General features: G+C 52.6%; 193 protein-coding genes and 2 tRNA genes (2 of these 195 running past the window's edge). 98 read left to right on the forward strand and 97 right to left on the reverse strand.

Going from position 1 to position 230,686, the window contains the following annotated elements; translation table 11 throughout:
* From galE to H5P27_RS12925, 3 genes are all read left to right on the forward strand, one after another.
* Positions 1 to 558 carry the 3' portion of a UDP-glucose 4-epimerase GalE gene (gene galE, locus H5P27_RS12915; protein WP_185660816.1) on the forward strand. It extends 435 nt beyond the left edge of the window, so the window shows 558 of its 993 coding nt (coding positions 436–993); its start codon lies beyond the left edge, outside the window; the stop codon is at positions 556 to 558.
* A gap of 177 nt (positions 559 to 735) precedes the next feature.
* Entirely contained in the window at positions 736 to 2,697 is a 1,962-nt protein-coding gene (locus H5P27_RS12920) for a hybrid sensor histidine kinase/response regulator (protein ID WP_185660817.1), read from the forward strand.
* A gap of 218 nt (positions 2,698 to 2,915) precedes the next feature.
* Complete coding sequence (locus tag H5P27_RS12925) at positions 2,916 to 5,798, forward strand: chemotaxis protein CheA (protein ID WP_221774704.1); 2,883 nt, start codon at positions 2,916 to 2,918, stop codon at positions 5,796 to 5,798.
* 77 nt (positions 5,799 to 5,875) lie between these two features.
* Here the strand turns inward: H5P27_RS12925 and dusB are convergent, their stop codons facing one another.
* Together dusB and H5P27_RS12935 are read right to left on the reverse strand one after the other, a co-directional pair.
* Entirely contained in the window at positions 5,876 to 6,976 is a 1,101-nt protein-coding gene (dusB, locus tag H5P27_RS12930; RefSeq protein WP_185660818.1) for a tRNA dihydrouridine synthase DusB, read from the reverse strand.
* 88 nt (positions 6,977 to 7,064) lie between these two features.
* Positions 7,065 to 7,994: a TlpA family protein disulfide reductase gene (locus H5P27_RS12935; RefSeq protein WP_185660819.1), complete on the reverse strand. Its 930-nt coding sequence runs from the start codon at positions 7,992 to 7,994 to the stop codon at positions 7,065 to 7,067.
* Positions 7,995 to 8,137: 143 nt separating this feature from the next.
* Between H5P27_RS12935 and recQ the strand changes: the two genes are divergently transcribed.
* Positions 8,138 to 9,988 carry a DNA helicase RecQ gene (recQ, locus tag H5P27_RS12940; protein WP_185660820.1) on the forward strand — a complete coding sequence of 617 codons (1,851 nt, stop codon included), beginning with the start codon at positions 8,138 to 8,140 and terminating at the stop codon, positions 9,986 to 9,988.
* Between the two features lie 115 nt (positions 9,989 to 10,103).
* Here the strand turns inward: recQ and H5P27_RS12945 are convergent, their stop codons facing one another.
* Complete coding sequence (locus H5P27_RS12945) at positions 10,104 to 10,718, reverse strand: class I SAM-dependent methyltransferase (protein ID WP_185660821.1); 615 nt, start codon at positions 10,716 to 10,718, stop codon at positions 10,104 to 10,106.
* Between the two features lie 199 nt (positions 10,719 to 10,917).
* On the opposite strand from H5P27_RS12945, the gene H5P27_RS12950 reads away from it, so the two are divergent.
* Together H5P27_RS12950 and H5P27_RS12955 are read left to right on the forward strand one after the other, a co-directional pair.
* Entirely contained in the window at positions 10,918 to 11,196 is a 279-nt protein-coding gene (locus H5P27_RS12950) for an Rdx family protein (RefSeq protein WP_185660822.1), read from the forward strand.
* 145 nt (positions 11,197 to 11,341) lie between these two features.
* Entirely contained in the window at positions 11,342 to 12,055 is a 714-nt protein-coding gene (locus H5P27_RS12955; RefSeq protein WP_185660823.1) for a carbonic anhydrase family protein, read from the forward strand.
* Positions 12,056 to 12,134: 79 nt separating this feature from the next.
* Here the strand turns inward: H5P27_RS12955 and H5P27_RS12960 are convergent, their stop codons facing one another.
* A complete protein-coding gene (locus tag H5P27_RS12960) occupies positions 12,135 to 12,488 on the reverse strand; it encodes a Spx/MgsR family RNA polymerase-binding regulatory protein (RefSeq protein WP_221774705.1) in 354 nt (117 codons plus the stop codon).
* A gap of 53 nt (positions 12,489 to 12,541) precedes the next feature.
* Here H5P27_RS12960 and H5P27_RS12965 point away from each other — a divergent pair, with 53 nt between their 5' ends.
* A complete protein-coding gene (locus H5P27_RS12965) occupies positions 12,542 to 13,555 on the forward strand; it encodes an inositol monophosphatase family protein (protein ID WP_185660824.1) in 1,014 nt (337 codons plus the stop codon).
* On the opposite strand, the gene H5P27_RS12970 is transcribed toward H5P27_RS12965, so the two are convergent.
* Both H5P27_RS12970 and H5P27_RS12975 read right to left on the reverse strand, forming a co-directional pair.
* On the reverse strand, positions 13,535 to 14,194 hold the full coding sequence (locus tag H5P27_RS12970) for an RluA family pseudouridine synthase (RefSeq protein WP_185660825.1): 660 nt from the start codon (positions 14,192 to 14,194) through the stop codon (positions 13,535 to 13,537). The genes H5P27_RS12965 and H5P27_RS12970 overlap by 21 nt on opposite strands.
* Before the next feature lie 61 nt (positions 14,195 to 14,255).
* Complete coding sequence (locus tag H5P27_RS12975) at positions 14,256 to 17,279, reverse strand: ATP-binding protein (protein ID WP_185660826.1); 3,024 nt, start codon at positions 17,277 to 17,279, stop codon at positions 14,256 to 14,258.
* A gap of 313 nt (positions 17,280 to 17,592) precedes the next feature.
* Here H5P27_RS12975 and H5P27_RS12980 point away from each other — a divergent pair, with 313 nt between their 5' ends.
* Together H5P27_RS12980 and H5P27_RS12985 are read left to right on the forward strand one after the other, a co-directional pair.
* Positions 17,593 to 18,273 carry a 3'-5' exonuclease gene (locus tag H5P27_RS12980; protein WP_185660827.1) on the forward strand — a complete coding sequence of 227 codons (681 nt, stop codon included), beginning with the start codon at positions 17,593 to 17,595 and terminating at the stop codon, positions 18,271 to 18,273.
* Positions 18,274 to 18,352: 79 nt separating this feature from the next.
* Positions 18,353 to 19,078, forward strand: a complete 726-nt coding sequence (locus H5P27_RS12985) for a uracil-DNA glycosylase family protein (protein WP_185660828.1) — start codon at positions 18,353 to 18,355, stop codon at positions 19,076 to 19,078.
* A gap of 67 nt (positions 19,079 to 19,145) precedes the next feature.
* Here the strand turns inward: H5P27_RS12985 and H5P27_RS12990 are convergent, their stop codons facing one another.
* The gene (locus H5P27_RS12990) at positions 19,146 to 19,313 is read right to left on the reverse strand and encodes a hypothetical protein (protein ID WP_185660829.1); all 168 of its coding nucleotides are present in this window, start codon (positions 19,311 to 19,313) and stop codon (positions 19,146 to 19,148) included.
* Between the two features lie 223 nt (positions 19,314 to 19,536).
* Here H5P27_RS12990 and msrB point away from each other — a divergent pair, with 223 nt between their 5' ends.
* The 4 genes from msrB (at position 19,537) to H5P27_RS13010 (ending at position 22,314) form a co-directional block, all read left to right on the forward strand.
* Positions 19,537 to 20,124, forward strand: coding sequence for a peptide-methionine (R)-S-oxide reductase MsrB (gene msrB, locus H5P27_RS12995; protein WP_221774706.1), 588 nt, complete (start codon positions 19,537 to 19,539; stop codon positions 20,122 to 20,124).
* 74 nt (positions 20,125 to 20,198) lie between these two features.
* A complete protein-coding gene (locus H5P27_RS13000) occupies positions 20,199 to 20,738 on the forward strand; it encodes a hypothetical protein (RefSeq protein WP_185660830.1) in 540 nt (179 codons plus the stop codon).
* A 13-nt stretch (positions 20,739 to 20,751) separates the two neighbouring features.
* The gene (gene aat / locus H5P27_RS13005) at positions 20,752 to 21,429 is read left to right on the forward strand and encodes a leucyl/phenylalanyl-tRNA--protein transferase (RefSeq protein ID WP_185660831.1); all 678 of its coding nucleotides are present in this window, start codon (positions 20,752 to 20,754) and stop codon (positions 21,427 to 21,429) included.
* A gap of 15 nt (positions 21,430 to 21,444) precedes the next feature.
* Positions 21,445 to 22,314, forward strand: coding sequence for an EamA family transporter (locus H5P27_RS13010; protein WP_185660832.1), 870 nt, complete (start codon positions 21,445 to 21,447; stop codon positions 22,312 to 22,314).
* A 35-nt stretch (positions 22,315 to 22,349) separates the two neighbouring features.
* Here H5P27_RS13010 and H5P27_RS13015 read toward each other — a convergent pair whose 3' ends face one another.
* The 6 genes from H5P27_RS13015 to H5P27_RS13040 all read right to left on the reverse strand — a co-directional run bounded on the left by H5P27_RS13015 (position 22,350) and on the right by H5P27_RS13040 (position 27,120).
* A complete protein-coding gene (locus H5P27_RS13015) occupies positions 22,350 to 24,206 on the reverse strand; it encodes a TonB-dependent receptor domain-containing protein (protein ID WP_185660833.1) in 1,857 nt (618 codons plus the stop codon).
* 77 nt (positions 24,207 to 24,283) lie between these two features.
* Complete coding sequence (locus H5P27_RS13020) at positions 24,284 to 24,757, reverse strand: peroxiredoxin (RefSeq protein WP_185660834.1); 474 nt, start codon at positions 24,755 to 24,757, stop codon at positions 24,284 to 24,286.
* Positions 24,758 to 25,186: a MauE/DoxX family redox-associated membrane protein gene (locus tag H5P27_RS13025; protein ID WP_185660835.1), complete on the reverse strand. Its 429-nt coding sequence runs from the start codon at positions 25,184 to 25,186 to the stop codon at positions 24,758 to 24,760. It abuts the gene before it with no gap.
* Positions 25,183 to 25,617, reverse strand: a complete 435-nt coding sequence (locus H5P27_RS13030; RefSeq protein ID WP_185660836.1) for a rhodanese-like domain-containing protein — start codon at positions 25,615 to 25,617, stop codon at positions 25,183 to 25,185. The genes H5P27_RS13025 and H5P27_RS13030 overlap by 4 nt, the downstream gene beginning before the upstream one ends.
* Before the next feature lie 138 nt (positions 25,618 to 25,755).
* A complete protein-coding gene (locus H5P27_RS13035) occupies positions 25,756 to 26,133 on the reverse strand; it encodes an Hpt domain-containing protein (protein WP_185660837.1) in 378 nt (125 codons plus the stop codon).
* Between the two features lie 57 nt (positions 26,134 to 26,190).
* Entirely contained in the window at positions 26,191 to 27,120 is a 930-nt protein-coding gene (locus H5P27_RS13040) for an HDOD domain-containing protein (protein WP_185660838.1), read from the reverse strand.
* A gap of 208 nt (positions 27,121 to 27,328) precedes the next feature.
* On the opposite strand from H5P27_RS13040, the gene H5P27_RS13045 reads away from it, so the two are divergent.
* The 4 genes from H5P27_RS13045 (at position 27,329) to H5P27_RS13060 (ending at position 33,119) form a co-directional block, all read left to right on the forward strand.
* Entirely contained in the window at positions 27,329 to 27,523 is a 195-nt protein-coding gene (locus tag H5P27_RS13045) for a hypothetical protein (protein ID WP_185660839.1), read from the forward strand.
* 106 nt (positions 27,524 to 27,629) lie between these two features.
* Complete coding sequence (locus H5P27_RS13050; RefSeq protein ID WP_185660840.1) at positions 27,630 to 28,757, forward strand: hypothetical protein; 1,128 nt, start codon at positions 27,630 to 27,632, stop codon at positions 28,755 to 28,757.
* A gap of 45 nt (positions 28,758 to 28,802) precedes the next feature.
* Entirely contained in the window at positions 28,803 to 29,357 is a 555-nt protein-coding gene (locus tag H5P27_RS13055; protein WP_339382586.1) for a very short patch repair endonuclease, read from the forward strand.
* Positions 29,358 to 29,459: 102 nt separating this feature from the next.
* Complete coding sequence (locus H5P27_RS13060; protein WP_185660841.1) at positions 29,460 to 33,119, forward strand: ATP-binding protein; 3,660 nt, start codon at positions 29,460 to 29,462, stop codon at positions 33,117 to 33,119.
* A 25-nt stretch (positions 33,120 to 33,144) separates the two neighbouring features.
* Here H5P27_RS13060 and H5P27_RS13065 read toward each other — a convergent pair whose 3' ends face one another.
* The 6 genes from H5P27_RS13065 to H5P27_RS13090 form a co-directional block, all read right to left on the reverse strand.
* Positions 33,145 to 34,767 carry a fatty acid CoA ligase family protein gene (locus tag H5P27_RS13065; RefSeq protein ID WP_185660842.1) on the reverse strand — a complete coding sequence of 541 codons (1,623 nt, stop codon included), beginning with the start codon at positions 34,765 to 34,767 and terminating at the stop codon, positions 33,145 to 33,147.
* A gap of 23 nt (positions 34,768 to 34,790) precedes the next feature.
* A complete protein-coding gene (locus tag H5P27_RS13070) occupies positions 34,791 to 35,924 on the reverse strand; it encodes a ribonuclease D (protein ID WP_185660843.1) in 1,134 nt (377 codons plus the stop codon).
* Between the two features lie 213 nt (positions 35,925 to 36,137).
* Positions 36,138 to 36,770: a rhombosortase gene (gene rrtA / locus H5P27_RS13075; RefSeq protein WP_185660844.1), complete on the reverse strand. Its 633-nt coding sequence runs from the start codon at positions 36,768 to 36,770 to the stop codon at positions 36,138 to 36,140.
* Positions 36,771 to 36,855: 85 nt separating this feature from the next.
* Positions 36,856 to 38,853 carry a VIT and vWA domain-containing protein gene (locus H5P27_RS13080; RefSeq protein ID WP_185660845.1) on the reverse strand — a complete coding sequence of 666 codons (1,998 nt, stop codon included), beginning with the start codon at positions 38,851 to 38,853 and terminating at the stop codon, positions 36,856 to 36,858.
* A gap of 243 nt (positions 38,854 to 39,096) precedes the next feature.
* Entirely contained in the window at positions 39,097 to 40,917 is a 1,821-nt protein-coding gene (locus H5P27_RS13085; protein ID WP_185660846.1) for an assimilatory sulfite reductase (NADPH) flavoprotein subunit, read from the reverse strand.
* Positions 40,918 to 41,161: 244 nt separating this feature from the next.
* Complete coding sequence (locus tag H5P27_RS13090; protein ID WP_185660847.1) at positions 41,162 to 43,360, reverse strand: APC family permease; 2,199 nt, start codon at positions 43,358 to 43,360, stop codon at positions 41,162 to 41,164.
* Positions 43,361 to 43,539: 179 nt separating this feature from the next.
* On the opposite strand from H5P27_RS13090, the gene H5P27_RS13095 reads away from it, so the two are divergent.
* Positions 43,540 to 45,231 (forward strand): Na/Pi cotransporter family protein, encoded by a 1,692-nt coding sequence (locus H5P27_RS13095; protein WP_185660848.1) that lies wholly within the window; start codon positions 43,540 to 43,542, stop codon positions 45,229 to 45,231.
* Between the two features lie 97 nt (positions 45,232 to 45,328).
* Here the strand turns inward: H5P27_RS13095 and H5P27_RS13100 are convergent, their stop codons facing one another.
* From H5P27_RS13100 to H5P27_RS13110, 3 genes are all read right to left on the reverse strand, one after another.
* Positions 45,329 to 48,133, reverse strand: coding sequence for a M16 family metallopeptidase (locus H5P27_RS13100; RefSeq protein ID WP_185660849.1), 2,805 nt, complete (start codon positions 48,131 to 48,133; stop codon positions 45,329 to 45,331).
* An 89-nt stretch (positions 48,134 to 48,222) separates the two neighbouring features.
* Entirely contained in the window at positions 48,223 to 48,534 is a 312-nt protein-coding gene (locus H5P27_RS13105) for a hypothetical protein (protein ID WP_185660850.1), read from the reverse strand.
* A gap of 13 nt (positions 48,535 to 48,547) precedes the next feature.
* Entirely contained in the window at positions 48,548 to 49,240 is a 693-nt protein-coding gene (locus H5P27_RS13110; protein ID WP_185660851.1) for a hypothetical protein, read from the reverse strand.
* 144 nt (positions 49,241 to 49,384) lie between these two features.
* On the opposite strand from H5P27_RS13110, the gene H5P27_RS13115 reads away from it, so the two are divergent.
* From H5P27_RS13115 to H5P27_RS13135, 5 genes are all read left to right on the forward strand, one after another.
* Positions 49,385 to 50,410 (forward strand): NAD-dependent epimerase/dehydratase family protein, encoded by a 1,026-nt coding sequence (locus H5P27_RS13115; RefSeq protein ID WP_185660852.1) that lies wholly within the window; start codon positions 49,385 to 49,387, stop codon positions 50,408 to 50,410.
* A gap of 10 nt (positions 50,411 to 50,420) precedes the next feature.
* On the forward strand, positions 50,421 to 50,909 hold the full coding sequence (gene sixA, locus H5P27_RS13120; protein WP_185660853.1) for a phosphohistidine phosphatase SixA: 489 nt from the start codon (positions 50,421 to 50,423) through the stop codon (positions 50,907 to 50,909).
* A 10-nt stretch (positions 50,910 to 50,919) separates the two neighbouring features.
* Positions 50,920 to 51,837 (forward strand): SDR family oxidoreductase, encoded by a 918-nt coding sequence (locus tag H5P27_RS13125; RefSeq protein WP_185660854.1) that lies wholly within the window; start codon positions 50,920 to 50,922, stop codon positions 51,835 to 51,837.
* A gap of 80 nt (positions 51,838 to 51,917) precedes the next feature.
* Positions 51,918 to 52,619: a lipoate--protein ligase family protein gene (locus H5P27_RS13130; RefSeq protein WP_185660855.1), complete on the forward strand. Its 702-nt coding sequence runs from the start codon at positions 51,918 to 51,920 to the stop codon at positions 52,617 to 52,619.
* Between the two features lie 296 nt (positions 52,620 to 52,915).
* Positions 52,916 to 56,128 carry a DEAD/DEAH box helicase gene (locus H5P27_RS13135; RefSeq protein WP_185660856.1) on the forward strand — a complete coding sequence of 1,071 codons (3,213 nt, stop codon included), beginning with the start codon at positions 52,916 to 52,918 and terminating at the stop codon, positions 56,126 to 56,128.
* 17 nt (positions 56,129 to 56,145) lie between these two features.
* Here the strand turns inward: H5P27_RS13135 and H5P27_RS13140 are convergent, their stop codons facing one another.
* Positions 56,146 to 56,430 carry a hypothetical protein gene (locus H5P27_RS13140; protein WP_185660857.1) on the reverse strand — a complete coding sequence of 95 codons (285 nt, stop codon included), beginning with the start codon at positions 56,428 to 56,430 and terminating at the stop codon, positions 56,146 to 56,148.
* Positions 56,431 to 56,555: 125 nt separating this feature from the next.
* Positions 56,556 to 59,384 carry a M16 family metallopeptidase gene (locus H5P27_RS13145; protein WP_185660858.1) on the reverse strand — a complete coding sequence of 943 codons (2,829 nt, stop codon included), beginning with the start codon at positions 59,382 to 59,384 and terminating at the stop codon, positions 56,556 to 56,558.
* Between the two features lie 118 nt (positions 59,385 to 59,502).
* Between H5P27_RS13145 and H5P27_RS13150 the strand changes: the two genes are divergently transcribed.
* From H5P27_RS13150 to H5P27_RS13160, 3 genes are all read left to right on the forward strand, one after another.
* Positions 59,503 to 60,750, forward strand: a complete 1,248-nt coding sequence (locus tag H5P27_RS13150) for a CobW family GTP-binding protein (RefSeq protein WP_185660859.1) — start codon at positions 59,503 to 59,505, stop codon at positions 60,748 to 60,750.
* A 458-nt stretch (positions 60,751 to 61,208) separates the two neighbouring features.
* On the forward strand, positions 61,209 to 61,745 hold the full coding sequence (locus H5P27_RS13155; protein ID WP_185660860.1) for a YfiR family protein: 537 nt from the start codon (positions 61,209 to 61,211) through the stop codon (positions 61,743 to 61,745).
* Positions 61,745 to 63,658 carry a response regulator gene (locus H5P27_RS13160; RefSeq protein WP_185660861.1) on the forward strand — a complete coding sequence of 638 codons (1,914 nt, stop codon included), beginning with the start codon at positions 61,745 to 61,747 and terminating at the stop codon, positions 63,656 to 63,658. The genes H5P27_RS13155 and H5P27_RS13160 overlap by 1 nt, the downstream gene beginning before the upstream one ends.
* Before the next feature lies 1 nt (position 63,659).
* On the opposite strand, the gene H5P27_RS13165 is transcribed toward H5P27_RS13160, so the two are convergent.
* Complete coding sequence (locus H5P27_RS13165) at positions 63,660 to 65,750, reverse strand: TonB-dependent receptor plug domain-containing protein (protein WP_185660862.1); 2,091 nt, start codon at positions 65,748 to 65,750, stop codon at positions 63,660 to 63,662.
* 238 nt (positions 65,751 to 65,988) lie between these two features.
* On the opposite strand from H5P27_RS13165, the gene H5P27_RS13170 reads away from it, so the two are divergent.
* From H5P27_RS13170 to H5P27_RS13185, 4 genes are all read left to right on the forward strand, one after another.
* Positions 65,989 to 67,428: an esterase/lipase family protein gene (locus H5P27_RS13170; protein WP_185660863.1), complete on the forward strand. Its 1,440-nt coding sequence runs from the start codon at positions 65,989 to 65,991 to the stop codon at positions 67,426 to 67,428.
* A gap of 259 nt (positions 67,429 to 67,687) precedes the next feature.
* A complete protein-coding gene (locus H5P27_RS13175) occupies positions 67,688 to 68,281 on the forward strand; it encodes a hypothetical protein (protein ID WP_185660864.1) in 594 nt (197 codons plus the stop codon).
* Between the two features lie 191 nt (positions 68,282 to 68,472).
* The gene (locus tag H5P27_RS13180) at positions 68,473 to 69,333 is read left to right on the forward strand and encodes a hypothetical protein (RefSeq protein WP_185660865.1); all 861 of its coding nucleotides are present in this window, start codon (positions 68,473 to 68,475) and stop codon (positions 69,331 to 69,333) included.
* 72 nt (positions 69,334 to 69,405) lie between these two features.
* Positions 69,406 to 70,269, forward strand: a complete 864-nt coding sequence (locus H5P27_RS13185; protein ID WP_185660866.1) for an MYG1 family protein — start codon at positions 69,406 to 69,408, stop codon at positions 70,267 to 70,269.
* A gap of 239 nt (positions 70,270 to 70,508) precedes the next feature.
* Here the strand turns inward: H5P27_RS13185 and map are convergent, their stop codons facing one another.
* From map to H5P27_RS13200, 3 genes are all read right to left on the reverse strand, one after another.
* On the reverse strand, positions 70,509 to 71,294 hold the full coding sequence (gene map, locus H5P27_RS13190; protein ID WP_185660867.1) for a type I methionyl aminopeptidase: 786 nt from the start codon (positions 71,292 to 71,294) through the stop codon (positions 70,509 to 70,511).
* 134 nt (positions 71,295 to 71,428) lie between these two features.
* Positions 71,429 to 72,796 carry a DNA recombination protein RmuC gene (locus H5P27_RS13195; protein ID WP_185660868.1) on the reverse strand — a complete coding sequence of 456 codons (1,368 nt, stop codon included), beginning with the start codon at positions 72,794 to 72,796 and terminating at the stop codon, positions 71,429 to 71,431.
* Positions 72,793 to 73,467, reverse strand: coding sequence for a metal-dependent transcriptional regulator (locus tag H5P27_RS13200; RefSeq protein ID WP_185660869.1), 675 nt, complete (start codon positions 73,465 to 73,467; stop codon positions 72,793 to 72,795). Before H5P27_RS13200 ends, H5P27_RS13195 begins: the two co-directional genes overlap by 4 nt.
* 195 nt (positions 73,468 to 73,662) lie before the next feature.
* Here H5P27_RS13200 and H5P27_RS13205 point away from each other — a divergent pair, with 195 nt between their 5' ends.
* A complete protein-coding gene (locus H5P27_RS13205; RefSeq protein WP_185660870.1) occupies positions 73,663 to 74,274 on the forward strand; it encodes a response regulator in 612 nt (203 codons plus the stop codon).
* Here H5P27_RS13205 and H5P27_RS13210 read toward each other — a convergent pair.
* On the reverse strand, positions 74,271 to 74,561 hold the full coding sequence (locus H5P27_RS13210; protein ID WP_185660871.1) for a Smr/MutS family protein: 291 nt from the start codon (positions 74,559 to 74,561) through the stop codon (positions 74,271 to 74,273). The two genes, H5P27_RS13205 and H5P27_RS13210, sit on opposite strands and share 4 nt — an antisense overlap.
* Before the next feature lie 107 nt (positions 74,562 to 74,668).
* Between H5P27_RS13210 and H5P27_RS13215 the strand changes: the two genes are divergently transcribed.
* Positions 74,669 to 75,379, forward strand: coding sequence for an energy transducer TonB (locus H5P27_RS13215; RefSeq protein WP_185660872.1), 711 nt, complete (start codon positions 74,669 to 74,671; stop codon positions 75,377 to 75,379).
* A gap of 7 nt (positions 75,380 to 75,386) precedes the next feature.
* Here H5P27_RS13215 and H5P27_RS13220 read toward each other — a convergent pair whose 3' ends face one another.
* On the reverse strand, positions 75,387 to 76,283 hold the full coding sequence (locus tag H5P27_RS13220; protein ID WP_185660873.1) for a DMT family transporter: 897 nt from the start codon (positions 76,281 to 76,283) through the stop codon (positions 75,387 to 75,389).
* A gap of 134 nt (positions 76,284 to 76,417) precedes the next feature.
* Between H5P27_RS13220 and H5P27_RS13225 the strand changes: the two genes are divergently transcribed.
* Genes H5P27_RS13225 through H5P27_RS13240 form a run of 4 tightly spaced genes read left to right on the forward strand, consistent with a single transcriptional unit; the run spans position 76,418 to position 84,015 of the window.
* Positions 76,418 to 76,993, forward strand: coding sequence for a mechanosensitive ion channel family protein (locus tag H5P27_RS13225; protein ID WP_185660874.1), 576 nt, complete (start codon positions 76,418 to 76,420; stop codon positions 76,991 to 76,993).
* Positions 76,971 to 78,143, forward strand: coding sequence for a DNA alkylation repair protein (locus H5P27_RS13230; RefSeq protein ID WP_185660875.1), 1,173 nt, complete (start codon positions 76,971 to 76,973; stop codon positions 78,141 to 78,143). The genes H5P27_RS13225 and H5P27_RS13230 overlap by 23 nt, the downstream gene beginning before the upstream one ends.
* Before the next feature lie 41 nt (positions 78,144 to 78,184).
* The gene (locus H5P27_RS13235; protein ID WP_185660876.1) at positions 78,185 to 81,913 is read left to right on the forward strand and encodes a translocation/assembly module TamB domain-containing protein; all 3,729 of its coding nucleotides are present in this window, start codon (positions 78,185 to 78,187) and stop codon (positions 81,911 to 81,913) included.
* Between the two features lie 29 nt (positions 81,914 to 81,942).
* Complete coding sequence (locus H5P27_RS13240; RefSeq protein WP_185660877.1) at positions 81,943 to 84,015, forward strand: BamA/TamA family outer membrane protein; 2,073 nt, start codon at positions 81,943 to 81,945, stop codon at positions 84,013 to 84,015.
* Positions 84,016 to 84,078: 63 nt separating this feature from the next.
* Here the strand turns inward: H5P27_RS13240 and H5P27_RS13245 are convergent, their stop codons facing one another.
* The 7 genes from H5P27_RS13245 to H5P27_RS13275 form a co-directional block, all read right to left on the reverse strand.
* On the reverse strand, positions 84,079 to 85,440 hold the full coding sequence (locus tag H5P27_RS13245) for a tetratricopeptide repeat protein (protein WP_185660878.1): 1,362 nt from the start codon (positions 85,438 to 85,440) through the stop codon (positions 84,079 to 84,081).
* A gap of 17 nt (positions 85,441 to 85,457) precedes the next feature.
* On the reverse strand, positions 85,458 to 86,126 hold the full coding sequence (locus H5P27_RS13250) for a hypothetical protein (protein ID WP_185660879.1): 669 nt from the start codon (positions 86,124 to 86,126) through the stop codon (positions 85,458 to 85,460).
* An 8-nt stretch (positions 86,127 to 86,134) separates the two neighbouring features.
* Complete coding sequence (locus H5P27_RS13255) at positions 86,135 to 86,536, reverse strand: ExbD/TolR family protein (RefSeq protein ID WP_185660880.1); 402 nt, start codon at positions 86,534 to 86,536, stop codon at positions 86,135 to 86,137.
* Between the two features lie 14 nt (positions 86,537 to 86,550).
* Positions 86,551 to 87,150 (reverse strand): MotA/TolQ/ExbB proton channel family protein, encoded by a 600-nt coding sequence (locus tag H5P27_RS13260; protein ID WP_185660881.1) that lies wholly within the window; start codon positions 87,148 to 87,150, stop codon positions 86,551 to 86,553.
* A gap of 27 nt (positions 87,151 to 87,177) precedes the next feature.
* Entirely contained in the window at positions 87,178 to 88,566 is a 1,389-nt protein-coding gene (locus H5P27_RS13265) for a MotA/TolQ/ExbB proton channel family protein (RefSeq protein ID WP_185660882.1), read from the reverse strand.
* Positions 88,567 to 88,580: 14 nt separating this feature from the next.
* The gene (locus H5P27_RS13270; RefSeq protein WP_185660883.1) at positions 88,581 to 89,348 is read right to left on the reverse strand and encodes a DUF3450 family protein; all 768 of its coding nucleotides are present in this window, start codon (positions 89,346 to 89,348) and stop codon (positions 88,581 to 88,583) included.
* Positions 89,349 to 89,660: 312 nt separating this feature from the next.
* Positions 89,661 to 90,074: an RNA recognition motif domain-containing protein gene (locus H5P27_RS13275; protein WP_185660884.1), complete on the reverse strand. Its 414-nt coding sequence runs from the start codon at positions 90,072 to 90,074 to the stop codon at positions 89,661 to 89,663.
* Between the two features lie 254 nt (positions 90,075 to 90,328).
* Between H5P27_RS13275 and H5P27_RS13280 the strand changes: the two genes are divergently transcribed.
* Entirely contained in the window at positions 90,329 to 91,294 is a 966-nt protein-coding gene (locus H5P27_RS13280) for a calcium/sodium antiporter (protein WP_185660885.1), read from the forward strand.
* Between the two features lie 48 nt (positions 91,295 to 91,342).
* On the opposite strand, the gene panD is transcribed toward H5P27_RS13280, so the two are convergent.
* From panD to panB, 4 genes are read right to left on the reverse strand one after another with little or no spacing between them, the layout of a single operon-like run.
* The gene (gene panD, locus H5P27_RS13285) at positions 91,343 to 91,714 is read right to left on the reverse strand and encodes an aspartate 1-decarboxylase (RefSeq protein ID WP_185660886.1); all 372 of its coding nucleotides are present in this window, start codon (positions 91,712 to 91,714) and stop codon (positions 91,343 to 91,345) included.
* Between the two features lie 13 nt (positions 91,715 to 91,727).
* Positions 91,728 to 92,525, reverse strand: coding sequence for a type III pantothenate kinase (locus tag H5P27_RS13290; protein WP_185660887.1), 798 nt, complete (start codon positions 92,523 to 92,525; stop codon positions 91,728 to 91,730).
* A gap of 3 nt (positions 92,526 to 92,528) precedes the next feature.
* On the reverse strand, positions 92,529 to 93,293 hold the full coding sequence (panC, locus tag H5P27_RS13295; protein WP_185660888.1) for a pantoate--beta-alanine ligase: 765 nt from the start codon (positions 93,291 to 93,293) through the stop codon (positions 92,529 to 92,531).
* A 3-nt stretch (positions 93,294 to 93,296) separates the two neighbouring features.
* On the reverse strand, positions 93,297 to 94,109 hold the full coding sequence (panB, locus tag H5P27_RS13300; RefSeq protein WP_185660889.1) for a 3-methyl-2-oxobutanoate hydroxymethyltransferase: 813 nt from the start codon (positions 94,107 to 94,109) through the stop codon (positions 93,297 to 93,299).
* A gap of 222 nt (positions 94,110 to 94,331) precedes the next feature.
* Here panB and H5P27_RS13305 point away from each other — a divergent pair, with 222 nt between their 5' ends.
* Positions 94,332 to 95,624: a UDP-N-acetylglucosamine 1-carboxyvinyltransferase gene (locus H5P27_RS13305; RefSeq protein ID WP_185660890.1), complete on the forward strand. Its 1,293-nt coding sequence runs from the start codon at positions 94,332 to 94,334 to the stop codon at positions 95,622 to 95,624.
* 13 nt (positions 95,625 to 95,637) lie between these two features.
* Here the strand turns inward: H5P27_RS13305 and H5P27_RS13310 are convergent, their stop codons facing one another.
* The 3 genes from H5P27_RS13310 to H5P27_RS13320 form a co-directional block, all read right to left on the reverse strand.
* A complete protein-coding gene (locus H5P27_RS13310; protein ID WP_185660891.1) occupies positions 95,638 to 96,390 on the reverse strand; it encodes a type 1 glutamine amidotransferase in 753 nt (250 codons plus the stop codon).
* Positions 96,391 to 96,537: 147 nt separating this feature from the next.
* Positions 96,538 to 97,128 carry a hypothetical protein gene (locus H5P27_RS13315; protein ID WP_185660892.1) on the reverse strand — a complete coding sequence of 197 codons (591 nt, stop codon included), beginning with the start codon at positions 97,126 to 97,128 and terminating at the stop codon, positions 96,538 to 96,540.
* A gap of 14 nt (positions 97,129 to 97,142) precedes the next feature.
* Positions 97,143 to 97,676 (reverse strand): RNA polymerase sigma factor, encoded by a 534-nt coding sequence (locus H5P27_RS13320; RefSeq protein WP_221774707.1) that lies wholly within the window; start codon positions 97,674 to 97,676, stop codon positions 97,143 to 97,145.
* A gap of 211 nt (positions 97,677 to 97,887) precedes the next feature.
* Between H5P27_RS13320 and H5P27_RS13325 the strand changes: the two genes are divergently transcribed.
* Both H5P27_RS13325 and H5P27_RS13330 read left to right on the forward strand, forming a co-directional pair.
* A complete protein-coding gene (locus H5P27_RS13325; protein ID WP_185660893.1) occupies positions 97,888 to 98,730 on the forward strand; it encodes an HDOD domain-containing protein in 843 nt (280 codons plus the stop codon).
* Between the two features lies 1 nt (position 98,731).
* Positions 98,732 to 99,862: a hybrid sensor histidine kinase/response regulator gene (locus tag H5P27_RS13330; protein WP_185660894.1), complete on the forward strand. Its 1,131-nt coding sequence runs from the start codon at positions 98,732 to 98,734 to the stop codon at positions 99,860 to 99,862.
* A gap of 29 nt (positions 99,863 to 99,891) precedes the next feature.
* Here H5P27_RS13330 and gmk read toward each other — a convergent pair whose 3' ends face one another.
* From gmk to H5P27_RS13355, 5 genes are all read right to left on the reverse strand, one after another.
* Positions 99,892 to 100,506, reverse strand: a complete 615-nt coding sequence (gmk, locus tag H5P27_RS13335; RefSeq protein ID WP_185660895.1) for a guanylate kinase — start codon at positions 100,504 to 100,506, stop codon at positions 99,892 to 99,894.
* 4 nt (positions 100,507 to 100,510) lie between these two features.
* On the reverse strand, positions 100,511 to 101,056 hold the full coding sequence (locus H5P27_RS13340) for a hypothetical protein (protein ID WP_185660896.1): 546 nt from the start codon (positions 101,054 to 101,056) through the stop codon (positions 100,511 to 100,513).
* A 19-nt stretch (positions 101,057 to 101,075) separates the two neighbouring features.
* On the reverse strand, positions 101,076 to 102,437 hold the full coding sequence (gene miaB, locus H5P27_RS13345) for a tRNA (N6-isopentenyl adenosine(37)-C2)-methylthiotransferase MiaB (protein ID WP_185660897.1): 1,362 nt from the start codon (positions 102,435 to 102,437) through the stop codon (positions 101,076 to 101,078).
* A 104-nt stretch (positions 102,438 to 102,541) separates the two neighbouring features.
* Positions 102,542 to 102,700: a hypothetical protein gene (locus tag H5P27_RS13350; protein WP_185660898.1), complete on the reverse strand. Its 159-nt coding sequence runs from the start codon at positions 102,698 to 102,700 to the stop codon at positions 102,542 to 102,544.
* A gap of 101 nt (positions 102,701 to 102,801) precedes the next feature.
* Positions 102,802 to 103,932, reverse strand: coding sequence for a hypothetical protein (locus H5P27_RS13355; RefSeq protein ID WP_185660899.1), 1,131 nt, complete (start codon positions 103,930 to 103,932; stop codon positions 102,802 to 102,804).
* A 119-nt stretch (positions 103,933 to 104,051) separates the two neighbouring features.
* Between H5P27_RS13355 and cmoA the strand changes: the two genes are divergently transcribed.
* The 3 genes from cmoA to cmoB are packed head-to-tail and all read left to right on the forward strand — an operon-like array spanning position 104,052 to position 106,802.
* Positions 104,052 to 104,786, forward strand: coding sequence for a carboxy-S-adenosyl-L-methionine synthase CmoA (cmoA, locus tag H5P27_RS13360; protein ID WP_185660900.1), 735 nt, complete (start codon positions 104,052 to 104,054; stop codon positions 104,784 to 104,786).
* A gap of 50 nt (positions 104,787 to 104,836) precedes the next feature.
* Positions 104,837 to 105,790: a phosphorylase family protein gene (locus tag H5P27_RS13365; RefSeq protein WP_185660901.1), complete on the forward strand. Its 954-nt coding sequence runs from the start codon at positions 104,837 to 104,839 to the stop codon at positions 105,788 to 105,790.
* Positions 105,791 to 105,812: 22 nt separating this feature from the next.
* Positions 105,813 to 106,802 carry a tRNA 5-methoxyuridine(34)/uridine 5-oxyacetic acid(34) synthase CmoB gene (gene cmoB / locus H5P27_RS13370; RefSeq protein WP_185660902.1) on the forward strand — a complete coding sequence of 330 codons (990 nt, stop codon included), beginning with the start codon at positions 105,813 to 105,815 and terminating at the stop codon, positions 106,800 to 106,802.
* Between the two features lie 8 nt (positions 106,803 to 106,810).
* Here the strand turns inward: cmoB and H5P27_RS13375 are convergent, their stop codons facing one another.
* From H5P27_RS13375 to H5P27_RS13385, 3 genes are all read right to left on the reverse strand, one after another.
* Positions 106,811 to 107,482 (reverse strand): DUF998 domain-containing protein, encoded by a 672-nt coding sequence (locus H5P27_RS13375; protein WP_185660903.1) that lies wholly within the window; start codon positions 107,480 to 107,482, stop codon positions 106,811 to 106,813.
* Positions 107,479 to 108,774, reverse strand: a complete 1,296-nt coding sequence (locus H5P27_RS13380) for an MFS transporter (protein WP_185660904.1) — start codon at positions 108,772 to 108,774, stop codon at positions 107,479 to 107,481. The genes H5P27_RS13375 and H5P27_RS13380 overlap by 4 nt, the downstream gene beginning before the upstream one ends.
* Before the next feature lie 71 nt (positions 108,775 to 108,845).
* Positions 108,846 to 109,862, reverse strand: coding sequence for an NAD(P)H-dependent glycerol-3-phosphate dehydrogenase (locus H5P27_RS13385; protein WP_185660905.1), 1,017 nt, complete (start codon positions 109,860 to 109,862; stop codon positions 108,846 to 108,848).
* 185 nt (positions 109,863 to 110,047) lie between these two features.
* Here H5P27_RS13385 and H5P27_RS13390 point away from each other — a divergent pair, with 185 nt between their 5' ends.
* The gene (locus tag H5P27_RS13390) at positions 110,048 to 110,311 is read left to right on the forward strand and encodes a hypothetical protein (RefSeq protein ID WP_185660906.1); all 264 of its coding nucleotides are present in this window, start codon (positions 110,048 to 110,050) and stop codon (positions 110,309 to 110,311) included.
* 17 nt (positions 110,312 to 110,328) lie between these two features.
* On the opposite strand, the gene H5P27_RS13395 is transcribed toward H5P27_RS13390, so the two are convergent.
* The 4 genes from H5P27_RS13395 to H5P27_RS13410 all read right to left on the reverse strand — a co-directional run bounded on the left by H5P27_RS13395 (position 110,329) and on the right by H5P27_RS13410 (position 114,409).
* A complete protein-coding gene (locus H5P27_RS13395) occupies positions 110,329 to 110,769 on the reverse strand; it encodes a hypothetical protein (protein WP_185660907.1) in 441 nt (146 codons plus the stop codon).
* A 142-nt stretch (positions 110,770 to 110,911) separates the two neighbouring features.
* Positions 110,912 to 111,676, reverse strand: a complete 765-nt coding sequence (locus H5P27_RS13400; RefSeq protein WP_185660908.1) for a succinate dehydrogenase/fumarate reductase iron-sulfur subunit — start codon at positions 111,674 to 111,676, stop codon at positions 110,912 to 110,914.
* A 30-nt stretch (positions 111,677 to 111,706) separates the two neighbouring features.
* A complete protein-coding gene (locus tag H5P27_RS13405) occupies positions 111,707 to 113,623 on the reverse strand; it encodes a fumarate reductase/succinate dehydrogenase flavoprotein subunit (protein WP_185660909.1) in 1,917 nt (638 codons plus the stop codon).
* Between the two features lie 12 nt (positions 113,624 to 113,635).
* Positions 113,636 to 114,409, reverse strand: a complete 774-nt coding sequence (locus tag H5P27_RS13410) for a succinate dehydrogenase cytochrome b subunit (protein ID WP_185660910.1) — start codon at positions 114,407 to 114,409, stop codon at positions 113,636 to 113,638.
* Positions 114,410 to 114,706: 297 nt separating this feature from the next.
* Here H5P27_RS13410 and H5P27_RS13415 point away from each other — a divergent pair, with 297 nt between their 5' ends.
* The 3 genes from H5P27_RS13415 to H5P27_RS13425 are packed head-to-tail and all read left to right on the forward strand — an operon-like array spanning position 114,707 to position 117,991.
* Positions 114,707 to 116,386 carry a PAS domain-containing sensor histidine kinase gene (locus tag H5P27_RS13415; RefSeq protein ID WP_185660911.1) on the forward strand — a complete coding sequence of 560 codons (1,680 nt, stop codon included), beginning with the start codon at positions 114,707 to 114,709 and terminating at the stop codon, positions 116,384 to 116,386.
* Positions 116,383 to 116,793, forward strand: a complete 411-nt coding sequence (locus tag H5P27_RS13420; RefSeq protein ID WP_221774708.1) for a response regulator — start codon at positions 116,383 to 116,385, stop codon at positions 116,791 to 116,793. The genes H5P27_RS13415 and H5P27_RS13420 overlap by 4 nt, the downstream gene beginning before the upstream one ends.
* On the forward strand, positions 116,786 to 117,991 hold the full coding sequence (locus tag H5P27_RS13425; RefSeq protein WP_185660912.1) for a hybrid sensor histidine kinase/response regulator: 1,206 nt from the start codon (positions 116,786 to 116,788) through the stop codon (positions 117,989 to 117,991). Before H5P27_RS13420 ends, H5P27_RS13425 begins: the two co-directional genes overlap by 8 nt.
* On the opposite strand, the gene H5P27_RS13430 is transcribed toward H5P27_RS13425, so the two are convergent.
* Together H5P27_RS13430 and H5P27_RS13435 are read right to left on the reverse strand one after the other, a co-directional pair.
* Complete coding sequence (locus H5P27_RS13430) at positions 117,972 to 118,577, reverse strand: NUDIX hydrolase (RefSeq protein WP_185660913.1); 606 nt, start codon at positions 118,575 to 118,577, stop codon at positions 117,972 to 117,974. The genes H5P27_RS13425 and H5P27_RS13430 overlap by 20 nt on opposite strands.
* A gap of 52 nt (positions 118,578 to 118,629) precedes the next feature.
* Positions 118,630 to 119,244, reverse strand: a complete 615-nt coding sequence (locus tag H5P27_RS13435) for a LysM peptidoglycan-binding domain-containing protein (RefSeq protein WP_185660914.1) — start codon at positions 119,242 to 119,244, stop codon at positions 118,630 to 118,632.
* A 176-nt stretch (positions 119,245 to 119,420) separates the two neighbouring features.
* Here H5P27_RS13435 and H5P27_RS13440 point away from each other — a divergent pair.
* The 3 genes from H5P27_RS13440 (at position 119,421) to H5P27_RS13450 (ending at position 121,379) form a co-directional block, all read left to right on the forward strand.
* Positions 119,421 to 119,497 (forward strand) — tRNA-Pro (locus H5P27_RS13440).
* 248 nt (positions 119,498 to 119,745) lie between these two features.
* Entirely contained in the window at positions 119,746 to 120,843 is a 1,098-nt protein-coding gene (locus tag H5P27_RS13445) for a DUF3500 domain-containing protein (RefSeq protein ID WP_185660915.1), read from the forward strand.
* Entirely contained in the window at positions 120,828 to 121,379 is a 552-nt protein-coding gene (locus tag H5P27_RS13450) for a hypothetical protein (RefSeq protein WP_185660916.1), read from the forward strand. The genes H5P27_RS13445 and H5P27_RS13450 overlap by 16 nt, the downstream gene beginning before the upstream one ends.
* A 217-nt stretch (positions 121,380 to 121,596) precedes the next feature.
* On the opposite strand, the gene H5P27_RS13455 is transcribed toward H5P27_RS13450, so the two are convergent.
* On the reverse strand, positions 121,597 to 123,159 hold the full coding sequence (locus tag H5P27_RS13455; RefSeq protein WP_185660917.1) for a DUF5060 domain-containing protein: 1,563 nt from the start codon (positions 123,157 to 123,159) through the stop codon (positions 121,597 to 121,599).
* A gap of 186 nt (positions 123,160 to 123,345) precedes the next feature.
* Here H5P27_RS13455 and H5P27_RS13460 point away from each other — a divergent pair, with 186 nt between their 5' ends.
* Positions 123,346 to 124,371: an NAD-dependent epimerase/dehydratase family protein gene (locus H5P27_RS13460; RefSeq protein ID WP_185660918.1), complete on the forward strand. Its 1,026-nt coding sequence runs from the start codon at positions 123,346 to 123,348 to the stop codon at positions 124,369 to 124,371.
* 86 nt (positions 124,372 to 124,457) lie between these two features.
* The gene (locus H5P27_RS13465; protein WP_185660919.1) at positions 124,458 to 125,297 is read left to right on the forward strand and encodes an aldo/keto reductase; all 840 of its coding nucleotides are present in this window, start codon (positions 124,458 to 124,460) and stop codon (positions 125,295 to 125,297) included.
* A 38-nt stretch (positions 125,298 to 125,335) separates the two neighbouring features.
* On the opposite strand, the gene H5P27_RS13470 is transcribed toward H5P27_RS13465, so the two are convergent.
* Positions 125,336 to 127,279 carry an alpha-L-rhamnosidase-related protein gene (locus H5P27_RS13470; protein ID WP_185660920.1) on the reverse strand — a complete coding sequence of 648 codons (1,944 nt, stop codon included), beginning with the start codon at positions 127,277 to 127,279 and terminating at the stop codon, positions 125,336 to 125,338.
* 973 nt (positions 127,280 to 128,252) lie between these two features.
* On the opposite strand from H5P27_RS13470, the gene H5P27_RS13475 reads away from it, so the two are divergent.
* Positions 128,253 to 129,602 (forward strand): carboxylesterase family protein, encoded by a 1,350-nt coding sequence (locus tag H5P27_RS13475; RefSeq protein ID WP_185660921.1) that lies wholly within the window; start codon positions 128,253 to 128,255, stop codon positions 129,600 to 129,602.
* A gap of 115 nt (positions 129,603 to 129,717) precedes the next feature.
* Here H5P27_RS13475 and H5P27_RS13480 read toward each other — a convergent pair whose 3' ends face one another.
* From H5P27_RS13480 to H5P27_RS13500, 5 genes are read right to left on the reverse strand one after another with little or no spacing between them, the layout of a single operon-like run.
* Entirely contained in the window at positions 129,718 to 131,637 is a 1,920-nt protein-coding gene (locus tag H5P27_RS13480) for a D-apionate lactonase family protein (RefSeq protein WP_185660922.1), read from the reverse strand.
* Between the two features lie 28 nt (positions 131,638 to 131,665).
* Positions 131,666 to 132,496: a phosphogluconate dehydrogenase C-terminal domain-containing protein gene (locus H5P27_RS13485; RefSeq protein ID WP_185660923.1), complete on the reverse strand. Its 831-nt coding sequence runs from the start codon at positions 132,494 to 132,496 to the stop codon at positions 131,666 to 131,668.
* A gap of 37 nt (positions 132,497 to 132,533) precedes the next feature.
* On the reverse strand, positions 132,534 to 133,931 hold the full coding sequence (locus H5P27_RS13490; protein ID WP_185660924.1) for a four-carbon acid sugar kinase family protein: 1,398 nt from the start codon (positions 133,929 to 133,931) through the stop codon (positions 132,534 to 132,536).
* A complete protein-coding gene (locus H5P27_RS13495) occupies positions 133,928 to 135,187 on the reverse strand; it encodes a ribulose-bisphosphate carboxylase large subunit family protein (RefSeq protein ID WP_185660925.1) in 1,260 nt (419 codons plus the stop codon). The genes H5P27_RS13490 and H5P27_RS13495 overlap by 4 nt, the downstream gene beginning before the upstream one ends.
* 2 nt (positions 135,188 to 135,189) lie before the next feature.
* Entirely contained in the window at positions 135,190 to 136,200 is a 1,011-nt protein-coding gene (locus H5P27_RS13500) for a Gfo/Idh/MocA family protein (RefSeq protein WP_221774709.1), read from the reverse strand.
* 94 nt (positions 136,201 to 136,294) lie between these two features.
* Between H5P27_RS13500 and H5P27_RS13505 the strand changes: the two genes are divergently transcribed.
* The 5 genes from H5P27_RS13505 to H5P27_RS13525 all read left to right on the forward strand — a co-directional run bounded on the left by H5P27_RS13505 (position 136,295) and on the right by H5P27_RS13525 (position 143,953).
* Complete coding sequence (locus tag H5P27_RS13505) at positions 136,295 to 137,377, forward strand: aldo/keto reductase (protein ID WP_185660927.1); 1,083 nt, start codon at positions 136,295 to 136,297, stop codon at positions 137,375 to 137,377.
* A 283-nt stretch (positions 137,378 to 137,660) separates the two neighbouring features.
* A complete protein-coding gene (locus tag H5P27_RS13510) occupies positions 137,661 to 140,156 on the forward strand; it encodes an MFS transporter (protein ID WP_185660928.1) in 2,496 nt (831 codons plus the stop codon).
* Positions 140,153 to 140,725 carry a hypothetical protein gene (locus H5P27_RS13515; RefSeq protein WP_185660929.1) on the forward strand — a complete coding sequence of 191 codons (573 nt, stop codon included), beginning with the start codon at positions 140,153 to 140,155 and terminating at the stop codon, positions 140,723 to 140,725. The genes H5P27_RS13510 and H5P27_RS13515 overlap by 4 nt, the downstream gene beginning before the upstream one ends.
* Positions 140,726 to 140,760: 35 nt before the next feature.
* Positions 140,761 to 142,788 (forward strand): Sip1-related alpha-galactosidase, encoded by a 2,028-nt coding sequence (locus H5P27_RS13520; RefSeq protein WP_185660930.1) that lies wholly within the window; start codon positions 140,761 to 140,763, stop codon positions 142,786 to 142,788.
* Between the two features lie 97 nt (positions 142,789 to 142,885).
* Positions 142,886 to 143,953: a LacI family DNA-binding transcriptional regulator gene (locus tag H5P27_RS13525; RefSeq protein ID WP_185660931.1), complete on the forward strand. Its 1,068-nt coding sequence runs from the start codon at positions 142,886 to 142,888 to the stop codon at positions 143,951 to 143,953.
* Here the strand turns inward: H5P27_RS13525 and H5P27_RS13530 are convergent.
* Positions 143,950 to 147,234 (reverse strand): dockerin type I domain-containing protein, encoded by a 3,285-nt coding sequence (locus tag H5P27_RS13530; protein WP_185660932.1) that lies wholly within the window; start codon positions 147,232 to 147,234, stop codon positions 143,950 to 143,952. The genes H5P27_RS13525 and H5P27_RS13530 overlap by 4 nt on opposite strands.
* A gap of 281 nt (positions 147,235 to 147,515) precedes the next feature.
* Here H5P27_RS13530 and H5P27_RS13535 point away from each other — a divergent pair, with 281 nt between their 5' ends.
* Together H5P27_RS13535 and H5P27_RS13540 are read left to right on the forward strand one after the other, a co-directional pair.
* Positions 147,516 to 148,211: a polysaccharide deacetylase family protein gene (locus H5P27_RS13535; protein WP_185660933.1), complete on the forward strand. Its 696-nt coding sequence runs from the start codon at positions 147,516 to 147,518 to the stop codon at positions 148,209 to 148,211.
* 4 nt (positions 148,212 to 148,215) lie between these two features.
* Complete coding sequence (locus tag H5P27_RS13540; protein ID WP_185660934.1) at positions 148,216 to 149,601, forward strand: sulfatase-like hydrolase/transferase; 1,386 nt, start codon at positions 148,216 to 148,218, stop codon at positions 149,599 to 149,601.
* Here the strand turns inward: H5P27_RS13540 and H5P27_RS13545 are convergent.
* On the reverse strand, positions 149,594 to 151,864 hold the full coding sequence (locus H5P27_RS13545; protein ID WP_185660935.1) for an alpha-amylase family protein: 2,271 nt from the start codon (positions 151,862 to 151,864) through the stop codon (positions 149,594 to 149,596). The genes H5P27_RS13540 and H5P27_RS13545 overlap by 8 nt on opposite strands.
* A gap of 527 nt (positions 151,865 to 152,391) precedes the next feature.
* On the opposite strand from H5P27_RS13545, the gene H5P27_RS13550 reads away from it, so the two are divergent.
* The 8 genes from H5P27_RS13550 to H5P27_RS13585 all read left to right on the forward strand — a co-directional run bounded on the left by H5P27_RS13550 (position 152,392) and on the right by H5P27_RS13585 (position 165,550).
* Positions 152,392 to 156,030 (forward strand): TonB-dependent receptor plug domain-containing protein, encoded by a 3,639-nt coding sequence (locus H5P27_RS13550; protein ID WP_185660936.1) that lies wholly within the window; start codon positions 152,392 to 152,394, stop codon positions 156,028 to 156,030.
* 95 nt (positions 156,031 to 156,125) lie between these two features.
* A complete protein-coding gene (locus H5P27_RS13555) occupies positions 156,126 to 157,634 on the forward strand; it encodes a sulfatase-like hydrolase/transferase (protein WP_185660937.1) in 1,509 nt (502 codons plus the stop codon).
* A gap of 107 nt (positions 157,635 to 157,741) precedes the next feature.
* A complete protein-coding gene (locus tag H5P27_RS13560; protein WP_246462639.1) occupies positions 157,742 to 158,962 on the forward strand; it encodes an anaerobic sulfatase maturase in 1,221 nt (406 codons plus the stop codon).
* Positions 158,963 to 159,110: 148 nt separating this feature from the next.
* Positions 159,111 to 160,433: a sulfatase family protein gene (locus tag H5P27_RS13565; RefSeq protein WP_185660939.1), complete on the forward strand. Its 1,323-nt coding sequence runs from the start codon at positions 159,111 to 159,113 to the stop codon at positions 160,431 to 160,433.
* 14 nt (positions 160,434 to 160,447) lie between these two features.
* Positions 160,448 to 162,295, forward strand: a complete 1,848-nt coding sequence (uidA, locus tag H5P27_RS13570) for a beta-glucuronidase (RefSeq protein ID WP_185660940.1) — start codon at positions 160,448 to 160,450, stop codon at positions 162,293 to 162,295.
* Positions 162,292 to 163,212 (forward strand): alpha/beta hydrolase, encoded by a 921-nt coding sequence (locus H5P27_RS13575; protein ID WP_185660941.1) that lies wholly within the window; start codon positions 162,292 to 162,294, stop codon positions 163,210 to 163,212. The genes uidA and H5P27_RS13575 overlap by 4 nt, the downstream gene beginning before the upstream one ends.
* Positions 163,213 to 163,462: 250 nt before the next feature.
* Positions 163,463 to 164,662, forward strand: coding sequence for a multidrug effflux MFS transporter (locus H5P27_RS13580; RefSeq protein WP_185660942.1), 1,200 nt, complete (start codon positions 163,463 to 163,465; stop codon positions 164,660 to 164,662).
* Positions 164,663 to 164,731: 69 nt separating this feature from the next.
* Entirely contained in the window at positions 164,732 to 165,550 is an 819-nt protein-coding gene (locus H5P27_RS13585; RefSeq protein WP_185660943.1) for an alpha/beta hydrolase, read from the forward strand.
* A gap of 18 nt (positions 165,551 to 165,568) precedes the next feature.
* Here H5P27_RS13585 and H5P27_RS13590 read toward each other — a convergent pair whose 3' ends face one another.
* The 3 genes from H5P27_RS13590 to H5P27_RS13600 form a co-directional block, all read right to left on the reverse strand.
* Positions 165,569 to 167,224 (reverse strand): glycoside hydrolase family 30 protein, encoded by a 1,656-nt coding sequence (locus H5P27_RS13590; RefSeq protein ID WP_185660944.1) that lies wholly within the window; start codon positions 167,222 to 167,224, stop codon positions 165,569 to 165,571.
* Between the two features lie 65 nt (positions 167,225 to 167,289).
* On the reverse strand, positions 167,290 to 170,229 hold the full coding sequence (locus H5P27_RS13595) for a TonB-dependent siderophore receptor (protein ID WP_185660945.1): 2,940 nt from the start codon (positions 170,227 to 170,229) through the stop codon (positions 167,290 to 167,292).
* Positions 170,230 to 170,493: 264 nt separating this feature from the next.
* Positions 170,494 to 171,945 carry a glycoside hydrolase family 30 protein gene (locus H5P27_RS13600; RefSeq protein WP_185660946.1) on the reverse strand — a complete coding sequence of 484 codons (1,452 nt, stop codon included), beginning with the start codon at positions 171,943 to 171,945 and terminating at the stop codon, positions 170,494 to 170,496.
* A gap of 173 nt (positions 171,946 to 172,118) precedes the next feature.
* Here H5P27_RS13600 and H5P27_RS20105 point away from each other — a divergent pair, with 173 nt between their 5' ends.
* Together H5P27_RS20105 and H5P27_RS13610 are read left to right on the forward strand one after the other, a co-directional pair.
* Positions 172,119 to 174,329, forward strand: coding sequence for a histidine kinase (locus H5P27_RS20105; RefSeq protein WP_185660947.1), 2,211 nt, complete (start codon positions 172,119 to 172,121; stop codon positions 174,327 to 174,329).
* Positions 174,330 to 174,337: 8 nt separating this feature from the next.
* Positions 174,338 to 174,967, forward strand: coding sequence for a response regulator (locus H5P27_RS13610; protein WP_185660948.1), 630 nt, complete (start codon positions 174,338 to 174,340; stop codon positions 174,965 to 174,967).
* A gap of 85 nt (positions 174,968 to 175,052) precedes the next feature.
* Here H5P27_RS13610 and H5P27_RS13615 read toward each other — a convergent pair whose 3' ends face one another.
* From H5P27_RS13615 to H5P27_RS13625, 3 genes are all read right to left on the reverse strand, one after another.
* Entirely contained in the window at positions 175,053 to 175,328 is a 276-nt protein-coding gene (locus H5P27_RS13615) for a hypothetical protein (protein ID WP_185660949.1), read from the reverse strand.
* A 131-nt stretch (positions 175,329 to 175,459) separates the two neighbouring features.
* Positions 175,460 to 177,280, reverse strand: a complete 1,821-nt coding sequence (locus tag H5P27_RS13620; RefSeq protein ID WP_185660950.1) for an alpha-amylase family glycosyl hydrolase — start codon at positions 177,278 to 177,280, stop codon at positions 175,460 to 175,462.
* 389 nt (positions 177,281 to 177,669) lie between these two features.
* Positions 177,670 to 178,005 carry a hypothetical protein gene (locus H5P27_RS13625; RefSeq protein WP_185660951.1) on the reverse strand — a complete coding sequence of 112 codons (336 nt, stop codon included), beginning with the start codon at positions 178,003 to 178,005 and terminating at the stop codon, positions 177,670 to 177,672.
* 118 nt (positions 178,006 to 178,123) lie between these two features.
* Between H5P27_RS13625 and H5P27_RS13630 the strand changes: the two genes are divergently transcribed.
* From H5P27_RS13630 to H5P27_RS13690, 13 genes are all read left to right on the forward strand, one after another.
* Entirely contained in the window at positions 178,124 to 178,930 is an 807-nt protein-coding gene (locus H5P27_RS13630; protein ID WP_185660952.1) for a transporter substrate-binding domain-containing protein, read from the forward strand.
* A gap of 118 nt (positions 178,931 to 179,048) precedes the next feature.
* Positions 179,049 to 179,615 carry a nicotinamide riboside transporter PnuC gene (gene pnuC / locus H5P27_RS13635; protein ID WP_185660953.1) on the forward strand — a complete coding sequence of 189 codons (567 nt, stop codon included), beginning with the start codon at positions 179,049 to 179,051 and terminating at the stop codon, positions 179,613 to 179,615.
* A 20-nt stretch (positions 179,616 to 179,635) separates the two neighbouring features.
* Entirely contained in the window at positions 179,636 to 180,613 is a 978-nt protein-coding gene (locus tag H5P27_RS13640; protein ID WP_185660954.1) for an AAA family ATPase, read from the forward strand.
* A 79-nt stretch (positions 180,614 to 180,692) separates the two neighbouring features.
* Positions 180,693 to 182,672 carry a fructose-bisphosphatase class III gene (locus tag H5P27_RS13645; RefSeq protein ID WP_185660955.1) on the forward strand — a complete coding sequence of 660 codons (1,980 nt, stop codon included), beginning with the start codon at positions 180,693 to 180,695 and terminating at the stop codon, positions 182,670 to 182,672.
* A gap of 158 nt (positions 182,673 to 182,830) precedes the next feature.
* Positions 182,831 to 185,236 (forward strand): glycoside hydrolase family 88 protein, encoded by a 2,406-nt coding sequence (locus H5P27_RS13650; RefSeq protein ID WP_185660956.1) that lies wholly within the window; start codon positions 182,831 to 182,833, stop codon positions 185,234 to 185,236.
* A gap of 123 nt (positions 185,237 to 185,359) precedes the next feature.
* A complete protein-coding gene (locus tag H5P27_RS13655; RefSeq protein ID WP_185660957.1) occupies positions 185,360 to 186,226 on the forward strand; it encodes an HDOD domain-containing protein in 867 nt (288 codons plus the stop codon).
* A 106-nt stretch (positions 186,227 to 186,332) separates the two neighbouring features.
* Entirely contained in the window at positions 186,333 to 188,954 is a 2,622-nt protein-coding gene (locus H5P27_RS20110) for a tetratricopeptide repeat protein (protein ID WP_185660958.1), read from the forward strand.
* Positions 188,951 to 189,742, forward strand: coding sequence for a hypothetical protein (locus tag H5P27_RS13665; RefSeq protein WP_185660959.1), 792 nt, complete (start codon positions 188,951 to 188,953; stop codon positions 189,740 to 189,742). The genes H5P27_RS20110 and H5P27_RS13665 overlap by 4 nt, the downstream gene beginning before the upstream one ends.
* Entirely contained in the window at positions 189,739 to 190,440 is a 702-nt protein-coding gene (locus tag H5P27_RS13670; RefSeq protein WP_185660960.1) for a MotA/TolQ/ExbB proton channel family protein, read from the forward strand. The genes H5P27_RS13665 and H5P27_RS13670 overlap by 4 nt, the downstream gene beginning before the upstream one ends.
* Positions 190,441 to 190,476: 36 nt before the next feature.
* Complete coding sequence (locus tag H5P27_RS13675; RefSeq protein ID WP_185660961.1) at positions 190,477 to 191,040, forward strand: RsmD family RNA methyltransferase; 564 nt, start codon at positions 190,477 to 190,479, stop codon at positions 191,038 to 191,040.
* A 406-nt stretch (positions 191,041 to 191,446) separates the two neighbouring features.
* Entirely contained in the window at positions 191,447 to 192,022 is a 576-nt protein-coding gene (locus H5P27_RS13680) for a DUF4956 domain-containing protein (RefSeq protein WP_185660962.1), read from the forward strand.
* A 51-nt stretch (positions 192,023 to 192,073) separates the two neighbouring features.
* Positions 192,074 to 193,252 (forward strand): carbohydrate-binding domain-containing protein, encoded by a 1,179-nt coding sequence (locus tag H5P27_RS13685; RefSeq protein ID WP_185660963.1) that lies wholly within the window; start codon positions 192,074 to 192,076, stop codon positions 193,250 to 193,252.
* Positions 193,253 to 193,446: 194 nt separating this feature from the next.
* A complete protein-coding gene (locus tag H5P27_RS13690) occupies positions 193,447 to 195,516 on the forward strand; it encodes an elongation factor G (protein WP_221774710.1) in 2,070 nt (689 codons plus the stop codon).
* A 39-nt stretch (positions 195,517 to 195,555) separates the two neighbouring features.
* Here H5P27_RS13690 and H5P27_RS13695 read toward each other — a convergent pair whose 3' ends face one another.
* Complete coding sequence (locus tag H5P27_RS13695; protein WP_185660964.1) at positions 195,556 to 196,266, reverse strand: RsmE family RNA methyltransferase; 711 nt, start codon at positions 196,264 to 196,266, stop codon at positions 195,556 to 195,558.
* 83 nt (positions 196,267 to 196,349) lie between these two features.
* On the opposite strand from H5P27_RS13695, the gene H5P27_RS13700 reads away from it, so the two are divergent.
* The 5 genes from H5P27_RS13700 to H5P27_RS20115 all read left to right on the forward strand — a co-directional run bounded on the left by H5P27_RS13700 (position 196,350) and on the right by H5P27_RS20115 (position 201,408).
* Positions 196,350 to 197,741 carry an extracellular solute-binding protein gene (locus tag H5P27_RS13700; protein ID WP_185660965.1) on the forward strand — a complete coding sequence of 464 codons (1,392 nt, stop codon included), beginning with the start codon at positions 196,350 to 196,352 and terminating at the stop codon, positions 197,739 to 197,741.
* Positions 197,738 to 198,667, forward strand: coding sequence for a carbohydrate ABC transporter permease (locus H5P27_RS13705; protein ID WP_185660966.1), 930 nt, complete (start codon positions 197,738 to 197,740; stop codon positions 198,665 to 198,667). Before H5P27_RS13700 ends, H5P27_RS13705 begins: the two co-directional genes overlap by 4 nt.
* 135 nt (positions 198,668 to 198,802) lie before the next feature.
* Complete coding sequence (locus H5P27_RS13710; RefSeq protein ID WP_185660967.1) at positions 198,803 to 199,174, forward strand: GxxExxY protein; 372 nt, start codon at positions 198,803 to 198,805, stop codon at positions 199,172 to 199,174.
* Positions 199,175 to 199,411: 237 nt separating this feature from the next.
* Positions 199,412 to 200,254, forward strand: a complete 843-nt coding sequence (locus tag H5P27_RS13715; protein WP_185660968.1) for an ABC transporter permease subunit — start codon at positions 199,412 to 199,414, stop codon at positions 200,252 to 200,254.
* Between the two features lie 353 nt (positions 200,255 to 200,607).
* Complete coding sequence (locus H5P27_RS20115; protein WP_185660969.1) at positions 200,608 to 201,408, forward strand: CPBP family glutamic-type intramembrane protease; 801 nt, start codon at positions 200,608 to 200,610, stop codon at positions 201,406 to 201,408.
* A 9-nt stretch (positions 201,409 to 201,417) separates the two neighbouring features.
* Here H5P27_RS20115 and H5P27_RS13725 read toward each other — a convergent pair whose 3' ends face one another.
* The 3 genes from H5P27_RS13725 to H5P27_RS13735 form a co-directional block, all read right to left on the reverse strand.
* On the reverse strand, positions 201,418 to 203,370 hold the full coding sequence (locus H5P27_RS13725) for a TRAP transporter large permease (protein ID WP_185660970.1): 1,953 nt from the start codon (positions 203,368 to 203,370) through the stop codon (positions 201,418 to 201,420).
* Between the two features lie 181 nt (positions 203,371 to 203,551).
* Entirely contained in the window at positions 203,552 to 204,307 is a 756-nt protein-coding gene (locus H5P27_RS13730; RefSeq protein ID WP_221774711.1) for an ABC transporter permease, read from the reverse strand.
* 32 nt (positions 204,308 to 204,339) lie between these two features.
* Positions 204,340 to 204,963, reverse strand: a complete 624-nt coding sequence (locus tag H5P27_RS13735) for an ABC transporter ATP-binding protein (protein ID WP_221774712.1) — start codon at positions 204,961 to 204,963, stop codon at positions 204,340 to 204,342.
* An 80-nt stretch (positions 204,964 to 205,043) separates the two neighbouring features.
* Between H5P27_RS13735 and H5P27_RS13740 the strand changes: the two genes are divergently transcribed.
* Both H5P27_RS13740 and H5P27_RS13745 read left to right on the forward strand, forming a co-directional pair.
* Positions 205,044 to 206,087, forward strand: a complete 1,044-nt coding sequence (locus H5P27_RS13740) for a Gfo/Idh/MocA family protein (protein WP_185660971.1) — start codon at positions 205,044 to 205,046, stop codon at positions 206,085 to 206,087.
* A gap of 63 nt (positions 206,088 to 206,150) precedes the next feature.
* The gene (locus H5P27_RS13745) at positions 206,151 to 206,882 is read left to right on the forward strand and encodes a TonB family protein (protein ID WP_185660972.1); all 732 of its coding nucleotides are present in this window, start codon (positions 206,151 to 206,153) and stop codon (positions 206,880 to 206,882) included.
* Here the strand turns inward: H5P27_RS13745 and H5P27_RS13750 are convergent.
* From H5P27_RS13750 to H5P27_RS13760, 3 genes are all read right to left on the reverse strand, one after another.
* On the reverse strand, positions 206,879 to 207,505 hold the full coding sequence (locus H5P27_RS13750) for an RNA polymerase sigma factor (RefSeq protein WP_185660973.1): 627 nt from the start codon (positions 207,503 to 207,505) through the stop codon (positions 206,879 to 206,881). The genes H5P27_RS13745 and H5P27_RS13750 overlap by 4 nt on opposite strands.
* A 108-nt stretch (positions 207,506 to 207,613) precedes the next feature.
* Positions 207,614 to 208,009 carry a hypothetical protein gene (locus H5P27_RS13755; protein ID WP_185660974.1) on the reverse strand — a complete coding sequence of 132 codons (396 nt, stop codon included), beginning with the start codon at positions 208,007 to 208,009 and terminating at the stop codon, positions 207,614 to 207,616.
* Between the two features lie 41 nt (positions 208,010 to 208,050).
* Positions 208,051 to 208,380 (reverse strand): hypothetical protein, encoded by a 330-nt coding sequence (locus H5P27_RS13760; RefSeq protein WP_185660975.1) that lies wholly within the window; start codon positions 208,378 to 208,380, stop codon positions 208,051 to 208,053.
* Positions 208,381 to 208,641: 261 nt separating this feature from the next.
* Between H5P27_RS13760 and H5P27_RS13765 the strand changes: the two genes are divergently transcribed.
* Positions 208,642 to 209,115 carry a gamma-glutamylcyclotransferase family protein gene (locus H5P27_RS13765; protein WP_185660976.1) on the forward strand — a complete coding sequence of 158 codons (474 nt, stop codon included), beginning with the start codon at positions 208,642 to 208,644 and terminating at the stop codon, positions 209,113 to 209,115.
* A 6-nt stretch (positions 209,116 to 209,121) separates the two neighbouring features.
* On the opposite strand, the gene H5P27_RS13770 is transcribed toward H5P27_RS13765, so the two are convergent.
* The 12 genes from H5P27_RS13770 to H5P27_RS13825 all read right to left on the reverse strand — a co-directional run bounded on the left by H5P27_RS13770 (position 209,122) and on the right by H5P27_RS13825 (position 219,420).
* Positions 209,122 to 209,934, reverse strand: a complete 813-nt coding sequence (locus H5P27_RS13770; RefSeq protein ID WP_185660977.1) for an MBL fold metallo-hydrolase — start codon at positions 209,932 to 209,934, stop codon at positions 209,122 to 209,124.
* Positions 209,935 to 209,942: 8 nt separating this feature from the next.
* Entirely contained in the window at positions 209,943 to 211,307 is a 1,365-nt protein-coding gene (locus tag H5P27_RS13775) for a HAMP domain-containing sensor histidine kinase (protein WP_185660978.1), read from the reverse strand.
* Positions 211,304 to 211,969, reverse strand: a complete 666-nt coding sequence (locus H5P27_RS13780) for a response regulator transcription factor (RefSeq protein WP_185660979.1) — start codon at positions 211,967 to 211,969, stop codon at positions 211,304 to 211,306. The genes H5P27_RS13775 and H5P27_RS13780 overlap by 4 nt, the downstream gene beginning before the upstream one ends.
* Positions 211,966 to 212,739: a cbb3-type cytochrome c oxidase subunit II gene (locus H5P27_RS13785; protein ID WP_185660980.1), complete on the reverse strand. Its 774-nt coding sequence runs from the start codon at positions 212,737 to 212,739 to the stop codon at positions 211,966 to 211,968. Before H5P27_RS13785 ends, H5P27_RS13780 begins: the two co-directional genes overlap by 4 nt.
* The gene (locus H5P27_RS13790; RefSeq protein WP_185660981.1) at positions 212,736 to 213,593 is read right to left on the reverse strand and encodes a hypothetical protein; all 858 of its coding nucleotides are present in this window, start codon (positions 213,591 to 213,593) and stop codon (positions 212,736 to 212,738) included. Before H5P27_RS13790 ends, H5P27_RS13785 begins: the two co-directional genes overlap by 4 nt.
* Positions 213,594 to 213,876: 283 nt before the next feature.
* Positions 213,877 to 214,293 (reverse strand): hypothetical protein, encoded by a 417-nt coding sequence (locus tag H5P27_RS13795; protein WP_185660982.1) that lies wholly within the window; start codon positions 214,291 to 214,293, stop codon positions 213,877 to 213,879.
* Positions 214,272 to 215,561 (reverse strand): heme-copper oxidase family protein, encoded by a 1,290-nt coding sequence (locus tag H5P27_RS13800; protein ID WP_185660983.1) that lies wholly within the window; start codon positions 215,559 to 215,561, stop codon positions 214,272 to 214,274. The genes H5P27_RS13795 and H5P27_RS13800 overlap by 22 nt, the downstream gene beginning before the upstream one ends.
* Positions 215,558 to 216,241: an ABC transporter ATP-binding protein gene (locus H5P27_RS13805; RefSeq protein ID WP_221774713.1), complete on the reverse strand. Its 684-nt coding sequence runs from the start codon at positions 216,239 to 216,241 to the stop codon at positions 215,558 to 215,560. The genes H5P27_RS13800 and H5P27_RS13805 overlap by 4 nt, the downstream gene beginning before the upstream one ends.
* A complete protein-coding gene (locus H5P27_RS13810) occupies positions 216,234 to 217,346 on the reverse strand; it encodes an ABC transporter permease (protein WP_185660984.1) in 1,113 nt (370 codons plus the stop codon). The genes H5P27_RS13805 and H5P27_RS13810 overlap by 8 nt, the downstream gene beginning before the upstream one ends.
* Positions 217,343 to 218,239 carry a polyprenyl synthetase family protein gene (locus H5P27_RS13815; RefSeq protein ID WP_185660985.1) on the reverse strand — a complete coding sequence of 299 codons (897 nt, stop codon included), beginning with the start codon at positions 218,237 to 218,239 and terminating at the stop codon, positions 217,343 to 217,345. Before H5P27_RS13815 ends, H5P27_RS13810 begins: the two co-directional genes overlap by 4 nt.
* Positions 218,229 to 218,870 (reverse strand): isopentenyl-diphosphate Delta-isomerase, encoded by a 642-nt coding sequence (idi, locus tag H5P27_RS13820; RefSeq protein WP_185660986.1) that lies wholly within the window; start codon positions 218,868 to 218,870, stop codon positions 218,229 to 218,231. Before idi ends, H5P27_RS13815 begins: the two co-directional genes overlap by 11 nt.
* 4 nt (positions 218,871 to 218,874) lie before the next feature.
* Complete coding sequence (locus H5P27_RS13825) at positions 218,875 to 219,420, reverse strand: YceI family protein (RefSeq protein ID WP_246462747.1); 546 nt, start codon at positions 219,418 to 219,420, stop codon at positions 218,875 to 218,877.
* 106 nt (positions 219,421 to 219,526) lie between these two features.
* Between H5P27_RS13825 and H5P27_RS13830 the strand changes: the two genes are divergently transcribed.
* Positions 219,527 to 220,009 (forward strand): hypothetical protein, encoded by a 483-nt coding sequence (locus H5P27_RS13830; protein WP_185660988.1) that lies wholly within the window; start codon positions 219,527 to 219,529, stop codon positions 220,007 to 220,009.
* 76 nt (positions 220,010 to 220,085) lie between these two features.
* Here H5P27_RS13830 and H5P27_RS13835 read toward each other — a convergent pair whose 3' ends face one another.
* The 4 genes from H5P27_RS13835 to H5P27_RS13850 form a co-directional block, all read right to left on the reverse strand.
* On the reverse strand, positions 220,086 to 220,682 hold the full coding sequence (locus H5P27_RS13835; protein WP_185660989.1) for a GNAT family N-acetyltransferase: 597 nt from the start codon (positions 220,680 to 220,682) through the stop codon (positions 220,086 to 220,088).
* Between the two features lie 104 nt (positions 220,683 to 220,786).
* Entirely contained in the window at positions 220,787 to 221,152 is a 366-nt protein-coding gene (locus tag H5P27_RS13840; protein WP_339382589.1) for a DUF3127 domain-containing protein, read from the reverse strand.
* 114 nt (positions 221,153 to 221,266) lie between these two features.
* A complete protein-coding gene (locus H5P27_RS13845; protein WP_221774714.1) occupies positions 221,267 to 221,986 on the reverse strand; it encodes a hypothetical protein in 720 nt (239 codons plus the stop codon).
* Positions 221,987 to 222,041: 55 nt separating this feature from the next.
* The gene (locus H5P27_RS13850) at positions 222,042 to 223,340 is read right to left on the reverse strand and encodes a hypothetical protein (protein WP_185660990.1); all 1,299 of its coding nucleotides are present in this window, start codon (positions 223,338 to 223,340) and stop codon (positions 222,042 to 222,044) included.
* Positions 223,341 to 224,034: 694 nt separating this feature from the next.
* On the opposite strand from H5P27_RS13850, the gene H5P27_RS13855 reads away from it, so the two are divergent.
* Positions 224,035 to 224,108: transfer RNA gene (locus tag H5P27_RS13855), tRNA-Gly, on the forward strand.
* A 174-nt stretch (positions 224,109 to 224,282) separates the two neighbouring features.
* Complete coding sequence (locus H5P27_RS13860; RefSeq protein ID WP_185660991.1) at positions 224,283 to 225,845, forward strand: phage tail sheath family protein; 1,563 nt, start codon at positions 224,283 to 224,285, stop codon at positions 225,843 to 225,845.
* On the opposite strand, the gene ggt is transcribed toward H5P27_RS13860, so the two are convergent.
* The gene (gene ggt, locus H5P27_RS13865) at positions 225,839 to 227,560 is read right to left on the reverse strand and encodes a gamma-glutamyltransferase (protein ID WP_185660992.1); all 1,722 of its coding nucleotides are present in this window, start codon (positions 227,558 to 227,560) and stop codon (positions 225,839 to 225,841) included. The genes H5P27_RS13860 and ggt overlap by 7 nt on opposite strands.
* A gap of 367 nt (positions 227,561 to 227,927) precedes the next feature.
* On the opposite strand from ggt, the gene H5P27_RS13870 reads away from it, so the two are divergent.
* The 4 genes from H5P27_RS13870 to H5P27_RS13885 form a co-directional block, all read left to right on the forward strand.
* Positions 227,928 to 229,025 (forward strand): AI-2E family transporter, encoded by a 1,098-nt coding sequence (locus H5P27_RS13870; protein WP_185660993.1) that lies wholly within the window; start codon positions 227,928 to 227,930, stop codon positions 229,023 to 229,025.
* A gap of 224 nt (positions 229,026 to 229,249) precedes the next feature.
* Positions 229,250 to 229,657: a hypothetical protein gene (locus H5P27_RS13875; protein WP_185660994.1), complete on the forward strand. Its 408-nt coding sequence runs from the start codon at positions 229,250 to 229,252 to the stop codon at positions 229,655 to 229,657.
* Between the two features lie 437 nt (positions 229,658 to 230,094).
* Entirely contained in the window at positions 230,095 to 230,538 is a 444-nt protein-coding gene (locus H5P27_RS13880) for a hypothetical protein (protein WP_185660995.1), read from the forward strand.
* Between the two features lie 22 nt (positions 230,539 to 230,560).
* On the forward strand, positions 230,561 to 230,686 hold the 5' portion of the coding sequence (locus H5P27_RS13885) for a phage holin family protein (protein ID WP_185660996.1). The gene runs 324 nt beyond the window's last position; the window shows 126 of its 450 coding nt (coding positions 1–126); the start codon lies at positions 230,561 to 230,563; the stop codon falls past the right edge of the window.

Consider the following 230,686-nt stretch of genomic DNA (forward strand, 5'->3'; position numbering starts at 1 on the left):
GCGGACGTGGAAGTCATCCTCGACTACTGCTGCAAGGCCTACGGCATGAGCGCCGCCATCTTCCGATACTTTAATGCGTCCGGCGCAGCCGTGGGTGGGATGATTGGCGAAGACCACTCGCCGGAAACGCATCTAATCCCGATCGCTATCCAAGTAGCCCTCGGACAACGGGAGAAAATGAAAGTGTTCGGAAACGACTACCCCACGCCAGACGGCACCTGCCTACGCGACTACGTCCATGTCGACGATTTGTCACGCGCCCACATAGCCGCCTTCCCTAAGCTTGAAGAGGAAGGAACCTACCTTCGCTACAACCTCGGTACCGGCACACCAGCTAGCGTTTTGGAAATCATAAAAACGGTGGAGGAAGTTTCAGGCTGTCCGGTCCCATATGATCTCGCGCCAAAAAGAGACGGCGATGTTCCCTCCGCCTACGCCGACAGCATCAAAGCAAAAACCGAACTGGGCTGGGATCCGCAATACCCAACCATAAAGTCCATCATCGAGACCGCTTGGAAATGGCATCAGTCTCATCCAAATGGATACGACGATAAGTAGTTAAAATTTGGTAAATATTCTGTAACCAAGATCTTGTTACAGGGTAAACTTCACCTCATTAGCATTTCCCACCCCTCGCTTAGGTATTATCTCCAAGGCGAGGGGTGTTGCTTTTCCTAGATTGGGTTTCAAGGATAACGGAAGCTTTTGTCTTCCACCGATCCTAACCCACAAAATATGGAGAGACTCGATTCCACAGATTCCGACGTCGCGGGAGAGCGAACCCTCGCTCACTCCCTGATGGAATACTCGAGCGAAGGGATCATAGTGATCGATAGGACTGGGCGAATAAGACAGCTCAACAAGCAGGCTAAGAACACACTGGGGACAATCGGCAGTCCCTACGTTGGTCAGGACATAAACGATATCTTTGTCGTCACAGATCCCGTTTCGGGAAATCGTCTTAACATAGCCGAAGAAAGGTATCGCAACCCCCAACTCGCGCACGCCCAAGCTAACCTCCAGGTCGGGCCTAGCAAATCGACCCCGATTAGCTTCCACCTAAAACCTAATCAAAACTTGGAGCATCCTGAAGATTCGGGAGCCATACTTTTCTTCAAGGACCTGAGCCACGCGGTCACTACCGAAAACCAAATACGGCTAATCGCAACCGCCCTGAAAAGCATTGGGGAAGCGGTACTAATAACCGATGCCCATTGGGATCGCGGGGAAGCTCGCATACTGTATTCCAACGATGGGTTTTCCCAAATAACCGGATACACCGAACTGGAAGTTGTGGGACGTCCGATCTCACTACTGAACGGTCCAGCCACAGACTTAAGTGTAATCGAGGGAATGGTTACTACGATTCAGGCAGGCAAACCCGCCTCTGGCGAAACCGTGGGGTACCGAAAGAACGGAGCGGAATTTATAATATCCTGGAAACTCTTCCCCGTGAGAGGGCCAGATGGCCAAACAACAAACTACGTGGTCATTCAGCGCGACGTCTCTCACCTTCGTCGACTCGAACAAGACCTTTTCCAATCTCAAAAAATGGAAGCGGTCGGCAGATTGGCTGGGGGAATCGCCCATGACTTCAATAATATACTAGCGGTCATTCTCTCATTCTCGGACCTAATCATAGAAAAGACCGAAACCGAGGACCCGAACCGAAAGTTCGTCGAGGAGATTCGCAAAGCATCGGAGCGAGCAGCAGACCTGACCCAACAACTCCTATCCTTCTCCCGCAGAAACAAAAATCTCAAACCAGAGGTTTTGGACGCGATAAAGGTCACTCGGGATATGCAGAAGATCCTCGGAAGACTCGTGCCGGAAAATATCCAATACGATCTGCGCCTCCCTGAAAACCCGGTCTTTGTAAATATCAATCGCACTGCGATCGAGCAGATCCTCATAAACTTCACGACCAACGCTCGCGATGCGATGAGCGAAGGCGGACGGATGGAGCTTTCGATGATCAGCTACGATGCCGAGCAAGCAGCCGTAATGCTCCCCGACTATATGGAAGAAGGGCCTTACATGGCCCTAACCTTTCAAGACACCGGTACCGGCATAGACATCGAAACCCAAAAACGGATCTTCGATCCTTTCTTCACCACTAAGGAACATGGGAAAGGAACAGGACTTGGGCTGGCCACGGTCTACAGCATCGTCAAACAGGCGAACGGACACATAGAGGTCGCCTCTGAGAAGGGCAAAGGAACCCGCTTCCGCATCTTGCTTCCCATCGTCGAAAGAGCCCCATCAGAGCAGGAAACAGTTGATGAGGATTTGCCCGAAAACCTCACTTCGACCGAACGCGAATCTATCCTAGTCGTAGAAGACGACGAAACGATGTGCGATTGCATCTCCGGTTTATTGGGGATGTACAACTACCAAGTCTACTCGACCAACCAAGCTGAGGACGCCTTGGACTTTTTCGAAGAGTCGCACGAGGAGATAAAGCTGCTTATCACAGATCTGATCCTTCCCAAAATGAGAGGATCAGAACTGGCCGAACGTCTCCTGAAGAAAAATCCAGGAATGAAGCTCATTGTCATGACCGGATATTCCGAGGAGCTGCTTTCCCAATTCGAAATCCCGGATGGAGCTCTGGTACTGAAAAAGCCATTCGCCCTAAAAGCAGCCCTCAAGGCAGTTCAGACCATTCTCGCTAAAGACCACGCTCCTGCCCGCTAGGTCGAATTGGCAGCCGCCTAGAGCGGAAAAGGTCTAGGATACGAACGTTCGCGAAAGAAACGTAAATCCGCCCAACCAAGTTCAGGCTCTGAGTAATATTAACCAGATCTTAGAGCGAAAAGTCGTCCTTTCCGCTCAAGGAGATGCCCAAGAGCGACGATGCATCCCGATACGGTTACCGTTTACTTATACCTATCCCACAATCGAATTTTGATATCATGGCGTGGTCATCTGACGAAATAAACACCTTCGAGGAAATAGCCTCCAAACTCACTTCCGAGGCTCATCTCGCCCAGCCAGACACTGACAACGGGCTGATTCCTATCTTCAGCTTGGTCAACGAGATAACCTGGTCTCTGCCGCAGCACCCAGACATTCTGCAAGGTGTCGCTGCTATTCAGGAGGTAATCCAGAGCATGCTCGACGAGGCAAAGTTCTTCGACGAAGAGTCTATCGCCGCCATGAAAAAATTCGCCAAGTGGTGCGGCGATGCCGTCGAAAGCCTACGCAACGAGACGGATATTCAGCCTTACGGAGACGCTCCAGTCGAAAAAGCAATCACTGAGGAGTCACCTAAAGAAGAGCCAGAGGTAACCAAAATGCCCGGTTTCGGCGATATCGACTTCTCAAGCGTTGAATTGCCAGACGAGTCCCCTACCTCCGACGAATCAGTTGCGGACATTGAGACTCAGAAAACAAAGCTTCCGAGCTTCGACGATATTGATTTCTCCTCCGCGGAACTGCCTTCAAATGAAAAAGAGGAAGCGGAAATCGAAGAAACCATAACCTTCGAATCACCGAGCCAACCTCTTGAGATGCCCGCCAACGGAGGCTTGGAAGTCATCGAAGAATCGGAGCCAGACTTCGAGATGGGCTGGAAAATCGAGCAAATCGAAAGGTTCTCCAAGCTCGCCCAACAATTTTCTGCGGAACTCCTTCTCGCTTCCGTCGGAAACGACGAAGGAATCCTCCCAGTCTACTCGCTGCTTAAGGATTTCGAAAACGACTTCTCTCAAACCAACGTGGTTGCAGAGGCGGTCACTCCAGTTGTCGAGAAGATGGATTCGCTGCTCGATTCGGCAGCTCCCTACGACGCTTTCGCCATCTCGATTTTGACCGAGTTCAACGTATGGCTGGAGACAACCCTCTCCGACATTCGCAGCGGGAACGATCCACGCCCATTTTCTCCTTCCAAAGAAGCTCCCGTGACCGAGCCTGATTCCGTCGAGGAATCGAGCGAAATCGAGGACGACGGTCTGCTGGCGGAATTCGCCCAGTTCGACGTGATCATGGATCTCAACATGGAGGAAAACGAAGAACTCCTCCAAGAATTCCATACCGAAGCGGTCGACCATCTCGGACAAATAGAATCAGCCGTTTTGGAACTCGAGCAAGACGTCCACAATCGGGACGCTATCAACTCCATGTTCCGCTCCTTCCACACGATCAAGGGAGTAGCAGGCTTCTTAAATCTGGTTCCCATCAACCGGCTTGCCCACGAAGTGGAATCTCTCATGGATCTGGTTCGTAACGACAAGATCGAGGTCTTCACTGGCGTTATCGACCTCGTGCTCGCGTCGAAGGACCGGATTACCCAGCTGATCGAACAAATTACCGAAGCCCTCTCTAACGGCACAACTCCTACCGAAACCATCGCAGTAAGCGAATTGATGGCCCAAGCCCGTTGGGCAATGGAAGGCGAAGAAATTTACGCCAGCAAAACTGGGCAATCCTCGCCTAAACCAAAAGCAGACCCTGCCAAGCCCGCAGAGGAAGCGGCTGACGCCTCCGCAGTTGAATTCGAGGCAGCTGAATCTAATCCGACTGATTTGGTAGCGGAGCCCTCTCCCATCGCGACTCCTCCTTCACAAACGCAGGAAGCAGTCGTAGACCCGAAAGCTGCCGCTGCCGCCAAGCGACGGGCCGCGGAAAACGCGACTATCCGAGTCAATACCATCAAGCTCGACAACCTCATGGATATGGTCGGCGAACTGGTTATCGTACAGAGCCAGATCCTCGAGAGTTCCCGTCAGGAAGGTGAAAACAGCGTGTCAGGAGACTCCGCTTTGCAGCGAAACATGTCTCAGCTCACTCGCATCACAAAGGAGTTGCAGCATACCTCTATGGCTCTGCGCATGATTCCTATCAAGCCGAGCTTCCAGAAGATGGGCCGCGTAGTTCGAGACATCGGCGCCAAGTGCGGCAAAAAGGTTCGTTTCGAAACCTACGGGGAAGACACCGAACTTGACCGCAACGTAGTCGAAGAAATCGGCGACCCTCTCGTGCACATGGTCCGAAACGCACTCGATCATGGCTTGGAAGCAAATGCCGAGGAACGTCGCGCTGCTGGTAAGGACGAAACGGGAACCATAAGCCTTAAGGCTTACCATCAAGGTTCTAGCATCGTAATTGAACTTTCCGACGACGGCCGTGGCATCGACCCGGACCGCGTCCTCAAAAAGGCGATCGCAAACGGGATCGTATCCGAATCCGACCAGCTTACCAACGAAGAGATCTACAAGCTCATCTTCGCGCCAGGCTTCTCCACTGCCGCTGAAATCACCGACATCTCCGGACGAGGAGTCGGCATGGACGTGGTTAAGAAAAACATCGAGAAGCTTCGCGGAAAGGTGGAGATCCAATCGGAATTGGGCAAAGGCTCTACCTTCCGCATCCTACTTCCACTCACCATGGCCATCGTCGATGGTTTAGTAGTCAAGGTAGGAAACGACCGTTTCATCCTGCCAACCACTTCAGTCAAAGTAGCCCTTCGCCCAGACGAACAAGTTTTGGCCAAAATCCAAGGCAACCAAGAGATCATCAATATCCGCGGTCAGGTAATCCCTCTCTTCCGCCTGCATCAACATTTCGCCATCCCAGACGCTATCGCCAACCCGAAAGACGCTACCATCGTAGTGGTCGAGACGGGAGGAAAGCCCTGCGGACTCCTCGTCGACGATATGGTCAGCAAACAGGAAGTCGTCATCAAGTCGCTCGGTGGCATGATGCAAGGCATCCCTGGCGTATCCGGCGGAGCTATTCTGGGAGACGGCACGATCGCCCTTATCCTCGATCCTGCAAGCCTCGTCTCAGTCGCATAAAGACCCATCGACGGAACTCATTTCTACTACTAACTTCAGTCCCGAATCCGCTAGCCGGAGTCGGGACTTTTTTTGCTCTACCAGTTCGAGACCGGCCCCTTCGGCACCTTAATCGCATCCTGGTTCTCCGGCACGCCGTGCGTAATAGACGAGTAGGGATCGACCGGACGGTACTTTTCCTGCAGCTCTCCGCTTTCGTCGCAAAACCGAAGCCGCCACTGCCGATAATCGGCCATGATTTCCTCAAAATGCTCCATGCTCGCAAGACGCACGGCCCGATCCTTGAAGAACTTGGAAGGTCCAAAACGTTTGGCATACCAGACTGCGACCTTTCGAAATTGGATGCAGCCTTTCAGTTCTCCATAGAATTCGATCATACGGGCCAAGTGCTCTCGCATCAATTCAACCCGCTGCTCGAAAGTGGGATCCGGCATTAGCTCGCCCGTATCGAGGTGGTGGCGAGTCTGCATGAAAATCCAAGGGTTGTAGAACGCGCCGCGGCCAATGCTCACTCCGTCGCATCCAGTCCGCTCCAGCATGATTCTGGCAGCCTCCGGGGTAGTCACATCCCCATTTCCTATCACAGGAATCGTTTTCACCGCTTCCTTCACCTTTCGGATACCTTCGAGATCCACTCCGCCTGAGAATCCTTGAGCCCGTGTACGGCCATGGATAAAAATCGCCGAAACACCCACGTCCTCCAGCGTACGGGCCAAGTCGGGAGCGGTGATGTTTTCCGAATCCCAACCGAGTCGCATCTTAGCCGTTACGGGAATTTTGACCGCCTCGATCATCCCTTTCACCAAATCGCGAGTCTTGTCCTGATCCTTCATCATGGAAGAACCGCTCCCGGTTTTGACCACCTTTTTGACCGGACAACCCATGTTGATGTCCACCGATTGGGCACCCTTCTCTTCAGCGATCACCGCAGCATCGCGCATCTCCTCTGGCACTCCGCCAAAAAGCTGTACCGCCATGGGCTGCTCGCGCACATCCGTAGCGATCATCTTGTAGGCGACCGCCCTTCCCTCCAGCAGCGAACGGGCATTGACCAAGTCAGTCGTCACCAGACCGAGCCCCCCGAGCGCCTTAACGGTAAGGCGAAACGGCAGATTCGTGTAGCCAGCCAAGGGCGACAGAAAGAGATTCGATTCGAGTTCTAGGCTTCCGATCTTCATTGCAATAGGAATCCCGTCACCAAACCGTCTCAGACATCGAGCACAAACCTATTCCGCGGTTTTGAGCTCTTAGGCAAAGGCAGGGGAACTAGTGCAGCTCTACGCCAAGCTGGGCCAAAGCGTCGCCCAAGGAAGGATCAGACGGGTGCCCGTTGTAGAGCACCGAACCGTCGCGGTCGATAAGTACCATGCGAGGGATGGAGTCTACCATGAGCAATCCGCTCAAATCGCCCCCATTGCGATCCAGTAGCCAGGGAACCGATTCCATTTCCTCGCGCTCGCGAACCTTTACCGCGCTCTCCAATTGCTCGTTGCGGTCCGTATTAACTCCCGCCACGAAAATCCCCTGCTCGGAGAGCGAGCTTTGCTTTTCCTTCAGCTTCGGCATCAAGCGGATACAGGGACCGCACCAGCTGGCCCAAAAATCGACGAGCATCGCCTTGTCGTCCCCCATCCACTCCGCTATGGTTTTGCTATCACCTTCCACATTGGCCAAAACCATGTCCATCGGCACTTTGAAGTCCGCCATCGCAGCCTGCTGAGCCGCCTCCATTTTCTGGCGGGCTAGAAGATCGCCAATCCCAAAAATGGAATTGAATCCGGGCGCCTTGGCGTAGGACTTGATCGCATACTCTTCGAACGCTTCCTTGTCGCCCGCTCTGTAGGCGGTCACACAACGCAAGGTATCAGCAAAGCCTGCTAGCTGCTCGGTAGAGTAGAAAGAACGGTCAACGCCGAACCGGAACTCATCGCCAACCGAGTCGATGCGTTCGATCAAATCTGGCATCATGGCGAGATCGCCAGTCGAGAGCATGCGTACAATCTCTGCTTCGAGTATCCAATCGCTAGGCATGCCGGCATCGATCGACTCCTGCAACGCAGCCTCGAAGTCTGCATCTTTATCGCTCGCTGCAGCGACCAATTCATCATGCTCCGCTTCTCCGGCGAAGGCTGCGCTAAACAATAGGGTGACAGCCGCGAACAGGGTCGAGGCTCGCAATGAGTTGAACAAATTCATACACGGACAACGCCCTACCCACCTTTCCGCATGCAAGCCAATTCTGCCGCAGGGCCGTTTCAACTTGCCCCAGCGCCATTGCGGCTTAGCCCTTTCGAACTCGTCTGTTCAAAAACTCAACGCCTCCCAAATTACTCAAACAGGTGCCTGCCCTTTCAAAAGATCGCGTCCATTCCACCCTAAAAAAATACTTTGGGCACGACTCCTTCCGCCCCTTGCAAGCGGATATTGTAGATGACGCCTTGCAGGGTCGCGACGTGTTTGCGCTCCTCCCCACAGGCGGCGGCAAGTCGCTTTGCTATCAATTGCCAGCGGTCCTATCGGAAGGACTAACCGTGGTCATCTCACCCTTGATCGCCTTGATGAAAGACCAGGTGGACGGCTTGACCGAAAACGGTATCTCCGCCACTTACCTGAATTCCTCGCTAGGCAAAAAAGAAGCCGCCCAACGCTACGCAAAACTATTTGCGGGAGACTACCAAGTTCTCTACGTCGCCCCCGAACGGCTGATGCTGGGAGGCTTTCTTGAAGACCTCAAGAAGTGGAAGGTCTGTCGCTTCGCAGTCGACGAGGCACACTGCATATCCGAGTGGGGCCACGACTTCCGCCCGGAGTATCGGCAACTCGCGGAGCTACGACGTCGTTTTCCGGATACGCCATTCATGGCCCTCACCGCTACCGCCACAGACCGGGTGCGAGAGGATATCGTCAAGCAACTTAAGCTCCGCCAACCGACCAACTATGTCGCTTCATTTAACCGGCCAAACCTGAGCTACCGGATCGAGCAGAAACAAGCGGTCTTTCGCCAAATCCTCAAATTCGTGCAAGCCCGCCCCTTTGACTCGGGCATCATCTACTGCTACTCGCGCAAAGCGACTGAACAAACCGCAGACCGCTTGCGCCAAGAGGGAATCGAAGCCCTCCCCTATCATGCAGGTATGACGCCCTTGCAGAGAGCGAAAAACCAGGAGGCGTTTATCCGCGACGAAGTCAAAGTCGTTTGCGCCACCATCGCCTTCGGGATGGGAATCGACAAACCGAATGTCCGCTACGTCATCCATCAAGACATTCCCAAGAACATCGAAGGTTACTATCAAGAAACCGGACGAGCTGGACGCGATGGGCTACCTTCCGAATGCGTCCTCTTCTTTTCTCCCGGAGACGTAGCCAAACAACTTAACTTCATCGCCGAAAAAGAAGCGCAAGAGCGGGAAGTAGCCAAAGAGCAACTACGCCAGATGGTCAACTACGCGGAATCTTCCCGATGCCGCAGAGTCGAGCTGCTGGCCTACTTTTCTGAAGTCTGGACCGAGGAAAATTGCGGCAATTGCGACAACTGCAACCAGCCTAAAGAAACTTTCGACGGCACCATACCCGCCCAAAAATTCATGTCCTGCATTTTCCGGGCAAGCCAAGTTTCGAGCTTTGGCGTCGGTATCAACCACATCGTGGATATATTGCTAGGTTCCCGAAACGAAAAGGTCCTCAAATGGGGGCACGACCGACTATCAACCTACAACATCGGGCAAGAACATAAGCGTGCCGAATGGCAAGCCTTCGGCCGAGAGCTCATTCGCAAGGAATACGTCTTTCAAGATCCAGATGCATTTGGAGCGTTGAGCCTAACCAGCAAAGGAAAGTCCGCCCTGCGTGACCGCTCTCCCATTACGCTGACGAAATTACCCGTATCCGCGAACGCGCTACAGCGAGACCGCAATCGTTCAAAAGGTGGTATCGAGTGCAACGAAGACCTTTTCTCCATCCTCCGCAGCTTGCGCAAAGAGATCGCCGACGAACAAGGAGTCCCTCCCTACATCGTCTTCTCTGATGTTACGCTACGAGAAATGGCACGCTATTTTCCCGCCAATGAAGACAAGCTCTCCGAGATATCGGGAGTCGGCTATAAGAAGTTGGACGCTTACGGGGAAGCTTTCCTCGAAGCGATCACCGAATTCATCATCGCCAACCCAGACGCCCCCGAAGAGTTTCGGTAAAATCGAACGATGTTCCGTGTCACGGATACACGAAGAGCAACGCTGAAAAGCTCTCTCAAACTCACCAAGAAATCTAAAGCGATCTACTTAACACCAATTTCCAGAAGCTGGGCATCTACTTCTTCAAAACCACCATTTTTCGTCGCTCGTAGTTTTTTCGACTTTCACCCCAAGCCCCGAAAAAGCCCATGAGCTTCTCCCAGTAAAGGCGGCAAATGGCATCTAAACCTTTCACTGGTCCAATCTTTTCTGGTTCCCAAGAGTGCGAATACAATTCGTGCGATTCGAAACCAACCTCAAGTCCCACATCAATAATCTGCTTGGGCGGCATATCTCTCTCTGTAACATCGTAAAGCTCCCTCGCTTTTACAGATTCTTCCGCCTTCGCGTGCCCTGATGCGGGCTCGTGACAAACTAACACGCCACCCTGCTTCAAGGCTCGATAGGCACAGTCCAACGCAGCCCGATCATCAACCGCATGATGTAGAGAATCATAGAAAACGGCTCCATCAAACTCCTCATAAAAACCAAGAGTTTCGTAATCTGACACGACAAACTCGAGCCTCTCGGCACCATATCGCTCCTTGTTGGCCCAAGCAATTTCGATCATATCCTCCGCAATATCAACGCCCACCACATCATAACCCGCTAGGCTCAAAAACGTGCTCGTCCAACCAGTTCCCACTCCCAGATCTAGAATCCTCGCAGGAGCCGGTGGCAACAATGACATGATATTGTCCAAATGTATGAAATACATGCGACAATTCGAATCCGAAAAAGGCTTCCCCATCGCATGTATTCGCCCCTCTTCACCGAGTTTGTTCAGATAACTTCTCTCGCCTTCCTTTGACACAATCCGAAACCACCGTTTTAACTTTCAACAAGCAATCTACAATTCGCTATATTGTACTAAAATAAGGCTATCTCGAATGCATCGATCCCCTCGTGTATCCATACTCTACTGCAGTCAGTGCAACTGGATGCTACGTGCCTCTTGGCTGGCCCAAGAGCTCTTGCACACTTTCGGACAGGACTTGGGCGAAGTCGCTCTGCAACCGGGTACGGGTGGAATCATGGAGATCCGTTTGGACGAAGAACTTATATTCTCCCGAAAGGAAGTCGGGCGCTTTCCCGAATCTAAAGAACTAAAGCAGCTGATTCGCGACAGGATCGACCCAGAACGGTCACTCGGACACAGTGACCGGTAGTCTATTGACTAACGACCGATCCGTCCGAGCCCCCCGCTCAAATCGGAGCAAAATCAATATTGCAAAGTCCCATAAATCGTTGATTCCGTAAACTACTGGGGTGTTAACCCCAAAAAACACATATTACACCAAAGACAATAGCCCTATGAGACAAACATCTATCCTAGCAATCGCAGCATCTCTCGTGTGCGCCACTTTGACCTTCGCAGACGATCATGCTACAGAAAACAAAAACCTGCCCGTCACCAAGGCTGAGCAGGACGCCCTCAATCCCGATAAGGTTCTCGAGGACCTTAAGGAGGGGAACGAAAGGTACAAGAACGGCAATCATACGGATCTGAACACCAAAGCACGTGTGAAGGCCGCCCAAAAAGGCCAGTTTCCTAAAGCCTACGTACTATCGTGTGTCGATTCGCGAGTACCCGTCGAAAGTATTTTCGATCAAGGGATTGGGGACATCTTCGTGGGGCGAGTTGCAGGAAACGTAGAAAACGAAGACCAGCTCGGCTCCATGGAATACGCCGCTGCCGCCGCCGGAGTAAAACTCATCGTGGTGATGGGTCACGAGTCTTGCGGCGCAGTGAAAGGGGCCTGCGACGATGTCAGGCTAGGTAACTTGACTCTGCTGATAGAAAAAATAGCCCCGGCCGTGAATTCTGTAGAAGGCTATGAGGAACAAGAGATGAGCTCAAAAAACAAGTCATTTGTATCGGAAGTTGTGCACACAAACGTAGAGCGGACGGTCCAAGACATCCGCGACCGTAGCCCCCTTCTGGCCAACATGGAACTTGAAGGGAAAATCAAGATAATCGGAGCGTACTATTCCCTCAAGGACGGCTCGGTAACCTTTATGGAATAACCTGCCAAGCAGTTCCTACGCAGCAAGGCACCCAGCATCAAAACTGTGGGTGCCTTTTTTGTTGCCAAAGCATGAATGGCTATGAAACCAAAGAGCTCCAGATCGCCTCGTCGAATCCGCTCACGCACCCTTTGTCAGTAGCCAAGAAAGGGCGTTTCACCAAGTTTCCGTTAGACTGCAGCAGCTCATACGCTTCCTCCACCTCAAGACTAGGCAGCTTGTCCTTAAGACCCAGGCTGCGATAATCCCCTCCGGACACATTGAATAGCTTTTTGAGATTAAACTCATGAGCGGCCAATGCTTCTTGAAGTTCAGTCTTGCTCGGAGAAATTTCCCTAATTGCGACTTCCTCGAAATCGACTCCCTTCCCTTCAAGCCACTTCTTCGCCTTGCGACAGCCGCTGCATCCCTTGTACATGTAAAGCTTAACCATTGCTCGAAAACAAAGGAGTGAAAACCGTCGCGAGCAATCCTCAAACTTTCCAGATGAGCACTCAGATCGAAATCTTCCGCCAATTGCTTTGCAAATTGGGCCAAGAAATCCGCGATACCCTCTATCAACACCAACAACGGAATACGGAAGAGTTGTCGGCCATAGCAGCAAAGACCCAGGCCGACACCATCTACGAAATCGACAAGGTTAGCGAAGAGCTAATCCTGGCTTGGCTAAAAGAGAATTGGCCCGCACACAGTCCGGTACGGCTCATCATGGAAGGAATCGAGGACGACCAGTTCGTGACCTTCCCAGCTAACGCTGAAAAGAACGAACTCCTCCACCAACTCATAATCGACCCCATCGACGGTACGCGAGGCCTCATGTACGACAAACGACCTGCCTGGGCGCTGATTGGCCTCGCTCCCCACATCCTCGAAAGACAAGTCACCCTAGAGGATATCGAGGTAGCCGTCATGACAGAGCTTCCCACCTCCAAACAATTCATATCCGAACAGCTGAGTGCCACACGCTTCAGTGACGGGGAGACCGCCTTTTACCGCGTATCCAAAAACCTAATTTCCAACGAGGAACACGAGGTCCCTCACCGGCTTTCCAAAGCCACCGACTTGAAGCATGGGTTCGCCTCCATAGCTAAATTCTTCCCGCAATGCAAAGCGGCTCTCGCGCAGTTCGAAGAGGAGCTCTACGCGGAGTTGACCCCCGAAAACGAAACCCAGGAAGCCCTCATTTTCGATGACCAGTACATTTCAACCGGAGGGCAACTCTACGAGCTAATCGCCGGCCACGACAGGCTCGTTATCGACGTCCGACCGCTCGCCTTCGAAAAGGCAAATTTGCCGCTGGCCCTAAGCTGCCACCCCTACGACTTGTGTACCGCTCTAGTGGCAAAAGCAGCCGGGGTAGTGATCGAGCTGCCGGGTCAAGAAACGCTAGACATCCCACTGGATACGACCACTCCCGTGAGCTGGATCGCCTACGCCAACCCAATGCTAGCCGAAAAGATACGCCCCGTAGTCAGCCGGCTAATACAAAAGCACTTCTGAGCCTCTGAGCGCCTCCGCCCAGATCGAAGGTGGAGGAGCTTGGAAAGATAGAGGCTCGCCAGTTTCGGGATGCTTCATCTTGAGGGAGCGTCCATGTAAACCGAATAGCTTGTCTTCCCGTGGACTTCCGTAAAAAGGATCACCCAAAATCGGGCAGCCTGCATGTTGAGCATGGAGCCTTAATTGATGAGTGCGTCCCGTTTTGAGCAACCCTCTCAAATACGAAATTCGATTGGAACCATCGATTCCCAAAACCTGAAAGGTACTGATCGCAGGTTTTCCACCTACATCTACATTGGCATGTCTCCCTTTGCCGACTGGAGCGATCCGAGTCTCCACTCGTTGAATACTCTTATCCCAGACACCATCCGCTAGCAGCCAGTACTCCTTACGAATCTGCCTGCCTTCAAATTGGACCGCCAGTTCCTTTGCTAGCCTTTTCCCTTTGCGCAAGACGACAACTCCACTGGTCAGACGATCAAGGCGATGACAGCACCATACTTGACGTCCCACTCGACTGGATACCTCCTGCTCTAAATCGATCTCCCGATTGGCACCACCCTCGCACAGCATTCCAGAAGGCTTGTTCGCGACAACAAAACCTGCTGACTCATAGAGAATAAGAGATTGCTCGTCCATGCAGTGTGAAGTGCATGCAAGGCATCCGAACCAGAATCCTCAATCGAATTCGATGAAGTGCCTAATTTCTCGAAGCGATCTCCAGAGAAATCTCTGTTAGAGCATTCTTGATATCTACCAGCTTGATAGGCTTGGCAAGGAAGCCGTCCATTCCTGCGTCTTTCGACATTTCGAGCGAATCGCCTCGGACGTTTGCGGTTAGGGCGTAGACAAAACAACGGCGGGGAGTGGAACGATCAGCTTCGATATCACGGATGATACGGGTAGCCTCAAAACCATCCATTTCCGGCATCTGGCAATCCATGAAGATCAAGTCATAATCATGGCGCTTAACCGCTTCCACGGCCTCGACCCCGTTTGCCACTAGGTCCGCGTGATAGCCAAATTTCTTCAGCATCATGCGAGCGACCTTTTGATTAACCGAATTATCGTCCGCCACTAGTATCCGCAGAGGCAACGAAGCCGCAAACCCTGAGTCAGAAACGATATCTTTGGATACGCTGAGACGCGATTCTGACAATCGCTTCCGGTCAAAAGACTGCAAAGCCTCTAACAAAGACCCGACTCGACACGGTTTAAAGATGCTCTGCGCTCCACGGTTCTTGCTAGGCGAGGAGCCGTGATCCAAAAGATTCACCACCATTTTGGCCTTACTAGTCAACGTATCCAGCAACTCGACACAGTGTGTCTCCGCCACCGTTGGGTCGGCTCCATCAAGCACCAAGAAATCGAATTCCTTACCCCGATTCTCGCCACTTGTAAGTCTGTCAATCGAAGGCACAATGTGAGGCCGCAAGCCCCAAGCGCTCAGCAAGTTGCTGAGGTAATCCCTCAACACTGCATTGGGCTCTACGAGGAGAGCCGTCATTCCGTCGAGCTCAGCTTGCTTGGAAAAGACCGAGTCTGCAGGTGCAGAAGCCAAGTCGTCGAAGGCTATGTCAAAGTGGAAGACAGACCCCTTGCCCAAAGAGCTTTCTACCCACATTTCTCCGCCCATCAAGTTAGCGAGCTGCTTGCTAATCGAGAGCCCGAGTCCCGAACCACCGTATTTGCGGGTAGTCGATGAGTCGACCTGAGAAAAGACTTCGAAAAGGCGATTAATACGATCGGCAGGTATTCCAATACCGGTGTCTCTTACCGAAAAGTGAATCTTCCCGTTGAGTGGAGCGTGCACGCAAACTTCAACCTCGCCGACTTCAGTGAACTTGACCGCATTGCCGATTAGATTGACGAGAATCTGACGGAGTCGGGTGATGTCTCCCACCACTTCACTCGGTGTATTCAGATCTACACGACAAAGCAAATCAATCCCCTTCTCAGCAGCCTTAGAAGCAAGCAAGTCCGCCGCTTCCTCTACGCAGTCCCGTACACTAAAAGTCGCTTTCTCGATATCCAGCTTTCCGCTCTCGATCTTGGAGTAATCCAGAATGTCGTTGATGAGCGTGAGAAGCGTGTCGCCGCTTATGCGGATTGTATTCAGATAATCACGTTGATGTTCATCCAGCTCCGTCTCAAGCAGCAGACTAGCCATCCCGATCACGCCGTTCATTGGCGTGCGAATCTCATGGCTCATCATGGCGAGGAAAGCGCTTTTCGCCCGAGTCGCTTTATCGGCCTCCAAGGCAGCCTTTTTCGATTCCTTCACCGCATTCGCCAATTGCACGGCCAGCGTCTCCGCCTCATCCTTTTGCTCGATAAGACTGTGCTTCGCAATGTGCTCTTCCGTCACATCAGAAGCGATACCCAAGTACCGTTGCACTTCCCCATGGTCGTTAAGAAAAGCTCTCGCCACACTGCGAATATATGCCCGCGAACCATCCGGTTTACGAATACAGGCCACAACCTCTAAGTTCTTACCCTTGGCAAGGGACTGGTCGATCAAACGCAAAACACGGTTGGAATCCTCGGGATCCATACAGGCCATCCACGAGCGGTAACTTGGGTCGAAGTTACGACAAGACACCCCATAAAGCTCATAAGTGTGCTCGTCCCAAACGAGCTCGTCTCGCTTCACATCCCAATCCCAAATCCCGACATTGGCGCTCTCCATCGCAAGGGCGAACCGACGGGAAACCTCTTCCAGTTCCATCGTTGCTTTTCTCTGCTCCGTGATATCGGTCTGGATTCCGTAGAAGAGTTTCTCTTTCTCTCCCGATTCGGGAAGCGGTCTGAGCTCGAGTGTGGCCCAATAGCCAACTCCATCTTTTCGTTCGCCATAAAATTCAAGGGAAACGCTGGAACTCGCAGATAGCGCCTGAGCAATCCGAGCAATGTAAAGCGGGTCGTTCAGGTCAGGTCGAATATGGAAAAAAGGCTCGCTCTCTTGAATATGCTCCAAGCTAAACCCGATCATTTTCTCAAAACCGGCATTAGCCCACTGAATTTGGCCATCGGAATTACAGAGAAAAATCCCCTCTTTCGCATTGAAGGCGATCGCGGTAAAGCGACCCATTTCCTGCATCAACTGGTCTTCTTGAGCCCTAGTCTGAACCAAGGTCGAGGCCAAGGTTCTAAGATTGCTGAGAACCCCCTGCTTCTTTTCCGCACGCTCTATGCCTAGACGTTCACGAATCGTCTCTATCTCGCCGGCCAAAGCCTCTGCCAGACGTCGTTGGAAAATATAAAACAGGACACCCAAAATCCCCCATGCGATAATCAAAACCAATGCGGTAGCGACAGCCGCTCGAGCAAGCCTCTTGCTCGCGTCAAACCGACCCAGAAGCCAACCGCTGGCAGACTCTGTTCCCAACTTGTTCGGGCGAGACCAGTAGACCCAACCGTGGGCGTAGGCTCCTCCCTCCTTTTGACTTTCGAAAACCAAATCCAAAGTCTCCTGCGCGCTCAGAGAACCCACACTTGCTTCCTTATCGGACGCCAAAGTTCCATCTGTCAGCACGCGATAAAGCTCCAAGCCTTGGTTCACGTTCGCGGTGGGGTCTGCCATACGCAGCTCCAAACGCTCCACCTCAGACTCGATGATGATATGCTTAACAACGAATTGGTAACCTCCAAATCCGATCAAAAGTACGACGGCGAGAGAGTGGATCAGCCACCGGATTTGGTTTTTTAGAAACTTATCGGTCATGACAATAAAGTGTAGGCCCTAGAGAGGCCTACGCATTTACCTTAGGCCGGGTCGCTCTACTATCGGCAGTTCGTCGTTATAATTGAAAAAACCCGGAAAATAACCTCGGGCGCGTGCTATTTTACTCGCCATTCGTTTCTTCGGTGGAATTCTCCGCCATTCCACGCGAAGCGCACCCAGGCGACTCTGAAAGAAACTGTCAAATTCGCGTGAACCTGGAACCACAGCTCGCAAGAATCACACAAAGCACCGATATATATACCTACAGTAGATAAACCTCTTTCATCCCGTGAAACCGCTCAACGAAACCAAAATGCCATCATTCCATCCCTTACTCGGAGTACGGGAGCTGGTTGCGTTTGACCTCGAGACGACGGGACTCCGCTACAAGCAGGAGGAGATCACCCAGATAGCTGGCGTGAGATTGGGAGGAGCCAATATGACTGTGGCGGACAGCTTTAGCACTTACGTCAATCCGGGGAAATCAATACCCCTCGAGATCCAACAGCTGACCCGCGTGAGGGACGAGCACGTCAAAAACGCCCCCAAGCCCCTGAAGGCTCTCCAGAACTTTTCGCAGTGGGTTGGAGACGCCACTTTGTTTGGACACGACGTGTACCGCTTCGATTTCAATTTCATCCGCAAATACTCGCGCCGCGAGGATGTGGAGACCCGAACCATCCGCTTCATCGACACCATGGACATCTTTGAAGTCATGTGGCCCGACTTTTCTCGCCTGAGAAACACTCTCGACGACATCGCGGAGCGCCTATCGGCCGGACTTTCTTCCATGCGCCGCCACGACGCCAAGAGCGACGCTATCCTTCTAGCTCACGTCTACCAGCGCATCCAGGACCATCCAGATCTGGAAAAGCTCTGCAGCCGTGTGCCTGTTCACGAGGAAGAGATCCCGGCAGTCGCAGTGCTCGCTCCCAAGAAGTCATTCCGAGTGCAAGAGCCGAAGCGTTTCGATTACTCGGCCTACTCCTTCTAGGATTGTTCAAACCACTTCGGACGAATCAACGATCCGAACAGAATTGACCCGCATTTCCTAGGTGGCTCCAATGCGAGCCATGTCCCTCGCTACCGATCTACTCGAAGCTGCCAAAGAGCTGCATACCGCGGTCGACTCACTTAAATTCAGTTCGCCCGTAGCCTACGTTTACAATCCGCTGGGCTACGCTTGGAAACCGCAGGAGACTTACCTCCGAAAGTTCGGCTCAACGCGGAAGCGGGTGATCTTTATGGGCATGAATCCCGGACCTTGGGGCATGGCCCAAACCGGAATACCCTTCGGGGAAGTTGCCGCAGTGAAAGACTGGATGAAAATAGAAGAGCCAGTAGACATTCCCTTCCCCGAGCACCCCAAACGGCCCGTCCTTGGTTTTGCCTGCGAAAAGTCTGAGGTATCGGGCCGAAGGCTTTGGGGACTTTTCTCCGAAAGATATCCCAAGGCCAAAGACTTCTTCGCCGACCATTTTGCCCTGAATTACTGTCCCTTGGTTTTCATGGAAGAGAGCTCGCGAAACCGGACTCCAGACAAGCTGCCCGTCGCGGAAAGCGCACCGCTGTTTGAAGCCTGCAATCGGCACCTACGGCGCTGCATCGAGATCCTTCAGCCCGAGTGGATCGTGGGAGTCGGAGGCTTTGCCCAAAAGCAAGCCAAGGAAGCCCTGCAAGGCATCGATATCAAACATGGAAAAGTGCTGCACCCTTCCCCTGCCAGTCCCGCAGCGAATCGTGGCTGGGCAGAAGCCGCTTCCAAACAGCTGAAAGAACAAGGAATCTGGCCCGCTTAGGTCACTAAATACAGGCACAAAAAAGCCACTGCTAGCGGAAGCAGTGGCTGAAAACGGTCTGGCCTGCTTATTTGCTCCAGTCGATTCCGTCGAAGTTCGAGCGATATGTGTCGCTGAAACAATTGCGAGGAGCGTCGCCCTTGCCATTTCTGCCATCAGACTTGGCGGCTGTCGACGCCTTCGCAGGCTTGGTGTTATTCGATGATGTCGATTTGCTCTTTTTTTCCTCTGCCATTGAAATGCTAGGTTACGATCCGCGGAAAAAAATATTAGCGACTCCCTCTGTCAAATCCATTCAACGCCCCGCCAACGTCAAAGCGAAGATTTCAAATTCCTTGAAGAACCTGCCGCACTCACCCTTCTCGAATCCACAAAAGCAATCGGAATAAAAGGGGATACGTTTCACTCTGGTAGGTGTCGCAATCAACATCTTCAAAAAACCGCCACCCCCAAGCTCCATGAACTGGAAAAGAACTTTTTACGCCGCTATCCTAACCGCCAGCATCACCCTTTTCGCCATGGCTAAAGAGAAAAACGAAACTCCCATCGAGAATTCCGAAGACCCCGCGGCATGCGCCGTACCGTCCAACGCAGCCACTACCGCACAAGACGCTTTCAAGAAAAGCGACTCCGAGTGGCGAGAGCTACTGGACGAAAACCAGTTTCGCGTCATGCGACTGCAGGGAACCGAGCCAAGCTTCCGGAACGCTTTCTGGGACAATAAGGATAAGGGCCTCTACCTTTGCGCCGCCTGCGAGGCCCCTCTTTTCGCAAGCAAAGAGAAATTCGATTCCGGAACCGGATGGCCTAGCTTCTGGAAAAGCATCGCCCCTGAAAACGTGGGCGAAACAGTGGACACCAGCTACGGAATGCGACGCGTGGAGGTGCACTGCAACCGCTGCGGCGGACACCTCGGACACGTTTTCGGCGACGGTCCTCGTCCCACAGGCATGCGCTACTGTATCAACTCCGCCTCTTTGGAGTTCGTGGCCAAAGCGGATGTCGAGGAGCGCGGACTCGAAGACTACGCCAAACACGCCAAGTAGGCATTGAGCGACACGACAGCCACTACGGCAGCTCGAGACTGGACATCTAGAGTCTAACGGAGAAGCTGTCCGACATGTCAGCCTCCCTGCAGCAGCTACTCACTGAACAACCTCCCAACGCTTCGGGAGTCCACGAAGCAGTGGCCCGACACAGCGAAGCGATCTTCGGGGAATTCAAGGGAATTCTTCCTCTATTGCTCGGCAAACGAGAAAAGGGGCCTTTCATAAACCTGACCCTCCCCAACACGGTCACCGAGAGCAGTGAAGCGCTTCTGCAGACGATCGCCGATCTAATCTGGGTCTACGATCTGCGGCTCATCTCTTTTGTATCCGCAATCCGGATGCAAGATGACGTAACCGGCGAAACGTCGATGCAGGCTCTTCTTATCACGGCCGATAAGACTCATGCCTTTTTCCAACTCCCTTGGAAGCTAGAGTTCGACGAGAATAGCGACATTTCAAAATTCGAACGTTCGACTGCATCTTCAGATATTATCCCTCGCGAGATTTGGAGCCAGCTATTCGCCTCCAAGGTAACTCCGGATACCAGAACGATCTCTTACGATCGCCTGATCGAACGCTTCGGAGACGCCGAACTTCTGCCACAACCCTAATCCCTCAGACAGGGTGCCCATTTTCCAACTACGCGACGAACCCATCTTCCCCGACCCCGAATTGGCGGAAAAGGAAGGTATCATCGCCATCGGCGGCGATTTGAGTCCGGAGCGGCTTATCGCTGCATATTCGAATGGGATCTTTCCGTGGTTTTCAGAAGGCGACCCCATTCTTTGGTTCTCCCCTACGCCTCGTATGGTCCTCTACCCCGAGAAATTTCGACTGAGCAAAACTTTGTCGAGGCTGGTTCGCTCGGGAAGGTACGAGCTAAAGATAGATCACGACTTCAACTCCGTGATCGCCGCCTGCGCAAAAGCCGTTCGCCCGGGACAAGACGGGACTTGGATAACAGAGGACATGCAATCCGCCTACATCCGACTCCATGACCTCGGATTAGCCCACTCCTTCGAAACCTACCTCGACGGCAATCTAGTGGGTGGCCTGTATGGCGTTTCCCTGGGAAGCGCCTTCTTCGGCGAATCGATGTTCCACACCGAAAGGGACGCCTCCAAATTCGCGGTAGCGGCCTTGGTGGACTTTGCAACAGCGAACCACTTCGACTTTATCGATGCCCAGCAGCCAACAAAACATTTGGCGAGTCTTGGGGCAGAGGAAATTCCGCGCAGCCGCTTTCTGAAGGAATTGGCTAACAGCATGCAATCGGATACGATCCAAGGCCACTGGTCCTGATTCTAGAATCACCCTATGCTCTATCTAATCGCCGTATCCGTTCTTTGGGCATTTTCCTTTGGAATTATTGGCTCAAGCCTCTCGGGTGTAGATTCAAACTTCAGCGCCGCGACACGTCTCGGAATTGCTTGCCTGTGCTTTTTGCCATTTTTCCGGCCGCTGAAAATCAAGCCCATCGAGATCATAAGCCTCGTGGCAATAGGCTCTTTGCAGCTAGGCGTCATGTATGTCGCCTACATGCGAGCGTTCAGTTACCTGCCATCGCATCTGGTAGCCTTATTTTCGGTACTAACTCCACTCTACATCGCAATCTCACATGACCTTATCAACCGTCAGTGGCATTGGAGCTTGATGGGTTGCGCCCTCCTCTCTATCGGCGGCGCAGTAATCATTAAGTTCAGTGAACCTAGCGGCGATTTCTGGTTTGGCTTTGCTCTGATGCAGATCGCCAATATCGCCTTTGGCCTTGGACAACTGCTGTATCGAAACTGGAAATACAAGCGACCAAACCTTTCTGATCACGAAATTATCGCCGCTCTCTACGTGGGAGGAACCGTGACTGCCATCGTTGGCTTTTTCCTCTGGGGCGACGCCGAGCGAATCGTTCCTACCAGCAAGCAATGGTATATTTTGCTCTATCTCGGAGCCGTAGCTTCAGGCTTCGGATTCTTCTGGTGGAATAAAGGGTCGACCAAAACATCCGCCAGCGTTTTGGCCGCCAGCAACAATGCTGTGGTTCCCATCGCCATGGCCCTTTCACTCTTCGTTTTCGGAGAGGCGAGCGATATAGATAATCAGTCCGTGGCAAAGCTCCTCACCGGGGCCGCTCTCATCTTCGGAGCTATCGCTTGGGGACGGAAAAGCAGCGCTCGCTCGAAAGCATAGCGCCGCTTCAGAAACGGGTGCCCGCAAAGAGTCAGCTACCAAACGTAGCTAGCGCCAAAACTCATTTGGCGTCCACGACCTGGTACTCCGGGGACTTCCTGAAAATCTTCTTTCCACAGATTCTCGATCGAGGCATTCAGCTCGAGGCCCTCGATTTCAGGCACCGCATAATAAATTCCTAAGTGGGTGAAGAAGGCACTATCCCCACTCTCCCTCAGGACATTCTCGCGTTGCTTACGATACTCGTTATCCACTCGCACTTGTATTTGCTCGGTCGCATTCCAAATCGCCGCAGCGGTAACTCGCGCCTTGGCGTAGTTGAGCGCGTAGAAGCTAGCATCGACTGTTTCATCCTCATACGCCTCGTCTTTATCGAGCAAAGTGACTCCGCCTAGAAAATCCACCTGTCCAATACGAGTGGAAGCGATTAACTCAACTCCCCGCGTATCGATATCTACGTTACGCGCTGACCGAGCGCTTGGAGATTCGTAGGAGAAAGTCCAATCGACTAAATCATCATCGCGACGCAAAAACGCCGCTGCGGAAAAGGTCCAACCCAAGCGGGTAAAAGCTGCTCCAGCTTCCAGATTTTGAGTTACCTCTCGCTCCAGATTTGGATTGCTTGCAAAAAGTCCAGAGGTCGCGCCTCCAACAGCCGTGTATCCAGCGACCTGAGACGTTTGCGCAAAGGAGACATAGTAGCGGTCGTTTCCTCGCTCCCAGCTAAGGTCAGCCAACGGAGATACTTGAGAAGAGTTACGATTGGAGTCGTCCAAGCTCAGACCAGCCCGCAAGCTTACACTTTCATCGTCACCTGATAGGAGCAAATACTCTGGAGCGACCGTTACCTTCAGATAGTTGCGAGAGGTGAAGCTATTTTCTAGCTTCGTTGACTCGATTTCGTCCGCCGCAACCTGGGCCATGTAGTTAAGTTTCAAGCCATCTCCCAATACTCTCACGCCTTTGATGGCCGCAGCAGAGACTTCCGTTTCGTGAACAAAGCTCCGGTTATCCAAAGCGAAACGGTTGAACAGGTAATGGTCATGGTGACGGCGATAGTAGGCGGTCGCTTCCCAATTTCCCTCTGAGCCGTTGTCCTGAGAATGATTTAGCATAATCAGGCTAGTTCGAACTTCGTCAGATTCAGGAGAACCGTAAGGGGCCGCGTAAAGCTCCGGCCACGCTAGGTACTTGGATTGATAGCCAATAAACAAATCAGTCTGCGAGTCTTCGCCAAGTCGCTGCAATCTGCCGCTGTAACGCACAAAGTTGTGGTCCCCGTTTTCTATCGACCCGGCACTCTCAGATCGAGAAACCTCCGCTTCGATCCCCCATGAAGACGATTCGTCCCGGGACAAAATCGCAGCCTGACGCAGTCTCTGGAAATTAAGGCTGTTGTCCCCAAATCCCAAGGCAGCGTTTCCGCCCTCTTCGATTTCCGACCAGGAAAAATCGATTGTCCCAACTGAGCTGTTGAAGCCGCCCAAGGCGTTATCCCCCGCAACCAACAAACGTGGACCATCCAACATTTCTGGAGCAATTGGGATCTCCGCGAAGTAGTGTCCAGTCTGCGGATCCATTACGGTCGCGGCACCCACTCGAAATCCTGTATTTTCGAAAATTCCTCCTCTGATACTCACGTCGCCCTGCGCTTCCGCAATGTTGCGGACCTGCAAATCAATCTGCGGATTCAACTCCAACCGAGAAACAGGAGCCCCATAAGTTGAGGCCGGCTCTACAGTCGCCGTATGCGAACTGCTAACCGAGAGCTCAGGTAACTCGACAATTGCCAAATCATCGTCCTGAGCAACGCATAGAGTCGCCCCAAAAAGAAGAGCTGTAGCAGCTCCGAGCGGCTTACCGTGCAATTTAGATATTAGTTTGGAGTTCATTTCGAACCACACCAATATCAAAAATTCTTATTAGTAAACTTAAAAACCTAACTTCTTAACAATAAAACAAGAGATCGTTAAATTTCCTTAACAAGACTGAGCAATTCGTCTCCATGTGCAGCTGACGTGACCTTTTCGACTGCAGCTGCTAAGCTGAGATCGTCTCTAAGCAGATAAGCCGAGCGAGTGGGCCCCAAAAAGGTCTTTCCGTACATCTTCTTTTCTACCAACGAATCAGTCGCTTGGGCGAATAGATGGTCAGGATCCGAGACCAGCGGAAAGGAGAGTCCATGCTTGGCCGCATATTTAAGGTGGGAGCCAACTGTGTCTTTGCTCAATCCAATCAAGCCGATTCCCTTCTTATCCAGCTCTTCTGCAACCGTTTGCATCTGCACTGTCTGCTTATCACAGCTGGAGGTATTGTTTCTCATATAAACTGAAACGACCGTTGGACGCTTTATCAGCTCGGCAAATGGTCCCTCCCATTTTTCGCCATCTACCACGGCTTTAACAGGGAACGACAAATCAAGTTTCTCTTCTAACGCTTTCATCTAGTTTATCTTTTTGTGACTCTCAAGTGAATGGGCGGCGCCAAGCACAGCAATTAGTAAGACATTCTGCCCTAGCTTTAACAAGTAGTCGCTCGCGGCGAGTAACTGGTTGGAACCGAAACAACCACAGTCCAATTCTAGTCCTCGAAAATAGCCTTGAGCCACAAGGGCGATAAACAGCAGCAGCATCGACAGGCTAAGCAGTTTAGCGCCAGCTCGAAGCCGCCGGGCGAACAAGCAAAGGGCGACTAACAATTCGAGGATTGGTCCGAAGTAAACCAAGAAGCCAGCCAGCCACAGAGGGAAAACGCGATAAGTCAGCAAAGAGGATAAAAACGCTTCGGGATCTCGAAGCTTAACAATCGCTGCGACGGCAAAAGTTAGACCCAAAACCCAATAGAGTAACTCCTTGAAAAATGCTCGCTTCATAGCTGGCCTCCTTCCTCCGTCAGACCTGCTTCGACCAAGGCCTCCCAGCCACCGCGCAAGGCAAATGCGTCTTCGATACCCAACTCCACACGAAGCCGTTCCGCGACACTGTGCGACCTCAGGCAAGACTGGCTGGAACAGTAGACCACAATACTTCGATCTGGTGTCCACAACTCCAACAATCGGGAGAATCCATCTTCCCAATTTTCCTCATTCACCGAAACAGCACCGGGAAGATGGGAAACGTCGTAGTCATTCTGCAAACGCGCATCGACCCAGACCGGATCCTCCAATGAATCTAGGTCCTGCAGGCTGAGTTCGAGATTCGAGTCCACAAAACTCAGTCGATCCGAAAACGAAACATAACAGGCCAAACTGAGTACGGCCGCAAAAAGCAGTAACAAAAAAGACTGGCCTAAAGCTCGCTTCATCAAGGCTGCAATGAAGTTCTTTCCACTCCCCGGAGTCGAGCGAGAAGGCTGCTTTTGAATCGGTACACAAAAAATCGGCTTACCTCTAAGGAAAGCCGACGTGCGAACCCCGAACGGGGCTTATTGGGAATAGCTAAATTAGTTCTGTCCTACTCCGAGGGCTGGATAACGCTCCATAACCTTCTGGATGCTGGCATCGAAAAGACTGCGAGCTTCCGAGATGCTGGCGCTGAAATCTTCGAAAGTAAGGGTCGCGATATCGTCTTCGATATGGGCAAGAACCTCAGCGACGCGGGTAAATCCGAAGTTGCTGGAAGACCCTTTGAGCTTGTGGGATTCCTTGGCGACCTTCGCCTTATCTGCTTCGAATTCAGTCCCGTTGATCAACGAGAACTGGCCGTTTCCATCTTCCACGAACTCGTGAAACAAATCCGCCATATCTTCGTCAAATTCTTCATCTTCTTCTCCGAAGATCATCTCTAACTGTTCCCAGTCAATAAGTTCTGAGTCACTCATGTTTTTTTGTAAGCTTAAGCTAATGTGGATTTGGTTTAAATTGAATACGGGAGATGTTTAAAGTCGAATGCGTCTGGCTCCATAACCCAGCTTGCTTTCAACGACGCGCTTGGTTCGGGTAGATCCTGGAGTCACATCCCCAACTAGGCCCTGGGCCTTGGCGAAACTCTCTCGAAGGGCGACTACGACCTTTTCGTACTCGTCCTTGCTGAGGTGCAACAACGCAATCAGCAATGGATCCGGCCCCGGCAAGCTACCGCCCAGCTCATCGTTGATGATGGTTGGGATCATGCGTTTGGCAAAGGACATGAGACACGCCATCCGTTCGTAGTTTCCAGCCTCTGAGGGTTCAAACTGATAACGAACCGGAGCTACGATCTCATCGGAAAAGCCCCAACGTCTCATTACCGAGGCGCCTACTAGGGCATGGTTCACTCCGAAAATCTTCATTTCTTCCGCTGCGATGGCTACATCTTCGGGCAATTGGTTTTGAAAGGCAACATGACCGCCACGATTCCGGACTTCCTTTTCGACAAATACCATGCCGATTCCGTGTAGCAGGCCGATTGTGTAAGCGACTCCTGGCTCTTCTCCGTATTTGCGGGCTAGACGTTCCATGGCGAGGGCACACGCTACCGAACGTCTCCAGAACTGCCCCGACGCGAGCGCGTAGGTCTCGAGCGGCTTGGCCATGATCTCCGAAAAAGCGAGCATGGTCATGATCTGGTAAACGTCATTGAAACCGAGCTGCATGATCGCGTCGTCAACCGAATCGATATGATAGCCGGGGTTAAAGTAAGCGCTGTTGGCCGTCTTCAAAATCATCGCGCTCAGTGCAGCATCCATGCGGATAGCGTCGCGAATCTCGTCAGGGTTGGTGTTGCAGTCGGATACCATCCCTTGGATGCGAGGTAAAATCTGCGGTGCCACAGACATCTCTTCAATGTCGCACACGAGCTCGTCTAAGTTGAGTGGGTAGTTGATCATGATAGGCCGAATGGGTTCGCAGCCAGTTCATCGGCCGAGCTCTTGTAAAGTTGAGCGGTTTGCCCCTTCTTTTGACGATCCGAGACTACACCCAATCAATCTTCCACAAGGATCCTTACGCTCCACACCGATCCGGACTAGGAGATATTACTCAATTTTTAACGAGGGCATACTAAACAATCCTACTCAAAAGCCGATTACTTGGGCTATGAATACAAGAATTGAGATCCGGTTGAGCGAAGATGAATGGTCCCTTTTGAACGCTGCAGCGGACAGCATTCATTCATCCCCTGAAGAGTTAGCCCGCATTTCCCTCATGCAACGCTGCATGGTCATGTCGGTGGATGAAGAAGTATGCGATTCCACACGCGGCATGCTCGGACGCGCCTTCCAACTCAACTAAGGCAAATACAATTTCCCTCCTCCCTCAAACGGAGAACTAACGTCCCTTTGGTCTCGCCAAGCCCAGAGGAGCGCCAAAGTTTCGCTGCCGAATCTTAAAATTCGGAGTGCGACGCTACTATCCCTACATTCTATCCGCCTTGTTTTTCCTAGCATTGCTGCTAGGCAAATTTCATCCGGGCCAAGGGTTTAGCGAACTGGCAGGATTCGGCGAAGACTATGACCTTCCGAAGTCCGAGCCGCTCCAAAAACTCGACTTCTACCAGAAGCCCAACTCGACCGGATACGACGGACAATTCTACGTCCAAATCGCGCTCGATCCAAGCCTCCGCGAACCTTCGCTGGAAGAGGCTATCGACCATCCATCCTATCGATCCCGCCGTATTCTTCAGCCTGCATTGAGCTGGTTATTGGGACTTGGTTACGCACCCGCGATCTTGCAGATCCACTCCTTGCTGAATGTTGCCTGCCTCATCGCTTTAGGACTGCTTCTCTTTCGCTGGATTCCACCTCAAGGTTGGGAGAATTTCGCTCGCTGGTTCTTTTGCGTTTTCTCAATGGGGGCTCTCGAAAGCGTGCGGTATTCATTGGCGGATCTGCCCGCAGCGACCTTGGCCCTCGCCACCATTACCCTGCTCGAAAAAGCGAAACCCAAATCCGCATACCTCACCAACGCTTTAGCTGTCTTATCGAAAGAAACCTCTTTGATGAACGCAGCCCTTTTTCTCTGCCCAGCACCCCACACAAGCTGGGCCCAAAGAATGGGCCGGGCAATGATCGCAGGCTTGTGCGCGGCCGTCCTTTTTGGAGCTTGGATCTACTATACCACCACAGTTTTTCCGCCCACTGTAAATTCGTCCGACAATATCGGCATTCCCTTCACCGGCATGTTCCGAGGGCTCTCAGGTTCGGTGCAGGAACTGGTAGAAAACGGTTTTTCGGACCGCTACTTTTTTCGATTGGTCACTTTGCCGGGCTTGCTCTTCCAATTCGCCTATCTCCTCGCCAAACCAAAACTCGGCAATCGGATCTGGGTATTCGGAATCCTCTATGGGATACTTTTCACAACCTTGGGCGACGCGGTTTGGCGTGGCTATTGGGCGGGCTGTCGCATCACGCTGCCTATGACAATCGCGTTTAACATCCTCTTAGATTCAAAAAACAAACCCTTGTTTTGGACCTCAATCATCCTCTCCAACCTCGCTTTTATCCACGCCATCATACGGTGGATCTAAAGCCATCAAGTATTTGGGAGCGGGCTTATTCGGCCAAAGTTTTTCGTGCCTGACCAATTCGAGCGTGATAGAGATATCGCGCAAATGACGGATCGAATATCCAAAGAGCGACGCTCCTGGGTGATGTCTCGCGTGAGGGGCAAGCACACCAAGCCGGAGCGACTCGTGCGCAGCCTACTCCATCGGCTCGGCTATCGCTTCACCGTCAACGGGCCAAAAAACAAGAACCTGCCCGGCAAGCCGGATATCGTGCTACCGGCCCGAAAATGCGTAATCTTCGTACACGGCTGCTTTTGGCATCGTCATCAAAATTGCCGCATCGCGACCACGCCGAAGTCAAACGTCGCCTACTGGCAGGAGAAATTCGAGCGAAACGTCGAACGAGATCGAACCGCTCAATCGGTTTTGGCCGAGTCCGGTTGGCGAGTGATCGTGATTTGGGAATGCGAACTCAAGCAGCTCGACAAAGTGGCCGCCCACCTCGTTTCCGAGATCCCTCGCCATTCCGAGCTCGAGCTACCCGAGAGCATCGAAGACGAGCTGCTAGTCGCCGAGACCTCCCGCTCATACGGCAAACCTAAATCAGAAACCGAGTCTTAGATTATCGTTTCTTCAATTCAAACCGCTGCATCTCCTCTAAAATAGCAGCCAATTCTCGCTCTCCTCGTTGAGAAACCGAAGAGATCTCCCTAAATTTGTCGGGTGACAGTTTCCGATAACGCCGACACCAAAGCCCTCAAGCTCGCCTACCTGGCCACTGGCACCCTGCTTGTCGCCTTCTCAATACTGGGATCGCGCCTCTCTTGGGCACAGAATTCCTTGCTCCACACGATCGTCGCGTCAGCCACGGCGACCATCGCCTTGGCCTTAGGTGTCGTGTTCTTTGCACGGCACTCTATCAACCAGGATTCAACCAAATTGATCGTCGGGGCCAGCCTTATCGGGACTGGGCTTTTAGATGCCTTGCAGTTGGTTCTTTCGAGTTTCCCTGCACCTACTTTTTTCTACGGCACAGGCGGACAACTTGAGTCTTGGAGTTGGCTGACACCAAGACTATTTCTGGCCTCCTCCCTGCTCGCAAGCTGCTTGTATGAACAGCGACGGAAACGACTTGGTGTCGCAGGTAACATCAAAGGATCATACCTCCTGGGTGGCTCTTTGAGCCTTAGCCTACTGTGCGGCCTTTTCTTCTCCTTAGTCCCACTTCCCAGCCCCTACTCAAGTTCGAGTCTTTTCTCGAATGCTTCGGAGCTCATCCCGGGCTTGATTTTTGTCATCGCCCTTATCTGCTACCTTAAAAAGGGAGACTGGAAACATGAAGCCCTCGATCACTGGCTCATTCTTGGACTCATCGCCAACGTCGTTTGCCAAGTGCTGTCGATGCCATTTTCGGAGCATCAGCACGATGGTTTCGCTCAAAGCGGTCACGCCCTCAAGTTGGTTGCATACCTCTTGATCGCTGTCGGTATCATCCTCAATCTGCTGAAGCCAAAGCGAGAAAACCGCGACCTGAGCTTCCCGCCTCTAAGCGAAAAAACCGAACAAGAGTTCGAGAAGACCAAAAAGTCCCGCTTCGGACTCACCTCGAAGCTTATATTGGGATCCAGCATCATCGTAATCTTCACTGCAGGAACCATCGCCTACACAGGTTACGCAAACTATGCACGAGCCATCGAAGAGGTAGAAACCAAGGTTCTGAACAGCAAGGAATCCCAGAGCTCAACCTACCTGAAAACCGTCTTTGAAGAACTGAAAGGCAAAACGCTATTTCTATCTAAAACGCCCCCGATCCAAGGCATTGTACGCGCTACCAAATCAGATGGTTGGGATCAAGAAGACGCCTCCAATCTGGATCAGTGGAAGAACCGTCTCGCAGAAATCTTCACCCGGTTTCTAGAAAGCAATCCTCAGATACAACAAGTTCGCTACATAGGCTTGTCAGACGGAGGGAAAGAGCTCGTTCGAGTAGATCAAACCTCCCTGGGAATTTTTCGTGTACCCGAAAATGGACTACAGAGAAAAGGAAGCCGCGGCTATTTCCAAAGCGGGAAACAACTTAAAGATGGGCAAGTCTACTTGACGGATATCGAGCTCAACCGCGAACATGGAGAAATATCGCTCCCTCATACCCCCACCATCCGCGGGGTAACTCCCGTTTACTCCCAGGGACAGCTTTTTGGCATCGTCGTACTCAACCTAGACCTGAGCCTGACTTACCGCACTATGTTGAGCCAACAGGAGGGAAGCTTCTCTACATTCATAGCGAACAGCAAGGGCGAGTATCTCTTGCACGGGGATCCGAAGCGAACCTTCGCCTTCGAGTTTGGCAAATCAGATCGGATCTTCGACGACTATCCGGTTCTCGAGGAACTAAGCCCAAGCTTCGAAGAGAGCACCACGGTGGCTCAAATGGACGAATCTGGGAGCAAGGGAACCTTGGCAGTCAGGCTCATCAACCTAGATCCAAATCCGAGCGATCGGTTTATCTATCTGGTCAAACACGCAAACATGACTGCAAACATACAGGAGTCTGCCATTAGTCCGAGCGTTGCTATAACAGCCGGAGTACTCGTAGCAGGCTTTTCTATGATCTTGGCGTGGATCTTCGCCGTAACCGTGAGCCAGCCGCTCCGTTATATTTCCTGGGCCGCTAAAATATATGGAGACTCAGGTACACAAATTCCCTTACCCGTCAAAGGCCAAGGCGAAGTGGGAGTTTTGGCTCGCTCCCTTTTCTTCCTTCAAGAGCAAATAAATCTACGAACCCAGGATCTGACTGACTCCAACCGGCGACTAGAAGAAGCCCTGGATGAAGCAAATACAGCTAATCAAGCGACCCGAGCCAAAAGCGAATTCCTGGCCACTATGAGCCACGAAATCCGCACTCCCATGAGCGGCTTGATCGGAATTCTAGACTTGCTGAGCTCAGAAATTCCTGACGAATCACAATCACAGCTCAAGGTGGCGCAAGAATCCGCCTCCGACCTACTTGTATTGATAAACTACATACTCGACTTCTCGAAAATAGAAGCTGGGAAGCTGGAGTTGGAGGACAAAGAGTTCGATTTGATAAAACTGTTGGACAGTGTCTCCAATTTGTTCTCCCCAATGGCCGAACAGAAGGGCCTAAACTTTTTAGTTACCCCAACAGTGGAGGCTGCATTGAAACTGCGGGGCGATCGGCACCGTCTCCGTCAAGTCATCACAAACCTCATCAACAATGCTCTCAAGTTTACTGACGAAGGAGAGATTGAGCTCTCCGCTGAGGTGATTGAATCGCAAGATCGCAGCAAAGTACTGCAGATCGCTATTCGCGACACCGGATTGGGAATTCCAGAGGAATCTCTCGACCAACTCTTCGATGCCTTCGAACAGGTCAAATCGACCAGCGAACGAAACTTCGGAGGAACTGGTCTTGGCCTGACGATCAGCAGCCAGATCGTACAGGCGATGGGCGGAAAAATCACCGTCAGTAGCCGCGAAGGAACGGGCTCCACCTTCATCGTCCAAATCCCCTTATCTGATCAATATGAAAAATCAGATTGTACTGCCAAAATCTATACAGCGAGCCAGAAACGAATTCTCATATTCGACGGAAACACGCGACGCTCCGAGCATTATGCAGCCTGGCTCAGGCACTGGGGTTTCCAATGTGATGTAGCGACCAGACTTAGCGAGCTAACGACGCTGTTCAATACTTCGGCCTCCAAGGGTGGTTACGCCTTTTCGATCATCGATTCCAGTCGCTACACCGCTCACCTCGATTACTGGGAAGGTTCAGCCAAAGAGACCGATGCCTTTAAAGGCACGATCCATTTTCTGGTCGGCAAAGTCTCCGAGGCAGACGTCAAACGCGGCGGACTCCAGTCCGTAGCCGAGCTACCCAAACCTGTCTCATTACTGGAACTCCACCGGCGCCTTTCTGCCAAACCTGCCCAACCCGAGACGATAGCTAAACCCGCCACGGACTATCTAGACCTATCGAAACGAAAGGTTCTCATCGTAGACGACAACCCGACCAACCGCTTAATCATCGGACAGTTTATGATCAGAAATCATAAGATCGACCCCGACAAAGCGGTCGATGGCCTAGAAGCGTTTGAACTGATCAAAGAGAAACCCTACGACTTGATTCTCATGGATATCATGATGCCCAAGATGGACGGGTTTGAGGTTTGCCGACAAGTGCGTGCCGGCGCCGCAGGCGAGACGAATCAAAACACTCCAATCATCGCCATCACAGCTAACGCGAGCGAAAAAGATAGAAATGCCTGTATCGAGGCAGGCATGACAGACTATCTCAGAAAACCGGTAAAACAGGAAGAGGTCGCTCGCGTCGCCAAGACTTGGGTTCAAAACTAAGCGAACCTCGAAAAAAACGCAGCCGCTACGCCCCGTTTAGCTCTTTCGCCAAAGTCATGCGGTGAATCTTAGCATTGTGCCTAACGTCGACCGGAAAGCCTTTGTGCAAATGGAATTCCTTAATGGCCTCAGTCACTTGGCACCTTGCTGCAAGCTCTTTCATCTCGGCTAAAAGCGCTTTCTCGTCGTCCTTGCTGGCTGGATACTGGTCTTTAAATAGCTCGACGAACATAGCAGGTTCCACCGTTCCATTCTTCCGGCGGGCTACCAAAGCGGATCGAAAGACCTTGGGGTGGGCGTTGATCACACCTTCGCAACAGTCCGTGTAAAACATGGCATCACCCGCTAGGACACGTTCTACCTTTCTTCCGCAAAACCATAGATAGCCATCAGCATCAAAGTAGCCTAGGTCGCCGATACGGTGCCAGGTACGACCGCCTTTCTCAATCTTAGCCAAGGACGTCGCTTCCGGGAGCCCATCGTAGGCCTTCGTCACGCTCGGACCAGTCACCACGATTTCGCCGATCTCTCCCACACCAAGCGGATTGTTCAGAAACGACGCGTCCATCACCCCGTCAACCACTGGCAAAATGCGGGCTTCTACACCTTCTAAAATTTTTCCGACACAGGTTCCCGCGCCTTTCGCGGTACGGTCCGCTGCCCCTTGCAAAATCTCTAGGTCACTCACTGACGATACAGGTAGGACCTCCGTCGCGCCGTAGGGAGAGTGAACCTGTCCGTTCGGGAGAATACGGCGATACTGCTTCATCATGCCAGGAGGCACGGGAGCTCCCGCCATCAGGATTCGATTCAAGCTGGGCAGCTCAATGTCATGAAGATCGCAATACGAACCAATCTTCGCCCAAAGGGCTGGCGAGCCAAAAGAATTCGTTACCTGGCACTGTTGAATCGCTCGAACGATCTTCTCCGGATCCACTGTGGCGGGCTTGCTGGGGTTAATCTCCGGCACCACCGTGGTCATCCCTAACGCTGGATTAAAAAGCGCAAAAATGGGAAGCATCGGCAAATCCACCTCGCCGGGCTTGATCGAATATTGCGTGCGAATCGCCTCTACCTGGGCTTCAAACATTCCATGCTCGTAGCTTACGCCCTTGGGGGCTCCTGTGGAACCTGAGGTAAAAAGAACCGCGGCCAAATCATCCGTAGCGGTAGACTCCGCTGCCTCTTCCGAAAAGCTATCCGAGACTCGTTCAAGCGGTCCGCCCACCTTGATTTTCCCTCGCAGCGAACGAAATGCTTTTCTGAATACGCGAGAAAGCCAGATAGCAAGAGAGATACCGACCAGAAACTCAGGCTGCGACTTTCGGACGCAGTTAAGAAAGCTCTTCAGTCCCATGCCGGGGTCTATGACGACCGGCACCGCCCCCACTTTGAAAAGGGCGAAACAAATCGCGATCAGGGGCAGGCCGGGCTTCACCATTAACAAAACGCGGGACCCTTTACCTATGCCTTTGGCTCTAAGACGGCGGGCCCATTCGTTTTGCTCTGCGGCCAGCTCAAGAAAGCTCAATTTCAAATAATCGATAGAGCCATCCGGCTGCCTTCCTCGAGGAACAAGAAGGGCCGGAACATCCGGCTGGGAAACGGCCTTCTCGTCTAAAAAACGGGATACGTTTGCCCCTGTCATTGTTCTCTTGTTACAAGCAGAGTTCAGCCCTCAGATCGCAAGCCCTGCAGGCACGGCTCTAGCAACTCTTTCTGCCAATTGAGAAAACCATCTAGGTCCGATGGATCTCTCGCAACCTGCGCCACTTGGCTCCGCGTTGCGATCAAGGTCGGGTCGATTGAGAGGGTCGTAGACAACTTATCGCGAAACGATTTGATGGCGTCCTGCCGATCGAGCTCCTGCTGCGAGAGGGGCGCTCTACGCTCTGGACGGGGTGGACGTTGTGGCAATGTGGATACATCGCGGGAGGCACCTAGCTTCAAAGCGTCTTTCAGGCCCTGACGAGCGCGTCTTTGAATTCCTTGCGGCAAACCTTCAAAGACAAATTCCCAATTCCCTTCCGAAACGCCTTCCGCGAGAGCGATAATGTAATCGTTTCCTAACACCTTAAAGGGCGGGCGATCCAAGCGCTTGGCTAGATTTTGCCGCCAGTGCCAAAGCTCGTAAACCGCAGCCTGCCCCCGTTCGTCCAATCGGTCCGATCGAGAGATACGCCAAGAGTTCTCGTCATTGCGCGGAAAGCCTGACTTCGCGATTCGGATCTGGTTCGCGCAACGCTGATTTAGCCACTCCTCACGACTAAGCTCCCGGATGCGAGCCATCAGCTTGTCGCGTAGCTCGTGCAGATAGAGCACGTCCGTGGCCGCATACTTAAGCATTTTAGGAGTTAAAGGCCGTTGGGACCAGTCGCTCTTTTGGCTGTCCTTCGGGATTCTAACTCCAAAATTCTCCTCTAGCAAAGCTGCCAAACCGATCCGCTTGATGCCGAGCAACTGCGAGGCAAGCATGGAGTCGAATAGGCTCTTGGCCTCGAAACCGCAAAATTCCTCAAACAAGCGCAGGTCGAAATCGCTCCCGTGCATGATCAGATGCAAACCGGAGAGGATTTTCCAAAACCGCTCCAAATCCAAATCGGCGGTAACATCCAGAAGATAGATTGTCTCGTCGAAGCGGAGTTGCAGCAGGCAAAGCTTCGTTTCGAAGTGGTGCAAATTGTCCGCTTCACTGTCCAAAGCGACTTCGGTTTCGCCTTCCAAATGATCACAGAGCCTTTCGAGGTCTGTCTGCTTATCAACGTAGATAAATCCGTCTTCTTCCATACTCGGATGCTTACTCATGGCCTAGAATCGCGTTTCGCTTTCTTCGCGTTTCAAGCGGACCAGAGTCGCCGAAATCGCCGCCTGAATCGGGCAGCTAATCGCGGAGCGAGTGTCTCTGAAATCGTTTATACGCAAACTCATCTAGGAATTAGGGAGCAGTACATAGGCGGCGAAACCTCCAGAGACAAGGAAGAGTTCCCCTAGGAATGGAAAACAGGAGTCAAAACGGGCTCACATCGCCTCGGGAAGCGGCCTCACTTCGAGGAGACTCCATTTTAAGCGCCCTAGTATCACCACCAACAAAGCAGCCGCCAAGCCGGCCAAATGAGCCTCGACTGCCACGGAGTAAGCCGAACCTAGGTCTACAAAAACGGATTCCGCAAACCAGCTTTCATAAGCTATTTTCGCTCCGGCCAACCCTATCGCTAAAAGCCCAAATACAGACTTAACTCGATCCGATCCTAGCTTCCCTTCCCTGAAGAGACAAATCCCCAAAACAACCAAGAGGCCAAGATCTATCCCCGATAGTCCACAATAAGTGGTGAATCGCCCTGAGAACCTCAAGAAAAGCTCCGTCCAAAGAAGTGTTCCCACGACAGTACCGAGCAACAAGCGCCTCCCCCTTCGTTCCACGCAAAGTGCGAGGGTCAAAAACGCCAAAACATCCCACACAAAGTGCGAGCGGTCCAGATGAGTGAAGGCCCCTGTGAAAGCACGCCAAAACTCGCCAGTTCTGGCCCAATCTTCCCGCCAAACCAAATGGTCGAAGGCAGTTTCTCCAAGCGAGAAGATGGCAAGCGAAACTCCTGTCAGAAGAAAGCTAAGCCAAGGTCCGCGTTCCACGGGGAGGTTTCGTTTCGTCATTTCAATTCCTTTTCCGAATAACGTACTGGCCTGGACGTTCGCGTCGCGGCGAAACGTCCAGGCGACTCACAAAGCTTTCGGTGTTTTACATTCGCTGGAAACGATTACGTGCCACCAAAAGTACGAGTCCGCCGGCAAGCATTAGCACAAACCATGGCTCGATCGCTCCGGCGCCCCCACCCACAGAATGAGATTTGCCGGTGAACATGGGCTGTTGCGTATCCACTCTTTGGGCTCCTGCGGAGCTTGGATAGCTTTGGCGGGCGGCCTGCTCAAGCTGGATTCGAGCTTGGTTCCTCCGCTCCACCCCGTGTCTCGCAAAAGCCGCGTCATCGAGAGCGATCATAGAAGTCTCATCCGTTACAATCTGATAGCCGACTCCAATATCCCGTATGGCTGATTTCGATTCACCTTCATCGACGAATCCAGCCATGCGAGCGACCTCGATCTTACGCACTTGATCCAAGGCCCAAATTCGCTCGAGCTCCGGATGAGCGAGGTCTTCTTTCGGAAAATGGACGAGAGCCGAATAACGTTCCTCCTGACCATTAACCCGAACGGAGAGCGAAACGTTTGCATCTCCGCCTTCCGCATAACGCCCCATCAGCACGAGCTGATCTCCGTAGTGAATCTTGCCGATTTTGAAGTCGCCCACATCAAACGTATCGACGCCCTCGATACTAAGCTCCGCATTGCGCATACTCTCGAACGCGACCTTGTTTTTGGCCAACAAAACCTCTCCGACGATGTCATCGCTATTGGATACGCTGCGATAGCTTCCTCCGCTTGCTTCGCACATTAGCTGCATCAAGGGCCAGTTGCTGCTATTTCCCAGAAGGAATCCATAGAAGCGAAGGTCTTGCTTTTCCAGAAGTCGATAAAAGGCTTTGGGCTCTACAATGCCGCGGTTGGTAACTCCATCCGTAACCAGAATCAAAGTGGCTACGCGATCCGCATCCAAGTGCTTGAGAGCGAGCTGCAATCCATCGTAAACATTGGTTCCGCCGCCGGAGGTCAACTGGTCGAGTTCCACTAAGAGCTGATCAAAATCCGCTCCCGTGGCAGGGACCCAAGCGTTTGAAAGATCATATGCTCGATCGTTGAAGGCCACGACTCGAAATCGATCCTCGGGCTTGAGTTGAGAAACTGCCTTCTTCACTCCGGCCACGAGCGTATGCAACTTCCCCTGCATGCTTCCGGACACATCCAGGGCAAAGACGTAGTCAGCGCCATTAGACAGCGGCTTCAGGTCGACTCCCGGCGTCAAGACCATCATGAAGCTACCCGGCTTGTCTCCACTTTCCTTATACGTAAGCAGTTCCATACGCCCCGGCAGATCCTCTTCCAACATGTAGTAGAAGACAAAGTCCTGAGCTAAAGAGCCTCCCTGGCTTTCGTAGCGATAGAGCAAACTCCCATCTTCCTGAGGCGTCGCCGTACCCCCAAACCCAGGAGCTCGAGTCCGTGCCACCGGAAAGGCAGACTTTAAAACGACCTCGACGCTGAAATCCGCGAGCACCACGTCGTTTTGTGTCCAAAACGCTTGGGCCGCCTCATCGGTTCCACCCTCTTCTAGCGGGTAGGTGTAGCGACCGACTCCCGTATCTATCTCGAGTGGCTCGTAGTACGCATAGGTCATGCGCACACTGCCATTGGCCGGCACCGGAGAAACCTTGAATTCAAAATTCTGATACGAATTCTTGTCAGCCTTTCCGACTTCGTTGCCCTGCTCTTTTTCTTCCTGGTAGATTCGCTCTGCCTCCTGGCGGGCAACAACCTCCCCTTGCAGCACTTTTTCACCCGCGTAGATGGTTAATTCAGATAAAGCGCCTGCTTCTGGGACCGGTGCTGTATAGATCGCTTCCAAGTCGCGCGAACCGGGGTTCGAAAACACTTGCTCCACCTCGGTGCGAGCGAAGCCGTTGTTTATGACCACACGAACGTGGTGGCTTTGTAGATCAAGCCTGCCGTCGGAAGATCCAACCGGAGTCAGAAGTCCCGCCGCGTGAGCCGAAGCTGCTACGACAAAAGCTCCTAAACCAAGAGCAATTCGGGAAATTGTATTTTGCGATTTGATTTTCATTAGAGACGAGAAGTTCATGCCCATCTCTTTGCACAGCCGGCGCCACCAAACTCTTTAGTCTTATCAGTCAAAGACTTACAAATTCAACAAAGAATTCAGAGCAACTCCTGATACATTTAACGTATTCCCGCTCTAGTCATATTATGTATGGCCAGTGAAATATATCCAAAGATCTAACCATAAAAAAGCTCGGCCCCGAAAAGGGACCGAGCTGAAAAGATCAGAGGAAAAGAGCTAAAGGTCTTAGTAGACGTCGCGTCCGTAACGGCGCTCCTTCGTCATCTGCTTCACATAGGCAATGGCGTCTTCTTCGCTCTTGCCGCCATGTTCGGCTACGATGTCGATCAAGGCTTGGTTAACGTCCTTGGCCATGCGAGAGGCGTCGCCGCAAACGTAGAAATAAGCTCCCTTGTCGAGCCACTCCCAAAGTTCCTTGCCGTTCTCACGCATGCGATCCTGCACGTAGATTTTCTCTGGCTGGTCGCGGCTGAAGGCGAGGTCGAGCTTGGTGAGAACTCCCTTCTTGAGGTAATCCTGCCACTCTGTCTGGTAGAGGAAGTCGTAGGTGTAACGCTGGTCTCCAAAGAAGAGCCAGTTTTCCCCCTTAGCGCCTGTCGCAGCCCGCTCCTCGATGAAGGAACGGAAGGGAGCGATACCTGTGCCCGGGCCAACCATGATGATCGGAGTACCGGAATCGGCAGGCAGCTTGAAGTTCTTGTTAGAGTGGAAGTAGATTCCCGCAGTGCTGCCCTCTTCCCACATGTCAGCGATAAAGGTGGAGCAAACGCCCTTCTTGGCCCGGCCGAAAGATTCGTAGCGAACCGCGCCCACAGTGAGGTGTACCTCATTGGGGTGTGCAGCCACAGAAGAGGCAATCGAGTAGAGACGCGGCGAAAGCGGACGAAGCAGGTGAACCCAATCTCCCGCACGAAGCGATGACGGATATTCCTTGATCAAGTCGACTACATCCCGACCCCAGATCCACTCTGAAGCCTTTTCGCGATCTTCCGACAGCTTGAGCAGTTTCTTATAGTCACAAGCCTTGGCGTACTTCTTGAGGATAACCGTGTTCAAGGTACGAAGATCAAGGTGCTTGCGCAGCACTTCGCGGAAAGGAATGGAAAGCTCTTCCTTGAAGGAAACATTCTCGCGGCCGTCGATCTTGGCGGCCTCGAGGAACTCCTCGATCAAGTCCGAGGCGTTTTCTGGCACCACGCCAAGAGCGTCACCCGGCTGGTACGTAAGCCCGGAGCCTTCCAAGGAAATTTCGACGTGAACCGTCTCTTTGGCTGATCCTGTGCCATTGAGGTTAATGCACTTGAGCATCTCGGCCGGGAACGGATTCGCTTTGCCGTAAATGGGCGCTGCGGCCACTGCGGGGCCTGCGACTGCCGCGGATGTAGAACCGGCAACCGCAACGGGCTTGGCGATTTCCTTCAGCTTAGCGATAGCGCCGTTGGCCCATCCTGTGTAGGCACCCTCGAAATCGACGTCACACTCGACCTTGTTGTAGATTCGCGTGCCACCTAGAGCTTCCAGTCGCTTGTCGAACTCTTTGCCCATCTGGTTGAACTGGGCGTAGGAACTGTCCCCCAGGCCAAGAACCGAGAAGTTAACTCCGTCGAGCTTCACCGCATCCTCCGCCATGATGGCATCGTAAAAATCGGAGGCGCGTGAAGGAGGCTCGCCTTCGCCCCAAGTGCTCACCAGCACCAGCAGATTTTCCGCCTGAGCCAAATCGGAGAGCTTCGCATCCGCCATGTCGAGGACCTTACACTTGAAGCCTTCCGCGGAAGCGGAGTCCTTGACCCGATCCGCCAAGCCTTCGGCATTGCCAGACTCCGAACCGAAAAGGATCGTCAAGGGAGCGGATCCACCGGCGGCGACCGAGGCACCTCCACCTTGACCAAAACCTTGATCTCCAGCCACGAGCCCGGCGAAGAAGCCCTTCAGCCAAGCGGCTTGCTCGGCGTTGACTGCCCCCAGGACTGAGTTCAATGCAGCCGCTTGCTCCGGAGCAAAAGGAGCATCGGCAGGAATTATTTGATTAGGCAAGTTGCTCATAAGCGAATGAAATGGTCCGACAAAATCAGTGGCCCGAAAACGGCCACGGGCAATAAGGCACCTATCGAAATCATACCTCGACCACAGAGTCGAAGGCTGGGCTCATCCGACAGGGAGGCCAGTAGAAAGAGCGCGCGCAAGCAATTGGCAAGCATCGAATAAAAAGGCCGCTTCGAGCGATCTCGACCCTCGGATTCTCAACAACCTGCCAAGGCTGACGCTCGTACAAAAGCTTAGCCTGTGCCTAGAGTTCCAAGTCGTGCCAATTCTTGGTCAAAAACAAGTGCCCTTGTACGGAATCGACCAGAGGAGCATAGCTGGCGAGCGGCCCTGCCTCTTCTTCGAGCGTTCGCACCGAGACCCCAACAAAAGCCACAGCCGAACGAGCGCTCTCGCAGGCGATGGATTCCAGAGGCGGCCCCTTGGAAACAACGATGACTGGATCCACCTCGATTCGAGAATCTTTCAGGAGTTCGGCCATGCCCGCTTCGGCCGCTTCCCGTCCGCCTTCGTCCTTGATGATGCGGAGAATTCGAATCCGATAATCCCCCCAAAGCCGATTGCTCTGCAGCAGGTGGGCCAAAGTGATCATCATTGAGCCATTGGCTCGAGCGGACCACCACACATCGATCACAGGATACAAATGAGACTCCGGCTCCTTGGCTTTGGAATAAACGATAAGGTTGGCCTCCATCTCCAGGGCTTGATGCACCGTTCGCGGAAAATCGCTATCGCGCAGCCAGCCACTGCCCCATTCGATCAAAAGCGTGTTTGGCTGCAGATTCCCCAGACCCGCCCCTTGTAGCAAAGTGGTCACGCCTTGCTCGAAATCGCGAGCGATGACCACTTTCGAAAAGGCGGACATTTTCTCCTCGCGGATACGGTCATCAAGCTGTCGAGTCAGGGCACGTTGTCGATCGTTCGAACTTTCCCAGTCACCAATAATGATGTGAGAAAGGAAGAGCACTCCCTTGTTGGCCTCCAGATAACGTCCAAATCGAAGCAACTGGCTGTTTTGCTTCAGTTTGCTGGAAAGCACCAAGATTGCCGGTCTCCAGTTTCTCTGGTGCTGGCGCGAAGAGTAAAGCTTGAGCAATCCCATGCGTGCCACCGCAAACCAAAATCCGCTGCGCATATCCCCCCAAGCCGTTCGATATGCCCGCCGAGCTAGAACCGTGTAGGCCACCACGATGAGAGCGATCGCCAAAACCGTGGCTACCGGATTGAGCAGGAGCATGATTCCAAAACAGGCCACCGCCCCAATGAGCGAAACCAGCCAATGCACTCGGAAGGTGGGCCGGTAAGTCGGATTGCTGGTCCAGCTCTCCAAAGCAGCTACCAGGTTAACCGCTCCATAGGTCGCCAAAAAGAACATGGAAATAAGTGGGGCGATCAGGTTCAGGTCTCCGATGAGCACGCAAAGCACCCCAATCAAAGCGCTGATAACCAGAGCGATCCGCGGCTCGCTGGATGGACCTTTCCCTTTGGCCAGAAAACGCGGCATGACACGATCTTTCGCCAAAGCCTGCAAAGTACGCGGAGCAGCGACTAGACTTGCTAGGGCAGAGGACAAAGTCGCCGCCCATAGCCCAGCAATGATGAGCGGTGGAGCGATTGAGAGAGACTGCATGACCAAGGCGTTGCCCAAAAGCTCCGAACGTTCCGCCCCAAGGCTCAGCCAAACCAGCTGCATGACATAAACAACAAAGGTGAAAGCCACCGCCCAGAGCGTACCTCGCGGAATCGACTTGGTCGGGTCTTTCAAATCCCCCGACATGCTGACGCCGGACATGATACCCGTGACCGCAGGGAAGAAGATGGCAAAGACGCTCCAAAACGATTGCTCCCCCTCGTAGGCCGGCTGCGTAAGATCCTCCCAGCCCTCATTCACCCGGAAACCGACAAAAAACGAGATCAGCGATACCATCAAAGTGGCGAGGATAAAGTACTGGGCTTTGACCGCTAAGCTCGCCCCGATCCAGGCCACGCACCCGATGAGTGCCAAGGTTACCAAGGAGAAGAGTCGCACATCCAAATTCGGAAACAGGTACTGCACCGATTCGGTGAAACCGACCACGTAAAACGCGACTGAGATAGCCTGGGCAAGATAGAGAGGGAGCCCGATCGCACCTCCAAATTCAAGGCCTAAGCTTCTGGAAATGAGGAAGTAAGCCCCTCCTCCCTGTGCCTTGGTATTCGTCGCGATCGCCGAGAGCGAGAGAGCCGAAATAAATGTCACCGCATTGGCGATACAAAGCATCATCAGCGCTTCCGTCAGCCCCGCGTTTCCCACGACCCAACCAGCTCTCAGAAAGAGGATGACTCCTAAAATAGTGAGCACATTTGGAACGAAAACGCCCCCGAACGTGCCGAATTTTTGAGCTGGTTTATCCATAAAATCCGAGCGATCTCCATCGCGCATAGCCATCGTCAGTTCAAGCATCGATCAGGCCGCTCTGATACGATTTTCATCAAATCGCCTCGATTTGCTCTGATCCGTCAAAGCCTCGGCGCGATTTTGTCACATTTCTCATTGCCCCACGCGACGTGCTCACTTCTTTTCGATAGCTCCGAAAAACTCCCCCGTTCATTCGGACTCCCTCGTAACATAAAGATATCACAATGCACGACACACTGATGCTCCTTCTCCAGGTCCTCGGGGCCTTGGGTATATTCATCTTCGGTATGAAGCTGATGAGCGAATCGATCCTCAAGTTCGCCGGCGAACGCCTGCGAGCGATCATGAGCTCCATGACCACCAATCGATTCGCCGGAATCCTGACCGGTCTCTTCATTACCAGCCTCGTTCAGTCGTCTTCGGCGACCACCGTCATGGTGGTGAGTTTCGTCCACGCCCAACTTCTAACACTGACTCAATCGATCGGTGTGATCATGGGAGCCAACCTTGGTACGACCATCACCGCCTGGATCGTGAGCGCTGGTTTCAAATTCAGCTTAGCTTCCGTCGCGATCCCTATCATCGGTATCGGGGTCGTACTCAGCTTCCTAAAGGGTAATAAGCTACGCCATTTCGGAAACTTCCTAACCGGATTCGGACTCTTGTTCCTAGGTCTGGGAGAGCTGAAGGCTTCAGTCCCCGACGTGAAGAACAACGTCGAAATGCTGGAGTGGGTTACCCAACTTTCAAGTTACGGCTTCTTCTCTCTGATCATCTTTATCCTTATGGGTACGGCCTTGACCGTGATTGTCCAATCCTCCTCCGCCGCCATGGCCATCACGCTAACTATGGCCTCGCTGGGATGGCTAAATTTCGAACAAAGCGCCGCCATCATCCTCGGCGAAAACATCGGTACCACCATTACCGCCTTCTTGGCCTCCCTCCCTGCTAACGTGGCCGCCAAGCGAGCCGCTCGAGCCCACTTCATGTTCAACATCATCGGTGTTACCTGGATGCTCTTCCTGATCGTGCCCTTCAGCAAATTGGTGCTCTGGGTCTACGATATCGTATCCTCAGCAGCCCCAGGCTTCATCCTCAAGGACAACGCGCTTACCACCCAGCTCGCCTTGTTCCACACGATGTTCAATCTGTTCAACATCGCCCTGCTGGTGGCCTTCATTCCGCATATCGCCAAACTGGTAACCCGCATGGTAGCAGACAAAGAAGGTGACTCTCAGAGCGCCACTTTCCGCTATCTCCGCAGCTTCTCGGTCGGCACCGGCGAGCTCAATTTCAAGGAAGCAACCCAAGCTCTTCAGCAGCTTGGCAATCTCACCGGCAAGATGTTCAAAAGCTTCATCGAAATCTACGATCACCCGGAGAAGGACATGTCTCCACAGGTCAAGGAGATCGACAGCCTGGAGAAGAAGGCCAACGCTTTGACCGACGAGCTGACCGAATACTTGATCCGCTGTACTTCGGACGAAGTATCGGAGGACACCCGCAAACGGGCCTACTCCTACCTCCGCGTCGCTTCTGAGCTCGAAGAAATCGGGGACTGCTGCCACCGCATGACCAATCGAGCCGTACGCCGCTACAAAAAGGGTCGCCTCGTTACGCAAACAGCCGAACGCGAAGTGGTCCAATTCGGCAACCTCGTAGCGCGATTCATCGACCTCTACAGCTCCAAGCTCTCAACCGACGTTTCCGCTTCCGATATGGAACTCACCATCGACTTCGAAAAGGCGATCAACGAAAAGCGCAAGGAGCTGAGAAAGCGCTCCGTTAACCGCATGATCGAGTCGCCGGAAAACGTGAAGCCCGAGCTGCTATACGTCGACATCGTCAACACCTTCGAACGTATCGCCAACCACGCCCGCAACGTCATGCAGGGACTGCCCAAGCAATTGGACTGATTCGTACACAAACGTTTTAAAATGAAAAAGGCGGCTTCCAAGGAGCCGCCTTTTTTGCAATTTGGTAAACAGCCTAACGGCTGAAACAAGCCAAGTGCTAGGGCGTCAGAATCACTCCTCGGAGGTTCTCTACCGAGAACTGTTCGGCGGCCACTTCCTGGTAAACCTCAACCGGTTCGGAAATTCCGTTTTCCAAAAGATCCAAAGCGCAGCGAAGCGTGTTGGGCCTTCCCTGGGACTGGCTAAACAGATCGATCAATCGGCCCTCGCTACGGGCGATTCGCTTCAAGCTGATCCAAGCGCTTCGCTCAGCAGCTTCCAATAGTGCTGGCTCGATGGAAGCAGCAAATGACTCGATCGCCGACAACAGCACTTCCTTGGCCTCTTCCGAATCCCCTCTTGGCACGCGAACTTGCACCTTCACCGCTCGCGACATGGGCACCATTCTCCTGCCAATTACGGTTACCGCCAAGCTGTCTTCGAGCGTTGGATACTCTCTCAAGGCTTCACGCAGATGGAGCTCCAACAGCGAATGAAAGATATCCATACGCTTGTCTGCGATGCAGCTTTTCTCTTCCACTTGCGGAAAGAGCAAGGTCAGGGATCCTGTCTCGATCGCGCCCTCAGACTTGGCAGTATCGATTCCCGGCTCCCCCCAAACCACAGGTTTAGCGTGGCGAGGTTGCAGCACTTTTCCGGTTCGAGTCGGCGCAGCCCCGAAACTCTTGCGAACATCGCGCAATACGGTGCGAGGGACCACATCCCCCACCACCGTAACTTCGATGTAGGACTCTTCTCGCACTTTCTGCAGCCAGGTTTTCATGCCGGTGTAATCGAGCCCTTCAAGATCCTCTGTCTCAAAATATTCCGCAAGGCGAAGCTCGCTACCCAGCAGCATCTTGTCGAGCTGGGACGCTTCACTCTTCCTGCTGCGCTCCAAGGCCTTGGTCATCTTTTCGAGCTCATCATTGAAGTCTTCCTCCGTGAGCTCATTGGTAGCCATCCAAAAGACGAGACCAGAAAAGAAGTCTGCGATCGAATCCTGTTTGCCCGCATAGGCCTTCCAAGACAGCTGGTCGATATCTACGGAAACCTCTAGCTGATCAACTCCCTTGGTTTTGAGGACATCCTTGAGGTAAGGAGCGTGAGCGCCTCGTCCGACCTTAGTCTTTTCCAAGATTGAATTAGCCAAAACCGCGAACGCTCGCCCTTGGTTTTGCAGGTCTGAAATCCCATTTCCAAAACTTACGTTCGCGATGATACGCCCGCCAAATTCGTCCGTCTGGATAACATTGACTCGCAGATTATTGGCAAACTCGTATTGCAACACTGGATACTCGTCGAACCTCAGAATCTCCGTGGATTCCACCATTGCCTGGTTTTGGAAAGCAGCCCCGAAGACCGCGTTCAGATCAACATCTCCAGACTGCTCCCACGCGTAGTTGTAGCTCTTGCGAGTGGCCTTGAGCTTCTTGGCTATCGATTTCGCCGGCAGGCCAAAAGCCTTCGGAACTTCCACATAGTAGGCTAGTTGCTTTTCGGAAAAAATGCGTTTGCACAGCTGGTCTACTTCACTCTGGGGAAGTGAGGATACGACCCGCTCGAGATAGGCTCCGAAGTCCTTGCCGTAACGAAACGGAATTCCGTCGATCGTGTTCTTGACCAGACGATCTGCCAACATCCGCGGCCAACCTTTAACGCTGAGAAGCGGATCGTAGCCATTTCGGAAACTCAAGTAATCCGACTTCAAGGTCTCTAAATCCGATTTCTGGATACCGAATTTCTCGATCTGGTGCATCGCCTTGTCAGCCGCGATCAGATTCTCCTGCAGCTGCATTACCGAGCCACGTTGTTTGACGGACATGATCACCGCGTCTCCCATCACCTCGACCGCCGGAGCTCCCAATCCGGAAGAATCGATCGCCAACGATTGAGCGTAACGACCAATCATGTCATAGACATAGAGCTCCTTTTCCTGCTCCGGTTTAAACAGATCCAATCCCTCTTCAACGTAGCTGATCATCAAGCCGGCGTAGGGTCCGCGAGGTTCACCTGTTACGATGTCTCCCTTTCCGCGAAAACGGGCGTCAAGCTCGCGAATCGAGCTCTGCTCGGCACTCGAGCGAGCTGCCGCAAAGGATTCTTTAATGGCCGATTCGACCAAAGCTGGGTCTGCCACACCGACTACCGCCAGTACCATGCGGTCAGCTGTATACCAGTTCGACCAAAAGGCTTTCGCGTCGTCGGAAGAGGCAGCTAGGAGATCTTCAACGACCTCGGCATCCTCAATTTCCATGTAAGGACTGGACTTCAAAAGAGCCCCCTCCAAGCGAGCCTGTTCGGCCTGAAAATAGGAAAAACCGAATCGGCCTTTGAAAACGAGGTCCGCCCTCACCTCATCAAAATGGCCTGATTCGAATGGCACGGAGGAGGCGATCTCACCAAAAATAGAAACCCCTTCCTTAACCGCGTCCGCTTCAGGCTCCTCCAAATCGAGGCGGTAGATTGTGTAGTCAATCCCCACCGTGGCCAAACCTCCACCGTCTGGGTCCACCCCATTGGCAAGACGATAACGAGCGAGCTCGTGACTGTCGAAACTCTTAGTCCCCTCGAGAGCCATCTTGGAAACGAGCGTCGAAAAACCGAGGGTACCCTCGCTCTCCTGCGCTTGTCCAGCCGCCACCAGCAAGCGAATACTCACTGCCCCCGAAGGAGCATCGGTCGGGATGATCGCGTAGCGAAGGCCATTGGGCAATTCGCCCCAAACCTCGTTTTCGCTGGACGGAGCTCCGTCCGGAGTGATCGGCCAGCGTTCGCCAAAAACGCTTTTGGCCTGACTGGGCGCGACAAAGATTGAAAGGAGAGAGGCGACTGCGACAAAAACGGATGATTTCTTAAACATCGGGGAGCGAATGGGATTAATTGGACCTCGTACACTTGGTCATCCCCGCCAGAAGACAACCCTCAATCCCGCTACTATCCGACGCCTAGCTACCGTTTGTCACGCCAACTCCCCGCTCGCTTGGCATTTCGTCGCTGCTTCATGAATACGGGAAGCAATCGCTCTTCCATGTAGGCGAAAGCGGCTTGCAGGCCCTCCGTTTCGTAGACGATCCCGATATCCGCCTCCACCTGAGTTGGTTGTCCAAAGGAGGAGAGAAACTGGTTGCAAGTCATGGCCTTAAACACGGCCGACCGCTCCGTTTGGGGAATATCTGTTTGTCGCAATATCCACTCCCGCGCGTAGAGGGCCAGAACTGCGTCCCCGACCCAAGCCTTTGTTCTCTTTTCCGATTCTTCCATTTAAAAACCTTACTTACTCTAGGAGCCCGTCCATGCCGGCCGCTTCAAAAACATGCTGGCCGATCTGCTCGAAAGCAGCCAACAAAGCCGAGGCGCAAGCGAGTTTTCCATAACGAACCTCTAGCACCACTCCATCTACAAAAACCTCGCCCGCTACTCCGTCTAATCGGACCACACAGCTGGAGCAATCGGACGGATAATCGACCTTGGCCTCACCGCTTTCGTCGTCCTCAACCGCGTCGATCACTGCCTCCACCGATACCTGACCCGACAAGCCGCAACGGAGCCGATCGAAGCGGGATCCCACTGCAGCGTTGAAGGGAGCCGATTCCAAAAGGTCACGACTCGCTACATTTTGCACCGAAGTTTCCACGATGTAGTCAGACGGGTCCTCTTCATCCAACTCGTAGCGCAATTCGAGTACGAAGTCTTTGGTTTCGAGACGGGCAAAACCATTGCCCACGTCCAGCGAGATTTCCCGTCGCTTGTAAGCAAATTGCTCGCGGGCACGCTGGAAAAGTTCCTCTGCCTCCTCCGCCAGCTCCGCTTCGCACAGTTTCTCGAGAAAGGCCTGGGTCGCTCCGCAGACCCGATCTGGCACCGTATGACGTTTCTTGTCGAACGCTTCCAGCCGGCGGACCTCCCCTCGGATCCGTCCCACTATCGCCAGCGAACTGACACTACCTTTCGAGCCACCTTGCTTCATCAAAACCGTGAGGGCTTGCTATGAAACCTCCCAGCCTACGCAACCCATTTCCTTAACCCAGCTCTGCCTCCAAAGCCCCGAGCTGAAAATCTGTGGCAGTTTCCCCTTTCCCCCTGCCCATCCGCTCTCCAATCTCCTGCCTCAATGCCAATCCCACCTGAACCTCCCAACTTACCTCCCCGCCCGGTGCTCGTGACCGGGGTAAGCGGATTCGTCGGTCAAAAATTAGCTCAGCGACTCTTAGCCCAGGGTTGCAAAATAACCGGTATCTGTCGGCGGTCACGCCCGGATCTGGAACGCCTCGGCATCGAGATGATCTATGCCGACTTGTCGGACGCCTCGACGATTCGAGCCGCCTGCGAAGGCAAGGACACCGTCTTTCATGTTGCCGCCAAAGTGGGCATTTGGGGAAAATACGAAGATTTTCAGAAAGCAAATGTCGAAGGCACCCAAGCCATCATAAATGGCTGCCGGGATTTCGGAGTTAAAAAGCTAGTCTACACCTCGACCCCGTCCGTGGTTTTCAACGGAAAAGATATCTCCGGCGAAGACGAGAGCCTCCCCTACGGCGAGTCCATTCCTTGCCCCTACCCAACCACCAAGGTGATCTCGGAAAAAGCAGTGCTGGCCGCTCACGATCTGCCACCCGGTCATCTCAAGACAGTCGCTCTTCGCCCACACCTTATCTGGGGAAATGGCGATCCCAATCTCGTCCCACGAGTCCTCGACCGAGCGAAAGCGGGCAGATTAAGAATCGTGGGCGACGGAAAAAACCGGGTCGACCTCACCCACGTAGACAATGTAGTGGACGCTCACCTCCTGGCTGAAATCGCCCTAGATCGAGAGGAGAACAATCCGGGTGGCAAAGCCTACTTCATCTCCAACGACGAGCCAGTCGAACTCTGGCCTTGGATAAACCAACTACTGAAAGACCACGGCGTTAATCCACTTGAAAAGCGAATCAGCCTTTCCGCAGCCTACCGCTTGGGAAGAGTAATGGAGGCGATCTGGAAACTCTTTGGGATAAAGGGAGAGCCGCCCATGACTCGTTTCGTGGCCAGCGAACTGGCCAAGGATCATTGGTTCGATATCTCGGCAGCCAAGCGCGACCTTGGCTACCAGCCTCGCGTTTCCATGGAAGCAGGCATGAAAGCTTACCTGGCCAACTAGCTCGCGACCGATGCAACAAACGATCTACATTGCTCGCCATGCACACGCGTTGGACGAAGCCCCGAGCGACGCCCTACGCCCTTTGAGCGAAAAGGGACACAAACAGTGCGCTCGACTGGTCCAAGGCCTGAGGAAAACTAGCCTCCTATCGGTATCTGAAGTCTGGCACAGTGGATACCTGCGAGCCGAGCAAACGGCCAGCGCCCTAGCCAACGGACTGGGACTTCCCCTGCCACACCTGCAAAAGGACGGCCTCACCCCCTACGACCACCCTCGAAGCATCGCGGAGAAGATCAACCAGACACACGAAAACTTCCTCCTCGCCGGACACGAGCCAAACCTCTCGCACCTTGCCTCTCTGCTTCTATCCGGCCGCGACGACTTTCAGGCCGTCATCTTCCCCAAAGCATCCATTCTCTGCTTAAGCCGAATGAAGGTGGGCTCTCAAGCAACCCCTTGGCAAATCGAGTGGCATCTTAACCACAAACACTACAAGTAGCGTTCGACTTATGAAGATCCTTCTCACCGGCGCATCTGGCCTATTAGGAGCATCCTTTGCCGCGGCTGCCCAGCGCCGAGGTCACCACGTCGTGGGCATCGTCGGAGCATACTCAGGCAAAATTCCCGGAGTCGCTCTAACCAAGACGCTGGACTTAACCCAGCTCGATCAGTTGGAAGCCTTCGCCCTGGAGCTGTTTCCCGACGCCATCGTCAACTGTGCCGCGATTTCAGAGCCCAAGGATTGTGAAGCGGACCCGCAAGGCTCTCGCCTGCTAAATGTGGCCTTGCCAGAAAAACTCGCCCTGCTCTCACGGCACCTTTTTGCCACCTTAATCCACATTTCCTCCGAGCAGGTATTCGACGGGACACAAGAGCTATACTTCCGCGACTCTCCTACGTCCCCAACCAACGAATACGCACGCCAAAAAAGGGAATCGGAAGAAGCGGTGCATTCCATTTGCGCCGAATTCGCCACCACGCTGCGACTTCCCCTCCTTATGGGCAACAGCCTTGGCAGGGATCGCAGCATGCATGAGAGACTTTTCGCCGCCTGGTCCCAAGGCCAACAGACGCCACTCTTCACGGATGAAATCCGCCAGCCGTGCCACGTCGAAAACATCGCCTCGGTCATGGTGGAGCTTTGCGAACGCTCGGACCTCAAGGGCGTTTATCACTGGGCTGGAGAAAAGAGCCTTTCCCGTTTCGAAATGGGTCAGCGAATCGTGAGGCATTTCGGATTGCCGGAAGACTTGATCATCGCCGCACAACGCGGGGACGACCCAAGATTCGCCCACCGGCAAGCCCGACTGGTCTTCGACCTCACTCCCCTTGCCAGTAAACTGAAAACCCAACCACCCTGTTTCTCCGACCAACTCGATACCTTGATCGTCCCCAGGAACGCTCAGGCTTGGTACCATTCCATCTGAGAAAAGCCTTCCAATTGTCGCGGCTGTGCCGACCCAAGCATTGACCTGACAGAAGTTTGCACAACTGTAGCTGCAAACAAATGGCGCACTCCTTTCACATCCTTCCCGACAACACTGGTTCAGCCGCCCAGCACATGGCATTCGATTCCTTGCTTCTGCAACGCTACCAGCCCGCAGACGCCATTCGTTTTCGCCACTACGAGTGGGTGCGCAACGCCTACACCTTCGGACTGAGCCAGCGCTATTCCTACATCACCTCCGAAGTCTCAGATCATAGCGCCGAGATCGTAAGACGCCCCACTGGAGGCGGTCTTGTAGACCATACCGCCGATTGGACCTACACCCTCGTCATCCCCTCCAGCCACCCCTTTTCAAAAGGCCAACCGGTCGATAGCTATCGAGACGTACATCAGTGCATGATCGATGCTCTGGCCCTGCAAGGCGTCGAAGCTGAATTTAATCTCACTCCTCCAAGCCAGTCTACACCAAGCGTTTGCTTCAACAAGGCTGAGCTCTACGACGTCGTTTTGACGAACCTTCCCAGCAAAGTCGCTGGCGCCGCGCAAAAGCGATCCAAGGCGGGCTATATGCTGCAGGGCTCTATCTGGAAACCGCTAGCCAGCAGAGTAGACTGGGAGCAGTTCGCTACAGACTTCACGGCCTCTCTGGCCAAACTTCTGAATGCTGAGATTGAATACGTGAGCTCTCCCTCCTGGAACCCCGAGGAGGAAGACGCTCTTGCCGACCAATTTGATTCCGAAAATTGGAATCAACGCCGGTAAAGGTTACCATACCGTAGTAGCCGCTCGGATACAGAGACTCTTAATTGAGCTAAACAACTCCTTTAGCCAATCCGAAGCCCACTCGCACAGAGCGAGAAAATCTCCCGCTCCCAGACACTCGGGCCGAGTAAAACTCCCGTAAAACGCCCTCGAGCGTCAGGAAAGGTTTCCGCCTAAGGTGGAGGGATTCTGACAGGAAACGCTATCTACAATCTGGCGCTGTACACATAGGGCTGGACTCCGAAGCATAAAAATGGACCCTTGGCATCCTCTCCGTGATTCGGAATCCTCCCTCTATGGCTCCAGACGAAAGCAGTTCTTGGAAATCAAAGCTCGAAGAAAGCCTTGGCCGCTCCTTCACTTCTGGCGAAAGGCAACAGCTGAACGCCATCAGCGAGCTCGCTGAAGAATTCGAGTGGAGAGAGGCTCTCTACGCGAAAGATTTAGAAGCCTTCGATCCTGAAATAAAACTTAAGGTTCAGGATCCCACCAAACCTATTAGTGACGGCATCTGGGTCGAGAAGCCGGAAACTGAGCTGGAGATCCTTCAGTACGTAGCCTTCTTGCTGCAGCGTTACGAGTCACCGGTTCCAACATTTCTGTCGTCTCTGGTGGATACCACCGAAATCGAACAAGCCCTCATACAACGGGCTCGCCTGAAGGAAACCAGACTTTGGAAAAATCGCTTGGGAAACTTATCCCAGCGAAAATATGTCACCCCAGCCTCCACTTTGGAGATACGCCTCAAGCTCTACGGAAAGGCTCTCAAATGGGAGGGCCGCCACGCGGATGACGCCCCCTACCAAACCATTACCGCCAAGGATTTCGGACAATGGCTTTCGAGGGATTACGGTTTCCTAGAGCGCTTTGCTCCCCATAGCCTTACCCTTTGCGCTCTCTTCCAAGAGTATTACAAATCTACGCAGCGAGCTCGCATCGATCTAGACCGACCCGAGGATTGCTCCTTTCTCAATACGCTCCTCCACCACCCGATCACTCGGGAGCAAATCGTAGGCTCAAACAACAAGCCTTTCGAAGTATCCGAACTATCATTACGATGGACCGGCGTGCAAAACGGAATCGGAGACGATGGTTGCTACGTCCTGCAACTTGAACTCGACGACGGTGCCCCGGCCCCGTTTCCCTTGATCTACTTGGCTGGAGAAAAGCCGCTCTATCTTTGCGGGGACACGCTCTACTATGGGCCTCCCTTACTTCGCCCCAATGAGCGACCCAACAAGCTATTTACCATCCCTGCCCCGGCCCTCGAAGCGCCAGAGGGGCTTCTCTTTCTGAGAAACCACGGCTTGCCGCTGCCAGCCAGCGTGGGAGAAGGCATCGTCTGCATCCCGATGCAAGCTCGCCTCTATTGCCAAGTCAGAAAGAACGAAGGCGAATGGAGCAAAAAGACATTTCTCGATTGCCGACTCTACTCCGTTTCCCCCGATCAGGAATTCTGGTTTTGCCTCACGAGTGATGGCTGGAAGCCCGCAGGCAATCCGGAAACAAAAAGCGATCCGACTTCTCCTCCCGAAAAAACACTCTTTGAACATCCTCCCAGCGACTACGTTCCCGAAGTCTTGGAAGCCTTCGAATTAGAAGAAGACGAGGATGAGGAGGGCCTCTGGGCCCGCACCATCGAACCGGGATTCGCTAGAGAATTCATAAGTTGGATACACGAAATCCCAGACGATATACAACTCGTTCCCGACGATGAGCTCGACACCCTAGTCGACGGACGTCCCGCAGGAAGATACGCTCTTGGCGTCTCCCAAGACGACAACACGGATTGGTTTAACCTGAAGCTCAACCCGCAATTTTCCGACACTACGCTCACCGAGGAGGAGCAAAAGATAGTCATGCGGGCCCGCGGAGAATACACCTACATTCCCGGAAAAGGATGGAAGCGATTCGAGAGCGAAGTCGTCGATAGCGACAAACAGCTTCTCGACTCCATGGGGATTAATTTCGACGAAGCCGGCAGCGGGCAGCATTCATTGCATACCCTGCAATTGGCGGATGAAAAGCTGGAGGAAACCGCATTTGATGAAATGCGCGATTCCATTCGCAAACGCTCCAAAGAGCTCACCGCCAAAACCGCTACCGCGGTACCCAAAGGCATCAATTCCGAACTCCGCCCCTACCAAGTCGAGGGTTTCAAGTTTTTGGCCTATCTGGCCCATAATAACTTCGGCGGCGTACTAGCCGACGACATGGGTCTGGGTAAAACCCTGCAAACCTTGACCTTTCTCACTTGGCTTAAGCTAAACCGTCCCGCAGACGAACCCTTTGCCTGCCTCGTGGTTTGTCCGAAATCGGTCATGCATGTGTGGCAGAAGGAAGTGGAAATCCATTCTAGCCTGCTGAAAATCTCGATCTTCGACTCCGAGGTTCATACGGCCGCAGGATGGCAATTGGATGGCTCCGATATCCTGGTAGCGAACTACTCGCAGATGCGGATACGCAAGGATATCTTCCACAACATAAATTGGACCGTCACCATTCTGGACGAAGCCCAATACATAAAAAATCCGAGCTCGCAGACCGCAAAGGTCGCTCGGGAACTGAAGTCCGAACACCGTATCGCTCTCACGGGTACACCCGTCGAAAACAAAGCAACTGACCTTTGGTCCATTTTTTCCTACGCCCTGCCCGGCTTGCTGGGTAGCAAGTCGTCCTTCTCGAAGCACTACAAAGAGAATGACCCACAGACCCCTGCCCGCCTTGCCTCCCGCGTGAGCCACTTCATGATTCGTAGGAGCAAAAAACAAGTGGCCACGGATCTCCCGGACCGTATCGAAGAATCCCTGGTTTGCCAAATGGAAGGCGAGCAAAAGGATCTCTACCTCGCGGAATTGAAGCTCACCCAAGAGAAAGTCCTCGGGATAGACAGCAAATCAGCCTTCGCCAAGGAGCGTTTCAACATCCTCGCTTCCCTATTACGACTACGCCAAATCTGCTGCCACCCAGCATTGATTAGTAGCGAATACAAATCAGTGAAAAGCGCCAAGCTCGAGGGCCTCCTTGATCTCGTTTCCGAGCTGCAAGAGGAGGGACACAAGGTACTCATCTTCTCCCAATTCGTGGAGATGCTGAAAATCATCGCCGAAGCCCTGGACGGAATTGGCTGCAAACACCTAACGCTTACCGGACAAACTCGAGATCGGGAGCAGTTGGTTGACCAGTTCCAAAACGACGACTCGATCACCGCATTTCTGCTTTCCCTCAGAGCGGCGGGTTCCGGTCTCAATCTTACCTCTGCGAGCTATGTCGTCCTGTACGATCCTTGGTGGAACCCTGCTGTCGAGGCTCAGGCAATCGACCGAACCCACCGTATCGGCCAAAAGAATACCGTAAACGCTTACCGCCTCATCGCGAAGGATTCAGTGGAGCAGAAGATCCAAAGTCTTCAGCTGAGAAAAGAAACCTTAGCGAACGAAATTGTCCGAGAAGAAGCCCTTTCCGATATCCTAGACTTGGATAATCTGAAACACGTCCTCAGCCAGTAGGACCTCAGCGTTGAGCCTCAATCCTCGTCGCGATAATCAGCCATCAACTCGCTGATGTAGGACTTGCTGCGCTCTCTTTCCCGGTAAGTGTCCAAGCTACTTTCGGAGCCACGCGTGATCAAATAGTCAGGCGGTGTCTGACCATAAAAGCTCCACAGTGCCAAAGCGATTAAGCGAGGTAGGTAACAGCTTATGCCTACCAAGTCTTCCCCCACTCTTAGTTTTTCGGTGTGGGAGAGGTTTCGTAGCCCCACCCATTCAATCTTTTTGGCGAGGTCTCTGGCAGTAGTCGTATCGGTCATCAAACGGTGGGAATGTGGGGAAGGAAATCGAGCGAAAATGCTTCCCATACCATAGCGCAAAAGAGCCGAACGTCACACCCTATCGAAATATAAGGAGACGCCTTAGACGTCTTGCCAAGAAACCCCTACTCCGCGTACTCGGGACGCAAATACGCGACCAAGAGGTTGTTCATATCGAAATACTTCCGAGCTGCATCTCGAGCCGCCAGCGGATCAAAGGAACGTACCATTTCCTCGAAACTGAGGATTTCAGAAAAGTCCCTGCCTTCTGCAGACATACCTAACAAATTGCGAAGCCAGAATCCGTTATCTTTCACGCCACGCTCGTGCTCACGGATGTGAAGTTCCTTCACCTTTTGCACGTTTTCCGCGCGGGGGCCATTCTCCTGAAGCGACAAGATCTCCATCAGACCCAACCTGACGAGAGTCTCTGCGTTTCCTGGATCGCAGGTAAATCCAAATCCAGTCGAATAAGAACCAGCGGGTAAGCGGCCCAGCGCTCCAAACACGCTCACTCCATAGACTCCTCCGTTATCTTCGCGCAGCACCTCGCGCATGCGAATGTTCAGGAGCCCGCGGGCAAAGGCCAAGGCATAGCGTTCTTCTGGAGACCATTCCGCCTCTCCATTGAAATACACTCTGGCAGAAGTCTTTTCTTCTAAGCCCTTCTTGATGTCGACCGACAAGCGACCGGATTTTGGCCGGTCCCCCAGATCGCGAGCTTTCTCAGGCTCTTTATCCCGTGTCGGCAAGCTGGCTAGGTAGGTCTTCACCTGCTCGCGAAAGGAATCGAGCTCGATGGAACCCACAAATACAAAAACGAAATCTCCCGCGTTCTGGAATCTATCCTTGAATATCTCCAAGGATAGACGGGCATCCATTTCGTCCAGCCTATCTAAATCCAAAGGCTGATGGCGGGGATGATCCCCGTAGAACGCCTCTTCGATTGCATCCTGAAAGACCGCTCCGGGCGACTTGCTTCGATTCGCCACCACCTCAGACAAGCGATTCTTGATGGATTCGTAGGCTTTAGGCAAATCCGCTTCGTTCGGCTGTGTGATCTGCAGATAGACTAACTTGAAAAACTCTTCCAAATCCTGAGGGGAGCTCGACCCACCAAGAGTCTCCGTGTTGGAGCCAATTCCAGGCGAAAGCCGCACAGCCTTACCCGCTAGCTTTTTTTCGAGCTGTATGGTGCTGAAGGGTCCGATTCCAGCCTCGCCCAACAGCATCGTGGCAGTCATGGCGGGCACGTATTCATCGTCCGCCACCATGCTATACCCTCCCTCGCTGTAGGCCGACATGAGAACTTGGTCGTTCTTGAACGAGGTTGGCTTCACAATTACGCGAGCCCCATTGGATAGCGTCCAATCGTAAACATCCACATCCTCGTGGTAGATTTCCGCGACAATGTCTCCCGGTTCCGGAATCTCCTTAAGCAAGGGCTCATCCGAAACATCGTCCACATACTCTCCCAAATCCTTGGTCCAGCCTTCTTCAAAAATCGCGAGCAACTCTTCCTCGGACGGCAGATCGTAGCCTTCCGCCTCGGGAGCAGTAAACAAGATCACTCGATTGTGGTGGTTTCGAAACGCTTCACCTACCTCGTTCACTTCATCAACATCCAACCCAGTCAAAAACGCCCGCGTCATGTCGCGTTCCAAGGCGATCCCGGGAATCGGCTCATCCACCGTAAACGCTCGGGTATACTCAGCCGCAAAAACCGAGGAAGGCGTATTTTCGCGCTCTTCATAGGCGCGATCCATCCGACGAATCATATCCGCCGTCACGCGAGACAGCTCGCCTTCGCTGAAGCCCGTTTCGCTCGCTCTTGCCACTTCCGCAGCAAGGTACTGCAACCCTTCTTCCACTTTGCCCTGCATGAGGTTGGCCGACATCACGTAAGCTCGTTTCTCCCTTCCGAGTCCCGTACTGCCGACGCTCGCGCTGATGTAAGGCGGAGTCGCCTCGAGGGTACGCTCTCCCAGTCTTCGATTAAGCAAGGAAAAGTAGATTCGCTCAATCAAGTGACGACGGTAGTCGGTTGCCGTTTCGTCGCCATCCTTGTCTAGTTTCAAATAAACGACCGCGGACATGCTAGTGATCTCCGGATCAGAAATGATGGAAGATAGCGTCTGATCGTGGTCTGGGACTTCGTAATTCAGTCTCTCGGGGGCATCCTCAGGATTTTCCAATCGGGAAAAACGAGAGATAATCTGACGCTCCATTTCGTCCCCATCAAAATCTCCCACCGCGATCACCGCCATGAGGTCTGGACGGTACCATTTCTCGTAAAAGTCGACGAACCTCTCCGCCGGAGCATTCTGCACGACAAACATTGAACCGATCGGAAGCCGCTTCGCGTAGCGGGAGTTGAAGTAGACGAGCGGATATTGCTGGTCCCTGATCCGCTGCGACGCTCCTTGCCCAGACCGCCACTCCTCAACGATGACTCCTCTTTCCGCTTCGATCTCGAAAGGGTCTAGCGAGATGGCATCCGCCCAATCTTCGAGGATCAGGAAGGCCTTGTCCTTCACTTCCTCGTCATCCCAAGGCACTTCGAGTTTATAGATTGTTTGGTCGAAGGAAGTGCTGGCATTGAGGTGCTGGCCAAATCGCATCCCAATCGATTCCAGAAAGTTAACGAGCTCCTGCTTCTCAAAATGCTTGGTACCATTGAAGGCCATGTGCTCCAGGAAGTGAGCGATACCTCTTTGGTCGTCTTCTTCCTGCAGGGAACCGGCATTCACCACGAGTCGCAAGGAGACTCGATTTTCCGGTTCCGAATTCTCTCGGATGTAATACCGGAGGCCGTTTGCCAATTCTCCAACCCGGACATCCGGATCCACTGGCAAGGGTGAATTTAAGTCGAAGTCCTCGGGCAGCTGCGCCTTGGCTGCCGTGAGCAGAGCGATGAAAAGGGAGAAGAATACGAGTGGTTTGAAAAACGACATCAGCAATTTAAAGGGGATAATCAAACAACCCTTGTGCTAGAAAACAGATTTAGCAATTCGTTCCTCCCAAGGAACAAAACCTTCCCTTTCCTGCCGCCGGTCCTAAAAACAGATCCTCATGCCTGAAACTTCGCCCAGTCTGTCCGTCACCATTCTTTCCGGCTTCCTCGGAGCAGGAAAGACCACCCTGCTGAATCACCTGCTCCTAAACGCCGACGGCGAACGTATCGCAGTCATCGTCAACGATATCGGCGAAGTGAATATAGACGCATCCCTGATCCAAAGCGAAGTTCGCAGCCTGGAGAGCGGCTCACAAAGCGAGGTGGTCGAGCTGACCGGTGGTTGCATTTGCTGCACCATTCAAGGCGATCTCGCCCTAGCAGTCATGGATCTCGCCCAAAAAGGAAATATCGACCACATCGTGATCGAGTCCACTGGCGTCGCCGAGCCCACCCAAATCGTACACACCTTCCTAACACCGGGCCCCAACGGCAAATCACTGGAGGAAGTGGTTCAAATCGACAGCCTGGTCACGGTCATCGACTCCGCCTTTTTCCTAAAAGAATGGAAGGCGAATCAAGCGAAAGGGGCCAATCGCGAACTTCTTCGCCAACAGGATGAGCGGCCTGTTTTTGAATTGGTCGTAGAGCAAATCGAATGCGCCGACCTCCTCGTCATCAACAAGATGGATATGGTCAGCGACCAAGAACGCTCGGAAATCCGCATCATCTTGGACGAACTCAATCGACGCGCCACTAAACACGAATGTGAAAATGGCCAATTGGCCAACCAAGCAATCCTTCACAACCATTCCTTCGATTTGGATAAAACCTTGTCGGGCGCAAGTTGGCTCCAAAGCCTCAACAAACAAGACCAGGACTCCGGCCCCGCAGATCCCGTGGAAGACGCCCGCCCCGTCACCTTCCGCAAACTCTCCGCACCGGTGAGTTCCCTTATTCAACCGAGCATCTCGAAGGCCCTAGATCCCATCAATAAAGCCAAGCAGGGTCTCGTCACCCTCGTTTACCGAGCTCGACGCCCCTTCAGCGCCGACAAGTTCGCACACATTATCAACAACTCGATTCCCGGTCTCCTCCGAGCCAAGGGTTACGCTTGGATCGATGGAAACGACGCCCAAGTCGGCTTCCTCTCTATCGCCGGATCCACGACACGTTGCGACTTCATCGGAAGCTGGTGGGTTACTGCGCTCGAAAAAGGAAACATCGATCGCTCCCAAATACCTGCCGAGGTGGAACAAAAATGGGAATCTCCACACGGAGACCGACGGCAGGAGCTCGTATTCATCGGTTTCAAGTTAGACCGCGATAGACTACAAGCTGAACTTGACGCCTGCCTCGTCGACTAGCTCCAGTATCCTTCGTATCTGCATAGGCGATACTCAGTTATCCGCTAAGTGTAAAAAAATCTTGATACGGCAGCCAGTCCCCTCGCCGCGGAAACCCGCGAAGCAGCTAATACGTAGATTCAGGTATAAAGCACAAATTGAGAATAGGACGAACTGTGAAAGAATTCCCCATCATCTTCATAAGTCGTGATTCCTTAAACCCATAATCTAGAACACGAAGCGAAAACCTAAACTGTTCTCACATCCCAATCCAAATCTTCGAATTCAGCCCAAAAAAAACGCTCGCGATTCCCTCAGTTTAGCCACTGATTCGAATGAACGAACGAGGCTGCTGCCTGTTTACCTAGCCTCGCTCGAAGACAATAGAATGTCTCCCAATCCAACAACATTTAATAACTCTCGCTCTTTGTCTGAGGTAACACTCTCGCGGTCGCATTGTATTCACTCGACCTAACTAGATGAAGCGCTTCTGCCAAGGTATCCAAGTCGCCATGCTCGTAGCAGCCCTGTGGGCTTGCTTCGCAGCTTCGGCGTCCCCAGTGCCCAAGGCAAAAGTGGAAGCTGCCATTACTTTGCAGCTCTTAAGCTTCACCGAGTGGTCTGATCAAAAAAGCGGTCCGCGAGTAATCGGTGTCTTCGAATCGTCCGAAGCGATGACGGAATTCCAAATCGCTGTCGAAAGCGAACAGTACATAGATAAGTTCGAGGTCGTGGCTCTCAGTTCAACCACACCCAGCGATCTGATTCAGAGCTGCGACGCTATCTTCTTCGATAAGCCACAAGACACCGCCCTTCCCAGACTCATTAGGAAAATTGAAGGTCAATCTATCGTCCTAATTGGTACTTTCGACCAATTCCTCGAGCAAGGCGGGCTAGTTAACCTGGTTCAAAACCAGCGAAAGCTCAGCTTCGAAATCAACATGGCGAACTCAAAGCAACGCAACATAGCCTACCGGGCGAAGTTGCTAAAACTGGCTACAAGGATCGTAAACTGATGGTAAGAGAAATTCCTGAAAGATCGACTCTAGCCCGTATTTATCGGCAGCTCTCCATTCGCAAGAAACTGGTCTTGCTGATAACAAGCGTCGCAGGTTTCGTAACTATATTCTCGATACTTTTCTCGTTCATCGTGGAGTACAACCTCTTCAAAGAACGCTTGCTGGAAGAGTACCAAGTAACAACTCGCATGACTGCCTCGAATTTGGCTGTAGCGGTTGCTTTCAACGATCCCCTCGATGCGGATGATGTCCTTTCGGTACTGTCCGTGCAGAGCCATATCGAATCCGCCGCCATCTACAAACCCGACGGTAGCCTATTTACTTCCTACCAAAACTCGACTCCTAAACGCCAACCTAGCCTAGCAGACTTTGAGTCGACGGTGGGCTTCTATGATCACGCCCTCGTGGTGAAAGAGCCCATCGAATTCAACGAAAGCACCGCCGCATTCCTCGTCCTAAAGGCAGACCTTGGCGAACTGAGAGCCTTCCAACTCGGTAGAAGCTGGGTGTTTGTGATCATCATCGCTCTATCTCTATCTGCTGCTGTTTTCCTAGCGACAACTGTCGGCAATCATGTAGCCAAACCAATCATACAGCTTGCGGCGACCACCCGAAGAATAACCGAAGATCACGACGTATCGACTCGGCAGGTAAAGACGAGCTACGACGAAACGGGGCAACTAGTCGATGCCTTCAACGAAATGATGGAGGAAATCGAAAAGCGGTCGGACGCACTCGTGCACGCGAAAGAAAAAGCCGAAGCATCCAGCCGAGCAAAAGACGACTTCCTTTCAGTTATTAGCCATGAACTCCGCACTCCATTGAATCCTATTATTGGATACGTGGAGATACTTCTTCGCAACGCTCATGAAGGAGAAAACCGGAGACAGTTAGGACTCATAAAACAATACTCCGAACACCTCCAGGGATTGATAGACCGTGTCATCGATTTCAGCCTCTTCGAAAGAGGTGAAGTTAGCCTGACTCCAGAACCCGTTAACTACCAAAGACTCTGTGCGAACGCGGTATCGCTGCTCGAGACTCAAGCGAGCGAAAAACAAATCCAACTTCTCTACCAACACGAAACAGACCGACCCGACTCGGTTCTATTGGACACACTATCCCTTGATCGAGTTAAGCTTCAGCAGGTTGTACTAAATCTGCTAGCCAACGCTCTCAAATTCACAGAGGAGGGATCAATAACTCTGAAAACTGCTCTTTTCTGCGATCAGGCGGATCAAACGATCCTACGTATCGAAGTGGTCGATACCGGCATAGGCATTGCCACTCAGGATAGAGATACCGTATTCAAGCCATTCTCGCAAATCGACGTCAGCCTAACCCGGCAATACAGCGGCATGGGGCTTGGATTGGCCATAACTCAGAGGATCGTGGAGGCCATGGGAGGAAAGATCGACTTCGATAGCGAGAAAGATGAAGGATCAACGTTCTGGCTGGAGATCCCAGTGACTCCAACAAGCGAGCAGGATACCGACCCCAGTCTAGCCCCATCGATCATCGAAAACGAAAGCGAGGACAAGGGAAGAGTCCTTCTAGTCGACGACCAGCTAGTCAATCTAGAGCTAGGTGAATCGATGCTTGAAAGTACCGGCCACCAAGTGGTCCGAGCCCAAAGTGGTTTCGAAGCCATCGAGCTTGCTAAGGCTGAGCGTTTCAACCTGATCATACTAGACATCAAGATGCCTCGAATGAATGGGTACGAAACCGCTAGAGCTCTACGAAAGATAGACAACGTGGGAGCTACCACTCCTATCATCGCCATGACAGCTCATGTAACGTCACGCGGTAACGAGGAATGCCTAGAGGCAGGCATGAATGATGCGCTTACGAAGCCATTCAACACGGAGCGCCTAAACTTCATCCTGAGCAAGTGGCTCAGGTCCGGCTAAGCTAAAACTTGACTCCCGCCGTAACAAAAACGCCGCGAGCATGCCCGATGTTTCCTCGGTTTAGCAGCAACCCATTGATCGGGTTATTGGGGTAACGTATTTCTTCATCGAATACGTTCGTAAGCTGAAAATCCAGATAAACGTTTTCCCAAACGTTGTCCCAGCGTAAATTCAAATCACTCACAAAGTAAGCGTCTACTGGTTCGCCAAAGTAGCCGCCATCAAGCAGGGGCGAGGTGTTTTCTTCAAGATTGTAGAAGGAAAGCATACCTCCAACATACCGACTCAATATCGATGCAGAAAAATCTCCGTCGCGATAGGAGAATTTCGCATGCCCCACAAAATCCGGCGAATAGCTCAATTGATTATCCGGAGTCTGAGCGTCTTTCGAATCTTGCAGAGTAACGCCGATCTCGCCTCTCAGCCGTTCCGAGAAACTCGCCCGAACCAACAGTTCCACGCCATTTGTATCCACATTTCCGCCACCTAGCAGATCATAGTCGATCATGCCATTATCGCGAAGATGCAAGGTCTGAATTAGCAAGTCGCTAAGGCTATTCCTAAATACGCTGGCACTAACCATTAAGGTTTCTCTAGCCCAAGTGTAATTGGCTTCGATCGTTCTAGAATGCTCAGACTTGAATTCAGCGCCATTGAAGCTGGGTATCTTGATCGCGTCCCCCATCATCAATTTGAAGACTTGAGTTTCATCCGGCTGATAAATGAGTGAAACACGTGGCGTCCCATTCCTAAAGACCCCCTTTCGCCCTCCAGGAAGAGGTGTTCCGTCTATCGGTTCATTCACAAAAACATAGCGATCGTATTCTCCCATCTCCTCTAGACGATATCCGGCCACCAAACTCCACGCCTCCGAAAAATCGTAATTCGCTTGAGCAAAAAGTGACCCTAGGTGTCGTTGGTCTATCACTACCGACTCATTTAAGATCCCCACCGCTGGAATATGGGTGAACTCCAGAAAATCCGATAGCTCCTGTAGATTTAGCCCTGCTAAAAAACGCAATTGGTCCGCCGCATCGTAGGTCAGAAGCGATTCAATTTCCCAATTTTCAAATTCGCGGGTATTGTAGCCTTCGAATCCCACGAAGAGAGCATCGAAATCCTCTGTCGTTTCGTGGGTAAGATAGGTCAACTTGGTATCAAGGCTGTAATCGCCAAAATTAAGATTCGCCCCTATCGCGATACGAGCGTTAAGGCTATCTCGCATATTGCCTTCGTCGACCGCAGGATATCCGGTGAACGACTCGACCGTCGCGTCATTGACCGTGTAGTCTAGGTAAAGATTTTTCCACGCCCCCGATACTTGAAAGTATTTACTGCTTTGCTCCAAACGCCCCTCTAAGCTCGAATTACCCTCCTCGACGCCAAACGCGGGTAGCAAGGCGACACGGTCGGATCCTACCATGTCCAGTAGATCGTAGTCATACCCGTCGTTCTCAGAGTAGCCTGCATTTACGATGATGTGAAAGTCCTCTCCAAATTCTGAGATGCGAGCCGCAAGGCGGCGAGCTCCGTTCGAGCCGGTAGAAAAACTGAGCTGGTCGTCGTTGAAAGAGTCGTTCGTGATGATGTTGATGGCCCCGAAGAAAGCGCCATTCCCATAGATGACGCTGTTGGGACCCCGCGAAACTTCGATCCGGTCGATCGCTTCAACCGGAACGCCAAGCCCTTCCATCGGTGTCGCCAGCAAATCGGGCCGCATCTGGGGGACTCCGTTGACCAGAATCGCCATACTACTGTTTTGCGAACGGCCATTCCAGTAGCCACGCACTCCGAAATTTCCGCTAACCCCCGTGTAATTATCGATGTTGTAGAACCCAGGTACGTTTTCGAAAATTTCCGTAAGGCTCGAGTAGCCGAATGTCTCTATATCGTCTCGACTGACCAAGTAGATGCTGGCGGGCGTATCGCGAATCGCTTCCGGTACCTTGCCGGGAGTGGTGACCTCGATCTCCATCAACTCATCGAGGGAAAGCGAAACCACATCGATTTCGGCCGCGCCTAAGCTGGAAGCGAGAAATCCAGAAAGAAGAAAGGCTTTGGAAGACAACACAGTGGGGAGATTGACATTCATCCGTAGAAATCGGGTCAGCGATTGTGCAAAAGAGTACCGAACTTAAAGGCATTTCAAGAGCAGGTTTCCATTTGCAGCCTATCATTAGGTACCAACCGCGCAGGAAACACCATTTATTCCTAGAAAAACTACTAAGCTCAGGTATTCTCCAACTCGAACAACCTTTGGACGAACCTGTTTCCACTTGTACGTTAAGAAGCCGGTACGCCACCTACTCACACCAATCCCCGCTCCCCATATGGAACCTATCCTTCTCATCCACGGATACTCGTCCGAGGGCTCCGACAACACCGCCGAAGACATATACGGAACCCTGCCCCAAGAACTCAGAAAGCACTTCGGAACCGAAACGCTCGATATCAACCTGAGCCGTTGGATTTCCCTCAGCGACGGCATTACGCTGGACGATGTAAGTTTCGCCATGGAACGGGCCCTGCAAGCCCATGCAAGCAAACTGACCGAAGGCTTTCATGTGGTAATACACAGTACCGGAGCCTTGGTACTTCGCAATTGGATCAAGCTCTTTAGCCCTAAGCCATGCCCGATTAAAAACGTCGTACACCTAGCGGGCGCGAACTTTGGAAGCGGCTTGGCGCACATCGGACGAGGCCAGATGGCCAGATGGGCTCGCTTCTTTCAAGGCACCGGCCGCGGCGTGCAGATCTTGGACGAGCTCGAATTTGGCTCCAGCAAGACACTCGACCTGCATTCCCATTTCATCGACGAAGGAAACGACATGTATCGGGACTACCAAGTGCAGGAGTTTTGCATCATCGGCTCCCAGACCCTTCCCGCGATGAGACACCTCCCCATCCGTTACATAAAAGAGGATTCATCGGACAATACCGTCAGAACCTCTGCGGGTAATCTTAATTACAACTTCCTTCGTGTAGCTCCCACGGACGAGGCTTTCGAACTGGATGCGGACGAAGTCGCAGAACTGGTGGGACAAAGACAAGCCGATGAGATTTTGGATACCTCCCCGATCTACCAATTCGACTTGAGCGATATCGCTTCGGAGAGGCAGGCTGTCCCCTTCTCGGTAGCCTTCGAAACCGCTCACTTCGGCGACGATATCGGGATCGTGACCGGTAGCGACAATCGGGACCAAATCGTTCCCCTCGTGAAGCGTGCCATTGCTACGCCCTACAACGAAGACGCCTACGCCGAGACCGCTGTAGCCTTCGAAAAAGCGAAGAAATCTACCTTCGAAAAAGCGGGCAAGCTCAGGGGCAGCACCTTCGACTGGAACAAGCAGGAACAATACGAAGGCCACGCCCAGCTGATATTTCGCTTGAGGGACCAATTCGGCACGCCTGTCAAAGATTTCGATATCACAATCAAATCCACCCCGCCGGGTACCAACAAAAACAAGTTGGAAAGGATGATTGAAGACAAGCACCTCAACAAGTGCACTCGCGGCATCATTACCTTCTACCTGCGAACTCAAAAGTTCGAAAAAGACTCCAAGACTTGGACTGATTTATTGGATAAGGTACCGACAACCCATTTGGAGATAACAGCTCACGAGGACAATTCGGACGATATCACCTTCGCGCCGCTGAGCATAAAACTAACGCCAACCAAAATCAGGGCCCTAATCCAAACCTTTCGAACTACCATCATAGACGTCACTCTCTTGAGACTGCCGAGCTCGAAGGTATTCAGCGTATCCTAGGCGAATTCAGGGCTAGTAAGCTAATTCGCTACGAATAGGAACTTAATCGTAGCCGGCGTTTCATACGCTCCTTTTCCTTACTGTCGGGTAGTGGTAGCTTGCTTTCGTATCCAGCCGTAAGGGCTTAAATTGTCGCTCGCCAAGCCATTCATTCGGCGCGATTCCTGTTTAATCCAACTCGCTCGTTCCTGACACCAAGGAACGATAGCACAATCGCCTAATAAAAAACGCTCCCGCGGGAGCAGCCAACTTAGCGAAAGTGAAAACGTTTAAATCCACCTTCAACTGTTACTTGATCCTCTGCCTTTGCACCATCGCGGCAGCCTTTTTCCTGCTCGGCTACGAAGGGCTGCAAACTCAAAGGGAGCAAATAAGCAAGGCCCTCGGCATGCCGCCCGAGTACTTCTGGATCCTAGGTAGCGTGATCACACTGGTCATACTTAGCCTGTTGCTATCCGCGTTGCACGCTAGGTTGACCAAGCCAATCAAAGACCTTTGCAACCAGTGCAAACTCGGCCTAGTTACCGAAACATTTGCGAGCAAGCAATTTAGCGAAGTAAAAACCATTCGGGAGTACATTCGCCTCACCCAAGACCGAGCGGAAACGCGGGCGGGACAGATCGAAAAGATGGAGACCGAACTCTTCTCCACCCGGAAGGAACGCGACCGAAGCTTCCGAAAAGTTGAGGAGTTTGAAGACCTTGTGGCCAGCTACGTGCGGATCAGAGCCGAGCTAAACATCGACAATTCCAGCTTACGTCGAGAGAACCAGCGCCTAAACGAGCAAATCGATGCGTTGCGGCGAAAGGAGTTCGGAACATCGAGCGCTAAACGTTTACATAGCCTCGACTAAAAGACATCTCAGCTTCCAAGGCATAGTAGTCGGCGGAGAAGCTAAGGCAAAAAAAGTTCGTTGCTAGAGGAAATCCCTAGTACAACATCCATGGACTGAGGGGCTACCGATGGCCCCGATTTTGCTTTACCTCGAATTCCCTTCAACTACCAAGGACGCCACGTGGAACCACCTAGGAGATCTTCTTATCCGTGAAAGATTCTAAGACTATACTCAACCGGCAAGTCGCTCTCAGCCTGCTATTTCAGATACTAATCGTCGCTCTCCTGGCTCTTCCCCAGCTCGACGAGTATCGTCAGCAATTGGCGGAAATCACCAAGCTCCCGACCTCCGCTTTCTGGATTCCACTACTGGGAATACTTTTACTCGGCAACTTTCTGATTCTCAGCCGGATCGGCACTAGCTTAGTCGAGCCGCTCGAAGAATTAGTGGATCAAACCCGTATGGGCGCCGCGACAATCGCCTTCCACAAAAAGAGCAAAAATGCGGAAGAAGACCACCTGAAGCATTTCATCGAATCCCAATCCCTGCGTACCGCAGATATGGAGCAGGAGATCGTTCGAATGGAGAACGAAGTGGACCGAATTTCGGAACTGGCGAAAACCTCGCCTGAAGAGATCGACGCTCTCCGCATGGAAATTGCGAACCTTCAATCCGCGAAAGAAGATAGCGACTCGCAGATCTTGAAAGAGCAAACCAATGCGGCAGGGCTCGAAAAAGAGCTAATCGCAATTCGTCGAGAGCTGAAAATGCGCAATCGGGAACTCGAGACCGTGCGCAATGAAAGCGCCGCTTTGGCGAAAGAGACCGCGGAGGACGGAAGGCCTATGTCAGTCGTTCTCGCGGAAAAGCTAAAGACTCCACTCAATGTTATTCGCAACTTAGCAGGCAGACTCTCCCAGTCATGGGAAGATACGCCACCGTCTCAAATACGAGACGGCTTGGAAGAGATCAGCAAGCAGTCCGAAGAGCAATTCGCGGTGCTCAAGAAATACGTGGGTAGCGTAGATCTCGAAACAGAAGAAACCGAGGAGCCTAAGCAAACCGCTTGAGCGACTATATTCGCGGCAGAGCCTTTCCGGTTTGCCTAAGCGAATCTGGCCCCTAGCTTCCGTCGCTCGAACATGAGCGACCAAAACTACCGCAAAATCCTCACCCACCCAGGGTCAGCCCATAAGGACGATCTGCTCGCCTGCTGCCTCCTTTTGGCTCAAAGCCCGGCACCCATAGAGCGCCGCGAGCCGACTCCCGAAGATTTGGCAGACCCAAGCATCGCTGTCGTCGATGTGGGCGACCAACATGCCCCAGAACTGGGCAACTTTGATCACCACCAATTTTCCAAGGACACTGCTCCCACCTGCGCTTTATCCCTAGTCCTGCAAAGCCTCGGCCTTTACGAGGACGCCCGCACTTTTTGCGAATGGCTAGAACCTGCCGAATGGTTCGATTGTCGTGGCCCCAACCAAACCGCCAAATGGCTGGGCGTGGAGCGAGACGTCATCGGAAAACTCAATTCTCCGATCGACATGACTCTACTGAGGCGATTCGCAGCGAAGTCGGAGCTTCTGCCGGGCGACACGATCTGGGAAATGATGAAACTCGTCGGAGAGGACTTAGTCGGCTACCTGACAGGTACGCGCCAACGCATCGACTTCGTCGCCCAGCATAGCAAGCTCTGGGAATTGGGCGGCCTGAAATTCCTTTTCCTGCCGCGAGTCGAAACGGAGATCGACGATGCTTCATCTGGAATCGGACACTTCCTCCGAGAGCGCGGTCTCGATCGAGAAGTGGCCGGCACCATTTATCCAGACAAGCGAAACGTGGGCTACGGGATTTCGCGCTACAATGATCATCCTGCCCTCGACTACACCCGTATCGAAGCGGAGCCAGATGTTCACTTCGCTCACAAAAGCGGTTTCGTCGCCAAAACAACCGCCACTGAAACGGAGCGCCTCCAGCAACTCGCCCAGAAAGGTATCAAAGCCTAGAACGATCCTTAGGAACCTCTCAAATTTGGCCCAAATGCTACTTTTTTGTATTTATCGCAAAAAATATTGAACACTTTGGGCTTTCGCCCGTCTTTCTCGGTGTATCTCGCTTAGCGAGATCTTTTGGGGTAATTAAGAAAACTATGGCGGATCACTTAGGGGTAGGTGATCCGCCTTTTCTTTGCCCTCAAGATCCGGACAAAAAAAAGCCCGCCTAAATGACGGGCCGTGAATGTCGCTTAAGCAAGTGCGGGAGCGGTTTTACCTTCGGGAACGGTCAAAATCTCAGGACCATTTTCCCCTACCAAAACCGTGTGCTCGAAGTGAGCGGAAGGGCTGCCGTCTGCGCTGAGCGCTGTCCATCCATCGTCTCCCATGGCGATCTTGTGTTTGCCCATGTTGACCATCGGCTCGATACACAGGACCATGCCTCGCTTGAGACGTTGGTAATCTCCCGGGCGGCCAAAATTTGGGATTTGCGGCTCTTCGTGCAGGCTCTTGCCCACTCCGTGTCCCACAAAATCTCGGATTACGCTAAATCCCGCCCGCTCGACCTTTTTCTGCACCGCGCTGGAAATCTTGCCGACCTTGTTACCGGCGACCGCGTTTTTAATGCCGTCGTACATCGACTCTTCCGTCACATCCAACAAGCGCTGCAATTGGGAATCCACCCTGCCAACCGGAACGGTACGGCAATTGTCTCCAATGTAACCACGATAGCGGGTGCAAACGTCTACACTGATGATGTCGCCTTCCTTGAGGACTCGTTCGAGCGTTCCAATTCCGTGTACCACCTCGTCGTTAACAGAGAGGCATGTCCAAGACGGGAACACGCGCGAACCGACTTGGTACTTGTAGCAGGCGCTTTCGGCTTCCAGCTCCTCGATAAAACGACGGCCCGCCTGATCCAAATCGTATGTGTTCATACCTGGCACAACCAACGCGCACATGCGATCCAGCACGGTCGCTGCCACTTGGGAGGCTTCTTTGATTGCGGTGTATTGCTCTTCGTTACGTACGATCATCGTCTTAGTTTTAAAGTTTGTTCTCCAATAGAGAATCGGTTTCAAGCGCAAAACCTTTGGGAACGGAGTCGGAAAAGACTCTCGATTCGACAACGGATGAGCAATGAGCTCTCCCGCAAATCCGCTCGGGGCCCTCAGTCCGAGGCTTCCAATTGGGAATCTTCGAAGGCCAATTCAACCGTTTCCTCCGGCAAACCCTTCTTCGCTTTTGCTCCCAATTCCTTCAAGCGCTCGATTTGCTGCACCAAGTTTCCGCGCCCTTCCGACAATTTGCTCATCGCCGAATCGTAGGCAAGTTGGCTACGCCCAATCTGTTCGCCGACCTTTTTCATATCCTCGAAAAAGCCCACAAACTTATCGTAGAGAGCTCCGCCCCTTTCCGCGATCTCGATAGCATTTCTCGTTTGCTTCTCCTGTCTCCATATATTGGCGACAGTTCTTAAGGTCGCGAGAAGAGTCGTTGGCGTTACGATCACTACGTTCTGCCCAAATGCGAAATCAAACAAGCTCGGATCTTCCTGTACAGCGAGGGCAAAGGCAGGCTCGATCGGAACAAACATCAAAGCGAAATCAGGAGACTGGATCTGGTAAAGCGTATCATATCGTTTCTTTCCAAGCTCAGTGACATGCTGTTTCAAACTTTGGATATGCTCCTTCAGAGCCGTAACCCGCTGTTGCGGGTCCTCCTCATTCACCCAGCGCTCATATGCGACAAGGCTTACTTTGGCATCAACTACGAGGTGCTTCCCATCGGGCAAATGAATCAGTACATCCGGCTGTTTCCGCCTTCCGTCTTCCCCTACAAAACTCGCTTGGGTCTGGAACTCCCTGCCTTGCGCCAAACCTGACTTTTCCAACACGGACTCCAAGATAAACTCGCCCCAATTTCCTTGCGTCTTGCTTTGCCCTTTAAGTGCGGTGGTGAGGTTACGAGCTTCTTCGCTCATTTGCTGATTCGCTTCACCAAGCAACTTCAGTTGAGCCACAAGCTCGGCCCGGTCCTTCACACTTTGATCATGCGTAGTCTCCACACGACTACGAAAATCCGTTAACTTTTCGGCCAAAGGCAGAAGCAATTTATCCAAGCTCTCTTTGTTGCTAGCTACGAATTTCTGGGAGTTGGCATCGAGTACCCGAGTAGCTAAAGCTTCGAACTCTGCGGTCAGCTTCTTTTGCAACTCCGCGAGCTCCCGCTTTTGCTCTTCGACCCTCAACTCCATGTCTCGAGCCGCTTGACGAGAGGCGGCAAGCTGGCGGTCCAGCTCCGCGTTTTGTTTCCGAGCTTCTGAAAGCTCGCCCCGTGTTCCGTCGCTAAGCGTCTCCGCATTTCGGCAACGCTCCTGCCAAACCGCATTGTCCTTTTCCAAGTCAGCGAGCTTATTTTCAAGTTCAGCGGAGCGGACTAACGCGGATTTCTTGAGCGACCGGATTCGGAAATAGCTGATCGCCCAGACAAAAACGACGCCACCTGCCAAGGCTGCCAGCCAATCCCATTCTCTCACTCGACCCCCTCCAGCTCCACGCTGATCTTGCGAGCCGCTTCCATCCCCAATTGTCTGATTTCTCCCGATTGAAACAGCAGGGTCATGACGCCTGCCTGCTTGTCATACTGCGATATGGAAAGTTGCGTGCCCGGGGTCAGCTCGATCTGCTCGAGGTACTTGAGAAAGGCGTCTTCTTGATTTTCGATGCGGCCCACTCGAGCGCGTTGCCCTTGCTTGCACATTGAGAGCGGCACCAAGTCTCGCTCAGCGATAATTCCACGAGCGTCAGGAATAGGGTCGCCGTGCGGATCAAGCTCGGGTCGACCCAGTAGCACATCGATCCGCTCTAAAACTCGATCGGATATGACGTGCTCCAACGCCTCCGCCTCGTCGTGAATCTCATGCCAATCCATGCCCAAGACCTGTACCAGAAAAAGCTCAACCATGCGGTGGCGGCGCAAAACCAAAAGAGCGAGCTCCTTGCCTTGCCCAGTTAACTCCACCCCGACACGAGGCGTGTAGCCAACCAGTCCAGTTTTGGCCAAGGACTTCACCATGGTGGTCGCGGTACCGGGAGTAACCTCCAATGCAGTCGCAAGTTCTCCCATGCTCACGTTGCCTCCCGCTCCTTGCTCGAACTGCAGGGTATAAATCTTCTTGATGTAGTTCTCTACTGTGCTGGTCGCCATTTAAGCTCTCCTGCCGGGCTAAAATCAGTAACAAGGGGTGACGGATCGACTTTGAGAATGGAAGCCTTTTGTCGACCGAAAGCCGGACCTATTCCGTCGTAAATCGAGTGTTAATTGGATCTGAGTGAAAAACTTAAGGCCATAAGGTCTTACACTTATAGCTGGGCTTGCCGATGTAAGGAATCTGACGCAGTTATGAGTTCCAAGTACAAAGTCCACATAGTCGAAGACGATCGTACCACACGACGCCTTCTCGAAAACGTTACCAGTATGCTCGGCTATGACGTCCGCTCCTACGAGGATGGACAAGAGGCATGGAACTCATTCGAGCTCGAGCGCCCGCAGATCGTGATTAGCGACTGGAAAATTCCTGAAATAGACGGACTAGAGCTTTGCCGTAGACTTCGCGAGAGCATGAAGGAGAGCTACACCTACTTCGTGTTGGTCAGTGCTCAAAAACGCTCCAAACCGAATCTCGAAGCCGCCATCAACGCTGGCGTAGACGACTTTCTCAAAAAGCCGATCGGCTCGGACGACATCTGGAACCGCCTACGCGTGGCCGAACGCATTCTCAATTTTAACCATCAGGTTCGCCGCCTCGAAAGCCTGATCCCCATTTGCTGCTACTGTAAAAAGGTTCGCAACGACGGAGATCTATGGGAGCAAATCGAGCAATACGTGAACGAGCGAACTGGAGCTGACTTCACCCACTCTATCTGCCCAACTTGCATGGACACTCATGTCCGGCCACAGATGGAGTCCTACAAAAAGTCGCTCAAGGACAAGCAACGCGCTTCCACCGACTAAGGCTCAGTCACCTCGCTCTGCTTGAGCCAGACCAAGGTCGCCCCCCAGCCGCCACTTGTCTGATCGCCCAATTCGAATCGGATCACCGAGTCGTTCTTTTTTAGTTGGGCATGCACCAGCTCTCTGAGAGCGCCCGTACCCTTTCCGTGGATCACCCGGACCTTGAAAATTCCCTTTTCGCGACAGAGTTCGAAATAGTCGGGCAGCAGCTCTTTGACCTCTCCAGGCCGAAAGGTGTGTAAGTCCAATTCGTCCGAAATGGGAAATTCAACCGGCTCATCTTCCATTAAAAGGTAAAACAAACGAATCCCGGCAGGGAATCGACTAAAACCGCTGGTGATTCATCCGAATTATCCTTAGGGAGCTTATCCATATATCGCTGCCGACTTGATCTATGTTTCGCCATTTTCGCCAGTTTAGCTCCAGCCTATGCCTGCTTCTTGTTTGGGTCTCATCACCTTTGGGCGCAGAGGAAAAGACCGACGGGGAGATCGTACCGCCCGTCGCGATCTACAAAGTGGACCCCACACACCCTCCCGAGCTCTATTCACGCGGCGTCGAAGGCGAGGCCATAATAATCGCGTCGGTCGACATGTTCGGCACAGTCGTCGACCCAATGGTCGACAGAGCCACCCACGAAGAGTTTGGTCTGGCCGCTATGATCGCTTGCTCGGAATGGATTTTCGAGCCGGCTACCAAAAACGGCGTGCCCATCGCGATCCGAGTGAAAATCCCTTTCGATTTCAAAATAGCTTTCGAACACAAACTAAACGTCGAGATGGGTCGCGAAGTCTTCAAGGAAATCGACGTTCCGATCATTCCCTCCTTCGAGCTGGATCAGTCCCCTACCTTGAGCTTTATGCCTGCCTTCGCGGAGTTCTATCCGGATGAGCTGATAAACACCGGCAAGACCTCAGCCGTTAGCGTCGAATTCGTCATCAATCCAGAGGGTAACGTCATGAACCCAAGAATCGTCTCCACCTCGACTCCGGGATTCGAAGAAGCGGCCATGCGGGCGGTTAGCCATATCAAATACAAGCCCATCCGAGTAGACGGACAAGCCGTCTACGTTTCCTTGATGATTCCCATCCAGTTCTCGCAATAGGAACGGGCTAGCGGGCGAGGACGATCAAGACCACCCCAAGCAGGATACCGAGAACACAAGGCGTCTTGGCTCGATAGTTTCTTTCTTTGAAAAGGAAATACCCCGCTGTGAAACTGACTAAAACGCCGCCCCTCCGCAGACAGGAAACCACTGAGATCATCGCATCCTCATCCCGCAGAGCCTGAAAATAGAGGTAGTCCGCCACCAAGAGCGAGACGCCAATCAGCGGCATAGACCAGCGCCATTCAAACGCTCCTCGCGGCCACCACCGACGCCACCAGCCCAACATCATGGGAAACATCACGACGACTAGGTAAATTGAAAACCAAGCCTGTACAGTGGAAGCCTGATAGCCCAGCGTCCCCATCAGATACTTGTCGTACAAGCCACTAACAGTGCCAGCCAAAGTCCCGCCAATCATACAAAAGACCCACCTGTTCCGGTGGAAAACGAAGCCTTCGCGCTTACCGGCAAAGGATAGGGCAACAAACGAAAGCAAGGTCACCGCGATCCCCCACCATTGGAGCCCATTGGGCCTTTCGGTGAAGATGACGACCGCAGCAAGGAGAGTCCAAAACGGCCCCGTAGCGCGAATTCCACCCGCCAGCGATACCGGCAAGTGCTTCAGAGCGAAGTAGGACAAAACCCATGAAACCGAGACGATCGTTGATTTGAGCAGAAGCCGGAGATGGTCGACCAATTGCAGCGACTCCACCTGAAGGAATGGAAAGGGCGTTTCCCCTTGGCTGGACCAAATCACCCACGGAATCCAAAGCGACGCTCCAGTGCACACACTGATGTACAGGGCCGGAATGACGGCGTTATCCATGACTGAACGCTTCTTAAAAACGTCGTACACCCCTAAAAACAAGGCGCTCGCTACTGCTTCGTATACCCAATTCATCAAAACTGCTCCACTAGCCACAGCTGCTAAAGCGCCACAACTAAAAATACCTTACTTGAGAAGCTGTCCGAGCATTGGAAATCTTGCTTCGGGCCTCGCATTCGCATCCCTCCACAATAAATTCCCCATCCTCTATGAAAGATTGGTTTCTCAATTTGATCGAAGGCAACAGCAACGAAGTCATCAAAGCAGGCGTAACTGTGCTGGTGATCATCTTGACCTATGTCACCGTACGTCTCTTTCGCCGCTATATCTCCCTCACCGGTGAAAAACATCACTTCGCGGAGCAGCGTACCGCGGGGATATCCAAGGGTGGCCAAACCTTGATCTATATAGTTTCAGTCGGGGTCATTTCCAACGTACTGGGATTCGGAATACAGGGTATCTTCCTCGCCACCAGCTCGTTCTTTGCCTTGGTCGGGGTCGCGTTTTTCGCCAACTGGTCGATTCTGAGCAACGTAACCGCCAGCGTCCTACTATACTTTACCTTCCCCTACCGCATCGGGGACCGCTTGTCCGTGGAGAATGAGCCTAAGTACAATGGCATCTTAAAGGACGTCACCATAATGTACCTGAAAATCAAGACAGACGGCGGGTCCTATGTCACCCTGCCCTCCAACGTAGCCATCCAGAAGATTATCACCATCCAAAGCGAAGCGGATTACCAAAGGGAGAAAGAGGAGGCGGATGCCAAAAAAATCGAACGCTGAAGCCGCCCCAAAGAGCGACGCCCACAACGAGACTAGCGGACCCCAACCGTTCAAAAACCTGATCAGCCCCGCGGTCGTTCGCAAACTGGCTGAGTTGGTCCGCGAGGCGTACCCGGATTTCAAACACCGCAGATTTTCCAAGCGATGCCTGGAGAAACTCGATTCCCTTGAGCTCAAAGCTCGAGCCCAGCACATCGGAGAAATGCTTTGGGAAGAGCTGCCGTCCGAGCCGGAAACAGCTTTAGATATCGTCCGCCGAGCGATCGAATCGCTTCCCACCCTCGAAGAGGACACCAGCTTCGATACTTGGCTGTTTTTCCCGCTCAACTCATTGCTGAGCGCTCACGGGACAAAATCTTGGAAGGCATCCATGAAACTCATCCCAGAGGTCACGAAGCGCTTCACAGCCGAATTTGGAATCCGAGTTTTTCTGAACACCGATCACGATCGCATTTTGCCACATCTGGAAAAATGGGCTGCGGATCCTGACCCCAACTTGCGACGGCTGGTTTCCGAGGGCACCCGCTCACGCTTGCCCTGGGGCGAGCAAATTCCGGCCTTCAAAAAAGATCCAAGCTACGTGCTTCCTCTCCTAGAAACCCTTCGCGACGATCCATCCGAATACGTCCGCCGATCCGTAGCCAACAACCTCAACGACATTTCCAAAGACAACCCGCAAGTCACATTGAAAATTGCCAGACGATGGTTGCAAGACGCCACGCCGCAGCGACGTCGCCTCGTCAAACACGCCTGCCGGACATTAATAAAAAAAGGCGACGCGGAATGCCTAAAGTTGCTCGGATATGGTTCACCCAAAATCGCTATCCGCCACTTTTCAGTTTCTCCCGAGTCAATCCAGCTTGGCGAGAAACTGAAACTGTCCGTCGAACTTGAATCTACGCAATCCGCTGAACAACAATTGATTATCGACTATCGTTTCCATTTGGTCAAAGCGAGCGGAAGCACCGCCCCCAAGGTATTCAAAGGCGCCATTGCGACACTTCCCGGAAAGTCGAAAAAGACCGTGATAAAATACTTTCACCTGAAACCAATTTCCACTCGTAGATACTACACAGGTAGCAACTCGGTCGATTTGCTCATTAATGGCAAAAACCTAGCTACCGTAACATTTCATCTCACCGTTCCTTGACGATTTCTTGGAGCGGGCAGAAGCAGTAACTTTCACGTTGAATGACGAACTCGCCTCCCAAGAAACAAAAAAAGCCCAGATTTAAGAAAACAAAACGAGTCGCGATCGCTTTGCTAGCGGTCTTTGTTCTCACGGTCCTCTCCTTCCCCCTCTGGTCTCCCTGGATCGCCAAGCCGCTGGCCGCCATGGCCGGCGTAAACATGGATTCGGTGGACGCCCTCTCGTGGGATCGCTGGCAAATCAGCCGGCTAGAGTACGCACAAGAGAACCTCACTGCCACGGCCGAATCAATCGAGCTCCCGTCTCCGACCAAGCTGGTCTTCTCCCACTTTTCTTCGAAGCCCGCTACCCAAAATCTCGCAGTCCAGAACTGGAAACTGGACATTACCACCGCTCCGGCTCCCGAAGAAAAGCAGGCAACTGAACCGCTGACTCCTCACGCGATCTTCAAGCTCGTGAACGATAGCCTCGCCCAATTGGGCAACTACCTCGCGTCCGTCGAAGTTTCCGAAGGAATCGTAGTGGTGGACGGGGTCGAAACCGCTTCAATCGAAGACGTACAACTAAGCCCCCTAGCTCTCGCGGTGAAGGCAGGCTACATGCCGCAAAGTCTGGAAGCCGAACTGAAGTTGACGTTTGAGAGCGAGCAGAGCTGGGACCTCGAGGTCATGGTCCCGACTTACGAACTGAGCTTGGAGTCCACACTCACCTCCACCACGGAAACCACTGAAATCGGCGGCACCCTGCTGAGTTCGGGAAACAGAGTCGAACTCGAAGCCGCATGGGCCGATGACTTTATCCCGAAAACAGCCAGCGTTAGGTCCTCAGGCTTCGGACTCGACCAACGCTACCCATTTATGGCGAACCTCGAGAAGGTACCAGCCGTCCAGCTAAACGTGCTAGCCAACTGGGCAAGCGAGGCCTTCGACTATCAGCTTGAGGCTTTCGACGCATCCGAACAAAGCGAAGAAGCCAATATATTCCTCGCCGGAAAAGGTTCTCAGAAGCTAGTCCAGATCGAAACCGCGAAGGTCAACCTACCGTGGCTTCTCGTCGAAAACGACAAACCTATCGAGTTGGACTTCTCCCTAGAGAATCCCCTCGAAGCGGCCATGCTCGAAGCCAAACTCGACCTCGCCAAGGTTCCCTACATCGAAGCCGGCGGCAAAGTTGAAGCCACTCTAACGACTAAGACTTCAAGCTCCGGTACCCCCATTATCAGCGCCAAGCTCGCCGGAGCGAACGTGAGCCTGTGGGATACCGCACTCGCCACCTTGGAAGCCAATCTCGACCTTGACGGAAAACAGGCATCGATCCACTCGTTCGCCATCGTCTCCGAGAAGGGGTCTGAGTTGTCTTTAAGAGGCGGATACAATATCGAGACCCAAGAGCTAGCCCCGAGTACGCTCCACCTAAAGGTCCTAAACGAATCGCAACGTTTGCGAGACCTATTGCCCGAGTTCGACTGGCAGGCTATCGATGGCGACCTCGAAGTGAGCGGACCCGCGACTGATCCGCAATTCGCTGGCAGCCTGCAGCTCGACTCCGTGAAGTTTCCGCAAACTCAGATGCTCTCCCTCGATGCTCAGGTAAACGGTCGACTCTCCAGCCTTACCGCCGAACTTGCCGCTCGTACCGAGTTAGAAAAACTGAATCTGGCGCTCGCGGTGGAACGAGGGTCCGAAGCGATGAAGTTGACTCTCAATCAACTGGCCCTCGCCCTGATCGATGGGGCACCAATCCTGACTCTAGATCAGCCAGCGACAGTTGAAATGGACAACGAAACGGGCGATGCCACCTTGGCGAATATTGCTTTAGACGGCTCAAACGGCGAGCAGCTCCAGCTGTCGAGCTTCCTGCTTTCCTCTGCCAGCTTCGATATTCAAGCGACCGCCTCGAATTTCCGGACCGACATTTTCAACAACTGGTTAGCTACCCCTGTTCCGAATTTTAGCATCCAGGAACTCGATACAGATATCCATCTTACCGAAGACGCGTCCGAAATAAAGACATCCGGATCAGCCGCATGGGCTATCACCGACACCAGTACTATCGGCCTGAACTGGACAGCTAACTCCAATCCAGAAAGTCGAAACAACATCAATATCGATCACCTCGAAATCGGCGCTGACTCGAAGCATATCCTCGTGGCCGAAGGTCAATTTCCCATATCCATTTATTGGGCACAAAAAGCGATCAAGACGGAGATACTTCACGACGCGCCTGTCGCTTTCTCGTTGGAATCATCTCCTCACCCAGATTTTTGGAATTCACTGGCCAAAGTGGTACCAGTCGCGCTCAAGAAACCAGTCATCCGAGCAAATCTCGAAGGTACGCTCGACAACCCGACCGGCCACATAAACTTGCAGTTAGCCTCCCTGGACTGGACCCATCCGACCGAACCTAGCAGAAGCCTCAGCCTCCGTGACTTCAAGACCACTCTCGATGCCGATTCGGATGGAATTGAGATCTCGCAGCTCGAGGCGCACTTCGGAAACAACATCATTACTGCCAATGCCACCCTGCCACTCGGCGATACAACACTCCTGCAGGCTGCCCAGAACGCGACGGCACTCGATCTCGCCCCCCTCACCGGACACGCAAGAATTGAGCTCGTCGAGTTCGCAGCCCTTAAAGCCTGGCTTCCACCAATCATTCGCCAGGAGGGAAAAGCTATCGTCGATGCCAACTTCGAAAACGGGAAAATTTCCGCCGTGGCTGAAATCGAAAACTTAGCCACACGACCGGCTCCACCTCTAAGCGCCATGTCCAAAATTTCTGGGCGAGTCCGCTACGAAGAGGGAATCGTGACCGTTGAAAAACTGACGGGTACCGCCGAAAAAAGCCCCTTCAGTCTCGCTGGTACCGCGGACATAAACGATATCGAGCGACCGCGCCTCGATCTGAAGTTCACGAGCAAGGAGTTTCCGATGCTACGCGACGACGGTCTCGTGATGAGCGGTGACATCGACGTGGCAGTAGTATCGCCCGACAAAGCCCCGCCGCAGATCAAAGGTTCAGTCATGCTGACTAAAGGACTATTTCTGGTTGAGCCCAACCTGATCGCGAGCTCGGCTAAAACCGTCAGCACACGCCCACCCTACTTCGCAGTTGAACAGGAACCGTTCAAAGATTGGGGGCTCAACCTGACGATTCGCGGTGATGAATTTCTACGCGTCTCCAACTCCTTCTTTGAAGGCACACTTTCCGCCGATTTCGTTCTGGAAGGCAGCCTCGGCACTCCACTCCTGATCGGTAAAGCGGAGACGAACTCAGGACGGGTCATCTTCCCCGCCAGCTCCTTGAACCTAAAGAACGGTCAAGCTCTGATCACCCGCGATCGTCCGTCCGAACTCCAGCTAGAAGCGATCGCTGAAGGTCGCCTCTTCGCATACGATGTCAGCCTCGACGTCAGTGGCACCGTCGACGATATCGAACTCGTGATCACTTCAAACCCGGCTCTTACGCAGGTGGACGCACTCCTTCTCCTAACCACCGGCACCGTACCGGACAGCTCCGGCAGCCTTGCCCAAAATTCCGCAAGCTCACTCGGGATGTTTATCGGCAAAGGCCTATTTAGAAAACTAACCGGGGGAAACAGCGACTCAGCAAGTAAGCTGAATGTGGAAGTGGGACAGGAGATCTCGCACCAAGGCAAGAAAACGATAAACGCCACTTACCAGCTCAGCGAGACCCTCGAAGTCGAGGGTGAGTACGACAAACGAGACGAATTTAACGGCAACCTTAAATGGACCTTCTTCAGACGATAAACCGCTCCCAACTTCCTACTAGACGACCCGTGTCTCCCTTCCGCCGCTCTACATTTATAATCGCTGCCTTATTCGTATCCGCTTTCGCGGCGACGGAATCTTTGGCCAAGCCCGTGAAGGTTAAAGGCTTTGGTCTATTCGGAAATGCCGAGCTCCGAAGTGCCCTTACTCTGCTAGACATAGGCGATGGCGATCTGAGCGCTCAAAAAATGGATGATGGAGCCTTTCTGCTCCTCACACGATTAACACAAAATGGCTACCTCGACGCCACAGTCTCCGCTGAATATGAGATGGAGGACGGCTCAATCAACGATGTCGAGTGGAGAGCTCCTTTCGAAGCAAAAATACCAGAAGACGTAGTCGCTCAGAAAATACGCTACACCGTAAATCCAAACACCTTGTATTACTACGACACGGTTGAAATCGAGGGATTGAGCTCCATCGACACCGATGAAGCGAAGGCCTACATCATCCCAGACACAGCTCTGTATTCTAGGAAGAAAGACAAATCCTACTCTCCCAACATCGTCTCCAACCATCAGAAACAACTCGCAGCTGTCCTCGCGACGCTTGGTAGAATTGACGCAAAGGTAACGATTAAATCGACCGATATCGATCGGGAAACTGGTGCCGTTGATGTCGTTTTTTCCGTCAACGAAGGTCCCCTCTACGAAATAGAACAAGTCGAGATCCACTATCTCGAAAAGGAAAAGGAGCCTGAGATCGAGCAACTCGAAGTGGATCGGGTGTACACGAGAACCTGGGTAGAGGATCAGATACGAAACCTTCGAAATAAGTCCTACAATCTTGGATACCCAGACACTAGCGTAAGCAGCCGTATCGCAAAATCAGAGCCAGAAGGCGACACCATCCAAGTGTATCTCCAATTCGATGTCCGTCGAGGCGCCAAATACACTCTTTCCGGCGTCGAACATGTCGGAGCGACCGATACGCATACACCTCTATTAAATAGAAAAGCAGATCTCGAAATCGGAGAAGAACTCGACATTACCGAAACCGAGGCCGCTCGCAGAAACCTCTCAAGACTGGGGATTTTCGACCGGATCGATTTGCGCTACGAAGACGATGGAGAAGGCCAGCGAAAAGCCGTCTACGAATATACCAACGGTGATCGCGTCCAAGCCCAGTTGCTGTTTGGATACGGCAGCTACGAACAATTCAGAGGAGGTTTTCTGGCAGAAAGGGATAATCTTTTTGGAAGGGCTCACACACTTTCCTTCTCGGCTATCCAATCGCTTAAGTCCACGAGCGGGGGAATCGACTACACCGTACCTGACATATTCGGAGAGAATATAACAGGTACCTTCGAGCTCAACTATCTCGACCGGCAAGAGATCAATTTCGACCGCACTGAACAAGGGGTGACCTTGGGCCTCTTCACTCGTCTCACGAAACTTAAAGTCGACGTCGGACTGGACTATGCATTTGAGCTGAAGGAATCCAGCAATCCGGAATTGGGCGAAGAGCTCGGACTCGGCGAGGCGAACGTGGGAAGTATTTCGCTTCGGGCTTCGCGAAGCACATTGGATAATCTCTTGTACCCAACTGACGGTTACGAGCTAACGGGAACAATCCAGTACGCTGGGACTTCTCTCGGAGGGGAAACTGATTTCATCAAACCAGAGTTGAGTGCCGCGATACACCAACGCGTCGGAAGCCGCTGGATTTTTCACCTCGGAGCACGTGGAGGCATCATAGGAGACAATGCAGAAAATCTATCTTACTCCGACCGTTTCATTGTAGGCGGGGAAAACTCGATACGTGGATACCGCCGCGGTGGCGCTGCGCCGATCGTCGACGGAAACCTTAAGAATCCACTCGCTTACGCTCAACTCAACATGGAGGTTGAATACCCGATCCTCGATCAGTTGAACGTAGTCCTCTTCTCCGATTCACTTCGAACTTGGGTAGATGAAGTATCCATGGATAACTACATCTACGAGGACTTGTTCAGTGTCGGACTCGGACTCCGTTACAACACCATCATCGGGCCCGTGCGCTTGGAATATGGCCACAACCTAAACCCGCGCCCCGAGGACCCAGAGGGCACCTTTCACCTCTCCATAGGCTTCCCGTTCTGATCGGAAACCAAGAAGCCTAGGAACCAAAAAAGTCCCTAGGCTTTAAAAGGAAAGGCAACTGGTTTAGCTACGTTGAGCTGCTTCTTCCACGGCTCGTAGATAATCGGCAACATTGGCCTGATAATCCATATCGAGAGACTGACGCAACTTCTTCGCAGCCTCTGCGTAGTCCTTTTGCTCCACGAGCATTTGTCCATATTGCAAGAAGGCTTGAGCGGCCACTTCATCGATATTTTCAGCCCGCTGAAAGAGGAAGGCGGCCTCCTCGTAGTCTGACTTTTTCCAAGAATGCTTGGCTAGAAGTAGAATAGCGCGACCGTTCATCGGATCCGCTTCGATTATTTCCTCCAAGGTGGCGGCTGCGTCATCACTGTTTCCAGAACCCAACTCTACCTCCGCCTTCAAATTTAGAAGTACAAGCTTTTGCTCATCGTCGATCGCCGCCGCCAACTCAGTCAAGGCAAGCTCATTCAATTCGAGAGCACTGTCCCAAGCTTGGTTATCGATAAAAGAAGATATCGCTCTGCGTAGGCTGGAAAAACGACTGGCCTTGTTGCTCGTACGGCCAAGAGCTTCTTCGTAAGCATCCAAAGCTAAGCCGTACATGCCTCGGTTCGCATAAATGTCAGCCAAGAGGAACAGACTTCCTTCACTTCCTTTATTCAGGCGGCGAGCTATTTCTAGGTTGGCAATTGCTTCCGTCAGATTCTCTTGGGCCAAAGCTATATTCGCTTGGTGCAGGTAGAGCTCGTGGCTCGCGTCCTCTTGCCCTATTAGTTCTGTAACCAAGCCTGATGCCGTGGCGTAATCTTCCAGTTCGATCAAACAACGGATCTTCCCGAGTTTCCAATCCTTGGAGTCAGGCTGAAAAGCAATCGCTAGATTATAGGCGTTCAAGGCAGAGGAGAATTTGCCGAGATTGAGATAACTGTAACCAAGTAATCCATACGACATTCCATCTGCGCCACCAAGCTCCATCCCTTTGACGAGAGCGTCTATACCCTCTTGCAGGCGGTCACTCTGTATGTACGCGATACCAAGGTTTTTGTAAGCCCGCATGAAATTTGGGAATTTCCGAACCGCGTCTTCGTAAGCTGAAATAGCACGGTCCATTTCTCCCAGCTGCATGCGGATGGTTCCCAACATGAAATCCATCGGAGCGCTAGAATCCGGCCCGATACGCTCCTCGAGAAGCGTGGCGCCTTGCGATAAGTCCGACTCCAAAATGCTCATCAAAGTCTTGAAAAACTGTCCTTCGTCTTCGCTAAGCTTGGGCTCTAATTCGCTATGGACTCCATAGCTGCCCATAACTCTATTCTGAAAACCTTCGTCGGTCCAAAAGTTCTCGCTCAAGGGATAGGTTTGAGCCGACGCGATAGTCCCGCCCAAGGCAAGAACGCTTAACATTGTCTTAACGTATTTCATCTAGCGTATCCAAAAATTTACTGTGGTTCAAAAGTGAGCGGAAATGTGAATCGCGACCGCACCGCGCGTCCGTCCTTTTTCGGAATCGTGAAACGAAAGGACTCAAAATACTCGATCATCTCCTTTTCGGCGATAGGGTTAGTCAACCGGCGGAAATTCTGAAAAAGAACCCGTCCATTCTCATCGATGATTATTAACGCGTGAGCGACCACAGGCTCTTTAACCCGACCGACGGCATGCCGTGGCCAAGACCAAGTGGGTTCGCGTAGCGGACGAGGCTTTTCATCAAGCTCGGCAACACTGAAGGTCTGAATTTCCTCCAAAGCATTGGTATCCACATCGAAGCCGCCCATGCCAAACGCGGCTCCAAGGGCGTTGCCCGTTCCTGGGTTCATGGCTAGTTGCAGTTGGCTTAGGCTCAAGGGTTTTGGCTGACTCTGTAGTTCGGGCGAAGGTTGCTCCACTTTCTCTTCCGGCGGAGGTGGCGGCTCCGGAGGTGGAGGTGGCGGAGGTGGCAAAGCCACGTCGACCGTGCGTACAGTACGCCGCTCTTTTACTGACAATAGATGCTGGGTAAAAGGCAGCACGAAGACGAGGATGGCCACCAGCAATACGGCATAGACGAAAATGCGAGCAAACCTAGCCGGACCGCGTTTGATTCCTACAGACTGATAGGGCTCACTCATGGCTACCCTTAATCCTCAGTAGATAGGCTTACCGAGATAGCCCCAGCAAGCTTCGCTTCGTCAATCACTCGCACAAGCGTATCCGTAATCGACTGACGATCCGCCTGGATAATGACAGGCATTTTTTCTTTTTGGTAAAGCCGTCGAATGATGGGGCGTACGCCACTTATCCCGACTTCCTTACCACCGTAGACCACATTTCCATTTTCGGTGATAGCGATCAATATGCTGTTCTTTTCCAAGTCGGAAGCGGAAGCAGCTTGTGGCTTGTTGACCTCCACCCCTGTCTCTTCGACAAAAACCGTAGTAACGATGAAGAAAATCAGCAAAATAAAGACCATGTCTATCAGAGGGGACATGTTTATCTCCTCCGTGCTCTTCTTCTCTGCGAACATCTTTCTGTTCTTCATTTCAAAAACCTTTCTTATTTAAATTTCTTGGCCCCACGTGCCACACAGGCCTCGATTCTCGTCAGCAACGTATCCAGATCGTTCTGACGTTTTTCGATAAGCATCATCAAAATGTAGCCGGGGATCGCTATAACCAGTCCCAGCTGAGTCGTGATCAAGGCTTCGGAGATGCCATCTGCGACCATGTTAACCGTTTGCCCTCCGGAACTAATGGCGAGTCCCTTGAATGTGCTCAACATACCGATAACGGTGCCTAACAATCCAGTGAGAGGTGCCGCGCTTACAAATACGGCTAGCATCACTCGGCGACGATCGATTCGGGACAAATGCTCATTTCTGATTTCGCTGAAGCGATTCAAGACATCTCTTTGATCAGGCAGAGCCGCCTTGCCGTATTCGATCATGCTACGAATTTCTCCGCTGGCATGGTCCGGCGTTTCGACCCAATCCTCGATAGTCTTATCGCTGGCTGACTTCCCTCTCAATTCATTGAGGTACACGATGATCTCCATGCCAGTGAAGAAAATGAGCAACGCTAGGCCAACGAGCGGATACATAAGCGTACCGCCCGCGTTCCAAATCGGCATAAAACTGTTCTGGAAAAAGTCCGACATATTTCGATCCCTCCCTCGATTAACGAACTATTTCCGACCAGGTAGTCCGTTAACAAATACAACGGAAAGCTTCTCCATATTGGCCATGATGGACTGAGCCTTTCGGTTTAGCATAGCGTGAGCTACCAGTGATGGGATCGCTACCACGAGGCCGAGCTCCGTCGTAATAAGCGCTTCGGAAATGCCACCGGAAAGGGAGCTGGCATCGCCAGTTCCAAAAAGGGTGATCATCTTGAAAGTGTTAATCATACCCGTAACCGTTCCGAGTAGGCCGAGAAGCGGAGCTACCGCCGCAGTCACAGCGATTACGGAAAGGAAGCGTTCTACCTTCGGCTGGGCTTCCAGCATCTTCTCGTACATGACCTCCTCGACGAGTTCCTTGTCTTGGTCGCTACATTTAACCGCCTCTTCAATCATAGGCCCGAATTCCCACGGAAGTGAGCGAGCCTCTTCCAGAGCGTCATCTTGCTGACCCGCACGAACCTTGCGTACGATCGACCCCAGATTCGCAGCGCTCGGCTGCTTGATGCTGTAGATCGCGAACATCTTGTATACCGCGAGCAGAGCGGCCATGAGGGCGAAGATAATGATAGGCCAAACCCATAGGCCCCCTTTGAGCACGTGTTCAGCAACACTCTCCTTCGATCCCTCGATAGCTAAAGCCGCACCCAAAGTCACATCCAGGTCCATCGTGCCTTCCAAAGAATTTGCCAGCTCGTGGACTTCTCCTGCAAATTCGGGAGTAAGGGCGGTCGCGTTGGGAATCGCCGTCTGATGAGTTTCTATAATACCAGCCTGATCTCCTGAATCACTGCTGAAAACGCTAACTGGCCCGAGCTCTACGAACTTTCCGGTTCTCAAGTCACCCTTGTCATCAATCGCTTGTCCTTCGTAAACGACACCGCCTATGCGGTCTCGAATGCGATCGATCCCTAACTGCAAGGAGTCGAGTTGAGCTGTGAACTGATCTTTCTTGGATACATCCGCAGTTTCCAAAGCGCTCCGAACCAAGTCGATACGGCTCTCGTACTTTTGTTGCTCAGCAGAGGTCATTTGAGTCTGCACCTCCTGGAAGAACTGCCCCATCAAACCGCTGAGGTAATCATTCTCATCTTGAATCGCCTTCACTCGTCCTTCGAGCGCTTCCAATCCAATTGTCCTGCTATCTTGGGCACGCTGAGCACGCTGCAAAGTTGCCCCAAGGGCACGCGTCTGCTGCTTGAGTTCATTTATCCGACGGGAGAGCGGAACGCTCTCTTCTCTAATTTCCGTCCGGACCTCGCTCAATTTTGCGAGCGAAGCATTAAGGTCTTTCTGAGCCTCGCTATTGACTGAGGAAAGATCCGCTTGCGCAGAAACTAAGGCACAAGAAAAAGCCGCAGCCGAGAGGGCCAACCATCTATTTAAAGGCTTCATGTTCTATGATGTAGTTATTTAATTACGACAGGAAGCTTAACAAACTCAGCTTGCTTGCCCTTCTGGTACATCGATACCATTCCTAAAATCGCTTCTCCATACTCTGGAGCTTCCACCCACTTCCATCCTGACTCGGTGGGGTAGCCATAGCCTGCTCGCTCACCTGTGGAGTCTGTGTAGTAAGCGATCGCGAAACCGTAATAGAGCGTATTCACTTGCTTACTTTGACCACCTTGGAAATCCCTCGTCTCAGTCTCCAAGCTGATGACATTATCAAACTTGTTAGCTTGGCTCAAAATCCCCACGACATTGCGGAGGCGGATCGACAAGGACAGCTGAGTCGGCTCTCCCTTTTTCGGAAGCTGGCGAACTAACGGCTTGATGCTATCGACGTATGTTTCTGGCAAATACGGAAGGAGTTGGCGTATTTCCTCCTCAAGCGTTTCCAAATTCTCACGAATCACACTTGATGCCTCCTCTAGAGACTCCTTGCGACCGACTATTTCTTCACGACGCTTATCAGCTTCCGTAGCGGACTCCTTGCTAGCGTCTATTTTTTCAGTAAGACTCGCTTTCTCAGTCTCGAGCATTTGGGCGAGATCCTCCAGCACTGCTTTGTCGCGCTTCCAATCATTGGATTCCTTAGAGATAAGATTCTCAGTTTCCGCCCACTGTGTCACAGTAGCCTTGGTCTCTCTATAGAGACCGCCATCCGTCTCGCACATTCCATCTAGCGTGCCTAGAGACGCAGCCAAAATGCTCAAAATTAGTAGTCGTTTCATTTTTTGAATACAGTTGCTTTAAGATCACCTCCCGATTCGAACAAACGCCGAACCTCGCTTCGAGGCGCTGTGATCCTGCACGTAATGACCCAAGGTCAATTTCCGATCGCCATCGTAACGGGAACGTGACGCAGCTGCTGCAATCGTCAAAATGCAGTCACGAAACTGTAACATCCAATTTCCGACAACAGGCTAAAACAGCCACATTCCCCTAACTGGAACTGCAAAAACAAAAAACTCGCCTCTTAAGCGCACAAAAAAAGACCTGCCCCCCAAGGGACAGGTCTCCAAATTCTGAGTACGGATTTAGGCTTAGTAGCCGTCTTGGTAGCCACCGCCGCCACGACGATCTCCGCCGCCACGACGATCTCCACGATAGCCTCCACCTCCGCCGCGTGGACGGTCACCACCGCGGTAGCCGCCTCCGCCACGTGGACGATCTCCACCGCGGTAGCCGCCGCCTCCACCACGTGGTCCGCGAGGGGCGCGTGGGGTTGCTTCACGAACTGAAAGTTCGCGGCCATCTAGCTCTTGTCCGTTCAAGCCGGCAATTGCGGCTGCGCCTTCTTCGGCGTTATCCATTGTAATGAACCCGAATCCTCTCGAACGGCCAGTTTCGCGGTCCGTGATGATTTTGAGTTGAGAGACCGCTCCGAATTGTTCGAATGCGTCTTGCAGGTCTCCTTCTGATAGCCCGAAGGAGATGTTTCCTACGTATATTTCCATTTATCTGATTTTTTGAGCGTCGTATTGTGATAAGGCAGATTCAAACAGCGACGCTAGAACCGGAACATACCTCTAACCATCAAGAGATGGATTAACTAAACAAAATAGCACTCATCAGATTATCCGCAATTAAGCGAGCGGAAAAGAAGGGTCAGCAAAGCTGGGTTTAGCTTAATCAAAAACTGCCTAGAACCGCCTGGGGTATATAAAGAATCCTTGAACCAAGCCTCAGCTTTGCACACTCAACTGGGAAGATGCTAATTCCTATCATTGCCCTTATCCTTGGCCTAGTCGTCCTGATTTGGAGCGCCGACCGTTTCATAGATGGAGCTTCAGGCGTAGCCAGCCATCTCGGAATGCCACCTCTTTTGATCGGCATCGTGATAGTGGGCTTCGGAACCTCCGCTCCCGAACTCGTGGTTTCTGCACTGGCAGCGCTGCAACACAATCCCGGACTCGCCTTGGGAAATGCCTTCGGGTCCAACATCGCCAATATCGCCCTTATCCTAGCAACTACGACTGTCATCATTCCGATCACCGTGCAGTCGAGTATCTTACGCAAAGAGCTTCCTCTTCTTACCGGAGCAACGCTTCTCTCTGCGATACTGATTTGGGACTTAGAAATTTCCTTCGTCGATGGCCTGATAATGCTCGTCGCGCTCGTCGGCGTCATGACTTGGACAACTCTGGAGAGCATGAAAAACGAGGGAGATGCCCTTGCCGAAGAATTTACTGAGGAGTTAAACGAGAAGAAAACCTCCCTGGGCCTATCCATATTTTGGCTGGTCTTTGGACTCGCCGCCCTAGTGGGAAGTTCGAAATCCATGGTCTGGGGCGCCACAGAAATCGCCCTCAGCTTGGGAGTTAGCGAATTCGTGATCGGCTTAACAATAGTAGCTGTCGGCACTTCATTGCCGGAACTTGCCTCCTCGATTACGGCAGCAAAAAAAGGCGAGCACGATATCGTGGTCGGCAACATAATTGGCTCCAACCTTTTCAATACCCTTGCCGTTGTGGGCTTGGCAGCGGTTATCCGTCCCTTTAATCCCGAGGCCAACATCCTGAGCAGAGACTTGCCGGTCACAGCCGGCCTCACTCTGGCCCTTTTCTTTGTCTGTTACCGACGTGGGGGAGCAGGAAAAATTACCCGCCTCGAAGGTAGTTTACTGCTATTATCCTACCTCGGCTACTACGCCTGGATCTTCCTTTCGGAGCGTTAGGCCCAAAGAAATAGAGTCGATGCCCTTCAGCCAAACGACGTATGTCGACTAGGGCCGGCGTACGGGCGGCTCGTTGACGTGCTTGATGGAATTGTCGGCGTTGACCATGACGAGCTTCGGCTTGAACGCATCAATATCCGCATCGTCCACTTCCTGGAAACTGGCAATGATCACCTTGTCACCTCGATGCACCAAGCGGGCCGCAGCGCCATTGAGGCAAATCTCGCCTGGCTTGCCCCAAATCACGTAAGTCGTGAGGCGGCTGCCATTATCGATATCATAAACATCGACCTTTTCGAACTCGACCAAATCTGCCGCTTTGCAGAGCGCTGGATCGATGCTTATCGAGCCTTCATAGTTCAGATCCGCATCCGTAACCGTAGCACGGTGGATCTTCGACTTTAACATATGTCGCTTCATAACAATTAATTCTTTAATTCTCCACTTGAGCAGGAGCCTTCTCGATCGGATTCCACGCCAACATGGCGTTGACGCCACGTAGCACTAGATCCGGTACAATTTCGTCAAATAAACCAGCGTCACGGTAGAGCTGGGAAAAACCACCCGTCGCAATCACTAGGGTTGCTTCATCGCCAAAGGCTTCCTGACGGATGCGATCCACAAGATTGCGAATCATGCCCAGATAACCGAAATACAAGCCGCTCTGGATCGCCTCGATGGTAGAGCGGCCCAGAGCGCGCTTCGGAGCGTTGATTTCCACAAAAGGCAATTTGGCCGTATTGGAGCCAAGCGCTTCCATAGCAAGGCCGAGTCCGGCGCAAATAGATCCACCAAGGTACTCTCGTTGGGAAGATACCGCATCAAGCGTTATCGCTGTTCCAAAATCGACCACCACCGCGTTTTGGCCGGAAAACATTTCCGAAACAGCGACCGCATTGGCAATGCGGTCCGCACCGACTTCCAGAGGATTGCGGGTTTTGATCTTGAGCTTGGTTTTAACGCCTGCCTCAAGAAATAGCGGCTCGAGATCGAAATAGATGCGGCACGCGTTGCGCAGAGAATAAAGCTCGTCTGGCACCACACAGCTAATTCCGATACGCTCTACGAGAGAGGGATCCAGACCATGCTCTCTCAAGACCGAGACGAGGAACAAACCGATCTCGTCACGGGAGGATCGGGAGCTTTCCTTGCGGAATTGAGTAACAAAGCGGTCGCCATCATAGACAGCCCCGTGCATCTGCGAATTACCAACGTCTATACAGAGGTTCATAGCTTACGAGCGTTCAACATTGTCGATGAGACGGACTCCTTCGAGAACGACTGCACCGAGACGACGGCCTGGCCGATCCGCTACATACTCAGGATCGAACCCAGCGACACGAAGCGCTTCCATTGCCGCATCCTCGCTCTGGGCCGTATTCAGAATTTGGTTAAACAAAGCTGCCTTCTCGAAACCATCTGCGGACAGCCTTCGGTTTCTTGAGCTCATGGCCAAGCCGCTTTTCTCACGGATCGTAGGACAAGGAACGATTTCCACAGGGAGAAAGAACGCTTCAACTAAGCCCTTCACTAATTGTAGCTGCTGCCAATCCTTCTCTCCGAAGTAGGCGCGCCGAGCATTTCCCACCATCAGAAGTTTCATGACCACCGTCAGCACTCCGTCGAAATGCCCCGGCCGATGCTCCCCTTCCAGCTCAGTGGAAAGGACCGATTCGCTTATCTTGTAGCGATAATCGTCTGGATACATCTCTTCGTAGCTTGGGGCAAAGACGGCATGCGCCCCTAATTCGCTAAGGGCCTGTAAGTCTTCTTCGAATACAGCCGGGTACTTATCGAAATCCTCCTGTTTATTAAACTGGGTTCGATTCAAGAAAACGCTTGTCGCAACATATTCATTTTCCTCGAGAGCGCGTTTGACCAAATCGAGATGGCCAGCATGCAAGCCACCCATAGTGGGTATGAAGCCGAGACTGGCGCTTCCAACCGTCTCCTCCCGCCACTCGCGGTAAGCAGCGACCGTTTGCAATACCTTGGTCATCTCCTAGCCCTCCAACTTCGCCAAGCGGGAAGTGTATTCGCCCGTGGCTGGGAAAGCGGCGCTTTGCACATCCGCACAATAACGATCAACCGCCGAAGCGATTCGTTCGCTCAAATTGTCGTACTTCCGAGCAAAACGGGGCTGAAATTGGGCATCCATACCCAGCAAATCATTTACCACCAAAACCTGCCCAGAGACCTCTGGACCACACCCGATGCCGATGGTAGGGATCGAAACAGAACGAGTCACCTCCTCCGCAACATCGCCAGGGATGCACTCTAAAACGACAGAAAAGCAACCAGCTTGCTCCAGCATGCGAGCGTCTTCTACCAAGGCTTTCGCGGCCGAGCTGCTCTTCCCCTGCATCTTGAATCCTCCAAATTCGTTCACAGACTGAGGAGTCAAACCGAGGTGTCCCATCACTGGCACTCCGCTATCCACGATATGCTCGACGAGCTGAACGTTTCCCTTGCGGCGTTCGAGCTTAACGGCATTGGCACCCGCTTTCATCAGCTGATCTACTGCATCCATGGCATGGTCGATGCCTTTGCGATTGGAGAGAAATGGCAAGTCGGCGACAATTACTTTGTCGGGAGCGCCTCTGCGTACGGCGGCCGTATGGGCGGCTATCATCTCAACCGTCGCGTGAACGGTGCTGTCGAAACCGTGCACCACCATAGCGCAGGAATCGCCTATCAAAATCGAATCAACACTGGTGGCGTTGAGGATTTTCGCAGTCGCGGCGTCATAACAAGTCACCATTGTAATGGGCTTGCCGGCCGCCTTCCATTTTTGGAAGTCAGGTATGTTTTTCATGTTTCGGGTGCCTGTCGCGATGGATCAGGATCCTATGTTGAAGATTGTGTGGTGGTCTTGGTGCTCGGGTCGCTGGAACGGACGTTCTCAACGCTCGAGACCGCACTACAAAATGAAACTGACGAAGTTTTCAATTCAAATTCCGTCGTTTGACTTTCCTCTAGCACCTTTCCGGTTGAAAATCTAAAGAGGCCCCGCGAAGCTGCCCACGACTCATCCCACATGGCAAACCTCATAGTACACGGCGGCAAACCCTTATCTGGAACGATCACCCCATCGGGTAATAAAAACGCGGTCCTACCCATTCTGTGCGCGACTCTGCTAACCGATGAACCGGTCACCCTGCGGAACGTGCCAGCGATCACCGATATCGAGAAATTGGTCGGATTCTTCCGGGAATTGGGCTCGCTCATCGACTGGGATCGCGAAGCGAAGACCATGCGGCTCGACCATTCGGACTTGGGTTCAGACTTCGATCCTCAAACCTTGCCCCAAGGCATGCGGTCAGCCGTTCTGCTCTTTGCTCCTCTGCTGCAGCGGTTTAAGGAGATCCATCTCGACTCCAACCCCAAGGGCTGCGCCCTCGGTATTCGCGAACTGGATCCTCACCTCGAAATCCTCACCTGCCTGGGAGCCAAAGTTGACCACAATGGCGAACTGAAGCTGAGCATCGAAGATACCTTCAAGTCAGCCTCACATTGGGCAGACTACATGTCGGTAACCACTACCGAAACTTTCGTCATGGCCGCGGCAACTGGGAGCGGAGTTTCCACGCTAACCAACGCCGCCAGCGAGCCCCACGTGCAGGATCTCTGTCGTTTTCTGCAGAGTATGGGGGCGAAAATCGATGGGATCGGGACCAGCGTCATCACAGTCACCGGAGTAGAAAAACTTCAAGGAACCGACGCGACCATCTCCTCCGACCACCACGAGGTGGCCACTTTCCTCGCTCTCGGAGCAATCACGGGAGGGCATGTCAAAATCAGCGACTCCGTTCCGCAGCATTTCGACCTGATCAACCGCAGTTTCGCGAAACTTGGAGTAAACATAAGCTACGAAGGGGACATAGCGGTGTGCGAGGCCAACCAAAGCCTCAAAGTTCAACAACCTTTCACCTCTAATCTACTGCCAAAAATCGAAGCCGCACCATGGCCGTATTTCCCGGTGGATCTCCTCCCCCCCATGGTTGCCCTCGCCACTAAAGCTGATGGGGTAATGCACTTCTGGAACAAGGTCTACGAAGGGGGTTTCGCTTGGCTTCCCGAATTGGTGAAATTTGGAGCTCACGCCGTGGTGAGTGACCCACATCGAATCATCGTTTTTGGCCAAAGACCGATGAGACCGGCCATCGTAGAGGCTCCTTACATCATCCGAGCCGCCGTAGCGCTATACATGACCGCCGCAAGTATCGAGGGGCGAAGCATTGTGAAGAACGCTGACCCAATCCGACGAGCACACCCGCAATTCGCGGAAAATCTCCGCAAACTCGGAGCGGAAATCGAATGGGACGGCTAAGAATAGAGCCACACTAAGCCACTACCCGTGAGCTCAAGCTGGATCTAACCCTTTCGGCGAAGGTTCGCAAGATTGAGTCTTTTCGCTCACACTGACAGCTCTCGATCAATGTCCAATACTCTTCGGGCACGTGGTCGATCAATCCCTTCTGTTGGAACGCTTTCCAGAGGAATCTCAGGTCTCCACCGTTCATCTCTGGGTGAAATTGCACGCCCGTAAGAAGCCCTTGATAAGAGAAAGCCTGCACCGGCGTGTGGGTGGTCGAAGCGAGAATTTCACTGCCAGGCGGCACTGTGAAAACAGCGTCGCTGTGAGTTTCTATGGAACGAAAAGAGTCACCGCCTAAGCCCTCTAGCAACGGATTGCTCCGGCCGGCTTTTGTGAGGCGGATACTGGGTGCTCCGAGCTCGATTCCACTCGGATGCTTCCCCACTCTGGCGCCAAGCGCTCTTCCCAGCAATTGAGCGCCATAACAGATGCCCAAGAATGGGATCTTGTTGTTTTTGCAAATCGCAATCAGGTCGAGCAGCTGGTCATTGAAAACAGTGTCTTCCCAAGCGGAAGCCTCCGAACCACCCAAAATGACTCCGTTCGCCTTCGATGCGCGACGGCAAAGCTCTGGATCTCGGGCAGTCGTGTACTCGCAAACCAAGTTTTCGGTCTCTCGGAGACAGGCCTCGAAACACGACTTGGAACTCCAAAGCGTATCGCCATCTTCACTTTTGAGAGTAAGATCAAGCGGGTCGACTATCAGGAGCTTTGGCATTTTGGTGGAGAAGATTAGGCGAGAAAGAGCCCGCCAGTTCGAGTTGGAAAGCCTCCACTAGGCACAACAAAAATGGAATTGCGAATTGAGCGGCCAGTAATCGTCCGCTTTCACAGACTTTTGAAGTCCCAACCACTCTCGGCCAGATCACTCGACAAGAGCGAAAAGCCGGTCGCTATCTTCCCACAAAGTCACGTCGTTGGCCGCTAGGTGAACTTCGCGGTCCGAAGACTTGAGCTCCTTGAGCGGCCCATTGAGGGATGCCACGTACAACGAGCAGAGTGCACCTGTGGCACGGTTGCGGACACGCATGTGAACACCTTGCTGCCCCTCTAGGAAACAGTAACGAGCTCCCACAACCTCGTAAGCAGAGAGTAGACCATGCTTCACATGCGGCGTAACCGAGAAGGCCAAATCCTTCAGCCCGTTTTGCACACCGTCAAAGCTACTCGTTTCCACATCGAATGGGTTTGCCCCATTATGCCGCATCACGATCTCGCCCGCGACTTTTTGAGCAAACTGAGAGACATCGTAACGTCTGCCTATTTCGAAAGACGCAAGCATCACAAATACTGCTGCCGCTGCCACCGGCATCCATGGGCGCCACCAAGGCCGATCGTGGACTTCCTTCTCTTTCTTACCTTGGGCGAGAATAGAATCGACTGACGCAGCCGAGAGACATTCCGAGAGGAAACAATCGCGAATACACTGATCCAACTGTTCGTCGTTAGTACTCATCGCTTAACAAAGACCTACTTTTTAGCGTCACGAAACTCTCCACCAAACGCTTTGGCCAACTTCTGGCGGGCACGGTGGATGTGACTGAGAATGGTGCCCCTTGGCGCACCCGTCTGTTCTGATATTTCCGTCGCGGTAAACCCTTCCACTACATTTAGATAAATAGCCTCTCTCTCCTCAGGGCGAAGATTCTTCAAAACGATTTCCATATCCATGGAGACCCCATTACTCTCGCCTTTACCTGGCTCCGGAGATTTTTCGAGCGGCTCAAATTGTACAATCTTGTCGCGGCGCTTAATGTCGTAGAACAAATTTCGAATCGTTCTGAAAAGAACTGGAGTACCCTCGACTCTCCCATAGGCCCTCTGGAGCTTGAGCCACGCCTGCTGGACAAGGTCCTCAGCATCTTGGTGGTGGCGTGCGATAGACAGAGCATAGCGGTATCCCGCCTGCACTAGCTCGTTCTCTGTCAGTGAATTACGAGCGGTGTTGGAATTACTCATCGTGACGTTGGATGTGTCGGAAAAACTGGCAAGTTGGGCACTCATGATGGAACAATGTTCTTTCGGTTGTCGAGCGACTAGTTTAGTGAATGACGCCTACAAAGCCCGCCGCCCCGCCAATGAAACGCCTATTTCATGCGGCTGATTGCCAAAAAACGTGCAGCCAACTGCAGCTTAATCCTGAAAATCCAGTTTTTCTCCTCATTGGATCTAGAAGCTTTGAACGGCGCCGATAGAATACCTTTCCCACATTCACATGGCAACCACACCAGACGAAGCCAGTTTTGAAGAAACCATCAAAAGCGTCGGAGATCTCCACGGCAACATGGCCGTGCTCTCTAAACTAGACGCTATCTTGAAGGATCTGAATACTGACATCTCGGAACCTGAAAAATTGATTCAGTCGGACGGGGCGATTTCGGGTACCATCGTACAACTAGCCAATAGTCCGCTCTACGGCTTTAACGATAAAAGCGAAAACATTGCCACAGCTCTCCAGAAGGTTGGCTACAACCAAGCTCTTAAACTCGTAGGTCTTGCGCTTTCCAAACAGGTTTTCATGAAGGACCTAGAGTCCTACGGTATCTCAGCGGACGCGTACTGGCGCTACAGCTACTTTACCGCGATCTTCATGGAGCGGCAGGCCAAAAACCTGGGGATGGATAGCGATGCGGCTTACCTCCTAGGATTGCTACACAGCATTGGCCGTGTCGTAGTCGACCAGATTCTGCATACCAGGCAGGTCGAAGTATTCTGGGATCGGTTTATTCCCGAGGTAGAATGGGAGCTTATGATGATCGGTTTCACCAACCAGAAGGCGGGGGCGATTCTGCTTAAACTTTGGGACTTTCCGCCCGAGCTGGTGGATCGGGTAGAAAAACAAGATAGCGGCTCGAAAGACTTTCAGATCATGCTACTCGACTATGGTCGAAAACTCGCGGTCCACTTGGTCGACCCACCAAGACTGAGAGCTCTCTGTCGGGATGGAGCCCACTCCGTACGTGACAAACTGCGGATGAGCACAACCGAAATGATCAAAGAAGTAAGCGAAATCGAGGCTTACGTCGAAGAGGTGTATTCAAGCCTGAAGGACTGCTAAGATGAGCGAGAAAGTACAAAACAAAGGCGTATTTAAGATCTTCATACTGGATGATAGCGCATCCACTCGGAACATTGCGAAGTATAGCCTCGAAGAGCATCTACCCTGTTCCGTATTTCTATTCTCCCAAGTGGGAGAGCTCGAGTCCAAGGTCGCTGAGCTCGTACCTGACCTGATCTTGCTTGAGGACAACGACAATAGCGACGCCGGCGTTTCAACCTGCGAAAAGCTGAAGAGTGCCAAGATCACTAAGCATGTACCTGTCTTCTTCTTGTCGGGGAAAAAAGATCCCACCCAGCGCGTAGCCGCGTTAAAAGCGGGAGGTGTCGACTTTCTCATCAAGCCATTCTACCCAGAGGAACTTGTAACCAGAATTAGGATGCACATCCTGATGCATCGCTTGCGCTTAGAAAATGCCGCTCAAATCGCAGAGCAGAAGGCCCTTCTTCGCGTGCTCTGCCACGATTTGGTCAACCCAATCTTCGCAGCTCACAGCCTCCTCGACCTCAAGCTCAGCTTGAATAAACCGGTTACGAGGGAGGTTCTGGAAAGCGTGGTAAGCTGCTGCCAAAGCGCGTTGGATATCGTGACTCACGTTCGCGAAGAGCACACGCTCGTCAAAACCAACAAACAATTCAAATCAGAAACGGTCCAGCTCCAAGACGCTTTCGACGAATCCCGACGTATTCTCGGGGAACGAATCAAAGACAAAAACCTCGAACTTATCACCGAATGCGATCCAGAGCTATCGGTGAATATCAAGCGCGTCGTATTGGTTCACAACATACTCAACAATCTGCTGACCAATGCCATCAAGTTCTCCAACGCAGGAAACAAGATCGAAATGACGGCCCAACGGCTACCCGGATCTGAAGACAGCTTCTGCGTCGTGAAAGTGCGCGACTACGGGATCGGCATGCCTCCGGAGATTCTCAAAAACGTCTTCCGCGACTCGAGCAAAACCTCACGGCAGGGAACTTCCAACGAGGCAGGCACCGGGTTCGGCATGCCCTTGGTCAAACGCTACGTGGAGAAGAGCGGCGGAGCCATCAAGATATCCTCCACCGAATCTGGCGAGGGTGTAAGTCCGGACGAACAGGGAACGACGGTTGAGCTGACTTTCCCTCTTTGAAGGCGGATGACACAGCGGCTGGTTAACCCCTAGCCCAGGCGCAACGAGCGGTGCTTTTCCGCCTTCCAGATTTCCAAAAGCGAAGTGTAGTCCTCATCTCGCGACTTGGTAACGATCACGTAATCGAACTCCGGCCATAGATCCACTTCGCGAGTCGCAGTCTGTACTCGACGCTCGATCTCCTCTTCGTCGTCCTGCCCTCGGGCACGGAGTCTTTCGCGAACTACTTCCAAGTCTGGCGGCAAAATAAAGATGGTCACCAATCGTTTGCAAAGATGCTTATCCTCTTCCGCTGCAGCGCGAATATTTTCCACGCCTTGTACATCCACATTCATGACAAGGTCGATATGCTGATCGAGCTTATCCTGTATCACGCTTTTCAATACTCCGTATCGATTGGCGTGCACTTTGGCCCACTCTAAAAATGCCCCCGTATTGATGGCGCGATCAAACTGATCATCGGTCAGAAAATGGTAGTCTACCCCGTCCTTCTCACCTTCACGGGGCTGCCGGGTTGTACAAGTAACTACGCGCTCGACGTGCCCCAACTCCTCCACCATCCGTTCGCATAGCGTGGTCTTTCCGCTGCCGGCAGGACCGGCAATTACCAAAAGAAGAGAGACGTCATCTTTGGGAAGGTTCATGGAGCTAAAACGTAAATGCGATCAGGCAAAGAATCAGACCATAAACAGCAATCCCGCCTGATACGTTTTTGGCCTTAGATTCCTTCGAAAATAGCCAAGTGAAGAAATCTCGAACCCGGTACGGGGCATAGGCAAAATACAGGGAAAGCGCGATACCGATATAGACCGGCGTTACGAGGAGCAATCGAAGCGGTTCGTCATACCTCATCCAAGCGCTTTCCAGCAATGCGTCGGCAAAAAACAAATACAAGATAGACGATGCCCTGACTGAGAGGAAATCTGCAGCATATTTAAAGCTGAGCACGCCAAGTAAGCCAAATCCTACCAAGATGAACTGCTTGTAGTCGCCGTAATCGGTGGGGCCCAAATTCCAGACTTTCCAAGCCGTCCAAACCATCGCGACAATCATCAACACCTTGCCAGCCTGTTCCGAACGGGGAAATCCGCGAGCGAGCGCCGACGCGGAGCTGTATTTCATTAGGACACTGCCGCCAAAGGCGAGCAGCATGAGCCCGAATAGAAGGGTCGAAAGAGTGAGGCTTAGTTCCACGGTGCGTTCGAAGAAAGGATTAGGCGTCTACTCCCGCAAGCACCAAGTCGCCATAGACGGTGCTGGCCGTAGCTCGGTTGATCTTCAAGTCGACCAGTTGACCCTTCAGGCGCTCGCTGCCATCGAAAATCGCATTCCGATAACCTCGTGTCTTGCCAACCAGTTTATCGCCCTTTTTGGCAGGACCTTCGACCAATACCTGCTCCGTCGTCCCCACTAGGCTCTCATTGCGGGCTAGTGAACTCTTGTGTAGCATATCGAGCAGGACTTGATTTCGACGCTCCTTCTCCTCTTGAGGAATCTGGTCGGGCATCGTTTCCGCAGGTGTTCCGGTTCGGATACTGTACTTGAAGATGTAAGCCATGTCGTAGGCAATTTCATCGAAGAAGGCCGCCGATTCGGCGAAGTCCGCTTCCGTCTCGCCTGGGAAACCAACAATGATGTCGGTTGAAAAATACATGCTCGGCACCACCGCCCGCAGGGAATCCACGATCTCACGGTAACGCTCTTTCGTGTAAGGCCTATTCATAGCCCGCAGCGTCTTGTTACAGCCCGCTTGCAAGGGCAGGTGGACGTACTCGCACAACTTGGAAAGATCCCGATAGGCTTCCACCAAATCTTGCTTGAATCCACGCGGATGAGGTGAAGTGAAACGGATGCGCTCGATCCCCTTCACGTCTTGGATGCGCTCCAACAGCTGGACGAAGGGGGACTTGCCACCCACCACCGGAAAATCACGACGGCCGTAGCTGGTCACGATCTGACCGAGCAAAGTGATCTCCTTTACACCACTTTCCGCCAAACCAGTCACTTCATCGACAATCTCTTCGATGGGACGGGCCCGTTCGCGGCCACGGGTCTTGGGCACGATGCAGAAGGCACAATTCATGTTGCAGCCCTGCATGATGGAGACAAAGGCGCTCACCTGACCCGCTTTGCCGATGTGGTCGCGAATCGTGTTTTGCGAACCCGCTTCCTCTGCAAGGTCCACAATCGAGCTTGGACGTGGGCCTTGTCCATTCATGCTCTGGATCAAGTTGTCCAAATGGTCCGGCACGCGGTGAAATTTCTGCGTCCCCACCACCAAATCGAGATCCGGCAAACGATCGACCAATGAGGATCCGTGGTTTTGAGCCATGCAACCCATCACCCCGAGGACGAAATTGGGATTTTCGACCTTACGCTTCTTCAAGTAGCCAGCCTTGCCTATCGCCTTTTGCTCCGCTTGGTCGCGCACGCTGCAAGTGTTGAGCAACACGACGTCCGCATCGTGTTCAGTATCAACGATGCTGTACCCGCGATCGCGCAAGGACGAGGCGACTTGCTCGCTGTCCCGTTCGTTCATCTGGCAGCCGTAGGTCTTGATGTATACGCGATTCATGGTGAAAAAGAACCAAGACGCCATAGAGGCCCGACGCCTTAGGTCAATCCTAGAGAGACCGGCCAACAGACTCTAGGTTCACGACTACGACCGGAACTATTCGGCTATTCTTGCGAGACGGGCGGTTTGTACGGCTCCGAACGGGGCGGCTTTCCCTGGTTTGCATTGATCACCTGCTGCACCGCGAAAGCGATGCCACTCGCCAGCAAGACGCTGCCCAAAACCATAGCGACCACCAACTTACCGTTCTTCTTGTTAGCCATAAAGCAGGGATTCAGGGGACGGACGCACCTAAGACAATCGAAATCCGCCCCGGCGCTAGACAAGCGTGCGCTGAATCGGGGCAGGAAGACATCGACTCGCTTTAGCTTTCTCCTTCTACTTCGGACAATCGACGTGTCGCAGCGGACGCTGCATCGATATTCCCTGCCTCGGTTACGACTCGCCACAGAGCGAGTGCTTCCTCGCGTTTGCCTTGAGCGAGAAAAGCTTCCCCTCGCGCCACATCGGCCCATATCGCCCAATCTTCGAGTCGCTCGTACTCCTCGGCCAGCTCATCTACACGAAGGGCCGTATCCAAAGTGATCTCAAACTCTTGAGTGCCCAGGGAACTCCAAAGCAAGCTTTCGAGGGACTGTTTTTTTACAGCTGGAAATCCATCGATACGCTCATCTTCTAAAACGCTGAAGGCCAAATCCCGCGCCGCTTCATGGCGACTTAAGCCCCGCTCCAATTCCGCCAGCTTGGTCCGGAAACGGAGATTTCCGGGAAAGCGCTGCACCAGCCGAGCCGCTTCATCGCGAGCTGCCAAGCGGTCATCCGCCAATTCCATCCAAATATCCGACAAGTAATAACCTGCATCGACCGTGCAAAAGAGCCCATAATCCCGAGCTTCCTGCATGTAGCGGATCCCGAGATCCCAATCCCCCTTGAACCGCATCAAAAACGCCAGCGGCTTGAGGTAACCTGGCGTGCGCGACATATAGCAGTTGTGCATACCGAGCGGTAGTTTGGCATCCTGGTAATCTGGATATTCGGCCACCAGCCGCCTCATCGTTTTGAGACTAGAACGAGACTTCCAAAAAGCCGACCACCAGCGGTGGTGGTCCACGTAATAGATGACCTGCATCAGCTCGACCATCGCCACCGCAAAACGGGCGTCCGGATCGTCTTCGTTTTCATCCAAATACGATTCCGCCTTTTCGAGGGCCTTCTCTGCGCGGGCCTCAAACGCCTCCATCAAGTCCTCATCCCATTCCTGATAGTTCTGCATCCAATAGAGAAAACCGGCTTCCACAATTCCGGAAACAGGCGACTCAGGATACTTCGCAGCCATTCCCTTTACGAGGGCTTCCGTTTGCGGATCCAAATTATAGCCAAGAGCCACCAACTCATCGATTTCCTCCCGGGGAACGCCGAGGAAATCCTCCCCATTCGCCAATGAAAAGCTAGCGAGAGATAAGCTGAACCAAAATAGGCAAAGGCGAGTGAGCATGTTGGGGGGAAGATTAGGATTCACCACACTTTGTCCAGCTCGCCGATAAACAGTTCCGCAGTTGCCAGTGCGGAGTGAGCTTGTCTCCGCAACCGCCTGCTTCCAAGTTTGCTGCAAACATGGCCAAGCCAAAAAAAGATCAAGTGTACGCCGACCCTCAGGCCCAAATCGACTCCTTCGTCTTCGACGAGCGAGTGGCCGACGTGTTCGACGACATGATTCGCCGCTCCGTACCTGGTTACGCAATGACACTTTCGAATCTCGGCATCATCGCCCAACACTACGCCAAGCCGGGATCTATCATCTACGACTTGGGTTGCTCTCTCGGGGCCGGCATGCACGCCATGGGGTCAAGCCTCGCAACTTCGGGCGTCACCTTTCGCGGTATCGACAATTCAGACGCGATGTTGCGACGCTGCCGGGAAAACATGGCCGATATCAGCCAGAAGCACACGGTGGAGCTTATCTGCCAGGATATTCAAGACACCGTCATCGAAAACGCTTCCATCGTGGCCCTTAACTTCACGCTACAATTCATCCCCAAGGAAGAGCGACTCGACCTTCTCACTCGCATCCGCGAGGGCCTTCTCCCGGGCGGCATCCTCGTGCTATCCGAGAAGATCCTTTTCGACGACCCGCAAATTCAAGCCGACCTCACTACCCTGCACCACGACTTCAAGCGGGCAAACGGATACAGCGATCTCGAAATCGCCCAAAAACGAGCCGCCATCGAAAACGTCCTGATCCCAGAAACGATTGGCGACCACGAAAAACGCCTCGCCGCAGCTGGTTTCTCCCGCGACGAAATTTGGCTGCAATGCTTCAATTTTGCCTCCTTCCTCGCATTCAAATAATCGAATATGCATAAACTCCTCCGTGGCACGAGCAGTGCTGGCCGGCGGCCATGTTCAAATCACTCGTCCTCATTCTCATGACTACACTCGCCTCTAGCTCACTATTCGGACAGGCCCCCGAGCCACCCAATGGGGAAAAGGTATATATCGCCGTCGTCGGCGGCACTACCTTCGGCACTCCGCTTGAATTCGCAGAAGGCCTCGCTGAAGACGAAGGTTCCTTCTCCTTCGAGACCAAAGCTGGCCCGAGCCCGGTTATCTACCGAAAGCGCTACAAAGGCACTCCCTTCTACTACATCCCCATCTACGGCCTGATGGATAAGACCGCCGGAGAGTCGGACGACATGTACCATGTCCGCACCTGGACTTCGCTCTACGAACTGGGTGTCACACACGCCATCGGCGGAGCCACTTCCGGAGGCATCGACCCGGAGCTCGACTTCGACGACATCGTTTTCATCGACGACTTCATCGAATGGCGGGCCGAACGTCCCAACGACGTACTCGCCGCATCGGGCCACAGCCGCCCGGGGATTTTTCCGAACTTCGAAATTCCCCTCAGCCCTTCCGTTCGCTCCATCCTCATCGACGAAGCGAAAAAGCAAAAGGCTGCCAATGGCTACGAGGGCAAGCTTCGCGAAACCGGCACCTTCGTTCAATTCGCTCCGGGCCGCTTCGAAAGCCCAGCAGAAATCAAGGCGATGCGTAAACTGGGCGGCGAACTGACCAGCATGAACCAAGCGACCTGCATCATCTACGCTCGCCAATTCGGTATCCGCTACGGCTCCATTTGCTCCATTTCCAACCCTGCCGTGGGCGTTCGCCCTTTCACCTTCGAGCAAATGCAGACCAGCGTGCAAAATATCGCCGCCTTCGCTATTCCCGTCGTTTTGGAAACCATTTCTCGTATTCCAGAGGAAGCCATGGACCCAGAGCCAAGCAGTACTGGCGATCCTTTCGAAGGAAATTATCTCGACCCGGACGGCGAAACCACCGACGTCTAGGCGTCTTCCAAAACCCTTTCGCGTGTCGCCACTCTCCACCTACGAAAAGCTTTACGAACTCCTCGCCGATACCGACCTCGAGCCTTGGATCGAAAAACTGCAGGCCAGCGTTTCGCCTGCAATCCTGGAATCGAACAACGGCCACCTGGACAAGTGGCTCGGCGCTATCGAAGAACTTCCGCAGGTGGGGCCGCTCCCGCCACACGATTTAGAGAAATCCTCCGCTATCCAGATCGGCCAGGCCCAAGATCTGGATACAGACCAACACGCTGCCCTCCCCGGGACTCTGCATAACTTCCGCCCGTGGCGCAAAGGTCCTTTCGACTTCTTCGGTACTCATATCGATACGGAGTGGCGATCCAATTTGAAATGGGATCGGCTCTTGGATGGGATATCGGACCTGAAAGACAGACTCGTCCTCGATATCGGATGCGGCAGCGGATACCACTGCTGGAGAATGGCAGGAGCGGGCGCGAAATTGGCCTTAGGCACGGACCCCTTTCTACTCTACGTTATGCAGTACCTCGCGGTGCGAAAGTACCTGCAAGAGCCTCCGGTCTGGGTTCTGCCCTTCGGTATCGAGGGACTTCCCCCCGCCCTTCCCGCCTTTGATACAGTATTCAGTATGGGGATACTCTACCACCGGAGATCTCCCTTCGATCACTTGTATGAGTTAAGGAACTACCTCCGCCCCGGAGGGGAGCTCGTCCTCGAAACCATCATCGTCGACGGTCCCGCGGGCTACTCTCTCGTGCCGGACCAGTACTACGCCAAGATGAAAAACGTCTGGTTCATCCCAACAGTGGAAACCTTGGTGCAATGGGTTACGCGCTGTCGCTACCGCGACATAAAGATTATCGACGTATCCACCACCACCTTCGAGGAACAACGCAGTACCGAGTGGATGATCTTCGAATCCCTGAAAGATTTCCTCGATCCGAACGACCCAACAAAAACCATCGAAGGCTACCCCGCCCCCAAACGAGCCGTCCTTACTGCTAAAGCTCCGTGACCAGCAAGTCAGGCTCGCTGCGGTTTCTGCCTTAACAATAAACCGAGGCTAATCCACAGCGAAACAGCAGCCAGCCATTGCCAAAAGGCAAAGCTGTACCAAACGGGAATACCCATGGTACGCCACTCTGTGTCGACCCAGCCCAAATCCCGCTGATCGAAGTAAAGAGCTAGCTGGCTCAATCCAATTGCCATGAGCGGCAGCACAACCCAAAGAGCCGACCAACGGGATAAATTCGATCGACCAGTCCGCGAGAGCGTCAGCCCCAGAATGCCGATGAAGAGAGAAAGAAAGCAAAACAAGGCCAAGATCTCGTGGGCCTTATGAACCACATCCGATATATGGTAAACAAACAGACGCTCTAGACCCACCAGCACACCAAAAAAGATTCCGCCTAAAATCACCCGCGAAAACCAAACCTCTCGCCGTTTGCCTTCCTTTGATTCCCGCAAAAAGAGAAACCCAACCGGAAATAGGCACGCCATCCCCAGCGCGAGCCCTCCGGCAAACCAATGCCCACCCTCGGGATTGTGCTTTTGCGAAGCGAGGGCCGACATCACTTCATAAGCCCAATCGAACCCTCCTGGATACGCTCTGGCGCCCAGGTAGCCACCCGCCACGACAAACAAAACGGAGAGCCAATACCAAGCCCAAGTCTTTTGCGTTCTTTCCCTACTCACTCCTTATCCAACGAAGCAACCGACTCCTCGCCTGAAACTTCACGCGTTTTCAGCAAGAAGATTATCATCCCCACGACCATAAGGGCAGGGATAACCGCCATGCCCGCCCGCTGCGAATCGTAGATCGCCACCATTTGGCCATAGAGCAGTGGACCAAGAAAAGCGGTCGCCTTGCCGGAAAAGGCAAAGAAGCCGAAAAACTCGTTGGCCTTCTCTTCCGGAGTCAAGCGGCTCAGGTAAGCGCGGCTCGCCGATTGGTTAGGACCGAGGAACAATCCGATCACCACGCAGCAAACCCAAAAGGCAGCCTTGCTGGTTATGAACAAGGCTACCGAAGTCGAGCCAACCAAGGCCACGAGGGAAATGACAATTGTAATACGGCTGCCAATACGATCTTCAATAAAACTGAAAAGTAGCGATCCGACCCCGGAGCATACATTCAAAGCGATTCCAAAAATCATCAGATCTTGAAATGTGAACCCAAAAACGACCGTGGCGTAGATCCCGCCAAACGAGAAAATGGCGACCAACCCATCGTTATAGAACAGGCGGGCGATCAGCATCCAGAAGAGCTGGCGATACTCTCTCAAGTGGTGGAATGTATCCGCCATGCGCCCGAAGGATTGACGAGCCACCACTAAAAAGCCCTCCGGATGCCGCTTAGGCCTCCGCTCCTTCACCCAGAAGAGAAGTGGAATACTGAATACGAGGAACCAAACTGCTACCAGCACGTTAGTAGCCCGTACATTTTGCCCACCCTCTCGAGAGAGTCCAAACCACGGATCACCACCCTCCGGCAGGAAACCGACCAATGCTATGAGCAGGCAAATAAGCCCGCCTGCGTAACCGAGCGCGAACGCTTGGCCCGAAACTTTCCCATGTTCCTCCTTCTTGGCGATCTCGGGAAGAAAGGCGTTATTGAATACGATCGAAAGTTCCGTCGCAACGAGTGAAAGGCTAAACAAGGTCAACGCTAGGTACACATCTCCTTTTCCAGGCAAATAGAGGGCAGCGGTGCTTAAAACGGCGAGAACGACCGAAATTGCTAGAAAACGCTTTTTCCATCCGAACGCATCCGCCGCCGCTCCAAGCATGGGAGACAAGATGGCAATGAGTATCGAAGCGATGGCTACAGTGTTCCCCCATAGCGTCGTGCCTTCCGACTCACTTGGAGCGATGGACAGGGTAAAGTAAGTATTGAATACAAATGTCAGGACCAGAGTTCCAAATGCCGAATTGGCAAAATCGAAACAAGCCCAAGACCAAACACGCTTGCGGTACGAAACAGACACTCCCAATTCGCTAGCGACTCACCAGAAAATTGCGAGACCGCAAGGAGTGCCAAACGCGCAACGACCGACCGCTACTCTTTTTTCAGATCGCGGGTCATTAAGTCGTTGAGAGCCTGCATAGGCGGCTTCGACTCGTAGCAAATCTGGTAGACCTGTTCGAGAATAGGCGCCTCTATCGAGCGACTAGAACAGGCAAGATGGAAAGCCTTTGCAGTGCGATACCCCTCAACCGCGGTCTTCTGGTTGCTGATGATTTCAGCGGCAGAACTGCCCTTGGCGATCTCCTCCCCAAACGTTCGGTTACGGCTCCACTCGCCATGGCAAGTCGCCACCAAGTCGCCAAACCCGCTTAGGCCATAGAACGTTTCCAGGCTTGCCCCTAGGTCCAGACCGACGCGTACCATCTCCGCCACCGCTCGGGTAAGCAAAGAAGCGAGGGCATTATCGCCGAGCCCTAGTCCCTGACAACAGCCAGCCGCGATGGCGTAAACATTCTTCATGCAACCACCCAGCTCCACACCCTGCAGATCGGAACTTGCGTACACTCGAAGGTTCGGGCCGCTGATCGCGTTCTGGAGCGCTTGAACCTGGATTCCGCAATCATCGCCAAACGCTAAGGTCATAGCCGTCGGCTTCCCTTGAGCCACTTCGCCAGCAAAAGTGGGACCAGACAGGCAACCCACGATCGAAGCCGGAAGCTCTTCTTTAATAATCCCACAAGGCGTCTTGCCAGAGCTGACTTCGAGACCTTTAGCAAGACTAACGAGCAATGCATCCGATTTTAGGATACCAGACTCGAGCTGGGCGATACGGGCGCACCAGTCCCGCAATGCGTAGGAAGGGGCTCCAAGAAAAATAACATCCGCGTCCCCCAGGGCTTCATCTAAGTCCGAAGAAACCTTAAGCCCGGAGCCAAAGGCATGCCCGGGCAGATAATCAGTGTTTTCACGTTCACGGCTCATCTGAGTCGCCTGTTCAGGGCGACGCGCAACCAAGGTGGTCGACATGCCTTGCCGCTCGCAGTGCAGAGCCATGGCTGTACCCCATGCTCCCGCTCCGCAGACTGTGATATTGAGGGGTTTGCTCATTTCGTATCCGTTTTTAGGAGAGATATCTTCGATAGCAATAGCGAGTTAAGGGGGACCTCTTTTCCATAAATCCGTAAAACTTCAAAAAAACCCGATTCTTTTATTCAAAATTTAGATTTACGCTGAACACTTTTGACAATTAGACGTCTGTCATAACTAAGGCGTAAAACGCGAAGAAGGTACTCATGCTGAACTACTTGAAAACACTGCTACGAAGCTCCCCCGTTAAGGAGGATGCAATGCTACGTCGGAGAGCCGACGGAGACGGAGTGAAAAACGTTCAGTTCGCCAGCTTCCTTCGCCAAAGCGGTTTCCGCAAACGTAGTCTGGACCGTCATGACAAAACCAAAAAGCTGAAGCGCTCGATCGCTTTCGTAGCAATTTGGGGATTCCTCATCGCCTGTACTTGGATCGCTTTCGAGAGCGTCGAAGCCCTCGAGCTTTTCTAGCCGGCTAGTCCGCTCCCCTAGTCGAGTCGCTCTAGTACATCTCGCTGAACCTTCCAAGCGACGAGTACACCATCGACAATCAAAAACAGGGTCTCCTCTACCGTCCTAGTGGTCGCAGGTGTATAGACAGCATCCGTGATTGTCATCGGAACGCCGCCAATATCCATACCAGGCGTTTCCACCGTGCCCGAGACCACCATTTGCACGTTTTCATCGACCTTGCGATAGACCCAGATTTCAGTACCTTCCACTTCAGGAGACGCAGGTCGAATCTCGAAAGGCTCCCCTAGAACAGACAAGAGATCGGAAGCCTCCATACCCTTGGTGATCACGACCGGCTCCTCTACGCTCTTTCCCGCCGCCCCGGAAGCTCCCGTGGTGTCGCAAGCTGCCATTACAAAGCTCAGACCGATAAGAAATACCGCCGCGGCCAGGCGAGAGATGCGTTCAATTTTCATGGATACAAGGCGAGTCGAACCAAACCCGTTGGGTACAACACCATGAAACTGGATCTCCCTTCGAAATTGCTGAGCGAGAAAAACAAAAAGGCGACTCCACCGTGGAGTCGCCTTCGAAAAGCTTAGCTTAGGGTTCGAACGATCAGAGCGGTTTCGCCTTGAATGCGTTGCGAACTGTAGCGCCCATGAAGTCGCGGTTGAGCTTGGCGATGAACTCCTCGGAGATCAGCTTAGGACAAGCGGCCGAACATTCGTACTGGTTAGTACAGTTGCCGAATCCAGCCTCATCCATCGCAGCAACCATGTTGAGGACGCGCTTGTCCTTCTCTGGTTGGCCTTGAGGAAGTAGGTTGAGCTGACCTGCCTTCGCAGAGACGAACAGCATGGCAGAGGCATTCTTACAAGCCGCCACACACGCACCACAGCCAACACAAGCCGCTGCATCCATCGCGAGGTCCGCGATCTCCTTGGCGATCGGAATCGCATTCGCATCCTGACATGCCCCAGTACGAACACTGACGAAACCGCCAGCCTGCTGGATCTTGTCGAACGCAGAACGGTCCGTGATCAAGTCCTTCTGGACCGGAAATGCCTTAGCTCGGAATGGCTCAACTGTGATAGTGTCCCCATCCTTAAAACTGCGCATGTAGGTTTGGCAGGTTGTAACACCTGTCTCCGGACCATGTGGCTTACCGTCGATCATGCAGTTACAAGTACCGCAAATACCTTCGCGACAATCGTGAGCGTAAGCGATCGGGTTGCCGCCATCCTCGATGATGCCCTCATTGACGACATCCATCATCTCGAGGAAGGACATATTCGGATTTACGTTGTCAGCCTCGTATTCTTCGAAGCCGCCTTGCGCGTCAGCGTTCTCTTGGCGCCAGACTTTTAGTTTAACTTTCATTACAATAGCTTCCTATTAATGGGCTGAAGATTACTTGTAGCTGCGGGTAGCCATCTTGACTGACTCGTATTCGAGCGCCTCACGGTGCCTGGTCGGCTCCGCATCGACACCCTTAAATTCCCAAGCCGCTACGTGATTGAAGTTTTCGTCATCGCGAAGAGCTTCACCATCATCGGTCTGGTGCTCCTCACGGAAGTGACCGCCACAAGACTCTTCGCGAGCCAAGGCGTCGCGACACATCAGTTCGCCAAGTTCGAGGAAGTCCGCTACGCGGCCCGCCACTTCAAGCGACTGATTGAGGCTGTTGGCAGTACCGGGAACGCGTACATCGGCGTGGAACTCTTCGCGGAGTTCTGGGATGAGCTTGAGGGCTTTTTCCAGACCTTCCTTGTTGCGAGCCATACCGCAGTATTCCCACATGATCTTGCCCAAACGCTTGTGGAAGCTGCGAACGGTTTGCTTTCCGTTGTTGTCGAGCAGCTTCTGCGTGCGGCTGATGACGTCTTGTTCGGCTTCGACGAATTCAGGAGCATCGATCGAAGGAGCTTCCGTTCTTGGAACGTCCGCCAAGTAGTGAGGAATCGTATACGGAAGAACGAAGTAACCATCGGCCAATCCTTGCATGAGAGCGGAAGCTCCGAGGCGGTTCGCGCCGTGGTCGGAGAAGTTCGCTTCACCCATGACGAAGAGGCCTGGGACGTTGCTCATCAAATTGTAGTCAACCCAGAGGCCGCCCATCGTATAGTGGACCGCAGGGAAGATACGCATCGGAACTTCGTACGCGCTTTCGTCAGTGATTTCCTTGTAGATATCGAAGAGGTTTCCATAACGGGCACGGATCGTGTCTTCGCCCAAACGCTTGATGGCATCCGAGAAGTCGAGGTAAACACCAAGACCAGTTTCGCCGACGCCGCGTCCATCGTCACAAGCTTCCTTCGCGGCGCGGGAGGAAATGTCACGTGGAGCGAGGTTACCAAAACTTGGATACTTGCGCTCTAGATAATAGTCGCGCTCGTCTTCAGGGATCTGAGAGGCAGGACGCTTATCGCCTTGCTTCTTAGGAGCCCAGATACGACCGTCGTTACGAAGCGATTCCGACATCAGAGTCAACTTCGACTGATTGTCTCCAGAAACTGGGATACAAGTCGGGTGGATCTGAGTGTAACAAGGATTCGCGAAGGTTGCTCCCTTCTTGTACGCTCTCCAAGCGGCAGTCGCATTGGAGTTTTGAGCATTGGTCGAGAGGTAGAAGACGTTACCGTAACCACCAGTACCGAGTACCACGGCATGAGCAGAGTGACGCTCGATCTTGCCTGTAATAGTATTGCGAGTGATGATGCCCTTGGCTTCGCCGTTGATCTTGACCAACTCCAGCATTTCCTGGTCGTTGTACATCGTGACGTTGCCGGCAGCGATCTGGCAGTTCAGTGCTGAGTAAGCTCCGAGCAGAAGCTGCTGCCCCGTTTGGCCGCGAGCGTAGAAGGTACGAGAGACCTGAGCTCCACCGAAAGAGCGGTTGTCCAAAAGGCCGCCGTATTCGCGAGCGAAAGGTACACCCTGAGCGACACATTGGTCGATGATGCTAGCGCTAACTTGGGCGAGACGATAAACGTTCGCTTCACGAGCGCGGAAGTCACCTCCCTTGATCGTGTCGTAGAAAAGGCGATACACGCTGTCACCGTCGTTCTGGTAGTTCTTGGCAGCGTTGATACCGCCTTGAGCTGCGATCGAGTGGGCGCGACGCGGGCTGTCGTGGAAAGTGAAGCACTTTACCCGGTAGCCGAGTTCGCCAAGGGTCGCCGCCGCCGAAGCTCCAGCCAAACCGGAACCGACGATGATGATCTCGTACTTCCGCTTGTTGGCGGGATTGACGAGCTTGCCCTCCATTATGTGTTTCTCCCACTTCTTTTCGAGCGGGCCGGATGGTATCTTAGAATCTAATTTCATCGGAGGGAAAATCTAGTTGTTAGCCACAAGATGAGTTTCACAGTCTTGGCAGTCGTCCTCGCACTCAGCCGCTAGAGCAGCTTGAACCGCAGGATTCTGAACCTTGACGTATCCAGTAAGCACTGATCCGACGATCGCCGCATTGCCGAGGAAGTAGACGATGCAGAGCAAGATCGAAATCTTGTTCAGGCAACCTCCCCAAGAGCGGGTACGAAAGCCAACCGACTGGAACATGCTGGAGATGCCGTGGCTGAGGTGGAGAGAGAGAAGCGCGATAGCTACCAAATAGAAGATCGATACCCCAACGTTTTGGAAACCGAGCACCATCATGGTGTGGACGTCTGGAACCATCTCTCCGTGCAAATCCACCATAAACAATTCAGGACCGTAAGCTGTCTTGGTCGTGAAGTGCAGGATATGGTAAACGATGAAGGCGAAAACGATCAGGCCGCTGTAACGCATGGTGCGAGAAGCGTAGGAAGCCTTGAGCGTCTTCTGGCCTGCGTAACCTTCCGGTCCGCGAGCAGCCTTGTTCTCTAGAACGAGAGCAACCGCTGACCAAATGTGGAGGCCGACCATGAGAAGCAAGAAGCCTCGGATCAGCCAGAGGGCTGGGCCTAGCGACTGCAGCAAGTGCGCGTAGGCGTTGATTTTCTCCGGCGGGGAGAAGATCTGCATATTGCCGACCAAATGGCCAAACACGAACCCGACAAGGACGAGTCCGGTGACCGCCATGATCACTTTCTTCCCCAGCGAGGTTTTGAAGAGGGCGTTGAGAATATTCATCGGTAAACTAGTCTTATTTTCACTAGGACGGATCTAAACACGGGCCGTCCTTAGCGAAGGCCGAAACGAGTAATGACTTATCTTTATTGGGTCAATTAGGAATAGAATCTAATTCCAATGCAGCCATAAAGATTAGCTGATAGTCGCGAACCTATAAGCTAAGCTTTTGACCCAGACCTCGATTCAGGTGTCTGAAGTGGTTCAGACTTAAGCGCAAAGACGAACTTGCCCTTACGGCTTGCGCGAACGACCGCATTTGCATACCCTCTTCTACAACCTGCACCTGCGAGCAAAGCCATGTCCATCCCCAAGCCTGCGACAAATGAGAACAATCCATTCCTGTGGCAGAAGGTCTTGGATACTATTCCTGACCCATTTTTCGCTCAAGATAGCGATGGCGCTATAATCGCAGCCAACGATTCGGCAGCCAAATTGTTCGGTGTCGATCGCGTCGCCCAACTAATCGGGAACTCCAGCTTTCCCTACCTAGTGCCAGAACTGAGGGCTTTAGTAGAGCGGACCGAACCCGTCGAGAGCCTTGGCGAAGCGGACTCTTCACAATCCTCAGAAATCGCAGTCCAGTTCCCAGATGGGACGAGAACCTTCGAATTCAAGCAGAACCGCCTCATCGATGACACTGGAAATATGATCGGCACGGCTACACTCGCCAAAGATATTACCAAAAATGTTGAGGACAAACTTCAGATAGAGCTGGAGCGAGAACAGCTGAAAACCCTGATCGACAATATCCCTGACCCAGTATTTTTTAAGGATACCGAAAGCCGATACCTCAACGGAAACGCCATGTTTGCCACCTGCTTGCGTGCGAACTCTATAGAAGATGTAGTAGGCAAGACAGACTTCGACTTTTTCGACTACGACTTGGCCCGATCTTTCCGTGAAGACGAAAAAAAGATCATGGAAAGCGGTGTGGGCGTCACCCAAGAAGAAATAAATATCTCCCCTGATGACAAAGTCCGGGACTACCAGACGACCAAAACCCCTATATTCGGGTCCGACTCGGACAGCCCAATCGGACTGGTAGGGATAGCTCGCGACATCACCGAGCTCAAAACTGCGCGCGAAGAACTAAGAACGCGAGCGACCGAGCTGAGTAAAACACTGGATAAACTCAAATACGCTCAAAGCCAACTTGTCCAATCAGAGAAGATGGCATCTCTGGGCGTCCTGACCGCAGGCATTGCACACGAAATAAACAACCCGATCAACTTCGTCTACGCCGGCGTCCACAGCATCGCCAAGGACTTTGAGGACGTCAGAGCTGTATTCAAAAAAACAGAACAACTACCCGAAGCCGAAAATCCGAAACTCGCCATCGAAGAGCTGGATCAGCTGAAAAAGGAAGTCGGCTTTCATGAGGCCTTCACCGCTATCGACGAAACCTTGGTTGATATAAGATTAGGAGCCAAGCGCATCACAGAAATCGTTTCCGGCTTGAGCAAATTCTCCCGTCTAGGACAAGAGTCTTGGGATGTCACTAACCTGCATGAGGACATCGAAGGCGTTCTCGTGCTCCTCAAGAATAAGACCAAAAACAACATAAGGATCGAGCGCGACTTCGACCCGAACCTGCCGGCCTTAGTGTGCTTCCCAAGCAAGCTAAACCAAGCATTGATGAATTTGATCAGCAATGCCATTGACGCCATCGATGACGGGCCGGGAAAAGGATGTATTCGAATCACCACCCAAGCCAAGGAGAAGACCGTTGTAGTCTCGATTGCTGATGATGGAATGGGTATGGAAGATAACGTAAAAGCCAAAGTCTTCGACCCTTTCTTTACTACTAAGCGCGTCGGCAAAGGGACTGGACTCGGTCTAGCGATCACATACTCGATCATCCAAGATCACGGAGGGAGAATCTCTCTTGAAAGCGAATCCGGTAAAGGGAGCGTATTCACTCTTGAAATACCTATTGAGCAAAATACAGAAGAAAGCCAGAATTCAAAACCGCTATGATGCCCCCGACATTGCGACAAACTGCGAAAGATCGCTACACCATCTTATACGTAGACGATGAACAATCGAACCTGCGTATATTTAAAAATACTTTTCGCCGAGATTTTAACATCCTCCTCGCTAGCGATCCGCACGCTGCAGTCGAAATCCTGAAAAGCAACCGAGTCGACCTGCTCATCACAGACCAGATGATGCCCGATATGTCTGGGGTCGAACTTCTCAAAGAAATAAAGGACCTATACCCGGACGTGCCGCCCAGCCGCGTCATGCTATCTGGATACGCACAGCCAGATGACATCAACCTCGCCTTCGAAGAATACAAACTGTACAAATTCCTCTCTAAGCCATGGGAGGAAAAAGTACTTAAGAGCCTGATAATTGAGGCCATCGAATCCGCCAATGGATAAGGAATTCACCATTCTCTACGTCGATGACGAGAGAGGGAATCTGAATGCTTTCAGAAACTCCTTCCGTCGCGACTATAATGTTCTTCTCGCCGACAACGCCCATGAGGGGCTGAACCTCTTCGAAAAACGGGAAATCGACCTAGTCATATCCGACCAGCGCATGCCAGGTATGACCGGTGTAGAGTTTCTAACCAAGGCACTCGAAAAGCACCCGGACCCCTGCCGCATTCTCGTCACCGCTTACTCTGACATAGATGCCGCCCAGGACGCCGTAAACCAAGCGTCCGTATTCAGGTATATTCGCAAGCCTTGGGATACCGAAAACCTGCGAAAAACTATCGAGCAAGCGCTCAGTCTCTACAAACTCAAGAGACAAAATCAGAAGCTAAGTGACGAGCTGCTGCAGAAAAACAAAGCCCTGGAAAAGGCGAACCAAGAACTCCGGGAGAGCGATCAGCTGAAATACGACTTCCTGAAAATAATCAGCCACGAAATGCGGACCCCTCTCAACGGCCTAAAAGGGGCAACTCAACTTCTCAAGATGAGCACCCAGCACAATGAGGGGTCCAGCGAGACAGAGTTCATCTCCATTCTTGAGAGTTCCAGCGAACGCCTAGAGCAGTTCATGCTGATCGCAGAGAGAATCTCCAGTTTGCGAGCCAAACTATACTCACCTCAGCTACAAGAAACGGAACTCGCCAGCCTACTCAGCTGCATAGCAGAAGAACTAGAGCCCGAACTCAAATCGATGAGCCAGGGCATCACTTATCAGCTCGAAGCGGAAAACCAAACCTTCGCAGACTTGGAGCTGATAAACATTTGCCTTCGCGAAATTCTGCTCAACGCCTCTCAGCATTCCCCCCAAGGAACGAGAATCCTAGTCGCCACTCACTCAGACCCCAATTACCTCCATCTCGAAATCAGCGACCAAGGAGAAGGCTTTTCCGAGGAAGTGTTAAAAAACGTTTTCAAGATATTCGTTAAGGGAAGGGACGACGTAAACTCCTATCGGGACCACACCCTCGGGCTGAACCTAGCCCTGACTAAACTAGTGATGGACCTACACAAAGGCGTAGCGGAAGCCTTTAACAACGCAGACGGAGGAGCGACGGTTCGCCTCTCTTTTAGGCACGATCTCGAAAGCTTGGTCGAAGGGCACGATCTGGACAACGACCGGCTCAGCGACGTCTCGCTTTGATCTTCTCCCACTCCGGATAAAACTGAAACAAGGCCGCCACCACCAGCGAGTGCCGGATCTCACCTCGATGAGCCATGGCATAGACCTCGTCGATCGGGAATAGCCTTACCTCCATCTCTTCATGCTCGTCCCAGCTTAGACTGGATCGCAGCTCAACCGCTTCCGCCCAAACAAAATGACTGTTGTTATCGAGGATGGCTGGATTGGCAGCCACGCTCCCAATGTAGTGACACGCTCGAGCGACATAACCCGTCTCTTCCTCTAGCTCTCGGGCGCCGGCCTCAACAGGGTCCTCGCCTCCATCGATTATGCCTCCAGGAATCTCCCAAGACATGTCTTCGATGCCAAAGCGATACTGCCTCACCATCACGATCTGGTAATCCGGCGTGACCGGAATCACATTAACCCAATCCCTCGTTTTGATAACGTAGAAATCTCCCTCCGAGCCGCGAACGGGGTGCCTCAAGCGACGCGAGACAAGGTCAAAAATAGGACAGCTAACTAACTCACTCTCGCTGAGGACATCCCAAGGGTGGATCTTAGTCTCGCCTCCGGCCTCGGCTTCTGCGGGTTCGAAATCGTCCATCGGAATCAATCCTTTCGGAAAACGGATTTAAACTAGAAGTCGCCTGCCTAAACTACGGCGCAGGAACGACCAATTGCTGCCCAATGCGCAGGCGTCGCGGGTCAATGCCCGGATTGGCCTCTTGCAGTTGGCTGAGGCTTATTTTGTAGGCAGCTGCGATCTTGCCGAGGGTGTCTCCACTTTTGATGGTGTAGACGCCAGATTTTCCTGGTGCCGCATCGGGAGCTTTCGCCACCGGCTCCGCCGATCTTGCAGGGCTTGAGGACGCCGTCGGAACAACGGAAACCTGCACCCCTTTCTCCTCCAGCTCCTCGACCATTTTCTTAGCCATTCCAGCATCCATGGCCACCCGACGAACATCAGAGCGAGTCTTCGCCAGATCGTCGCTCGCCTCCTTGAGTGCCTTGTTCACGTTTTTCGAGAAGCCATTCACACTCGTTGAGAGCTGTTCCAAGCGATCCTTGTTAGCCTGAACCGCCTCCTCGAGGCCACTGTCGTCACTCGCCGCTTCTTCAAGCCTCTTTATCTCCGCCTCCAGCAATGTTGCACGAGAAAGCCCCATCCAGCCCATCCAAAGGGAAACGAGGGCCAAGATTACAGCCGCGATCGCAATGAAGAGGGGGGTTTTAGAAGGTGAGTCTAGATCTGAAGAAGATAAGTTATCCATTTTTCCGAAGAGAAATGCCGCAAGCGACGAGTTTCGACCAAACAAGAAGCGCATTCCCAGAGCGGCGCAATGCCATATTTAGGACCCAAGCCAGCAGATCACGGAGATTTCCTAAAACAAATGGAACTTAAACTTGACAGAAGTCCCAATTCCCAATCTTTTGCTGCTCCTTTTTACGGGGTGTAGCTTAGCCTGGTAGAGCGCCTGGTTTGGGACCAGGAGGTCGAAGGTTCGAATCCTTTCACCCCGACCATTTCAAAATGGGCAAAAGCCGCAACTTCACAGTTGCGGCTTTTTTGCGCTTAAATGCCTCCAATTAAAAGGCAGGGAGCTGCGAGAAGCTTAGACAGAGCACAGCTGGATCAACCTTGCACATTGGATCCGAAATGTAGAACAAGGCTTCAACCAATCCTCGAACCAACAATCCATTCCAACGATCTCGATATATCTTGTGCTGGCTAAGTTTCTTCTTGCTGACGAGATCGGGACAAACGCCTGCTCATGAAAACCAAATCGACCAAAAAAATAATCCTATCGCTCTCCTCGGCCGCTGTACTAGTGCTGATCGCGATCGCTGCGATATGGGATGAAAATGGGGGCGGCGGCGACCTCTCCAGCCCTCCAGTACAAATTTCGATAGCAGAAGCGTTCACCGTACCTGCCGCGGACGCGCAGACCCAGGCTATCGTGACAGCAGCAAAATCCTTTCTCGCCCTGCTTGATGAAAGCCAACGCCAAACAGTAATCTTCCCCTTCGAGGACAACGCCCAACGAGCCAAATGGTCGAATTTCCCCCATCCTTACGTGACTCGACGGGGTATCCGACGCGGAGATATGAGCCAAGAACAGCTTAGTGCCTTGGACAATCTCCTTCAACAAGTCATGAGCGGCGACGGTTTTCGAAACATTGAGTACCAACTCGAAGCTGACAACGCGTCGGGCAACTACGACAAACAGTCGAACTTTAGCGAAGCCAACTACTTCGTATCCTTCCTCGGGGCACCGTCCCTCAACCAACCTTGGATGCTACAATTCGGCGGGCACCATCTAGCCATCAACGCGACCGTCTTCGGGCCTGACATTTCCTTTTCGCCAATGCTAACGGGCGGCGAGCCGTTGAACATAACCTTCAAAGGGGAAAAAATCTTCATCACCGAAGCAGAAGTCCTCGCCGCCCAAGCCCTTCTGGAAAGCCTCAGCGACGATCAAAAGACACTTGCCGTGCGCTCGAACCGAAAGACTCGCCTGTTGCTCGGCCCCGGACAACACGGAGTGACCCCCGCACCCGAAGGCATTTCAGGAGCCGACCTCACGCCTGAGCAAAGAAGCTTGTTTCTCAAACTGATCAGCGAACGCCTCGGCTTTATCAACCAAGACGACTTCTTCTCCAAAATGAAGATCGTTCAAGCCGAACTCGAACAGACTTGGTTCGGCTGGTGGGGCCCGCAAGACCAGCCCGGTACCGCTTACTATCGCATCACCGGCCCCTCGCTAATCATCGAATATTCCCCCGAGGGCAGTTCCAACTCAAACGATCACGCCCACAACATGTACCGCGACCCCAGCAACGACTACGGTTCCTCATGGATTTCCAAGTAAAAGCTGTTGTATCCAGTTTTCTGATCACCTGCGCCAGCTCTCCGCTCTCGGCCCACCCGCACAACATCATGTACCAGCAGGCCAACCTGACGCTCTCGCGAAACGTCATCACTGTCGAAATTGCCATCGTCCCCTCGACCGAAATAGGCAACCAAATGTCAAAGGATCTGGATCTCGACCACAACGGCTTCCTAGGGCAAAACGAAATGCAGAGCTTTGCCCAGGCCCTGCTCGATCAAACGGAGCTAGCCATCGATGGTGTATCCATAAAATTAGACGCCTCGAGTATTTCCTATCCTCAAGGTCAAGCAAGCGAGCAAGGCTTGACCCATATTTCCATTAAGTCGAACGCATCCGGAAGCTTCGATCCCCAAACAAGCAAAGAGATCCACTTTGCTATTTCCTACGATCGGTATTCCCCAGAATGGTTTGTCCAGCCGTGGCTCACCAAGGATCTGCTCCCCAAAGAAAAGAATCCAAAGATTGTTCGTAGCCCTAACAACCGTGCCGTGTCCATCACACTTCCGAATGAATAGCGAGGTAGCTCGAGTAGCGTTCTGACAAAGGAAAGGGCCTCCCGGGGCACACCACAGTTCCCCGCTAGCGATCAAGCCAGACTACATCGTGGCCGACCTCAGCGAACTAGCACAGATATGGGACAGTTCTTTCCAAGAGAAAGCCAAGTAAAATACGCACGGGAAGGCCACCACATTATCAGGTCTCTAATCCCCAAGCACCTTTAGGCTGACATTCCTAAGCCTCCAGAATCAAAACCCAAGGGGCATGCGAAGGCGCGTGGGAGATGCCAGAGCTCTTTTTAAGAATTCCCCGCTCTACGGATACGCCGGAAACGGGATCAAACCAGCGATAACTCATACCCGCTGCTAAATCGCTAATGTCCGCCGAACCTCCTTTAGAAAAGTACAAAAGGTAGACCTCCCCGGGGATGCCAATGAGAAAGATTCCCTCCCCGACCTCACCCATCGGGGACCAACCAAGCGCGTCTAGACCCTCCATTGCTTTTCCAAGAAAGCCAACGAAGCGACTCCCCTCGAACTGGATCGCTTGTTTCCAAGAAGCCTCTGTATCGGCCCATTCAACCCAACCCTCTTCATCTGGCGTAAGCTTCCAATTCCACAAGCCACCCGCGCCGTACACCACCCCCATCGTTCCGCCGTGGACAAAGTTTAGCCATGCTTCGTGACCTTGCCACCATCCGGTCGCGCGTGCCGGATCACCCATCCGCTCGTAGGTTGGCTCACCGTTGCTCACCGCTTTCGCGGGCAGGTTCTGCCACATTGCCGCTACCTTTTCAGGTTTATGGATTCCTCCATGACCGGTCTGAGCCCATTGAAAATCAAGCCACGACTTGTCTTGATGTATTCGGTTGTAGTGGAAGCCGTGTACGGGGTCGTCAGTCCAGTCCGCAGGTTCATCATCGAAAGGGCTGTAGTGAATCCCAGTTGGCTGTCCATACGCGTCCCAAGCTTCGAATGTCTCACCCGCCGGCTCGACTATATGCGATCGAGCAGAGGAATCCGCATTCGCCAACCACATCGCAGGACCTGCTCCGTATCGAGCTATCAAATACTTAACGAAGCGAAGGTACTCACTTGCATCAGCGCGAGCTCCCATAGACTTTTTTCCCTTCCAACCGAAGCCCTGAAACACAGGGCTGAAGACTGGTACGATACCGTTCTCAAGCAAGATACCAACGTATACATCCAAATCTTGAAAATAAGCCGGACTCAACTCATTCAAATGACCCCGATTCAAATCTCTAAAACCGCGAGCAAATCCACCTGATTCGTGTCGACTATCCGGCCCTTCTACATCGCGGTCAGGCTGTACCGCCATCAGCAAAGCAGCATTGAATCCTCGCTCTCGCCGGTTGAGCGCATACTCAACTACCGACTCTTCCGTTCCGCGGAAAGGTAAAGCCCAAGGAGTGTCCGCCACCATGAAAAAGGGGGTACCATCCGCATGGACTACTTGCCGTTTGTCTGCCGACATACGCAACAAGCCATGCTCTAACAAACCGACGGATCCGGCGTACTTCGGAACCTCAATTTCTCCAAATTGCACATCAAGCTCTTCCGCCAATGTACCCACACAATGAGTACGGTACTTCCAAAACTGAACAGTTTTCTCCAACGGCAATCGAACTCTCCAACAAACGCCACCGTCCCAAAAACCTGGCCGACGAATGACCCGCCCGTCCTCACTGGAAAGCTCCACCCAAAACTCATTTTCTAGGTAGGGATTTCCAAGAGATTCAGAAACGGCGAATTCCAACTCATAAAAGTATTTTTCCATAGATCCGTGACGTAACAGAACAGGCTTTGAGGCCCACAGATATTGACAATTCAATTCGTATCATAGCTAGCGTTGCGAAACGTGAGGCAGTTAAACCGTTGAAGCCTCGTATTCATAAGTGAGTGACAGCTTTCTTCTGGATTTTGCTGTTGTAAATGATAGCTACAGTTCGACCCAAACTAGACTATGAAGGTACTTTTCATCGGAGGAACAGGAATCATCAGCACCGCATGCACGAAGCACGCTCTAGAGCAAGGTATCGAGCTTTTCCACCTGAACCGGGGACGATCGGATTCATCCATTCCAGGCGTCAAAAGCCTAACCGCTGACATAAACGACATTGAAACCACGAAGAAGGTATTAGCAGGGCACCAATGGGATGCGGTGGTCCAATGGATAGCCTTCCACCCAAACGATATAGAGAGAGACCTGCAGCTGTTCCAAGGGTGCGCCAAACAATATTTTTTTATAAGCTCCGCGAGCGTATATCAAAAGACTGAATACCCATTTTTGACCACTGAAGAAACACCCCAAGTAAATCCCTTCTGGGACTACTCACAAAACAAGATCGCCTGTGAAGAACGCCTCAGGCGAGCTCAGGCGGAAGAGGGATTTCCCTTCGTAATCATCCGGCCTTCCTACACCTATGGTGACACTCTGGTTCCCTTTGCTGTAAACGCATGGCCCGAGTCGTGGACATTCGTCGATCGACTAAGAAGCGGCAAGCAATGTATCATTCCAGGAAACGGATTTTCACTTTGGACGATGACTCACAACACTGATTTCGCTGTCGGCTTAAACGGACTACTCGGCCGGGAAGCCGCTATCGGCGAAGCTTTCCACATAACATCGGACGAGTGCCTTTGCTGGAACGACTATGCCCATTTGATTGCCAAGGCTGCTGGAGTAGAGAAGCCAAACTTCGTCCATATTGCCACGGACTTTATCATCGAATGCGACCCTGGGGAGAAAGGCCATCACTTCGGCGACAAGTCAGCTTCACGCGCTTTCGATAATTCCAAGATAAAGCGGTTAGTTCCCGAGTTTCAGCCAAAGGTTAGATTCGCCGAGGGCATAAAACGCACCATAGACGCCTTCGATGCCAACCCCGCACGTAAAGTGATCAACGCGGAAATGAACATCAAGTGGGATCGCATCCTAGCTGCTTACCAAAAGGGCCTCGAGGCTGCTAGGGCCGAATTCCACCACTAGAAGCAGGCCAGGGTTAACCGTTTAACCGAGCTCCCATTTGTTGCCAACTCGAGTTTAAGCCGAACTGAGTCGAACCGCTACGAAACATGAAAAATCTCTGCGTCGATTCTAGTGCCACACTTAATGACGGAACATCCTTGCCAATGCTCGGGCTAGGAATCTTTGAGAACGACGACCCAAGCCAGTGCATCAAAAGCGTTCTTGCAGCTATTGATTCTGGCTACCGACACATCGACACGGCTGAAGGCTACCGAAACGAGGAGGCTCTAGGGAAAGCTATCAATGCCTCGAAACTGGACAGGGACGAGTTGTTTATAACAACAAAGGCAATGCTTCCTCCCTACTGCAATTTGGATACAAGGTCCGTCGTTGAAAAAAGCTTGCGGTTGCTAAAAGTCGAAAAGATCGACCTCTACCTAATACACTGGCCTATGGAAGAAGGAACTGAGGAAGCTTTCCAACGCCTACTCGACCTCAAAGAAGAGGAAAAAATCCGCTCCGTGGGAGTGAGCAATTTTTCCGCTGAGAGATTTGAAAAACAGTTCTTCAAAAAAATCAGCACACTCCCAAGCGTTAACCAAATAGAGCGGCATCCATTCGCTCGCCAGCAAGGCACAGTAAATTACTGTATTGAAAAAGACATACAGGTAATCGCCTACTCGCCTTTGGCCCGCTCCCAATCCCTCAACCACCCCACTCTACTCGAGCTCGCTTCCAGCTACTCGAAGAGTCCTGCTCAAGTTGTCCTTCGCTGGCACCTGCAACACGGAATCGCTATCATCCCGAAATCAACCAGCCCCAAACGAATTGCTGAAAACGCAAACCTGTTCGATTTTCACCTGAGCGAAGATTCGATGAGATTAATCGATGCTTTGAACAAAGAAGAAAGAGTAATCAGCTGGCGGCCAGAGGAAAACTGGTTCTAAAACCTCCGAACGGAAAGCCGCTTCGAAAGAAGTTGGCTCTATTGTACTGCCGATTGAACCGCATCTACGATTTCCACTCCAACCGGAGCGTCGTACTCTATCTCAATTTGGCCAGACACATCTCTCTCCCACTGAATTTTTATATCTCCAAGTCGATGGGGCAAAACTCCTGAAACCCGGCTAAACCGTTCCGTGACTCTTGGTTCCAGTATCCATTTGTCGGGGTTTCCGGCGACAGCCTGACGAACACCCAATACATTCTCATGCAAATATAAAGCTCCGGCAGAAGACCATACATGACAGAGGCTACCTGATCTACGCACGGACCCAAAACACTCGGAAAGAGTCAGGCATTCTTGCGTTGCGAGGTAACCATAGTGCTGCTCGATAAGTTCCTCTGCAAGATTGCAACGGCCAAGCTCAGCCAAGGCTGGAAGCAGAAAATACAGATAATAGAGCTCGATGTAGCCCGAAAATTTTTCCATCCGCAACCCGCGGTTCAAGTTTTCGCGCAGATGCGGCTCAAGATATCTGAAAATCAAATGAGGATCTCCGACCTTATAACGTAAGGCTAAAATATTGGCGTGTAGAGCAATGCTCTTTCCTTCCCCGAGACGAGCAAGAAAGCGACTTTCCTCCTCGTCCCAAAGCACTTGCTCAACTGCAGTCCTCACGTCGCCAGCTTCCCCTTCAAAGTGCGTAGCCGTTTCATGAAATCCAGATATCCGCGCCAACTCTCCCGTGGCCTGCAAAGCGGCAATCCTCAAAATATTTATAACTGCGTTCGCCTCTCCTTCGCGCTCAGACTTCAGGCAGCCCCAGTCGATAAAAAGCCGACGGCCATTTGCGTTCCAAAGCCCTGAGGAATGAGTGTCCCATTGCGAACGCCAAATCCCCTTTATGACAGCCCAATTGTCGTGAACGAATGACACATCGCCCGTTAAGGCCCAATGGTCCCGAATCGACAGTATCCATAAGTATGTGAAGTCTTCGTGCGGTAGCCTCAACCAGGAGGGAGCGCAACAAGGCAATTGCCCTCCGGGCAACGCCGCCCTTCCAAAATTATTGAACGTCCTGCGGGCAACAGACAAGTCCGTGGACAATCGTGCATTAAGCTGCTGGGTTACCAACGCATCCCCGATGTAAGAGCCTCGTTCGCGCCAAGGGCAGTCCGAATAAGCTTCATCCGTTGAAGCCTGAAATGTCGCTACGCTGGCGTTCCAGGCGAAATCGTAAACAGCATTCCCACAGCCGAATGCGCCCTGAACATCGGGAAAAATGGACCTATCAAGTATTTCTAAGCTGTATACAGATAGTTCTTCCGCATCAACACCGGAGGGAGCTCTTAAGGTAACTTGCAAGAAGATGCCTCCACGCGGATTCAAAACATGGATACATTGCGATCCACCTTTCAAGATAAAGCGGTCTGTCGCATCGACCAGCGGGTTAGAGCCATAAAGGTCAACTCTACCATCTTTTCGGTTCCAATCTCCATAAGAAACATCCAAGACCGAGCCCGCTGGCGCTGAGACTTGGAGTCGCGGGTGCCCATAGAATTCACGTTCAAACTCGAAGCACCAAGTGGCTTCCTTCGATACAATTTTGGGACAAAATCCGTCATAGTTTCTAGGCTCAAAGGCTTTCGAAAAATCAATGCGATCCCAAGCGACCTGTCGGGCAGGTGTTAGCAGCTCCACTGAACCCGAGCTCTGCTCCCATTGGTCAAAAACAGTGCAACAATCGGCAGTAGCAGACAACATCTCGGAACTTACCTCCGCTCCTTGCTTAGCCGGAGCGAGAGAAAATACATTTTCGCAGTCAAGATCAGGGATCGCATGTAGAGATACAGCATCCGCTTCTATGACCCGAATCTGGTAAGACCAATAGTCGGATAGCAAATCCACTTGCCCCAGCAAAAGATTCCATCCCGCCTTAACATGGAGCTTGGCAATACCATGATTCCCGTAAGGCGTTTCGCACACAATCTCCTGGGCATGGCCATTGAGGTACAAGTGGCTCCAGAAGCACTCTACAGAAACAGTTCTTTCATGCTCCGAATGCAACCATGTAGAAAAAATACGACGATACCTTTTATCAGGTAGGTGCCTTATGGATACGTTATCGCAAACAGATTGAAACCCATACCAAGAACTAGATTCCAGATGCGGAGCTGCGAGAACCATTCTCCTGGGCTCGATGGAAGCATATTTCGAATACCTCACGCTTCTGGTCTGCAGATTCCCCCAAGGCCGCTCGCTTCCGCTAAGCACCCTAACGGGCCTCTGGCCTAGCTTTTCACAATTTTCCCTTTCAAGAATTCGGGTGTCGCACCATTCGATTGCGTTTTGAGCGAAGCTAAAATGCGGAACATCAGATCGCCAAGCGGAATGAACCCGAGCGGTCCAATCACCGGGGGTCGCGAACTCCCGCCCCCCATTACCTATGCCGCCATCAGCTATGAAACCCGGCATCCCGTCGGGCATACTTTGATACGAAGAGCTCCCGTAAAAATTCACCTCCACTCGTATAATATTTCTCCCTTCGGATAGATGGGAACGCAGCTCATAGGTATCGTATTCGGGATGGCTAGTAACGAAACGACCTGGCCCGTAGCCTAAAAACTGATCATTCACCCAAAGACGGTAACGAGAGTCCGCAAACAATAGGAGTTGGCAGGAAACTCCGTCACAACTTGCCTCCAATTCTCTCTCGAAACTAACAAATTGATTACTCGAGGCTTTCAATCCTTCAATCCAAATGAATTGGCTCTCGGCAAAGGGTGGGGTCATCTTTTCAAGCCTCCAAGAGGGACTCCCAATAGCAAGCAACCCGATGGGTAAAACCGTTTACGCCATCCTTCGAAATTCTGTCGTCAGAGGCGACTCTACCCCAAGATCGAGCCACTTAACGAATTAATTGCCCGCATTGTTTCGACGCCCTCTTACCTGTTCGATTATGACGGTCCACCAACCGATGAAGAGCCGACTCCTACTATTCGCCGTCTCCCTGCTGTACTCAATTTTTAGCTACTCAACACTAGCAGCGAGCAGGGAAGCCCAGACCAAACCCAATTCCAACGAACTAGAGGACACATTTCGAGCCCTTCAGAAACGACTCGAAACATTGTCCAACGAAACCGGAACGAACGAACTGCTACGTTTGCACTTTCGATCCGTGAAAGCTCAAATCGAGGCCGAGTGGGCGAGAAGCACCCTTCGGGAGCCCTCAGAGTTGAGCGAAACGTATGAGTTGATCTCCACCATCCAAGCTGGCTTTCAATCTGAGGCTTCAGAGTGGGATGCCTACCTTGACGGAAGAAGGTCGCTCCTGATGAGCTATATTTCTGCTTACGACCAAAGCGTCCAATACTATTTCCTTGGTTTACCCAAGGACTGGGACCCCGCCAAAACCTATCCACTATTTTTGGAGCTGCATGGAGCGGGTAACCCGCATCCCCTCTCTCGAATCGCTAAAAAACTTGGATCGACGCCGCAAGCCGAAGACTCACAGGGCTATACCGTGCCGAAGGTCTACGCAGAAATCGACCGCTCTGGCTATTGGGTGTATCCATTTTGTCGTGGCAATATGGGCTACCGTGAGATCGCTGAAGTCGACGTCTTGGAAACCTACGACCATATTCACAAATTGTTCTCTATAGATCCGAACCGTCGCTACCTTTACGGCTTCTCCATGGGCGGAGGTGGCACTTGGCGAATCGCCCAAAGAACTCCCGACCGCTGGGCCGCAGCGTGTTCATTCGCCCCTTCGGTCCATCGCGACGAAAACACCCGGTACCTAGTCAGCAACCTTATTCAGGTTCCTTTCAAAATTATGACCGGTAGCGAGGATTTTCTACTACCAGACTACCATAAAATCCTAGGGAAGCTCGAGGCCGCTGGGGTGCCAAAGCCGGATGCTCGAATCATCCCGGGTCTTCCGCATCACTATCTGATGGATTTGCAAGCGGAAGGAGTCGAGTGGCTAAAGCAGTTTACCCGAAAAAGACCTGATGCGTTCGTTTTCACGACCGACGACGATCTTCCCGAAAGTTCGAGAACGAAACGCACAAGCGTGAATGAATGCTGGGGAGTAACCTTAAAGCGAATACATCCAGAGGCTCGATTTGCCAGAGCCAAAGTTTCGCGGGAAAATCAAGTCCTCACAATTGAAACGACCGGTGCCAGCTCCATTTCTCTCGATTTTTCAGAACCTGACGGACTAGGCATGAAAGGTTACCTAACCATCGTACTCAATGGCATAACCGTTTACCAAGGAGATTCCAAGCCGCTCTCCTTTGACATCTGATCAGTCCCGAGAGCGCTTAAACGTCCTCCATTTGAGCCTAAAACACTACTAGAATTATACTGAGCCTAGGTGTAGCGAAAAGCCACTTACACCGAAACCAAAAACCGATGTTCTATCACTTTACCGAGCCTTCCAAGACAACAAAAGCGTATGGCGGTAAGTCCAACAGGGTTTGGCTAAAGGTACATTTCGGAAGATCCTCCCCATAACCAACACCCGTAGATTCGTTCCAACTATTTGCATCCATACAAGAAAGACTGACCGGTTCGAAAACTTCTTTCAGGTCCACTTTTACAGTATAGTCTCTAAGGTTCGCTAACAACAAACGGGAACTGCATTCCTTTTTAACGAGCAAAGAGACTATCGCTCTTGGAACACTGCTATCCAGATAGCAAGCTGAGCGTGCCTCTGCAAACTCCTTTAGAACGTAGTATATTGGATACACGGCCCCCGCCGGAGCGGGACCAAACAGTTCAGGATTAACAGGCTGAGAGGCCTGCATCACACCCCTCTCACCCACAGTTTCGTAGAAGCTTATGGCTGTAGCTCCAGCTCGACCTAGACTGGCTATGCTACCCATTGTCCAGGCCGCCCCGAACAGAGAAAGCTGCCGTAAGTCTACATCCCTCGCAAGCTCACCTTCTGCGTGATCACCTTCAGTCTCGGTAGCGTTAGGATTCCAACGCATACGAAAAGTCACGGGGCTTATATGTATGTCCGCTCCATCGGCAAAGCTCTGGGCAGTCCGCACTGTTTCGCCTTGAGCTTCGAATGTTTCTACTAAGGAGAGGTTGTCGAAGGCATGTACTTGCGGATTGAGGGAGTAACTTAGAAAATCGAGTTCCTCAGTCGGCACTCGTTCGCGGTTTAACTCGGCGAAAAAGGCATCAGTACCAGCTCCTATCAACACTTCAGGGCTGGAGCTACGTATCCGTTGTGCCAACACTGGAATCCAATCGCTTGGTAGAACTTTTCGACCTTTGGGTAAAAGCAGCACGCTCTTCACGCGTCTCCCCAACAGAGCGAGAGGTTCCAGCAACTCCGTCAAGTCTTCGACATGGCTTAGAAATATCGCAAACGTTATCGGCAAGCCCATGGCCTGACTTTCAGAGTCAGCAACATCAAGGACTTCCCTCCAGTCCGAGCCCGATAGGTCGAGTTCAACCCTGTAGTGCGATAGACCAAGCTTGGAAAGACACTCACACTCTGCAGTCGACAGCATTGCAATCTCTTGTGATTTTCCGACTCCAAGCTCAGGGACAGGCTCCCAATTGTGACCCTTCGAGATTGATACGATTTGAGACGTGTCATCTATACTGCCCTGTTGCTCCGAATTACCGGATACACAAAGACAAACTTCTTGCTTCACACTATCGCCGATTCTCACTTCTTGCGGGTATGGCTTCTCCAGTGGCGTGCAGTAGGTTTTGAATGAGGCATCGGTCCAATTCCTTTGGTCCTCCATCTCAAACACATCCCCGTCAAACTTCAGTGTCGCTTCAAATTCGCCTACTTTCCATTTCAGCTGTGAAAGGTCGAATAGAGGTTGATGAGGGGAGATTAAATCTGGGAAATGACTTTGTTGTACACAGCCATTTGCATGGACCGCCTCCAAGTCTTGTCCAACGTATTCCTTCAGAGGGTGCAACACCGTGAATCCTATTCGGTTCTTGCGAAAGTCGCAATGGGATCGACCCTCAAACCGCATCGCGATCCTACCGGAGGTATCGCCATTGATTTCCACCATCGCCTCGTAATCAATTTCTGGCGACTTAAATAGAGCCCGATAACGAATACAAAATGAATCCACCCCCTCCTCGATTACTTCGCCGATGATGGAGAAGGGAATCGTCTCCCAATTATGGTCGCGTAGAGCGAAATTGACGAGTCTCAGAACCTCGAGCTCTCCAATTCTAATATAACGAAGAAAACCTGACTGATAGTCTACCCGCAAGACCCCAGCCTGGAGAGTACGCAAAGGCTTCTCGCAAACCTTTACCCCGGAAACAAAAACTTTCTTATCTACAAACGACATAGAGTAACCAGTAAATAACTACACATCGTTAAGTAATTTGGCGAATTTGCTCAGCTACGGAATCTGGTTCAAAAACGGATTTCCAGTCATCTCTCAAAATACTCTTCTTACCCAATTCGATCGCCTTAAGCGCCGCATCGGAAAACTGGCCACCCGGGAGTTGCCCAAAAACTACCGCGAGCTCGATATTGAGGTGTCCCAGCAAAAACTCGGTTGCAGCCTCCCTATCCACCCCCTTCTCTACTACCGAGTCGATCGCTTCCTTCATCGCCACCACTAAGCAGGCAGCAAAGGTCTCAGATAGGGCAGGCTCAAGAATACCCATGTGTTCGAGTTCTATACGGTAAGCTTTCGATACAGGGCCATATATAACACGCGCTAAGGCTTCACCGACATGGTAATCCTCATCTGTTCCCTGGATCAATGAGCATACGATCGTCTGCTTGGCTAAGATACCTCCAAAGTAATCACGTTGCCCTTCTTCAGTGGACTCCCAATTGAAAATAGAAGGATGACTGGGGTGGCTTGCGAAATAGGCAACGTCATCACGTTCAGGCAACGCGCCCGCCAAGGGAGCAGCGGGATCCAAGCACATACCCATACTTCCGCTCTTCATCATAGGCACATACTGTTGAGCCACTTTCGCGATCGCCACGTCCGGGACTGCAAAAATAACGATATCAGAATTCGGAATACAGTCTTCGGCTTTGGAGACCGAAAGCCCCTTCCCCTCCAGCTGCTCGATACCCGCGAGACTAACCTCCAAATAGCGGACTGCATATTCGGAGTTCATAAGATTATTGGTCAACCGATTCCCCATCTTCCCACCGGCACCTACTAGAGTTATTGTCTTTTTCATTTGAATACGCTGTTAATTAATTTCTCCGAAAATTCCCTCAGGCAAGTAGTCGCCCTTTGAGTACCGACTCGATGAATCTGTGGTTTCCATTCTGTCCGCCTTTCAGGCAAATCTCTAAGCCATGCGTAGCATCATCCTCGGAATGCCCGAGGCAAAGCGGTGCCCCTGGAGCAAGAGGGCAGAGAATTTCAAGAGCGGTGATACCGAGTGCTTTTGTAGCAAAGCCGGAAGTATCTCCCCCTGCCACGAGGACTCTCTGCCTACCCGCACGGGACAATAAACGCATCAGGATCTCCCCTTGATACTTCGCAATAAGTTCACCAGCCCGACCCTCGAGTGAACGCTCGCTGAAAACTCGAGCAGTCTCTCCGATAGCTGGGTCCTCCGGTCCCTTAGCCGCATACAGGAGCGGACTCCTACCTGCTTCAACTTCCCGATAGGCCTCCTCCACGCACCGCCCTATTTCTTCATCCCTTGTCTCTGGGACAACCAAAGCAGCCGTGTTGATTCTTAAGTCTACAAACCCCAATCCTATTGCATGCTCGATTTGTGCGGCAGTGCCCGGTGATGCGCTCCCCGCGAGAACGATTAACAACTCCGCCGGTTCTGAGCAGAACGCATCGGATTTCTTTAATTCGCCGACCTCGCTCAAGTGCCCACATATCGCATACTCAACTCCAGAGGAACCGACGACAACCTGCGTCGAAGAACCTCGTTTCTCGCAAATCCACTTCCCAACCGCCCGCAGATGCCGATCTTCCAAAATATCGAAAAGGAGAAATTGCCCCTCCTCCGGGGGATCTTCCTTCAAGGTATCACCTTCAATAACACCTTCTACCTTGCTAATATCCATGTGTAGGACCTTCCGCTCAGAAAGTATCGCAAGATGCTCTCTCAGATCCGACTCGCCCATCGGAGTAACTGGATGGCGTGCCATAGTCGGGTGCCGATCGAGGCGAAAGACCTTTTGCTCTACGCGAGCGAACAAATTGCCAAATACGCAAAATCTTCCGAGCGAGGGAGCCCCAACCACCAAAGGTACATTTCGAGAGTGAAAAACCTCCATAGCCAGATCCGTCGCGGTTCCGATATTCCCTAGACTCGGACTCGAATCAAATGTGCTGCAAATCTTGTAGTGAAAATACTGAGACTCAACACTAGCAATCTGGCTGAAGACCGATGGCAACTCCACAGCCATTTGGGAAGGGCTCATAGTCCTGGATATCCCCGCTACACCAAACGATTGAATTCGCGTTTCACTGGTTTTCCGTGGTCCTATAAATCGAAACTTAGCAACCGTTTCCTTGCTCGGTGAATCAAGGAAAAGAGCGGTTGCCACTCCATAAGACTCGAGAGCCTCCATAACATCAGCGGACCCAGTGAAGTCATCACCGTAATAGGAGAGCAACAGTGGAAATTGGGACGATTCGCTCATGGCTTAGCAAAGAATTCTACGGCTCGCTGCAGATCGGTAGACGCAGACATAGCCTCCCCTAATGGGACTCCTTGAAGTGCGGCTTCCCATGCTGATCGCACACTGTTTACTCCCGCCTTTAGCCCATCGGGGTGGCCAACGATGCCTCCACCGCAAACGTAAAGTAAATCGGGCGACCCAATCGACTCGAACGTGTCGGATGCTTGTCCCGCCCACTGTCCCGAGGAGATGACAGGCAAGGCACGATCTCCGTACCCAGATAATGGATCTAAACAAGCCTTGGCCGAAGCGACTACCGATTCGTCACTCTCACAAAATTTGTTTCTCAGTCCGTTGCAGTGCAAGTGGTCGACTCCAAGCATCCTCCAGATCTTTTGCATTACGGTGTAATTCACTCCCATAAACGGGCTTCGATAGAACATACCCCAACCATTTCGATGGCCATGAATCGGCACGTCGCTGTGCGTAGCGAGAGTCTCGATACCGCTCATTCCGACCCAGTTCATACTAGCCATAACGCAAGTTCCACCCCGAGAGACGACATAGTCGTGTCTCTTCAACATCTCGTCTATCGAACCTGAAACATTGAACGCATACATCGCTTTTCGTCCCTGTATCTGGGCCAGTTCATTGATGACCGTCATCACCGCGTCGACACGTTCCTCAAAGGGAGAATGCGGCGGATCGCCCATCAACTCGTCATCTTTGATAAAATCCACTCCGGCTTCTACCAACTCCGCAACCCGCTTGCCTGTCTGCTTCGGCGACAGGCCCACGCTTGGTTTTATGATAGTACCAATCATAGGACGCTGACTCACCGAAACCAATTTTCGGGTACCGCTGACGCCGTGCCGAGGTCCCACATATTTTTTATAAAATGCTTCCGGCAACCCGAGCTCCAACAATCGCAACCCCGTGAACTGCGAGAGTTCAAAGAGGTTCCCCGCGACAGTCGCCATCACGTTTTGTAAATGATACCCCACGTTTTCGATAGGCCAGGAAAGCGTAACGAAGGCTCTTTGGTACTCAGCAGGGACAAAGCCAAGCGCCCCGGAAACGGGAAGCGAGGGAGCGGCGACCGACTCTAGCTGCTCGATTCGCTCGACTCTGGCCGCATGCCTCCGAGTGAGTTCTTCTGACTCCCCCACTACCTTGACAAATGTTCCACTGGACTGCTCGCCTGCCATCGCAGAAGCCGCCTTTTCAACCGGGAAGGGAGTTTCTATCCAGTACCTCGCTTCAATTCGTTCCATCATGCTTAGCCTTCAAAACTCGCTAATTCTACCACTCGGTGGCTCTTGGCGCTTTCGTAACTGGCCCAAACAAGTCGTACCGTCTCCAGGTTATCAATACCCGTCGTTTCGGCAGCCAACCCTTGCAACCCCTTAAGAATATTGGCCTGCGTATCGACGACACTGGAATGCAGCACTGCATAATCCTTGTCGGCCCACGGGTAAATCTTGGGCTCAACTTTTTCCCACGAAACCCCTTCCCGAGTGGCAACCTGAATTTCAAAATTAGCCCCAAGCTCGATAGATCCTTTCTCTCCTTCGAGCAAAATCAAAGTCTGCGGAAATACTTCCTCACGCAAAATGCTCGCATACGACATCTCGACAAAGCAATGACCACCAGACTCCATCTCCAGAAAGATATTCGCCACATCTTCACCCTTTATGCCGGGTGTAACGCTGAGAGTCTGACAATATACCGACTTGGCCTCGCCTAGGAGAAATCGACACACATCCAAAACGTGAGAGCCGACATCTGCTATGATAAAGTGCTCCAACTCCGCCAATGATGGCTGATTCTCAAATACGGGAAAACTGGAGCAAAAGCTTATCCGCGTTTTGAATACACTTCCGATTAAATTCGAATCTAGGATTTCCCGAACCCGCCTCAGTTGAGCTTGCCAACGGAAGTTCTCGTTGGCGAATAATCGAGTGCCCTTAGCCTCTGCAGCTTCGACCATACGTCGAGCACTCCTAAAACTCTCCGCGAGGGGCTTTTGACAAACCACGTCCACCCCGCGATTGATAGCCTGCAACGCTAATGGCAAATGAGTGTCCACACCCGCGATGATATCTACGAAGTCGAGTTTCTCGGAATCCAGCAACTCCTCGACACTCGAGTAAGCTCGAGGGCATCCGAAACGTTCCGCTAGATCCCGCGCCTTTCCGAGGTCATGATCGCAAACAGCGACCAGCTCTACAGCATTTGACTCAAGCCAGCCGGGAACCTGGAAGCGCGACCAAAATCCAGCGCCTATCACGGCGAATGTTAATTTTTCTGGGGGGTGCATCGGTCAAGCACGCTGCTGTCCGAGCATCGAGATTGTCGAAGGACAATTTCATAAAACGTTAACTGTGACCCGCAATACAAGTTCTCCAGTAAACGCTTTCAAAAGATTTTCAGGTGATCCAATTCAGAAGGTGCAGCTCAATGTATTCGTGATTAAATACAGACAACTCGGAAACTCCTCTATCAAGATCTCGGAATGGAGTCTTGGCTGCTCCGGGATCGGAGGTCCAAACCAAATGGATGGGGGAAACTGGGGCTGGCCCAACGTATCCGATGAATCAGTACTCAGATCTGTAGAGCTCGCAGTAGAATTTGGAGTCAATCACTTCGACGTAGCGGATCTCTACGGCCAAGGCCGAGCCGAACGCCGCCTTTCCTGGGCCTTACGGGAACTCGGTCTGCGAACCGAAAACTTCATTATAGCGAGCAAAGTCGGATTTCTGAAAGGCACTGCCGAACATCCTTACGATCCCTGGCACATGAAACGACAGTGCGAGCAAAGTCTCCGCAACCTAGGTCGAGACTACCTCGACATCTACTACCTGCACAATGCCGAGTTTGGCGAAGAAGACCGCTGGCTCGAGCCCGCGGCTACCGCTCTGGAGCAGCTCCAACAAGAGGGAAAGATCCGTCTCAAAGGTCAGTCCGCCTACTCAACAAGCGATTTCCAGAAAACGATCCCAGTGATTCAGCCCACCGTCATCCAAAGCCGCTCGAACTTGATCGACAATTACTTCACTCAGCCCGGAAGTCCCGTATCAAAAATAATGGAGAAACGGAATATTAGCTTCATTGCCTTCAGTCCCCTCGAGCAGGGATTATTAGCAGGTGCGTATCATCCCGCTAAACCACCTAAGTTCGAGAGAGGAGAAGCTCGCCTGAACAACCTTCGCTTCAAATCCGACTACCTAGAAAAGCTGCAGCCAAAACTCGACGCCGTAATGGCCCAGTTTAAAATATCAAGGGCCGAACTCCCTTCAATTGCTATTCGCTACGTGCTCGACCAACCGAGTGTCGCGGCGGTAATAAACGGGTTCCAAAAGCCGGAGGACATCAAGTCTAGCTCCAAAGCCACAGAGAGAGACCTTAGCTCCGAAGAGCACACTTTTCTCGACAACCTATTCGCCGACCTTCGCCATCCACTATAGCCAGTAGAATCCGTAGGGCTAAATAGGATACAAGTCTTAAGGGCTTTGCCTAGCAACTGTTACAATCTCTTCCCCAAGTGATTTGATCTATCAAAATTAACGGATTTATTTTTTTATAAACTCACTATGCACGACCCGTCTGGTTCTTATCCTTGCACCTGATACCCCAGCCCCTGATCGCGACCGCGGTCCACCTTTAGCGGCTGCGCTCGGGGGCGATCAAGCCCCCCCCTGACATCTTCTCACTGTTTCGGATTACGATCGAAACGTTTGCCCCAGCCCCATGATCATCACCCGTAAAACCAAGATACCGCTGCACTGGGCTTTCTACGCTCAGCTGCCGCTCTTGATGAGCATCTACGGGGAGTTCGTAATCAATGCGCCTTTCTTGTTGCTGATAAAGCGTTTCATAGACAACCCGGCGGCCATCATGGGTCTGATAAGCCTAGAGATCTACATCTCTATCCTTGGCTCTCCCTTCATATCTTGGCTCAGCGACCGCGTCTGGACTCGCTGGGGTCGCCGAAAGTTCTTCTTCACAATCGCTGACATAGGGCGAGGCTTGTGCGTCTTGCTGATGCCCTTCGCGCCGAACCTCATTCTCTTGATCGCGCTCCGCTGGCTATTTGACGCGTTTAGCAACTTCGGCAGCATGACCCAAGCGCTCGTCTACGAAGTGGTGCCGACTCCGCAACGAGGGCGACTGGCCGGCTTCTTCCAATCCTCTATCCAATTCGGCAACCTAGTCTTCTACTTTCTGCTACTGGGTCGCTTCGATGATATGTATTTCATGGGGCCTTTCGACTTCGCCACTTCGGTCAGCGGCGGAGCGGCGATGTTCTGGATAGCCGCCATTGTGCTCTTTGCCATAGCCGCTTACGAGAGCCTTGGCTTCAAGGAAATCAAACCGCCTAACAGGAAGACTTTGCAGGACGACCGCAAACCGGGCCAGTCCGTCTTTGGCTATTTCATAACAAGTTTCTTTCGGGACGTCTGCTCCAAAGACCTGCTGCCACTCTACCTACTGGCGTTTGTTGATGTAATGGTGCGCATCAACCTAGGGCTCTTCCAACCCCTGCAATTCACCGAACAGTGGGGCTACTCGCTTCAGCAATTTGGGAACACGGTAGCGATAGGTGTGATCTTCTCCGTCACCTTCGCCCTCTTCTCCGGCTGGTTTGCGGACCGCTATGGAAAGATGGTTACCTTCGTGATCGCTTCTATCGGGTCGCTATTGGTCAATTTGGCTTTCGTAATCTTCCTTGCCATCAAGCCTGGACACCGACCGACGCTTACCGAGATCGTCGTCTTCTCGAACATCGAGCAGATTTTTTCCATGGTCAAAGCGGTGATCATATTCCCCTTGATCATGGAATACATCAACCGCAACCGGCTAGGGGCAGCCAACGCGGGGCTGCAAGTCATGAGAACGATATTCCGATCAGGGATGGCTGTATTTGTGGGAGTTTGGATTCTCTGGTGGTCTCTAGCCTTTATGCCTCAAGCAGGCTATCGCGTGCTCACGACCTACCCGGAAGCTATCACAAAGGCTGAGCTTGCCGAAGAGCTTGCGCGGTCCGGACTCGGCAGCGATGAAATCATGATCCTGCCCGGAGAACAGGGACACAAGGAAGGCGATCCAAGCCAGATTTGGTATTTGCACAAGTATGACGAGCAAGTCCAAGATCTAGTCGAAGAGCGCAAAGAGCTTACCAACAAAATAGCAGCTTTGGAGACAAAGCTCGGCTCTCCCATGAGCGACGAATCGCACCGGACAAAAATGCGTGCAGAGGTGGAAGCGGACAAGCTACGCTTGTTGGAGACAGATTCCGCACTTTCCGATGGAGCCGCCGCCCTCAATAAGCAAATAGCCTCCCACACGGAAAACAAACGCACCGCCTCGGGTGACCAATTCCTTTCAGCTACGTATTCAAATAATCAGCTCACCCTTTCGCTCACCGCCGTCGGCACAGCCGATTCCGAACTAGAAAACAGATTTCCAAACGACTTGGATGGACCGCCCATCGCACAACACCTTGATGAGGATTCCCGATTGCTCAGGCCCGAAATCGAGGCTGACTTCCAGGAAGAATCCGTCAATATATCCGCAACCTTCCGCCCGTCGTTTGTATTTTTATACCGCGTTGCCAACCGGGTCTTATCCGACCCCAACGCCGCCTACGAATTGGCTACCGTCTTACAGAGCATCCACGACGCAGAGCTCGGCCGAGACGAAGGACTGATAAATTTCCAAGCCTCCCAAGAAGAAACAGACGAAAAAGCCCTAAGCTACGAGCTAATGCTGAATCAAGAGCTCGATCCACAAGCGATCGAAAGCCTAGCCGCCACTCTTCAAGCAGAACGCCTCATCGAATCGGCCCACTACAGGGAACTCTCACCTTCACGCTATCGATTCGCCCTCACTACGCCGTCCACAGAGCGAAAAGATACTGCTACCGAAAATGCAAGTCGCATAGAGGAGGCAGAAAACCGACTACTGCAATTACTGCCCCGAACAGGTGAAAGCATTCCGAGCATGGTCGCAGCGTTTTATCTTAGGGTCACCGCTACACTGTCCTCGGTCCCCTACAATGTGATCGTACCCGAACACACGACCCAAGCCCTCCACAAGGAGCGCGTTTACGAGTACTTCTTCTCCAGCCGAACCCTTATGATCCTTACTGATTTCATCGGCTTTGCTATTATCGCCTTGCTCGTTCGACTCGAACGGAAAGGCAAAATCCACAAGTACGGTGTGGAGGAGGACGAAAACCGATGAAAGACCAAGGAGCGCTCTACGAGGGGGATCCCACAATACGCCAAGGTCAGGACGGCTACTGGTACCACTACCCTCACCTTTTCTGGCCGAAGCTAGCATTCTTGATCGCAAGTCTCGCCCTCCTAGGCATTGGCGGACTAACCATTTGGCCGCCCCTCTCGAGGCTAGCCTTTGGCGAACGAGAAATTGCTCGAGTCGTATTCATCGAACGGATAGACCCCGCAAAAGATCCAGAGATCATACGGTACCGCAAGTCCATCCCTGAAGCAGGCTATGATACAATTTTTCACTACACAGTCGAGATAGCTACACCCGGCCAAACACCTCACCGAGCGGAGCTCGCCATCGGCAGCCGCCGGAATGCATTTGCCAACGTAAACGACAGCTTCGAAGTCATCTTCTTTCCCGGCGAAAAGATGGTCTATCAGCTCTACGAGCACCGAACTTGGGCCTTCGGCATAGCCTTCCTATTCATAGGAGGTATCTTCACCGCCTGCGCCGTGCCTACCTTGCTCGCGGTAGGAAAACCTATTCGCATCGATCCCGAGGCACGCGAGGAGGATTCCTAAACTTGTAGTACCTTTTAAAATACAAATACTCATTCATGCCTCTCAACTCTAAACCAGAATCGCTCATCCTGGGGCTCGGCACGAACTCAGAGTGGCAACCCATCGCTTCATCAAATGGCGAAGCCTGGATTCTCAAACCCCGTCGCATCGGGCAACGCGACACGGATTTCGGATCCCTTAGCTTTCCCGATTCTAAAAAACACTTTATCGCCACACGACCTGGCGTCTTCTGGATGACACCTAAATGGGTAAAAGACCCCTCATCACTCGAAAATTCTAAGCGAGGCGAGGATCTCGGCTACGTCCTTGTCCAGCGAGAGGATAACTCCTGCGTGTTGCTCCTACCGATCCCCACTTCTACCCAAAGAGGTCGGCTCTTTCTTCGCAACGGAATCTGCGCTGGCCTGCGAAGCGATCCGAACACGCCACCAGAATCGCCCCAGCCTGCCTTCTTAATCGCCCACGGCACCGACCCAATCTCATTGCTCGCCTCAGTTATTCGCATCACGAGAGAGATACTACCAAGCTTCAAACTACGCGAAGAGAAAACTGTACCTAATTTTGTGGATACACTAGGATGGTGCACTTGGGACGCCTTTTACAAAGAGGTCGACCAAGAAGGCGTTTTGAACGGTGTACGGAAATTGAAAAAAGGGCAGCACTGCCCAGCCTTTGTGATCATTGACGATGGTTGGCAAAAAGTCTCCCAATCAGACAAACTTATTAACACAGAGGCCGACATTGATAGTTTTCCCGACAGCCTTGAGGGAGTCATTAAACAACTGAAATCTGAATACGGTATCAGTTTCGTCGGAGTTTGGCACGCTTTGCAGGGCTATTGGTCTGGAGTCGCACCCGAGGGAGAAATCGGTCTACGCTACGCTACCGAAACAGTCGAAGGAGCACCCGAAGCCTTCGAAGGCTGGCACAAGCAATTCTCATCTGAATCGCGAACCCACATAACAGCACAGGATATTAACAGATTTTACCATGCCTTCTATCGTGAGCTCAGCGAATCTGGAGTCGACTTGGTAAAAGTAGATAACCAGGCCCAACTGGAGATCTTTACGGACCGCGAGGACTTAGCTGAAAACAAAACGTGTGCCGCCTATCAAAGCGCCATTCAAACCGCCGCTACCCAAGAGATGGGAGGGAATCTGCTACATTGTATGGGACAATCGACGGAAATCTACTGCCGGCTTTCAGAAGGAAACTTAGCCCGCAATTCAGACGACTTTTATCCCCAAAAACCCGATACAGCCCAAGTCGACCACATCGTACAAAATGCCTTCAATGCTCCATTCACATCCCAATTTTGCCTCCCGGATTGGGATATGTTCCAGACCTACCACCCAAGGGCCGAGTTTCATGCGATCGCCCGCGTCATATCAGGTGGTCCACTCTACATCAGCGACAAGCCAGACCAGACCAAGCACGCCATGCTTGACCGTTTAGTCCTAGGCCAAAACCGTATACTCCGTTTTTCTCAACCTGCTCTTCCACTGGCTCGTCAGTTCTTCAATGACCCTCGCCGATCAAAGGAACCCCTTGTCTTGATCAATTCCCACCAGGCGGGATTCGGAGCGGTCGCCTTCTTCAACTGCCACCCCCATGAAACGCTGGACGGCAAATTCAAGATCGAAGAGCTAACGGGTTTCAACGCTCCCCAATACGCAGTGCTGAACCACCAAGATCAATCCATCTGCTATTATAGTCCCAGAGAGTACATACACTGCCAACTTGCGCCTACCAATGCTACCCTCTTCAGCATCGCCCCAGTCTTTTACGGTCAAGCCTGCTTGGGAATTAGCGGGAAACTAAACGGCATAGCAGCCTTGCTTGCTGTCGAGGAGTTTGGTCGGGGATCCGTCCGGTACACTCTGAGCGCCTCAGCCCCCGTAAGCTTCGCATCCACAAAAAAGATAAGGAAGGTTCTCTTAAACGGCTTAGAGTTAGGCCGTGACAAGATACACGAAACAGTGAGCGGATATACTATCTGCATACCTGAATTCCCAAACCATAGCTGCACTTTGGATGTGCAAACGGAAATCAGTGGAACGTAGCTACTGCTACTGTATTTTATTTATTAATACTTCTTTTCAAAACTCAACGGTTTCATAACGCCTACCCTTTTAAACCACCCCAAAATCAAAAACGAAAATGGAACGCCCCTCCCAAAGATTGATCGCAAAGAAACTTGGAGTTTCGATTGCAGCGGTATCACTGGCCCTTCGCGACACTGGTACGATTTCACCAAAACTATCGGCGAAAATAAAAGCGGTCGCCGAAGAAATTGGTTACAAACCCAATCCCATCCTCGCCTCCTTAGCATCAAAAAGATTCAGAAACTCTGAGGCACATCGTGGAATTCCGCTCACAGTCCTGGCTTTTACCCGAACCGCTCTCTACAATGACGGGCTTTCCCGCAGGGCTGACGAGTTAGGATACAATCTGAGTTTCCTATCCACTTCGGATCTAAACCGCTACAGTAACCCCTGCAAGACTTTGCTCAACCGAGGTGTCCAAGGTCTGGTAGTACTTGGAGAGATACCTCATAAATACTATAGAGAGTCCTTTAATTGGGACGAATTCTCGGTCGTGCAATGTGGTCGCTACGCAAACCCAATGCCCTTCAATGTGGTACGGCCAAACATCTTCAGCGCTCTACGTCTCGCCTATCATAAAGCAAGAGATCTTGGATACAAGCGAATCGGCTTTGCAGTTGGACGTCACGACCCCATCATCCAAGACGACGAAGCTCGCATATGCGCAGCATATGGGTTTTCAATTCTTGAGTCGGATGAAAAAGACCGAATCGAGCCCTACCTCGAAGAGATGCACGAAATCGACAGGTTTGTGGAATGGGCCCAAAGACATCGGCCAGATTGCGTTATCGGCTTTCACCTAGGGCAATGCGCTGGGCTAATACAAGCTGGGATTCGCGTTCCCGAAGACATGGGTTTCTCTTGCTTGCATTTGCTCGAAGGCGACACGTTAGGGGATGAAGAACCGCTTACCATAGCAGGGGTCAACCAAGACCAAGGCGAAATCGCCCGCCAGACCATAGACTTGCTCGACCAACAAATCCGTCACCACGTCAAGGGCTTCGTTAAAAAGCAGATGGATGTACTGATACCCAGTTTTTGGCAAGACGGCGATTCCTTGCCAGATAAAAGCGAGCCCGCCAGTGGCAGGCTAGCTCTATACTCCCCAAAAAAGGCAGACTAGCGGCGGTGGCGCTTTAGATCCCTACCAAAACAGTCGAATGAACCAAGGTAACGAAACCACATAAAGTAGTCCCTTCGATCAATCCTTCCACTATCGTCGAGGTCAGCCTCGCTCAGATAGTTATCGCCACCGAACTCGGCCCCTAGCGCAGAACTGATAATATCTAAGTCCGCCATATCAGCCACTCCGTCTTCATTAATATCCCCCGGTATGGATACAAGCCCTTGCTGTATATCCAAGCTTTCTATACGGATCTCAGTTCCTAAAGCCTCGACCCGCAAAGAATTTAAGAACTCGTCGCTCACCAAGCCGTCAATCCATGGCGAGTAGACATCGTCCCTCCCGGTATCGGCCACGTCGAAGGAGCCTATGAGCTCGGCCCCCAGAAACAGCCGTACGATTCCAAGACCGCTGGTCGAGTACAGGATACGGAACTGGTACGCTCCCTTTTCCTGAACATTGAAATCGTAGGAGAGCCAGATGCCAGGATCAATGTCGTATCCATAATCGGAGGGATGCCCGTTCGTCGCTTGCCAGTTTCCGTAGCCCGCGTTGGTCAAGAGCCAGCGGTCACCGATAATGGTGGTTACTGTTTCAGAATCGACTGGTGTTCCATGGACCACCTTGGCCTTGTTTTGCCCGATCAAGGTCTCGACACCGATCATCTTAGGCGTATCGAATTCCCCAGGACGGTTAACGAAGCCCCAGCGGGAATCGCTCGCCATGTCGAAATATCCAAAGCCGTAGCCTCCGACCTCGTCAAACAGCATCTGGTGCTCGACGATCTCGTCCGCCATGCGCATGTCGGCAACTGCCTCGTCCCCTAGCGGATTCGCCCCGCCGGATCCATTGATGTTGCCAAAGGAAGGGCCACCCTCGTAGGCCATCTGCTTAAGCCCAAAGGCAGCAGTAAGGCTGGAGATGTTTGCTTGCGTCGGGTAGGCCCAGTCAACTGCGTTGAACTCGTGCATGTCCCAAAGCGTTTCGATGTCTGCCCCATCTTCCGGGTCAGCTGCTTCGTAGTAGGTCGTCCCGCCGGCACCCCAAATGTAGTGGTTCACAGGTTCGGGATAAACCGTATCCACATAAAGCAGACCTTGGGTGGCTGTTCGGTTGGCGTTGCCATCGCTGTATGGGGCTCCCTTTTGCCATTCCATCAGTGGGCGTACGCGGGTGTGCATCTGGTCATCGCCAAAGACCGACCTGAAGAGCTCGCTGATCTCAACAGTGCGGCGGGAAGCGAAACGCTGCCGCAGATAGGTTGGATTTGTCGAACCGTCATAGTAGTTCAGGCTATTGTTACCCGCCGCCAACTCGGCTTCGACCTGATCGTCGATCCAGTGGTAGGGAGACTTGCCTGTGTTCCACACTTCGTTGCTGTATTCAACATACAACTTCAGTCTCTTCTTCAACGGTGGAAAGAGGGGCTTACGCTGCTTGCTGGTGTAAGGCTCAATCCCGTCGCTTCCGTAGGCGACCAACTGGGCAAGCTTGGTAACGTAGTCGTCGTTGGCAGCATGCGGTACGCAAATCCAAAGGTCCGTATTGAGATCGTTGGCAAGCATGACCAAGTACTCCCAAGCGATGCCGCGACCTTCCCACTCGTGGTATCTCTGACCGCGAGTTGGATGCTGCATAATGTAATCGCCATTCTCGTCGATCTTGTAGAACTTCCGGTTTTGGGAAGCGTTGTAAACGGTATTGCGATCTTCCCAGTTTACTCGAGTGTTATAGCGGTCACTCCAGGTACCCGAAGCGCTCATGGTACGAATAAAGTCGAACGGACGCATCAACCTAATTGTCTCGCGAGCAAACAGCTCCCAATGATGGTGCGGACGATTGGAGCCGATCTTCGAAGGACGCATCATCTGGATATCCCGGGCCCCGCCATCGGTTCCAGTCACGACCATCTGCATGAGCACCTCGCCCTCTTCCGATACGATAACGCGGGCGCTCGTCTTGTTCTCTTCGGCATCGTAACTCAAGTCCTCAACCGTCGCTCCTGATATGACCACGGACTCAGCAGAACCTTCAAACGAAAGGGCATAGGTGCCATGTATGCTCTCGTTTGAAATGACAGTAACGCCAAAATCTTCGGTCGGCCAACCATCGGGATCTACCTTGGCGTAGCCAGTGAAGTCGGGATTGTAGTACTCGCGAGCTTGTTTCATGGCATCCGCAAATAGCCAAACTGGCATGTAGTCGTTGGAATTAGCCATGTTCATGCCGATGTAGTTTCGGTACTCGCCCTCATGAGGCACTCCACCTTGGATGATAGGCAAGCTTTGCACGGAACACCCCTCGAAGGTCACGATGCCTTCGCGATCCTCTTTGCTCCAATTATTGGATACCGTAACCGTAACGATATCGCCATCAACAGTCGCGCTTACCCAAGGAACGTCAGTCGATACGGTAAACGCATCTTCAGTAGTGATCTCAATCTGCTTGCTGGCAGTCGCGTTTGAGAAGATTAGATGGGGCTCCTTAAACGAAAGGCATCCGAGAGACTTGGCTTCCTGGTGCACTACGATGGTCTGCGACTCACAGCCCAATACCAATACCGATGCCTCCCTGCTGGCGAATATGAAATTCTCGTCTACCGTGAGCTCTATTTGCTCACCGACAACTTCAACCGAAACCCAAGGCTCGGAACTCGTTGCCGAGAAGGAAGCGGTCGTTTCTACATCGACCAAGACGGTCTCTGCCTCGAAACCCACTAGCACCACTGGGTCAGCGACATTCAGCTCGCAAGAGATGTCCTTCTCTATCAACTCAACATTATCTATTTTCTGCCAAGCCCAAGAACCACCTACTTCCTTGAAGTAGATGGTTGCCGTCTCTGAGGTCGCTGCGAAATCGATTTCGACAAAGGTATAACCCGATCCGGAAGTGAGAATGCTGGAAGCAATCCCTTCAACCCCATACTCGATTTGGCCGCCGCTCAACAGAACGTATCCTCTGAGCGAATATACATTGCCAACCGTTAAACCAGCCACCTCGTACTTCAGCTCGTTGAAACGGGTATTCACCCAAGCAGCGTAAACCCCCTCGTAGGGAACACTATCAGTAACGCCTCCACTAGCGGTGCCGGAACCTGTACTGGTCCACGGAGAAATCGATCCGCTTTCGAATCCACCGTTAGTGAGAAGGTTCTGGCCCACGGCAGTGCCCGCGGACAGGAACGAAAAGGATAAGAGACCGATGATACATAACGCCTTCGAATAGCCGAGACGGACGAACCCTTTAAATGGGTTCGCAAAAAAGCAACCAGTAGCTTTCATTGTACAATTAGATGGGGGTTGGTCTGGTGGGACGATGAATCCGCGTAAGCGCATTGCTTTGAAGAGCGCAGCACAGACTGTCTCCGTCTTTTCCAGAGTGGGGATGAAAGTCTAATTTTTGTCTGAAAATAAGACGACGGTGAACAATCCGAAAAATTAAAACGTTAATGCTACATTGGACCGAACCCGAGCATTTCACGGTTTTAGAAAAGTATTGGTTTTACGGAACAAGTATAGCCGCTTTGACTGAAATACGAGAGTTCGAACCGCAGCTAATCTAGATGAATCCAGATCAAAAGATGATCATTTTACAATGTTGGGACGACGGCGTTACCGACGACACTCGCCTGACTGAACTGCTGAAATCCAAAGGAGCTAAGGCGAGCTTCAATCTGAACCTTGGATTGAACCTGAAAGAACGCAGCTACAGTTTTTGCTACAAGGAAAAAAAGGATGTGTACCGCCTGGCCCGTTCCGAACTACTGCAAACCTACGAAGGCTTTACCATCGCCAACCATTGCTACGAACATCCTTGGGCCTTGAAGATCTCGCACGAGGAATGGGAACAACAAGTGATCGATGGGAGAAAAGCACTGCAGGACCTCTTCCAACAACCTATTCTGGGCTTTGCATACCCATACGGACAAAGCGACAAACGCACAGCCGAAGTCGTCGCCAAAGCGGGCCACACCTACGCTCGTTCTTGTGAAAACGCTACTCCCTGCACCCCTACACCGAACGCCTTTTCCCAAGCAACGGACTGCCACTTCCACGCTCCCGATTTTTGGGAACGCTACCAAAAGGCCAAGGAAACAGGAAGCCGAGTATTCTATTTTTGGGGACATAGCTACGAATTCTTGTCTGAAGAGCACTGGTCTTCCTTTTCCAAGACGCTAGATCGTATAAACAACGATCCGGAAACAGTCTGGGGAGATTTGCCGGAATCGCTAGCGCTCGCGAACAAAGTACAGTCCTAGAACTATGAATCCTCCAAACATTCTCCTCATTCACAGCGACCAGCACCGCTACGACTGTATTGGCGGCCATAAATTGAGAGAAGGCATACACACTCCCAACTTGGACCAACTTGCCGCCGAAGGCGCTACATTCTCACAAGCATTCGCTACCATTCCGATATGCACGCCCGCGCGGGCCTCGTTAATGACGGGAGCGTGGCCACACCAACACGGGAGCTTCACCATAACGCAAGCAGAAGTGGATCGAGCTGCTCGACCTGAGTTTCCGCTCTTAACAGAATTGCTCTCTACTGAGGGTTACCGCGTCTCATGGACAGGTAAGTACCACGGAGAAACCACCCAACCTCCTGGCGCAGGAAGACTAGGCGTGGCGGACTACCGTGCCGCCTGGGACTACAAGGCATACCGAGAGAGACTCGGAATTCCCGAACTCGTCAGGGATAATGGATACTTTGGCACAGCCGATCTGGATTGCCCTGCCGACCGATCACCGCTCGCCTGGCAAGCGGACCAAGTAATCGAGCAGATCCAAGACAGCTCCAAAGCCCCCTTTTTTATACGTTGGGATCCACCTGAGCCCCACCTTCCTTGCGAGCCCTCGCAACCTTACGCCGAAAAATACAAAGACCTCGACCTCGACCCTTGGCCAAGCTTTGGCGATACCCTTGAAGGCAAGCCCGAGATCTTGCAGCGACAGCGTCGCATCTGGAATATCGAAGGCTGGGATTGGGAAAAGTTCCTCCCCACAGTTCGCCTTTATCACGCCATCATTGAAGAGCTCGATGCCAATATAGGTCGCGTCCTAGCGAAGCTCGAAGAGCTAGGCCTCTCCGAAAACACCTTGGTCATCTACTCCACTGATCACGGTGACTTCTGTGGAGGCCACGGTTTGATGGACAAACAGTTCTGCATGTATGATGACATTTTACAGGTTCCGCTTATTGCACGATGGCCAGGGAAAATCCCAGCAGGCGTTAGTCCATCGGTCTTCGTATCCAATAGCATTGACATAGCGCAAAGCATCCTTTCCGCAGCCGGGATTCCCGCTCCCGATACCTTCGTCGGAAAAGACCTACTGAAATTATGCACGGACCCTACGTATCCCTCTAGAGAATACGCTTTCGCTCAATATTTCGGCACACAAACGGGCCTGTATTCTTGTCGCATGATCCGAGACCATCGCTACAAATTTGTATACCACCCAACAGGAACCTGCCATGAATTCTACGACTTGGAAACAGACCCGGGAGAATTGAAGAATTTGATCGGCAATCCTGAAATAGGGCCGCACGAAAAACGTCTACGCCAAGCTCTCTGGGATACGATGATCGAATGCAAGGATCGCCTCGCCAGCTTTTGGACCGAAAAAGAAATCCTCGGCCCTACTTAAGTACAACGTAAAGCGTTCCTGGCGGGAAAGAGACAGAGACCATACCGTTCCTCCTCTCCAATGGTATCTCATCGACCACCATCCCATTAGCATCAAGAACATAGCAGAGCGACAGACTCGTATTGTTTAGGGAAATACGGAGGTCAGCCGTCTCAACTCTCCAAGGAGCAGACCCAATATTTAAGATTTCCTTCCCTTCGGTCTCTTTTCCATCAACCTCGAACCGCACGTCAACTTCCGTCCAGCCACTCGGTCTGGACTGGGTAGCGACTTGCAGCAAAACCTCCTTTGAATGCTCAATCGCTCTACCGTCCAAAGCCACAACCGAAGCCGAAACTGGAGGCCCCGCATTCTCGAATGATACCGAACTTAGCTTTGTCTTTCCGGTTCTATAGTGGATAACTCCTTGGGCCTGAGGAGAGTCAAACGAGAAACGCTCATTCACCGTATCCAGTTTCAGTTGACCTGTTACGCTTGTGACGACCACGCCATCCTCGCTTTTATCGATATAAGTATCTAGCCCTTCGAGCACTCTTGTCCATTTCTCGCTACTATCAAAGCGCAGACTTACCGGACCCACAAAAAAAGCCCAAGGGTCGATACCTTTTGCAAGAGAGGAGTTCGGAGCGAGGTTTCCACTATCACGGTTCGGGTCATAGCTAGAGCTTTCCGCGATCACGGGAGAAAGTCTCTGCCACATTCCCTTCAAGGAACGGTGTTCCTGTACGACTGGTTTTCCCGTATCCAAAAACCCCTTTCTATATATCAAAGCGGCAGCCGACCACTGGCCTGAAACCTCGGGGACCATAGTCACCCATTTCGCTTGAGTTGAAAGGTCAAAACCATTGGCCGATCGAGGGGGTTCAAAGCCTTCCGTCATGACGTTGAACCAATAATAGATGTCCACACCCGTAAGCGACGAGTAGGCAGAGACCAACAGAGGACTTTCCAAACTTGTATCCATGGGTTGAACCCAAGCGCTTTCGGTTATAATCATAGGTTTTCCCTCCACTTGCTTCAAGGCCAGCGGAAGCGACAGCGAATGTTCCTTGAGAACAGAAGGACTGGTAAAACGATCTCCCGCTTCGATCGCCCAACCCCGCTTGTCTCCCTGGTGTAGGCCTGAGAAGTATCGATTCACTGCCACTACATCAGTGTGCGAGTTCGAGTAGCGCTCTAAGTCTTCGAGGTAAACCACATCAGCTGTTTTCCAATTTCCCGAATTGACTAAGACTGGACAGCCCAGCTCTTCCCGCAGGAAGCGAGCTAACTCGAGGTTAAACGAAACCATGGTTTCGACGTAGAACTGAGTTTGATCCTCCAGCCTTTTCGACTGCGTCTGTGAGCTTTTTCCCGAACGAGTCAGCTCGAAAGTCTTCGCCAAAGGGATCCTTTCCGAAGCTGCAGGTAACTCGCCGCGAGGGTCCTCTCCCCAAGCCTCGATAGCGGTTCGCACGTCGCCATACTTCCTTTGCGTCCATTGGAAGAACTTCTTTTCCAATCGAGCTCTTGGTCCATCCGCAAAGTCAGTCCCGGTCCACCACAAAAAGCTATCCTCGTTCTGTATTTGGAAGATAGCCAAAGCCGGCTCCTCAGCTAAAGTCTTACCTCCCAACTCTTCACTTGGCGTCTTGAAAAGCACTCGTAGCCACTGCTTGTAGGATGCTTGCATCGTTTCGTCGAAAAACAGCAAGCCACCGTGTCTTCCTTCCCAATCAGTACCCCACGCAGCATCTTCGCTTTTCATATGGTGGGCCCAGTATGGCGATACAGTCGTGTAGATTCCGGCCTTTTTCATCGCAGCTACAGTTCGCCAAATCCACTCAATCTCTTCCCGGTTCGGACTATCGAGATCGTCTGAAGCAGGATCACTCGGCTCGATGAATGCATGCAAACGCACCATATTCACACCACGTTTCGCAAGCCAACGGGCGTGGCGGTCGATATCCTCCGGATCCCTCCAGCCCAGCCCTTTACGTTGCCTGTAAGGGACTCGGCGCAGCACACCGGTGTTCACCGCCCAAAAGCGGACTGGCTCCCCATTTCCCAATTGAAAGCCACCTTGGCCATCCAAATTTACCCAACCTGTTTCTCCTGCCTGATCCTCGTTCAAGTAACGCAAATCAAGGAGCGACGATTCATCGAAAGGATCTGGATCCGGATCAAAATCCCATCCTGAAATCAGTTTCTCTCCGTAGCAGGCAGTCACGCCAAACAAAACCCAACAAATCCAAGCTCCCGATTTCAGAAAATTGCCTATCATAGTTTAAGCAGCTAGATACCGCCTCTTGTTAAAGGCTGAGAAAGGCCATTTTATAAAACCGATCAATTGAAGTAAAGCTAGGCTCCAAAGCTCGCTGAATTCGAAGCAGGGTTTTCGAATCGACCACAGTTCCCCCCACAGACGGGGGAGCAAGAGACCTCTAAGTCGCCGGAATAGAACACGGATCGACCTCCTCATTTTCGACCGTAATTCTAGCATAAAACTTAAACGGTTTAATGAATTTGAACCTCATGGAAAGCACCCGAATCGGTGTACGTATACTGACAACGAACGCTGGCTCCGACTCTTAGCAAATGGAGTCTAGACAGCCCCCCACCGCATCCCTAATACCTCAGTCACCCCGTCTAAAGGAAATCGTTCCGCTGTGCCAACGGCCACTCCGCCTTCCCGATTTGGATATCGCGGATGGCTAGTATTTGCCAGCCCCATGACATGAATGACTGTAGTTACATGCAAACTACACATCAATGAAGAACAACAAATCCAAACCTCATAGGCGCCACTCCATGCCTATTTTTCTCGCCTGCACTTTCGCCGCTTCCATTGGCGCTGGATACAGTCAAGAAGACACAGACGGCGAAGAAGAGATCTTCAACCTCTCACCCTTCGAAATCACTGGAAGCGAAGACGAGGGATACCGCGCATCCTCTACGCTAGCAGGCACCCGCTTGCGGACGCAATTAGAAGATGTAGGAGCAGCCATCCAAGTACTCACTAACGAATTTATCGACGACCTAGGCGGGACCGACGCCTCATCGGTTCTCTCTTTCGCTACCAACACAGAAACGAACGGAGTCAGAGGAGACCTTCTGCAAGCAGGAGCCGGCACCCACTCCGATAACGACGAAACGGAGCGCCTGCTAAATCCATCCGGAGCAACCCGTGTGCGCGGGCTCGTCAAGGCAGACAATACGCGAAACTACTTCCGCAGCTCATCCGGGTGGGATAGCTACAATGTTGATCGAGTCGATTTGCTCCGTGGACCAAACAGTATCCTATTCGGTCTGGGAAGTCCGGGCGGCGTCATGAACGCATCTACCATATCGGCTCAACTCAATGATGACGCCGGAAAATTCCAACTCGCGTTCGACGAGCATGGCACTGTCCGGGCCAATCTTGACTACAACAAAATTCTTGTGGAAGACCAGCTGGCGATTCGATTCGCCTTGTTGGAAGAAGACGAAAAGTTCGCCCAGGACCCAGCCTACGAGGACCAAAGCCGCCAATTCGTGACAGCTACTTATAGACCGGCGGCCCTAAACGACGAGGGAAAGTCCTTCGCCTTTCAAGTAGATTTCGAAAACGGCTCCATCAATTCCAATCGCCCTCGCTTCTCACCGCCAAACGACTATCTTACGGCGTTTACCGACGGCTACAGCATTGCCGAAATCCAACTCCCGGAAGGGTCCAATTATAATGGATACACCAACGGGATTATTCCAGCGGTCTCCACTGATGAAACGATCGCTTTCTCGGCCGATGCAGATCTTCTCATGTCATGGGCTTCAAGCGCTCCAGGAGTCACCGTCAACTTCGACGGCAACGGCATTCGCTACTACTCGTCTTCAGACGGTTCCGTGGACTCGACTTGGGCCCTCGGTCGCGGTGGCGCTTACGGCGCATTGATGAACAACAGCGGAGCAACGGCTGGCAACCCTTTCGGACCATTCGTCCTTGGCTCTTTGCACAAGGAACGCGTACTCGGAGGCCTCACCACCTACGCGACCAATGTTTCTCACCCATTCGCTAGCCAATTCAGTCGTACATCCTTGTCAGACGAGACGGTCTTCGACTTCTACAACACCTTGATCGATGGAACGAACAAGCGCGAATGGTCAGATTGGGACAACCTTCGTTTCAGCGTATCCAATACATTTATGGACAACCTATTTGGGTACGAGCTTTCATACTTCCAGGAGACAAGCGATCGCGGCCAAACGACTTTGATGGGGAACAACAACCGCTTCCAAGTCGACCTGAACCAGTTTCTCCGCGAGGACATACAATACTACTACCAGGACCTAGAAGGCACTGCCGGCACTGAGGAGGAGATTGCTGCGGCTCTCGCTGCCAACTTAAACCCAAACTACGGGCGCGTTTTCATACAAGACACCACCTACGCTGGAAACCGTATGATCCATAACGAATCCGACGGCTACCGAGCATCGGCTTTTCTCGACTACGACTTCAGAAACAAGTCCGACGGCGGATGGCTATCACGACTCGCAGGCCGCCACGTCCTAAACGGTGTGATCGCTTCGGACTATTCCGAGACCTTTACTCGCGTATTCCAACGTCACGTCTACCCCGACGAACTACTTGAAGCAGTTGGCTTTCCAGGACAGCGCTTCAACAACAATACACGCACCGCCATTCGCTATTACGTGAGCGACAGTCTAGTCGGTGCCACAAGCACATCTGGCCTAAACCTAAGCGGAATCGAAGAGTCCATCTTGGATACGATAGGGACTCAGCCAATACAAGTTCGCGTTTTCGATACGACATGGATCGCAGACGATTCGGTTCTGCCGGGAGATGCTTGGGGAACCGTACCAACCACCACGCAAGATAGCATCCAGGGACGTAACCCTGCAAACTACGTGGGTTGGGTAACTAACACCTACCAACTGATTGATGCTCTAAGTGGCGATCCAGACGACCTTGAGTTGGCTACTCGCACCGCGACCATAAGCTCCACAGAAGTAGACTCTAAGATACTCTCCTGGCAAGGTTACTTCTGGGACAATGCAGTGGTGGGAACTTTTGGATACAGAGAGGACGAAGCGGTCGGCCTCAATGATACCAGCGGCATACGCTCAGATGGCGGAGCGAATATTGATCCAAGCACATTCGGGCTAGACCTGGGAGATCGCTACGAACTGAAAACAATATCCAAAAACCATAGCCTCGTCGTTCACCTCAACAAATTCACTGCTCTGGAAGGCCTACCCATTAAGACCTCACTAACCTACAACAAGGGCGAGAACTTCCAGCCCGCCGCAGGGCGATTGGACAACTTAGGCGATACGCTTCCACCGCCGCAGGGCGAAACGGAGGAATTTGGTATCCTTTTATCCTCCAAGGACAATAAATACTCCCTCCGAGCCACCAAGTTCGAAACCTCTGTGATTAATGCCACATCCACCAGCTCGATTCCGCAGTACTACCTCGACCTCTTGATTGGAGAAAACGGCAGCACCGCCGCGGCCGACATCGCTAGCGGCGAACTTCGCGAGCTTTACGATGTAGAAGTCGCAGAAGGAAACGCGCCCACTTGGAGCATCGACGATCAGGAAAACATAAACCTACCCGCTTGGTATGCGTTCGAATCTGCGCTAGACGCAGCCTTTCCAAACTACGTAGACCAATGGTTGGTAGCTGGCACCTATTCGCCAAGTAATGCGGAAACACGGTTCTCCCGCGGTGGCGTAACCACCGAGGATACCGTCTCGAAAGGCTACGAATTCGAATTCGTTGCGAGCCCTGTGCGCGGACTACGTATCGCAGCGAACGCTTCCAAAACAGAAGCCTACCGCAGCAACGCTCCGGGTAGCGGAGCTATCGAACTCTACGAGTTTATCGATGACGCGTTGTGGGACGATAAAGGCACCGAGTCTTTCTCTGACGACACTCTGACGGATGCTGGAGCGCTTCGCTCAAGCTACAGCCCTTTTGGAGAGACTGGGGCGCTCGGCGAGTACTGGCGCAACACAACCTGGCCTCAGTACCAAAACTTGCTGGCCCTAAACGGACAAAAGGTTGCCGAACTCCCAGAGTGGAAGTTCAACATGCTGGCCCACTACACCTTCTCCGAGGGCCGCTTTAAAGGCCTAGGCCTCGGTACCTCCTTCCGTTGGGAAGACGAACGAGCTATCGGCTACTACTATATGTTCGATCAGTTTGGAAACGTAGTTCCGAACTTGGAATCGCAAATACTATCCGATACCAACGAACGCATCGACCTGAACGTTAACTACAAATTCGACCTGAAAGAAAAGATGGATTGGAAGATCCAGCTAAACGTATTCAACGTATTTGGCAAAGATGAGCTACGTCCAGTGGTCGCAAATCCCGATGGATCCATCGCCACCTACCGCATCCAAGAAGGACTTAGCTGGCGACTAACAAACACCCTTACATTCTAGGTAGACGAGTAGAAGCTAAAGGAATCCTATAACCTTGAAGTGCCGGAGCTATGTTCCGGCACTTTCTTTATCCATATTTCAGATACAGAATAAAGATGCGAATTCTCTATATCGATATCGATTCACTTCGCCCCGACCACCTTGGTTGCTACGGCTATCACCGCGATACATCGCCCAACATCGACAGCATTGCCAGAGAGAGCATGATCTTTACCGGATGCTACACACCCGACGCCCCCTGCATGCCCTCGCGCACTGCATTCTACTCCGGTAGGTTCGGAATCCAAACAGGGGTAGTCGGGCACGGAGGCACCGGAGCAGACCCCAAGCCGCAAGGAGTCAGCCGAAGTTTCGACGACCAATTCGGAGCTTATGGCTTAGGACGCCAGCTACAAAACCTCGGTTTCCACACCGCCATGATCTCTCCCTTCGGCCAGCGTCACAGCGCCCATTGGTTCTACGCAGGATTCAACGAAATTCACAACACTGGGCTTGGCGGCATGGAGTCCGCAGAACAAGTCCTACCCGTAATCAAAGAATGGTTACTTAAAAACCAAGAGCAGGACAATTGGTTCCTCCACATAAACCTTTGGGACCCACACACGCCCTACCGAGTACCCGAACATTTCGGAAACCCATTTGAGAAAACACCGCTCCCAGATTGGCTGCAGGATCCCTCCGCTCTAGAACGCCATCAAAAGATGGTGGGCCCCCACTCGGCTTTAGATGTGGGTATGTACAATGGGGAGGAAGATCCAAATCATCCACGTCAACCTGGCTCGCTGACGTGCGAGTCCCAATTGAGACGCCTGATAGATGGATACGACACAGGCGTACTCTACGCCGACGATGCTGTGGGCCAAATCATTCAGAACCTTAAGGATGCTGGTCTCTACGAGGAAACTGCCATCATAGTATCCAGCGATCACGGAGAAAACCTTGGAGAGCTGGGAATCTACGCGGAACATGGCACTGCCGACGAAATTACCTGCAAGGTCCCGATGATTATCAAATGGCCAGGCGGGCACACAGGGATAAATTCAAAACTCCACTACAACCTCGACTTGGCTCCCACCTTGATGGACTTGCTCGGAGGAGAAACGCAAGAGATCTGGGATGGCCAGAGTTTCGCCGCCGCAATCGTCTCTGGGGATTCCAATTCCGGTCGAGAAGAAGTAGCCCTCAGCCAATGCGCACACGTTGCGCAACGGAGCATACGCTGGGCGGATTGGCTCTACCTTCGAACCTACCATGACGGATTTCACCTTTTTCCCCAGGAAATGCTATTTAACCTAAAGGAAGATCCATACGAGCAAAACGATCTGGCTGCCACGTCTCCGGAAATCTGTAAGGAAGGGGCATGGCGGCTCATGCGCTGGCACGACGCTCAGATGCAAAAGATGGCCGAATTCGCTAGCGATTCGGTGGACCCCCTCTGGACCGTGGTGCGAGAAGGAGGTCCCTTTCACGCCCGACCCATTTCGCCTGGCCACCCAGGTAGCAAAGAAGCATTGAGAGCCTACTTTGACCGACTGGAGAACACAGGCCGATCGGAGGGAGCTGCAAAATTGAGAGAACGCCACGCTGCGAGAATTAGCGAATGAAGCTCGACGATCAGGCCCATCTACCCCAAGCTGGCACAGAAAGGAAGGTGTCACTTTCTACGCAACCCTCGCAAATGCGATCCCAAGCCCAACGCCCTTTCCACGTCATGACCAAGCCAATTGGTCCTATCTGCAACCTCGATTGCAAATACTGTTTCTACTTGGAAAAGGAAGCCCTCTATACCGAGAAAAAATGGAGAATGCAGCCTGACGTATTGGAGAATTACATACGTCAATACATCGAGGCCCAGCCCAACAATCACGTTAGTTTCGCCTGGCAAGGCGGGGAGCCAACGCTACTTGGAGTCGACTACTTTCGCAGGGTGGTCGATATCCAAAACCGATACGCCAACGGTAAATCGATCGAGAACGCGTTCCAAACCAATGGCACCCTCCTTGATGCAGATTGGGCTCGATTTCTCAAACAGCACGATTTCCTCGTTGGTGTCAGTATAGATGGCCCTAAGGATATTCACGATGCAAACCGCGTCGACAAGCGGGGGGAATCCTCATTCGATCAAGTAATGCGCGGCATCCAAGCTCTTCAGGATGAAGGCGTACGCTTTAACACCCTCACCTGCCTAAACAGAGTCACTTCCCAAAAGCCATTGGAAGTTTATCGCTTTCTCAAGAGCATCGGTAGTGAATTCATGCAGTTCATCCCCATCGTAGAGAGACGCCCCGGTAGTCAAGCGAGAGAATGGGGGCTTGATTTGGCCGAGCCCGGCGAGCGAGAGCAAACGGACCTTCCGGTTTTCGGGTGGAGTGTGCTGCCAAAGGATTTCGGGGATTTCTATATCCGAATATTCGACCGCTGGATTCGAAAAGATGTAGGAAAAGTTTACATACAAATGTTCGAAACAGCGTTCGCCAAGTGGGTCGGGATCCCCGGAGGCATCTGCGTCCACTCCGAAACCTGCGGCGACGCACTGGCCATCGAGCACAATGGAGATGTCTATTCATGCGACCACTTTGTCTACCCTCAATATAGATTGGGAAACATGTCTGATCATGCCTTGGTGGACATGGTGGAAAGCGATCCACAACGTAAGTTCGGCAATGCCAAAAGGGATACGCTCCCCAAATACTGCCGAGACTGCAATGTGCGCTTCGCTTGCAATGGAGGGTGCCCGAAAGATCGTTTCCTCCGAACACCCGACGGTGAGGCTGGGCTGCACTACCTCTGCTTGGGCTACCGAAAATTCTTCCAACATATAGATGTCCCCATGCGAGCTATGGCCGGACTCTACTCCCAAAGGCGGCCCATACCAGAAATCATGGAGCTAGTGGCTAAGAAGAAGCTGCCGGGCTACAAGGCCTTGAGGTAACATCCCTTTCCAAAATTAGTTAACGTTTTAACTGATAGACCCTCTTTTCGAGAACCGCTTCAGCGGATTCATTCTAAGTTCGCTCAAAGATTTCTCCAAAGCGATTTCTGTCCCCATAAACTAGACGCGATCGAACAAAAACTTGGCCATGCCACCCAAAAACATTGTTTACCTCCACGCCCATGACGCTGGCCGTTGGATACAACCCTACGGCTATAACGTATCCACACCCAACTTACAGAAATTCGCAGAACAGGGTGTCACCTTTCGCCAAGCTTTCGCGACGGCCCCCACCTGCGGTCCAAGCCGATCCTCTCTCCTCTCTGGACAGTATCCACACCAAATCGACATGTATGGGTTGCCTGGATCCCAAGGCTGGGAATTCCCCGACTACAATCAGCATCTGGCCAGGCACCTCCAAAACAATGGCTACCTGACAGCTTTGGCAGGCTGCCAACACGAATGCGACGGCAACGATTTATCACCCCTCAACTATGATCGTATCCTCAACGACCCAAATCGCCCTGAGGAAGGACAATTCTATCCCGACACCCTCTGCTACGTGGACAAGTTCCTCGCCGAGCAATCGCAGAACAAAGGAAAGCCATTCTTCCTTTCCGTGGGCATTGACGAGCCTCACCGCAACAACATCGGCCGGCCGGAATTAGGCATAGGATCCGAATCCGCCCTTTTCAGTAAAACTCGCTACTACGACCCAGAAAAACTAGACAGTCGCTATCTCTCTCCTCCCCCCTATCTACCCGATACACCGGCAACTCGGCAAGACACGGCGAGCCTGCACGAAGGCGTACGACTCATGGACGAGTATATGGGGCATGTGCTGTACTCGCTTAGCCAATACGGTTTCGACGACAACACCTTGGTCATTGTTACTACCGACCACGGAATCGAATTCCCCGGTGGCAAAAAGACGCTTTCGGATCAAGGACTTGGGGTCATGCTTATGCTACGCGACCCAGAGACATACAAAGGGGGAAAGGTTGTCGATGCTCTGGTATCACAACTCGATCTTTACCCGACGGTGATGGAAGCAGCGGGAATAGAGAAACCTGACTGGCTGGAGGGCACCAGTCTTTCGAATCTTACTTCGGGTAAAACAAACAGCGAGCACCGGGAACTGTACGGCGAACAAACCTACCACGGAAGCCTCGAAGCTCTCCGTTGTATTCGAACCGAACGCTACAAACTCGTACTTCGCCACGATTCTCAAGGGCCGCTTATGCCACACGACGGTCCGTCATACGAAATCATGCGAGACTACGGTTATTACAAGCGAGATCTGGGCAAGGTCGAGCTATTCGACCTCTACCTCGATCCACTAGAAGCCTACAATCGCGCTGAAGATCCGGCCTACTTGGAAATTAGGGAAAAGCTCACGAAACGCATCTACGCCTGGATGGAGCAAACAAATGATCCATTCCCTAGCGGAGAGTTTCCGAAGCCGAAATAAAATGTATTCACTATATGGATCCTGAACCGAAAGCCATTTCAACTCCTTCCACTGGAGATTGTCTGTATCCACAAGCCAATCGATTTCGGGATGTTCGCGACTTGGGAGGCATGTGGCGGCTAAAGATTGACTGGGATGACCAGGGCCTCTCTGAGGCGTGGCACTCACAACCCCTATCAGGCGAAATATTACATGCCCCTGTTCCAGCAGCCTACAACGACTTGTTCGCTGATGCTAAAATCCGAGACCACGTAGGCGCCGTCTACTACGAGACAGAACTTCAAATACCGGCTACCTGGAAAAGCCAAAGCATACACCTCCGATTCGATGCCGCCGCCCACCATGCAACCGTCTGGCTAGATGGGAAAGAACTAGGCAAACATAAAGGCGGTTTTCTACCATTCGCCATAGACCTTGGCGCACACGTATCAGCTGGTAGAGCCTATCGTCTCACCGTTCGTTGTGACAACCGCCTTGACTGGACTTGCTTGCCCGCAGGGGAACACTGGGAAGAGCCACATCCGTCGGATCCTTCACGCACCCGACGACGCCAAGAGATTCATTTCGATTTCATAAACGACACTGGTCTCACGCGCCCAGTCAGACTGCTAGCCTTACCGGAAAGGCGCATCACATCCGTGTCCATTTGCCCGCGGCGAAAAAGCGTTTCGTTATGGACGGTTGAATACAGCATAAACTCGAATTCCGACCCATGCGTCACCTCAGTTCGAATACTCGACCCGGACGAAAAGGAAGTTATCCCAATTGAAAGCGGAAGAAACTTCCTCGCTCTTGAGTCACCACGCCTATGGAAGCCGGGAGACGGGCAAGTCTATACCTTGGAAGTGGCTCTCCAAGATGAACTAGGCTCAACGCTTGACACCTACCGACAAACCTTCGGCTTCCGCACCGTCGAAACCCTATCCGATAGCTTTCTCATTAATGGTCAGGAGTTCTATTTCAGAGGGTTTGGCAAACACGAAGAATCCGCCACCCGCGGCCGCTGCTTGGATCTTCCCATGCTGACTAAAGACTTCTCGCTACTAAAGTGGATTGGCGCGAACTCCATCCGCACCAGCCATTACCCCTACAGCGAGGAATTCATGCAAATGGCAGATAGAGCAGGGCTAGTTGTCATCGACGAAGCTCCTGCAGTGGGCTTCAATCAGTTTGACGGTACTCCAGTGTATCACCCCGACAAAGCGAACGAGAAGACACTGGCTCATCATTTGGATGTGATGGGCGACCTTCTTGCCCGCGATTCCCATCACCCCAGCGTGGTTATGTGGTCGGTAGCCAACGAGGCCGCTACCGAGCAAGAAGCTGCCCGCCCCTATTTCAAATCCGTTATCGAAGGGACCCGCCAACTGGATCCGAGCCGCCCCATTACAATTGTCGAAGACCGTGCCCCCTCTCAATCGCTTGTGGCAGACATGGTAGATGTCGTATCCATAAACCGTTACTTTGGATGGTATCAATATTGTGCGGATCTTGACTTGGCCGAAGTCAAACTCGAAGAAGACATGCGGGAGTGGCATGAGCGCTTCGACAAACCCGTCATAATGGCAGAATACGGAGCCGACACGATTCATGGCTTTCACAGCGTGACCGAAGATCTCTTTACGGAAGAATTCCAGATCGCGACCGTGAGCCGTTACCACGCAGTCTTCGATCGCCTACCCCACGTCATCGGTGAACATATTTGGAACTTCGCCGACTTCGCGACGAAGCCCGGCATCAAACGCATATGGGGCAACCGAAAAGGCGTATTCACAAGAGAAAGACATCCAAAGTCTGTAGCCCATGTATTGAGAGAACGTTGGAGTCAAACTCCACAAAAGATCGACGCACATAACAAATGAAACGACCGTCACTGTTTTCAGCAATCGCATCGGCAGCCCTACTGATCGCGTGCCCTACTCTCAACTCCTCTGAAAACCCGAGTATGCAAGAAACGAACGAAGATAAATCCTATCGGGCCTTCCTCGATCTCGAATACGTTCCCAACGCTCACCCGCAACAACGCCTCGACATATTCCTGCCTGCAGAAGGTGAAGGACCATGGCCTCTGGTTATTTGGATACACGGGGGAGGCTGGAAAATGGGCTCGAAATCGCAATGCGTGCCCTACCACATGAAGTACTTCGAAAAAGGGTTTGCGGTGGCCAGCCTTGACTATCGTTTAACAGATGTGGCCACTTTTCCTGCCCAAATTCAAGACGTCAAAGCGGCTGTTCGCTGGCTACGCTCCTCATCATCTGAATACGGATTTGATCCAAATAAATTTGGCGTCTGGGGGGACTCTGCGGGAGGCCACCTCTCAGCACTACTCGGTACCTCGCACGGCTACCAGCCCTTCGAAGTAGGAGAGAATCTTGAAATCTCAAGTGCTGTTCAAGCCGTTTGCGATTACTATGGCCCCACTGAATTCGTATCCTTCGTACAAACGCCGGGCTATAAAGAGCACGCCGACGAAGAGTCCGCCGAGACCGCGCTACTAGGAGCCCGGGTACTCGATCGTCCCGATCTCGCGGCCACCGCAAGCCCACTCGCCTACTTAAGCCCCGACGACCCTCCTTTTCTCATAGTTCACGGCGACCAAGACCCAGTGGTCCCTCTCAATCAAAGCGAGCAGCTGCGAGATAAGCTAAAGGAAGCAGGCGTGCCTGTTAAATACTTTGTCTTGGAGGGCGCCGCCCACGGAGGCCCAGAATTCCGTGACGAAGCCCTCAAGGACACCGTCCTCCAGTTCTTCAAGGACACGCTGAGCGACAACTAAAGGCCTAGCTGCAGGCTGAGGGCAGCCAGGTTCTCTACCGAACTAGAGCTCAGCCTCCCAAACAGGCCACCTCTACCGTGTCTTGAGAGCTCACGGCATTTTCGCGATTGGACATATCTGCATCATCGTATGCTCCTCGCCCTGACTGAGGCCTGATTCATTCTACTGATAGCCAAGGACTCGTACAGTCATTCGCAGTAGCACTTCGTAGAAGGAGTCAGCCTCACTAGGCTGATTTCACGCAAACGAGATGACTACACGTTCCATTCCTTTTTCTCTCACCATCGCGATGGCAGTCACCATGATGCTCGCGCCCTTTTCGATGGACACCTATTTGCCGGCCTTTCCGAGCATCGCGGCCTCCCTGGACGTCAGCTTGGCGGAAGTCTCTCGCAGCGTCTCGATCTACATTTTCGCCTTGGCCCTCAGTCAACTGATAGGCGGAGCCCTTTCCGACCAAATTGGTCGCCGCCAGGTCCTCATCGCCGGGCTAGTCATGTACGCAATCGCCAGCCTGGGAATCGCTTTTGCCCCATCTATGTTTACGCTCTTGGTGGGTAGAGCTTGCCAAGCGTTTGGCGCGGGTTGGGTCGTGGTTTCCGTCCCGGCTCTCGTTCGCGATCGCATAAGCGGACAGGAAGCGGCAAAGCTCTTCTCGATCATGGGCTTCATCGTCGTACTCGCTCCGGGCATAGCACCGAGCATTGGCAGCGCTATACTCGCTCTCGGAAATTGGCACTACATATTCGGAGCATTATCTATTTACGCGGTCTTACTCATCCCGCTTTCCACACAAGTCATTCTCAAAGACGTCCCGAGAAGAGGACCCGTTACCCAGAAAAAATCGCTGCTCACCCGCTACCGCGAAGTCCTCGCGGTCCGCCCGGCTCGACTCTTCCTCATCTGGCAAGCGAGCTGTTTCTCGATCATGATGATCTTCATCACCTTCGCGTCGTTCATCTACCAGGAACATTTCGGACTCAGCGAATCGCAATTCTCACTCTTTTTTGCAGCCAATATCGCAACCATGCTCACTTTCAATACGGCAAATCGGTGGCTCCTATCGCGCTGGGCATCCATCAAGATCCTCCGCATCGCAACGCTCTGCCAAATAGCAGGAGCCGCCTTGCTGGTAGGCATCACGTTGGCGGATCTAAACGTCTACTTCTTCTTGCCCGCAATGATGCTGACCATCGGGGCGATGGGAGCCATGACCTCCAACCTTCAAGCCTGCTTTCTGGAATTCTTCCCACACAACGGGGGAGCCGCGGCAGCCTTGTTCGGTGCGACCTACACGGGCGTAGCCGGCCTATTGAGCGCCTTGACCACCCTGCTCCCGCAAAACCTGCTATCTATCATTCTCGCCATGGCGGCCTGCGCCGCGGTCAGTTTCATAGTACTACTGCGATCCATGTCTCCCAGCGAATCAAAAGTGGCGGTAGCGACCTGAGCAGCAAAGTTGACACCCTTCGGTATCGAAGGTGAAATTGGGACCGAATCGTTTACCCCCACCGAGTTTATGAAACGACCCCTTGCCCTAATTCCCATTTTGCTAGCCTCTCTGTTAATACAGATCGCTTCAGCTCAAAGCGCCGCTTACCGGGACGTCTTAGACGTACCCTATTTCTCGGAATCAAACCCAGATCCCTACACTCAGGAAAAAGCCCTATTGGACATTCATTATCCGGAAGCCAACGAGCTCGCGCCAGTGATAATCTGGTTTCACGGCGGCGGCCTCACAGGCGGGCAACGGGAGATCCCAGCTGCCTTGCGCGAAAAGGGCTTTGTGATCGTTGCCCCAAGCTATCGGCTATCGCCTAAAGTGAAAGCAGCGGACTGTATCGTCGACGCAACGACGGCAGTCGCCTGGACCATCAAAAACATCGAACGCTACCATGGCGATCCCTCTAAGGTTTTCGTATCCGGCCATTCCGCGGGAGGATATCTTGCCATGATGAGCGTCATCGACAAAAACCGTCTCGGAGATCACGGTATAGACGCTAATTCGATCGCCGGACTGATCCCTTTCAGTGGACACACCATCACGCACTTCACCGTTCGTGCCGAGCGAGGCATTTCCGGCAAACAGCCGATCATCGATGAGTTCGCTCCACTCTACTACGTGCGACCAGACGCTCCTCCCACACTACTAATCACCGGAGATCGCGAATTGGAGATGCTGGGGCGCTACGAGGAGAATGCTTACTTCTATCGCATGATGAAGGTTGCTGGGCACGAAGATATCAACCTGTACGAAATGGACGGATACGGACATGGCATGACCGAACCTGCATTCCCCCTTTTATTGAAATTCGTATCCGAAAAAGCTGACGGGTAGAGAACTGTAAGTGGTGTCCTAACGCCAGCGGTTCACCCTGAAGAAAGCCTGAGAGACACCGTCCTCACTCTCTGCTATCCACTTTTGGATCGTGCCAAGTTCTTCGATTTTTTCCACCGAACTTCTCGACCACCCAGACAAGCCAAAATCGAACGATTGCTCGACGTCAAACATCGGACCTGCCTTAGAAGTGTCGATTTCGATTTCGCACAAAAAGCCTGAAGACTCTCCCCTATTTCGCGTTACTTCCAGCCGTGTATACCAGTCAGGGCCTGTTTCATTCCACCGGAAGGTCATCATACTTCGAGCAGGCAGGGCATAGCCAAAGCTCTCGCCCATCCATTCCACGCGAATACTCCGATCCGTGTAGCTACGATTGGCTGCTACAAGGACCTTTGATCCATCCAGATTTCGAAATGCCACCGTTTCCACGTCTCCTATCCAACTCGGGCTCGCGATGCGAACAGCCCCCGGTCGCACAAATTTACTAAGGTGGCCCAAGAGGTAATACTGGGCGTGATACGTCACTTGATTCATCTGGTCCGAGCGTATCATCAGCATCCCTTCATTCGGGTTGTCATCTCCGATGACGGACGGGCCACTATTCTCATCTAAGGCCGCATTCCAAAGCACAATCGCCTTGGCCCAATTTCTTGGAATTTCTATCATCTCATGAGCCATATTGTCAAAATGATCATTCCACTCACCAAACCCTCCTTCCGTAAACCAGATTCCTTTTTCAGGATACTCACTTTGCAGCTCACTCATCGCCTGGATAGGTCCACCGTAATGATGAAACCCAGAACCCGCTACGTATTCACCAGCCGATGACGCTAAAATAGACCTAGGAATATCGACGCCATCGTAGTTGTGATCGTGGCAAATTATTTTCACCCTACCTAATCCGGAGGCTTCTAAAGTGGGCCCCAGATTTTCCCCGATAAATCGGATCTGTTGCGTCTTGGTCAGTATCATGCCCGGATAATGGGCTGGCGAATATCCAGGTTCGTTTTGTGGCGTAACCGCATAAATTGGTATCCCCTCCGCCTCGTAGGCCTGTATAAATCTCACGAAATAGTCAGCATTGGACTGATAATGTTCGTTGCTCAAAGTTCCACCTATCATATTTCCGGAGGTCTTCATCCAGCCCGGAGGACTCCAAGGAGAAGCCATCACCTTTACTTGCGGGTTAATCGCCAACGCTTCCTTCAATCTTGGCAAAATGTATTCACGATCCGGATCTATCGAGAACCTATCTAGATCGGGATCCGCTTCTCCATCGCTGTAACTGTAGATTTCTCGATTAAAGTCCGAGGCCCCCATCGTCTGCCGTAGCATCGTCAAGCCAATCCCCTCGGGGCCGAACAGATTCTCCATCACTTCCTCACGCTTTTCCTGGCTCAGTTGCTCCGTCAGCAACCATGAAGAAGCACCGGTCAGCGAAACTCCCCAGCCATCGATTTCTTGATATACTTGGCTCTCATCTACACTGACAACGAGCGACGCGTCTTCCTCCGACGCATTGAAAGAGACATCCTCGAGCCGATCCAATCTTCTCTCGAGATCCTCATCGGTTACCCAAACCTCGACCGAGGTTTCCGCTGATAGACTTGAAATCAGCGCAGAGAAAAACGCTCCAACTCTCAAAAACTTAAAACAATGCACCGTATTCATCTTTTGTATAAAAACAAATAGGGAGCCCTATTGAGGGGCTCCCTATTCACCCAATTTACGATCGATCAGAAATCATAATCAAAAGAAACCCTCCAAGATCTTGGAGCCTGATAGACATGGCCAAACAGCTTCTGGGTGTCTTCCACATTGTTCACATTCAACTGGACGGAAGCGACGTTTTCACCGATGAGAAATCGGTACTTTAGCATCGCATCCAGTTGGAAGCGGGAATCTGTGTAGAGGGTAAGCGGATCACCATCCTCGTCAGGAATAATCGCTCCCCCTCCATGAGTGATTCCAGAGAAATACTGGCGAGGGCCCTCGTAGGAAGCGCCGATGGCAAAACTGAATCCGTCCAAACGAGAACCTTCACTAAACGAGTAGTTTGCCCAAAGGCTCCCCTGGTCCTCCGGAGTATCATCGAGAGCCAAGCCTGTGCCCGCGCTTATTCGAGTAGAAGTATCGGTCCAGTCGGTGTAGACCTCATCGATAGGAAGCCCCCCAAGACCAGCCCAAGTGTGCGGCGAATACCAAACCGCCCAACGGTCTTCAGGATATGGATACTCTATCCATCCACCCGCATTTATAACCTTCTTTTCGGTGTGAGCCCAGCTCACGACAATCTGCAGTTCTTCGGTCGGGGAATAAACAAATTGCGTATCCCAACCAGTCGATGCGTCCGAGCCCAGAGCCACCGCTGTGTTTCCTATCGGGCCTGGAGGGCTGCCTCCATTGTAGTCGAGCGTAGCATTGTTCGTCAGACTATCTTGATCATAGATCCACCCATGCCACCCCAACTCTCCAGTAGTGTAGGTTGCCGCCGTGTAGGCATCCATAAACGCTGCCCCCTCCGCGCTAGACGCGTTCACGTACCAATTGGTCGAACCGGCTGAATTTGTAGCCTGGTAGATCGATCCTGCTGCCACTGCATCGTACCACTGATCCTGAGCCGCCAACGCCGACTGGAAGGCGCCTCCATTTTCTGGATTCCATTGGCTTATGTTGTATACGATGGGGCTATTCGGATCGAAACGATTCGCATCGGTAAGTACGGGTGCATACCAGACGCTACTTGGATTGCCTACCGGCGAACGTTTCCGAGTAATATCGAATTTGCTGAAGGTACCAGAGAGCTTACCATCGAACAGCTCAAACTTTAGCCCGAACTCTTCGTTCTTCGCCAGTGCTGCGGTGATGGGCACACCCCTGAAATCGACATAGCCCGCGAAGTTAGGCTGAACCCCTTCTGAACTCATGGCGTAAAGCGAGATTGCTTTGTTGATCCTGAAGCTCACTCCGCTCTGGTAAGTCGTCTCAGACGTCTCCTCCGAGGCAGTAAGTACTGTATCCAAACTTCCCCCGACTGAACCATCCACTCGATACTGCGGGTTCTGAATCTCGGTCAGATTCGATGTCCAATCTCGGCGGGCCCCTGCGATAAGCATTAAGCGCTCGTCAAGAAAACGCCCCTGAAAGACACCATAAAACGCGTCGTTGCTGGTCTCAAATCGTTCATTGCGCTGCTCACGCATTACGACGTCAGTCGTCACGCCGTCGCCTTGGATTCCAAATCGGAAATAGCTCGGATCCGTAGGGTTGTGGAAATTCGCTCCATCTCCAGGCGTGCCAAAAGTGTGAAATTCCCTTTCTTCAGTGGTGTCAGTGTATCCAAAAAGCAAATCTCCCTGAAACCCGAACAGCTCGCTTTTTTCTTCGAACAAGCTAAAGCTGTAGTTTAATTCCGCTCGAATCTGGTCCGTCGTATTGTACTCCTTCTTATCTTCCCACTGGTAAGCGATAACCGCCGGCTGAACTCCTGTCGTGATTCCAACCGCCTCGGGGCTGATGGCCTCGAAGTTCACATCGCCAATCGCCCAGTCGGGAGCTTGCGAACGATTGCTAGCCAACTCGAGCGAAGCCAAATTGTCACGCTGTTCGTAGTCGAATGATGAACTGTTGGCCCCCACGAGAAAATACATGTTCTCCATGAGCTTCTGCGTTAGCTTGAGCTCCAAGTTGGAGGACTCGTTGTGGTTATAGGTATCGGGACCGCTCCAACGAAAGGTCTTGGGATCACGGCCATCGACCTCAAGAAAGCCCCCTGCCTCGCCACCATCCCAATTGATGAAGTTGCTCGCCACCGATCGCAGACTCTTCCAGCCTATCCCGTCTCGCTCTTGCTTTCCGAACTCTCCGTCTACCAGAATTTCTGTACCCTCCCATGGGCGATAGCTAAGAATCGGAGCAATAAACCAGTGCTCTTCCGTATCGAAATCCGTGAATGATCCAACATCCTGATACGCTCCACTCACCCTGAATGCGAGTGTGCCCTTCTCGTTCAGACCATCGGTGTAGTCAAAGGTCGTACGCTTCAGGTCATCCGAACCCATGGTTACGGAAACAGAGCCTTCGCGCTCCGCCGATGGTTGCTTGACCAGATAGTTTATCACACCTCCAAAATTCCCCACTCCATAGAGGAGAGAGGCAGGCCCCCGGACAACTTCGACTCTCTGAATGTTTACCGAATCCGTCGAATGACGCCGCCTAAATCCGTCTCTAAGGACCGAGTCAGTCTGAAAACCGCGAATCTTAAAGCTTGTCCTATATGCAGTTCCAGAGAGTCCCGAGGGGTTGTTTACCTTGCCCGGCGTCTGCGAGGCTTCCCCTCCGGGCGAGCTAAAGTCATTTTGACTCTCAAGCAAAATCCCGGAGCTGTAACGAAGCGATTCCCGCAAGTCGCTCGAACCTGTGTCGCGAAGGAACTCTTCGGTCACCACTTCGATCGGCATAGGAATATCCTTGATCGCCGAATTCAGTCGAGTTCCCGAAATCGTGTTGGTAGCGCGGTAACCTTGGTCATCGCTCGCATCCACGGTGAAAGGTGAGAGTTCATGGATTTCTTCTTCAGGATCCTCACTCTCTTGAGCATAGCTCAAACTGAAGCCGACTGAAGCGACGAGGGGCATCACACGCAGCAATCGACGAATATTAGTGCAGTTAGACATGTGTTTTTGGGGTTCGCCCTAGCCAGACGCAGCTTCTCATCGCTAGACAAAGCAAGCCGTGACCGGGGCAGTTCACGTATAATTTGGGGTTGAGAAAAATAATAGAGAATTGGGATATTTACCGCATCCCCCTTTGGAGGGGTATGGGTTCCCGTGTTTTAGAACACCTTAAGTGAAGTAGAACATCATAGTGCGTAAATGCAGTCCGTATCCTATTATTGATTACAATGGGCTTAATCAACAGTGCACAAAACAGGCACTAATCTACCGCAAGATATAGGTGCTGATGGAGCGTGGCAGACTCGTAGTTTTCGCCGCGTTTCCATCTATCAAAATCCTGAACTCAAGTGGCTCCTCGGTTTCGTTGAGAACGACCAGAGCTAAGCTTCCATCAGGATTCAAAAACGCGACTTCTCGAATTTGGTCGCGGGACGACGAGCTAGCTATGCGCTTAGCCCCGGGCTTTATGAATTTGGAAAAGTGGCCAATGTAATAATATGAGTTAGTAAATATCAGCTCCCCCTCATTTGTGTTAGCGTGGACCGGAGCGAAACAGTAGTTGCCGACATGGTTAGGCCCTCCCCTTTCGTTGAGTAGAATATTCCAGTCCGTCCAGGCTACGGTACCTGCCTTGAAGTCGCTCACCATCGAATGCCCGTAACGCTCACCCAGCTCCCAAGCATCCCAGCGAGTCGCATCGAAGCTCTCAGCACAACCCTCGGTAAAAACGAGCTTAAAATCTGGATACGATTCTGCGACCTGCTGAAGATTGTAGAATTGCATATCTCCACCTGTCCACGGCTCATACCAGTGGAAGCCTACTCCCCAAACGTATTTGGCGGCTTCTGCATCATTCAAGATCGTGCTCGCCCTCTGGTAGATCAAATCTCGGTTATGATCCCAAACGATAAGCTTTTTGTCGCTCATTCCTGCAGACTCCAAGGCAGGCCCAAGATGATCGCGTACAAAGTCTCGCTCTTCTTCGGCCGTGAATACGCATGATTCCCAAGTCTGCACGGCCATGGGTTCATTTTGAACAGTTAGCCCCCACATTGGCATACCACGGGATTCGTACTCCTCGATAAACTTAACGAAGTGCCGGGCCCAAGCATCCCTAAACTCGGGCAACAACTTCCCGCCCCTCAATCGGTTTCCGCTATCTTTCATCCATGCGGGGGGGGACCAAGGGCTAGCGTAGAGCTTGAGATCGTCTCCAGCCACCTCCATGGCTCGCTTAATCATCGGTATCCGGTAGCGCTCGTCCAGGCTTACATCAAAACTGTCCAAAGACGCATCGCCCTCATCGACATAATCGTACATCGAACTAGAGAAATCGCAGCTTGCGATGTGCGTGCGTGCCAGGGTGTATCCTATCCCCTCCGCCGGATCAAAGTAGGCACTTAAAAGCGCTTCCTGCTTGTCAGCTGGCAATTTCGCAAAAGTCTCCGCTGCCGCATCGGTGATGGCAGCCCCCACTCCAACAAAACTTTGGAATGTGTGGGTCGTATCTAGCCAGATCATGGCTTCCGTTTCGAGCGGTTGGCCAAACGGCTCGAAACTCAAGGCCTTTTGCTCCGTCAGTCGAAGATCGGTATCCTTAGCCGTGGCATAAGGAATGACCTCGGTCCAAGTCGATTTCTTCGGTTCTTTTGCGTTCACGTTCATAGAACAGGCCGCTAAGGCTATCGCCAGAGCGCTAATAATCGGGGTTTTCATATCGGTCTTTGGGTTCTACACCGTTTGTCCACCACCTGGGGTCGGGTGCAGGCAGGGATTGATCGATGGGGTTAATCTTGTTTAACTTCTAACAATATTTCCCGACCGCCGCATCCCTCTTAATAGGGATGCCCCATCTTTGGAATGCGCTAGGATCACGAAACCCCTTCAAAGTGATAAACTTCCTCAAACCCCTTTGCTTAGCTGCCTTAGTCATAGGAAGCACAATCTCCCCTGCCCAAAAAGAACCGTCGCCAGAACAACCGCTTCGGACCATCGCAGAGATCTCGGCCCTATCTGATAACGTGGCAGGAAGGCAGCTCCAAATCAGCGTGACCGGCGTTGTGACAGCTGCTGAGCCTAGCTGGGAAGGACAATTTTTTATCCAAGACGATACAGGCGGAGTCTGGGTAGAATATTACGGAGACCAAACGCCCCCGGTGAGCTCGCTCATCCAAATCACGGGCGAGAGCCACCCGGGAGCATTCGCGCCCATTATCGCAAAACCTAGGTGGAAAGTCCTTGGTACCGCTCCGCTACCTGCTGCCTTGCCCGTCGCGATAGAAGATCTGGTCTTGGGCGTATTCGATGGAAAGAGGGTCGAAGTACGAGGGATCGTGCGAGCAGTTGAAATCAATACCGATCACGCTTCCCTCACTCTAGCCATCGGAGGGCATCGGCTCGAAGTATGGACCCCTATCGAAGCGATCCCCGACCCAGACTCCCTGATCGCTTCCAAGGTCCTTGCTCGTGGAGCCACTGCGACTCACTATATTCAAGACCTCCGGCACCTTACAGGCGTAGGAGTCTACGTCTCCCGTCCAGAGGATTTCGAAGTGATCTCGCACGAAGAGCACAATCCTTTTGCTAGCGACCCTATCCCTATAAACCGAGTCGCTCAACACAGACCAGGCATGGGATCGGATAACCGTATTCGCATTTTAGGCACAGTTACCCACAAAAGCATGGGATCACGCGTTTTCATCCAGGACGACACAGCAGCCCTCCGCATTACGAGTTCCCACACAGAAGGGGTTGAAGTAGGCGACACGGTGGAAGTCGTAGGATTTCTCGAGATAGAGCAACACCTTCCCGTTTTAAACGATGCAGAGTTTCGTCCAGTGAACGTACCACCACCTGATTTTTCTGCCGTCCCTGTCACCTTTGAAGAGCTAAAACGCGGGCTTCACCATGGGGAGCGGATTACGCTTGAAGGCAAGGTCCTCGACCGGACCACGCGCCAAATCCTGGATGCCAACGGGAACCGTATCGGGAATGCCACCACATGGTTAATTCAAGGAAAGGACCTGACCTTCAATGTGGAATACGAGAACTCTTCGGTAGACCCGATTGAAACAATTGCCCCCATCGGGAGCGTCATCAAAGCAGAGGGCGTTTGCTTCTCCGTCATTGAGGAACCTATCGAATTAAAATCCGTTCAACTCCTCCTCTCCGACTTGCAAGATATAGTCGTGCTCGCCCACCCCAGCTGGATCACACCCAAGAAGCTGCTGGCAGGCTTAGCAGTACTCGCAGTCTTGCTTCTCATTGCCACCACTTGGTCGCTCACCGTTTCGAAGAAAAATGCGACCCTCAAAATACTCGTCAGAGAAAAGCAAGAAGCGCAGGACCAACTTCGAGAAGCTAACGAAAACCTAGAACAAAAGGTCGTCGACCGGTCAAACCAGCTACAGACTGAGATGACTGCACGCAAAGCTTCACAACTGGAGTTCAAAGCGACCATCGCCGAACGCACCCGCTTAGCGAGAGATCTCCACGACACTCTAGAACAAGCCCTCACCGGTATAAGCCTCCAACTTGATACAGCCACGAAACTATTCACCGAACCGAATAAAGCGGAACACCATGTTCGCCTCGCCCGCCGCTGGCTCCAGCAAAGCCAGCTCGAACTCCGACAGTCGATCTGGGACTTGAGATCTAGAGAGCTCGAGCAATTCGACCTACCGCAAGCCCTACGCCAAAACATGGAAAGATTGGCGGAAAGCATACAGTTAAAAAGCCATTTTGAGATCACCGGGCTGCGGCAACGCTTGCCTGAAACCCTCGAAGAAAACATATTAAGAATCGGCCACGAGGCGATGACCAACATCGCTAAGCATGCAAACGCATCCAATGTTTGGGTACAGCTTTCATTTGAGCCAAACCAGCTTTCCCTAATCGTTAAGGACGACGGCCAAGGCTTCGACGTCAATGCAAACATAGAGTCGGCCGAGCATCACTACGGTTTACTAGGCATGAGAGAGAGGGCTCAACGTATCCATGGATCTCTCACTATCGAATCCAGGCCTCGCCATGGCACCCAAATTCAGGTAACGATTCCCTTCACCCCACGTAAATCCCAAGAGGCATCGCCCCAAAATTAAGATCCCAAATGCACGCTGACGAAAAAATACGAATCCTCGTCGCCGATGACCACTACATCGTCCGTACAGGCTTGGTCTCGCTGATAGGTACAGCGGGAGATATGCTCGTTGTCTGCCAAGCCAACTCAGGTAAGTCCGCGATCGAGCAATCCCGAGCCCACCAGCCCGATATCGCCCTATTGGATCTGCGAATGCCAGAGGGCGGAGGAGCGCCCACGATTAAGGCAATTAAAAGCGAGTTCCCTGACTGCGGGATCATCGTATTTTCCGCTTTCAACGGGGACGAGGATATCTTCAGAGCCTTTGATGCGGGAGCAAATGGATACATCCTCAAGAGTTCGATAGGGGACGATTTACTCGACGCAATCCGCGAAGTCTACGCGGGTCGAAAATGGATACCTCGAGACGTGTCCAGTCGTCTTGCCATCCGCAAAACCCATGAAACCCTTACACCTCGCGAAATCGAAGTCCTCTCTGAAATAGCCCACGGCAAATCGAATAAAGAAATAGCCAGCCAGCTGCAAATTTCAGACTACACGGTGAAAGACCATATCAAAAACATTCTCGGCAAGATGCAGGTTGCAGCTCGAACCGAAGCCGTCACTGTCGCAATCCAAAGGGGAATAATCGAGATCTAGTCCCGGACCAAAACTTTTTCATAATTTTCGCGGTGCCTCACCGTTGCTCACATACTAATGCTAGGGCACCAAACCCTAAAGCAGACTACTCCAACGGAGTTTCTTCAAACAACAAGTTATCTTTCCCCGCTCGCTCTGCCTCCTCCTTAACCTGCTTTTCCAAGGCAGTATCAGCCCGCAAATCTTCTGCCGGCTCGCGATCGTTGGATTTCCGCTTCTGGACTTTCGGCGAAACTGGTGAAGAGGCTTGCGAAACAAAGGGTCCGGCATTCTCGAGACGCACCCGATGGATCGGCTCCGGCAAATCCATTCCTGCCTCTTCCAAAGCGAGCTTAACGCAACGGATGGCTTGGCCTTTCACTTTAGCGAAATTGAACTGCTCTTGATTAACCCAGGCGTATAATTTTATGGATACACTTGAGTCGCCAAGCTCCGTAATTGCAGCCCATGGTGCTGGCTCCTCTAGGATCCCCTATTTTTGACCTGACGAAATTAGTCAGCCGCAACATCACGAATCTTGGCTAGGCTGAAAACGAGAAAAGAATACGGAGCTAGGTTAATGGAAGCGCTCGCATCGGCAGAGTCATAGGCTTCCAGCTTGGCTCGTTTGTCCCCCTCTTCAGAAATGCTCTCCGGTCGGTGATATTCGTCGGAGGCTGAGTTTACCAGACAGTTCCAGAGACCCGGGGCTGGAAAACCGAGCTTGTATTTCACATGCTCTTGGTTGCCTAGATTGATGAAAACCATCACATCGTCACCCTCCCCGTGATCCCGCCAGCGGTGAAAAGAGAGAATATTGTCCGCCTCGTTACAATGTAGGATCTCAATTCCCTGCCCCGTCAATCCAGCGGAGTTGCCACTCTTGTTCAACCGAGCTTCGATCAAGTCCCCGAACAACCGGACCATACCTTTGACCTCGTCTCGACGAGACCAGTCAACCGGCTTGTCATCTGAAAACCAATCCCCCTCCAAGAACTCTTGTCCTTGGAATAACATCGGCACTCCGGGAGCGGTCAAGGCGAGGCAAGCTCCTATTCCCACCCGAGCGCTTGCATGAAAGCCGGTCTCGTTTTCCGCATCGATTTCGTGAGCGACTCGAGCTTGGCCGTTCGCAACTTCGTCATGAGATTCTGTATACACGACTCGTTGAAAGGCATCTCCATTGTAGCGGAAAGTCAGCGCATCGCAAATCTTCTGCATCGATCTGCTGGAGTCCTCTGGTTGTATCAAAACATCACGTACCGGATGAACGAAGGCAGCATCCCACTGGGCGTGAAATCCAGCCCCGCCGTGTTCCAGAGCATCTGTCAACTGCGGCTCGTTCTGCAAGTCTTCCGCGATCAGGATCTTTCCCTCTGGTAGCTCGCGAGCGTCCTTGTTGATCCAACGGATGAGTTCGAGACCGTCGGGCAAATGATCCGCTCCGTCGGCTCGCACACTGCGGATGTAGAGTGTCATGTCATAGCGGAGTCCATCCACGCGAAACTCCTGCAGCCACATCATGGCGTTGTCATGGATGTACTGGCACACCTCTCCACGACCGTAATCCGGTCGAGTTTGCCCCCAGGGCGTCTCTGCCTTCCAGTCATTATAAAAGTATATTCCTCCCAGCCCATTCTCGTCCCAGCCGTCGAACTGCCAGATATCGAGGTCGCTCGGCCCGAAGTGGTTGTAAACCACATCAAGAATCACACCGATACCTCGCCGGTGGGCTTCCTTGACGAGGCGCTTAAGAGCATCTGGGCCACCATAGCTGCTTTCTACCGCATAAATGTGCGATGGGTTGTAGCCCCAGGAAATATCGCCGGCGAACTCCGCCACCGGCATGATTTCCAGGGCGTTGATCCCGAGGCCTTGCAGGTAGTCCAACTTCTCACAGACAAGGTCGAGAACAGGCTTGTCGCGATTTCCCTCCTTTTCGAGCTCTGCGAAAGTGCGGGCGTGAACTTCGTAAACGACCAGTTCGTTATGAGGCGGGAGTTCGAAGTCATCGTCTTCCCAGTCGAAATCATCCGCATAAACGATTCCGTTACCGACGGAGTTGGTCACTTCGCGAGCTCGCGGATCGATCCGCTCCATCCGCTTGTCACCATTTTTCACTACAAACTTGTAATGCGATCCGGGTTTCGCCCCGGCACAGATGCCCGACCAGTTACCTCCTTCATCCCGGGTTAACTCATCCGCTTCCTCATCCCAATCGTTCCAGTCTCCCACTACCGAAACGGCATCCGCGTTTGGCGCCCAAACCTTAAAGCCTACTCCCTCATCCAAGACGCCAGCGCCCAGCGGTAAATCTAAGATTATCTCGTTCATAACAATAGTCTCCAAAATCGTGCCCGTTCATCGGACGAAGCAGGCAATCGCCTCTTTCGCGCCAAAGGATAAAGTTGGCCGGTCGAATTCTCGGATTTTGTATTTCCGATACGACTACACAGCCGAACAGGACCCTAAGAAATAACGCCTTAGAAGCCCGTTTCCCTAGGAAGACGGGCGATTATGTATGGGCTAGCTCACCGCAACGATCGAAAGAAGGAAAATCTTCACCGTCCCAACGACGAGTCAGACAAATGCCGACAAACAAATGCAAACTGCCAGATTCGATTGCAGTTTGCCTCGTTTTGCGACTCACCAAACTAGGAAATATGCACGATCCAATCCGATCGCTGTCCCTCAAATATCTGGCTCGGGTATCCTAAACCCGGCTAATCGAAAGATCCGTGCGAATTGGTATCAACCTCGTGCTGAAGTTCGCGATCTAGGGCTTGCAGCTTGGACATCGTTTCAGACTCCATCGGACTCGGACCGATCGCCCAACAAGCGAGGGACAGGGTCAAAAGCTGGGACGAAAGACGCTGGCGCCAACGGCGTCCCTTTCCACGGGCCACCATTGCCATACTTGGCAATTCCATGGCCAACATTCCTCTCAGACTGAAAGGCAGCCAATTTTCGCGAATTAGGGATCGTTCGATCTGATAAATCTGATCTGCGAGGCCATCGCCTTCACTATCACTTCCGTCACCGGTATCGCTGGAATGCATAAGGGACTTTGACCGCAAGCACTGCCTCCGGATCCGAAATTCTAGAGATTTCTGGCCACTATTTTACGCAAAATCGCTTTCGGCGCCTCAGGCACGCAACCTGCAGGCGAGCCTGCCCATGACCTCTCGTATACTCCTATCTATCTTCCTTGGCCTCGCCACATTGCTAGCGCCGGTATCCGCCGATAAAGAGACCTCTCGCTTGGATCTCATTCTTGAACGCGGATACCTCACCGTTGGGACGACCGGCGACTTTAAACCCTTCACCTACCTCAACCCCAAAACCGAAGAGTACGAAGGCATCGATATCGATGCAGCCAAAGACATCGCCGCCAAACTCGGCGTAGAGCTGCATATCGAGGGAACGACCTGGCCGACCCTAGTTGAGGGAATCCTTGAAGATCGTTACGATCTCGCGGTCGGCGGCATCACTCGAACCCTAAGCCGCCAGACACAGGTCTACATCACCGAACCCTACTTTCAAACGGGAAAATGTCCCCTCGTTCGGGAAGCCGATGTATCCAAACTGTCGACGATCGCGGACCTCAACCAGCCTTCCGTCAGAGTCGGCGTCAATCCGGGTGGGACCAACGAACGCTTCGTCCGCCAAATGCTGCCACAAGCCAATGTAACAGTCGTCGAAGACAACCTGTCGATCCCCGGAAAAGTCCTGGCAGGCGAGTTCGACGTCATGATCACCGACAACGTGGAGGCCATGATCTTTGAAAAGAAACTGCCCGGGCTCGCCGCCTCCCATCCGTCCGAGCCTTTCACGGTAGAGGACTTTGGATACCTCCTTCCGCGAGGAGACGAAGCCTGGCTAAATTGGCTAAACCTCTACGTTCACCAAGCGAACCAGAAGGGCTACTACCGCGATTGGGAAGAGAAATGGCTAGAGCTCCACTCGAAGCCAGCCGAAGAGTGAGGCGGTATTCCGGACGGTGGTTTTCAATGCTAGACGTTTAACGGGAATTCGCTAATCACCTGAAGGTAAGCTCTTTTCGCGAAACTATGGACCCACAACCACGCACTAGACTAGCCCTATGACACTCATCGAAGCGATCGCGGTCGTGTTCGGCCTGGCATGTGTTTGGCTCGTGGTGAAAGAGAGTATCTGGTGCTGGCCGGCCGGGCTGGTTCAGGTCTCCCTCTACGTCTACATATTCTATCAGGCCAAGCTCTACTCCGACTTTGGTCTGCACATTTTCTACGTGGGGATGCAATTCTATGGCTGGTACCACTGGATGTATGGAGGCAAAGATCGGGACAAAGCTCCCATCGAAGAATTGAGCCGAAATAGCATCTTGATCTGGTCAGCTGTCTGTTTACTGGGCTCCGTCGCTTGGGGTTGGCTTATGCATCGCTTCACCGACGCGGTTGTCCCTTATCCGGATGCCTTCACCACCGTGACCAGCCTCGTCGCTCAATGGCTGATGGCTAAAAAGAAGCTGCAAAACTGGCATTTCTGGATCGCGGTCGATATCGTCGCGGTGGCGGTCTACGCCTACAAGGAGCTCTATCTCACCTCCGGACTCTACGCCGTCTTCCTCGTTTTGTGCGTGATGGGCGTCCGCGAATGGCGAGCGAAATTATCCGCTCAAGCTGCCTGACCTTTTCTTACCTTCCTTTCATGAAAATCGGCCTCACCCTCGGAAAATACGCCCCGCTCCACAAAGGGCACGAACATGTCATCGAAACCGCCCTTGCCGAAATGGATTTGGTCATCGTCATGATCTACCATTGTCCGGAGACCACTTCTATTCCTCTCTCCACCCGAGCCCAGTGGATACGCGACCTATTCCCGAACGTGGAAGTCATCGAAGCTCCCGACGGGCCAACCGAAACGGGCGACTCGGAACGCATCAAAAAACTCAACGAGGACTACATCCTCAAACGGGTCGGAGATCGCGGCATCACCCACTTCTACTCCAGCGAATTTTATGGCGAGCACGTGAGCCAAACCCTTGGAGCGGAGAACCGCGTCGTCGACCCCGAACGCTCCATCGTCCCCGTATCAGGCACTGCCATACGGGAAAACGCATTCGAACACCGGCGATTCATTAGCGACCGAGTCTACAAGGACCTGATACAAAAAGTCGTCTTCCTCGGGGGCCCTTCCACCGGGAAGACCACCCTTTGCACCGCCCTGTCGGAACAATTTTCTACCCCATGGATGCCGGAGTACGGACGGGAGTATTGGGAAAAGTTTCATGATGATCGGCGGCTTAGCCCCGAGCAATTGCTGGAGATCGCCGAAGTCCATATCGAACGGGAGGAAGCGTTGCTCCCCAGCTGCAACAAATACCTCTTCGTGGATACAAACGCGCTCACCACCTACCTCTTCGCCCTCTACTACCATCAGTCCGCTCATCCGGAACTCAAGCGGCTAGCCGAAGAGAGCAAGCGCCGCTATCAAGTCACCTTCGTTTGCAACGACGATATCCCCTACGACGACACCTGGTGCAGGTCTGGTGAGGTCAACCGACGAGAATTCCAAGAAGGTACAATCCGCGAACTCGTTGAACGCAAAATCCCCTACCAAACCTTGCCTCCTTCCCTCGAAGATCGGGTGGCGGCCGTCAAAAGGCGACTGCTGCAAGAGCCATGATACCGCAGAATCTGACGTAAATCCGAGACCAAGCTTCCGCCAAAAGTGCCGCTGTTACACGATCTAGGCACCTAATTCTATGCCAAACAGTACACTTTCCTTCAAACGGGCCGAACCGGACCTGTCCTCGCTCGAACTCCTTGCCCGCGACTACGCAAATGTGGACGCCGCGGTGGCCGAGATCGCACGCCTCTCCGCTGTACAAACCCTGCCTCAAGGAGCCATCCACATCATCAGCGACATCCATGGCGAGGACAAGAAACTGCAACACGTCATCAACAACGCTTCCGGTAGCCTACGCCCGCTGGTGGAGGAAATGTTTGGTGATCAGATGAGCCCGGAGGAGCTGAAGGAATTTCTAAAACTTACCTTCTACCCGGCGGAAGTGACCAAACACCTTGAGGATACCCTCCAAGATCCTGAAAAGATCAAAGCCTATGCCCGCGAAACCCTTGCACCTCAACTCGAGCTCCTGAGGCACCTGCTATCCAATTATAGCCTCCGCCTTGCCTCTGAAGTATTCCCTCCTGAATACAGCGAGCTACTGCTCGAAATCCTATACGCTCCCTCCACCACTCGCGGTCAGGACTTCACGCAAGCCATCATCGACGAGCTGCAAAAAAAGGGGAAACTGCTCCACTTGATCCACCTAATTGGACGCTTGATCCGTAACCTCGCCGTAGATGAGTTGATCATTGGCGGTGACTGCTGGGACCGCGGACCGCGAGGCGACCGTGTGGTCGACTACCTGCGTCTTCAGCCAAACGTATCCTTTATTTGGGGAAACCACGACGCGCTTTGGCTTGGAGCAGCCCTCGGAAACGAAGCCTGCATCTGCACCGTACTGCGCGTTTCCCTGCGCTACCGTCGTATCCGCCAATTGGATGAAGGCTACAGCGTTCCGCTAACCCCGTTGGAGCACTTGGCCCGCAACGTATACGGGGACGATCCGGCAGATTGCTTCATGCCCAAAGGCAAGGGCATGCGCCCCACGGAATTGGTAGCCCGTATGCAGAAGGCGATCGCTGTCATGCAATTCAAGGTCGAGGGAAAACTGATTGAGCGAAATCCTCACTGGGACCTCAACCACCGCCGTCTGCTGCACCGAATCGACTTCGAAAAAGGGACCATCACTATCGATGGAGAAACCTACGAACTGAAAGATACGGCGTTTCCGACCATCGACCCGGCCAACCCATACGAGCTGAGCGAGGAGGAGAAGACCTGCCTAGGCCACCTAAAATACTCTTTCCTCAATAGTCAAAAGCTCCGCGAGCAGATGCGGTACATGGTCAACTACGGCTCGATGTACCTCAAGCGAGAGGAATGCCTCATCTTTCACGGCTGCGTAACCGTCGATGAAAACGGGGAGTTCCTGCCCATGATCGTCGACGGAAAGTCACTGGCAGGAAAAGAGCTGTTTGAGGAAATCGAGAAACTGGTACGCCGGGCTTTGGTGGATCAAGCCGAACCAGATTTGGACCTGCTTTGGTACCTGTGGAGCGGCCCGCGTTCCCCCCTTTTCGGCAAGGACAGAATCGCCACCTTGGAGCGCGACCTGATCGCGGACAAGAAGCCGCACCGGGAAACGAAGAACCCCTATTTCGCCCTCATCCACAAAGCCAAGTTCTGCGAGCGAATCTTGGAGGAGTTTGGTGTGCCCCCCGAAACAGGTCTAATCGTAAACGGCCACGTTCCAGTTAAGGTGGAGAAAGGAGAGTCCCCTCTCAAACGAAGCGGCAAGGCGATCACCATCGATGGAGCCTTCTCGGAAGCGTACGGAGATCACGGATACACCTTACTGCTCGAGCCAAAAAGGATCGTTTTGGCAGAGCACCATCATTTCGAATCTGTAGCGGCCGCTATAAACGAAGGGGTCGACATCGTGCCCAGCACTACCGACATCCGCGTATTCGAAAAACCACGCCGCACCGCTGACACGGAGCGAGGTCAACGTATTCGCTTCCGCATCGAGGAGTTGGAAAGACTCGTGGAGGCCTATCGCACCAACCGCCTGCACGAGAGCCCTAGCAGCCCCGCTACCCATAGTTACTTCTGATCAGTCAGCTTTGAACTTGTAGCCCCCGACTCCTCGCCTCTTCCAAAAGAAGCGGACTGGAAACGCTTGCCCAAAACTCGCTTTGGAAATGAAGTAGTCTCCGCTACTCGAGAGCTTCCCTCGCTTCCCCCCATAAAAACTTCCTCCCTAAAACGGAAATGAATACCAAAACCCGCCCCTGGCTCCTTTCATTCATCGCAATTGGTTTTGCTACGCTCACAACCGCCGAACCTATCAACACCGCCCAGCAAGTCCTAACTCACCCGGAGTCGGTAAAAGAGATCATGCTTCGCGTTGCCGACTTTCAGGAACGCGACTTCGGCGGGGAAATCCGCACCGATTGGAAAGCGGGTACCTACTACTCCGGCCTCTACGCCGCCTATCAGGCCACGGGCGACGAAAATTTCCGTGAACAAGCCATCACCTGGTGCGAGACGGCAGAATGGACCTTGTCCGAAAACCATTTCTTCGCGGACGACATCTGCGCCGCCCAAACTTTCCTCGACGTCTATCTCGACGAGAAGGATCCCAAAATGATCGAGGATACCGTCGCCGCTTTAGAACCCTACTTCACCTCAGACTACATACGAAGAGAACAGCTCAGCCACGTGATCTGGAAGGATGAAAAACGTGATTTCACTGGTCGCAACCTCTGGTGGTGGTGCGACTCCCTATACATGGCGCCACCCGTTTTGACCCGCTTGTATTCGGCCACCGGAGACGAACGCTACCTCGAGCTGATGCACAGGCTCTATTGGGATACGGTTGATTTTCTCTTCATGGAAGAGGACGGACTCTTCGCTCGCGACGAATCCTACTTCGACAAAAAAACACCTGGCGGCAAATCCGTCTACTGGTCGCGTGGCAACGGCTGGGTCTACGCAGGGCTCATCCGCACGCTCGACCACCTACCCAAGGACGACCCCTACTACGAAAAATACGTCGATCTTTTCCGCAAAATGACCCGCACCCTCGTCGATCTCCAACAGGAGGACGGCATGTGGCGTCCAAGCGTCAACGAACCGAGCTGGAAGCCGATGAAGGAAAGTAGCGGCACTTCATTCTTCGCCTACGGCCTCCTGGGTGGGATCAACCGTGGGATCCTCGACAAGGAGTCTTACTTGCCTGTCGCCCTCAAAGCTTGGGAAGGCTTGGTGGGTTGCGTGAATACGGATGGACGCCTCGGCTACGCCCAACTGGTGGGTGGCGCGCCAGAGCACGTTCGTCCGAGCGATTCCATCGACTACACCCACGGCGCTTTTCTTCTCGCTGCCAGCGAGCTCTACAAGATGGACCTGAGCAACGAGGACTTCGCCGCCCTCGAGCCTCCCTTCGAGATCAAGCTTCTAGCCCGCGACGGGGCATGGACTTGGTTCAACGACGAACGAGCCATCTACGACGGAGCCGGCCTCTACATCGGCTCCAATGACTCGAATGGAACCAGCCGAGTCGACTACTACAGCCTCATCCGCGTACAAAGCCCCTTCGCCTACCGCCAGTACCCGCTGAGCAGTTGGCAGAGCAAGGACGACCATAACAACCCAGCGATCCTCCAACTCGATTCAGGCGACTTTTTGGCCGCCTACTCCAAGCACCATCTCGAGCCGGTATGGTACACTCGATACGGGAAAAGAATCGGTCCAGACACCTGGCGGACAGTAGAATGGTCGGAGGAAAAGGCCATCGAAGCCCCCGCCAAAACGACCTACAACAACCTCATCCAACTCTCCGCAGAAAAGGGCCGCATCTACAACTTCATGCGTTGCGTGGGCTGGAACCCGACCTTGCTGATCTCAGACAACGAAGCCAAGTCCTGGAGCAAGCCGATCGAGCTGATCCGCTCGGGCAACGATCGCACCCGCCCTTACGCCAAGTACGTGGACAACGGCGAGGACCGCATCGACATCATCTTCACCGACGCCCACCCACGCCAAGCGGCTATCAACAACGTCTACCACGTCTATTACCAGAACGGCTATTTCCACAAAAGCGACGGCACCCAGATCCGCTCTTTGAAGGAAATTAAAAAGCAGCCGCTCCTCCCTTCCGAAGCCACCGTAATCTACTCGGGCGAGGAAGCGGGTCGCGCTTGGGTATGGGATATCGAATACGACGCCGATGGCCTGCCCGTCGTCGCCTTTATCAATTCCGTAGACCACGAGATTGGCAACGACCTGCGTTACCGCCTAGCGAGTTGGGATCCTGATTCCAAAGCCTGGAGCCAAAGCCAAATCGCCTTTGCCGGCACTCATATCTACGACAACGAACAGCACTACGCCGGCGGCATCGCGATCGACCCTCAGGACACGGGAAAAATTTACCTTTCGACCGACGTCGATCCAAGCACGGGCGAGCCCAACGAAACGGGCCGCTACCAGATCTTCCAAGGCACATTTAAGGACGGAGCATGGTCCTTCCTGCAGCTCACCCATGACGCTCAGGTCGACAACATCCGCCCCATCGTCCCACGCGGACACGACTCCGACAACATAGCCCTCTGGGTCCAAGGCCGCTACACAACCTACGAAGACTACGATACAAGCATCGTCGGCATCATAGAGTAAACGCGATCCACTTCAGCAACACGCTGCCCATTAGGGACCTGCGCGGGGAGAGGAATTTACTCGCCCCGTGGGAGGGGGGCGTCTTTGATTCCGGATGACCTACCAAGTCACGACGTTTCGTAGATGCCAAATATTCCCACAGAGAAGATAAACCTAACGGTTCTGCTCGAGTACACCAGCAGCCTTCCCACCTCTCCGCGCATTTTTACCCGCCTCGACCAACTGGTTAACAACGAAGACACCTCGCTCGACTACATCTCAGCCTTGGTAAAAGTAGACCCCGGGCTAGCCGCCCAGATCATACGAGTGACCAATAGCGCCGCTTACGTGGGTACCATGAAAGTCACCGAAATCGGTACCGCGATTAGCCGAATCGGTTTCAACGAACTTCGATCCATCCTCAAAAAAGTCGTCGAAAACGACGCCTTCTACCAAGCGGTTCCCGCCTACGGCATCACCGCTACCGAATTTTCCGACCACGCCCTCGAAGTCGCGGTAGCATCGGAGACTATCGCCAAGCGCTTTGGCTTCGATCCCAGCACTCCCTACCTGACCGGTCTACTCCATGAAGTGGGCAAGCTCGCCATCGATTTCTACCTCGAAAGGCTGGATAAGGTCTTCGACATTGAGGAACAAGCCGGCGACGTGCCCCTGCTCGAGTTCGAAGTGGGGCGTCTCGGCATGAGTCACTTTCGAGTGGGCTCCGAGCTCCTCAACCATTGGCAATTCGAGCCAGCCGTCTGGCAAACCATCAAAAACCAAAACAGCCCCCAGCACGCAAATACCCAGCTCCGGGGAACCGCCATCCTTTCTCTCGCCATCTGGACAACCGAACAGATGCGTGGATTCGACGCCGACGCGCCTAAGCCCGATCATATTAAGCGCGCCCTCAAAGAACTCGGTATCGATCCGCTCGATGTAGCCTCGCTCATCGACGACGTACGATTTGAGATAAATGATCGGAAAAACCAACTCGCGATGCTCCTCTAGCGAACCTCGCCCTTCCAAACCCTGTTACCCTAGTTCCCCTCCTCTTTCTTCCCCAAATCCCTACCTCCGATTTCTAGCCATCGGACTGCTTTGGGCGTGTTCAATAGTGCCCGCCTCCAAGCTCTTATCGCAAGGGATCGAGTACCGCACTCTGCCCGAACTGGTCACAGATGGCAGTGAGGCTTTATCGCGAGGCTTCTACCCACAAGCCGCCCAAGCCTTCAACGCCATCGTCGAAAATTACCAGGAGGAGCCGATCTGGCTTGAGGGTCAGCTTCCGGCACAAATCCTCCCCCTCGCCGGATTTTCTTCCTACAAATCGCAACTCCACCAGCAGGCCATTTTCGCCCTGGAAACGTACCTGGACTCCTACGCCTCTACCGCCGAAAACGATTCCTTCGTTCGCTACGTGCTGGCTTCAAGCCTGCTGTTGGACGGGCAATCGGATCTGGCTCGGACGAAGTTTGCAGAGCTCCGGGAGCAAGCAGGAGAAACGCCTCTACGGGACTTGGCCATCCTACAGGAGGCGCGCTTGTCGGATGCGAGCTCCGCCATTCCTCTGCTTGAAACCTTACTTGAATCTCCCGCTTCCAAACGCTTGGAAAGCTACGCTCGCCTACAGCTAATTTCCCTACAGCTCGAAGCGGAGAACTTAACCCAAGCCGCGGCTCTTCTGCTGGATAAACCCTGGCCTCTTTCTGAAATGGCCGAACTCGCCACCCTGAGCAGCCTAGCCGCCCAAGCGGGTGACGCGCTACTTGAAGCACTCCCAGCCCAAGCCCTTCAGGCCTACCAACTTGTCCTGCCAAAGGGCAAACTCGTATCCGCTCAGCGGGCACGAATAGAACGCCTGCAATCACAATACCAAAGCATCCGGCCAACGTTGACTACCGAGCAATCCATCTGGAGTGAACAATATCGATCCGCTCTCGGCAGCATGCAGGGGCAATTGGAAAACCTCGCCTCTTCCGAGGATTACCAAGACGCTATCGACCTGCGCAAAGCTCGCTGCTTCGCCCGCACCGGTCATCCCCTCGAGGCTTGGCTCTTGCTCGAAGCGATCGCCATCGGAGAATCTCCCCTCGCTCGCGAGGCTCATTTGGACTGGATCGACAACGCGCAAAAGATGCAGGCTTGGAACACCTCCGCACTTATCGCCCAACGCTTCATAGAACTGTATCCAGACGACAAGCGCGTACCAGTGACTTTGTTTCGGATCGCCTTGGCTCAAATTGAGCAATCGCATTTCGGGGAGGCGATCGCCTCGCTGCAAAAGGTTCTATCCAGCCAAAGCGAAAACCTCACCTCCCCGGCATTCTACTACATCGGCTACTCCTTCTACAATTTGCGTAAAACAACTCCCGCCATCGCCTCATTCCGCAAATGCGTCGAAGCCGCTCCGAACCTTCCTGTCGCCAAACAAGCTCGGCTGTGGATAGGCATCTGCCACTTCACCTCCAACAACACCAAGCAAGCCATCGCCACCTTTCGCGAAGTTCAACAGGACCCGAGTAGCGGAGCTTTGTATCCAGAAGCCGCCTACCGAGAAGCGGCTGCCCTGTTCGCCCAAGACGAACTCGTATCAGCAGAAGAGACCTTGCGTCGCTATTTGGACTCCTACCCCAGTCACGCCCGCGAAGCGGAGGTCCGTCTATTACTGGGCGATGTCCTCACGGAGCTGCGGAAGGAATCGGAAGCGATCAAAGTTTACCGCTCTGTCGAAACCGCAGATCCAGACCTAGCCTACTTCGCAAGCGACAAACTGGCTCTTCTGCTCTTGCAGGAAGGACAAAAACAACAAGCTCGCGAAGCCTTGATCGATTATCGCCAACGGGTGCAGATAGTTCCGCCAGCCCATATCGGATCCTTCACCGAGCTACTCGCAAACTGCAGCGAGGCTCCTCAAGCAGAGACCGAAGTCGCCAGAGCCATTTCAGACTACGGCAACAATCCCCAAGCAGTCGGAATCGTCGAGCTCCTTCAAATCCTTGCGGAACTTCCCAAAGAAGATCCCAAGCAACCCACTCTCGCCAGTCGGATCAGAGTAGCGAAAATCGAAGTCCTTCGCCAACATCGTCTGGCTTCCCAAGCCAAGTCCCTCGCCCTCAGCCTCGTCTCAGATTTCTCCATCGAGTCGCTAGGTCCCGCCGCGTTGCTGGAAGCGGGAAAAGCCCTTTCCGACATCGATTCCCAAGAAACCTCAAGCTACCTGCAGAGGACCCTAGAAGTTTATCCGGATTCTCGATACACCGACCCCGCCTTGCTCGCTCTTGCCCAAACATTCCACAAACAAGGCGACCCCAAACTCGCTTTAGCACACTTGGATCAGATGCTTTACCAATCAGCGGACAGCCTCAGCCTTCGTCTCGATTTACTAGTTACCTTGGAAAGCTTACCCGCCGCGAAAGAAACCGGCCTAGAGCTCCTCTCCGAGAGAACCGCGTCTCCCCAGCAAAAAGCTCATGCCCTTAACAGCCTTGGAACCATAGCCGAAGCGAACGGAGATCTAGAAACCGCTTACTCCTATCACCAGAGAGTTTTCACCCTTTACCGCGGCGAATCCCTGGAAGTCGCCAACGCCTATCGCAAGTGTATTCAGATATTGGAGAAACTAAATCGGGCATCCGACGCTCAAAAAGTCGCCCAAGAATTCCTCGCAGCGACCGACCTCAGCAATTGGCCCGATTACCAATCCACGATGGGTAGCTACCGCACAGACTCACCATGAAAGCTTCCTACCTATTTATTCTCCTAGGGTTGGTCTTGGGCCTATCAAGCCCGAGCTTCGCCGATAAAATTGTACTGGACTCAAATCAGACGCTAAGCGGAGAGCTGCTGGAAATCCAGGCTGGTTTCGTAACCCTGCGACAATGGGAAGACGGAGGTGAGATCATCCGCCGATTCCAGCCCGATTCTGTTACCAGCCTGATCTTCGAGGACCAAGATAAGCGGCTAGACCTAAGAGCCTTCCATCGAGCGAAATTCATCGAGCTGCTTAGCCCTTCAGACGCAGCCATTTTAACCCACTATCTGCGTAACCTGTATAAGAAGGGCCTATACTCGCAATGCCTCGCCCTAGCCAAGTCATGGCACCCAAAAAACAACTACAACGATCTCGATCAAGCCTACCGAAAACTGCTCATCCACGCTTCCTTGGCAGAGAGCCTAGAAGAGGAAGCTAAGCAACACGCCTTGTCATGGCTGCAAGCGGAAGAACTGAAACACTCCGACCCACTACCCTGGGAAGTGCTCGCCCGCTATTACCTCGAGCGAGAAGAGCCGGAAAAAGCGCTGTGGATCTCCTTGCGACCCATCGCTATGCAAAGCGGCGGCGACTCGGCTAAACTAGGCACCCTACGGGATATCGCAGCGACTTGCTACCAGCAGCTGGGCTACCCAGATCAATTCGACGAAAAATCCGAATCCCGCTCCGAAGCGAAGGCCATTCTCCTACCCTCCCTTCTTAAGGAAAACCTCACTTTCGAACAACTCTTGAAAACTCCCATACCTCAATGAAGCCTCGTTTCCTAACCACCCTCACCTTCCTTATCCTAGCCCCCACCCTTCAAGCTCAAGAAAGCTCTAGCTCGTCGCTTTGGGGCATGATCCAACAAGGTGGCTGGGCCATGTATCCACTCGCCGCCTGTTCCTTGGCATTGATCTACATCTCCATCCACTGCTTCCGCGAAACCCGAGCAAACAACTTCGCTCCACCGAGCTTGACGCGCGAACTAGAACAACAACTTGCGTCCGGAGACCTCCCATCCGCCCAAAGAACCGCCGGTACCTCAAGCACCGTCCTAGGTCGTTCCCTTGCAAACGCGCTTCCAAAGCTTTCAAATTCCGACACTGCAGAGAGGCTCGAGAAATTCGAAGACGAAATGAGCTCCCGCCTAAGCACCGAGGAGAACGCCATTGCCCAGTGGATACACTACCTCAGCGTAGTCGCCAACGTCGCCCCCATGATCGGATTGCTGGGGACGGTTAGCGGCATGATCGGAGGCTTCCAAACCATGGCCTCCGGAGGCATGGGCCGACCAGAACTCTTCGCCGGAGACATCGGCGAAGCTCTCATCACTACCGCAACCGGACTTTGCCTCGGCATCCCAGCCATGGTTGCCCACTCCATTTTAAATAACCGCCTGCAAACCGCGATGGAGCAAACGATCCGAAAAGCAGGGGATCTCGCCGAAACTTACTCAGAACACAATTAACTTCCCTAACCTCGGCCAAACCACCACCTTCCTTACATGCGTATTTCTGGAGGAAAAGCCCGCGGCGTTACGTTACGCGTCGACCAAAAAGCAGTTCACCGACCTGCCATGGACAAGCTTCGCCAAAGCATATTCTCCAGCGCCAACGCATGGGTGGAGCAAGCCCGCGTGCTCGACCTCTTCGCCGGCACCGGCTCCTACGGGCTAGAGGCCCTTAGCCGCGGCTCAGCCCACTGCACCTTCGTCGAGCTCAACGGTAGAGCGGTCACCATGATCAAGGCCAACGCCGAGATCGTCGCCAAAAGCATGAAGGAGAAACTGGATACACGCATTCTCAAAGGCGACGCCACTCGCTTCGAAAGCGCTCCGGAAGCCGCTCCCTTCGATCTCATCTTCGTCGACCCACCTTACGACCAGCTCGAGACTTTGACGCCCAAACTCTTCCCCATTTTCGATCAAATCCTTGCCCACGACGGGCTAGTCGTCTTCGAGGCCCCAGGCAACTTCGAACCCGCCGCCGAAGGCTGGACCCTCAAGAAGCGCCTCGGCAAAGGCACCGACCAACCCACCGCCTGCCTCCTCCGCCGAGCCGAGACGTAGGAGCGACCTCGGTCGCGATCCGGTTGCCATAATATCCAAGCACAAAAAGCACAAAGCTCACAAATAGGGAACCGATCTAAAGACGATCCCGCATCTTGTGCCTTCTGTGCCTCTTGTGGTTAAAAACAAAACCCGAAAGGAGCGAACTCGGTCGCGAGCAACCAAGCCGCCCCATCTACGCCCCTCTGGAGAGCTCCCTGTTTGCTTAGCTCATGAAAAGGAATCCCGTTTGGAGCGGAGAAAATACCTATCTGAGTGGTTCACCCCTTGGCAAATGGGATAAAATCTACAGTTCTAACACTGAAAGCGTCCAGCAGCCGGATTCGCGCGGTATCCAATTCACCGCAAGGAGAGCTCTGGATATGTGACGGGCTTCGCTCGCAACCATTCCCAACGAAATTCTTTTATGACCACGACTGATTTCCTATCACGCTTCGGCATCTTCTTCGCCGGAATCCTGATTCTGCTAAGAGGAATCTACTTCCGAAAAACGCCCGACAGAGAGACCTTTTTCGGATTTTTCCTGTTTGGAAACGGTGTCTTTCTAGTAACCTATTTTCTACATCATATCGACATGTCGATGGGCTTCGCGTTCGGGCTTTTCGCCGTTTTCGCTATGCTGCGTTATCGCACAGAGTCGATTTCCATCAAGGACATGACCTACCTTTTTGTGGTTATCGTCATCGCTCTCATCACCTCGGTATCGAGCCTGCAATACTGGGAAACCGGGTCGATTGTCGCCTTCATTTGCTTTATCTCATGGCTTGGGGAAACAACCATTTGCAAGCCGCGGCTCCTAGAATTTAAAGTCGCCTATGACCGTGTAGACAACCTCGCTCCCAGCAAGCGTCACGAGTTGCATCAAGACTTGGGAAACAGGCTAGGCCTCGATGTGCTGAAAACAGAGATCAACAAAATAGACTACCTGAATAACAGCGCTCAGCTAGTAGTCTTTTACTCGAACAATGAACAAAGCCACTAGTCCCACTTGAGCGAACAGCCAATACGAATTACCTAAGGATCCGACAGAGAAATGAGAAAAACCGTTATCACTCTAATATCAGCTATCAGCATCGCCGCAGGGGGTGGCCTGTATTTACTTTTTGGGGCAAGCCAAGAACCTTCGGAAATAGCCCTTCTTTCTCCGGAATCTTTCTTCTCTGATAGAGATCTCAGACAGGAACCCGACCTTGCTTCGGCAAGCGAACTTCCGCTGCAAAGCGGCCAATCGGCAACCATTAGCCAAGAGGGTGTTTACCTGCTTCGAGGGTCATATACCGAGACGACCATCGTGGTGGAAACGGACGACCAGGCGAAGGTCCAATTAGTACTGGACCAGCTCACAATCGAAAACGCCGAAAGCCCAGCCGTGTATGTGAAATCTGCCGACAAGGTCTTCATCACCACCCTCCCCGGAAAAAACAGCCTCTCGGTAACGGGAGAATTTGTCCCTTCGGATGATACCAACTTGGACAGCGTCATATTTTCTCGCTCAGATCTCACCCTCAACGGGCAAGGGCAGCTCGCAATTACCTCAAGCCAGGGAAACGGCATTTCAAGCAAGGATGACCTGAAAATTACCGGCGGCACCATGAACATTTATGCCTTAGAAGATGGCTTGGAGGCGAACGACTCGATCCGCATCGGTGGAGGCGCGATTACCATCGAATCCAAGAAGGATGCCCTTCATGCTGAGAATGACGACGATCCAAATTCTGGGTACATTTACGTCGGAGGGGGGAAATTGACTCTGAATGCTGCAGACGACGCCATGCGAGGCAGTATCTTGGTCAAAATCGACGACGGCTCGATCGACGTGATTGACTGTTCAGAAGGCATCGAAGCAACTCACGTCCAAATCAACGGAGGCGATATAAAGATATATTCGCGAGACGATGGTATCAACGCCACGAGAAAGGGACCTGGCCCCGTCATGATCGAAGTAAATGGCGGTAACATCGCCGTCAAGATGGCCGCTGGCGACACGGACGCCTTCGATTCAAACGGGGATCTCTACATTCGAGACGGCGTTATAGACGTCGAAGCCAGATCTGCCTTCGATGCAGATGGGACCTCGGAGATGACTGGTGGAAACGTGACGGTAAACGGAGAAGTCGTTACTGAAATCAAAAAGCAACGAGGAGGCCCTGGTGGCGGCTGGTGGGGCGGCGACGACCGAAAGAAGCACAAGCCGCACAATGAGGATTGGTAGTCTCGTTTGAGACTCTGAAACTTTCCTCCCGTCAACGCCTTCTCAGGCGTTGACCTGCACGTGTCTCCGCGCCACTTTAGCTCCAGCGGAGACACGTGCTGTCCGCACCCCCAAACAGCAGCCAACGTCTTTTGCCCCAAGAGAAGCCGAGCGGTCCAAAACGGGTCGCCCAACCCCAATACCCTAAAGACGCTATGAGCTATCCTCCCGATCGAATCCGCAACTTCGCCCTCGTCGGGCACCAGTCCGCTGGCAAAACCTCTCTGGCCGAGGCCATGCTGGCCTGCTCCGGAGTCATAACCCGTATGGGGACCACCGAGGCGGGCAATACGGTGAGCGACTACCACGCCACCGAAAAGGAGCGCCAGATCTCCGTGCACGCCTCCCTACTTCACTGCGACTGGCAAGGCATCAAGTATAACATCATCGATACCCCGGGCTACCTCGACTTTATCTCCGAAGGACTCGGGGCTCTTCGTGTCGGGGATTTCGCCATGGTGGTAGTCGACGCGGTTTCCGGTCCGGAGATCGGGACCGACCAAGTCTGGGAATACGCCAGCCAATTCCAATTGCCCAAGCTCATCGTAGTAAATGGCATCGATAAGGACAACGTCGACTTCGATCGCGTCCTCGCCGAGCTCCGCTCCCACTACGGCCGCAAGGTGTTCCCCATGACCTTGCCCATCGACCCAGGCCCAGGCTGCCGCCGCATCTTGGATGTCATGCGTAGCGAAGAGGTCGACTACGCAACCGATGGTTCGGGCAAATTCACCGAAACGCCGGCCGAAGGCGCCTGGAAGGATCGAGTCCGCAAGCTCCACGCAGAGCTGATCGAGCTGGTGGCCGAAGCGGACGACTCCCTCATGGAAGAATTTTTCGATCAAGGCGACCTCACCGAAGACCAGCTCCGCTCCGGAGTGCACGCCGCCATTCAGGCCGAAACCTTCATCCCGGTCTTCGCCACTTCGGCGACTACCGACGTGGGGGTGGCCCGCCTCATGGATCTGATTTCCAAATACGGCTCCTCCCCCTTGGATCGAAAAGTGGTTCCGGCCATCGACGAGGAGGGTCACCGAGGAGACATCGCCCTTAGCGACAGCTCGCCCGCCTGCTATATCTGGAAAACGATCTCCGAACCGCACGTTGGCGAACTCTCCTTCTGCCGCTTGTACTCCGGCTCCATTCATCCGAATATGGAGCTCTTCAACCCCTTTCACGGCACCACGGAAAAGATCGGCCAAATCTTCACCCTCCAAGGTCACGAGCGTCAGCCCACCGACGAAATCGGTCCGGGCGACATCGGCGTTATGGCCAAGCTAAAGGACACCCACACCGGTAACACATTGACCAGTCTGGAGCGAAAAGTCCGCCTGCCCGCGGTCAGTTATCCGAAGCCAAATATTCACGGCACCTTGATCGCCGTGCACAAGGGCGACGAAGATAAGCTCGCCGCCGGACTGGCCACCCTGCACGAAGAAGACCCAACCTTCCTTTTCGGATACAACACCGAAACCCACGAGCTCGTCGTATCCGGCCAAGGCGAGCTGCATCTCGAAGTGATAAAGTCCCGCCTAGCCCGTCGCTTTAACGTCGAGGTCGAGATCGTAGAGCCACGCGTCCCCTTCCGCGAAACCATCCAAATCCCCGCCGAAGCCAAATACCGCCACAAGAAACAGTCCGGGGGAGCGGGACAATTCGCCGAAGTCTGGCTTCGCATCCGCCCCACCGAACCGGGAGCAGGCGTCGATTTTGGCCATTCACTCACCGGCAACAATGTGGACCGCGTCTTCGTGCCCTCCGTGGAAAAAGGCGTGCACGCTGCTTGCGAGGCGGGCATCCACGCTGGCTATCCTGTCACGGATGTAGCAGTCGACTTTTACGACGGCAAAATGCACACCGTGGACTCGAAGGATATCGCCTTCCAGACTGCAGGCAAAGAAGCCTTCACCGAAGCCTTTAAACAGGCGCGGCCAATCCTGCTGGAGCCGATACTCTCTATCGAAGTCAAAGTTCCCGAGCCCTGCCTTGGCGATGTCATGAGCGATCTGTCTTCCCGACGTGGACACATTCACGGCATCGAGGGCGAAACCAAATACCGCACCATCAAGGCCGAGGTCCCTCAAATGGAAATGTACCGCTACGCCACTACACTGCGCTCGCTGACCGGCGGAATCGGCCTGCACAGCGAATCATTCGCCCGCTACGAACCTCTCCCCGCTAACCTAGAACCCCGTGTTCTAAAACAACCTGAGCTCGTATACTAGCTGGAACGACTTCGGTCGCGCCCCAGCCGCGATTAGCCCTCAGACTAATCGCTCCCTGACTAACGAGACCGCCGCAACTGTGGCGGTCTCCGTGCGTAAAACCCGCTCGCCCATTCCGACCAAGGTCCAACCAAGCCCGCGAAATAGCTCCCGCTCACCCGCAGTCCAGCCGCGTTCGCTGCCGATCGCCATTGCCACCGATCCGCCGATCGCCACCGATCCGAGTCGAGCCACGCCTTCGTAATTATCCAAGCAAAGCTTCGACTTCGCTCCTGAAGTCGTCCGCAAAGCTTCTTCCAGCGACACCCCCCAGGACACCTCCGGCATCCGCGTCGCGAACGCTTGAGCCACACCGGCCACCACATGCCGACGCCATTCGCCCGAACTCCAGAGCTTGGATTCGGCATAGCTGGGTTCACCTCGCTCCGTCGCCACGAAGCGAATACTTCGCACTCCCAAAGTCGTCGCTTCGTTCAAAATCTTCCGCATGGTCTGCGGACGGCTAAGGCCCACGATTAAGTCGATCGGCAACAAGTCCGACTCCTCCGAGCCCCACTCGAAACTCAACTCCAAGCCATCAGCAGAAACCGCCTGCACCGTGGCCTTGCCTTTGGGACCGTCGATCAAACCCACATCGAACTCATCCCCTACCTGTCGCCGCAAGACCTTGAGCACATGCTTCGCCCGTTCGTCCTCTAAGGACAAAAATCCGGCTTCCACTTCGCTGGGCTCGAGCAACACGATATTCATGCCTCCCATCCTCCGAAGCCGAAGCCAGAAACCAAACTAAAAATATCTGTGCAAAGCGGGTGCAACTGTGGTTAATAATCCCCGTGCCTTTTTCTGTCCCCCAACTCCGTGCGTCCGGAGCTCGGAAGCTCCTAGCCCTTGGCCTGGTCGCCGCGTCCACCCTTTTGCTTAGCGCTTGCTCACGTATCCAAAAGGACCGCACCGAAGACGGTCGTACCATCGTCACCCTTTGGACCAGCTGGGCCGGCACGGAGCGGGCAGGGATCGACGCGGTCGTGGAGGATTTTAACGCCTCGCAAAAGGAGATTTTCGTCCGCGCCCTCAACATCACAGACCCGCAAACTAAGATCATGCTGGCCACTGCCGGAGGGAATCCACCAGACATCGCCATCATGAACAACCAGTTCATCGCGGCCTACGCGGAAAACAACGCACTCACCCCGCTCGACGGCTTGTGCGAAGCGGCTGGCATTAGAGCCGATCAATACGTGCCGACCTTCTGGGAAACAGCAACCTATCGGGGTCGTATCTGGGCGCTGCCTCTGACCTGCTCCGTAACAACTCTACACTACAACAAGCAGATCTTTCGTGAGCTCGGACTAGAGGGCCCTCCTGAAACTATGGAGGAGCTGGAGCGTATCAACGATCTCGTTACGGAGAAACGGGAAGACGGCTCCTTGGAGCGTATCGGACATTTGCCGCTTGAGCCGGGCTGGTGGCGGCCGGAGTGGTCCAACTGGTTCGGACTGGGCTCCTACGACGGCGAAAGCCAAATGCTCTTCCAAGCGGAAGGTTGGCGAAAAGCGGCAGAATGGCTGGCTTCCTACCACCAACGCTTTGGCAAGGACGAGCTCATCAAGCTTCGCTCCGGCTTCGGTCGTTTCTCTTCGCCCCAAAACCCTTTCTTCGACGGAAAGGTCGCCATGATCCTGCAAGGGATCTGGATGAATCGCTTCATCGAAACCTTTGCCGACGAAGATTTTGAATACGGCTGCGCCCCTTTTCCCGCCTCAGCCGAGGCGGACATTCCCTACTTCGCCATCGCCGACGCGGACCTCGCCGTTATCCCCAAAGGAGCCGACCACTTGGAAGAGGCCTTCGCCTTCATCAAATTCCTATCCAGCCGTCCAGAGCTGGAGAAGCTCGCACTCGCCCATGGAAAGATGACCTCTCTCAAAGAAGTGTCTCCAGAATTCTACGACAAACACGACCACCCCTACCTGCAGGTCTTCCTGGACGTTGCCAACTCAGGCTACGCCAAAGCCCGCCCCCAACTTCCGCACTACCAAAACTATTTCACCGACACCAATGAGACCGTTAACTCCCTGCTTTACGGACTCGTCTCGCCAGATGAGGGTCTCACCCAAATCCAAGACCGTCAGCAAAAGGCCCTCGACAAAAAGCAGCTCCGCTGGAGCCGCGTAAACGAAAGCTACCAAGCACTCTGGCAAGAGGAGATCGACGAAACCAAATGACTCGTACCGAAAAACGCAACTTGGCCAAAGGGCTTCTCTTCATAAGTCCTTGGATACTGGGCTTTCTGGCTTTCGCGCTCTACCCCTTGATCGCTACGATCTACTTTTCGTTCACGGACTACTCTGTTCTCGCTCCACCAGTACCGATCGGGACTGAAAACTACGCGGAACTCGCGGCTGACGGAAATTTCATGAAGGCGGTCTTCAACACGATCTTCTTCGCCGCCATCTCGGTTCCACTCAACACTGCTCTGGCCTGTTTCCTCGCCATTCTTCTCAACTTCAACGTGCTCGGAAAAAGCTTTTTCCGCACCGCCTTTTTCCTCCCTTCGCTCGTACCGATGGTCTGCCTCGGCGTGATTTGGCGCTGGCTGCTCAATGGTGAGGTTGGTCTCGTGAATCAAGCCATCGGCCCCTTCGCGGACTTCGCCAATATGATCCTCGGCACCTCTTTTGATACTCCCGCTTGGCTGGAGGATCCTTCCTTCACCAAGCTCGGCCTCGTAGTCGCCAGCGTCTGGGGTCTCGGGCACGCCATGGTGATTTTCCTCGCTGGCCTGCAAGAGGCTCCCGTCGAGCTTTACGAAGCAGCCGAACTCGATGGAGCGGGCTTCTGGTCCAAGCTCCGTCACGTAACCATCCCCATGGTCTCTCCTTACATCCTCTTCAACCTGATCATGGGCTTCATCGCCGCCTTCCAAGTGTTCGCCGTGCCCTTTGTCATGATGGACGGCGTCAACGAACCGCCGGGTGGCCCCGGGGGCTCCATGCTTTTTGCCGCTACCTACATTTACCTGAAAGCCTTCCAAGACTGGGAAATGGGATACGCCTGCGCCATGGCTCTCATCTTCTTCGTTCTCGTGGTCACTCTGACCATCACCCTCATGAAAATCTCCGAACGCCGCGTCCACTACGCCGGCAAGTAAACGTATCTAGATTTTAACCACAAGAAGCACAGAACTCACAAAAGCCATACCGACAATAGCCAAGCCAGCACACAACCCGATCTTTTGTGACCCTTGTGCCTTCTGTGGTTAAAGAATATCCAAACCCAACCTCGAATGACCCCTCAAATCCAACTCCTCACCGATACCATCCGCCAAACATCCTACGACCTGCATACCTACCTAAGAAACGGACTACTTGAGAAGGTATACGAGAATGGACTTGCGAATCGACTTAGAAAGCAAGGCCTCAACGTTAAGCAACAACACCCGATTTCCGTCCGCGACGAGGATGGAACAGTTCTCGGAGAATACTTCGCGGACCTATACGTCGAAGGACAAATCATCGTCGAACTGAAAACAGCAAAAAACCTAGCAGACGAACACATCGCACAAGTACTCGCCTACCTCAGAGCAACCGGGCTTCAACACGGAGTCCTCGTAAACTTCGGTTCTCCCAAGCTCCAAATAAAGAAACTAATTCTTTAAATCTTAACCACAAAAAGCACAGAAAACACACATCAGTTAGCCCCATTACACCCCTTTCAACCCGATCTTTTGTGACTCTTGTGCCTTCTGTGGTTAAGCAGAAACTCAGTAGTTAGATTTCAAACACAAGAAGCACAGAATCCACAAAAGTCATTCAAAGAAAGTATGCCATTCCACAACCCGATCAGCTTTGTGAACGTTGCGCCCCTTGTGGTTAACTAAAATCTCTTCATCGCCGTGCCCACCCACACTCTCAGTCCATTCGGCAAGATACTGCTTTACCTCTTGCTCATTCTCTTCGCCATCCAGTTCGCCGCCCCATTCGCCTGGATGATCTCCACCGCCTTCAAACCGCTCGAAGAGACCATGGCCCTACCGCCGGTCTGGATCCCCTCGGAGTGGAAATGGGAAAACTTCACCGATGCCATCGCGTCGATGGGCAATTTCTGGCGTTACGCAGGCAATACCATTTACGTCGCTCTCCTCTCCGTAATCGGATCCGTCCTCTCCAGCTCGCTGGCAGCCTACGGCTTCTCCCGCATCGATTGGCCCGGCCGCGACAAAGTATTCTACCTCTGTATCGCCACCATGATGATCCCCTTTCCCGTCATTATGGTCCCCACCTACTCCCTATTTCGCGAGCTGGAATGGATCGGCACTTTCAAGACCCTCTACGTCCCCTTTTTCCTCGGCAATGCCTTCAATATCTTCCTGCTTCGCCAATTCTTCCTCGGCATTCCCAAGTCGATTACGGAAGCGGCCCGCATCGATGGCTGCAGCGAGTTTCGTATCTTCTGGCAGATCATTCTCCCGCTCAGCAAATCCGCCCTCCTCGTGATTGCCCTCTTCACCTTCATGCACAGCTGGAACGACTTTTTCGCTCCCTTCATCTTCATTAACGATCAGGACAACTATACCCTAGCCTTGGGCTTGCAGGCTTTCCAGTCCCGCCAGGGCGGCACCGAATGGCACTACCTGATGGCGGCCAGCACCTTGATTATCCTACCGCTGATCGTGCTCTTCTTCTTCACCCAGAAGACCTTTATCCAAGGCATCACGGCGACCGGATCCAAAGGATAAGCTGGCTAGAGTAGACCAGAGAGACACACAGCTCAGCTTCGACTGGAAAGAGACCTATCCCAAGCACGTTCACGCCAAATCCGGTTCAATCCGCAAGCAGATTCATTTTGTGGCTCTTGTGCATTGTGTGGTTAATAAAAAACCAGGAGCTCTTGTTTCAGACCACAAGAAGCACAGAAATCACAAAACGCTGCGGCTCCAAAACCACACACTCCGCAACATGAACGACCTGAGGTTCCTTGTGTCAGCTCTGCTCAGTTTTCTCATTTTCGGATTAATTTCCAAGTCGCCACCTAACTGTCCGATTTTCCGTAGTTGCGCCTACGTAAGGTTTCCGACACAAGCAGCTACCAGTGAATCCAGAAACCTCTCCAAACCCTCCTTCAGACTTAGCATCGGACTCCCCAGCCGAATCACTTGAAACGCCCCCAGAAGCAAAGCCACTTCCCAGAGCCAGCCACGCCTTCTGGTGGATGCTAGTGATCAGCCTCCTCTACGGGGTGGCCTCCTCCTTATACGGATTCGGCTACGCGATTTATGCCACATTCAAGGGCGTCGAAGAGTCCGAGCTCAGTCAGCAGCTACTGCAGCATCTCTCTACTTTGGATGGGATTTCAGGCATGTACGTTCTCCAATTTGTGGCAGTCATCCCAGTGCTCCTAATCCTTTCGCATTTCAAAACGCAAAGCTGGAAAGAGACGCTCGCCCTCAAAAAGACACCCCTGAAAGTCATCCTACTCTGGATCGGATATTGGGCCGCCTACCAAGTGGTGGCCACCATCGTGAGCGAGTTCATCACACTCCCGGAAAATCCATTCGACGAAACCATGCTGGGCCCCAAGAGCCTTCTAACCATACTCGTGGTCATAGGATTAGCCCCAATCATGGAGGAGCTGATCTTTCGCGGCTACCTCTTCAAGGCATGGAGACCGACGTGGCTCGGGTCACACGGAGTCGTGATTCTGACCAGCTTCCTTTTCGCCTGTATTCACATTGGCCAATACCATTGGATCGTTTTGCTGCAGCTCATGCTATTGGCCATGATAATCGGCTACGCTCGGGAGAAGACCGGCTCGCTGATTCCCTGCATCGCCATCCACGCCACCAACAACCTCTACGCTCTCGTAGCTATTTCGCTCTTCCCAGAGGGCTGAGGGGCAGGTTTACCTGCTCAGGAGAGTATCAGGCAGCCAAGTGGTCAACGTTGGCCAATAGGTTATCGCCAAGACGCCCACTACGAACACGACCAACATCGGAAGAGCCGCTCGGATCACCATGCTCATCGGCTTCTCGAAGCGATAGCTGGCTAGGAAGAGATTCATACCGATCGGGGGCGTGATGTAGCCGAGTTGCAGATTGGCGAGGAAGATGATCCCGAGGTGAACCGGATCGATCCCAAACGCCGCTCCTAAGGGTACGATCAGCGGAACGATCACAATGATGGCGGAGAAAATATCCATCAGGCAGCCCACCACGATCAGGAAGAGATTGAGCAACAACAAGAAGACCAGCGGAGACTCGATATTCGCCGTAGCCCACTCGACCAGCCGATCCGGAATCATTTCGGTAACCAGATAGTTGGTGAACCCCATCGCCACGCCGAGAATGAGCAAAACTCCACCCACCAGTAGACCGCACTCGGCCATCACTCCGGGCAATTCGCCAAAGACCGAAACTTTGCGAATCTTCTTCGCATCGATCAGGTACAAAACCATGGCGTAAAATGCCGAAACCGCGGCTGCCTCAACTGGAGTCGCGTAACCGCTAAACAGCGTTACCAAGGCGACCACGGGAAGTAGCATTTCCCCCATCGCTCCCCAAGCCGCGGAAAAGAGCTCCTTGATCCAGGCGGAAAAAGAGAAGGGACGCTCGCCCGGCGGAGCGACACGCGTTGGCTGACGCAATACTCCGTAACCGATCGTCAAAACGAGCAGCAAGGTTCCGGGCAACAAACCGCCAAGGAAAATCTCCTCCAGCGAAATGCTCACGCGAGCCGCCGAGGCAACCACGCTGTAGAGGATCAAAGGCAAACAGGGCGGAAAAAGCACGCCCAGCGAACCGGCTCCCGTTAGCAGGCCAATGCTGCGACGATCGTCGTAACCTGCGGATTTGAGAACCGGCATTAACAGACCGCCAAGAGCCAAGATCGTTACGCCGCTCGCGCCCGTGAAAACGGTGAAAAAGGTGCAGACCAGAACCGTTACGATCGCCGGTCCGCCACGCACTCTGCCAAACATGGCATTGATAAGCCGGATCAAGCGCTTGGAGGAATTGCCTTGGGCCAAGAGATAACCGGCCAAGGTGAAAAGCGGCAAAGTGACCAACATCGGGCTCTTCACCAAATCGTAGAGATTCAACGCCAGGATCGGCCCAACCTCTTCCGGGTAGTAGCCACCCCAGCCCCAAAAGAGAACCAAAGCCGCTCCCGCCAAAGTCACGAAAATCGGAGCGCCAAGCACCGTTGCGACCAAGACCAAAGAGAGCAGCGGCCAAACGAAGCCTTCCACTTCGTCGAACTCGTAAAACCCGAAGTAGAACAAAGCAGCCGTAACGACGACTGGGATAACCCGGTGCCACCAGCGATCTCCTGCCATCCAAGCCAGACGCAGAGCCAAGGCAAAAAAGCCAGCGGGCAATACGAGCTTGGCCACCCAGAGGGGGACTCCGGGGAATAGCTCCGTTTCCAGATCGCTGAATTCTCCAAAGACATAGCCATAGCTACCCGCGCACAGCGCCGCAGCCACAAAGGTGGCGACCGAGCTGCTGATTACTTTAGCCGCAAGCGCATAGCCAGGCTTCAGGTAGGCCGTGAAGGTGGATAGCGAGAGCAGCCGGCCCTCACGCGAAGCGATCACTCCACCCATCATGGCCACGAAAAGGACCAAGTGTTGCTGGATTCCAGAGTTGCCTGAGATGCCTGTTTCGAACTGCCGGAGAACAATTTCCGCCAAGGGGAGAAGCATCATAGCTCCGAGAGCCAAGGCGATGGACCCGTTTTCAATCAGCTTGAAAAACGAGGTGGCAGGGCTTTCCCACCAGTGGCTCCGCTTAGGTTTGCTTTCCTTGAATTCGAGTTCTTCCGACACACACCCCATGCAACCGAGAGGTTTTGCCAAAGCAAGGGGAAAGAAATGGTAGGAGCAACCTTGGTCGCGATCCTCACCCCAAGATCCCGGAAACCTTCAACCAACCACAGAAAACACAAGAGGCGCAAACACACTCAAAGCCTAAACCAATGCAGGATTTTGATCCTTCTGTGCCTCTTGTGGTTAAAATAAATCCCCCCTGCGGCCCAGCTTACCGCAACCTTTCCAACCGCAGGCGTTGCCGTTCGTCGAAGAGCTGCCCCTTGAGCAAGCGGATTGCCACCGACATCCCGAAACCGCAGCCACCCGCGATCATGAACCAAATCACGATTTGGTACTCAACCGCTTCCGAGGGCGACGCTCCCGCCAAGATCTGCCCCGTCATCATCCCAGGCAGCGATACGATCCCCGCCGTAGCCATCGAATTAATCACAGGCGTCATACCGGATCGAATACAGTCCCGAGCATAACCGCCTATTGCCTCCTGCGAGCTTTGGCCCAAAGCCAAGCGCTGCTCGATCACGTTTCGGTTCGAGTAAATCGCATCGGTAAGTCGATCCATGCCCAGACTGATGGCATTCATCGTATTGCTGATGATCATGCCCAAGATCGGGATCACATACTGCGGCGCATACCAAGGGTCGGGACGAACGACCACCATCAGTCCGTAGACTGAAATCGCGAAAGAGGAAACAAAGAGAGTCGAAGCTCCCAGACGCCAACTTCGCCAACCGCTCAAACGGCGCTTTTGGCGAGCGAGAATTTCCCTCGAAGCCACCGTGAGCATCACCAAGGCCATCAAAGCCACCAACCACGGCCGACCCTCCTGAAATAGAAATCTCAATACATAACCAACTAGGGTTAGCTGGATCATCATCCGACCTCCCGCGACTAGCAAAGCCCCGGAAATCCCCAGCTTCATTCCGCGAAACAACAGAGCCAAGGCCACCGCTAGCCCCGCGGCCAAGGCAAGGTCCCAATAGCTTAGATCAATCGTATTTACGTGACCACCTCCAGTTTCTTGCCTGCCATGCGATAAACTTTACTTCCCAATCTACGAGCTTGAGAGTCATCATGCGTGACCCAAATTGCGGCAGCTTGGTTTTCCTCCAGGTACTCAAGCAGCAGGGCCTCCACCGCGACGCTTGTTTCGGAATCGAGGTTGGAAGTCGGTTCATCGAGCAAGAGAACTCGCGGCTCCCGATCCAACATACGCAGCAAACCGAGACGTTGCCGTTCTCCCATCGACAAGCGAGACACCTCCCAATCCAAGCAATCGGAAGCGAGTCCCAAGCGCTGTAGTCGTTCCTCGGGTACAGTTTTATCGAAATGATCTCCAACTCGATCCACCCACCAAAGAGCTTCAGCGGACAGGAAACAAACCGAGCGCCTCCAGTCAGTAGGCGAAAACTCGCTGCATGCTACACCCTCGAGAAAAGCCTCCCCTTCTCGTGGAATCAAATCCGCCACCGCTCGCAAAAGAAGCGATTTGCCGGAACCGGACTGCCCTTGGATCGCAACGATCTCTCCCGCAGCCATTTCTAGCTCGATCTCCTCCCAATCCAAAAACTTCAAGCCCTGTACGCGAAGCATCCGCACAACGAAGCGGAATGCTACCGCCAAGACAAGCGACTAGGAATCTCACCAACCCACTGAGGCAATTTTTCCTTCCCCCCAAAGCCTCCGCCATTCAGCCTGAAACCATGCCTACTCGCATCGCACTTGTCGGAGCCAACTATGGAGCTACCCTCGCATCTGGATTCGCAGATCTTGAAAACGCTAAATTGGTAGCCATCGCAGACCCAGACCCCAAGACCCTTGCCCAAGCAGCTGAGTCGCTGGGAGTCGACAAGACATTCGAATCTCTTGACGAACTCCTGCAGACCGTAGAACTCGACGCTCTGATCGTAGCGAGCCCGACCTATCTACACGAGCGGCATGTCGGAGCAGCCTTCGATCTGGGATTACACGTCCTCTGCGCTTCTCCTGTTGGCGTTCGCGGCAGCGAGGTCTCCCACATAGTCACCTCTGCCGGTTTAGTCGGGAAGATTTTCATGTGGGCTAATCCGCTTCGTTTCGACCCGCGCGTATCCATCGCTCAAGGTCTCGTCGAAGCCGGCCAAGTCGGCGAACCGACCAATGGCAAAGCGAGCATCCTAGTCGCCGACTGGGAATTCCCGGCCGACAGCTGGCGACTAGAGCGCGATCTGGGAGGAGGAGCCCTGCTCGAAGTAGGAACGCAAACGCTGGACGCCCTTTGGTTCGCCATGGGAGCGCCGGATCCCATCGAAGCGCTCGGCTCTCGCTACGATACCTTTTCCGCCCCTTTCGCTTCAGATTTGGAGCATCCCGCAGAGGATACTTTCTGCGGCGTGGTGCGCTTCAAAAACGGAGCCAGCCTACAGATAGAAGCCCAGCTAAAGGCTGCCTTACCTGCAGGCGAATCCCAACAGGTGATCGGTTTCACCGCCACGAGGGGAAGCATTGACGTATCCGCAGGGCAACGACGCGATCAGGACGGAACAAGCTACGACTACGCAAAATCCTCTTGCTCGTCCTCCCAGCTCAGAGCCCTAGCCGTTTCTTTTCTGCAAGCGATCGAGACGGGAGAGGAACCAGCCGCAAACGGGAAACAAGCGCTCGCTTTCCATAAAATGATAGACGCCCTGCTCACCTCCTCCCGAGAGAAGGAAGCGGTATCCATAAAAGTGGAGCGGACTTTGGACGACCTTTTCGGGGGTCTGTAATCACCCTCTGCAAGTCCTTGAAGTAAACGGGCAAGAATCGGTGTTTAACTAATTAGACAAGCCATGAAACGCAGTCTTCTGATAACCGCCATCTCTTTACTTTACACCGTTTGGCTTCCTGTGGGCAAAGCTGCCGAGCTGGAAAACGACCGCGTCAAAGAGGTTAGTGTAATAGATCAAACCAAAGCACGTTTTCCGGGGGCGATGAGAGTAGTCGGGATCGAAGAAGGTTTTGTATCGGTGGCGGTTTTAGTGGATGAAGAAGGAAATGTTTCCGACACCCTCGTATTGGAAAGTACCGGTTCCGCCTTCACCAACTCTGCCTTGAAAGCGATCGAAGAATGGAGCTTTCGCCCCGCGCAACTGCAAGGCTCCACCGTCCCGTCGTCCGCCAAACTCGACTTCGATTTCCGACTGGACGAAGAGCTTCGGTGGCAGATCCAAGCTCCCGCCCAAGCGGACATCACGCACACAACTCTATCCGAGGACCCCATCAGCTTTACCCCTTTCGACGAACTGGACCGCATCCCCCTTCCCATTCGAATTACAGAGCCAAATAGCTTCCGTTCCGGCTCGGCTACCATCGAATTTTACATCGACGAAACTGGTTCCGTTCGCTGCCCGAGCGTGATCTCGAGCCCTAGTCTAAATTTAGGTCGCGAACTTGTGGATACAGTTGTGGGTTGGTCCTTTGAAATCCCCTTGAAATCGGGTCGGCCTACCAACACTCGCGTGCGCCAAACCTTCGCCTGCAAAGACGGCAAGCTCTCGAGCGCCTCAAACGGCAACGACTAGCCCGTCTCTTCGCCCCAAATGTCGCTCGAGGGACCGATCTTGCTACTGAGCATCGCTTTCAGAGCCTTGCGAGCGCGGTAAAGTCGCGTCTCTACTCCTTTCACCGAGCAAGACACGATTTCGCCCACCTCTTTGTAGCTCAAACCTTCGTATTGATAGAGGATCAAAGTCGTCCTTAAATCATGCGGAAGCTTGGCGATAGCATCCTTTACGAGCTCAACTCGCTCCTTCCCTAAGACCTGCCTGTCGGGCTGGCTCGAGGAAGAGAGATCGACCAAAGGGTGAATCTTCAAATCGGAGTCGTTCCATTCCTCCCGCAAATTCTCTTTGCCAAACGCCGGGTGGCGCCTCTTCCACCGTTCGTAGTTCTTGCAGAGATTGGACAGCGAGGTGAACGCCCACGCCGAAAAATTGGTACCTTCCTTGAATCGCTTCCGGTTCTTGTAGATTCGTACAAAAAGCTCTTCCACGAGATCACGGGCATCCTCTCGGTTTTGAACGTAGCGGAAAGCGAAACTGAGAAACGGACGCTGCCAACGGTCGATCAATTCGTTCAATGCAGCGTCACGACCATTGCGTAGCTCTTCGAGCAACACTAGATCAGTGTCATTATTGGAGGGCATCTGGGTGGGGGTAAGGGGTAAAAGAAAACAGAAAACCAGCGTCCGTAGTTCCGCCCAAATATTAGATTATGACAAGCCTTAGTTTAGCCATAAAGCAGACTATTCAGTCTAGTTTGTCTGCAGGAGAGACAAATATCGGCGTCTCTGATCGAGGGTCATCACTCCACCCACGGAGGCTATGAGCTCTTTAGTAGATTCCGCGCATGCCTCGTCCACGTCTCGTTTGGCTAGGACGTAATTCCGGATCGCCATGTAGTCGACGTACCCTTCCGCAACTCGTTTTGCCTCCATCTCCCGGAGCGAATTTTCCAACTCCCTCACCCGCTTCGACAGCGCTCGGATATCGCTTTCGCGTTCCTCGTGGAGCTGGCGAATTCTGGCATACTGAGCGTCTGACAAGTCCAACTCTCTTCGCATCCAATCAAGCTCCAAGCGAGATCCGGAATGAAATGGCTGAGGGGCATAGGCACCGTAGTAGGAGAAGTGGGCTATTGCTCCACTCACGAGTCCTAAGATCAACACTGACAAAGCCTTCCACATCGCTCCTAATACCCTCTATCAGCTTCTTCCAGCAGCGGATCCACAACCTCCCGGTAAGCTTTAATGATCTGGTCACTACGCTCCAACTCTCTGTGGGCCACTCGAAATTCCGCCGCGAGAAGACCTGCCAATACGCAGGTCACGACGAAGACAGTCGCATAAATCGGACGACCCAAAACCGCTTGGATTAGCCCCAGAAATCCAGGCAAATTATCCGCATCCTTGTTATCCGCCGCCAGTCGAGACCATACCCTTGAGGACAGTCGCGGATGATCCACATCTACCTCTTTCCAGAGATCCAAAGCCTCCTCAAGTTCCTTGTCGTCCTTGTCCATCAACGATCATTCAAAATGTAAAACCACACAAAACCAGAATACCCGGATTTCACCGTTCTAAAACGGATAAAAACTTACTCTCACGATAGTACAACACCTGTAGGTTCCAGTCCACTTCGAAGAAAGAGTCTAAAAAGCAACAACTTCTCCGGCACCAGTTCCTACATTTGGCGAATTGATTACTCGTAGGGAGCACGCTTACTCGCATATGTATGCTACCAGAAATTCCTCAGCCCCCGCAAACCGATCCCTCCCAATCAAATGGATACCCAATTTCTATTCGCCTACGGCACCCTTAAAAGCGACCAGCCAGAACACTCCATCCATTGCGTGCCTCCCCTCTCAGTCGAGCCAGCAAAAGCGCTCGGGAGCTTGTGGAGACTGAGGGAAGGTTACCCCATCCTTCAAGTCGATCCGGAGCAAGCTATCGTAGACGCTTCCTTGGATACAAAAGAGGACTGGATGACCGCCCTAGAATTCTCTCACATGCATGATCCAGTCGCGAGCGACCAAGGCTATATCGAGGGCGAACTTTTCGAATACCCGCTGGAACCCGGCTCTTTGCGGAAAATGGACGAATGGGAAAATTTCATTCCCGGCGTCAAAAGCGCCTATCAGAGACGCGTCATCTGGGTAAAAGATTCAGCCGGCAAAGACCGAATCGCGTGGGCCTACATTTGCTATTCACCACCTAATTGGGCAGTGCTGCTCAATTCGAACTCCTGGCCGGAATAAGCGTGATCAGAACCAGTAGGGTAAACGCCATCGCCAAGGTTGCCCTTTCGCCGCTTCGATAAAGCGATCCGCTGGCTCGCGTACCGTCTCCAAGCTCAAGCGATAGGTACCGAAATGAAACGGTATCACCTCCTTCGCACCCAAATCGCACGCCGCTTGGCAGGCTTCCTCTGGGTTCATATGCCGCTTTTGCAGAAACCATTGCGGCGAGTAGGCTCCAATGGGCAACAGGGCCACGTCTATGTTCCGACTTAGTCCAACTTCGCGAAAATGCGGCCCATAAGCGCTGTCTCCCGTCACGTAAACAGCCCGCGTCCCATCACTCAGTACGAAACCGCAGGCTACGTAGCCCCTTTGCCATGGGTATCGCCAACCGCCGTGCTTCGCCGCCACAACATCTACGGTCAACCCTCCGATAGAAAATTGATCCCCCATCGCCAAGCCCCTGCTACACTTTTTTAAATCACGCGACAGGAAGCCGATCGTTTTGCGAGGGATAAATATCTTTTCCGGAGCTAGCCGCCTTAATGTACCGCTATCCAAATGATCCATATGCCCATGGCTAATCAGAGCGGCGTCTAAGCCTTCTAGCTTACTCAGATCGGGAATTGGCAAACGACGCGGCATCAGTCCTAACCATTTCTTGAATACAGGATCCACAACTATACTCAACCCTCGCCAACGGATCAGGAAACACGCATGACCCAGCCACGCGATCCAAGGGATCTCTGGCTCAATATCATCCCAAGTGATAGGGCTTGCATGACCCAGCCTCTCCATGTCCTCCACACCGGAGACGACTTTCCAATTCTTAGCCATCGCTTCGTTTACCTTGGCTTTCCGAGCGGCAACCGAATCTCAATCCTAAGTCCACGATCAGGCTTTCGGTTCATGGCCCGAATACTCCCCCGATGTTGAGCTACGATACTTCGGCATAACGCTAACCCCAACCCGGATCCTGGCTCCTCTGCCCCCACCTGCTCACTATAAAATCGATCAAATATCCTGCACAGCTTGGACTCCTCGATACCTGGTCCTTGGTCTGAGAACCCGATCAACCAATACCCATCCTCCAAACTGGACTCGAGCTCTATGGTAGTGCCAGCGTCCGATACTTTTAGGGAATTGGACAAGAGATTGAAAAAGGTATGGCGAATCCACATCTCGTCGAATGGCACAAGGGAGGCAACCTTCTCTTCGACGACAAAGCTGACGCCTTTATCTTCGCAGAGGGCCTGAGCATCTAGGGCAAAGTCATCAATAAACCGACCCACTGAATGCTCCACGATATTTTGCTTTAGCACGCCAGCCTCGGACTTGGAGAGAAGCAATAACTCGTCTACAACTGTACCCAAATTTTCGATATCCTCCAACTGGCCGACCAATTCGTCTCTACCCGCTTCCGAGAAAACATCCTCGGAACCTAGTAAATTCTCTACCCTCAAGCGCAGCAGCGAAAGGGGTGTTTTCAGCTCGTGCGAGGCATCCGCCGCAAATCGCTGAGCTTGCAATACCGCATTCTCAAGCCGGTCGAAGAGCTCATTCAGAAGCACCGTCATACTGGCAATTTCGTCCTTGGTTCTCGGAACCTCGATACGTTCGCTCAAATTCCCGATTCCAATCCGACTGGCAGTCTTTTCGATGTTCGCTATTGGGTTAAGAGCAAGGCGGCTCAGGAAGTAGCCAATTCCAAGGCTTGTCAAAAAGACGAGCCCCAAGATAAGCCCTGCGTACCTGACGAGTTTTTTATTGAGCGTATTCCACCCTTGCAAGGAGCTCCCGATGTGAACGACGTATCCAGCTACCTCATACTCTGAAACTCTTAGCCAGCCCAATTCTTCATCGAAAACAGTCACTTCGCTTACTCCGTGCACGGTATCAGGCAGATGGTGACCTCCCAAATTGCTACTCGTGAAAAAGACCGAACCGTCTGAGCGCTCGATTTGGAAAAAGTAAAGGGAAGCGTCGATTTCGGTGTGACTCAAAACGGAACGAATCACCGCTTCGATATCCCCATGTCCAACTTCTTGAATCCGAGGCCCAATCTCCTCGAACTCCTTGTCGTTGAGATCGTCAATCCCTTCCACATAGCTGCGTTCCAGCATGTATTGTCCGACCAATAGGAAAACGCCCGCCGATAAAGTCGCCGCCAATCCGTACCATAAGGTCAACCTGAAGGAAATAGACTTCATGGCATTGTGTATCCAACGCCTCGTACAGTCTTAATCAGCGGAGGATCGCCATCATCTCCCAAATGCTGTCGCAGCTTGCGAATATAGACGTCGATTAGGTTGGTCTGCATGTCGTAACGTGCTTCCCAAATACTCTCGCCAATTGCTGTACGCGTCATGACACGACCTTGATTTACCATCAGGCATTCCAGCAACGAGTACTCTCGTTTCGTCAATTCGACTGCTCGATCTCCGACCTTAGCGCTATGAGCGAGGAGATCCAAAGTAATGTTCCGATACTTGAGAACGGTTTGATTCGATTTACCATGCCGTCGCATTAAAGAGCGGGCCCTCGCCAAAAGCTCCTCGAAGGAGAAAGGCTTGGGCACATAGTCGTCCGCCCCAAAATTCAAGCCATCAACCTTGTCTGCCACAGAGTCCCTCGCGCTCAAAATAACGACTGGCTCTTCGAATCCACAACGCCGCCAATCTTTGAGGAGATCCAAACCGTCTCCATCTGGTAGTCCTAGATCAAGTACAATCAAATCGTAGCCACCCTCACTCAAAAGATCGTTCGCTTCGGTGCAATTACGAGCCCACGAAGTGGTGTATGAGTTTTCTTGGAACCCCTTCTCAATATAAGCAGCAACCCGTGCCTCATCCTCGACCACCAATATTCTCATTTCACGACTTTAGTTTCTGCAGAAAGAGTGTTCACAAAAGCTACCAGATCGGCGATTTGCGAGTCGGTCAAATATTCATGCCCCGGCATCGACGTACCTGCCTGTCCGTATTTGATAATTCTTGCTAATTGAAGTCGACGATTTTCAGGGGGCAAGGAAAGTGGCACAAATCGAAACGTACCTTGCGTGAAGTTCGTAGGGGCAGGATTGAAATGCTTTGCTAGCTCGCCATCTCCTCCCCCCGTCGCGCCATGGCATTGCTGGCAGAGCCGACTAAACAAGGCGGCTCCATTTCCTTCATCGCCATCCAAGTTTTCAGGTTCCCAATCAAATACCGTTTTATACCAATCGGCACCTCTCTTTATCCCCAAAGCTGACAGATAGTCTAGCAAGGCCTCCCCTTCCACAGCGGCGCCTTCAAATAGATGCTTGTAGCTCGGCATACGGGAATCAGGCGAAACCGCTTGAGGATTGATCAAATGGATACGGTTCCAGTCCCTCGAACGACGCAACCCAATCGAACTCAAATCTGGGCCTTGTCGACGATTGCCAATCAAAACCGCTCCCTCTGTTTCTTCATCGGGGTCAGTAGCTGGCCCATACGTGAACGTATCCAGACTACCTGGTCGCGAATACTGCGAATGACAATGAATGCACCCTTCCGCAATATAGACCTCTTCCCCCGCAACTGTCTTTTCGACTGTAGCGAGGCTGAGGCTCCAAACAGCGGCCGCGATTAAGAGGGACGCGAGGATCAACATTGTTTTCATGCAGCAGTTCTCCTGACTAAACGTGCCAACCAAAGATTAACCCCTAAACACGCAGCCAAAGCGACCAAGAGAAACAAGTACGGGATCGTCCCTAAATCTCTCGCCATGCCAATACCCATACCTGAAGAAACCCAGCCCGCTAATGCAAATAGCAAAGCAGCCCGCTTGGCCATAGGCCACTGCCCTTGCATCTCGCCTTGCTTGGCAATACTAGCGACTAAACCAGTAGAGTAGAGGGAGACGCCGGATACGTAAAACACAGCTCCTAGCCAAGCGACATCTCTGTATCCTCCAGTCAACCACAGCGATCCTCCGACAAGAAAAAGCATGGCTATGGTGAGGACTCCAATGAGTCGTCCGCGATCTATCATAACGCCGCTAACTACTCCGAAGAATAAGTGAAAAAGGCCATTCCCCCAAAGGCGATTTGGCGTTCCCCAAGCTGCCGCTTTCAAACTATCCGTCTCCTGGATTACATAGAAAGCAGCTGAATCGAGCCAGACCAAGAAGAAGAAAAGAACAAGAGTCGGCCCAAAGAAAGATTTGCCATTCTCCGAACCTGGAACTGGCTCCTCAAATGACTCCATAGCATCCCTTGGCAAGGTACCAACAAGGAAAAGGCCGAGGAGTCCTACTATCCCACAAAAAGCGCATTGCATAGCGGGACTCATCTGGAAAACCCACGGGAGATTACTGAAAAAATAGGCGAGCCCCGTCCCTACACCAGACCACAAGCCGATTTTTGAAGCAGAAATCGTTAGACGCAGAGTGGGAACCACAAAGACGGTCAACATCCCTAGAAAGAGCCCGACGCCAAATCCAACTCCCACGAATACCTCCAACCTATTCGTCATTGAGCTTATGAAAGCCAAGACAGAACACAGGAAAAAACTCGCTCCTAAAAGAAACCTGTATCTCGTAATTCGATACAACTTCCACGCCACAAAGCTTCCAAGCAAACCACCGATCCCCATCAAAAGCATCACCGGCTGAAGCCATTCCTTTTCAGCATCCAACTCTTCTATACGATGCAATAAAGCAAATTGGGCAAAAAGAAGGAAATAGACGAAGGTACAGACAATGACTCCGGTAGCCCCTAAAGTGCTCCGCTTATTGAATCGCCTCCCTATCGGATGACTAGGCATCGCTTCCTCTGGACTTGGCAAGTAGCCAGAATTGGAAAACAGCGAGCCCTAGATCCACGACCGGCACTGAGATCCACGAAGGATCCAGTCGATCGGTTAAGATCAAGCCTGCCACGGTGGAACCTACACACAAGCGAGCCCAAGCTGTAGCAAACCAAAGAGCTCGCCACTCCGAAACACGACCGCACATTAAATTCTTCAAAGCGAAACCGTACAGGCTTCCTACGGCGAAAACGAAGGCCCCGATAAACTGCATGTAGGCAAGCGGCTCCAAATCCGGATTCATCCCCATTAGCCTGATTGTAAACGCCGGTGCCGTCACCAATAGCACTCCAGTACCGCCATCCATTAGAACCGCGATAATGCAAACCCACAGAGCGATTCGACCTATGCCTTTTTCTGTATCCATAACTTACGACACCAAACAAAACTACAACCAAGTAAGAGAGCTCCGCTCAACAGCCTCAGCAAGTAAACAAGCTGGCTCACCGTATCGAAGAGGAACAACCGCTGGGGATCTTTCCCCTCGATTACACCCTGAGCCATCAGGGCCCCAACAAAAATGAACAATCCAACATTCCACGCCCAAGTTAGTCCACGAGAACCGAGCGTGTCCGATACCAGCGAGCTTCCTCCCATTTCCGTGAGAATAATCATGTTCAAAGCGCTCACCATGCCTGCCATGGCAAGATGGGCATGCCCAACCATCGCGTTGGTAAACTTCACCGCTAGCAAAACGTCAGGTAAGAAGAAGACCCATCCACTCACTGCCAGCAATGACCACCAAAAAACAAACATGCCGCGCCAAAGCCTGCTGCCCTCTCTCCAAGCAAAACCATTCCAAACCCACGCCACCATGATCGGCCAGATCATCAAGGATCCCAAACCGATAATCTGATCCCAATCGCTGTTGGAGGCATTCCCGTGCTCGATAAACTGATATAGCGCAATCGAGGCCAGATAGAGGACAGCAAACCAAATAAAGGAGCTTCGCCCTACTTCTTCTCGTTTTTTTAATCCGAGCACAATCCCCGGAAGGGCCCCCATGAGTACGACGATACTTAAAGTCGAAAGCATGAGAGAGTGCCCAGTTGCTCCCCCACTGTGAGGATTGACGGGTGGATAGATTGACGCGTCTGATACCCAAAAGAGAGCCCAAGGAACGCATCCCAACATGGCTAAAGCCAATCCATCTAATGCGAAATCAAGCTTAGATCGCGTCCCCTTGAGATGGGAGAAACGCGGCCACCAACTCCACAGAAGCATCACCCAAACAACCAACAAAGCGACGAGCAGGTATCTTCTGGAAAATCCACTCCAGTTCAAAAAGGGCTTTCCCGTTACGTCTCCCAACAGCCAAGTAACACCGCCTACAAGCAAGACCGAGCTCCATATCCAAAACGACCTCGAACACAGCACAACCCCTCCTTCAACGTGTTTTCCAAACCTAAGAGCGACAAGCCCAAGGCTTGGCATGGAACACCATCCATAGAGTTGCCAATCCATATGCAAAGGCATCCAGCGTCCGTATCCTAATTTCCCGTACAGATTGCCCAAAGAGGGCCAAAGCAGCAATATAGCGAGCCAAAGGCCCACTAGGTTGGCTGCAGCCAGCCAAATGACGCTAAACCAAGCGACCTGCTCCTGAATCTTTTCGACCCTGGCCTGAGAACTCATAGCTCCTTCACGACGCCGCTCCGCACTTGGAAAATCCGATCGCAAGCCTCTGCAAAACGCCGCTCGTGCGTAGCCATCACAATGGTAACTCCCTCCTGGCGGGCAGTTTCCTTAAGCAACTCGAATACCGTCTCCCCTACTTTTTCGTCTAAGGACCCTGTCGGCTCGTCTGCGAGGATCACCCGTGGCGAGTGCATCAAGGCTCGACAAATTGCGACGCGTTGACGTTCCCCACCGGATAATTCCTGTATCCGCCTATCCTTACGATGATCCACCTCTAGGTGCTCAGACAACTTTCGAAAACGCTCTTCGAATACAGCGCGATCGCCTCCAGTCGCCACGAGAGGAATCATACAATTCTCATATAGAGTCAGGTCCGCAATTAGGTTATGTAGTTGAAAAACGAACCCAACCTTCTCACGCCGCAAGCGTAGACGATCCTTTTCTTCGGCAGGATCCAATCCATCCACCACAACAGAACCACAGTCTGCAGCATCGAGCCCGCCCATTAAGTGTAGCAAGGTGGTTTTTCCTGATCCTGATGCCCCCCACAAGGCAACGATCTCGCCAGGATATATCTCTAGCGAAACATCAGCCAGAACCTGAATTTTCCCATCGTCGAAACTCTTGCACACCTGCGAAACTTTGATGACTGGCGTATCCATTCGTTTGCTACTCATATCTCAAAGCCTCCGCAGGTTGAATTTTCGCTGCGTGAAACGCCGGATACAAAGAACCGGCAACGCTGGTGACAAATGCAACAATCGTTATGCCCATCGCCACAGGCAACTCTACCACTGGCTGAACATATCCATTCAACTGGGGAATATGCGTCATCACAAAAAGAGCTCCATATCCAAGCAAAAAGCCAAACAAACAACCCACAATCGCAAGCAGGAGAGATTCTCCGATTATCATGCCCGCAACCTGCCCTTTGGAAAACCCAGCTACCCGCAAAATCGCAATCTCGCGAATACGGCTGAATACGGACATCAGCATCGTATTCGCAACTCCCATACCTCCGAGAAGGAAAGCGCAGACGCCAACCGCCCAAGCCGTAGCCGACATTATCTTAAATTGGCTGTAGCTTTGGCTAAATTCTTCATTCTCCAACGCGATAAGATCGCCATACTCCTCCGCGATCAGACGCTCAAAAGCAGGTCCCTCCGCAACATCCCGCAACTTTACAGCAACAATCGAGCAATACTCTTCGCGATGAAAAAAGTCTTGAGCGAGCAGTAGCGGCATGAAGACGCCACCATCTTCAAACCCGCTGGACATCTTTAGGATACCCCCCACCTCTAGCTCTAGCTTACCTACCATCACAAACTCACCAACCTTAGCTTGCATGAACTCCGCTGCCCGAGACCCAAGGTAGACCCTCTCGTCTTCGAGCGTAAAGTTGGACGGATTTCCGGCCAACCATTCAGCCTCTTTTAAACGGGGGTCCTCAGGCTCTATTCCGAAACAGGTGATTACCGGATTATCCTGCGAAGATACGATTCCGAACAAAATCGGGTTTGCAGACTCTACGTTCGGGATCTCGCGCAGACCCTCTACGCTCTCCATGTCCACGCTGCTAAAAAAGAGGTCCGACACATTTCGCTCGAAGACCAGATAGTTGCTATCGGTCGAGAGGATTTTTTCGAACATCCCTATCGCTCCAAGGACGACCGAGAGGACCGTCAACATGGCTGCCACACCGAACGCGATACCTGCAGAGCCAATGGCGGCTCGTACCCGATGTCTTAATACATTTATTAGGATCAGTTTGCCGAATGTCATGCTACTGCCTCAGAAGAAAGAAGAGGTTCCACTTTCGCGAGAAACTCTTTCTGAAACAATGAGACGCCCAACCATTTCCGCGGATAGCTACTCGACAGTGCCAAGACAGAGCATGAAGCAGCACGCATGGTACGATCAAGTTCAGCGGTGGCTTCCCTCACTCCTAGCTTCAAAGCGAGGTTGGGACGGCCTTTCTCTTCATCCTGTCTGACCGTCTTGCCCGCATTGCCTTCGCTCAGCAAAACGTCCTTCAAATCGTCAGCAGACTGGTAAGCAAGCCCCCAGAGCTCGGCCAAGCGGGCTAGATGCATCTTTTCATATCGGCTCGCTCTACCAAGAATAGCAGGCAACAGCAGACAAAGCCGAAACAGAGCTCCCGTCTTCTGCACCGCCACTAGCCTAACGACTTCAGCGCTTTGATCCGTCTGGCCAAAATTGAGATCCAAAGCCTGCCCATTGATTATGCCAGCCAGGCCGAGACACTCGTCAGCCAGGTTATTGGCCTCCTCCGCGGCGATAGGATCTGCTGCCGCAAATGCTCGATACATGAGGAAGTAAGCTCGGTTAATGAGCGCCAAGGCAGCCAAAATCGTAGAGCTCTCACCGTGTATCCGGTGCACGCAGACATCGCCTCTACGCGTGTCCGCATCATCCATACAGGGAAGATCATCGAAAAGAAGCGACGCTATATGAAAAAACTCTATCGCCGCAGCGAGGCTAACACGATGCCTCTCCGAAAGATCGAGTTCGCTGGCCACGGAATAGGCGAGTCGAGCTCTCGACAGGGAGCCTTGCGTACTCAGAGCGTAGGACAGGGTCTTTCCGAGCTTACTTTCGCACTGCGAAATTTCCGGAAGATAGGCTTCAAGTTGTACAAGCGTTTCAAATGACATTGCCGACACCTTTCTGTCCTGAATTCGTGCTTTGCTCCGAGCGCGACTGAAATTCTTCAAACAACAGCCGAAAGCGTCTACTTCGCAGCAATTCTCGTGTTTCCATCATAGACCAAGGGGAGAAGTGAGCGAATTCGCTGCCTTCCGGATTTTCGCTCGCTGCGGCAAACGCTTGCCAATCGACCCAATCCACAGCCTCAACCTCGGACTTTTCGAAATGAGCGGGCGTCTCCTCCAAAAACCCTACCCAAACCGGGCAAAGTTCGTTTTCCCAGATCCCATTCCAAAATGCCCGGTAGCGAAAATGGGGTAAGACACACTCGACCGCATCCAATTCGACACCCAACTCGTAGCGGGTACGTCGATACACTGCATCCTCGATCTCCTCTCCCAACATAGGATGGCCACAACAAGAGTTCGACCAAACTCCCGCCCAAGTCATTTTACTGCGTGCCCGCTGCTGCACGAGCAGGCGGCCGCGCGAATCGAAGAGAAATAGGGAAAACGCCAAATGCAGAGGAGTCTCTCCGGTGTGAGCGATGTCTTTGGACAAAGTGCCAATCTGCTCGTAATCGTCGTCAAGCAGTACGACGTGCTCCACGTCTTGCTCAAAGTCAGTCAAAGAAACCATTTACTTAAGCGTCGGTGGTTCCAACCAAAGTGAAGGAGATCTCAAGTTCCGGATACACCTTCATCAAGAGCATAGTAATCACTTCCAAATCGTAATTTCGATGGTCGACCACAGAGCTGCCCTTGAGAACAACTTTGCTTCCATCCTTCTCAATCGTGAAGGGCACCTCAACGGTCCGGGTCATTCCATGCATAGTCAGGTCTCCCACCCCCACTGCCCCCTCGGGCCCATCCTTCACCTCCTTCAGGCTAAATGAGATTTGAGGGTAACTTTCAGTCTCGAGCCATCGAAGCATCTTCTTATCCCGCTTCGCATTGTCGGATTCGAGATCGGTGCAGGCGAAAGAGAACTCCGCTTTTTCCAAAGCCCCTCCTTCTCCTAAGGCTAAATCCGCCTTGTAGTCATTCAAAACAACCTCGAACGAATGCATTGTCGCTCCTACATCGACCACGAACTCAGAGTTCTGGTAGTCTATTTTAATTGGGGCAGCAAAAGCGTTGAAGGCTGAGGCAAGAGCTAAAAAGGAAATGGGCACACACTTTTTGATCATCTTCACAGCCTAGCATAGCTTGATTAACCAATTCTGAAAGCTGGATTAATTTTTTTTAATCCGAGATGGCCTTGAGCTACCACTTTCGTTCGTTTAATCGGTAGCTATGACAACGATCCAATCCAGCTTCAAACGCGCCTTCGGCGCTATTGCCTCACTCGTATTCGCACTAAGCCTACACGCTGATCCAGTATCTGTCGGAGATACCATGCCAAAGCTGTCTGGCACCGACCAACACGAGAAGCCGTACGCTATCGAAAGCGGAACTCGCTACGTTCTAGCGAGTTACGAGATGGGCCCCGGCAAACAAGCAAACGCTTTCCTCGATGAGAAAGGCGCAAACTTCCTTCCGGAAAACAAAGCAGTCTACGTGGCCAATATCCACGGAATGCCGGGAATCATCGCCAACACCTTCGCCCTCCCCAAGATGCGCAAGTACTCCCATCGCATCCTGGTCATGAACGAAGACGGGCTTTTCGACGAATGGCCTCAGGAAAAGGGGAAAGTCGCGGTATTCACCTTGGACGCAGAAGGAAAAATCACCCACATTAGCCAGTGGAGCCCGAAGAGCGGCGAAGCCCCGTTCTGATTGGCTTCCGATCTAATGACGTATTTGCTCAGAGGCGGACCATTGGTTCGCCTCTTTTTTTGGCCAGCCCGCAGTCCTAAAGCGGCTTGATCCAAAACCTCATCCGATTTTCGCGTTCCGCTTCCGCGCCAACTTCCTTCCAGCTGAAGCGGGTCTCCAAATCGGGCCTTTCCTCAAAGCCATACTTCCTCCAAAAGCCGCCTAGATCCTGGTAGCCAATGGGCTTTCTCGGATCGTCGCCTGACCTTTGCACCGCGCAAAAGGTGCAAAAGCGAAACCCGCCGAGAGCTCGGGCGAAAGACTCCCGTTCTCGCATAAAACGTGAGCCGACCCCAGATCCTCGATACTCGGAGCGAAGCACGCTTTCGCCAAAATAAAACACCGATCCGATATCCAATCCGGCCGCCTCAAATGGTTTTTGAAAATCCAAATCCGCATCAGACATGGGAAGACCGGTCGAAACGCCCACAACCTCCTCTCCGTCCGACGCGATAACGAAAACACTCCGCTCCGTCCGGGCATAAGAAAGAAGATACTCAGACTCGTAGTCCAAGCTTCCCTCGTAGAGGTAAGGGTACTCGCGAAAAACTTCTATACGAAGTTTGGCCACGTCCGGAACGAACCCCGCGATTTGAGAACCCGAAAAGGTGGAGATGCGAAGAGAAGTAGGCACGTTGGTCGCTATTTTAAATTCAGCCGCCCTGTGGGCTGCTCCTCCTCATTCGGACACAAAAAAGCTCGGCGTCAACTGACTCCGAGCTTCGAAAGAAAAAAGCCTTAGAAGGGTGATTCTTCCAGATCGTCGAGGTTTCCGCCTCCAGCTGAGTTGGACTCAGAGGTCGCTGCATCGAGGGAAGGTGAAACTTGACCGCCCGCGTTTTCGATCTTCCAAGCCTGCAGGTTCACGTAGTAGCGACCCTTGTACTCGTTTCCACGGATGTTGAAGCTGACTTTCACGTGATCCCCTTCCTTCAAGCGATCCACTTGTTCGATCTTCTCCTTCGTCGCCTCGAACTTCACATCCTGAGGATACTTGTCCTCGGTGGTGATGACAAACTCACGCTTCGCGAAGCCGCTAGCAAACGTCTGTGTTTCTTCGATAAGCTTAACTGAACCGACCATTTCGTACATAGAAGACGACACTTGGCAGCTGCCTAGCCGATGTTAAGCCGAAACTTGGAGAACTTACTCACACTGGGGATCGAAATAGCCTAGGCCTCTGTCCACCAGTATGTTAGCAATACCTTCACTCCTACGCTAGCGCCAGTTCTCCTCGACCCACTTTGCGGGGCGAGAGTAGCGACGGACCCAAAAAGACGTGCCCTCCAGAGCTTCCTGCAACTTCGGGTTGCCGTGGAAGATAGCGATGCGAGTTCCCTTCGGGTATTGGGGCTTGATAAAGTAGTTAAGCGGAGCAGTCGGCAAACAGTGGTACTTGTAGCTGCAACACCACTCGGCAGGCCAGTACTTCAGCTTCCCATGCTGATGAATCTGATCGCTGAGATAAGCCTGTTCATTGCGAAAACGGGCCCGCACCTTCTCCAAGTTATTGAGAAAATAGTCCAACACATACGGGTGAGCCCCGGGACGAAAACGGAACACAGAGGAGTTGCCAGTCACGCGACGCGGGTACTTCCAGTCGTTAATGATTAGGAACTCTCCCTCCTCCTCGAAAAACGGATCGATGCTATCCAGAATCACCACGTCTAGGTCCAAAAACAAAGTATCGCCCTCCAAGTCGTGCAGCTTCTCGGGAAACATGGTGAGCTTGTTCCAGCCCCGCTCCGGCGCCCCTTCCGGCAAATCCAAAGTCGGCAGCGGCAAGACTTCCACATCTGAGTCGATTCCTTCCGCGTGATCGGTGAAACAGACAAAGCGGTGCTCGTACGACAAGTGCCGCTTAACCATCGATTTCAAACGGTTTACGTACTCCGGACCGTAACGGGTCCCCCACTTCATGCAGATCACGTTTCTCATGCTAGCTGGCCAACAAGGCGGATACCCGAGCGCCACGCAAGCACAAGCAGCGATTTCAGCCGTTTGGCGAAGCGACCAGAGCCTCCAGCAATTCGTCGCTCAAATCCGCCGACAAATTCGCTCGCCCCGAGCCCAAGTAACCCGCAACCGCTTCTCCATCCACCGAAAGCCAGTCCTTCAAAGTCGTGAATACCACCGGCATCCTTTCCGCATCGGCGGCCTCATACACATAGTCGATATAATCCACCGAACTGGAAAAGCTCTCGTAACCGATCTCCGCCAAAGCGTTAAAAACCGCCTCTCGCCTGGCAATCGGTTCCCCAATTGCCCGAGCCCAATCCGCGGAGCCAGCGGGATCGCGACGAGCCATCAAGCGAGCCGCCTCCGCCGCTACCGAATACCGCTTGCTAACCGAAACAAGCCCTTCGTACAAATCGCCCAGCGCCGCTTCCTGCGAAGCGAGAGTAAGCTCTCGAGCCACATTCCGGACTCCCAAATCCGACATATCACCCTCATTGGCCAAAACCCAACTGGCTGCCCCCTCTCCGTCTCGAGCCGCCCATTGCTCTGCCACCGCATCTAAAATGGGGCTGTCAAAAAAACCGTCTTCCATCATGGCCAAGCGATCAAGCGCCCGCTCCGGTCCATCTCCCACGATTCTCTGCGCCACTAAGCCCGTAAGCTCCGCCCGCAGCTGAGGATCCACCAGTTCTTGCAAAAACGTAGCCGCCTTCGCGTAATCCTCCTGCTCCAAAACAAGTGTGTCGACTGCCACCGCGGTCAGCCGGTTTTGCAGATCGCGGTCGATAAAGCCGCCATCGGGTCCCAGCCAAGCTGAACGCGCCCAACCAAACGCTGCCTCGGGGTCCTCTCCCGTCCAACCTTCGACAACAAAGGATGCCATCTCCACTTTCTCAGCTGGAGTCAAAGCACCCAAAAGGCCAACTCCCAATTCAGGCTCGCGACTCGCAATCTCTCGCAAGACTCGACCGGCATAATCCAGCGAACGACGGTCCTCCAAGTCTCGAGCCATGAGCTCGACAAAGTGACGCTCTAGTTGGTCCGAAGACATCTCTCTCAGACCTTCTGCCAAAAGCAGTCCGCCCTCGAAATCGTCCCGCCCTAAGATCGAATCCGTAAAATGCTGCTCATCGAAAGCCGCCAAAACAACGCCCCTTCGAGCCTCCTCCAGGAGGTCGACCGGCTTTTCAGCTTCGGCGAGTTCCTCAGATTTCCCTTCCGCGGTTCTCGTAGCTCGATCACGCCAGGGCGTGTCCATAACAAGATAAGCGGCATACAACCACACTGCCCCAAGGGCAAAAATCGATAGGACTATCTTGGCAGCAAGCTTCACGGCAAGGTGGGAACAATCGACCTAAGGCCTAGCCTGAAATCGCTCCTAGGCAAGCGTGCAGAGTTTCCATCGACCTTCTCGAGGTCTGGAAACAAGAAGGCCGACGATCTAAGATCGTCGGCCCAGGAATCCAACTCTTGTATGTGAGCAAAAGCTCCTGATCGACTATAGCCTGCTGTTACCCTAGCTGTCTCCGAAGAGACGAGTTCGATCAGAATCCTAAACCCAGATGCATATTAGCTTATTTTAAAATAAAATCTATTGGTCCCGCTGCTCAATTACGGTAAGTGGTAGTACGTAACCCGGGGTTACAAATGAGAAACAACTGCTATTCCCTTACGCAGTCCCAAACGAGTAAAAGTTAAACACCCTATAGGAGGAACCCTAATCGCGCCTTTGCCGAGAACCAGAGTTCCGTCTGATGTTTAACGGTCGAATAGACTGAAACTGCCAAAACACCTCATTCGGATGGTAACATGTACGGAACCTCATGACTAGGGACTCCCTCTCGGTAATTCCCGCAGACTGGTTTTTACATTTTTTAATAAATCCTTCCCATTTTTTCTGAAAAGTACCCAAACCCCTTGCCGAGGGAGCGATTCGGCAACCGACTCAAAGCACCATAAGAAATCAATTATACAAAACGCTTGACCTAGGTACCGTGTTTTTGATCTAAACCCAGCCCTACTTCGAAGCGGGTATAGTTTAGTGGTAGAACTCCAGTCTTCCAAACTGGTTGCGACAGTTCGATTCTGTCTACCCGCACCACTTTCCACGGCTTAGCGAAATAATCGCTAAGCCTTTTTTGTGCAATGGATTGGGACGGGACCAGAAAAACCACGCCAAGTGGGATCACGGATCGGACTTGAGAGAAGCAGCCAGACGAGGCATCCTTCCGAGATAATTCAGCTCTTAGCCCGACAGCCGGAACCCCCAATCCCTATGCCTCGCCGAATCTACAGAACCCCCGGAGTCTACGTCGAAGAGGTAAGTTTCACCTCGAAATCGATAAACTCCGCGTCAACGAGCGGAGCCGCCTTCATCGGCTATACCCCCGTTTTCGAATTTGAAGGGAAATCTTATCGTTTCTTGCCCACAAAAATCACGTCACTGCAGGAGTTCGATGATATCTATGGCGGAACGTTTGCAGCACGAGGGAAGTCGCCCGTGCCCATTTTCCATCTCGAAACCTCCACTTCCTCCACAGACCTTGATCGTATCAACCTGAACGGAACGGACTACTCGATCGTTCCAGACCCGGGTACGGTATATTACCTCTACCAAAGCCTTCGTCTCTTCTTCAGCAACGGTGGGAAAGAGGCATACATAGTCTCAACTGGGTCTTACGGTCCCGCTGTCGGTTCACCGGCCCCAGATCCCAAATCTATCGTTAACCCCAATGTTCAGCTCAAAGAGCTTCTAGCCGGTCTCGCAAAATTGGAAAAGGAAACGGAGCCTTCCCTCTACCTTTGTCCTGACTCTGTCCTTCTCTCTCCAAACGAAAATGCTGAAATGATGCAAAATATGCTGCGTCTGAATGCTAAGACGAAATCAGCAGTCAGTCTTTTCGATGTTGGTGAAGGAAAAGCTCCCGAGGTTGGAAGCTACCTGAACGATATCGCCTCGTTTCGTACCCGCTTGGGAGACGAAAACTTGAGTTACGGAATTGCTTATTACCCCTTTCTCGAAGCGAACATCATTCGGTCTCAGGAAATCGACTACCGGAATGTCATCAATGGCGACCCTTCCCAACTTGAGGAAATCTTAAATCCGCCCAACAGGCCGAATCGCGAGGCGGCATCTATCCTACAATCGATCTCCGAATCGCCCCAAACCGAGACATCCATCTCCGAGTACAACAAGAAGCTTGAATCAGTGAGCGACGAATATCGCCGCCTAGAGTTGGGGATGCAAAAGGCAGCCAATCGCTTGCCACCGTGCGGAGCTGTCGCCGGAGTTATCGCCAAAACCGACCTGCAGCGTGGAGCCTGGAAAGCCCCAGCCAATGTCGCCCTACAAGGCGTATCAAATATCTCGCTACAACTTACAAATCCTCAACAGGCTCCTCTCAACGTAGACCCGGCAAGCGGCAAATCGATAAATGTGATACGCAGCTTTCCGGGCCGAGGAATCCTCGTCTGGGGTACACGTACCCTCGCCGGGAATCACTCGGAGCTCCGTTACGTGCCTGCCCGAAGAACACTGATCTTTCTCGAACAATCAATCGCAAGAGGGCTGCAAGCATTCGTCTTTGAGCCCAACGACGCAAACACTTGGCAATCCATTTGCCAAGTAACCGAATCATTTCTCCAATCGCTTTGGAGAGCAGGAGCCTTTGCGGGTCAAAGTCAAAACCAAGCGTTCAAGGTTCGCTGCGGATACGGAGTCACCATGAACATGGCCGACCTAGACGGAGGTCTTGTAAAAATCCAAGTCGGCGTGTCACTCCTGCGACCTGCGGAATTCGTAATCATGAATATCACGCTCCGGCTCAGCTCTCAATAACCCGCTGCTTGCCCATCGGACCGACTCTCCGAAGCGCCGAGATAAACCCCAGTCGCAGGATCACGCATAATAGCTTGGTATCCGCCGAAGTAATACCCTATCCCCTGCATCATCTTGTGTCTCTTGAGCGCCAGATCTCTCACCACTTCTGGCGGGATTCCAGACTCGTACAAAACCTCACCTCCATCGGTCATCTTGCCATCTGGGCCAAAAGGCTGGGTCGAGCCCATGTGGTTGACACGGGGAGCATCGCCCGCCTCCTGCAGATTCATCCCAAAGTCTTTCAGGTTCACGATAATCTGCGTATGGCCCTGCGGCTGCATTTGCCCGCCCATAACACCAAATGCGATGAGCGGCTTTCCGTCCTCAGTCACGAATGCCGGAATGATCGTGTGAAAGGGGCGTTTTCCTGGCTGATATTGATTGGCGTGCCCCTCTTCAAAGGTAAATGACGCGCCACGGTTCTGAAAGCCAAAACCAAGCTCTGGAATACAGACTCCTGATCCAAAACCGGCAAAGTTACTCTGAATGAGAGACACCATCATGCCATCTTTGTCCGCAGCACAGAGATAGATCGTCTCCCCATGCTGTAGGACTCCGGGTGCATACTCACGGGCCGCTCGCTCTGTATCGATCAAAGCACGACGCTCAGCTGCGTACTCCTTGGAAATCAACCAATCCAGCGGGATCTCGCTAAACTCCGGATCTGCGTAGTACTTCGCGCGGTCCTCAAACGCTAGCTTCTTCGCCTCGACCAAAGCATGAATATACTCCGCACTGCCAAATCCCATGGAAGCGATATCGTAACCTTCCAAGATATTCAACATCTGCAGAGCGGCGATACCCTGACCATTGGGGGGAAGCTCCCAAACATCCCAGCCTCGGTAATTTGTTGAGACGGGTTCCACCCATTCGCTTCGATGAGCAACCAGATCTTCTTTCCTGAGGTAACCATCGATTTCCTGAAAATACGCGTCAATAGTATCCGCAATTTCGCCACGGTAGAAAACGTCACGTCCCCCCTGGGCGATCTTCTCTAAGGTATTTGCTAGAGCTTCGTTCTTCCAGATTTCTCCTTTCTCTGGTCCCCTACCATCAATCGAAAACGTATCCAGAAAACCTGGCTGATTATCCCAAGTCCCGCGTACCCGAACACTATTTTTCCAACTATTAGAAGAAAGCTGAGTAATGGGTGCACCCTTCCGTGCGTATTCAATCACCGGATTCAAAATCTCTTCCATCGACAGGGTGCCAAATTGTCCGTGAAGTTCGAACCAGCCATCTACGCAACCGGGAACAGAGACGGAGTACTTTCCATAAGTAGGAATCGATTCCGTGATCCCGTTCGCTTCGAATACCTCTCGAGTCAGTCCCAAAGGAGACCGGCCACTGGCGTTGAGTCCGTAAAGTTTTTCCGTTTTAGGATCCCAAACAATCGCGAAGAGGTCGCCTCCCATTCCATTGACATAAGGAGAGACCAGACCCTGCATTGCGTTGGCGGCAATAGCCGCGTCTACTGCCGAGCCGCCCCGCTTGAGCACTTCAAGCCCAACCTGCGAGGCTAGAGGCTCTGAAGTCGCTACGATGCCGTTTTGAGCGACCACCTCCGATCGCGTTGCCCATAGCCTGCCTTGCGGTCTATCCGCTCCCCTGACGGCGATAGGAAGGCTACACAGAAGGGTAAACAAAAACGATAAGGGCAGGCACAACTTCATGCCTAGACCCAGTAGCCGTATTTGCGCCCGATGTCGAGGTCACGACCCTGTACAGTTCAAATACCCACGAGGGACAAGCGTGCCACTGAAAAGTGGCCATGCAAAGCGCATCCGCACAACAACCTCATTCATGCAGGCCGCAGCGAAACCGTGCCAAGCTGACGCGGAAAGCAGTCTCACCTACTTGAGAAAAAATCGCATAAGGGACTGATTTCAGGCTACTTAACTCATTCGCGACCGTGCCTCATTAGGATTTGGCGCAAATCGAGCGAGGCATCAGATCCTCCTCCAAAGCTTTGAAGACCGTCGGCAAGTCGTAACGACCCGCCGCCAAAGTTCGGGAAAACGTTGCACTCAGGAATCCAGCATGAAGCCCACCCATCCAGACCAAGGCCGCTCTCAAGCAAACTCGCCTCTTAGCGTACCACTCCCCCAACCTCATGCAAGTCAGTGGGTGGTGTTCTCAATCATCATATTCGTAACCCTCTACGTCGCCCGAGGATTCTTGCTCCCCGTTTTCTCTTCCCTGCTTCTAGCGTACGCACTGATCCCCTTTGTGCGGATCCTGACAAGATTGAAGATTCCCCGCGTAATCGCTGCCTTCCTAGTCGTCGGCCTATTCACGGCTTCCTTCACATACGGAATCTACGCTCTTTCTACACCCGCCATCGAGTGGCTTGAAAAAGCCCCCCAAAGCTTTGACCGAGTCGAACGGCTCCTGGAATCAATAAAGCGGCCTGTCGACAACGTAAATGCCGCCTCAGAGCGTCTGAATCAGATGGCACAGGGAGAAGACGGCGGAAGAGAGGTCGTGGTTAGAATGAAAGAATCTGACTTCATCAACGTAGTTTTAAACCAAACTCCCATCGTAATCGGAGCAGTCATCTCGACTCTCATTTTTCTTTTCTTCCTCCTCGCATACGGCGACTTGCTGATGAGACGGGTTGTGGAAATATCTCCTAGACTCCGTGACAAAATAAAAGCGGTCGATGCAGCCAGGGAAGTAGAAACTAGCGTATCTAAATACTTAGTAACTGTTTCTCTCATAAACGTCGCGCTCGGTCTATGCGTCGGCATTTCTCTCTTCGCCCTTGGCTTTGAAAACCCAATTCTTTGGGGAGCCCTGGCGACTATGTTTAATTTCATACCATACCTCGGAGCAATCGCAGGGGTAGGTCTCCTTGGCCTCGCTTCCTTCACCGTTAACAGCGATCCACAAGTCGCGCTTGTCTATCCAGGCGTTTATCTGCTGCTCACCGTATTGGAAGGCCATTTCATCACGCCTATGATACTGGGACGCTCCTTCATGATTAACCCCATCTTCATCATACTTGTGTTAGTCTTCCTAGGATGGATGTGGGGAGTTGTAGGAGCAGTGATGGCAGTGCCGCTATTGGTAGCGGCAAAAGCTGCTGCAGCACATTTCGAAAGCACACGGCAACTGGCCACCCTATTAAGCAGATAGAGAAAATGCCCCCTAGAACAACCGGCGTTTTGCATCGAAGCCCCCTCAAGTTGCAATGGGATCCATCGGTTCACAACGTTCGCAGAGACTGTATTCAATTTTCTACTCCTTTTCCTCCGAGGAGAGAAAGAGCTCCCACACTTTAAGTGACCAGAAATCCAACACTTGGCATGAAATTTGTGATATCCCCCACAAAGTTAACCAGCTGATCTGAGAGACAGAAAATGATAACAGAAACAAAGTCGCGTAATTCCAAATCTTGTATGGAATGGAAATTCAATAAAATCGCCGTAGATGAGTGGGCCAAAACAGAACTAGCAACTCTCAAAACTGCTGCTGATATGAAAGCCAGAACTGACTTCATTCTTGCTAAGCTCGAGACAGAATCTTGGCTGCCAAAAAATCTGAGCACCTCAATCCGCGAAAAATGCCAGATGATAGCAGCTCTCTTCAAAGCTGGGCAGCTCACCCCCGTAAACTCGCGGGACATTGTAGAGGAGCTAGCTGCCATAACCTACCCATTCGACGAGCTTGTTCTCCGCTCCAGCACACTTTGCCAGATTAGAACCTTGGATCTCGAGCTCAACGACTTCACCTACCGCTCGGGCTACCGCGAGCTCGCGGCGAGCTAGACGAAAGCAATAACAACTTTACTAAGAAATGCCCGAACCATCGGGCTGGGGACCGTGGCATAATTTTCATGCCACGGTTCTGTGGTTTAGGGCCTGTATTTTGCGTCTCCAGGTTTCAGTTACGAGATGATCTGCCCATTCGCAAAGAAAGCTACTCAGCCTCCCGCTCAACCGTAATGACGCGGAGTAATCGAGCTTACGTATCCTGAATCTTGTTACTAATTCCCAGTCCCCATTTACCCCGTGCAAGTTGCATAAGAAAGGGTTCAACGAGGTCTGCGCTTCGCAACACTGAGTCGAGGTTCTAAATCTAATAATATTTTTTTGTTTTTTATCTCCCTACATGTGAACCACTTACAAAAACTCACAACCAACCCGGTCCCGAGTCTGCTAGATGGTGTGGCAAACGAAAAAGTAAACTTAGCCCACCATACCACATGACTACACAAACCAACTCAGGAATCGATCCGGCTTACGAAAACGAAGCACAAACACCATCACCTCTGTCGTCCAACGAAGACTGGCTCTCCGAACGCAAAAGAGAAGTGTGCGAAGCTCTAGAAGAAAAGTCCAAGCAGCTGGGCAATCAAGCGAAGTCCCGTCTGTCAGAGCGAATGAGCAACTTCGACACCGCCTTGAACAAGGCCTCAAAATCTCTGGAGAAGAACAACGAAATCCCCGCTGCAGAAGCAACTCGCCAGATGGCGGATAAAATCAAGGGCGCGGTGGACTACCTCGACGAAAACTCGCCAGAGCAGCTGGTCAAAGACTCAGCCAATACAGTCAAGAAGCAACCCCTCCTCACCCTAGGGGCTGCACTCGCGGCTGGCTTTATAGTCGGTCGACTTCTCACCGCAAACAGCGGTGAGGACCAAGCCTAAACAACTAAACCTGGGAGGAATCATGCAGACAAAAGAAACGATGAATCGAGGTCGGAGCACCGCCGACATCCCAGGATTGTTCGGAGAGCTCCGAGACGAGTTCGCATCTCTATTTCAGGCCACGACAGCACTCCTTAGAAAGGAGCTC

The sequence above is a fragment of the Pelagicoccus albus genome (genome assembly GCF_014230145.1).
GTDB classification, from domain to species: domain Bacteria; phylum Verrucomicrobiota; class Verrucomicrobiia; order Opitutales; family Opitutaceae; genus Pelagicoccus; species Pelagicoccus albus.

Coding starts and splice junctions, on each gene's coding strand:
- H5P27_RS13420 (WP_221774708.1), top strand. CDS start 116,383: ATGATGCCCCCGACATTGCGACAAACTGCGAAAGATCGCTACACCATC.
- H5P27_RS13410 (WP_185660910.1), bottom strand. CDS start 114,409: ATGAATATTCTCAACGCCCTCTTCAAAACCTCGCTGGGGAAGAAAGTG.
- H5P27_RS13610 (WP_185660948.1), top strand. CDS start 174,338: ATGCACGCTGACGAAAAAATACGAATCCTCGTCGCCGATGACCACTAC.
- H5P27_RS13225 (WP_185660874.1), top strand. CDS start 76,418: ATGAAAGATTGGTTTCTCAATTTGATCGAAGGCAACAGCAACGAAGTC.
- H5P27_RS13105 (WP_185660850.1), bottom strand. CDS start 48,534: ATGGAAGAATCGGAAAAGAGAACAAAGGCTTGGGTCGGGGACGCAGTT.
- H5P27_RS12920 (WP_185660817.1), top strand. CDS start 736: ATGGAGAGACTCGATTCCACAGATTCCGACGTCGCGGGAGAGCGAACC.
- H5P27_RS12960 (WP_221774705.1), bottom strand. CDS start 12,488: ATGGTTAAGCTTTACATGTACAAGGGATGCAGCGGCTGTCGCAAGGCG.
- H5P27_RS13545 (WP_185660935.1), bottom strand. CDS start 151,864: ATGATAGGCAATTTTCTGAAATCGGGAGCTTGGATTTGTTGGGTTTTG.
- H5P27_RS12980 (WP_185660827.1), top strand. CDS start 17,593: ATGCCATCATTCCATCCCTTACTCGGAGTACGGGAGCTGGTTGCGTTT.
- H5P27_RS13215 (WP_185660872.1), top strand. CDS start 74,669: ATGTTTCGCCATTTTCGCCAGTTTAGCTCCAGCCTATGCCTGCTTCTT.
- H5P27_RS13035 (WP_185660837.1), bottom strand. CDS start 26,133: ATGAGTGACTCAGAACTTATTGACTGGGAACAGTTAGAGATGATCTTC.
- H5P27_RS13280 (WP_185660885.1), top strand. CDS start 90,329: ATGCTAATTCCTATCATTGCCCTTATCCTTGGCCTAGTCGTCCTGATT.
- ggt (WP_185660992.1), bottom strand. CDS start 227,560: ATGAAGTTGTGCCTGCCCTTATCGTTTTTGTTTACCCTTCTGTGTAGC.
- H5P27_RS12975 (WP_185660826.1), bottom strand. CDS start 17,279: ATGACCGATAAGTTTCTAAAAAACCAAATCCGGTGGCTGATCCACTCT.
- H5P27_RS13540 (WP_185660934.1), top strand. CDS start 148,216: ATGAATCCTCCAAACATTCTCCTCATTCACAGCGACCAGCACCGCTAC.
- H5P27_RS13800 (WP_185660983.1), bottom strand. CDS start 215,561: ATGAGTTCTCAGGCCAGGGTCGAAAAGATTCAGGAGCAGGTCGCTTGG.
- H5P27_RS12990 (WP_185660829.1), bottom strand. CDS start 19,313: ATGGCAGAGGAAAAAAAGAGCAAATCGACATCATCGAATAACACCAAG.
- H5P27_RS13870 (WP_185660993.1), top strand. CDS start 227,928: ATGAAGCCCACCCATCCAGACCAAGGCCGCTCTCAAGCAAACTCGCCT.
- H5P27_RS13630 (WP_185660952.1), top strand. CDS start 178,124: ATGACCTCTCGTATACTCCTATCTATCTTCCTTGGCCTCGCCACATTG.
- H5P27_RS13185 (WP_185660866.1), top strand. CDS start 69,406: ATGAGCGACCAAAACTACCGCAAAATCCTCACCCACCCAGGGTCAGCC.
- H5P27_RS13400 (WP_185660908.1), bottom strand. CDS start 111,676: ATGAAAGTTAAACTAAAAGTCTGGCGCCAAGAGAACGCTGACGCGCAA.
- H5P27_RS13210 (WP_185660871.1), bottom strand. CDS start 74,561: ATGGAAGATGAGCCGGTTGAATTTCCCATTTCGGACGAATTGGACTTA.
- H5P27_RS13775 (WP_185660978.1), bottom strand. CDS start 211,307: ATGAAGTCTATTTCCTTCAGGTTGACCTTATGGTACGGATTGGCGGCG.
- H5P27_RS13680 (WP_185660962.1), top strand. CDS start 191,447: ATGACCACGACTGATTTCCTATCACGCTTCGGCATCTTCTTCGCCGGA.
- H5P27_RS13780 (WP_185660979.1), bottom strand. CDS start 211,969: ATGAGAATATTGGTGGTCGAGGATGAGGCACGGGTTGCTGCTTATATT.
- H5P27_RS13160 (WP_185660861.1), top strand. CDS start 61,745: ATGGTAAGAGAAATTCCTGAAAGATCGACTCTAGCCCGTATTTATCGG.
- H5P27_RS13025 (WP_185660835.1), bottom strand. CDS start 25,186: ATGAAGCGAGCATTTTTCAAGGAGTTACTCTATTGGGTTTTGGGTCTA.
- H5P27_RS13385 (WP_185660905.1), bottom strand. CDS start 109,862: ATGAGCAAACCCCTCAATATCACAGTCTGCGGAGCGGGAGCATGGGGT.
- idi (WP_185660986.1), bottom strand. CDS start 218,870: ATGGTTTCTTTGACTGACTTTGAGCAAGACGTGGAGCACGTCGTACTG.
- H5P27_RS13690 (WP_221774710.1), top strand. CDS start 193,447: ATGAGCTATCCTCCCGATCGAATCCGCAACTTCGCCCTCGTCGGGCAC.
- H5P27_RS13880 (WP_185660995.1), top strand. CDS start 230,095: ATGACTACACAAACCAACTCAGGAATCGATCCGGCTTACGAAAACGAA.
- H5P27_RS13580 (WP_185660942.1), top strand. CDS start 163,463: ATGACTACACGTTCCATTCCTTTTTCTCTCACCATCGCGATGGCAGTC.
- H5P27_RS13200 (WP_185660869.1), bottom strand. CDS start 73,467: ATGGCGACCAGCACAGTAGAGAACTACATCAAGAAGATTTATACCCTG.
- H5P27_RS13245 (WP_185660878.1), bottom strand. CDS start 85,440: ATGAAATACGTTAAGACAATGTTAAGCGTTCTTGCCTTGGGCGGGACT.
- H5P27_RS13620 (WP_185660950.1), bottom strand. CDS start 177,280: ATGAACGAGATAATCTTAGATTTACCGCTGGGCGCTGGCGTCTTGGAT.
- H5P27_RS13010 (WP_185660832.1), top strand. CDS start 21,445: ATGCTCTATCTAATCGCCGTATCCGTTCTTTGGGCATTTTCCTTTGGA.
- H5P27_RS13030 (WP_185660836.1), bottom strand. CDS start 25,617: ATGAAGCGAGCTTTAGGCCAGTCTTTTTTGTTACTGCTTTTTGCGGCC.
- H5P27_RS13450 (WP_185660916.1), top strand. CDS start 120,828: ATGGATTTCCAAGTAAAAGCTGTTGTATCCAGTTTTCTGATCACCTGC.
- H5P27_RS13745 (WP_185660972.1), top strand. CDS start 206,151: ATGAAACGCAGTCTTCTGATAACCGCCATCTCTTTACTTTACACCGTT.
- H5P27_RS13020 (WP_185660834.1), bottom strand. CDS start 24,757: ATGAAAGCGTTAGAAGAGAAACTTGATTTGTCGTTCCCTGTTAAAGCC.
- H5P27_RS13535 (WP_185660933.1), top strand. CDS start 147,516: ATGAATCCAGATCAAAAGATGATCATTTTACAATGTTGGGACGACGGC.
- H5P27_RS13310 (WP_185660891.1), bottom strand. CDS start 96,390: ATGCCAAAGCTCCTGATAGTCGACCCGCTTGATCTTACTCTCAAAAGT.
- H5P27_RS13810 (WP_185660984.1), bottom strand. CDS start 217,346: ATGACATTCGGCAAACTGATCCTAATAAATGTATTAAGACATCGGGTA.
- cmoA (WP_185660900.1), top strand. CDS start 104,052: ATGGCCAAGCCAAAAAAAGATCAAGTGTACGCCGACCCTCAGGCCCAA.
- H5P27_RS13085 (WP_185660846.1), bottom strand. CDS start 40,917: ATGAGCAACTTGCCTAATCAAATAATTCCTGCCGATGCTCCTTTTGCT.
- H5P27_RS13315 (WP_185660892.1), bottom strand. CDS start 97,128: ATGAGTACTAACGACGAACAGTTGGATCAGTGTATTCGCGATTGTTTC.
- H5P27_RS13665 (WP_185660959.1), top strand. CDS start 188,951: ATGAAAGCTTCCTACCTATTTATTCTCCTAGGGTTGGTCTTGGGCCTA.
- H5P27_RS12935 (WP_185660819.1), bottom strand. CDS start 7,994: ATGAATTTGTTCAACTCATTGCGAGCCTCGACCCTGTTCGCGGCTGTC.
- H5P27_RS13530 (WP_185660932.1), bottom strand. CDS start 147,234: ATGAAAGCTACTGGTTGCTTTTTTGCGAACCCATTTAAAGGGTTCGTC.
- H5P27_RS13460 (WP_185660918.1), top strand. CDS start 123,346: ATGAAGGTACTTTTCATCGGAGGAACAGGAATCATCAGCACCGCATGC.
- H5P27_RS13205 (WP_185660870.1), top strand. CDS start 73,663: ATGAGTTCCAAGTACAAAGTCCACATAGTCGAAGACGATCGTACCACA.
- H5P27_RS13435 (WP_185660914.1), bottom strand. CDS start 119,244: ATGGATAACTTATCTTCTTCAGATCTAGACTCACCTTCTAAAACCCCC.
- H5P27_RS13490 (WP_185660924.1), bottom strand. CDS start 133,931: ATGAGCGAATCGTCCCAATTTCCACTGTTGCTCTCCTATTACGGTGAT.
- H5P27_RS13125 (WP_185660854.1), top strand. CDS start 50,920: ATGAAGATCCTTCTCACCGGCGCATCTGGCCTATTAGGAGCATCCTTT.
- H5P27_RS13095 (WP_185660848.1), top strand. CDS start 43,540: ATGCACGACACACTGATGCTCCTTCTCCAGGTCCTCGGGGCCTTGGGT.
- H5P27_RS13475 (WP_185660921.1), top strand. CDS start 128,253: ATGACGGTCCACCAACCGATGAAGAGCCGACTCCTACTATTCGCCGTC.
- map (WP_185660867.1), bottom strand. CDS start 71,294: ATGATCGTACGTAACGAAGAGCAATACACCGCAATCAAAGAAGCCTCC.
- H5P27_RS13270 (WP_185660883.1), bottom strand. CDS start 89,348: ATGAAACGACTACTAATTTTGAGCATTTTGGCTGCGTCTCTAGGCACG.
- gmk (WP_185660895.1), bottom strand. CDS start 100,506: ATGAACCTTCCCAAAGATGACGTCTCTCTTCTTTTGGTAATTGCCGGT.
- H5P27_RS12985 (WP_185660828.1), top strand. CDS start 18,353: ATGTCCCTCGCTACCGATCTACTCGAAGCTGCCAAAGAGCTGCATACC.
- H5P27_RS13875 (WP_185660994.1), top strand. CDS start 229,250: ATGATAACAGAAACAAAGTCGCGTAATTCCAAATCTTGTATGGAATGG.
- uidA (WP_185660940.1), top strand. CDS start 160,448: ATGGATCCTGAACCGAAAGCCATTTCAACTCCTTCCACTGGAGATTGT.
- H5P27_RS13770 (WP_185660977.1), bottom strand. CDS start 209,934: ATGGCTAAGAATTGGAAAGTCGTCTCCGGTGTGGAGGACATGGAGAGG.
- H5P27_RS13790 (WP_185660981.1), bottom strand. CDS start 213,593: ATGACGAATAGGTTGGAGGTATTCGTGGGAGTTGGATTTGGCGTCGGG.
- H5P27_RS13305 (WP_185660890.1), top strand. CDS start 94,332: ATGGCAAACCTCATAGTACACGGCGGCAAACCCTTATCTGGAACGATC.
- H5P27_RS13155 (WP_185660860.1), top strand. CDS start 61,209: ATGAAGCGCTTCTGCCAAGGTATCCAAGTCGCCATGCTCGTAGCAGCC.
- H5P27_RS13275 (WP_185660884.1), bottom strand. CDS start 90,074: ATGGAAATATACGTAGGAAACATCTCCTTCGGGCTATCAGAAGGAGAC.
- H5P27_RS13650 (WP_185660956.1), top strand. CDS start 182,831: ATGAATACCAAAACCCGCCCCTGGCTCCTTTCATTCATCGCAATTGGT.
- H5P27_RS13495 (WP_185660925.1), bottom strand. CDS start 135,187: ATGATGGAACGAATTGAAGCGAGGTACTGGATAGAAACTCCCTTCCCG.
- H5P27_RS13710 (WP_185660967.1), top strand. CDS start 198,803: ATGACCCCTCAAATCCAACTCCTCACCGATACCATCCGCCAAACATCC.
- H5P27_RS13625 (WP_185660951.1), bottom strand. CDS start 178,005: ATGCATTCCAGCGATACCGGTGACGGAAGTGATAGTGAAGGCGATGGC.
- dusB (WP_185660818.1), bottom strand. CDS start 6,976: ATGAAGATCGGAAGCCTAGAACTCGAATCGAATCTCTTTCTGTCGCCC.
- msrB (WP_221774706.1), top strand. CDS start 19,537: ATGAACTGGAAAAGAACTTTTTACGCCGCTATCCTAACCGCCAGCATC.
- H5P27_RS13515 (WP_185660929.1), top strand. CDS start 140,153: ATGAAAGACCAAGGAGCGCTCTACGAGGGGGATCCCACAATACGCCAA.
- H5P27_RS13255 (WP_185660880.1), bottom strand. CDS start 86,536: ATGAAGAACAGAAAGATGTTCGCAGAGAAGAAGAGCACGGAGGAGATA.
- H5P27_RS13860 (WP_185660991.1), top strand. CDS start 224,283: ATGCCTCGCCGAATCTACAGAACCCCCGGAGTCTACGTCGAAGAGGTA.
- H5P27_RS13485 (WP_185660923.1), bottom strand. CDS start 132,496: ATGAAAAAGACAATAACTCTAGTAGGTGCCGGTGGGAAGATGGGGAAT.
- H5P27_RS13260 (WP_185660881.1), bottom strand. CDS start 87,150: ATGTCGGACTTTTTCCAGAACAGTTTTATGCCGATTTGGAACGCGGGC.
- H5P27_RS13815 (WP_185660985.1), bottom strand. CDS start 218,239: ATGTCATTTGAAACGCTTGTACAACTTGAAGCCTATCTTCCGGAAATT.
- panC (WP_185660888.1), bottom strand. CDS start 93,293: ATGACCAAGGTATTGCAAACGGTCGCTGCTTACCGCGAGTGGCGGGAG.
- H5P27_RS12955 (WP_185660823.1), top strand. CDS start 11,342: ATGAGACAAACATCTATCCTAGCAATCGCAGCATCTCTCGTGTGCGCC.
- H5P27_RS13565 (WP_185660939.1), top strand. CDS start 159,111: ATGCCACCCAAAAACATTGTTTACCTCCACGCCCATGACGCTGGCCGT.
- rrtA (WP_185660844.1), bottom strand. CDS start 36,770: ATGACGAAACGAAACCTCCCCGTGGAACGCGGACCTTGGCTTAGCTTT.
- H5P27_RS13750 (WP_185660973.1), bottom strand. CDS start 207,505: ATGCCCTCCAATAATGACACTGATCTAGTGTTGCTCGAAGAGCTACGC.
- H5P27_RS12965 (WP_185660824.1), top strand. CDS start 12,542: ATGAGCACTCAGATCGAAATCTTCCGCCAATTGCTTTGCAAATTGGGC.
- H5P27_RS13290 (WP_185660887.1), bottom strand. CDS start 92,525: ATGAACCTCTGTATAGACGTTGGTAATTCGCAGATGCACGGGGCTGTC.
- H5P27_RS13520 (WP_185660930.1), top strand. CDS start 140,761: ATGCCTCTCAACTCTAAACCAGAATCGCTCATCCTGGGGCTCGGCACG.
- H5P27_RS13365 (WP_185660901.1), top strand. CDS start 104,837: ATGTTCAAATCACTCGTCCTCATTCTCATGACTACACTCGCCTCTAGC.
- H5P27_RS13395 (WP_185660907.1), bottom strand. CDS start 110,769: ATGAAAATTGAACGCATCTCTCGCCTGGCCGCGGCGGTATTTCTTATC.
- H5P27_RS13805 (WP_221774713.1), bottom strand. CDS start 216,241: ATGAGTAGCAAACGAATGGATACGCCAGTCATCAAAGTTTCGCAGGTG.
- H5P27_RS13455 (WP_185660917.1), bottom strand. CDS start 123,159: ATGGAAAAATACTTTTATGAGTTGGAATTCGCCGTTTCTGAATCTCTT.
- H5P27_RS13390 (WP_185660906.1), top strand. CDS start 110,048: ATGCTGAACTACTTGAAAACACTGCTACGAAGCTCCCCCGTTAAGGAG.
- H5P27_RS13165 (WP_185660862.1), bottom strand. CDS start 65,750: ATGAATGTCAATCTCCCCACTGTGTTGTCTTCCAAAGCCTTTCTTCTT.
- pnuC (WP_185660953.1), top strand. CDS start 179,049: ATGACACTCATCGAAGCGATCGCGGTCGTGTTCGGCCTGGCATGTGTT.
- H5P27_RS12945 (WP_185660821.1), bottom strand. CDS start 10,718: ATGTCATTGTTGCCACCGGCTCCTGCGAGGATTCTAGATCTGGGAGTG.
- H5P27_RS13135 (WP_185660856.1), top strand. CDS start 52,916: ATGGCTCCAGACGAAAGCAGTTCTTGGAAATCAAAGCTCGAAGAAAGC.
- H5P27_RS13595 (WP_185660945.1), bottom strand. CDS start 170,229: ATGTCTAACTGCACTAATATTCGTCGATTGCTGCGTGTGATGCCCCTC.
- H5P27_RS13355 (WP_185660899.1), bottom strand. CDS start 103,932: ATGCTCACTCGCCTTTGCCTATTTTGGTTCAGCTTATCTCTCGCTAGC.
- H5P27_RS13045 (WP_185660839.1), top strand. CDS start 27,329: ATGAATACAAGAATTGAGATCCGGTTGAGCGAAGATGAATGGTCCCTT.
- H5P27_RS13645 (WP_185660955.1), top strand. CDS start 180,693: ATGCCAAACAGTACACTTTCCTTCAAACGGGCCGAACCGGACCTGTCC.
- H5P27_RS13415 (WP_185660911.1), top strand. CDS start 114,707: ATGTCCATCCCCAAGCCTGCGACAAATGAGAACAATCCATTCCTGTGG.
- H5P27_RS13430 (WP_185660913.1), bottom strand. CDS start 118,577: ATGGACGATTTCGAACCCGCAGAAGCCGAGGCCGGAGGCGAGACTAAG.
- H5P27_RS13000 (WP_185660830.1), top strand. CDS start 20,199: ATGTCAGCCTCCCTGCAGCAGCTACTCACTGAACAACCTCCCAACGCT.
- H5P27_RS13685 (WP_185660963.1), top strand. CDS start 192,074: ATGAGAAAAACCGTTATCACTCTAATATCAGCTATCAGCATCGCCGCA.
- H5P27_RS13250 (WP_185660879.1), bottom strand. CDS start 86,126: ATGAGTGAGCCCTATCAGTCTGTAGGAATCAAACGCGGTCCGGCTAGG.
- H5P27_RS13765 (WP_185660976.1), top strand. CDS start 208,642: ATGGATACCCAATTTCTATTCGCCTACGGCACCCTTAAAAGCGACCAG.
- H5P27_RS13590 (WP_185660944.1), bottom strand. CDS start 167,224: ATGAATACGGTGCATTGTTTTAAGTTTTTGAGAGTTGGAGCGTTTTTC.
- H5P27_RS13465 (WP_185660919.1), top strand. CDS start 124,458: ATGAAAAATCTCTGCGTCGATTCTAGTGCCACACTTAATGACGGAACA.
- H5P27_RS13785 (WP_185660980.1), bottom strand. CDS start 212,739: ATGAAAACAATGTTGATCCTCGCGTCCCTCTTAATCGCGGCCGCTGTT.
- H5P27_RS13445 (WP_185660915.1), top strand. CDS start 119,746: ATGAAAACCAAATCGACCAAAAAAATAATCCTATCGCTCTCCTCGGCC.
- H5P27_RS13090 (WP_185660847.1), bottom strand. CDS start 43,360: ATGCTTGAACTGACGATGGCTATGCGCGATGGAGATCGCTCGGATTTT.
- H5P27_RS12925 (WP_221774704.1), top strand. CDS start 2,916: ATGGCGTGGTCATCTGACGAAATAAACACCTTCGAGGAAATAGCCTCC.
- H5P27_RS13265 (WP_185660882.1), bottom strand. CDS start 88,566: ATGAAGCCTTTAAATAGATGGTTGGCCCTCTCGGCTGCGGCTTTTTCT.
- H5P27_RS13040 (WP_185660838.1), bottom strand. CDS start 27,120: ATGATCAACTACCCACTCAACTTAGACGAGCTCGTGTGCGACATTGAA.
- H5P27_RS13760 (WP_185660975.1), bottom strand. CDS start 208,380: ATGGACAAGGACGACAAGGAACTTGAGGAGGCTTTGGATCTCTGGAAA.
- H5P27_RS13585 (WP_185660943.1), top strand. CDS start 164,732: ATGAAACGACCCCTTGCCCTAATTCCCATTTTGCTAGCCTCTCTGTTA.
- miaB (WP_185660897.1), bottom strand. CDS start 102,437: ATGAATCGCGTATACATCAAGACCTACGGCTGCCAGATGAACGAACGG.
- H5P27_RS13550 (WP_185660936.1), top strand. CDS start 152,392: ATGCCTATTTTTCTCGCCTGCACTTTCGCCGCTTCCATTGGCGCTGGA.
- H5P27_RS13560 (WP_246462639.1), top strand. CDS start 157,742: ATGACCAAGCCAATTGGTCCTATCTGCAACCTCGATTGCAAATACTGT.
- H5P27_RS13480 (WP_185660922.1), bottom strand. CDS start 131,637: ATGTCGTTTGTAGATAAGAAAGTTTTTGTTTCCGGGGTAAAGGTTTGC.
- H5P27_RS13220 (WP_185660873.1), bottom strand. CDS start 76,283: ATGAATTGGGTATACGAAGCAGTAGCGAGCGCCTTGTTTTTAGGGGTG.
- H5P27_RS13525 (WP_185660931.1), top strand. CDS start 142,886: ATGGAACGCCCCTCCCAAAGATTGATCGCAAAGAAACTTGGAGTTTCG.
- H5P27_RS13080 (WP_185660845.1), bottom strand. CDS start 38,853: ATGAAAATCAAATCGCAAAATACAATTTCCCGAATTGCTCTTGGTTTA.
- H5P27_RS13130 (WP_185660855.1), top strand. CDS start 51,918: ATGGCGCACTCCTTTCACATCCTTCCCGACAACACTGGTTCAGCCGCC.
- H5P27_RS13065 (WP_185660842.1), bottom strand. CDS start 34,767: ATGACAGGGGCAAACGTATCCCGTTTTTTAGACGAGAAGGCCGTTTCC.
- H5P27_RS13830 (WP_185660988.1), top strand. CDS start 219,527: ATGACAACGATCCAATCCAGCTTCAAACGCGCCTTCGGCGCTATTGCC.
- H5P27_RS13555 (WP_185660937.1), top strand. CDS start 156,126: ATGCGAATTCTCTATATCGATATCGATTCACTTCGCCCCGACCACCTT.
- H5P27_RS13150 (WP_185660859.1), top strand. CDS start 59,503: ATGCCTGAAACTTCGCCCAGTCTGTCCGTCACCATTCTTTCCGGCTTC.
- H5P27_RS13825 (WP_246462747.1), bottom strand. CDS start 219,420: ATGATCAAAAAGTGTGTGCCCATTTCCTTTTTAGCTCTTGCCTCAGCC.
- H5P27_RS13675 (WP_185660961.1), top strand. CDS start 190,477: ATGCGTATTTCTGGAGGAAAAGCCCGCGGCGTTACGTTACGCGTCGAC.
- H5P27_RS13325 (WP_185660893.1), top strand. CDS start 97,888: ATGGCAACCACACCAGACGAAGCCAGTTTTGAAGAAACCATCAAAAGC.
- H5P27_RS13670 (WP_185660960.1), top strand. CDS start 189,739: ATGAAGCCTCGTTTCCTAACCACCCTCACCTTCCTTATCCTAGCCCCC.
- sixA (WP_185660853.1), top strand. CDS start 50,421: ATGCAACAAACGATCTACATTGCTCGCCATGCACACGCGTTGGACGAA.
- H5P27_RS13330 (WP_185660894.1), top strand. CDS start 98,732: ATGAGCGAGAAAGTACAAAACAAAGGCGTATTTAAGATCTTCATACTG.
- H5P27_RS13405 (WP_185660909.1), bottom strand. CDS start 113,623: ATGAAATTAGATTCTAAGATACCATCCGGCCCGCTCGAAAAGAAGTGG.
- H5P27_RS13740 (WP_185660971.1), top strand. CDS start 205,044: ATGCCTACTCGCATCGCACTTGTCGGAGCCAACTATGGAGCTACCCTC.
- H5P27_RS13795 (WP_185660982.1), bottom strand. CDS start 214,293: ATGGATACAGAAAAAGGCATAGGTCGAATCGCTCTGTGGGTTTGCATT.
- H5P27_RS13425 (WP_185660912.1), top strand. CDS start 116,786: ATGGATAAGGAATTCACCATTCTCTACGTCGATGACGAGAGAGGGAAT.
- H5P27_RS13655 (WP_185660957.1), top strand. CDS start 185,360: ATGCCAAATATTCCCACAGAGAAGATAAACCTAACGGTTCTGCTCGAG.
- H5P27_RS13350 (WP_185660898.1), bottom strand. CDS start 102,700: ATGGCTAACAAGAAGAACGGTAAGTTGGTGGTCGCTATGGTTTTGGGC.
- H5P27_RS13235 (WP_185660876.1), top strand. CDS start 78,185: ATGACGAACTCGCCTCCCAAGAAACAAAAAAAGCCCAGATTTAAGAAA.
- H5P27_RS13695 (WP_185660964.1), bottom strand. CDS start 196,266: ATGAATATCGTGTTGCTCGAGCCCAGCGAAGTGGAAGCCGGATTTTTG.
- H5P27_RS13640 (WP_185660954.1), top strand. CDS start 179,636: ATGAAAATCGGCCTCACCCTCGGAAAATACGCCCCGCTCCACAAAGGG.
- H5P27_RS13510 (WP_185660928.1), top strand. CDS start 137,661: ATGATCATCACCCGTAAAACCAAGATACCGCTGCACTGGGCTTTCTAC.
- H5P27_RS13845 (WP_221774714.1), bottom strand. CDS start 221,986: ATGAGAAACGTGATCTGCATGAAGTGGGGGACCCGTTACGGTCCGGAG.
- H5P27_RS13320 (WP_221774707.1), bottom strand. CDS start 97,676: ATGAGTGCCCAACTTGCCAGTTTTTCCGACACATCCAACGTCACGATG.
- H5P27_RS13170 (WP_185660863.1), top strand. CDS start 65,989: ATGGAACCTATCCTTCTCATCCACGGATACTCGTCCGAGGGCTCCGAC.
- H5P27_RS12950 (WP_185660822.1), top strand. CDS start 10,918: ATGCATCGATCCCCTCGTGTATCCATACTCTACTGCAGTCAGTGCAAC.
- H5P27_RS13145 (WP_185660858.1), bottom strand. CDS start 59,384: ATGTCGTTTTTCAAACCACTCGTATTCTTCTCCCTTTTCATCGCTCTG.
- H5P27_RS13110 (WP_185660851.1), bottom strand. CDS start 49,240: ATGAAGCAAGGTGGCTCGAAAGGTAGTGTCAGTTCGCTGGCGATAGTG.
- H5P27_RS13100 (WP_185660849.1), bottom strand. CDS start 48,133: ATGTTTAAGAAATCATCCGTTTTTGTCGCAGTCGCCTCTCTCCTTTCA.
- H5P27_RS13600 (WP_185660946.1), bottom strand. CDS start 171,945: ATGAAAACCCCGATTATTAGCGCTCTGGCGATAGCCTTAGCGGCCTGT.
- H5P27_RS13115 (WP_185660852.1), top strand. CDS start 49,385: ATGCCAATCCCACCTGAACCTCCCAACTTACCTCCCCGCCCGGTGCTC.
- panB (WP_185660889.1), bottom strand. CDS start 94,109: ATGAAAAACATACCTGACTTCCAAAAATGGAAGGCGGCCGGCAAGCCC.
- H5P27_RS13015 (WP_185660833.1), bottom strand. CDS start 24,206: ATGAACTCCAAACTAATATCTAAATTGCACGGTAAGCCGCTCGGAGCT.
- H5P27_RS13705 (WP_185660966.1), top strand. CDS start 197,738: ATGACTCGTACCGAAAAACGCAACTTGGCCAAAGGGCTTCTCTTCATA.
- H5P27_RS12970 (WP_185660825.1), bottom strand. CDS start 14,194: ATGGACGAGCAATCTCTTATTCTCTATGAGTCAGCAGGTTTTGTTGTC.
- H5P27_RS13230 (WP_185660875.1), top strand. CDS start 76,971: ATGCCAAAAAAATCGAACGCTGAAGCCGCCCCAAAGAGCGACGCCCAC.
- H5P27_RS13070 (WP_185660843.1), bottom strand. CDS start 35,924: ATGAGTAAGCATCCGAGTATGGAAGAAGACGGATTTATCTACGTTGAT.
- panD (WP_185660886.1), bottom strand. CDS start 91,714: ATGAAGCGACATATGTTAAAGTCGAAGATCCACCGTGCTACGGTTACG.
- H5P27_RS13575 (WP_185660941.1), top strand. CDS start 162,292: ATGAAACGACCGTCACTGTTTTCAGCAATCGCATCGGCAGCCCTACTG.
- H5P27_RS13140 (WP_185660857.1), bottom strand. CDS start 56,430: ATGACCGATACGACTACTGCCAGAGACCTCGCCAAAAAGATTGAATGG.